This is a genomic window from Marivita sp. S6314, from assembly GCF_023015985.1.
GTDB lineage: Bacteria > Pseudomonadota > Alphaproteobacteria > Rhodobacterales > Rhodobacteraceae > Marivita.
On the sequence record NZ_JALKAO010000003.1, the window covers coordinates 55,954 to 282,614 of the forward strand.

222 protein-coding genes (2 of these 222 only partly in view) are annotated in these 226,661 nt (G+C 60.1%); 99 read left to right on the plus strand and 123 right to left on the minus strand.

All coding sequences use genetic code 11. The features are described from left to right. The 5 genes from MWU54_RS08855 to MWU54_RS08875 all read left to right on the plus strand — a co-directional run. On the plus strand, window positions 1–1,039 hold the 3' portion of the coding sequence (locus MWU54_RS08855; RefSeq protein WP_348647634.1) for an FAD-dependent monooxygenase. The gene continues 92 nt to the left of window position 1, outside the view; only the last 1,039 of its 1,131 coding nucleotides appear in the window; the start codon falls outside the window, past its left edge; the stop codon is at window positions 1,037–1,039. A 21-nt stretch (window positions 1,040–1,060) separates the two neighbouring features. Further along, window positions 1,061–2,029: a TRAP transporter substrate-binding protein DctP gene (gene dctP, locus MWU54_RS08860; protein ID WP_247082318.1), complete on the plus strand. Its 969-nt coding sequence runs from the start codon at window positions 1,061–1,063 to the stop codon at window positions 2,027–2,029. Window positions 2,030–2,098: 69 nt separating this feature from the next. Then, window positions 2,099–2,599, plus strand: coding sequence for a TRAP transporter small permease (locus tag MWU54_RS08865; protein ID WP_247082320.1), 501 nt, complete (start codon window positions 2,099–2,101; stop codon window positions 2,597–2,599). A 2-nt stretch (window positions 2,600–2,601) separates the two neighbouring features. Next, window positions 2,602–3,918, plus strand: coding sequence for a TRAP transporter large permease subunit (locus MWU54_RS08870; RefSeq protein WP_247082322.1), 1,317 nt, complete (start codon window positions 2,602–2,604; stop codon window positions 3,916–3,918). Between the two features lie 7 nt (window positions 3,919–3,925). Continuing rightward, complete coding sequence (locus MWU54_RS08875) at window positions 3,926–5,494, plus strand: sulfatase-like hydrolase/transferase (RefSeq protein WP_281496046.1); 1,569 nt, start codon at window positions 3,926–3,928, stop codon at window positions 5,492–5,494. Here MWU54_RS08875 and MWU54_RS08880 read toward each other — a convergent pair. Genes MWU54_RS08880 through MWU54_RS08900 form a run of 5 tightly spaced genes read right to left on the minus strand, consistent with a single transcriptional unit; the run spans window position 5,485 to window position 9,110 of the window. Then, window positions 5,485–6,021, minus strand: a complete 537-nt coding sequence (locus tag MWU54_RS08880; RefSeq protein WP_247082326.1) for a pentapeptide repeat-containing protein — start codon at window positions 6,019–6,021, stop codon at window positions 5,485–5,487. The two genes, MWU54_RS08875 and MWU54_RS08880, sit on opposite strands and share 10 nt — an antisense overlap. Beyond that, the gene (locus tag MWU54_RS08885; RefSeq protein WP_247082328.1) at window positions 6,018–6,746 is read right to left on the minus strand and encodes an SDR family oxidoreductase; all 729 of its coding nucleotides are present in this window, start codon (window positions 6,744–6,746) and stop codon (window positions 6,018–6,020) included. The genes MWU54_RS08880 and MWU54_RS08885 overlap by 4 nt, the downstream gene beginning before the upstream one ends. Then, window positions 6,743–7,786, minus strand: coding sequence for an aromatic ring-hydroxylating dioxygenase subunit alpha (locus MWU54_RS08890; RefSeq protein WP_247082330.1), 1,044 nt, complete (start codon window positions 7,784–7,786; stop codon window positions 6,743–6,745). Before MWU54_RS08890 ends, MWU54_RS08885 begins: the two co-directional genes overlap by 4 nt. A gap of 31 nt (window positions 7,787–7,817) precedes the next feature. Next, window positions 7,818–8,144, minus strand: coding sequence for a recombinase-like helix-turn-helix domain-containing protein (locus MWU54_RS08895; RefSeq protein WP_247082331.1), 327 nt, complete (start codon window positions 8,142–8,144; stop codon window positions 7,818–7,820). A 9-nt stretch (window positions 8,145–8,153) separates the two neighbouring features. Beyond that, window positions 8,154–9,110, minus strand: a complete 957-nt coding sequence (locus tag MWU54_RS08900; protein WP_247082332.1) for a cupin domain-containing protein — start codon at window positions 9,108–9,110, stop codon at window positions 8,154–8,156. Window positions 9,111–9,203: 93 nt separating this feature from the next. Between MWU54_RS08900 and MWU54_RS08905 the strand changes: the two genes are divergently transcribed. Next, window positions 9,204–9,941, plus strand: a complete 738-nt coding sequence (locus MWU54_RS08905; protein WP_247082333.1) for an IclR family transcriptional regulator — start codon at window positions 9,204–9,206, stop codon at window positions 9,939–9,941. A 133-nt stretch (window positions 9,942–10,074) separates the two neighbouring features. Here MWU54_RS08905 and guaD read toward each other — a convergent pair whose 3' ends face one another. The 5 genes from guaD to xdhA all read right to left on the minus strand — a co-directional run bounded on the left by guaD (window position 10,075) and on the right by xdhA (window position 17,795). Then, window positions 10,075–11,406 carry a guanine deaminase gene (gene guaD / locus MWU54_RS08910; protein ID WP_247082334.1) on the minus strand — a complete coding sequence of 444 codons (1,332 nt, stop codon included), beginning with the start codon at window positions 11,404–11,406 and terminating at the stop codon, window positions 10,075–10,077. A 64-nt stretch (window positions 11,407–11,470) separates the two neighbouring features. Beyond that, window positions 11,471–13,072, minus strand: coding sequence for a xanthine/uracil/vitamin C permease (locus MWU54_RS08915; RefSeq protein ID WP_247082335.1), 1,602 nt, complete (start codon window positions 13,070–13,072; stop codon window positions 11,471–11,473). A 39-nt stretch (window positions 13,073–13,111) separates the two neighbouring features. Beyond that, on the minus strand, window positions 13,112–13,993 hold the full coding sequence (xdhC, locus tag MWU54_RS08920) for a xanthine dehydrogenase accessory protein XdhC (RefSeq protein ID WP_247082336.1): 882 nt from the start codon (window positions 13,991–13,993) through the stop codon (window positions 13,112–13,114). 3 nt (window positions 13,994–13,996) lie between these two features. Continuing rightward, a complete protein-coding gene (xdhB, locus tag MWU54_RS08925) occupies window positions 13,997–16,315 on the minus strand; it encodes a xanthine dehydrogenase molybdopterin binding subunit (protein WP_247082337.1) in 2,319 nt (772 codons plus the stop codon). A gap of 16 nt (window positions 16,316–16,331) precedes the next feature. Then, window positions 16,332–17,795 carry a xanthine dehydrogenase small subunit gene (gene xdhA / locus MWU54_RS08930; protein ID WP_247082339.1) on the minus strand — a complete coding sequence of 488 codons (1,464 nt, stop codon included), beginning with the start codon at window positions 17,793–17,795 and terminating at the stop codon, window positions 16,332–16,334. Window positions 17,796–17,949: 154 nt separating this feature from the next. Here xdhA and MWU54_RS08935 point away from each other — a divergent pair, with 154 nt between their 5' ends. Beyond that, the gene (locus tag MWU54_RS08935) at window positions 17,950–18,852 is read left to right on the plus strand and encodes a LysR family transcriptional regulator (protein ID WP_247082341.1); all 903 of its coding nucleotides are present in this window, start codon (window positions 17,950–17,952) and stop codon (window positions 18,850–18,852) included. A 29-nt stretch (window positions 18,853–18,881) separates the two neighbouring features. Here MWU54_RS08935 and MWU54_RS08940 read toward each other — a convergent pair whose 3' ends face one another. Both MWU54_RS08940 and MWU54_RS08945 read right to left on the minus strand, forming a co-directional pair. Continuing rightward, window positions 18,882–19,925, minus strand: coding sequence for a PLP-dependent cysteine synthase family protein (locus MWU54_RS08940; RefSeq protein ID WP_281496047.1), 1,044 nt, complete (start codon window positions 19,923–19,925; stop codon window positions 18,882–18,884). Window positions 19,926–20,115: 190 nt separating this feature from the next. Next, the gene (locus MWU54_RS08945; protein WP_247082345.1) at window positions 20,116–21,021 is read right to left on the minus strand and encodes a LysR family transcriptional regulator; all 906 of its coding nucleotides are present in this window, start codon (window positions 21,019–21,021) and stop codon (window positions 20,116–20,118) included. Window positions 21,022–21,130: 109 nt separating this feature from the next. Here MWU54_RS08945 and MWU54_RS08950 point away from each other — a divergent pair, with 109 nt between their 5' ends. Then, window positions 21,131–21,562 (plus strand): DoxX family protein, encoded by a 432-nt coding sequence (locus tag MWU54_RS08950; protein ID WP_247082347.1) that lies wholly within the window; start codon window positions 21,131–21,133, stop codon window positions 21,560–21,562. Window positions 21,563–22,048: 486 nt separating this feature from the next. Beyond that, window positions 22,049–23,245 carry a kynureninase gene (gene kynU / locus MWU54_RS08955; RefSeq protein WP_247082349.1) on the plus strand — a complete coding sequence of 399 codons (1,197 nt, stop codon included), beginning with the start codon at window positions 22,049–22,051 and terminating at the stop codon, window positions 23,243–23,245. Window positions 23,246–23,544: 299 nt separating this feature from the next. Here kynU and MWU54_RS08960 read toward each other — a convergent pair whose 3' ends face one another. Both MWU54_RS08960 and MWU54_RS08965 read right to left on the minus strand, forming a co-directional pair. Continuing rightward, window positions 23,545–24,981 (minus strand): NAD-dependent succinate-semialdehyde dehydrogenase, encoded by a 1,437-nt coding sequence (locus MWU54_RS08960; RefSeq protein WP_247082351.1) that lies wholly within the window; start codon window positions 24,979–24,981, stop codon window positions 23,545–23,547. A 100-nt stretch (window positions 24,982–25,081) separates the two neighbouring features. Continuing rightward, window positions 25,082–26,032: a LysR substrate-binding domain-containing protein gene (locus tag MWU54_RS08965; protein ID WP_247082353.1), complete on the minus strand. Its 951-nt coding sequence runs from the start codon at window positions 26,030–26,032 to the stop codon at window positions 25,082–25,084. 162 nt (window positions 26,033–26,194) lie between these two features. Here MWU54_RS08965 and MWU54_RS08970 point away from each other — a divergent pair, with 162 nt between their 5' ends. From MWU54_RS08970 to MWU54_RS08995, 6 genes are all read left to right on the plus strand, one after another. Next, window positions 26,195–27,148 carry a dihydrodipicolinate synthase family protein gene (locus tag MWU54_RS08970; protein WP_247082355.1) on the plus strand — a complete coding sequence of 318 codons (954 nt, stop codon included), beginning with the start codon at window positions 26,195–26,197 and terminating at the stop codon, window positions 27,146–27,148. A gap of 10 nt (window positions 27,149–27,158) precedes the next feature. Continuing rightward, the gene (locus MWU54_RS08975; protein ID WP_247082357.1) at window positions 27,159–28,043 is read left to right on the plus strand and encodes a DMT family transporter; all 885 of its coding nucleotides are present in this window, start codon (window positions 27,159–27,161) and stop codon (window positions 28,041–28,043) included. A 161-nt stretch (window positions 28,044–28,204) separates the two neighbouring features. Further along, window positions 28,205–28,768, plus strand: coding sequence for a 3-hydroxyanthranilate 3,4-dioxygenase (locus MWU54_RS08980; protein WP_247083981.1), 564 nt, complete (start codon window positions 28,205–28,207; stop codon window positions 28,766–28,768). 28 nt (window positions 28,769–28,796) lie between these two features. Further along, a complete protein-coding gene (locus MWU54_RS08985; RefSeq protein WP_247082359.1) occupies window positions 28,797–29,783 on the plus strand; it encodes a TRAP transporter substrate-binding protein in 987 nt (328 codons plus the stop codon). Between the two features lie 63 nt (window positions 29,784–29,846). Continuing rightward, a complete protein-coding gene (locus MWU54_RS08990) occupies window positions 29,847–30,386 on the plus strand; it encodes a TRAP transporter small permease subunit (RefSeq protein WP_247082361.1) in 540 nt (179 codons plus the stop codon). After that, window positions 30,383–31,642 (plus strand): TRAP transporter large permease, encoded by a 1,260-nt coding sequence (locus MWU54_RS08995; protein WP_247082363.1) that lies wholly within the window; start codon window positions 30,383–30,385, stop codon window positions 31,640–31,642. The genes MWU54_RS08990 and MWU54_RS08995 overlap by 4 nt, the downstream gene beginning before the upstream one ends. A 99-nt stretch (window positions 31,643–31,741) precedes the next feature. On the opposite strand, the gene MWU54_RS09000 is transcribed toward MWU54_RS08995, so the two are convergent. The 10 genes from MWU54_RS09000 to MWU54_RS09045 form a co-directional block, all read right to left on the minus strand. Beyond that, the gene (locus MWU54_RS09000; protein WP_247082364.1) at window positions 31,742–32,989 is read right to left on the minus strand and encodes a Zn-dependent hydrolase; all 1,248 of its coding nucleotides are present in this window, start codon (window positions 32,987–32,989) and stop codon (window positions 31,742–31,744) included. 3 nt (window positions 32,990–32,992) lie between these two features. Next, window positions 32,993–34,021, minus strand: coding sequence for a histone deacetylase family protein (locus MWU54_RS09005; protein WP_247082365.1), 1,029 nt, complete (start codon window positions 34,019–34,021; stop codon window positions 32,993–32,995). An 18-nt stretch (window positions 34,022–34,039) separates the two neighbouring features. Further along, a complete protein-coding gene (locus MWU54_RS09010; RefSeq protein WP_247082366.1) occupies window positions 34,040–35,011 on the minus strand; it encodes a glyoxylate/hydroxypyruvate reductase A in 972 nt (323 codons plus the stop codon). Further along, window positions 35,008–36,636, minus strand: coding sequence for an ABC transporter ATP-binding protein (locus MWU54_RS09015; protein WP_247082368.1), 1,629 nt, complete (start codon window positions 36,634–36,636; stop codon window positions 35,008–35,010). The genes MWU54_RS09010 and MWU54_RS09015 overlap by 4 nt, the downstream gene beginning before the upstream one ends. After that, window positions 36,633–37,472, minus strand: a complete 840-nt coding sequence (locus MWU54_RS09020) for an ABC transporter permease (RefSeq protein WP_247082370.1) — start codon at window positions 37,470–37,472, stop codon at window positions 36,633–36,635. Before MWU54_RS09020 ends, MWU54_RS09015 begins: the two co-directional genes overlap by 4 nt. Continuing rightward, window positions 37,469–38,440 (minus strand): ABC transporter permease, encoded by a 972-nt coding sequence (locus MWU54_RS09025; protein WP_247082373.1) that lies wholly within the window; start codon window positions 38,438–38,440, stop codon window positions 37,469–37,471. The genes MWU54_RS09020 and MWU54_RS09025 overlap by 4 nt, the downstream gene beginning before the upstream one ends. Window positions 38,441–38,514: 74 nt before the next feature. Further along, a complete protein-coding gene (locus tag MWU54_RS09030) occupies window positions 38,515–40,071 on the minus strand; it encodes an ABC transporter substrate-binding protein (RefSeq protein ID WP_247082375.1) in 1,557 nt (518 codons plus the stop codon). A 42-nt stretch (window positions 40,072–40,113) separates the two neighbouring features. Further along, window positions 40,114–40,878: a class II aldolase/adducin family protein gene (locus MWU54_RS09035; protein WP_247082377.1), complete on the minus strand. Its 765-nt coding sequence runs from the start codon at window positions 40,876–40,878 to the stop codon at window positions 40,114–40,116. Between the two features lie 135 nt (window positions 40,879–41,013). Further along, window positions 41,014–41,970, minus strand: a complete 957-nt coding sequence (locus MWU54_RS09040) for a LysR family transcriptional regulator (protein WP_247082379.1) — start codon at window positions 41,968–41,970, stop codon at window positions 41,014–41,016. Further along, window positions 41,970–42,623, minus strand: a complete 654-nt coding sequence (locus MWU54_RS09045) for a GntR family transcriptional regulator (protein ID WP_247082381.1) — start codon at window positions 42,621–42,623, stop codon at window positions 41,970–41,972. The genes MWU54_RS09040 and MWU54_RS09045 overlap by 1 nt, the downstream gene beginning before the upstream one ends. 147 nt (window positions 42,624–42,770) lie before the next feature. On the opposite strand from MWU54_RS09045, the gene MWU54_RS09050 reads away from it, so the two are divergent. Continuing rightward, the gene (locus MWU54_RS09050) at window positions 42,771–44,138 is read left to right on the plus strand and encodes an aspartate aminotransferase family protein (protein WP_247082383.1); all 1,368 of its coding nucleotides are present in this window, start codon (window positions 42,771–42,773) and stop codon (window positions 44,136–44,138) included. An 84-nt stretch (window positions 44,139–44,222) separates the two neighbouring features. Here MWU54_RS09050 and MWU54_RS09055 read toward each other — a convergent pair whose 3' ends face one another. Then, a complete protein-coding gene (locus MWU54_RS09055) occupies window positions 44,223–45,785 on the minus strand; it encodes an inorganic phosphate transporter (RefSeq protein ID WP_247083983.1) in 1,563 nt (520 codons plus the stop codon). Between the two features lie 237 nt (window positions 45,786–46,022). Between MWU54_RS09055 and MWU54_RS09060 the strand changes: the two genes are divergently transcribed. Next, the gene (locus tag MWU54_RS09060; protein WP_247082385.1) at window positions 46,023–47,837 is read left to right on the plus strand and encodes a Na/Pi symporter; all 1,815 of its coding nucleotides are present in this window, start codon (window positions 46,023–46,025) and stop codon (window positions 47,835–47,837) included. Window positions 47,838–47,907: 70 nt separating this feature from the next. Beyond that, window positions 47,908–48,156 (plus strand): hypothetical protein, encoded by a 249-nt coding sequence (locus MWU54_RS09065; protein ID WP_247082387.1) that lies wholly within the window; start codon window positions 47,908–47,910, stop codon window positions 48,154–48,156. Between the two features lie 63 nt (window positions 48,157–48,219). On the opposite strand, the gene MWU54_RS09070 is transcribed toward MWU54_RS09065, so the two are convergent. Beyond that, entirely contained in the window at window positions 48,220–49,728 is a 1,509-nt protein-coding gene (locus MWU54_RS09070) for a malonyl-CoA synthase (RefSeq protein ID WP_247082389.1), read from the minus strand. A 301-nt stretch (window positions 49,729–50,029) separates the two neighbouring features. On the opposite strand from MWU54_RS09070, the gene MWU54_RS09075 reads away from it, so the two are divergent. Then, window positions 50,030–50,899: a fumarylacetoacetate hydrolase family protein gene (locus tag MWU54_RS09075; RefSeq protein WP_247082391.1), complete on the plus strand. Its 870-nt coding sequence runs from the start codon at window positions 50,030–50,032 to the stop codon at window positions 50,897–50,899. A gap of 26 nt (window positions 50,900–50,925) precedes the next feature. Here MWU54_RS09075 and MWU54_RS09080 read toward each other — a convergent pair whose 3' ends face one another. The 14 genes from MWU54_RS09080 to cysQ all read right to left on the minus strand — a co-directional run bounded on the left by MWU54_RS09080 (window position 50,926) and on the right by cysQ (window position 66,459). Continuing rightward, entirely contained in the window at window positions 50,926–51,309 is a 384-nt protein-coding gene (locus MWU54_RS09080) for a Na+/H+ antiporter subunit G (protein WP_247082393.1), read from the minus strand. A gap of 9 nt (window positions 51,310–51,318) precedes the next feature. Continuing rightward, window positions 51,319–51,588, minus strand: coding sequence for a K+/H+ antiporter subunit F (locus MWU54_RS09085; RefSeq protein ID WP_247082395.1), 270 nt, complete (start codon window positions 51,586–51,588; stop codon window positions 51,319–51,321). Next, the gene (locus MWU54_RS09090) at window positions 51,585–52,076 is read right to left on the minus strand and encodes a Na+/H+ antiporter subunit E (protein ID WP_247082397.1); all 492 of its coding nucleotides are present in this window, start codon (window positions 52,074–52,076) and stop codon (window positions 51,585–51,587) included. Before MWU54_RS09090 ends, MWU54_RS09085 begins: the two co-directional genes overlap by 4 nt. Before the next feature lie 5 nt (window positions 52,077–52,081). After that, the gene (locus MWU54_RS09095; RefSeq protein ID WP_247082398.1) at window positions 52,082–53,614 is read right to left on the minus strand and encodes a monovalent cation/H+ antiporter subunit D; all 1,533 of its coding nucleotides are present in this window, start codon (window positions 53,612–53,614) and stop codon (window positions 52,082–52,084) included. Beyond that, window positions 53,611–53,970, minus strand: coding sequence for a Na+/H+ antiporter subunit C (locus MWU54_RS09100; protein WP_247082399.1), 360 nt, complete (start codon window positions 53,968–53,970; stop codon window positions 53,611–53,613). The genes MWU54_RS09095 and MWU54_RS09100 overlap by 4 nt, the downstream gene beginning before the upstream one ends. Window positions 53,971–53,972: 2 nt before the next feature. Further along, window positions 53,973–56,840 (minus strand): monovalent cation/H+ antiporter subunit A, encoded by a 2,868-nt coding sequence (locus tag MWU54_RS09105; RefSeq protein WP_247082400.1) that lies wholly within the window; start codon window positions 56,838–56,840, stop codon window positions 53,973–53,975. A gap of 182 nt (window positions 56,841–57,022) precedes the next feature. Next, window positions 57,023–58,462 (minus strand): sulfotransferase domain-containing protein, encoded by a 1,440-nt coding sequence (locus MWU54_RS09110; RefSeq protein WP_247082401.1) that lies wholly within the window; start codon window positions 58,460–58,462, stop codon window positions 57,023–57,025. A gap of 3 nt (window positions 58,463–58,465) precedes the next feature. Beyond that, window positions 58,466–60,172: a beta-1,6-N-acetylglucosaminyltransferase gene (locus tag MWU54_RS09115; protein ID WP_247082402.1), complete on the minus strand. Its 1,707-nt coding sequence runs from the start codon at window positions 60,170–60,172 to the stop codon at window positions 58,466–58,468. Next, a complete protein-coding gene (locus tag MWU54_RS09120) occupies window positions 60,169–61,101 on the minus strand; it encodes a glycosyltransferase family 2 protein (protein WP_247082403.1) in 933 nt (310 codons plus the stop codon). The genes MWU54_RS09115 and MWU54_RS09120 overlap by 4 nt, the downstream gene beginning before the upstream one ends. Before the next feature lie 120 nt (window positions 61,102–61,221). Continuing rightward, window positions 61,222–62,400 (minus strand): glycosyltransferase, encoded by a 1,179-nt coding sequence (locus tag MWU54_RS09125; RefSeq protein ID WP_247082404.1) that lies wholly within the window; start codon window positions 62,398–62,400, stop codon window positions 61,222–61,224. 19 nt (window positions 62,401–62,419) lie between these two features. Continuing rightward, window positions 62,420–63,400 (minus strand): UDP-glucose 4-epimerase GalE, encoded by a 981-nt coding sequence (gene galE, locus MWU54_RS09130; RefSeq protein WP_247082405.1) that lies wholly within the window; start codon window positions 63,398–63,400, stop codon window positions 62,420–62,422. Between the two features lie 3 nt (window positions 63,401–63,403). After that, window positions 63,404–64,294, minus strand: coding sequence for a UTP--glucose-1-phosphate uridylyltransferase GalU (gene galU / locus MWU54_RS09135; RefSeq protein WP_247082406.1), 891 nt, complete (start codon window positions 64,292–64,294; stop codon window positions 63,404–63,406). A gap of 97 nt (window positions 64,295–64,391) precedes the next feature. Beyond that, entirely contained in the window at window positions 64,392–65,654 is a 1,263-nt protein-coding gene (locus MWU54_RS09140) for a glycosyltransferase (RefSeq protein ID WP_348647636.1), read from the minus strand. A 7-nt stretch (window positions 65,655–65,661) separates the two neighbouring features. After that, window positions 65,662–66,459: a 3'(2'),5'-bisphosphate nucleotidase CysQ gene (gene cysQ, locus MWU54_RS09145; RefSeq protein ID WP_247083984.1), complete on the minus strand. Its 798-nt coding sequence runs from the start codon at window positions 66,457–66,459 to the stop codon at window positions 65,662–65,664. A 124-nt stretch (window positions 66,460–66,583) separates the two neighbouring features. Between cysQ and MWU54_RS09150 the strand changes: the two genes are divergently transcribed. Next, complete coding sequence (locus tag MWU54_RS09150; protein ID WP_247082408.1) at window positions 66,584–67,414, plus strand: ABC transporter permease; 831 nt, start codon at window positions 66,584–66,586, stop codon at window positions 67,412–67,414. Here MWU54_RS09150 and MWU54_RS09155 read toward each other — a convergent pair whose 3' ends face one another. Further along, window positions 67,415–68,017, minus strand: a complete 603-nt coding sequence (locus MWU54_RS09155; RefSeq protein ID WP_247082409.1) for an alpha-ketoglutarate-dependent dioxygenase AlkB — start codon at window positions 68,015–68,017, stop codon at window positions 67,415–67,417. A gap of 210 nt (window positions 68,018–68,227) precedes the next feature. Here MWU54_RS09155 and dnaK point away from each other — a divergent pair, with 210 nt between their 5' ends. The 3 genes from dnaK (at window position 68,228) to radC (ending at window position 72,218) form a co-directional block, all read left to right on the plus strand. Then, window positions 68,228–70,144, plus strand: coding sequence for a molecular chaperone DnaK (gene dnaK, locus MWU54_RS09160; RefSeq protein ID WP_247082410.1), 1,917 nt, complete (start codon window positions 68,228–68,230; stop codon window positions 70,142–70,144). Between the two features lie 77 nt (window positions 70,145–70,221). Further along, the gene (gene dnaJ / locus MWU54_RS09165; protein WP_247082411.1) at window positions 70,222–71,364 is read left to right on the plus strand and encodes a molecular chaperone DnaJ; all 1,143 of its coding nucleotides are present in this window, start codon (window positions 70,222–70,224) and stop codon (window positions 71,362–71,364) included. 65 nt (window positions 71,365–71,429) lie between these two features. Further along, a complete protein-coding gene (radC, locus tag MWU54_RS09170) occupies window positions 71,430–72,218 on the plus strand; it encodes a DNA repair protein RadC (protein ID WP_247082412.1) in 789 nt (262 codons plus the stop codon). Window positions 72,219–72,288: 70 nt separating this feature from the next. Here radC and MWU54_RS09175 read toward each other — a convergent pair whose 3' ends face one another. The 3 genes from MWU54_RS09175 to secA form a co-directional block, all read right to left on the minus strand. After that, window positions 72,289–73,848: a phosphate ABC transporter substrate-binding/OmpA family protein gene (locus MWU54_RS09175; RefSeq protein ID WP_247082413.1), complete on the minus strand. Its 1,560-nt coding sequence runs from the start codon at window positions 73,846–73,848 to the stop codon at window positions 72,289–72,291. 24 nt (window positions 73,849–73,872) lie between these two features. Next, the gene (locus tag MWU54_RS09180; RefSeq protein ID WP_247082421.1) at window positions 73,873–74,841 is read right to left on the minus strand and encodes a translocase; all 969 of its coding nucleotides are present in this window, start codon (window positions 74,839–74,841) and stop codon (window positions 73,873–73,875) included. 107 nt (window positions 74,842–74,948) lie between these two features. Then, window positions 74,949–77,660 (minus strand): preprotein translocase subunit SecA, encoded by a 2,712-nt coding sequence (gene secA / locus MWU54_RS09185; RefSeq protein ID WP_247082423.1) that lies wholly within the window; start codon window positions 77,658–77,660, stop codon window positions 74,949–74,951. Between the two features lie 174 nt (window positions 77,661–77,834). On the opposite strand from secA, the gene MWU54_RS09190 reads away from it, so the two are divergent. The 4 genes from MWU54_RS09190 to MWU54_RS18735 all read left to right on the plus strand — a co-directional run bounded on the left by MWU54_RS09190 (window position 77,835) and on the right by MWU54_RS18735 (window position 80,566). Continuing rightward, window positions 77,835–78,686 carry a peptidylprolyl isomerase gene (locus MWU54_RS09190; RefSeq protein ID WP_247082425.1) on the plus strand — a complete coding sequence of 284 codons (852 nt, stop codon included), beginning with the start codon at window positions 77,835–77,837 and terminating at the stop codon, window positions 78,684–78,686. Window positions 78,687–78,691: 5 nt separating this feature from the next. Next, on the plus strand, window positions 78,692–79,921 hold the full coding sequence (argJ, locus tag MWU54_RS09195) for a bifunctional glutamate N-acetyltransferase/amino-acid acetyltransferase ArgJ (RefSeq protein WP_247082427.1): 1,230 nt from the start codon (window positions 78,692–78,694) through the stop codon (window positions 79,919–79,921). A 3-nt stretch (window positions 79,922–79,924) separates the two neighbouring features. Next, window positions 79,925–80,323, plus strand: a complete 399-nt coding sequence (gene mutT / locus MWU54_RS09200) for an 8-oxo-dGTP diphosphatase MutT (RefSeq protein ID WP_247082429.1) — start codon at window positions 79,925–79,927, stop codon at window positions 80,321–80,323. A 108-nt stretch (window positions 80,324–80,431) separates the two neighbouring features. Beyond that, window positions 80,432–80,566: a hypothetical protein gene (locus MWU54_RS18735; protein WP_281496050.1), complete on the plus strand. Its 135-nt coding sequence runs from the start codon at window positions 80,432–80,434 to the stop codon at window positions 80,564–80,566. A gap of 72 nt (window positions 80,567–80,638) precedes the next feature. Here MWU54_RS18735 and infB read toward each other — a convergent pair whose 3' ends face one another. The 7 genes from infB to MWU54_RS09235 all read right to left on the minus strand — a co-directional run bounded on the left by infB (window position 80,639) and on the right by MWU54_RS09235 (window position 88,139). Continuing rightward, window positions 80,639–83,122 carry a translation initiation factor IF-2 gene (gene infB, locus MWU54_RS09205; RefSeq protein ID WP_247082431.1) on the minus strand — a complete coding sequence of 828 codons (2,484 nt, stop codon included), beginning with the start codon at window positions 83,120–83,122 and terminating at the stop codon, window positions 80,639–80,641. Next, the gene (locus tag MWU54_RS09210; RefSeq protein ID WP_247082432.1) at window positions 83,119–83,766 is read right to left on the minus strand and encodes an RNA-binding protein; all 648 of its coding nucleotides are present in this window, start codon (window positions 83,764–83,766) and stop codon (window positions 83,119–83,121) included. The genes infB and MWU54_RS09210 overlap by 4 nt, the downstream gene beginning before the upstream one ends. Window positions 83,767–83,796: 30 nt before the next feature. Further along, entirely contained in the window at window positions 83,797–85,413 is a 1,617-nt protein-coding gene (nusA, locus tag MWU54_RS09215; protein WP_247082434.1) for a transcription termination factor NusA, read from the minus strand. Between the two features lie 4 nt (window positions 85,414–85,417). Next, on the minus strand, window positions 85,418–85,987 hold the full coding sequence (rimP, locus tag MWU54_RS09220; protein ID WP_247082436.1) for a ribosome maturation factor RimP: 570 nt from the start codon (window positions 85,985–85,987) through the stop codon (window positions 85,418–85,420). A gap of 150 nt (window positions 85,988–86,137) precedes the next feature. Further along, a complete protein-coding gene (locus MWU54_RS09225; protein WP_247082438.1) occupies window positions 86,138–86,938 on the minus strand; it encodes an iron chelate uptake ABC transporter family permease subunit in 801 nt (266 codons plus the stop codon). Continuing rightward, on the minus strand, window positions 86,935–87,672 hold the full coding sequence (locus MWU54_RS09230; RefSeq protein WP_247082440.1) for a metal ABC transporter ATP-binding protein: 738 nt from the start codon (window positions 87,670–87,672) through the stop codon (window positions 86,935–86,937). The genes MWU54_RS09225 and MWU54_RS09230 overlap by 4 nt, the downstream gene beginning before the upstream one ends. Then, window positions 87,669–88,139 (minus strand): Fur family transcriptional regulator, encoded by a 471-nt coding sequence (locus tag MWU54_RS09235; protein WP_247082442.1) that lies wholly within the window; start codon window positions 88,137–88,139, stop codon window positions 87,669–87,671. Before MWU54_RS09235 ends, MWU54_RS09230 begins: the two co-directional genes overlap by 4 nt. Before the next feature lie 81 nt (window positions 88,140–88,220). Here MWU54_RS09235 and MWU54_RS09240 point away from each other — a divergent pair, with 81 nt between their 5' ends. Further along, entirely contained in the window at window positions 88,221–89,246 is a 1,026-nt protein-coding gene (locus MWU54_RS09240) for a zinc ABC transporter substrate-binding protein (protein ID WP_247082444.1), read from the plus strand. Here MWU54_RS09240 and MWU54_RS09245 read toward each other — a convergent pair. The 3 genes from MWU54_RS09245 to MWU54_RS09255 form a co-directional block, all read right to left on the minus strand. Beyond that, the gene (locus MWU54_RS09245; RefSeq protein ID WP_247082446.1) at window positions 89,240–93,286 is read right to left on the minus strand and encodes a translocation/assembly module TamB domain-containing protein; all 4,047 of its coding nucleotides are present in this window, start codon (window positions 93,284–93,286) and stop codon (window positions 89,240–89,242) included. The two genes, MWU54_RS09240 and MWU54_RS09245, sit on opposite strands and share 7 nt — an antisense overlap. Before the next feature lie 31 nt (window positions 93,287–93,317). Continuing rightward, on the minus strand, window positions 93,318–95,108 hold the full coding sequence (locus MWU54_RS09250; protein ID WP_247082448.1) for an autotransporter assembly complex family protein: 1,791 nt from the start codon (window positions 95,106–95,108) through the stop codon (window positions 93,318–93,320). 201 nt (window positions 95,109–95,309) lie between these two features. Further along, window positions 95,310–95,804, minus strand: a complete 495-nt coding sequence (locus MWU54_RS09255; protein WP_247082450.1) for a hypothetical protein — start codon at window positions 95,802–95,804, stop codon at window positions 95,310–95,312. Between the two features lie 187 nt (window positions 95,805–95,991). On the opposite strand from MWU54_RS09255, the gene MWU54_RS09260 reads away from it, so the two are divergent. Together MWU54_RS09260 and MWU54_RS09265 are read left to right on the plus strand one after the other, a co-directional pair. After that, window positions 95,992–96,276, plus strand: coding sequence for a hypothetical protein (locus tag MWU54_RS09260; RefSeq protein WP_247082452.1), 285 nt, complete (start codon window positions 95,992–95,994; stop codon window positions 96,274–96,276). Next, the gene (locus MWU54_RS09265; protein ID WP_247082454.1) at window positions 96,248–96,952 is read left to right on the plus strand and encodes a hypothetical protein; all 705 of its coding nucleotides are present in this window, start codon (window positions 96,248–96,250) and stop codon (window positions 96,950–96,952) included. Before MWU54_RS09260 ends, MWU54_RS09265 begins: the two co-directional genes overlap by 29 nt. Here MWU54_RS09265 and MWU54_RS09270 read toward each other — a convergent pair. The 4 genes from MWU54_RS09270 to rbfA form a co-directional block, all read right to left on the minus strand. Further along, a complete protein-coding gene (locus tag MWU54_RS09270) occupies window positions 96,949–97,731 on the minus strand; it encodes a 3'(2'),5'-bisphosphate nucleotidase CysQ (RefSeq protein ID WP_247082456.1) in 783 nt (260 codons plus the stop codon). The two genes, MWU54_RS09265 and MWU54_RS09270, sit on opposite strands and share 4 nt — an antisense overlap. Then, on the minus strand, window positions 97,718–99,064 hold the full coding sequence (locus MWU54_RS09275; RefSeq protein WP_247082458.1) for a TldD/PmbA family protein: 1,347 nt from the start codon (window positions 99,062–99,064) through the stop codon (window positions 97,718–97,720). The genes MWU54_RS09270 and MWU54_RS09275 overlap by 14 nt, the downstream gene beginning before the upstream one ends. 65 nt (window positions 99,065–99,129) lie before the next feature. Next, complete coding sequence (locus MWU54_RS09280) at window positions 99,130–99,879, minus strand: phosphodiester glycosidase family protein (protein WP_247083993.1); 750 nt, start codon at window positions 99,877–99,879, stop codon at window positions 99,130–99,132. Continuing rightward, window positions 99,866–100,261 carry a 30S ribosome-binding factor RbfA gene (rbfA, locus tag MWU54_RS09285; protein ID WP_247082460.1) on the minus strand — a complete coding sequence of 132 codons (396 nt, stop codon included), beginning with the start codon at window positions 100,259–100,261 and terminating at the stop codon, window positions 99,866–99,868. Before rbfA ends, MWU54_RS09280 begins: the two co-directional genes overlap by 14 nt. 86 nt (window positions 100,262–100,347) lie before the next feature. On the opposite strand from rbfA, the gene dapB reads away from it, so the two are divergent. Both dapB and MWU54_RS09295 read left to right on the plus strand, forming a co-directional pair. Further along, window positions 100,348–101,166 (plus strand): 4-hydroxy-tetrahydrodipicolinate reductase, encoded by an 819-nt coding sequence (dapB, locus tag MWU54_RS09290; protein ID WP_247082462.1) that lies wholly within the window; start codon window positions 100,348–100,350, stop codon window positions 101,164–101,166. An 87-nt stretch (window positions 101,167–101,253) separates the two neighbouring features. Continuing rightward, on the plus strand, window positions 101,254–101,616 hold the full coding sequence (locus tag MWU54_RS09295) for a dihydrodipicolinate reductase (protein ID WP_247082464.1): 363 nt from the start codon (window positions 101,254–101,256) through the stop codon (window positions 101,614–101,616). Window positions 101,617–101,619: 3 nt separating this feature from the next. Here MWU54_RS09295 and MWU54_RS09300 read toward each other — a convergent pair whose 3' ends face one another. Further along, window positions 101,620–101,802 carry a DUF1674 domain-containing protein gene (locus MWU54_RS09300; RefSeq protein ID WP_247082466.1) on the minus strand — a complete coding sequence of 61 codons (183 nt, stop codon included), beginning with the start codon at window positions 101,800–101,802 and terminating at the stop codon, window positions 101,620–101,622. Window positions 101,803–101,880: 78 nt separating this feature from the next. On the opposite strand from MWU54_RS09300, the gene MWU54_RS09305 reads away from it, so the two are divergent. The 7 genes from MWU54_RS09305 to MWU54_RS09335 all read left to right on the plus strand — a co-directional run bounded on the left by MWU54_RS09305 (window position 101,881) and on the right by MWU54_RS09335 (window position 110,513). Next, complete coding sequence (locus MWU54_RS09305) at window positions 101,881–103,161, plus strand: transcription antitermination factor NusB (protein ID WP_247082468.1); 1,281 nt, start codon at window positions 101,881–101,883, stop codon at window positions 103,159–103,161. A gap of 85 nt (window positions 103,162–103,246) precedes the next feature. Beyond that, window positions 103,247–104,995, plus strand: a complete 1,749-nt coding sequence (locus MWU54_RS09310) for a heparinase II/III family protein (RefSeq protein ID WP_247082470.1) — start codon at window positions 103,247–103,249, stop codon at window positions 104,993–104,995. Window positions 104,996–105,017: 22 nt separating this feature from the next. Next, window positions 105,018–106,607, plus strand: a complete 1,590-nt coding sequence (purH, locus tag MWU54_RS09315; protein ID WP_247082472.1) for a bifunctional phosphoribosylaminoimidazolecarboxamide formyltransferase/IMP cyclohydrolase — start codon at window positions 105,018–105,020, stop codon at window positions 106,605–106,607. Window positions 106,608–106,659: 52 nt separating this feature from the next. Next, window positions 106,660–107,130, plus strand: a complete 471-nt coding sequence (gene lspA / locus MWU54_RS09320) for a signal peptidase II (protein ID WP_247082474.1) — start codon at window positions 106,660–106,662, stop codon at window positions 107,128–107,130. 58 nt (window positions 107,131–107,188) lie between these two features. Then, window positions 107,189–107,713 (plus strand): DUF3035 domain-containing protein, encoded by a 525-nt coding sequence (locus MWU54_RS09325; protein WP_247082476.1) that lies wholly within the window; start codon window positions 107,189–107,191, stop codon window positions 107,711–107,713. A 134-nt stretch (window positions 107,714–107,847) separates the two neighbouring features. Beyond that, entirely contained in the window at window positions 107,848–109,191 is a 1,344-nt protein-coding gene (locus MWU54_RS09330; RefSeq protein ID WP_247082478.1) for a pitrilysin family protein, read from the plus strand. A gap of 5 nt (window positions 109,192–109,196) precedes the next feature. After that, entirely contained in the window at window positions 109,197–110,513 is a 1,317-nt protein-coding gene (locus MWU54_RS09335) for a pitrilysin family protein (RefSeq protein ID WP_247083995.1), read from the plus strand. Window positions 110,514–110,591: 78 nt separating this feature from the next. Here MWU54_RS09335 and dapA read toward each other — a convergent pair whose 3' ends face one another. Continuing rightward, window positions 110,592–111,467: a 4-hydroxy-tetrahydrodipicolinate synthase gene (gene dapA, locus MWU54_RS09340; protein WP_247082480.1), complete on the minus strand. Its 876-nt coding sequence runs from the start codon at window positions 111,465–111,467 to the stop codon at window positions 110,592–110,594. 132 nt (window positions 111,468–111,599) lie between these two features. On the opposite strand from dapA, the gene MWU54_RS09345 reads away from it, so the two are divergent. Beyond that, a complete protein-coding gene (locus MWU54_RS09345) occupies window positions 111,600–113,555 on the plus strand; it encodes a lytic transglycosylase domain-containing protein (protein ID WP_247082482.1) in 1,956 nt (651 codons plus the stop codon). Here the strand turns inward: MWU54_RS09345 and MWU54_RS09350 are convergent. Together MWU54_RS09350 and mnmD are read right to left on the minus strand one after the other, a co-directional pair. Then, window positions 113,529–114,395, minus strand: coding sequence for a DMT family transporter (locus tag MWU54_RS09350; protein WP_247082484.1), 867 nt, complete (start codon window positions 114,393–114,395; stop codon window positions 113,529–113,531). The genes MWU54_RS09345 and MWU54_RS09350 overlap by 27 nt on opposite strands. Continuing rightward, complete coding sequence (mnmD, locus tag MWU54_RS09355) at window positions 114,392–115,069, minus strand: tRNA (5-methylaminomethyl-2-thiouridine)(34)-methyltransferase MnmD (RefSeq protein WP_247083997.1); 678 nt, start codon at window positions 115,067–115,069, stop codon at window positions 114,392–114,394. The genes MWU54_RS09350 and mnmD overlap by 4 nt, the downstream gene beginning before the upstream one ends. A gap of 47 nt (window positions 115,070–115,116) precedes the next feature. On the opposite strand from mnmD, the gene MWU54_RS09360 reads away from it, so the two are divergent. After that, on the plus strand, window positions 115,117–116,157 hold the full coding sequence (locus MWU54_RS09360; RefSeq protein WP_247082486.1) for an FAD-binding oxidoreductase: 1,041 nt from the start codon (window positions 115,117–115,119) through the stop codon (window positions 116,155–116,157). Here MWU54_RS09360 and MWU54_RS09365 read toward each other — a convergent pair. Both MWU54_RS09365 and MWU54_RS09370 read right to left on the minus strand, forming a co-directional pair. Then, a complete protein-coding gene (locus MWU54_RS09365) occupies window positions 116,150–117,619 on the minus strand; it encodes a PLP-dependent aminotransferase family protein (RefSeq protein ID WP_247082488.1) in 1,470 nt (489 codons plus the stop codon). The two genes, MWU54_RS09360 and MWU54_RS09365, sit on opposite strands and share 8 nt — an antisense overlap. A gap of 111 nt (window positions 117,620–117,730) precedes the next feature. After that, window positions 117,731–119,206, minus strand: a complete 1,476-nt coding sequence (locus MWU54_RS09370; protein WP_247082490.1) for an ABC transporter substrate-binding protein — start codon at window positions 119,204–119,206, stop codon at window positions 117,731–117,733. 153 nt (window positions 119,207–119,359) lie between these two features. Between MWU54_RS09370 and panB the strand changes: the two genes are divergently transcribed. Beyond that, a complete protein-coding gene (gene panB / locus MWU54_RS09375; RefSeq protein WP_247082492.1) occupies window positions 119,360–120,193 on the plus strand; it encodes a 3-methyl-2-oxobutanoate hydroxymethyltransferase in 834 nt (277 codons plus the stop codon). After that, a complete protein-coding gene (panC, locus tag MWU54_RS09380; RefSeq protein ID WP_247082494.1) occupies window positions 120,190–121,032 on the plus strand; it encodes a pantoate--beta-alanine ligase in 843 nt (280 codons plus the stop codon). Before panB ends, panC begins: the two co-directional genes overlap by 4 nt. Window positions 121,033–121,095: 63 nt before the next feature. Here the strand turns inward: panC and MWU54_RS09385 are convergent, their stop codons facing one another. After that, entirely contained in the window at window positions 121,096–122,370 is a 1,275-nt protein-coding gene (locus MWU54_RS09385; protein ID WP_247082496.1) for an acetylornithine deacetylase/succinyl-diaminopimelate desuccinylase family protein, read from the minus strand. A 54-nt stretch (window positions 122,371–122,424) separates the two neighbouring features. Next, a complete protein-coding gene (locus MWU54_RS09390; protein ID WP_247082498.1) occupies window positions 122,425–123,402 on the minus strand; it encodes a DUF2125 domain-containing protein in 978 nt (325 codons plus the stop codon). Between the two features lie 67 nt (window positions 123,403–123,469). Between MWU54_RS09390 and MWU54_RS09395 the strand changes: the two genes are divergently transcribed. From MWU54_RS09395 to MWU54_RS09405, 3 genes are all read left to right on the plus strand, one after another. Next, window positions 123,470–124,000 (plus strand): gamma-glutamylcyclotransferase, encoded by a 531-nt coding sequence (locus tag MWU54_RS09395; protein ID WP_247082499.1) that lies wholly within the window; start codon window positions 123,470–123,472, stop codon window positions 123,998–124,000. Window positions 124,001–124,074: 74 nt separating this feature from the next. After that, window positions 124,075–125,265, plus strand: a complete 1,191-nt coding sequence (locus tag MWU54_RS09400; RefSeq protein WP_247082501.1) for a biopolymer transporter ExbB — start codon at window positions 124,075–124,077, stop codon at window positions 125,263–125,265. Window positions 125,266–125,268: 3 nt separating this feature from the next. After that, on the plus strand, window positions 125,269–127,593 hold the full coding sequence (locus MWU54_RS09405; RefSeq protein ID WP_247082503.1) for a peptidoglycan -binding protein: 2,325 nt from the start codon (window positions 125,269–125,271) through the stop codon (window positions 127,591–127,593). Between the two features lie 75 nt (window positions 127,594–127,668). Here MWU54_RS09405 and MWU54_RS09410 read toward each other — a convergent pair whose 3' ends face one another. The 3 genes from MWU54_RS09410 to gloB form a co-directional block, all read right to left on the minus strand. Beyond that, window positions 127,669–128,622: a M23 family metallopeptidase gene (locus tag MWU54_RS09410; RefSeq protein ID WP_247082505.1), complete on the minus strand. Its 954-nt coding sequence runs from the start codon at window positions 128,620–128,622 to the stop codon at window positions 127,669–127,671. After that, window positions 128,619–130,943 (minus strand): ATP-dependent Clp protease ATP-binding subunit ClpA, encoded by a 2,325-nt coding sequence (gene clpA, locus MWU54_RS09415; protein ID WP_247082507.1) that lies wholly within the window; start codon window positions 130,941–130,943, stop codon window positions 128,619–128,621. Before clpA ends, MWU54_RS09410 begins: the two co-directional genes overlap by 4 nt. A 156-nt stretch (window positions 130,944–131,099) precedes the next feature. Next, on the minus strand, window positions 131,100–131,867 hold the full coding sequence (gene gloB / locus MWU54_RS09420; protein WP_247082509.1) for a hydroxyacylglutathione hydrolase: 768 nt from the start codon (window positions 131,865–131,867) through the stop codon (window positions 131,100–131,102). Window positions 131,868–131,943: 76 nt separating this feature from the next. On the opposite strand from gloB, the gene MWU54_RS09425 reads away from it, so the two are divergent. The 7 genes from MWU54_RS09425 to MWU54_RS09455 all read left to right on the plus strand — a co-directional run bounded on the left by MWU54_RS09425 (window position 131,944) and on the right by MWU54_RS09455 (window position 138,518). Beyond that, a complete protein-coding gene (locus MWU54_RS09425; protein ID WP_247082511.1) occupies window positions 131,944–132,708 on the plus strand; it encodes a methyltransferase domain-containing protein in 765 nt (254 codons plus the stop codon). Between the two features lie 421 nt (window positions 132,709–133,129). Beyond that, window positions 133,130–133,696 carry a F0F1 ATP synthase subunit delta gene (locus MWU54_RS09430; RefSeq protein ID WP_247082513.1) on the plus strand — a complete coding sequence of 189 codons (567 nt, stop codon included), beginning with the start codon at window positions 133,130–133,132 and terminating at the stop codon, window positions 133,694–133,696. Then, complete coding sequence (gene atpA / locus MWU54_RS09435) at window positions 133,697–135,235, plus strand: F0F1 ATP synthase subunit alpha (protein WP_247082515.1); 1,539 nt, start codon at window positions 133,697–133,699, stop codon at window positions 135,233–135,235. It begins immediately after the preceding gene. Window positions 135,236–135,247: 12 nt separating this feature from the next. After that, window positions 135,248–136,129, plus strand: coding sequence for a F0F1 ATP synthase subunit gamma (locus MWU54_RS09440; RefSeq protein ID WP_247082517.1), 882 nt, complete (start codon window positions 135,248–135,250; stop codon window positions 136,127–136,129). Window positions 136,130–136,145: 16 nt separating this feature from the next. Beyond that, entirely contained in the window at window positions 136,146–137,570 is a 1,425-nt protein-coding gene (atpD, locus tag MWU54_RS09445) for a F0F1 ATP synthase subunit beta (protein WP_247082519.1), read from the plus strand. Between the two features lie 52 nt (window positions 137,571–137,622). After that, window positions 137,623–138,057 carry a F0F1 ATP synthase subunit epsilon gene (locus MWU54_RS09450; protein WP_247082521.1) on the plus strand — a complete coding sequence of 145 codons (435 nt, stop codon included), beginning with the start codon at window positions 137,623–137,625 and terminating at the stop codon, window positions 138,055–138,057. Between the two features lie 110 nt (window positions 138,058–138,167). Then, window positions 138,168–138,518 (plus strand): H-type lectin domain-containing protein, encoded by a 351-nt coding sequence (locus MWU54_RS09455; RefSeq protein WP_247082523.1) that lies wholly within the window; start codon window positions 138,168–138,170, stop codon window positions 138,516–138,518. Window positions 138,519–138,529: 11 nt separating this feature from the next. Here the strand turns inward: MWU54_RS09455 and argE are convergent, their stop codons facing one another. The 3 genes from argE to MWU54_RS09470 form a co-directional block, all read right to left on the minus strand. Then, window positions 138,530–139,684, minus strand: a complete 1,155-nt coding sequence (gene argE / locus MWU54_RS09460; protein WP_247082525.1) for an acetylornithine deacetylase — start codon at window positions 139,682–139,684, stop codon at window positions 138,530–138,532. Next, on the minus strand, window positions 139,681–140,871 hold the full coding sequence (locus tag MWU54_RS09465; protein WP_247082527.1) for a M24 family metallopeptidase: 1,191 nt from the start codon (window positions 140,869–140,871) through the stop codon (window positions 139,681–139,683). The genes argE and MWU54_RS09465 overlap by 4 nt, the downstream gene beginning before the upstream one ends. Window positions 140,872–141,134: 263 nt before the next feature. Further along, window positions 141,135–142,145, minus strand: coding sequence for a ribose-phosphate pyrophosphokinase (locus MWU54_RS09470; RefSeq protein ID WP_247082529.1), 1,011 nt, complete (start codon window positions 142,143–142,145; stop codon window positions 141,135–141,137). Between the two features lie 100 nt (window positions 142,146–142,245). Between MWU54_RS09470 and MWU54_RS09475 the strand changes: the two genes are divergently transcribed. From MWU54_RS09475 to MWU54_RS09540, 14 genes are all read left to right on the plus strand, one after another. Next, window positions 142,246–142,845 (plus strand): 2-hydroxychromene-2-carboxylate isomerase, encoded by a 600-nt coding sequence (locus MWU54_RS09475; protein ID WP_247083999.1) that lies wholly within the window; start codon window positions 142,246–142,248, stop codon window positions 142,843–142,845. Between the two features lie 2 nt (window positions 142,846–142,847). After that, the gene (locus MWU54_RS09480; protein ID WP_247082531.1) at window positions 142,848–143,699 is read left to right on the plus strand and encodes an alpha/beta hydrolase; all 852 of its coding nucleotides are present in this window, start codon (window positions 142,848–142,850) and stop codon (window positions 143,697–143,699) included. 28 nt (window positions 143,700–143,727) lie between these two features. Then, window positions 143,728–144,651, plus strand: coding sequence for a co-chaperone YbbN (locus tag MWU54_RS09485; RefSeq protein ID WP_247082533.1), 924 nt, complete (start codon window positions 143,728–143,730; stop codon window positions 144,649–144,651). A gap of 27 nt (window positions 144,652–144,678) precedes the next feature. Beyond that, complete coding sequence (locus MWU54_RS09490; protein WP_247082535.1) at window positions 144,679–145,323, plus strand: LON peptidase substrate-binding domain-containing protein; 645 nt, start codon at window positions 144,679–144,681, stop codon at window positions 145,321–145,323. A 26-nt stretch (window positions 145,324–145,349) separates the two neighbouring features. Then, the gene (locus MWU54_RS09495; protein ID WP_247084001.1) at window positions 145,350–145,502 is read left to right on the plus strand and encodes a Trm112 family protein; all 153 of its coding nucleotides are present in this window, start codon (window positions 145,350–145,352) and stop codon (window positions 145,500–145,502) included. 72 nt (window positions 145,503–145,574) lie between these two features. Then, window positions 145,575–146,483, plus strand: coding sequence for a tRNA pseudouridine(55) synthase TruB (gene truB / locus MWU54_RS09500; RefSeq protein WP_247082537.1), 909 nt, complete (start codon window positions 145,575–145,577; stop codon window positions 146,481–146,483). Further along, window positions 146,480–147,037 (plus strand): DUF1643 domain-containing protein, encoded by a 558-nt coding sequence (locus tag MWU54_RS09505; protein ID WP_247082539.1) that lies wholly within the window; start codon window positions 146,480–146,482, stop codon window positions 147,035–147,037. Before truB ends, MWU54_RS09505 begins: the two co-directional genes overlap by 4 nt. Window positions 147,038–147,142: 105 nt before the next feature. Continuing rightward, complete coding sequence (locus MWU54_RS09510; RefSeq protein WP_247082541.1) at window positions 147,143–147,574, plus strand: hypothetical protein; 432 nt, start codon at window positions 147,143–147,145, stop codon at window positions 147,572–147,574. Window positions 147,575–147,731: 157 nt separating this feature from the next. Further along, window positions 147,732–148,001 carry a 30S ribosomal protein S15 gene (gene rpsO / locus MWU54_RS09515; protein ID WP_247082543.1) on the plus strand — a complete coding sequence of 90 codons (270 nt, stop codon included), beginning with the start codon at window positions 147,732–147,734 and terminating at the stop codon, window positions 147,999–148,001. 130 nt (window positions 148,002–148,131) lie between these two features. Then, the gene (locus MWU54_RS09520; protein ID WP_247082545.1) at window positions 148,132–148,500 is read left to right on the plus strand and encodes a hypothetical protein; all 369 of its coding nucleotides are present in this window, start codon (window positions 148,132–148,134) and stop codon (window positions 148,498–148,500) included. Then, on the plus strand, window positions 148,497–149,063 hold the full coding sequence (locus MWU54_RS09525; RefSeq protein ID WP_247082547.1) for a TetR/AcrR family transcriptional regulator: 567 nt from the start codon (window positions 148,497–148,499) through the stop codon (window positions 149,061–149,063). The genes MWU54_RS09520 and MWU54_RS09525 overlap by 4 nt, the downstream gene beginning before the upstream one ends. Beyond that, window positions 149,060–149,725, plus strand: coding sequence for an L-2-amino-thiazoline-4-carboxylic acid hydrolase (locus tag MWU54_RS09530; RefSeq protein WP_247082549.1), 666 nt, complete (start codon window positions 149,060–149,062; stop codon window positions 149,723–149,725). The genes MWU54_RS09525 and MWU54_RS09530 overlap by 4 nt, the downstream gene beginning before the upstream one ends. Before the next feature lie 130 nt (window positions 149,726–149,855). Then, window positions 149,856–151,997 (plus strand): polyribonucleotide nucleotidyltransferase, encoded by a 2,142-nt coding sequence (pnp, locus tag MWU54_RS09535; RefSeq protein WP_247082557.1) that lies wholly within the window; start codon window positions 149,856–149,858, stop codon window positions 151,995–151,997. A gap of 93 nt (window positions 151,998–152,090) precedes the next feature. Then, window positions 152,091–152,624 carry a CIA30 family protein gene (locus tag MWU54_RS09540; protein ID WP_247082559.1) on the plus strand — a complete coding sequence of 178 codons (534 nt, stop codon included), beginning with the start codon at window positions 152,091–152,093 and terminating at the stop codon, window positions 152,622–152,624. Between the two features lie 183 nt (window positions 152,625–152,807). On the opposite strand, the gene MWU54_RS09545 is transcribed toward MWU54_RS09540, so the two are convergent. Further along, a complete protein-coding gene (locus MWU54_RS09545; RefSeq protein ID WP_072777566.1) occupies window positions 152,808–153,494 on the minus strand; it encodes a response regulator transcription factor in 687 nt (228 codons plus the stop codon). Window positions 153,495–153,652: 158 nt separating this feature from the next. Between MWU54_RS09545 and ribA the strand changes: the two genes are divergently transcribed. Genes ribA through MWU54_RS09565 form a run of 4 tightly spaced genes read left to right on the plus strand, consistent with a single transcriptional unit; the run spans window position 153,653 to window position 156,638 of the window. Next, a complete protein-coding gene (gene ribA, locus MWU54_RS09550; RefSeq protein WP_247082561.1) occupies window positions 153,653–154,741 on the plus strand; it encodes a GTP cyclohydrolase II in 1,089 nt (362 codons plus the stop codon). Next, complete coding sequence (locus MWU54_RS09555; RefSeq protein ID WP_247082563.1) at window positions 154,738–155,244, plus strand: L,D-transpeptidase family protein; 507 nt, start codon at window positions 154,738–154,740, stop codon at window positions 155,242–155,244. Before ribA ends, MWU54_RS09555 begins: the two co-directional genes overlap by 4 nt. A 24-nt stretch (window positions 155,245–155,268) precedes the next feature. Next, the gene (locus tag MWU54_RS09560) at window positions 155,269–155,850 is read left to right on the plus strand and encodes a uracil-DNA glycosylase family protein (RefSeq protein ID WP_247082565.1); all 582 of its coding nucleotides are present in this window, start codon (window positions 155,269–155,271) and stop codon (window positions 155,848–155,850) included. Continuing rightward, the gene (locus MWU54_RS09565; RefSeq protein ID WP_247082567.1) at window positions 155,847–156,638 is read left to right on the plus strand and encodes an SseB family protein; all 792 of its coding nucleotides are present in this window, start codon (window positions 155,847–155,849) and stop codon (window positions 156,636–156,638) included. The genes MWU54_RS09560 and MWU54_RS09565 overlap by 4 nt, the downstream gene beginning before the upstream one ends. 34 nt (window positions 156,639–156,672) lie before the next feature. Here the strand turns inward: MWU54_RS09565 and MWU54_RS09570 are convergent, their stop codons facing one another. From MWU54_RS09570 to MWU54_RS09620, 11 genes are all read right to left on the minus strand, one after another. Then, entirely contained in the window at window positions 156,673–157,686 is a 1,014-nt protein-coding gene (locus MWU54_RS09570) for a P1 family peptidase (protein ID WP_247082568.1), read from the minus strand. Window positions 157,687–157,780: 94 nt separating this feature from the next. Continuing rightward, window positions 157,781–158,521: an SDR family oxidoreductase gene (locus MWU54_RS09575; RefSeq protein WP_247082571.1), complete on the minus strand. Its 741-nt coding sequence runs from the start codon at window positions 158,519–158,521 to the stop codon at window positions 157,781–157,783. An 81-nt stretch (window positions 158,522–158,602) separates the two neighbouring features. Continuing rightward, window positions 158,603–160,048, minus strand: coding sequence for an aldehyde dehydrogenase family protein (locus MWU54_RS09580; RefSeq protein WP_247082573.1), 1,446 nt, complete (start codon window positions 160,046–160,048; stop codon window positions 158,603–158,605). Beyond that, on the minus strand, window positions 160,026–161,642 hold the full coding sequence (locus MWU54_RS09585) for a dipeptide ABC transporter ATP-binding protein (protein WP_247082575.1): 1,617 nt from the start codon (window positions 161,640–161,642) through the stop codon (window positions 160,026–160,028). Before MWU54_RS09585 ends, MWU54_RS09580 begins: the two co-directional genes overlap by 23 nt. Beyond that, window positions 161,639–162,454, minus strand: coding sequence for an ABC transporter permease (locus MWU54_RS09590; RefSeq protein WP_247082577.1), 816 nt, complete (start codon window positions 162,452–162,454; stop codon window positions 161,639–161,641). Before MWU54_RS09590 ends, MWU54_RS09585 begins: the two co-directional genes overlap by 4 nt. Beyond that, window positions 162,451–163,398, minus strand: coding sequence for an ABC transporter permease (locus tag MWU54_RS09595; RefSeq protein ID WP_247082579.1), 948 nt, complete (start codon window positions 163,396–163,398; stop codon window positions 162,451–162,453). The genes MWU54_RS09590 and MWU54_RS09595 overlap by 4 nt, the downstream gene beginning before the upstream one ends. 121 nt (window positions 163,399–163,519) lie before the next feature. Then, window positions 163,520–163,810 carry a 4a-hydroxytetrahydrobiopterin dehydratase gene (locus MWU54_RS09600; RefSeq protein ID WP_247082581.1) on the minus strand — a complete coding sequence of 97 codons (291 nt, stop codon included), beginning with the start codon at window positions 163,808–163,810 and terminating at the stop codon, window positions 163,520–163,522. Then, window positions 163,807–165,009 (minus strand): GNAT family N-acetyltransferase, encoded by a 1,203-nt coding sequence (locus tag MWU54_RS09605; protein WP_247082583.1) that lies wholly within the window; start codon window positions 165,007–165,009, stop codon window positions 163,807–163,809. Before MWU54_RS09605 ends, MWU54_RS09600 begins: the two co-directional genes overlap by 4 nt. 48 nt (window positions 165,010–165,057) lie before the next feature. Continuing rightward, complete coding sequence (locus MWU54_RS09610) at window positions 165,058–165,813, minus strand: glycerophosphodiester phosphodiesterase family protein (protein ID WP_247082585.1); 756 nt, start codon at window positions 165,811–165,813, stop codon at window positions 165,058–165,060. Then, complete coding sequence (locus MWU54_RS09615) at window positions 165,810–166,271, minus strand: RidA family protein (protein WP_247082587.1); 462 nt, start codon at window positions 166,269–166,271, stop codon at window positions 165,810–165,812. Before MWU54_RS09615 ends, MWU54_RS09610 begins: the two co-directional genes overlap by 4 nt. A gap of 91 nt (window positions 166,272–166,362) precedes the next feature. Beyond that, window positions 166,363–168,534, minus strand: a complete 2,172-nt coding sequence (locus MWU54_RS09620; RefSeq protein ID WP_247082589.1) for a PBP1A family penicillin-binding protein — start codon at window positions 168,532–168,534, stop codon at window positions 166,363–166,365. 251 nt (window positions 168,535–168,785) lie between these two features. Here MWU54_RS09620 and MWU54_RS09625 point away from each other — a divergent pair, with 251 nt between their 5' ends. The 3 genes from MWU54_RS09625 to MWU54_RS09635 all read left to right on the plus strand — a co-directional run bounded on the left by MWU54_RS09625 (window position 168,786) and on the right by MWU54_RS09635 (window position 171,242). Continuing rightward, complete coding sequence (locus tag MWU54_RS09625; RefSeq protein WP_247082591.1) at window positions 168,786–169,124, plus strand: P-II family nitrogen regulator; 339 nt, start codon at window positions 168,786–168,788, stop codon at window positions 169,122–169,124. Between the two features lie 36 nt (window positions 169,125–169,160). Then, window positions 169,161–170,474 (plus strand): ammonium transporter, encoded by a 1,314-nt coding sequence (gene amt / locus MWU54_RS09630; protein WP_247084003.1) that lies wholly within the window; start codon window positions 169,161–169,163, stop codon window positions 170,472–170,474. Window positions 170,475–170,624: 150 nt separating this feature from the next. Then, the gene (locus MWU54_RS09635) at window positions 170,625–171,242 is read left to right on the plus strand and encodes a TetR/AcrR family transcriptional regulator (RefSeq protein WP_247082592.1); all 618 of its coding nucleotides are present in this window, start codon (window positions 170,625–170,627) and stop codon (window positions 171,240–171,242) included. Window positions 171,243–171,274: 32 nt separating this feature from the next. Here MWU54_RS09635 and MWU54_RS18830 read toward each other — a convergent pair whose 3' ends face one another. The 3 genes from MWU54_RS18830 to MWU54_RS09650 all read right to left on the minus strand — a co-directional run bounded on the left by MWU54_RS18830 (window position 171,275) and on the right by MWU54_RS09650 (window position 174,274). Further along, window positions 171,275–172,078: a cobalamin B12-binding domain-containing protein gene (locus MWU54_RS18830; protein ID WP_247082594.1), complete on the minus strand. Its 804-nt coding sequence runs from the start codon at window positions 172,076–172,078 to the stop codon at window positions 171,275–171,277. A 125-nt stretch (window positions 172,079–172,203) separates the two neighbouring features. Beyond that, entirely contained in the window at window positions 172,204–173,016 is an 813-nt protein-coding gene (locus tag MWU54_RS18835) for a cobalamin B12-binding domain-containing protein (RefSeq protein ID WP_247082596.1), read from the minus strand. A gap of 145 nt (window positions 173,017–173,161) precedes the next feature. Further along, the gene (locus MWU54_RS09650; protein WP_247082599.1) at window positions 173,162–174,274 is read right to left on the minus strand and encodes an S-(hydroxymethyl)glutathione dehydrogenase/class III alcohol dehydrogenase; all 1,113 of its coding nucleotides are present in this window, start codon (window positions 174,272–174,274) and stop codon (window positions 173,162–173,164) included. A gap of 90 nt (window positions 174,275–174,364) precedes the next feature. Between MWU54_RS09650 and MWU54_RS09655 the strand changes: the two genes are divergently transcribed. The 4 genes from MWU54_RS09655 to zapE all read left to right on the plus strand — a co-directional run bounded on the left by MWU54_RS09655 (window position 174,365) and on the right by zapE (window position 177,993). Continuing rightward, complete coding sequence (locus MWU54_RS09655) at window positions 174,365–174,631, plus strand: I78 family peptidase inhibitor (RefSeq protein WP_247082601.1); 267 nt, start codon at window positions 174,365–174,367, stop codon at window positions 174,629–174,631. A gap of 98 nt (window positions 174,632–174,729) precedes the next feature. Then, complete coding sequence (locus MWU54_RS09660; protein ID WP_247082603.1) at window positions 174,730–176,394, plus strand: DNA polymerase Y family protein; 1,665 nt, start codon at window positions 174,730–174,732, stop codon at window positions 176,392–176,394. A 157-nt stretch (window positions 176,395–176,551) separates the two neighbouring features. Further along, a complete protein-coding gene (locus MWU54_RS09665; RefSeq protein WP_247082605.1) occupies window positions 176,552–176,893 on the plus strand; it encodes a DUF2794 domain-containing protein in 342 nt (113 codons plus the stop codon). 41 nt (window positions 176,894–176,934) lie between these two features. Next, window positions 176,935–177,993, plus strand: a complete 1,059-nt coding sequence (gene zapE / locus MWU54_RS09670; protein WP_247082616.1) for a cell division protein ZapE — start codon at window positions 176,935–176,937, stop codon at window positions 177,991–177,993. Window positions 177,994–178,345: 352 nt separating this feature from the next. Here zapE and MWU54_RS09675 read toward each other — a convergent pair whose 3' ends face one another. The 14 genes from MWU54_RS09675 to MWU54_RS09740 form a co-directional block, all read right to left on the minus strand. Then, the gene (locus MWU54_RS09675; protein WP_247082618.1) at window positions 178,346–178,948 is read right to left on the minus strand and encodes a LysM peptidoglycan-binding domain-containing protein; all 603 of its coding nucleotides are present in this window, start codon (window positions 178,946–178,948) and stop codon (window positions 178,346–178,348) included. Then, window positions 178,945–179,529 (minus strand): rhodanese-like domain-containing protein, encoded by a 585-nt coding sequence (locus MWU54_RS09680; protein WP_247082620.1) that lies wholly within the window; start codon window positions 179,527–179,529, stop codon window positions 178,945–178,947. Before MWU54_RS09680 ends, MWU54_RS09675 begins: the two co-directional genes overlap by 4 nt. A 105-nt stretch (window positions 179,530–179,634) precedes the next feature. After that, window positions 179,635–180,873, minus strand: a complete 1,239-nt coding sequence (locus MWU54_RS09685) for a folylpolyglutamate synthase/dihydrofolate synthase family protein (protein ID WP_247084005.1) — start codon at window positions 180,871–180,873, stop codon at window positions 179,635–179,637. Between the two features lie 35 nt (window positions 180,874–180,908). Beyond that, window positions 180,909–181,838: an acetyl-CoA carboxylase, carboxyltransferase subunit beta gene (gene accD, locus MWU54_RS09690; protein ID WP_247082622.1), complete on the minus strand. Its 930-nt coding sequence runs from the start codon at window positions 181,836–181,838 to the stop codon at window positions 180,909–180,911. Between the two features lie 66 nt (window positions 181,839–181,904). Beyond that, complete coding sequence (locus MWU54_RS09695) at window positions 181,905–182,819, minus strand: DMT family transporter (RefSeq protein ID WP_247082624.1); 915 nt, start codon at window positions 182,817–182,819, stop codon at window positions 181,905–181,907. Window positions 182,820–182,953: 134 nt separating this feature from the next. Continuing rightward, window positions 182,954–183,331, minus strand: coding sequence for a hypothetical protein (locus MWU54_RS09700; RefSeq protein WP_247082626.1), 378 nt, complete (start codon window positions 183,329–183,331; stop codon window positions 182,954–182,956). 10 nt (window positions 183,332–183,341) lie between these two features. Further along, window positions 183,342–184,115: a DUF6478 family protein gene (locus tag MWU54_RS09705; RefSeq protein ID WP_247082628.1), complete on the minus strand. Its 774-nt coding sequence runs from the start codon at window positions 184,113–184,115 to the stop codon at window positions 183,342–183,344. A gap of 65 nt (window positions 184,116–184,180) precedes the next feature. After that, the gene (locus MWU54_RS09710; protein WP_247082630.1) at window positions 184,181–184,855 is read right to left on the minus strand and encodes a dihydroxy-acid dehydratase; all 675 of its coding nucleotides are present in this window, start codon (window positions 184,853–184,855) and stop codon (window positions 184,181–184,183) included. An 8-nt stretch (window positions 184,856–184,863) separates the two neighbouring features. Beyond that, complete coding sequence (ilvD, locus tag MWU54_RS09715) at window positions 184,864–186,627, minus strand: dihydroxy-acid dehydratase (RefSeq protein ID WP_247082632.1); 1,764 nt, start codon at window positions 186,625–186,627, stop codon at window positions 184,864–184,866. A 129-nt stretch (window positions 186,628–186,756) separates the two neighbouring features. Continuing rightward, window positions 186,757–188,091, minus strand: coding sequence for an FAD-binding oxidoreductase (locus MWU54_RS09720; protein WP_247082634.1), 1,335 nt, complete (start codon window positions 188,089–188,091; stop codon window positions 186,757–186,759). Continuing rightward, window positions 188,088–188,906, minus strand: coding sequence for an ABC transporter permease subunit (locus tag MWU54_RS09725; RefSeq protein WP_247082636.1), 819 nt, complete (start codon window positions 188,904–188,906; stop codon window positions 188,088–188,090). Before MWU54_RS09725 ends, MWU54_RS09720 begins: the two co-directional genes overlap by 4 nt. A 100-nt stretch (window positions 188,907–189,006) precedes the next feature. Continuing rightward, the gene (locus MWU54_RS09730; RefSeq protein WP_247082638.1) at window positions 189,007–189,897 is read right to left on the minus strand and encodes an ABC transporter permease subunit; all 891 of its coding nucleotides are present in this window, start codon (window positions 189,895–189,897) and stop codon (window positions 189,007–189,009) included. A 3-nt stretch (window positions 189,898–189,900) separates the two neighbouring features. After that, a complete protein-coding gene (locus MWU54_RS09735) occupies window positions 189,901–191,268 on the minus strand; it encodes an ABC transporter ATP-binding protein (RefSeq protein WP_247082640.1) in 1,368 nt (455 codons plus the stop codon). 60 nt (window positions 191,269–191,328) lie between these two features. Then, window positions 191,329–192,414 (minus strand): polyamine ABC transporter substrate-binding protein, encoded by a 1,086-nt coding sequence (locus MWU54_RS09740; RefSeq protein ID WP_247082642.1) that lies wholly within the window; start codon window positions 192,412–192,414, stop codon window positions 191,329–191,331. Window positions 192,415–192,597: 183 nt separating this feature from the next. Between MWU54_RS09740 and MWU54_RS09745 the strand changes: the two genes are divergently transcribed. From MWU54_RS09745 to MWU54_RS09755, 3 genes are all read left to right on the plus strand, one after another. Beyond that, window positions 192,598–193,272, plus strand: a complete 675-nt coding sequence (locus MWU54_RS09745) for a GntR family transcriptional regulator (RefSeq protein ID WP_247082644.1) — start codon at window positions 192,598–192,600, stop codon at window positions 193,270–193,272. A gap of 54 nt (window positions 193,273–193,326) precedes the next feature. Beyond that, complete coding sequence (locus MWU54_RS09750; protein WP_247082646.1) at window positions 193,327–194,730, plus strand: aspartate aminotransferase family protein; 1,404 nt, start codon at window positions 193,327–193,329, stop codon at window positions 194,728–194,730. 218 nt (window positions 194,731–194,948) lie between these two features. Beyond that, window positions 194,949–196,124: an ATP-binding protein gene (locus MWU54_RS09755; RefSeq protein ID WP_247082648.1), complete on the plus strand. Its 1,176-nt coding sequence runs from the start codon at window positions 194,949–194,951 to the stop codon at window positions 196,122–196,124. Between the two features lie 111 nt (window positions 196,125–196,235). On the opposite strand, the gene MWU54_RS09760 is transcribed toward MWU54_RS09755, so the two are convergent. The 17 genes from MWU54_RS09760 to folK form a co-directional block, all read right to left on the minus strand. Beyond that, window positions 196,236–197,006 (minus strand): FCD domain-containing protein, encoded by a 771-nt coding sequence (locus MWU54_RS09760; protein WP_247082650.1) that lies wholly within the window; start codon window positions 197,004–197,006, stop codon window positions 196,236–196,238. A gap of 58 nt (window positions 197,007–197,064) precedes the next feature. Then, on the minus strand, window positions 197,065–197,511 hold the full coding sequence (locus tag MWU54_RS09765) for a molybdenum cofactor biosynthesis protein MoaE (protein ID WP_247082652.1): 447 nt from the start codon (window positions 197,509–197,511) through the stop codon (window positions 197,065–197,067). Window positions 197,512–197,513: 2 nt separating this feature from the next. After that, window positions 197,514–197,759: a molybdopterin converting factor subunit 1 gene (moaD, locus tag MWU54_RS09770; protein WP_247082654.1), complete on the minus strand. Its 246-nt coding sequence runs from the start codon at window positions 197,757–197,759 to the stop codon at window positions 197,514–197,516. A gap of 4 nt (window positions 197,760–197,763) precedes the next feature. Next, window positions 197,764–198,423, minus strand: coding sequence for a CDP-diacylglycerol--glycerol-3-phosphate 3-phosphatidyltransferase (pgsA, locus tag MWU54_RS09775; protein WP_247082656.1), 660 nt, complete (start codon window positions 198,421–198,423; stop codon window positions 197,764–197,766). Between the two features lie 111 nt (window positions 198,424–198,534). Next, a complete protein-coding gene (recO, locus tag MWU54_RS09780) occupies window positions 198,535–199,260 on the minus strand; it encodes a DNA repair protein RecO (protein WP_247082658.1) in 726 nt (241 codons plus the stop codon). Between the two features lie 9 nt (window positions 199,261–199,269). Then, window positions 199,270–199,602 (minus strand): DUF1491 family protein, encoded by a 333-nt coding sequence (locus tag MWU54_RS09785; RefSeq protein ID WP_247082659.1) that lies wholly within the window; start codon window positions 199,600–199,602, stop codon window positions 199,270–199,272. A gap of 75 nt (window positions 199,603–199,677) precedes the next feature. Beyond that, a complete protein-coding gene (gene era / locus MWU54_RS09790) occupies window positions 199,678–200,586 on the minus strand; it encodes a GTPase Era (RefSeq protein WP_247082661.1) in 909 nt (302 codons plus the stop codon). A gap of 29 nt (window positions 200,587–200,615) precedes the next feature. Beyond that, the gene (locus MWU54_RS09795) at window positions 200,616–201,509 is read right to left on the minus strand and encodes a DMT family transporter (RefSeq protein ID WP_247082663.1); all 894 of its coding nucleotides are present in this window, start codon (window positions 201,507–201,509) and stop codon (window positions 200,616–200,618) included. After that, complete coding sequence (gene rnc, locus MWU54_RS09800) at window positions 201,506–202,195, minus strand: ribonuclease III (protein WP_247082665.1); 690 nt, start codon at window positions 202,193–202,195, stop codon at window positions 201,506–201,508. The genes MWU54_RS09795 and rnc overlap by 4 nt, the downstream gene beginning before the upstream one ends. Then, window positions 202,195–203,031, minus strand: a complete 837-nt coding sequence (gene lepB, locus MWU54_RS09805) for a signal peptidase I (RefSeq protein WP_247082667.1) — start codon at window positions 203,029–203,031, stop codon at window positions 202,195–202,197. The genes rnc and lepB overlap by 1 nt, the downstream gene beginning before the upstream one ends. Window positions 203,032–203,102: 71 nt before the next feature. Beyond that, on the minus strand, window positions 203,103–203,501 hold the full coding sequence (gene acpS, locus MWU54_RS09810; RefSeq protein WP_247082669.1) for a holo-ACP synthase: 399 nt from the start codon (window positions 203,499–203,501) through the stop codon (window positions 203,103–203,105). A gap of 10 nt (window positions 203,502–203,511) precedes the next feature. Next, window positions 203,512–204,978: an alpha/beta fold hydrolase gene (locus MWU54_RS09815; protein ID WP_247082671.1), complete on the minus strand. Its 1,467-nt coding sequence runs from the start codon at window positions 204,976–204,978 to the stop codon at window positions 203,512–203,514. Between the two features lie 20 nt (window positions 204,979–204,998). Then, complete coding sequence (locus MWU54_RS09820; RefSeq protein ID WP_247082673.1) at window positions 204,999–205,751, minus strand: pyridoxine 5'-phosphate synthase; 753 nt, start codon at window positions 205,749–205,751, stop codon at window positions 204,999–205,001. 26 nt (window positions 205,752–205,777) lie between these two features. Continuing rightward, window positions 205,778–206,431: a DUF2062 domain-containing protein gene (locus MWU54_RS09825; protein ID WP_247082674.1), complete on the minus strand. Its 654-nt coding sequence runs from the start codon at window positions 206,429–206,431 to the stop codon at window positions 205,778–205,780. A gap of 20 nt (window positions 206,432–206,451) precedes the next feature. After that, a complete protein-coding gene (locus MWU54_RS09830) occupies window positions 206,452–208,590 on the minus strand; it encodes a bifunctional (p)ppGpp synthetase/guanosine-3',5'-bis(diphosphate) 3'-pyrophosphohydrolase (protein ID WP_247082676.1) in 2,139 nt (712 codons plus the stop codon). A 39-nt stretch (window positions 208,591–208,629) separates the two neighbouring features. Next, window positions 208,630–208,983, minus strand: coding sequence for a DNA-directed RNA polymerase subunit omega (gene rpoZ / locus MWU54_RS09835; RefSeq protein ID WP_085634833.1), 354 nt, complete (start codon window positions 208,981–208,983; stop codon window positions 208,630–208,632). Window positions 208,984–209,062: 79 nt separating this feature from the next. Next, window positions 209,063–209,620 (minus strand): 2-amino-4-hydroxy-6-hydroxymethyldihydropteridine diphosphokinase, encoded by a 558-nt coding sequence (folK, locus tag MWU54_RS09840; protein ID WP_247082678.1) that lies wholly within the window; start codon window positions 209,618–209,620, stop codon window positions 209,063–209,065. A 154-nt stretch (window positions 209,621–209,774) separates the two neighbouring features. On the opposite strand from folK, the gene MWU54_RS09845 reads away from it, so the two are divergent. Then, window positions 209,775–210,347 (plus strand): NYN domain-containing protein, encoded by a 573-nt coding sequence (locus tag MWU54_RS09845; protein ID WP_247082680.1) that lies wholly within the window; start codon window positions 209,775–209,777, stop codon window positions 210,345–210,347. A 24-nt stretch (window positions 210,348–210,371) separates the two neighbouring features. Beyond that, a complete protein-coding gene (locus tag MWU54_RS09850) occupies window positions 210,372–210,809 on the plus strand; it encodes a YqaA family protein (protein ID WP_247082682.1) in 438 nt (145 codons plus the stop codon). Here MWU54_RS09850 and MWU54_RS09855 read toward each other — a convergent pair. Continuing rightward, window positions 210,790–212,019, minus strand: coding sequence for an MFS transporter (locus MWU54_RS09855; RefSeq protein ID WP_247082683.1), 1,230 nt, complete (start codon window positions 212,017–212,019; stop codon window positions 210,790–210,792). The two genes, MWU54_RS09850 and MWU54_RS09855, sit on opposite strands and share 20 nt — an antisense overlap. Window positions 212,020–212,092: 73 nt before the next feature. Beyond that, the gene (locus MWU54_RS09860) at window positions 212,093–212,560 is read right to left on the minus strand and encodes a c-type cytochrome (protein ID WP_247082685.1); all 468 of its coding nucleotides are present in this window, start codon (window positions 212,558–212,560) and stop codon (window positions 212,093–212,095) included. Between the two features lie 133 nt (window positions 212,561–212,693). On the opposite strand from MWU54_RS09860, the gene ispH reads away from it, so the two are divergent. Next, on the plus strand, window positions 212,694–213,644 hold the full coding sequence (gene ispH / locus MWU54_RS09865) for a 4-hydroxy-3-methylbut-2-enyl diphosphate reductase (RefSeq protein ID WP_247082687.1): 951 nt from the start codon (window positions 212,694–212,696) through the stop codon (window positions 213,642–213,644). A 48-nt stretch (window positions 213,645–213,692) separates the two neighbouring features. Here ispH and MWU54_RS09870 read toward each other — a convergent pair whose 3' ends face one another. After that, on the minus strand, window positions 213,693–215,831 hold the full coding sequence (locus tag MWU54_RS09870; RefSeq protein ID WP_247082689.1) for a DEAD/DEAH box helicase: 2,139 nt from the start codon (window positions 215,829–215,831) through the stop codon (window positions 213,693–213,695). Between the two features lie 110 nt (window positions 215,832–215,941). Here MWU54_RS09870 and MWU54_RS09875 point away from each other — a divergent pair, with 110 nt between their 5' ends. From MWU54_RS09875 to MWU54_RS09895, 5 genes are all read left to right on the plus strand, one after another. After that, window positions 215,942–216,556 (plus strand): LysE family translocator, encoded by a 615-nt coding sequence (locus MWU54_RS09875; protein ID WP_247082691.1) that lies wholly within the window; start codon window positions 215,942–215,944, stop codon window positions 216,554–216,556. Between the two features lie 97 nt (window positions 216,557–216,653). Beyond that, window positions 216,654–217,106: a DUF3429 domain-containing protein gene (locus MWU54_RS09880; RefSeq protein ID WP_247082693.1), complete on the plus strand. Its 453-nt coding sequence runs from the start codon at window positions 216,654–216,656 to the stop codon at window positions 217,104–217,106. After that, window positions 217,103–217,693, plus strand: a complete 591-nt coding sequence (locus tag MWU54_RS09885) for a class I SAM-dependent methyltransferase (protein ID WP_247082695.1) — start codon at window positions 217,103–217,105, stop codon at window positions 217,691–217,693. The genes MWU54_RS09880 and MWU54_RS09885 overlap by 4 nt, the downstream gene beginning before the upstream one ends. Next, entirely contained in the window at window positions 217,686–218,147 is a 462-nt protein-coding gene (rnhA, locus tag MWU54_RS09890) for a ribonuclease HI (protein ID WP_247082697.1), read from the plus strand. The genes MWU54_RS09885 and rnhA overlap by 8 nt, the downstream gene beginning before the upstream one ends. Continuing rightward, entirely contained in the window at window positions 218,144–218,767 is a 624-nt protein-coding gene (locus MWU54_RS09895) for a trimeric intracellular cation channel family protein (protein WP_247082699.1), read from the plus strand. The genes rnhA and MWU54_RS09895 overlap by 4 nt, the downstream gene beginning before the upstream one ends. 5 nt (window positions 218,768–218,772) lie before the next feature. On the opposite strand, the gene MWU54_RS09900 is transcribed toward MWU54_RS09895, so the two are convergent. Then, window positions 218,773–219,951, minus strand: a complete 1,179-nt coding sequence (locus MWU54_RS09900; RefSeq protein WP_247082701.1) for a PatB family C-S lyase — start codon at window positions 219,949–219,951, stop codon at window positions 218,773–218,775. A 107-nt stretch (window positions 219,952–220,058) separates the two neighbouring features. Here MWU54_RS09900 and def (MWU54_RS09905) point away from each other — a divergent pair, with 107 nt between their 5' ends. The 6 genes from def (MWU54_RS09905) to MWU54_RS09930 all read left to right on the plus strand — a co-directional run bounded on the left by def (MWU54_RS09905) (window position 220,059) and on the right by MWU54_RS09930 (window position 223,647). Then, window positions 220,059–220,577 carry a peptide deformylase gene (gene def, locus MWU54_RS09905; protein ID WP_247082703.1) on the plus strand — a complete coding sequence of 173 codons (519 nt, stop codon included), beginning with the start codon at window positions 220,059–220,061 and terminating at the stop codon, window positions 220,575–220,577. Further along, on the plus strand, window positions 220,574–221,071 hold the full coding sequence (gene def, locus MWU54_RS09910) for a peptide deformylase (RefSeq protein ID WP_247082705.1): 498 nt from the start codon (window positions 220,574–220,576) through the stop codon (window positions 221,069–221,071). Before def (MWU54_RS09905) ends, def (MWU54_RS09910) begins: the two co-directional genes overlap by 4 nt. 2 nt (window positions 221,072–221,073) lie before the next feature. Beyond that, window positions 221,074–221,985, plus strand: coding sequence for a methionyl-tRNA formyltransferase (gene fmt, locus MWU54_RS09915; protein ID WP_247082707.1), 912 nt, complete (start codon window positions 221,074–221,076; stop codon window positions 221,983–221,985). 7 nt (window positions 221,986–221,992) lie between these two features. After that, window positions 221,993–222,253, plus strand: coding sequence for a hypothetical protein (locus MWU54_RS09920; protein ID WP_247082709.1), 261 nt, complete (start codon window positions 221,993–221,995; stop codon window positions 222,251–222,253). Between the two features lie 2 nt (window positions 222,254–222,255). After that, window positions 222,256–222,489 (plus strand): GlsB/YeaQ/YmgE family stress response membrane protein, encoded by a 234-nt coding sequence (locus tag MWU54_RS09925; RefSeq protein ID WP_247082711.1) that lies wholly within the window; start codon window positions 222,256–222,258, stop codon window positions 222,487–222,489. Window positions 222,490–222,657: 168 nt separating this feature from the next. After that, on the plus strand, window positions 222,658–223,647 hold the full coding sequence (locus MWU54_RS09930; protein WP_247082713.1) for a glutathione S-transferase family protein: 990 nt from the start codon (window positions 222,658–222,660) through the stop codon (window positions 223,645–223,647). 10 nt (window positions 223,648–223,657) lie between these two features. Here the strand turns inward: MWU54_RS09930 and MWU54_RS09935 are convergent, their stop codons facing one another. Beyond that, window positions 223,658–224,020, minus strand: coding sequence for a response regulator (locus MWU54_RS09935; RefSeq protein WP_247082715.1), 363 nt, complete (start codon window positions 224,018–224,020; stop codon window positions 223,658–223,660). Window positions 224,021–224,212: 192 nt separating this feature from the next. Between MWU54_RS09935 and MWU54_RS09940 the strand changes: the two genes are divergently transcribed. The 4 genes from MWU54_RS09940 to MWU54_RS09955 form a co-directional block, all read left to right on the plus strand. Next, on the plus strand, window positions 224,213–225,382 hold the full coding sequence (locus MWU54_RS09940; RefSeq protein ID WP_247082717.1) for a lytic murein transglycosylase: 1,170 nt from the start codon (window positions 224,213–224,215) through the stop codon (window positions 225,380–225,382). A gap of 119 nt (window positions 225,383–225,501) precedes the next feature. After that, a complete protein-coding gene (locus MWU54_RS09945; RefSeq protein WP_247082719.1) occupies window positions 225,502–226,017 on the plus strand; it encodes a YHS domain-containing (seleno)protein in 516 nt (171 codons plus the stop codon). 6 nt (window positions 226,018–226,023) lie between these two features. Continuing rightward, entirely contained in the window at window positions 226,024–226,473 is a 450-nt protein-coding gene (locus MWU54_RS09950) for a rhodanese-like domain-containing protein (RefSeq protein ID WP_247082721.1), read from the plus strand. A 13-nt stretch (window positions 226,474–226,486) separates the two neighbouring features. Further along, a protein-coding gene (locus tag MWU54_RS09955) for an alpha/beta fold hydrolase (protein WP_247082723.1) crosses the window boundary here: on the plus strand, window positions 226,487–226,661 show its 5' end (the start). 668 nt of this gene lie beyond the right edge of the window; the window shows 175 of its 843 coding nt (coding positions 1–175); the start codon lies at window positions 226,487–226,489; its stop codon lies beyond the right edge, outside the window.

The following is a 226,661-nucleotide window of genomic DNA, read 5'->3' on the forward strand; positions in this document are numbered from 1 at the left end:
TTTCGAAAAGACCCGCGCGTTCAATCGTGTCGGTGCAGACATCAACCTGACTCCGAACGCCGTCTTTGCCGTCGACCGTCTTGGTGTGGGTAACGTGCTCCGCAAGACGGCCGCGCGTCCGACATTCCGCATCAGCCGCGATGGGGAGACCGGCGAAGAAACCTCTCGTCTCCCGATGAGTTCAGCCGCCGAAGAGAAATACGGCGCACCCCAGTTGACAATCCACCGCGCCGATCTTTTGGAAGCGCTTCGGGATCGCCTTCCTGCGGACAGGCTCCAGCTTGGCAAGGCTGTCTCGGGTGTGGTCACAGACGACACCTCGGCCACGGTCACCTTTGATGACGGCAGCGAACAGGCGTTCGATCTTGTGGTTGGCGCCGACGGCATTCATTCGGCCGTGCGCACCGCGCTTTGGGGGCAGGATCACCCGAAATACACCGGTATGGTGTCGTATCGCGGCGTGTTCCCCCGCGAAACAGCCCCCGACCTGCCGGATCTTGATGCCTTTACCAAGTGGTGGGGCGAAGTGCCGGAAAAGCAGATCGTTGTGTTTCCCCTGACGGGTGGGAAGGAAATTTTCGTGTTTTCCACCATCCCGCAATCGGACTGGTCCGAAGAGGGCTGGACACTGCCCGGGGATGTCGAGGACCTGCGCGCGGCTTATCAGAACTTCCATGCGGATGCCCGCAGCATTCTGGACCACTTGACCGATGTGACGCGCTCTGCGCTGCACGTGCGCGATCCCATGACGCAATGGGCCAAGGGACGCGCGACGCTTCTGGGCGACGCGGCGCATCCGATGGTTCCGTTCATGGCGCAAGGGGCCTGTATGGCAATCGAAGATGCCGTGGTTCTGGCGCGCGCGCTGGACGGCGCGGGCAACGACACCGTGTCCGAGGCGCTGGCCCGCTACGAAGAAGAGCGCAAACCCCGCACGGCACAAATTCAAGAAAGCTCGTTGGCCAATGAATGGCTGAAAAAGGGCTCAAACGCCGACTGGGTGTATGGCTACAATGCCTGGAACACACCTTTGAAATAAGACGTCTAACAGGGAGAAACCATGAAACATCTATTCAAAAGCGCACTTGTCGCCGCAACTCTGGCCGCTGCACCAGCCTTCGCGGACGCGGTCAATATCAACGCGGTGACGCTGGCACCAAAGCCGGTTTACATCAACGGACCTTTCAAGAGTTTCGTCGAGGAAGTGAACGAAAAATTCGCTGGCAAGGTTGAGATCAACTGGCGCGGTGGCCCCGAGGTCATGCCGCCGTTCAAACAGGCCGAAGGTGTGCGCAACGGCGCAATGGACATGACCTACACCAGCCCGAGCTACTATCAGGGCCTTGTCCCGACATCGGGCACGATGAACCTGTCGTTCAAAACCTACGAAGAAATCGCTGCCACCGACTACCACGAGCGCATGACCGAGCTGCACGCCGAGAAAGACCTTGTGTATCTTGGCGAAATTCCGGCGACCGAGCTGAACTTCTTCATTTACATGGGCGAAGAGGTGGCCAGCCTTGATGATCTCAAAGGCAAGCGCATCCGCGTTTTCCCGACCCTGCTTCCGCTGGCGCAAGCGCTTGGCGCAGAGCCGATTGTTCTGCCGATGGGCGAGATCTACACCGCCATGGAGCGCGGCGCGATCGACGGCTTCATGCAAGGCCCGCTTGGTCAGGCCGAACAATTCGGTGATCTCGTGAAAACGGTTGTCGCACCGGGCGTTTACCGTGCGGGCTTCCCGGTTCTGGTGAATCCCGATACCTGGGCCGAGATCCCAGCGGATGTTCAGGCCGAACTGACCACGTTCCTGCGCGAAGATTTCGCGCCCCGCATGGATACGATCTGGGCCCAGCCGATTGCCGACAGCCAGGCGCAGATGCGCGAAAAGGGCTGGACGTTCCTTGAACTGTCCGGCGACGACGCCGCTGCCTATGAAAAAATGGCGATGGACGCGGCCTGGGCCGTCACAGCCGAAACAGCAGGCGCAGACATCGCCGCTGAATTGCGGGCCATGCTGGACCGCTAAAAAAAGGGGTCTCCCTGTCGGTGCCGGGCTCTGTCCCGGTGCCGAATTTTCTCCAGCCAAGGAAACACGATGACGCGGGCAGTTCATCCGGTATGGGCGTTTTTTCAACGTATTAACCTGATTTGCGCAATCGTTGGTGCGATCCTTCTGTTTGGAATCGCGGCCATCGTGTGCTTCGAGGTTCTGGGCCGCGCCTTGGGGGCGTCGTCCCGCCTCTGGGTGATCGAAGCCAGCGAATACGCATTGCTGTTCATCACGTTTCTGGGCGCACCTTACCTGCTGCAGCTCAAGCACCATGTCGTCATGGATCTGCTGGTCAACGGCCTGACCGGTGTCCAGAAACGGATATCGCAATTCGTCAACGCGCTGATCGGTTTGCTGGTGTGCCTGGTGCTGACCTATGTCGGCGTGCAGATCGTGCTGGACCAGCTCGATCTGGGCACGCGTGAGGTCACGGTAATGCGCCCCTTAAGCTGGTGGATCACCTCTGCGATGCCGCTTGGAACGGGGCTGATGGCCATCCAGTTCCTGCATGCGTTGATCCTGAGCTATACCGGCGAGGACGTTTGACCATGGAGTGGTACTTTACCCTACTCGTGATCCTTGGCCCGCTGTTCATGCTGATGCTGATGGGCTTGCCCGTGGCCTTTGCCTTTTTCGCGGTGAACCTTGTTGGGGCCTACATCCTGATGGGCGGCATTGCCGGGATCGAGCAACTGGTCCTGAACACGGTCGACAGCATCAGCAGCTTCACGCTGATCCCAATCGCGCTTTTCATGATCATGGGCGAGGCGATGTTCCAGTCGCGGATCGCCGTTGATCTGATGGACACGCTCGACAAATGGTTCGGAAAACTTCGGGGACGGCTTGCCCTGATGGCTGTTGGGGGCGGTGTTCTGTTCTCGACGCTGACGGGCAACTCGATGGGGTCCATTGCGCTCTTGGGGTCTTCCCTGACGCCAGAAATGGAAAAGCGCGGCTACAAGAAAGAAATGTCGCTTGGCCCCATTCTCGGTTCGTCTGGCCTTGCGATCATGATCCCGCCCTCGTCGCTGGCCGTTGTCCTTGGTGTTATCGCCGAGATTTCAATTGGACAGATCCTGATCGGGATCATCGTGCCGGGCCTCCTGATGGCGGTGCTTTACGTGGTCTACATCATCGGGCGCTGCACAATCAGCCCCGAGCTTGCGCCTGCCTTTGATGTCCAACCGGTGCCGCTGTCAGAGAAGATCAGCTCCACCATTGTGAATATTGTCCCGCTGACACTCGTTGTCTTCTGCGTTGTCGGCGTGATCTTCCTCGGTATCGCGACGCCAAGCGAGGCGGCGGCCACCGGGGCGTTTGCCACGTTGTTCCTTGCCCTGATCAAACGGCGTCTGACGCCGCAAGTCTTCGGACGAACGATGCTGGCAAGCTCGAACATCTCGGTCATGGTCCTGCTGATCGTTTCGGGTGCCGTCACCTTTTCCCAGCTTCTCGCGTTCACCGGCGCAACCTATGACATGGTGGATGCGGTCCTGAGCCTTGATGTGTCGCCATCCACCATTGTTTTCCTCATGGTCATGACCGTTGTGCTGATGGGTATGTTCATGGGTCCGTTGTCGATCATGCTGATCACGCTGCCGATCTTCGTGCCCGTGGTCATTCAGCTTGGGTTCGATCCGATCTGGTTCGCCGCGCTGTTTCTGGTGGCCATTGAAACCGGCGCAACCTCCCCGCCGTTCGGCGCTGCCTTGTTCGTGATGAAAGCGGTGGCCCCTAGGGGGACGACGATGGGCGAAATCTACAAGGCTGCCGTGCCGTTTATCATCCTTGATCTGGCGGCGATCCTGATCCTGTTCTTCTTTCCTGTTCTGGTGACCGGGCCGGTTGGCCTGATGTTCGATTAGACCAACAATGAAAAAGCGCCCCAATTTCCTTGTCATCATGACCGACCAGCAGCGGGCGGATCATCTTGGCTGCTACGGGAACCCGATTGTTCAGACCCCGAACCTTGATGCGTTGGCGGCGCGCGGAACCCGCTTTGATCGGTTCTACGTCGCCAACCCGATTTGCCAACCGAACCGAGCCGCGCTTGCGACGGGGCAGTTGACAACTGTCAACGGGTGCCGAAAAAACGGCATCCCGGTTTCTTGTGACAGTACGACCTATGCGGACGTGCTGCGCGCTGCGGGCTATCGCACCGGGCTGGTGGGCAAGGCGCATTTCCAGAATGTGTCGCCGATCGAAGCCAAACCACCCGCGTTGCGCGGGACAGGCGATGCGCCCGAGCCGCCGTTTGACCGCGCACGGCGCCGTCAGCGCTCCGGCCCCGAGTACGAACACGAGATCCGTTCAAACTGGATCAAGACCCCGGACCGGGACGTGCCGCGCCCGTATTACGGGTTTGATGAGTTGGCGTTGTGCATCGGCCACGGCGATCAGGTGGAAGGGCATTATACAGGCTGGTTGCGAGACCGGCTAAACGGTGCGCCGGACCCGCGTGGACGCGACAATGCGGCAGATGACGGGTTTGGCAAAACGCCCCAGGTCTGGCGCACGGCACTGCCGGAAGAGCTTTATCCGACAAGCTTTGTTGGGGAACAGGCCTGCGCCTTTCTTGAACAGACCGACGACCGCCCGTTTCTGCTGCTGGCGTCATTTCCCGACCCGCACCATCCGTTCACGCCGCCCGGTCGCTATTTTGACATGTACGACCCGGCACAGATCCCGTTGCCAGAAAGCTTTGCGTACAAGACCGGGGACCGGAACGACCTGCCCGCACATCTGAAACGCGTCTACCAGTTCGGCGACGAAAAGCCGGACGCCTACTGGCCGTTCCACGCAGAGGCCGACACGATCCGCCGAATGATCGCGCTGAACTACGGGGCGATCACCATGGTTGATGATTGGGTCGGACGCATTCTGCAGGTGCTTGAGCGAACCGGGCTTTCCGAAAACACGCACGTGATCTTCATGTCCGACCACGGCGACTACATGGGCGATCACGGGACAACCCTGAAGCATGGGGTACACAGCCACGGCCTGATCCGCGTGCCGATGATCTGGGCGGATCCGACGCGCAAGACCGGCGTATCGAGTGAGATACAGGGCAGCGCCATTGACTTCGCCCCGACGCTTCTGGCCCGCGCGGGGCTGCAAGAACCCGTTGGCATGCAGGGGCGGGATTTGCTTGCGGAGGACGCCGAAAACCTGCCGGTGCTGATCGAAGATGCGGGGCTGTCCTTTGCCGATCCTGACGGCAAGACGGCGAGTCGAACGCTGGTGCACGAAGGCTGGCGCATGACGGTCTTCGAAGGGTCAGAACTGGGTGAACTATACGATCTTGAAAAAGACCCGTCGGAGTTGTCCAACCTCTGGAGCGATGGGTCTGCAGCACAACGCAGGGTGCGGATGCTTTATCTGCTCGCAGACCGGCAGATGGCGCTTCAGGACGCGTCTTTGGTCCCGACCCATCAGGCCTGAAGCGCGTCCCAATTGCTGCGCCTGCCATGTAGGTCGCAGCCGTTTGTTGTGACGGTCCCAAGCTGTGCTCCATCTGCCCAGAACCCGCCAAGAAACTCGCTGTTTGAAAGGTTTGTTTCGCTGGCAATCTGTGCGTTCTCCAGCGTCAGATTTGCCATGATGAGGGCGTTCAATAGCGAGATCCTTTGCGCCCGAACGCGCTCAAGGTCCAGCACGCCGCGCACCTGCACCTCGTCAAGGCAAAGCGTGTCGGCTGTCAGCCCTTCGGCCCGGCAATCAATCATGAAACGCGCGCCTGTCAGGTCGAGCGTTCCGTCAATTGTTGCATTCATCAGCCACGCAAGACCGAGAAACGTTGTGCCCCGCGCGCTGACGTTCCCCTTGAACGCTGCGCCGCTGAGATCAAAACCGCGCAGCACCATGCCGTCGAGAACCAAAGGCCCGTCGATCACTGCAGCGCGGCCATCGAAATGCTCTCCGTGGTGCCACGGTTTTTGCAGCTCTGCGATGAGCGCGTCTGGCGTCATGTGAACACGAAGCCCCGGTTGACCGGCAACACTTGTCCGGTCAGCGTCAGCGCGGCCTCGCTCAGCAGAAAGGCAACGGTGCCTGCAATATCTTCGGGAGGCTGCGCGCCGGGCACGGCTCGACCGTCCTCGTACTGCGCATGGCGCGCGCGTGGGACGTAGTCTGTGCTTTCGGTCGTCAGGATACCTGGCGCAATCGCGGTGACCCCGACCCCGTCAGGCCCCAACTCGCGCGCCAGTGACCGGGTCATGGAAATGACCGCACCCTTGGAGGCGGTGTAGGAAATCAGGTTGGGCGCGCCCCAAAGCGCAGTGTCCGACGCGACGTTGACGATCCGCCCGCTGCCCGATTGCCTGAGCAGCGCGGCGGTGGCTTTGATCATCAACCACGTGCCGCGCACGTTCACTTCCATCACGCGGTCCCATGTGTCGATGTCGACATCTTCGAACCCGATGCCGCCAATGCCGGTGGCGATTGCACCATTGTTGACAAGACCGTGCAGCGGGCCGCCCACGGCGTCCGCCAGCGCGGTGATGCTCCCGGGGTCGCGCAAATCGACGGGGTGAAACCGCGCGCCCAGCTTTTCAGCCACGGCTCGGCCCTCGTCCTCCAGGATATCTGCAAGGATCAGGTCCGCACCGGCGTCGGCCAGATGGGTCGCCAGAGTCGCGCCCAATCCGCGCGCCGCGCCGGTGACCAGAATGCGCCGTGCCTGCAGGCTCATTCAGCCGCAACCTTCGCAGCATCCTCGGCCGCGATCTGTTCCTTGGCAGCGCGGTGCAGCGCCCGGCGCAGATGGGCGACGCCGATGTCGTGCTGATAGAGCATTTCGCGGGTCCGCGCGTCGTCGGGCATGCCTTCCAGCATCACGCGGTCCTGCTCAAGTACGTTCCAGTGCCGCTCTTCCAGACACGCGCGATAGAGAAAGCGCCAACTGTCGCGGTCAAATCCTTCGACCTTGCGCATCCGCCAGAAGAAGACCTTGCATTTCTGCGGTCCGATCGGGGTCACGTAGCCAAGGATCCGCATGTGCCCACCGGGTCCGGCGGCAGGCGGGTAGGGGATGTCGAGGAAACAGAACATGCCCCCATCGGCTACCGAAAATTCCGTCCAGTCGAAATTCTCGCCCACCTGGCCCACGCGGCTGACCCGGAACCCGTCTTCGCGGTTGTCGAGTTCCAGCAGGTCCTGCTTGGAGCCGAAGGCCAGTGTAAAGCTTTCCGCGTGCAGGTAGCAGCCGTGCATCGGGTCGGCGAGGTTGTCCAGCGCATAGCGATAGTTGACGCCCCACTCGGCGGTGCACAGGAAACCGGTCCAGGCCGGGTCCGACAGTTCGACCGGCAAGGGCAAGTCGTGCGGTTCGTCGTCCTCGTTGTCAGACACGAAGACGAACACGGCGTCGCTGGCCTCTTGCACCTTGTAAGAGCGCAGCGCCTTGCGGCCTTCCATCGGGCAGTCCGGCATGGCCGGAACACGTTGGACCGTGCCGGTCCCGTCAACGATCACGCCGTGGTAGCGGCAGCCGATATTGCCGTCATGTATCTCGCCATAGCTCAGCGGCGCGCCACGATGCGGGCAGAAGTCCTCGATGCAGCGGATATCCCCGGTGCCATCGCGCCAAAGCACCAGTTTGCGACCCAGAGCAACCGCGCCGTAAGGCCGGTCACTTTTGATCTCGACAGATTTCGCGACCGGGTACCATTGGTTCCGCAGGCCTTCATTAACCCGCTCTTCAACCCGGGTTTTCATATCGGCGGTCATCATCTTTCAAATCCTCCCTGATCGGCCCGGGGGGTTACCCCCCGAAGCCGTTTTCCGCATATGCCGCATCCAGATCGGCGTTAAGGGCTGCAAGTTCCTGCGCAAGGCTGTCGGCTGTCCAATCGGCCTTACCAGAACTCGGGCACTCGACACCTTTTTGTGCAAGCGCCGCAGCCAAAGCATCCGGCCCCGATACGCCGGACGCGTAAAGCTCCATCAACGCGTCCGCCAGCGCCTCTTCCTGCGCGGTCAACGCCCGGCCCCGGCTTTGATAGGGAAGCTCCGGACGGCCCAACTCGAATTTGGCCGCTTCCATCACCGCCTTGAATGCGTCGGGTTTGCCCTGTTTCTGTTGGGTCATTGTGCAGCCTCATCCCTTGGCATATTCGGCGCCATCTTCGCCCGACGACCCGATCACTGTCCAGACAGTCGCGGCGCCGGCACCGGGGTTGCGCAGGTAATGCGCCTGACCGGCAGGTGTCTTGACCAGATCGCGTGGGCCAAGCTCGACGGCAGCTTCCTTGCCGTTGTCATCGACCCAAACCACCTCGACAGAGCCTTCGAGACACAGGCAGGCATCTTCGACGTTGCGCGTGAACGGCGCGAGTTTTGCGCCGACTGGCAGGCCCCACATTTCCTTACGGCATGTGTCCTGCTTGATCGCACCGGGCGCGTCGCCGACATAGACCTTGCGGGTAAAGCCCGCGGCTTCCCAGATCGTCGGAAGCTCCACATGGCGAACCACGTAGTTTGACATCAGCTTCTGAATCGGGTGATCACCGTTGCGGTCGAACTTGATGGTTTTTCCGGGCTCGGCACCGAAATTGCGGGCCAGCTCGGTTGGGTGTTCCTTGGGGTGATAGTGATAGACCGGCGGCAGCGGTTTGCCGACATCGACCGAGATCGACATCATCACCGGTTCGACACCATCCACGCGGAAGCCGTGCCCAATCTCGCGCGCGTTCAGGATCATGTCTTTCGGCCCGAGGTTGACCTCGACCACCTCTCCGTCTTTTTCCCAGCCAACGATCAGTGCGCCGTCGATGATCAGGAAGCTTTCTTCGATCTCGTGGCTGTGGCAGGCAGCGTAGCGGCCAGGCTCCTTGTAGATCAGGCTGACCGTGAAATGGTCGGCCTTGAGCGTTGAGGTGTCCCCGACCTTTGGGGAACCACCGGCCCCGATGTAACGCATCTGGGCGCGGGCCAGTTCGTCATAGCCGCTGTTCGACGGAAACGCGTTCCAGTCGAAGGTCTTGTCGGTGAAACGACCGGTGTTGGCGGCAAGGCGATCCGCAAGCGTTTGACCAGTTGTGTTTTCGATGTTCATGGCGGGCTCCTTTGAACGTGTCCTGCAAAGATATTGCAATGAGTCATGTTTCAGGGAAAGAATGCGTTTTGTATATGAAACGCGAGGGCCGTGATGAGCGCGAACGATCCCTATATCGTACCAGGTCTGGTGCGCGGCCTGGCGGCGCTGCGCAGCTTCACGCCAGAGCGCCCCGAGCAGGGCCTGCCGGAGATTGCAAAATCGCTTGGCATCACACGCTCTGCCGCCTTCCGCACGATTCATACGCTGGTGTCAGAAGGTTATTTGCTCGAAGTGCCGGGGAAATCCAAATACCGACTCGGGCCGCAGGTTCTGGGCCTGAGTTACGGGTTCCTGGCCAGCCGCGAACTTCTGGAAGTGGCGAACAAGCCGCTCGAAGCGCTGCGCGATTCCATCGACTGGTCCACGCATCTGGGCGTGCTGGACGCGCGCCATGTTCTGTACCTGATCCGCTTTCCGGCAACAGACGGGCTGTCGTCGCTTGTTCATGTCGGCTCTCGCCTGCCTGCGGCGCAAACGGCGATGGGGCGTTTGCTTCTGGCCCACCGCACGGAACGCGAAATCCGCAAAGCGCTGGAGCTCAGGCCAAAGTCCGAACTGGACGCGGCACTCGCCAACCGCGCGCATGATCTGCAGCGCGAGACCGTGGTGCATCAGGGCCAGTTCGAAAGCGGCCTCTGCAGCGTCGCGGCTCCCGTCCGCGACATGTCCGGATCCGTCGTCGCAGCGGTGAGCGCAACGAAATACACGCAGGATTTGGACGAGGACGTCACAAGGCAAACCATCGCAGCGGCACAGGCCATCAGCAGAGGGCTGGGTGCGGCGGTTTAGGTCTGGGCATTGCGGATTGGAGGGCCACCCTCTGATGGACTCGAGTGCCGCGTCGGTGAAACGACGTGATCGAATGCGCAACAAGCCATTGGCCGGATGTCACATTCGACAGACGTCGTTCGGCAGGACCTGATCACGCCAGAGTGGCGACCCGTGCGGGGCGGGTGACAGTGTCCGCCTTTTGAGCGGTGCCGTTCAAATAGACTTCGTCAATCGCGCGGTCGTCTCCCATGATTTGCAGAACAAACAGCTCTTCGGCGAGGCTCTCGGCGCGGTCCATTCGCAAGGCCATGGCGGTGGTGGCGGAGGAATTGAGGACAACCACGTCCGCCTCGCTTCCCGGCGCAAGTGTGCCGATCTTGTCGTCGAGCCCAAGCACACAGGCGTTGCCGCGGGTGGCCCAGTGGAAGGCTTGCAGCGGATGCAGGGATTGGCCCTGAAGCTGGAGGACCTTGTAGCCCTCGTTCAGCGTTTGCAGCATGGAATAGCTGGTGCCCGCGCCGACATCGGTGGCGATGCCATTTGTGATGCCACGCGCGCTTAACCCGCCATGATCGAAGAGCCCGCTGCCGAGAAACAGGTTGGAGGTGGGGCAAAACACCGGATGCGCGCCCGACTCGGCCAAAACGTCGATCTCTCTGGGTTCAAGGTGAATGGCGTGGCCCAACAGCGAATTATCGCGCAAGAGCCCATATGATTGGTAGACGTCCAGATAGTCACGCGCTTGCGGGTAAAGTTCCTTGGTGTAGGCGATCTCGGCCTTGTTCTCAGACAAATGCGTCTGAATGTGGCATCCCGGATGCTCGGCTGCCAGGGCCTGCGCCATTTCCATCTGTTCCGGTGTCGAGGTGATGGCAAAGCGGGGCGAGATCACATAGCCGTTGCGGCCCTTGCCGTGCCAATCGGAGATGAGCGTTTTGGTGTCGTCATATCCCGATCGCGGCGTGTCGCGCAGGGCGTCGGGCGCGTTTCGGTCCATGAGAACCTTGCCCCCCAGCATCCGCATGTTGCGGCGGGTGGCTTCTGCGAAAAACGCATCGGCCGATGCTTTGTGGACAGAGCAGAAGGCCACCGCGCTGGTTGTGCCGTGGGCGATCAGCTGGTCATAAAACGCCTGAGCCATGAGCTGGCAGTGCTCTTCAGAGGCATAGCGGGTTTCTTCGGGGAAGGTGTAGTTGTTCAGCCAGTCCAGAAGCTGCGAGCCCCAGGAGGCGATCACCTGCACCTGTGGGAAATGAATGTGGGTGTCGATGAAGCCCGCCATCATCAGATGTGGACGGTGATCCGTCACCGCCACGTTGCGGGCCTTGGCGCGGATCGTTTCGAAAGGTCCGGTGTCTTCGATCATCCCGTCCCGGATCAGAAGGCCTGCATCTTCAAGATACGTGTAGGCACCGGTGTCATCGCCGTTCTGCGGTGCGCGGTGAAAGGTCAGAAGGCGGCCGCGAAGCAACTTGTCGGTCATGGGTCTCTCGATCTTAGCAGGATTGAAAAAAAGGGGCGGCCTGATGGCCACCCCTCGTGTTGGGTCAGGCCTGTTGTGCAGGCGTGTCATCGTCGATGAAGTCCGGCTCGTCGGGAACGATGACGCGGTGCTCCAGGTCTTCCTTCGGGGCGAACATCGGGTAGATGTACAGGAACGCGCCGACGATCAGGTACCCGATGGTGATCCCATCGAATTGCGGCATCTGCAGCGTGTAGGAATGGATGACCCCGACCGAGGACATCACCGCTGCAGCAACGGCAAACCCACCGGCCATCTTGAACCGCCCGTCAATCACATCTGCCACGATGGCACCCCACACCAGACCGGTGATGATGGCACCCTGGCTGAGGGCCAGATGGCCTTCGTAATGCGCGCCTTCCATCAGGAGGGCGGCGGTCAGGCTGTCGTCACCCAACGCGGGCAGGCCTTCGACACCCGAATTGCGCAGGGCATTCATCAGCGACCCCCATTTGGTCATCAGGAAGGCCGAGATGTGCGGCAGGATCGCAAAGGATACAGCCGCCATATGCATCGGCTTGACCGCCCAGGCTGTGTTGGTGATCAGGCTGACCGAGACGAAGACGAGCACCGGGGCGGCGGCTGCAATCGGGATCAGACCTGCGAGAAACGATAGGAAGCCAAGGAACGCGGCGGCTGCGATCACGAGAGCCACACCAACGATATACCCGGCATGTGCATCAAGACGCTTGTAGGCCGGGTGACCGATATACACCGTTGTCGGGAAAGGCGATCCGAACAGCGCGCCGATCATGGTGCCTGCACCGTCAGTGACCTGGCACACGCCAACCGGGTAGGCGTCGCCTGCGGCTTCGGCGGATTCCACGTTGTTCATCGTTTCAATGAAATTGTAGATCTGCACCGGGATCAGAACGAGGAACAGCTCCGGGTTTGCAAAGAGGTACTGAACGCCTGCAATCAGATCTCCGATATACGGTACGGGCGGGTAAAACCCGATCCCACTGACGTCGATCCTGGATTCGCCCAGAATAATGGCGATGATCGTGCCTGCGGCGATGGCGACCAAACCGGCGGGCAGGTTGCCAGGCAGGCGAAACCGGCCGATCAAGCCCCAGAGAATGAAAAGCAGCGACGTGAATGCGATAATCGGGTTTTCGAAGATCTGTGCCAAGGGGACGGAGCCGATGAAGACAAGCGCGATACCGCACAATGTCCCCAGCATGCCCGCACGCGGTGTAATACGCTTCAGATAGGGGCCGACAATTGCGCCCATCGCGGCGACGATCCCGCCCATGAAGCCCGCGCCAATGCCGACCTGCCAAGCCAGAAGCGGGTCTTGCGTTGCCCAGTAAATCGGCCCGATGACGCCAAACAAGTAGACGAACATCACGGGGGTCGAGATGCCGTAGGGCAGGGCGGTGACATCCTTGCCCTGTCTGTTTGCCGCCCATTTGGCGAGATAGGTATACACGGCGACGCCGGCCAGGATCGCAACGGCAGCTCCGGGAACGATGCGCCCATAAACAATCTCCGGCGGCATCTGAAAGACAAACTGGCAAACCGCCGACAAGATCAGCAAGTTGACAAGGTTGTCCGTGAAAAGCGCCCAAAAGGCGCTGAAATCGCTGCGTGTGAACAGCTTGTAGTCGTAGGTCCTCCCGTCCATGACGGTCTCCTCCTCTGATCGGACGGGTCTTTTGGCCGGTCAGGCCAATCTCCCTTCCCGTCCTTGTTGACTGCCCGAGATGGGCGACTCTGGTGCCCATTGCGGGGCGGCTGCGGCAGTTTCAGAGGTCAATTCAGCCATCACTTCTGCGGCCACGAAGGCCGCAATGACGCTGGGCCGCTTGTCGCGGCTACCGCTTGCCCCGATGGGGCAATTCAGATGTCGGGTGGTCTGGCCGTCACAGTTATTGTGCGCCCAGTTCTTGAATTTCGCGCGCTTCGTTGCCGATCCGATCATGCCGACATAGGCCGCATCACCGCGTTCAAGCGCGGCCGAGGTCAGCAGGAAATCAAGTGCATGGTCGTGGGTGAGCACGATGAACGCGCTGCCTGCAGGGGCGTTCCAGATGTCGGCCTCTGGCAAAGCACTGATACGGGTTTCGACATTGGCGGTATTGAGCGCGATTTCTTCGGGCCTTGTGTCGATCAGCACGCAGTTGACTGGCATGTGCTGGAACAGATTGGCCAGCGCGCGTCCGACATGACCGGCGCCCAGAACGTAGACATGCGGCAAAGCGGCGTCTGTCTGGTGCGCCCGATCCTGTGCTGCGCGCTTGTCCGAGGCGCGCATACGGGTAAGCCGCATCTCAACCCGCCCACCGCAACACTGTCCGATTTCAGGGCCAAGCGGCATGTCCAAATCGCGCTGCAGCGTCCCGTCCCGCAGCATGTGGCGCGCGGCATCAATGGCGAGATATTCCAGCTGGCCGCCGCCAATGGTGCCCCAGAGCGCTTGAGACGTTACAAACATCTCGGTCCCTTCGTTCCGCGGGGACGACCCCCGCACACGTGTCAGCGCGATGCGGATCACCGAAGGGTGGCTTGCGAGAAACTCGGACAGGGAGGCGGTTGAGAGGGACATGGATCAGACCGTGCCCTGCAACCGCGCCACTGCCATCAGCACCCGCTCGGGCGTTGCTGGTGCATCAAGACGCGGGCATTCGCTGTAATCTGCGACGGAGGCCACCGCCATGGACAGTGCTTCAAAGACCGAAATCCCCAGCATGAAGGGTGGTTCCCCCACAGCTTTGGAGCGTTTGATCGTCAGTTCCCGGTTCTCGGACCAGTCGGCAAGGTTCACGTTGAACACGCGCGGACGATCCGACGCGAGCGGGATCTTGTAGGTCGACGGCGCATGGGTGCGCAGGCGTCCGGCATCGTCCCACCACAGCTCTTCGGTGGTGAGCCACCCCATGCCCTGAATGAACGCGCCTTCAACTTGGCCCTTGTCGAGCACCGGATTTAGCGATCGACCCACATCATGCAGGATGTCGGTCCGCTCGACCCGGTATTCTCCGGTCAGTGTGTCGATTGTCACCTCAGAACAGGCCGCGCCATAGGCGTAGTAGTAGAACGGACGGCCCTGGCCCTTGGCGCGATCCCAATGGATCTTGGGCGTCTTGTAGAACCCTGCTGCCGAAAGCTGAACGCGGGCGAGGTATGCTTGCTTGATGAAGGCATCGAAAGACAGCGTGTCTTTTCCGATATGCACCTGATTGGCGTGAAATCGGACCTCTTCCGGGGCCACGTTCCATGTTTCGCAAGCAAAGGCGGTCAAACGTTCCTTGATCTGCTCCACAGCATTCAACGCCGCCATTCCGTTCAAGTCGGTTCCGCTCGACGCGGCCGTTGCGGATGTGTTCGGGACCTTCTCGGTGGTGGTCTTTGTGATCTTGATACGCTCGAAATCAACCTGGAACGCTTCGGCCACAACCTGCGCGACCTTGGTGTTCAGGCCCTGACCCATCTCGGTGCCACCATGGTTCAGGTGGATCGAGCCGTCATTGTAGACATGCACCAGCGCGCCCGCCTGATTGTACCAGGTCGCGGTGAAGGAGATGCCGAATTTGACAGGCGTCAGCGCGATACCCTTTTTCAGCACCGGGGAGGTTTTGTTGAAAGCAATGATATCAGCACGGCGCTGGCGATAAGCGGAGGTCTCTTCCAATTCACCGATCAGACGGTCGAGGATATTGTCCTCAACTTCCTGATGATACGGCGTGAGATTGCGCCCTTCACAGCCATAGAAATTGGCTTTGCGCACGTCTAGCGGGTCTTGCCCGGTGGCATAGGCGATCTCTTCAATCATACGTTCGGCGACGATCACACCCTGCGGGCCACCAAAACCCCGGAAAGCGGTGTTGGAGACGGTGTTGGTTTTCATCGGGTGGCTGTTGAGCCTTACATTCGGGTAGAAATACGCATTGTCCGCGTGAAAGAGCGCGCGGTCCGTGACCGGGCCAGACAGGTCCGCTGAAAACCCGCAGCGCGCGACAAAGCTGCCGTCGACGGCCTGAATGCGGCCCGCGTCATCGAAAGCCACGTCATAGTCGATGACAAAGTCATGCCGCTTCCCTGTAGCGGTCATGTCCTGATCGCGGTCGGGGCGGATTTTGACGGCGCGGTTCCACTTCTTGGCGGCGATGGCGGCAACCGCGCAAAAGAGGTTCATCTGGCTTTCCTTGCCGCCGAACCCACCCCCCATGCGGCGCACGTTCACGACAACGGCGTTTGACGGCACGCCAAGCACATGCGCCACCATGTGTTGCGCCTCGGACGGGTGCTGTGTGGAGCAGTTGACGATCACATCGTCATCTTCGCCCGGAATGGCAAAGGCGATATGCCCTTCGAGGTACATGTGATCCTGCCCGCCCACGGCCATCCGGCCCTTGACGCGGTTGGGCGCTGCGTCCAGCGCGGGGTCCACATCGCCCCGTTCCAGCTTTAACGGAGCGGTGACATGGGGGTAGCCTGCGTTCAGCGCCGCAATCGGATCAAGCGCATGGGGCAGAACCTCGCAGTCGATCTTCGCCTTTTCGGCGGCATGACGTGCGATCTCGCGCGTCTCGGCGATCACGGCGAACAGGGGCTGGCCGTGAAACTGGATCAGGTCCGTCGGAAACACGGGTTCGTCGTTGAGGCCGGTGGGGCTGATGTCATTCACCCCTGGCACGTCATCAGCCGTCAGAACGCCCACAACGCCGGGCGTTGCCAGAACATTGGTGTAATCAATGCCCCGTAACTTTGCATGGGCCACATCCGACACGCCGAGATAGGCGTGCAACGCGCCCTCGGGCATCGCGATGTCATCGGTGTAGTCGGCCGCGCCGGTGACATGCTTGGACGCGCTGTCGTGGATGCGGTCCGTATGGGCTGCCCCGGTGATGGAAACGGTATCCTTCATCTCTCGACTCCTTGTCTCAGGCGATGGCGAGTTGAACGGGCGCGTCTGTCTGCGCGTCCTGTTCGAGGAAAAAGCGGCGCAGAAGGTTCTGGGCCGAGAGCATCCGGTACTCCGAGGACGCGCGCCAATCCGTCAGCGGTGAAAAATCCTCCGCGAGGGCATCAGCCGCGGCCTCAAAGCTGTCCCGTGTCCAGCGCTGGCCGTTGAGCGCGGCTTCTGCCGCTGTTGCACGTTTGGGAGTGGCCGCCATGCCGCCAAAGGCGATGCGGGTATTGCTGATCACACCGTCTGTCACACTCATGTGGATGCCAACGGCCACCGACGAAATATCCTCGTCGCGCCGCTTGGAGATCTTGTACGCCGCGTCCAGATCGTTCGGACCGGGCAGGGGCACCTGAATGCTTTCCACAAATTCACCCGGCGCGCGGTCCTGCTTGCCGTAGTCGATGAAGTAATCCTGCAAGGGCAGAGTGCGTCGAGTGTCACCACGGCGAAGCGTGATTTCGGCCCCGAGGGCGATCAGCACCGGGGGTGTGTCCCCGATGGGCGAGCCGTTGGCGATATTGCCGCCCACGGTGCCCATGTTCCGCACCTGCCACCCCGCAATGCGATCCCAATACGGGACCAGGTGTGGCAGGTGCTTTGACAGGAGGGATTGGCAATCGGTGTAGCTTGCGCCCGCACCGATCTTGAGGAGGGAGTCCTGTCGTTTGACTGTTTTCAATTCGTTCAGATGACCGGTGAAAATCGCCGGTCCGATGTTGCGCAAGAATTTTGTCACCCAAAGGCCCACATCGGTGGCCCCCGCAACGATGGTCGCGTCCGGATAGGTCAGAAGACAGTCGGCAAGGTCATCCACGTCAGCGGGGATGATGCTCAGGTTGTCTTCGGGGCCGGACACGATGCGCTGCGTGTCCTGAAGGGACTTGAGGCGTGCCGTCATCGTGTCGCGTTCGGTGGTCAGGCAATCCGACGCGGGTGTGCCGTAACGCGACACCGCAACCGCCGCCTTGATGATCGGCTCGTAGCCCGTGCACCGGCAGAGGTTGCCCTGCAATGCGGTTTCAACCTCCCCCACCGTCGGTTCGGGGGTCTGCATCCAGAGCGCGTAGAGCGACATGACAAAGCCGGGTGTGCAGAAACCGCACTGGCTGCCGTGATGATCGACCATCGCCTCTTGCACAGGATGTAAGCGTCCGTTCGGGCCGGAAAGATGTTCTACCGTGACCACGTGGCAGCCATTGACCGACGCTAGGAACCGGATGCAGGCGTTGACCGGTTCGTACACGAGGCCCGCGCTACCCAACCGTCCAACCAGAACGGTGCATGCGCCGCAATCGCCCTCGGCGCAGCCTTCCTTGGTACCGGTCAGTCGGCGTTCAAGCCGCAGGAAATCCAGCAGCGTCTGGCTGGCCGCAACGTCGGCCACCGACACGTCAGTGCCGTTGAGGATGAAACGAATGTCACGTCGATAGGTCAAAGTTGCCTCCCAATCGCCAAGTCCGGCTGTGATGGTGAACCGACCATAGACGCAACAATTCGAGCGAAAAATCGCTGTAAACGGCAAATACTTTCAACAGATCGTTGAAAATAGACTTGCTGCTTGGCATCCTTCCGGTGGGGAGGAGCGACACATGTCGTATATTGAAAGCCTGCGTGTCTTTGTCCGTGTGATGGAGCTTGGCAGCATTACGTCGGGTGGCCGTGATCTGAGGCTGACCCCCGCGGTGTCAAGCAAGCGTCTGAAAGAGCTTGAGAAACATCTTGGCGTGCGTTTGTTCAACAGAACAACACGCTCCATGACGCCGACAGAGGTCGGCACCGTGTTTTACGACGAGGCAAGAGCCGTCTTGCAGGCGCTTGACCATGCCGAAGCCCGCGTCGCCAGTTTTTCCGATGCACCGCGCGGCGCGCTCCGCATCACGGCTCCGCTTGGGGTCGGACGCCGGATTGTTGCACCGTTGGTTCCCGAATTTTCCGAATCCTATCCGGACACAGAGATTCGGATGCGCCTGTCGGACCGCAAGGTCGACATCATGGCCGACGGGCTCGACATCGCGTTCTTTGTCGGAGAACCCAGCGATTCCACGATGAAACTGCGCAAATTCGCGGATTGTGACCGGGTCTTGTGCGCCTCGCCCGAATACCTGTCGCGCTGTGGAACGCCGATGACGCCGGATGACTTGCTGGACGCCACGCACAACTGTCTTCTGCTACGGTATCCCAGATCGCCTGAATATTTCTGGACGGTCCGGACAGATATGGGGCCCCGGAAGCTGGAGGTTCGGGGCAAGTTTGATGCCGATGACGGTGATGTGCTGACGGATTGGGCGGTGGCCGGGCGGGGAATCGTCAATAAGCCCCGTTTCGATGTGCGCGAGCATCTGGAGGCCGGGCGGCTTGTCGAAGTGTTGCCGCACACCCCTCCGATGCCCACGATCTTCGGCTGTCTGTATCCGCACAAAAAGCTTCAGGACCCGAAGGTGCGATTGTTCGTCGACCATGTTGCGCGGAACAGCAAACGCCACTTTGTCTGACGTAACGACGCCTCGCACCCCGATACGGATCAGTCGAAATCCAGTTCCAACGCCCTGAGATGGGTCTGACACTCCCCGATGCACTCTGCGACCCAATCGGGATTGTAATAGGTGTCGAGATACCGCTCGCCGCTGTCGCAGAGCAGCGTCACGATCGAGCCGCGTTGACCCGCATCTTGCATCTGCTTGGCAACCTGAAGCACGCCCCACAGATTTGTGCCCGTCGACGGGCCGGGTCTGCGCCCGATCCGTGTTTCAAGCCATTGCATGGTCGCGACACTTGCAGCGTCTGGCACCCGGATCATGTCGTCGATCACGTCTGGTTGGAACGAATGTTCGACCTTTGGCCGCCCGATCCCTTCGATGCGGCTGGACATCTCGGACGTCAGACTGCGATCTCCACATTGATAGCTGTCAAAAAAGACCGAGTTTTCCGGATCCACCACCGTAAGCCGCGTGTCATAACCCTTGTAGCGGATATAGCGCCCGATGGTGGCCGATGTCCCGCCGGTGCCCGCGCTCATGATGATATGCGCCGGGATCGGATGGGGTTCGTGCTCCATCTGGGTGAACAGGCTCTCGGCGATGTTGTTGTTGCCGCGCCAGTCCGTGGCCCGTTCGGCGTAGGTGAACTGATCCATGAAATAGCCGCCGATCTTGTCGGCCAGTGCGACGGACGCATCGTGCATCTGCGGCGCGCTTTCCACGAAGTGGATCTGCCCGCCAAAAAACTCGATAAGCCTGATCTTGCTCCGCGCCGTGCTTTTGGGCAGGACGGCGATAAACGGCACCCCAATCATTCGGGCGAAATAGGCCTCTGACACCGCCGTGCTTCCCGAAGAGGCTTCGACAATTGTTGTGCCTTCGGTGATCTTGCCGTTGCACAGCGCGTAAAGAAACAAGGACCGCGCGAGGCGGTGTTTCAGGCTTCCGGTAGGGTGCGTGCTTTCGTCCTTGAGATAGATATCAACGCCCTGAAGACGCGGCGCAGGCAGCTTGAACAGATGGGTGTCAGCAGACCTGTGCGCGTCGGCGTTGATCTTTCCGATTGCGTCGTTCACCCAAGTGTTCATGTACATTCCAATCTGGTCTTAGGATCAGGACCCGCAGTTGAATGCAGCATGCGCAGGCGCCGACAGGACACCTGTCTTGCTCAGGGCACAACGCGCATGATCTCGATCCAGTTACGCCGTTTGTAGCGGAGCTTGTCCCGTTTGCCTATTGGCGTGCTTCTGACGCCGCGCATGTTGGGTTCTTATCCAATCACGTCACCCAAGGCAGTTTCCGCGACTCGGCAACCAGAGGATCCACCAGCAACCGCAGACGCGTGGACTGAAAGCGATTGGGTGGAAAGATCGCGTAGATCTCGCGCTCGGGAAAGGTCGTATAGTCGGCCAGCACAGGCTGGAGGCGTCCGCTTTCCAGATGTTCTGCAACGTAGAAAATCGGGAGAAGGACGATCCCGATGTCCTGCAATGCCGCGCGGCACAAGATCTCTCCGGAATCCGCCTTGAATGTTCCCTGCAGCGAAACCTGACCGGTCTTGCCAGCTGCATCTGAGTACCGCCATTCTTGCGGCCCGCGATTTCCCGTGAAGGCAAGGAAATTGTGATTGGTCAGATCGTCGGGTGTCTCCGGTGTCCCATGCGCCGTCAGATATGCCGGGCTGGCACACAGCACGAGTGGGCAATCCGCCAAACGCCGTGCGACCAGGGATGTGTCCTTCAAGGACCCGATGCGCACAACAAGATCGAACCCTTCGCCTGCGATATCAACAAGACGGTCTTCGAGGCTCACATCCAACTCGACCTCTGGATATTGCGCTGCAAATCCCGCGATCGTGTCGCCAAAGTACTTGATACCCAAGCTTTGCGGCAGGCTCACTTTTAACGGGCCACGGGGTCGTGATTTCAATTCGTTGATCTGGTCTTCCGCTTCTTTCAAGTCTTCCAAAACCCGCGCCGCGCGGTCGAAAAACAACGCGCCTTCTTCGGTCGGAGACACATTGCGCGTCGTGCGGTTAAGAAGCTTGACCTGCAAATCCTGCTCAAGATTTTGAATTTGCTTGGACACCGCAGAACTGGTGATCCCAAGCGTCTGCGCTGCGCCCGCAAAGCTGCCAGCCTTTACAACGGCGACAAACACGCCAACCCGTGAAATGTGGTCCATAGAATTATCAACCAAATGGAATGAGTGATCTTCCGGAGGGGCATATTATCAATCAATGCGCGACGTGCAATATCCCTCCCCAGAGCGAAACACACATCTGGAGATAACCATGACTCATCAAAACGAACTGAACTACGGCGCCCTTATCATCCGCGTATCCCTTGGCGTTGTCCTGTTGGCGCACGGACTCTTGAAAGTGCTCGTGTTCACCATTCCGGGCACAATCGGCTATTTCGAAAGCCTTGGCCTGCCTGCACTTGCAGCCTATCTCGTGATCATCGGTGAGATTGCCGGTGGCGCCGCACTTATCCTTGGCCTCTATTCACGTTTGGTTGCCGTTCTGTCCTTGCCCATCCTGATCGGATCGGTCTGGGCGCATGCCGCCAATGGCTGGTTGTTCAGCGCGCCAAATGGCGGTTGGGAATTCCCCGTGCTGCTGGTGGCCCTCGCTGTTGCGGTTGCCGTGCAGGGCGGTGGAGCGTTTGCCCTGCGCAAGCTCCCGGTCGTTGACGGTTTCATCCCACAGGCGCTGAAAGCCTAAGGACGACCTGCCCCCTTAAAGTCACTGCGCGGGTCCCAGTCGGAACCCGCGACAGAAGGGAACGGACGGCGAGCTTTCATAAAAAGGCCACGCCCCAAAATGCGCTTTGCCTGACCCGTCGCCCTTCTTGGACGGCGGGTGATCTCTTGTGAGGACCGGTCTTGCGCTCAGGCTCAAACCTTCGCTGGTCGATTCCGAGATATTCTGGCTCGTGACGGGTTGGTCTCGGTGATTCCGGTCATTCGCACACAGAAAATGTAGCGGCTCAGGTATCTTGTTCTTGAATATCCAGTTCTGCCCAATGCGGGGGCGTTGGCAGATCGTCCGATGTACATGAGCCAAAGTAAAACGGGACAGTGGACGGCCTGCCGCAAAACCGCGATACCCCACAGGCAGATATGCTTGCGCGCGCGCCAGATCACCGTCCGAGGACGTGCCATGCATCGCGCACCGCAGGCAAAGACACACACGTTGAGAGGATAAGACATGACTGATTTCGAATGGACACGGCAGCAATTCGATCTGCCAGAGGGCATGATCTATCTGAACGGCAATTCGCTTGGCCCGATGCCGCGCGAGTCTTTGCCCGCCATGACGCGTTTTCTAAATGACGAATGGCGCACCGAGTTGATCAAGGGGTGGAACACCAAGAACTGGTTCATGCAGACCAACACGCTGGGGGATCGTGTCGGACGGCTGATCGGCGCGGCCGAGGGGACAACCGTTGTCGGCGACACGCTCTCGATCAAGGTGTTCCAGGCGGTTGCTGCCGGGATGGCGATGGTGCCGGATCGCAAGGTGATCCTGTCGGATAACGGCAACTTCCCGACCGATCTCTACATGGTCGAAGGGCTGATCAAGCTCAAGGACGCAGGCTATGAGCTGCGCGCGCCCGATCCCGAGGATGTGCTGGACAGCATCACCGAAGAGGTCGGCGTGGTGATGATCACCGAAGTGGATTACCGTACAGGCCGTCGCCATGACATGAAGGCGATTGTTGAAAAGGCCCACGCCAAAGGGGCTGTCGTTGTCTGGGATCTGGCGCATTCTGCAGGCGCGGTGCCTGTCGATGTGGGCGGCACGGATGCGGATTTTGCCATTGGCTGCACCTATAAGTACCTCAACGGCGGCCCCGGTGCCCCGGCGTTTATCTATGTTGCCCCCCGGTTGCTCGACACGGTCGAGCCGTTCTTGTCGGGCTGGTACGGTCACGAAGCCCCCTTTGCCTTCGACACGGACTACCGCCCGATGCCGGGCAAAATCGAACGGATGCGCATTGGCACGCCGTCGATTGCGTCTTTTGCGTTGCTGTCGGTGGCGCTCGATATCTGGGACAAGGCGGATATGGACGAGGTTCACGCCAAGTCCATCGAATTGTCCGAATTGTTCATCCGCGAAGTTGAAGCCCGCTGCGCCGGTTTGACGCTTGTCAGCCCGCGCGATCCACATTCGCGTGGCAGCCACGTTTCGTTCGCCTTTGAGCAGGGCTATGCCTGCATGCAGGCGTTGATTGCTGACAACGTGATCGGTGATTTCCGTGCGCCGAACGTGATGCGCTTCGGGATCACCCCGCTGTTTGTCAGCGAGGCGGATATTCTGGGTGCGGTGGACAAGCTTGAACGCATTCTCAGTGAAGAGCGCTACAAGGAAGATCAGTTCCAGAAACGCTCTTTGGTGACGTAGAGCCAGACACAATCGCTATCATTCGGAAACAGCTCAGGGAAAACTCTCTGGGCTGTTTTCGCTATTGCGGCCTTGCGGTGCCGATACTGATGCGCTGATTGCGACCGGTTTGTTCCCTCTGCCGTGTGGGCAGACCTATCAGATTGCAGCGACCGACGGTCTGTTGTCGGATCAAGTCACCCGTTCCGTTCGCCCTTATTTACAGCAAAAGGTTCGACGCCCCTTCGGGCATCGAACCTCACGCGCAATTGCGCATCACGACAGCGCTTGAAGTCGCGCCTGGCCGATCCCAAAGTCCCTCAGACGATCTGCATGCTGTGAGAGATGTTCTTGACGTTCATGTAGTTCTCCAGCCCTTCTGTCCCGCCCTCGCGGCCATAGCCGCTGGACTTGACGCCGCCAAACGGGGTTTCCGGCAACGAGGCCTCCAACGTATTGAACGACAGGTTGCCGGCTTCGACCTCGTTCGTCATCTGGTCGACGTAGTCGGCGCGATTGGTGAACCCGTAAGCGGCTAGCCCAAAGGGCGTGGAATTTGCCTTCGCAATCGCGTCGTCCAGCGACGTGACAGGATTGATGACCGCAAGCGGACCAAAGGGTTCTTCCTGCATGACCTTTGCATCGTCCGGCACATTGGCCAGAACCGTGGGTTCAAAGAAATACCCCTGATTGCCGTGCCGACCGCCACCGGCCAGAACCTCTGCCCCCTTGGCGCGGGCGTCTTCGACCAGCGCTGTCAGCGCGGGCACGCGGCGGTCATTGGCCAGCGGTCCCATGTCCACGCCGGGTTCAACGCCGTTGCCCACAACTGTCGCTTTTGCACGTTGGACAAAGGTATCGACAAAAGGCTGGTAGATGCTTTCATGCACGAAGAACCGGGTGGGAGAGGTGCAGACCTGCCCGGCATTGCGGTATTTGCGGATGGCGCTGCTGATCGCGGCCTTTTCGACATCGGTGTCTTCGCAGACAATCACCGGGGCATGACCGCCCAGTTCCATCAACACGCGGGTCATGTTCTCAGACGCAAGCGTGGTCAGGTGTCGGCCTACGGCGGTTGAGCCGGTGAAGGCAACTAGGCGTACTGGGTCTTGCGCAATCAGGTGGCTGGAGATCTGGGCAGGCTCACCAAAGACGAGGTTCAGCACACCTGCGGGCAGACCCGCATCGTGGAACGCTTCGACAATATGTTGCGCGCCTGCGGGGGTTTCCTCGGCCGCTTTGAGGATGATCGAACACCCGCTGGCCAGCGCACCGGCAATCTTGCGGCATGGCTGGCTCATCGGGAAGTTCCAGGGCGACAGGCCCAGAACCACGCCAACCGGTTCATGATGCACCACGTAGCGCACGCCATGGGCAGAGGGGATCACGCGACCATAGGTGCGCACGGCTTCGCCTGCGTCCCATTCGATGAATTCGGCACCACGGATGACTTCAAGCCGGGCTTGGGACAGTGGTTTGCCATGTTCGGCAGTGATTGACTGGGCAATTTCTTCCTGCCGGTCGCGCAACAGCTTCGCAGCCCGGAGCATCACATCCGCCCGGTCACGCGGGGCGGTGCGGCGCCAGATGCGGAAACCCTCTTCTGCGGCTGTCAGCGCATCGTCCAGGTCGGAAATCCCGGCGCAGGGCAGGCGACCGATTTCGGCCTCTGTTGCGGGGTTGACCACCGCCATGTCGTCAGAAGTCTTGCGCCATGCGCCGCCGATATACAGTTTCAACTCGGGATATGTGGTCATGATGCCCTCTTGAATTCGGATGTTGGCTCCGAAGGTCACATGGGGGCGGCCATTACCTCAACCGAATTGAACGGATACAGGTATCGGTTTCTGTGATACCTTACTGCTGGATCGCGGCGGCCTCCTCGCGCAGCGCTTGCAGGAACGCGGTGCCTGCCGGAGACAGGCTGTTATCGCCCCGGTACGAGACACCGACAGGACGCCCTCCGAACGGGACATCCCAGTCAATCGCCGTCAAAAGCCCCGCTTCGATGTCCAGCGCGGCAACATGGGCGGGCAGCAGGCCGATCAGATCGTGGGATCGCAAAAGCGATCGGTTTGCGAGGTATGACACGGATTCGATCACGGTTTTCGGCAGATATTGCCCCTGTTTGACAAAGAACTGATCCGTCTGACGCCGGAGCGTTGTTTCAGCGGGCGGCAATATCCACCCGAACGGCTTGAGCTGTTCGAACGAAATACTGGCGCGTTTGGCCAGCGGGTGCTGATTCCCCGCGACAACCATGACCCGTTCATCAAAGAACTTTTCCTGTTCGATCTTGGCGCGATGCCTGTGGCTGGGCAGGCGTCCGACGATCATGTCGATCTCACCTGACCGCAGGGCGGGGATCAGTGCTTCGTTTGTGCCTTCGACAATCTTGACCGCGACATTGGGCCGGTCGTTCAGCAGGCGCTGGATCGCGCGCGGCAGCAGCCGGGGGGACGCGGCAAGCAGGGTTCCCACGACGACGCGCCCGCTGTTGCCTTCGTTCAGGTCATCCAGTTCCTGCGCGGCGGTGGAGACCTGGGCAAAGATCAGCTTGCCATGTCGGATCAGTGTTTCGCCGAATATGGTCGGAACGACGCCACGGTTGGTGCGCTCGAACAATTGGACTTCAAAGTCGATTTCGAGATCCTGGATCATCTTGGTGGCTGCAGGCTGTGAAATGCCAAGATCGCGCGCGGCGTGCTGGATATTGCCGTGCTCTCCTACTTTCACAAGCAATCGAAGTTGCCGCAGCTTCAGCCGGGTGAGGGCGCGATCAACGATACGGCTGTGGTTCGACACCATGGGTGTTCCTTACGTCGTGGTCACAGCGAAGATAAGAGAATTTCCAATCTCTTTGCTATAGATTTTTTGAATATCCAGATAATCCTGTGCCTGCTGGCTTTTGTTCAGTCGGCGCGGTTTAGTGCCGCCAAACTGAACGCCTTGATCCGCCGGAGCTCCAACATGAAATATGCAAAGCAAGACGCCAAAGCCTATGCGCGTGAAACGATGCGCGGCATCTGGGCCGCAGCGCTCAATCCGTTTGATGACGACCTGGCATTGAACGAAGCCGGTCTACGCAAGAACATCCGCCACTGGATCGACGATCTGCACATCCAGGGCCTGTTCATCGCTGGAAAGCAGGGCGAGTTCTGGTCGATGTCGCTGGAAGAGCGCAAGCGCAACATGACCATTGCCGCAGATGAGTGCGGCGACAATGCGGGCACGATCATGTCGATCTCGGATCAGAACGTGAATACGGTGCTGGAACTGGGGCGTCATGCACAGGATTGCGGTGCGGATTACGTGGTGGTGCACGCACCAATGCTGAGCTTCTGCAGCGACCGTGACGAGGTTTTGTACAATTACTACAAGTACCTGTGCGACCGGCTCGATATCGGTATCGCGATGTGGAGTCACCCGGACAGCGGCTACCTGATGGAGCCGGAAACCTGCGCCCGTATCGCGGAGCTGCCCAACATCATGGCGATCAAATACTCCGTCCCGCGAGATATGTACGCGCGGCTGACCAAGCTGGTGGGCGACAAGATCCTCGTATCCACATCGGCTGAACCGGAATGGCTCGACAATATCGAAGAATTGGGTTGGCAGCTTTATCTGTGCTCCTCGCCGCCCTACCAGCTTCAGACCGCCAATGATCTGCGGATGCACGAGTACACCGAACTGGCCTTTGCCGGAAAATTCGAAGAGGCGCGGCGCGTGCGTGACAGTCTTGATCCGGTGCGCCGCGCGATCCACGACACCAAGCCGGGCGGCAAGCCCACGGCGCATGGCAAGTACTGGCAGGAGCTGTTGGGGCAAGTCGGCGGGCGCGTGCGCCATCCGATGCTGGAATTGACCGAGGCCGAAAAGGCCGCCACGCGGAAGGCCTTTGAGGAGTGCGGCCTGACACTGTGACACCCGGCCGATGATCGGCGAGATCTACGCCCTGTTGGCGGCGGCGGCTTATGGAGTGGCCGGCGTCGCCATTGCCAAAGGCAAAGCCGGGGCGCGGGGCGACAACGGGGTGTTTCTGTCGGTCCTGGCCACCGCAGTGTTGTCGGGCGTGATCTGGGTGCTTTGGGGCAGCGTGCCTGTCAGGACCCTTGTTGAGACCGAAAACCTCGGTCCCATCGGTGTTTTTGTGCTGGCAGGGCTGATGTCCACGGTCTTTGGCCGCATGTTCATGTTCCGCGCAACTGAACAGACGGGGCCTGTCATGGCCAGTCTGCTCAGGCGCCTGACGCCTGTTTTCGGTCTGCCGCTGGGCTATGTCGTTTTGTCGGAACTGCCAGATGTCGCCACCCTGGCAGGCGCGTCAATGGTGATGGCGGCGGTCATTTTCTACCTGACCCCAAGCAAGGTTGATACGCGCAGGATCAGCCGGATCGGGATTGCCCTTGGTGTGGGTTCGGCCCTGGCCTATGCGCTGGCGTACACCCTTCGCAGCGCTGCTTTGGTGACATTGCCCGACGCGGCGCTGGGGACGTGTATCGGTGCGCTCGCCGGAGTGGTCTGGATCGCGTGCGGGACGGCGCTGCGCAGGGGTGGGCGCAGATCGTTTCAAGCCCTGCTTATCGACCGGAACCGCTGGCATATGCTCGCGGCCTTTGCGCTGAGCGCCGGTCAGTTCCTGCAGTTCCTTGCCTTGAAAAGCACCTCCGTGGTCAGCGTGGCGACACTCGGAACGCTTGAGGTGTTCTTCACGGCGCTGATCCTGCGATGGGCCACCGGCCAACGCCCCGTCAGGCTTTGGCGTTTGGTCGGGGCAGGGGGCGTGGCTCTTGCCGGGACCGCGATCATGCTGGCATGACGCACCGCGCCTTTGCTGACGGCATGGCGCTTTGTCCAAAAAATGATTGCTTTTGCTATCAGGAAATCGGATATCGAAATTCCCGGAAATCCATATTTCTTTGTGCGTGACCTGCCTAGGGTATGATCAAATAACATGTGCCACAGCCATTGGGGATCACGATGACCAACCATCCGACGCTCAAGCCCTTCAATTTCAAGAAATGGGTCGAAGACAACGCTGACAAGCTGCGGCCCCCCGTTGGCAACCAGCTTTTGCACAAGGAAGGCGACATGATCGTCATGGTCGTCGGTGGCCCGAACACGCGGGTCGATTTCCATGATGACCCGGTGGAAGAATGGTTCTTCCAGCAGAAGGGCGACATGATGCTCAAGATCGCGGATGGCGGCAAGATTTACGACGTGCCCGTGCGGGAAGGCGAGGTTTTCATGCTGCCGCCCCATGTTCGCCATGCGCCGCAACGTCCGCAGGAAGGCTCTATCGGGATCGTTGTTGAAGCCCCGCGTCAGCCGGGTATGACAGAAGGCTTCGAATGGTTCTGCTTCAACTGCGAAGGCTTGGTGCACCGCGAGGAAGTTGCGCTTGACGGACCAGAGGGTATCGTGACGGCGTTGCCGAAAATCTATGACAAGTTCCACAATTCGACCGAAGCGCGCACATGCCCGAATTGCGGTGAGGTGCACCCCGGCAAAGGCAAACCGCCCGCCGAATGGGTCCAGCTTTAACAGTTTATCGCAGATCAGGGAGGATACGATGAAGATCATTCGCAATGCGCTCGGAAGCGTGGCACTTGCCGCCGTTGCTACAATCGCGGCAGGCACCGCCAAGGCCGAAGATTTCCGGCTTGGGTTGATCACGCCACCGCCGCATATCTGGACCAAGGCCGCAGAAGCCTTTGGTGCCGAACTTGCCGAGGCCAGTGGCGGCGCACACAGCGTTACCGTTTTTCCGGCACGCCAGTTGGGCAATGAAGCCGAGATGTTGCAGCAGTTGCAGACCGGCGCGCTCGATATGGCGTTTATGACGGTCGCCGAAGTATCGAACCGCGCCCAGGATTTCGGCGCGTTCTACGCACCGTTCCTGGCCGATGACATCGATCACGCAGGCCGCATTCTGCGCAGCGACACTGCCATCGGCATGCTGGACCAATTGCCTGCCGAAGTAGGTGTGGTCGGTGTGGCCTATGGCATGGCCGGATTGCGCCAGATCGTGGCCAAGGGCGATGTGACCTCTGCCGACGACCTGTCTGGTCTGAAGCTGCGGATCACACCGTTCGATCCGATCCTTGATTTCTACAACGCGCTGGGTGCAGCGCCAACGCCGATGCCGCTGCCAGCGGTCTATGATGCGCTTGCCAACGGTCAGGTCGATGCCATCGACATGGACGCCGAACTGATCTGGGTGCTCAAGTATTTCGAACAGGCCGACACCGTGGTCCAGTCCAACCACATGATGTTCCCGATGGTTGGGCTCGTGTCGGGCCGTGTCTGGGCGCAGTTGTCCGAAGACGACCGGGGGATGATCCGCGACCTGATGGCCAAGCATGTCGACAGCACGATCGACAGCTACATCGAAAACGAACAGGTCTGGCTTGACCAGGTGCGTGACACCGGCACGCAATATGTCGAGGTCGATCAATCCTTCTTTGGTGATGCCGTAGATGAATGGAACACGATCTGGTCCGAAAAGACATCGATGCTGGATGCTCTGCGTCAGGTTGCAAACGACACGGCTGAGTAAATCTCTGGTTAGCGGACCGAGGCACCCTTTGCGGTGCCTCGGTTTCATTTTGAGGGCAGGCGCATGATCGGCCGAATTTCAGCTACATGGGCGCGGTTCGAACTTGCGCTGGCCTCAATTCTTGCGGCTGCGATCACCGCCTTGATCCTCCTCAATGTTCTGACACGCAGCCTTGGGGCGGCGCTGTACTGGGTCGATGAACTGGCGATCTATGCAATGGCGTGGATGACGTTTCTTGGCGCGTCGGCAGGCATTCACTACGGGCATGCCGTGGCGGTGACGATCCTGACGGACAGCCTGCCACCCCCCCTGAAAACGCTTGTCGCCAAGCTGGTCGATGTGATCGTGCTTGTCTTTGCGCTGCTGATGGTCTGGTTCTGCTGGCGCTGGTTCGCACCGCTGGCGCTCGCACAGCACGGGTTCGACACAAAGGCGTTTCAGGGCGCGACCTTCAACTTCATCTATGCGGAACCAACAAGCACACTTGGGTTCCGGAAATACTGGGTGTGGCTGGTGATGTGGGCTTTCGCCTTTGGGGCCGCGCTGCACGGCTTTGCGAACCTGTTCGGACCGGCACACAGACCCGAGGTGTCCTCCACATGACCCCGATCATTTTTGCGTTCAAACTGATGATCGCTGTGCCCGTGGCGCTTGTTTTGGCGCTGACGGCGATCTGGTACATCTGGGAAAGCGACAACGTTGTTCTGTATGACAGCTTTGCGCAAAAGATGTTTTCGGGGCTGGAAAACTACGGATTGCTGGCGATCCCGCTTTTCATGCTTACCGGTGAAATGATGAACGAGGGCGGCATGACACGCCGCCTGATCAACGCCGCACGTGTGTTCGTGGGCGGGTTTCGCGGCGGGCTTGCCTATATCAACTTGCTGGCCAACATGTTCATGGCGGCGATCATCGGATCGGCCACTGCTCAGATTGCCGTGATGGCCCGTGCCATGACACCGGAAATGGAAAACGAAGGCTATTCGCGTGGATTTGCGGCGGCAACGACAGCGGCAGGGGGGTTGCTGGCCCCAGTGATCCCGCCGTCGATGATGTTTGTGATCTTCGGCGTTCTGGCGCAGATCCCCATCGGCGACATGTTCCTTGCCGGGATTTTGCCAGGGCTATTGTTGTTTGTCGCATTCGCGGGCGTGATCTTTGTCATCGGCCTGATCCAGGGATTCCCAAAAGGCACCTGGTTCACCGGACCGGAAGCCCGATCAGCGCTGCTGTCCTGTCTGCCCGCTATGCTGATCCCTGTTGCCATCATCGGCGGCATCCTGTTTGGCATCGCGACACCAACGGAATCGGCGGCAATTGCATCCCTGATTGCCTTTCTTGTTGGCTGGCTGATCTACGGTGAGCTGGAGCCGCAAAAACTGTTCGTTCTGTTCAAACGCACGGCGATCAACGCGTCGATGGTGATTTTCATGATCGCTGCGGCAAACGTCTTTGGTTGGGTCATCATTTACGAAGCCCTGCCGCAGAAACTGGCCACGCTGATCACGTCGATCACAAGCGACCCGTTCATGTTTCTGCTGATCGTCAACCTGATCCTTCTGCTGGTCGGCATGTTGATCGACGGGATCGCAGCCGTGATCCTCATCACGCCGATCCTGCTCCCGATTGCCATGAACGACTACAGCATTGACCCGTTTCACTTCGGTGTCGTGATGTGTCTCAACCTCGTGCTGGGTCTTCTCACACCGCCGGTCGGCGTTGGGCTCTACATCGCGTCCTCGATGAGCGGCGCAAGCCCGGGTCAGATCCTGCGCTCGCTCTGGCCCTTCCTTCTGGTCGTCGCGGCAGTCCTCGTCCTGCTCAGCCGGTTTGAATGGCTGTCGACGGCACTGATTTAGCGCCGCCGAAAGTAAAGTAGTCGGATGCCACCTGGTTCGCGGTCAGAAGTGAACACTGCGTGAATGCAAGACTGACCACAGCGGCAGCGCCGGGTGGCGTTACACTCTGTCCGCCCGTTCAACGACGCTGTGCAGCAGGACGTTCAACCCGGCGCGAAAGCTTTCCGGCGTGCAGAACTCTTCGTTGTTGTGGGTGATGCCGTCTTTGCACGGTGTAAAGATCATTGCGGTGGGGCAGTGTCGCGCAAGGAAATACGCGTCGTGGCCGGCTTGGGATTGCAGATCGCGGTGGTTGAACCCCAGACGCGCGGCGTGCGCACGGATCGAAGCCACCAGCCCCGCGTCAAAGATATCTCCGCCCCAGTGCCATTCGTCTTCAATCTTGTAGGAACAGCCACAGCGCGCTGCGGATTCTGACGCGGCGCGGCGTAAACGCTCTGCCATGAGGCCCGCCGTTTTTTCATCGGGGTGACGCACGTCGCAGACCGCTTCGGCATGGTCTGACAGGATGCCCGCCTTGTTGGGCCAGGCCACCAATCGCGCCGCCGTTGCTTTGCCGTCATAGGCCGCATAGGCCCAGCCGATGTCATCGGCCATGGTCAGCCACCGGGCGCCTGCCGCAAGCGCATTCTGGCGTTGGTCCATCGGTGTCGGGCCGGTATGTGCGGTCCTGCCTGCAAAGCTGACGCGCATTCCGTGGCTGGGATACCCTGCCGTGACAATGCCGATATCGCGCCCTTCGGCGTCGAGGATGGGACCTTGTTCGATATGAAGCTCGAAATACGCATCAATCGGGCGAGGCGCGCAGGGCGCATCGCCCAGGTACCCGATGCGCGCAAGCTCTGCGCCAAAACTCAGCCCGTCGTCATCCACAAGCCCGTGAACCCAGTCAGTGGTGTAGGCCCCGACGAAAGCGCCGGACGCCGACATCGGAGGAGAGAACCGCGCGCCTTCCTCGTTTGTCCAATTCACGATTTCGAGGGGGCGTCGCGTCGCGTGGCCAAGGTCGTTCAGTGTCCGCACGACCTCAAGCGCCGCCAGCACGCCGGCAATCCCGTCAAACCGACCGCCATTGATCTGGGTATCAAGGTGGCTGCCAACAAGAACCGGCGGCACGTCGGGCTCAGTCCCCTCTCGACGGGCAAAGATGTTGCCGCAGGCGTCCACTGTCACGGCTAGCCCGGCCTCTTCGCACCATGTCACGAACAGGTCGCGCATCTCGCGGTCGGCGTCTGACAAGGCAAGCCGGGACAGCCCGCCGGGGCGGCCCACCCCGATCTGTGCAGACGCATCAAGGGTCTGGTTAAACCGCGCAAGGTTGGCGGTGCTGTCCGGCGCGTAACTCATGGATCAGCTGATCTCTTCTCGGAAGGCTGTCAAAAACGCCTCGGCATTGGCTTTTAAAGACGGGCCCAGATAGCCACCTTCCTGGATCAGGACGGTCGGGACGTTCATCGCCGCAATCCGTCGCGCCATATCGGCAAAGTCCTGTGCGTGCAGGTTGACGGCGGCCAGCGGATCATCTGCGGCCATGTCAAAGCCCAGCGAGACGACAAGCGCTTCGGCCCCGAAATCCGTGATTGCACCGATCCCCCGGTCAAGGGCCGCCATCACTTCGGCAGGTCCGTCGCCCATGTTCAGCACTTCGTTGAGGGTTGCACCGGTGCCATCGCCTTCGCCGGTTTCGTCCGCATAACCCAGGTAGAATGTCGCATAGACCGCCGGGTCAGGGTGCAGGGAACAGAAAAACACATCGCCGCGGTCATACAGGATATCGAGCGATCCGTTCCCGGTATGCACGTCCACATCCAGCAACGCGACCTTGTCCCATTTGCCCCGCATGTGGTGCGCCGCGATGCAGGCGTTGTTGTAAAAGCAGAACCCGTTGGAGCAATCCTTCATCGCGTGGTGCCCGGGTGGGCGGCTCAGGCCATAGGACGCGCGGCTGCCGTTCATGACGTCCTGCGCGGCTGTGATCGCCGTCTGCGCCGACCAATAGGCCGCTTCATAGGTGTTTTCGGTCAGCGGTGTGGATGTGTCGGTCATCCACCATCCCATCGCTCCGTTGATGTCCTTGGGACAGCGCCCGCGTCGCGTCCCGGGGTGGCGTGTTGGAATGGCCAGCGCGCCGTCCGGGGCATCGGCGATGAAGCGTGCATAGGCGTCGGTGAAGAAATCGACATAGTCCGGATCATGCACCGCCTTGATGGGCGCGATTCCGAAATCATCCGGTGTTTCCACGGGGAAGCCGTTTTCCAACAACATGTCGCGAATCAGGATGGCGCGTTCGGGCTGTTCGGGGTGCGGCATTGGAGATCCGCCGCGAAAGTAGGTTTCGGGTTTGTGGCCAAGCTGGCGTTCGTCAAAAATAGCTTTCATGGTTGGGTCCTGTTGCGGTCAATAGCCGCTCTTTTTGTCGATTGCGGTTGTGGGGTGGCGTCCTTCGGTCATTTCGCGCACCGATTGCGCGAGCGCATGCGCCACCGCGCTGGGCGATGTGACACTGGCTTCATGCGGGGTGATGACAATTTTCGGATGCGCCCAGAAAGGATGCTCTGGCGGGAGCGGCTCTTGCCGAAAAACGTCCAGCGATGCGCCACTGAGATGGCCATTGTCCAAAGCGGCTAGTAGATCGTCTTCGATCAGATGTTCACCGCGCCCCAACTGGATCAGCGCGGCGTGTTTCGGCATTTGCGCAAACAGCGGTGCCGCCAGAATGTCACGCGTGTCGTCTGTCAGCGGCAGAACATTGATCAGGATATCGGATTTCGCCGCAACCTGAGTGACCGCATCCGGTCCTGCGATCCGCGTAATGCCGCGCTCTGCGGGTCCGTCGCTGCGGGTGGCCGCGACAATGGGAAACCCCATCGTCCGGACGGTCTCGGCAATGGCGCGGCCCATATATCCGAAGCCAAGGAGTCCGACTGTCACCTGGGACGGTGGGCGCAGGGTTTTGATCAGAACACGGGTCCAGTCAGCGCGCGATGCCGCGTCCAGATAGGCCCCCATATTGCGATGATGCCAGACAACCTGCCACGCGGCGAACCCTGCCATGATCGCGGCCTGTTCCGGGTCATGGACCCGGGTGACCACAGCATCGTGCGGTAAACTCGGGGTCTTGAGTACCGGATCAACGCCCGCCGCGATGACTTGTACAAGTTCGATATTCGGATAGGCGTCAAACGCGTCCGGGGACGGGCGCCATGCCAGCGCAAAACGGACATTGGCGGGATCGGTCACCTCGGACGGCTTGAGCACACGCAGACCGGGCAGATGTGACATGGCGGTGCCGAAGATTTCCGGAAGGTCCAGTTGATCGCAGAGATACACGCCCTCGATCGGTTGGTGCGTTTGCAAGGACATGTTCATGCCGGCGCCCCTTGCGCCGCCAGCGCGGCTTCGTGATCCTTGCCCGGAATGGCATCAAGCAGGGACTGGGTGTACGCGGTTTGCGGTTTACCCAGCACTTGCGCTGACGGCCCGAATTCCACCATCTCGCCTCGTTGCATAACGATGATGCGGTCACACACCTGTGCCGCGACCCGCAGGTCGTGGGTGATAAAGATCATCGACAGGTTCAGGCGGGTTTTCAGGTCGGCCAGAAGGTCAAGCACCTGCGCCTGAATGGATACGTCGAGCGCCGAAACAGCCTCGTCTGCGATGATCACCTCCGGGTCGAGCGCAAGCGCGCGGGCGATGCCGACACGTTGCCGTTGCCCGCCGGAAAATTCGTGCGGAAAGCGGCTCATGGCGGACGGATCAAGCCCCACAAGTGTCAGCAATTCCGCGGCCTTCGCGCGGGCGGTCGCTTTGTCCGTGCCATATGCGATCAGCCCTTCGGTGAGGATCGTTCCGATCCGCGACCGGGGATTGAGCGAGGAATAGGGGTCCTGAAAGATCATCTGAATACGGCGACGATGGTGCCGCAATTCCTGACCCCTGATCTTGGAAATGTCCTGCCCGTTGATTTCAACGACACCGCTTTGCGGGTTCAGCAATCGCACGATGCAGCGCCCCAACGTAGACTTGCCCGACCCGCTTTCGCCCACGATCCCGATGGTTTCACCTTGGTACAGATCGAATGTCGCGTTTTGAACGGCCTTCACGACCCGCTGTTTTTTGAAAAAACCACCGGTGCGCGAGGTGAAGGTCATGTTCAGGTCGCGCACGCTCAGGATTGGTTGGGCGGCCTGTTCGGCGCTGTCGCGGAAGGTCAGGCGCGGAATCGCGTCCAGCAACGCGCGTGTATACGGATGCGTCGGGTTGAGCAGAACGGTGTCAGCGTCACCTGTTTCGACCACTTCACCGTGTTGCATGACAATGACCCGGTCGGCGATATCCGCCACAACGCCAAAGTCGTGCGTGATGAACAGAACCGCCATGCCGTGATTGCGGCGCAGGTCTTCGATCAGGTCAAGGATCTGCGCCTGCGTTGTCACATCAAGCGCGGTGGTGGGTTCATCGGCAATCAGGATCTTCGGCTCCAGAGCCAAGGCCATGGCGATCACAACACGTTGCCGCTGGCCGCCGGACAGTTGGAACGGATAAGCGCGGATGGTGGTTTCCGGATCGGGCAGGCCGACCTCGTGCAGCAATTCCAACGCGCGTTTGCGCCGCTCGGACGGAGTCAGCAAATTATGGGCTTCGTACACCTCTGCAATCTGGTCGCCAATCCGCATCAGCGGGTTCAGGGCGCTGAGGGGTTCCTGAAAGATCATCGAGATGTCCTTGCCGCGCAGAGCCATCATCTCGTCATCACTCAGGGTCAGCAGGTCGCGCCCTTCAAACTGGATGTGTCCGGCCGAAGGCGTCACGCCTTCGGGCAACAGCCCCATCAGCGCGTTGGCCGACATGGATTTGCCCGATCCGCTTTCACCGACGATGCACAGGATTTCGCCCCGATCGAGCGTAAAGGACACATCCTTGACCGCCAGATCGCGGTCCGCCCCCTTGGGCAAGGCGATGGACAGATTGTCGATCGTCAGAAGGCTCATGACGTGCGCTTTCGCAGGCGGGGGTTCAGCGCATCATTCAGCCCTTCGCCGATCAGGTTCAGCGACAACACCGTCAGAAGGATCGCAAGCCCGGGAATAAAGCTGAGCCACCATGCGGTGCGCAAAACGGTGCGCGCCGCGCCAATCATGTAACCCCATGACATCACATTCGGATCGCCAAGACCAAGGAACGACAATGAGCTTTCCAGCAGGATCGCGGTAGCGACCATCAGGGATGCCAGAACGATAATCGGGGGCAGGGCGTTCGGCAGTACTTGTTGCAGTATGATGCGCAGGTTGCTTTGGCCCGACAGCGTCGCCGCTTCGACAAATTCGCGGTTGCGCAGGCTTAGAACTTCGCCCCGAACCAGACGTGCGACAGGTGGCCAACTGACGATGGCGATGGCAAGGATCACGTAAGACAGTGTCGGCTGAAAGATCGCAAGCAGCACGATGGCCAACGCAAAGCTGGGAATGGTCTGGAAAAACTCGGTAAAGCGCATCAGCGCATCGTCGACCATGCCACCGTAATAGCCCGCCAACGCACCGATAGGGATCCCGATGGCCAAGGCAACGACCGTGGACACCAGCCCCACAAGCAGCGAAACGCGCGCGCCATGAAAAAGCCCCGACAACACATCGCGGCCAAGTGCATCGGTGCCCAAGGGCAGCCCATCCATTTCGAACGGCGGCAGGAACGGACGCTGCACCATCGACCAGGGGCTGCGCGGAAACAGGAACGGGGCCGCGACGGCGCAGATGATCACGATGGTCAGGATAATCAGGCCAATCACGGCGCCACGATTTTGGCAGAAACGGGACCAGAACGCGCTCATTTTGTCAGCCTGATGCGAGGATCCACGATACCATACAGGATATCGGTGATGAGGTTGAACAAGAGGACCATTGCGGCCGAGATAAAGAAGACACCCAGGATCACGTTGTAATCCCGCTGGCTGATCGCTTCGAACATCAACCGCCCGATGCCGGGCCACGCAAAGACGGTTTCGGTCAGGACCGCACCACCGACGATTTGCCCGGCTTGCAGGCCCGCCAGCGTGATCACCGGCAGCAAGGCGTTCCGCAGAACGTGGCGGCGCTGGATCACCGAATTGCGCAGGCCTTTGGCGCGCGCGGTTTTGACGAAATCAAGCCGCGAGACCTCAAGCATCGAGGCGCGCGTCATGCGCATGTAAATCGCGGTGAAGAACAGGCCCAGCGTTGTGGCGGGAAGGATCAGATGCTTGCCGATATCCAGCATCCGGTCAATGCCGGTATAATTCGCGCCAATGGTCTGGTAGCCGAAGCCCGGCAACCAGCCCAGCCAGACCGAGAACAGCAGCGACGCCATGAGCGCCACCCAGAACAGCGGCGTTGCGTAAAAGATCAGGGCCAGGGTCGAGATTAGCGTATCCCACCATGTTCCTTGTGTCTGCGCGGCCAGAACTCCTGCGGCGACACCGAAAACGATGGAAATCACAAAGGCCGTCGCGGTCAAAAGCAGAGTCGCTGGCAGGCGGTCCCAGATGAGTTCGGCGACGGGCATTTGCTGTCGGTAGGAAAAGCCCAGATCAAGCTGGATTGCGCCCTTCATGTAATTCCAAAGCTGGACATGGAACGGTTGGTCCAGCCCGAACCGTTCGCGCAGGTCTTGCAGGAACTTTTCGTCCGCCGCACCCGCTTCGCCCGCCATCACAGCCGCCGGATCGCCGGGGGCCGCGTGGATGAGAACGAAGTTCAGCACGAGAATCGCAAGCAGGATAAAGACGGCTTTGACAAGCCGCGCCGCGATAAAGCCTAGCACGGGACGCCTCCGGGATTGACTGGGAACACCCCGCCGCGTCGGATGAACGCGCGGCGGGGTAGGGTCAGGTCAGATCAGTTCTGCACCAGCCACGCATCGCGCAGCCCGTCATTGACGCCGATCGCGGTGCTGACCGGGTTTTTCAGGTCGCAACGGTAGATCGTGGGGAACTGCAGTTCCAGTAGCCATGCCAGTGGTACATCATCGACAATGATGTCCTGAACCTTGCTGTACAGCTCCTGACGCTTGTCATCCGATGCCTGCACCGCGGCTTCAGCAAAAAGCGCGTCCACCTCCTCGTTCACATAGCCCGACACGTTGTTCCACGGGCTGCCTTTGGCGATGTTCGACGAGATATAGGTTCGCGCCACGCCCAGTGCCGGATCGCCGTACTGGTAGAGGTATGTGAACGCGAGGTCGAAATCCCAGTCGCCGGTGCGCTGGTTCCAGCCCGCGACGTCTGTTGCGACGATCTCGGAATTGATGCCGACTTCGGACAGGTTCTGACGTGTTGCTTCTGCCCAGCGCTGCCATGTTTCGCCATAAGGCAAAGGCAGGATCTGGAGCGTTTCGCCGTCATACCCGGACTGCGCAAGATACTCCCTGGCCTTGTCCGGGTTGAACGAAATGTCTGGCGTGTCCGGGTCATGGAACCGGGTGACCGAACTGACCGGGCCATTGGCCAGGTTGCCGTTGCCGTTCCACAAGGCGTCCCGTGCAAATTCACGGTCCAGCGCGTGCATCACGGCCTTGCGCAGATTCTTGTCCGTCATCGGGCCTTCGTGCAGGTTCATCCACATCCAGGAATGCGGTCCGAAGAATTCCCAGCCATCATTCGTGTAGCACACATTGTCCATCGCCGTCAGACGCGGGATGTCAAAGTTCTCGACCGATCCACCGGGAAGAAGATCAACCTGACCGGTTTCAAACGCCACCGCGCGCGAGGCCGCATCGGGGATGACCTGGTAGTAGATTTCGTCCAGGTAGGGCAGGCCGTCGATGTAATAGTCTTCGTTCTTCACCAGATGGATATACGAGCCGCGTTCCCATTCCTGGAACTTGAACGGGCCGGTGCCAATCGGTGTGTTGTTTGCCGGGTTATTGGCGAAATCCGTGCCTTCGTAGATGTGTTTCGGGATCATCGGCATCGTGCCGGTTTCAAAGATACCCAGGAACGGACCAAAGGGTTGCTTCAGGGTAAAGACAACCGTCTGCGGATCGGGCGCTTCGATGCTGTCGACATGCACAAGGCTGGCGCGCAGGCGAGCATGGGTTTCGCGCAGGAATGTATCGACCGAGAACACAACATCAGCCGAGGTGAACGGTTCACCGTCATGCCAGAGCACGTTGTCCTGCAGTGTAAATGTGTAGATCAGACCATCATCTGACACGGTCCACTCCTTTGCCAGCGACGGCATTGGGTTCAGGTCGGTGTCATAGCGCAGCAGGCTTTCATAGATCTGACCCGCAACCATCTGCGTCGGGCCGTTCTGGATCAGACCCAACATCAGGCCGGGCGGTTCTGGCTGAATCACAGCGTTCAGCGTCCCACCCGAAACGGGTTCTTCCGCCGATAGCGCCGAGGCCAGCGCAATGGCAGCGGCAGAGGTCAAAAGTCGAAAGGTCTTCATGGAAAGTCTCCCTGTTGATGGAGGTGAAACACCCTGCCTGCCTTATTGTGACAGGTCCGGGTAATGCTTGAGCGCGAGGCGCAGATAGGCCTCCCACTCGGGGTCGGGCACGGCAGGATTGCCGCGATCTTTGGTGGCTGCGTCATACTGACGGGCCGTGAATTCAGCGAGATCATCGGACACGCGGTTCACCTCTGCGCCCGACGACAAGAGCGCCACCTGCGCCTTGCAGGTGCGTTCAAGGTTGTACATCAGAGTAAACGCCTCGCCCACGGTTCCGCCGCAGGTGAGCAGGCCGTGATTGCGCAAGATCATTGCCTTGGCATCGCCAAGATCAGCCACCAGCCGTTCACGTTCCGACAGATCAAGGGCAATGCCTTCGTAGTCGTGAAATGCGACGCGGTTGTGGAACTGCATCGCCCATTGATTGAGCGGCAGGATGCCGTCTTTCATCGACGACACGGTCACGCCTGCAACCGTGTGGGTATGCAGCACGCAGCCCACTTCGGGGCGTGCGGCATGTACAGCGCTGTGAATGGTGAACCCGGCGGCGTTAATGCCTTTGCCGTAATCATCCCGCAGGATGTTGCCGTCCAGATCAACGGTAACAAGGTTGGAGGCCGTCACCTCGTCAAACCGAAGCCCAAACGGATTGATCAGGAATCCGTGCTCTGACTCGTCCTTGGGGGCGCGGGCCGAAATATGGGTGAAAATGCTGTCATCCAGCCCGAAATGCGCGACCATACGATAGGCGGCGGCCAGATGCAGCCGCTCTGAGGGAATGTTGTCGATGGACTCGTGTTTCATGCGTTGGTGTCCCCCAAGGCTGAACTGCGTGCCGATATAGGTGTCAGGGTGCAGGTAACCCCAACTGACGAACAGCGTAGCAACGAGTCTCCGCTCTGAAAAATAGAGTGGTTCAATTTTAGATATTGTAATTAGCTATGCAAGCTGCGGACCACTGCTGCCCAGCACCTCTTTCGCAACATCCAGAAACGTCTGCTCTGCGGCGCTCAGATGACGGGCGGGATCGTGCACGAAATACATGTCTGCCCGCAAATCGATCCCCGGCAGATCAATATGCCAAAGCGTTTCGTCCTGCACCTCACGCGTGACCGCGTGCACCGGCAAAACGCCGATTCCCAACCCCGCTATGATCATGCGGCACACCTCGGCGAAATCGCCGCTGGTGCCGCTGACGGTGCGCCCGATGCCGGTATCGTCGCGCAATGCAATCATCGGCTCTGGGGCGCGGCCTTCGGCGTCACAGGAAAACGAGATAACAGGCGTTTCGCGCAATTCGTTCAAGGACACATCGCTGCGCCCAAACAGCGGGTGCTCTGCCCCGCAGAACACGCCGTATTTCGCGCTCAGAAGCAAATCACACCCCAATCGCGCGACGGGGCGCATCATCAGACACACGCCAAACGGCACAATGCCAGTTGCGACATTGTGTTGAATCGTGTGGCTTGAAGCGATCTGGATCTCCAGCAGAACGGATGGATGGCGTTGGTGCATGAGGCGCAGGATTTCATCGAACAAGCCACTTCGCGCGCCGGTGACGACCTGAAGCTGGACGCTGCCAACAAGGTCGGAGTGCAGCGCCTTGAGCTTTTCTTCGGCACGCAAGGATGCGTCAAACATCTTCTCAACTTCGGCAAACAGCACCTGACCTGCTGCCGTCAGTTCAAACGTGCGCTGCCCCCGTTGGACAAGCGTTTGGCCCAGTTGCTTTTCCAGCCGCTGCAACGCAGCGCTTACAGACGGTTGCGCCAAGCCAAGGGCCTTTGCAGCGCGTGTCACGCCACGTTCCGAGGCGATGAAATAGAAACTGCGCAACAGACCCCAGTTCTGACAGGTGCCCGACAGCTCAGGAGGGACGTGAAGCGCCTTGTTCATCAGGCCGCAACCCCGGAAAAGTGCTGCGCGCGCAGGGCGTCGATCTGGACCAGCAAGGCGTCTTTGGCGGATGCGATATCGCACTGCATCGCGCGCCGCGCCGCCGCGCTGTCCCGCGCGATCAGGGCGGCCACCAGTTCGGCGTGATGCACATTCAGGTCAGGGGGCGCGGTGTCATAGTAGCAGGCGACCAAGGGGCCCATCTGCAGCCACAATCCGCGCAGGATTTTTTGCAAATGCGGCATGCCCGCGATCTCGCTCAGTGCCAGATGAAAATCCTGATTTCCCTCGGTGGCGTCCCCCCAGTTGCGCTTGGCCAATGCCTTGTCGTTGCGGTTCAGCAGCCGTTGCAGGTCCTTAATATGTGCCGGTGTCGCTTCTTGCGCGGCCCGTTCTGCTGCGAGTCCCTCCAACAACAACCGGATGTCGAGGATCTCCAGATAACTGCGCCGGGTCAGAACCGGCACGCGCACGTCTTTGGGCGACCGCATTTCCAGCACCTGCTCGTGTGTCAACTGCTTGACCGCGTCGCGGACCGGCGTGCTGCTCACGCCAAGTTGGTCGGCCAACCCGCGAATGGTCAGCTTGTCATTTGGCCGCATCTGCCCGGTCAAAAGCGCCTTGGCGATGCGGTCGTATACCTGCTGTCCCAATTGGGTTTGCCCAATGGATTGCATCTGAACTGTGCCCCACTACGTCCGGAATTCTGATGTATGATGCATCAAAATGGCTTGCCATACCAGCCCATCTGCGATTAGCACAGAACCGTTCGCTCCACCCTTTAGTGAAAGATGTGCCCCATGGACCTGCGCCCCAATTCCGACGAAGCCCGCGACATCGCGTATCATTTCCACGGCTACACCAATGCCCGGATGCATGAAGAACAAGGTCCGATGATTATCGACCGGGGCGAAGGGGTGTATGTGTTCGATTCCGCGGGCAACCGCTACATCGAAGGCATGGCAGGCCTGTGGTCGGTGGCTGTCGGCTTTAACGAGAAGCGCCTGGTCAACGCGGCGACGCAGCAGATGCAAAAGCTGCCCTATTACCACAACTTCGCGCACCGCTCGCACGGGCCGGCCATTGATCTGGCAGAAAAGCTGATCGAACTGGCCCCCGTCCCGATGAGCAAGGTGTTCTTCACCAATTCCGGGTCAGAGGCAAACGACACGATCCTCAAGATGGTCTGGTATCGGTCGAACGCGCTGGGCAAGCCAGAGAAGAAAAAGGTTATTTCGCGCCTTCGCGGCTATCACGGCGTCACCATCGCATCGGCGTCGATGACCGGGCTACCGTACAACCACAAGTCCTTTGACCTGCCGATTGAGGGCGTGCTGCACACCACCTGCCCGCATTACTGGCGCGAAGGGCAGGATGGCGAAAGCGAAGAAGCCTTTGCCACCCGCTGCGCCGAGGATCTGGACGCGATGATCCAGGCCGAGGGCCCCGATACGATTGCCGCGTTTATCGCCGAGCCCGTGATGGGGGCTGGTGGCGTTGTTGTGCCGCCCAAGACCTATTGGGAAAAGATCCAAGCCGTGCTGTCCAAGTATGACATCCTGCTGATTGCCGACGAAGTGATCTGCGGTTTCGGCCGCACGGGTACGATGTTCGGCTCCAAGACGTTTGATATCAAACCCGACATCATGACGATGTCGAAACAGATCACGTCGTCCTATTTCCCGTTCTCGGCCTTCATGATGAACGAAAGAGTCTACGAGCCGATCGCCGACGAATCCGGTCGCATCGGCGTTCTGGGCCATGGTTATACCGGTGGCGCGCACCCGGTTGGGGCGGCAGTTGCTTTGGAAAACCTGGCGATCATCGAAGAACGTGACCTGGTGTCGAACGCCGCCGAACGCGGTGCGGAGTTGCAAGCCGGCCTCGCGAAATTCGTCGATCATCCGTTGGTTGGTGAGGCGCGCGGTGTTGGCCTGATTGCCGCGCTTGAGATCGTTGCGCCCGAGGGGCGTGAGGACGAATTCAATCCCGGCCAACTCGGTGCTGCGATGAACAAACACTTCCTCAAGAACGGGCTGGTCTCGCGCAATATGATGGACGCCATGGCGTTCTGTCCGCCGCTGATCGTGACCGACGCGCAGGTGAAAGATATCCTGTCTGCGGTCGAGAAGAGCCTCGACGGTTTCTCGGCTGAAATGGCTGCCTGAAACCAAACGCCGCGCCCCTGCCGGGCGCGGCTTTTTCCGGTCACGTTCTGACCCCTGCGTTAGAGGGTCATTCCAACCACTGACCTATGGCAACATCATCCCACGGATCATGTAGAAAAACATCGCCGACAGCACCGCTGCGATGGGAACTGTGATAATCCACGCTGCCGCAATGCGCAGAAGCAGGTTGCGTTTGACCAGTTCAACCCGGTGGACGCGCCCAAGTCCGCGCCGTTCCTGTTTACCAAGCAACCGGTCCGCCTCTTCCTGCGCTTTCATCGTGCGCAGCAAGACGCCTTTGGTGGCAACATCTGCGGCTTCGAACTCGGCCAGAAACGCCTCAACCGCTTCCGGGTCGCTGTCGGCATGATGGTTGCGAATATCGTCCAGCATGCGCGCATAGCTTGATTTGATGTATTCGCGCAGGAACCCAACACCGAACACACCGCCCACGGCGATGTGGGTCGAACTCACCGGCAGACCAAGTTGCGACGCGATGATGACCGTGATGGCGGCCGCCATGGCGATGCAAAAGGCGCGTGTCTTGTCGAGCTCGGTAATCTCGCTGCCGACCGTCTTGATCAGTTTCGGCCCATAAAGAGCCAGTCCCAGCGCAATCCCCATCGCACCAACCGCCATGACCCAAAGTGGAATGCCCGCCTTGGTCGAGATGCCGCCTTCGGTGATGGCATCATTGATCCCGGCCAACGGACCAACCGCATTTGCAACGTCATTCGCGCCATGCGCAAAACTGAGAAGGGCAGCGGCAAAGATCAGCGGGACGGTAAAGAGATCGTTCACGCTCGACTTGTGGTTTTCCATCTTGGCCGTCATCCGCGCAATATGGGGCCGCATGATCACATAGACCAATAGCGCTGCCACAACCCCGATCAGAAGCGCCATCGGGAAGGACACCGCAACGAGTTTCTTGACGCCCTTCAGCATCAAATAGGTCGAAAAGGCCCAGGCCATCACGGCAACCAGCACCGGCACCATGCGGTTGGCAGCTGTCAACACATCCCGCTTATAGGTGATCGAGCGTTTGATAAGAAAAAGAAACCCCGCCGCGATCAGTCCACCCAACACGGGTGAGATCACCCAGCTTGCCGCGATCTGACCCACAACTGACCAATCAGCAATGTACCAACCGGCTGCGGCGATTCCTGCACCCAGAACGCCGCCGACTATCGAATGCGTCGTAGACACAGGTGCCCCGATGGCTGTTGCGAAGTTCAGCCAGACCGCGGCCGCGAGCAGGGCGGCCAGCATGATCCAGATGAAAGTATCGCGATCTGCAACAAGGTCCGGATCGATGATCCCGCTCTTGATGGTGCCCACAACATCACCACCAGCAACCAGCGCGCCACCGGCCTCAAAAAAGGCTGCGATCACGATGGCCCCGGTCAGTGTGATGGCATGGGATCCCACCGCCGGGCCGACATTGTTCGCCACGTCATTGGCCCCAATGTTCATCGCCATGTAGCCGCCAATCATCGCCGCAGCGACCAGCAGAATCCCGTCAGTGCCACCATCGGTCCGCACAATCGTGAACAGCATGATTCCGACAATGAACAGCAGCGCCGTGCCAAACCGGAACAATTCATCCCGGTTTCGCTGCGCAGCGTTTTCGATTTTTTCGGTTCTCAACACGACAGGGTCCCCCGGGCTTTTGCGTGATCGAAGTGTGATCATCACAAACCGGCCAAGGACGCGAATGAGCCATGTCAAAGACAACACATTCAAGCATCGGTATGTCTTAGAATTGCAACACTCAGAAAGGGTGAAACCGGGTGGACGGAACGACGATCATTTTCAACGCACCGGTGTTGGTTGGCCCGCTTTTGCGCCCGCCGCTGGCCCGCCCGTATCAGCGGTTATAAGGCGATGACACGCTATTACCTTCCGGTTGTGATCGCCGGGCTGCTGCTGACCTTCTGGGTCAGTCCCGATGCGCAGGAAATCGCGGCAGGCGTCGCGATCTTTCTCTTTGGCATGCTCATGCTGGAAGACGGGTTCAAGCTTTTTGGCGGCGGCGCGCTAGAGCGGATCCTCGAACGCGCGACCGGTTCCACATTTCGGGCCATTTCGTTTGGCATTGCATCGACAACGCTCTTGCAGTCGAGCTCGCTGGTCTCTGTCATCACCATCTCGTTTCTCAGCGCGGGTCTGATCTCTCTTATCGGGGGGGTGGGGATCATCTTTGGCGCGAATATCGGCACCACAACCGGGGCGTGGCTGGTTGCGGGGCTGGGCCTCAAGATCAACATCGCGGCGTATGCGATGCCGATGATCGCGCTCAGCATCGTACTGGTGTTCCAGAAATCCAAGCCATTGCGCGGCATCGGTTACGCGCTTGCAGGGTTGGGGTTCCTGTTTCTGGGTATCCACCACATGAAAGAAGGCTTCGAAGCCTTCAAGGACCAGATTGATCTGACGCGGTTCGCGCTCACCGGGTTGCTGGGGCTGTTCGTGTATTCGCTCATCGGCACAGCCGCGACGGTCATCATGCAGTCAAGCCATGCCACGATGGTTCTGCTCCTGACAGCACTTTCCGCAGGCCAGATCAGCTATGAAAACGCGCTGGCGCTGGCCATCGGGGCGAATATCGGCACAACGATCACCGCGATCCTTGGATCACTGGGCGCGAACTTTCAGGGCAAGCGGCTGGCGCTGGCGCATCTGATCTTCAATTCAATGACTGCGTTGGTCGCGCTTGTGCTCATCGCCCCGCTACGCGATGCGGTGGACTGGATCAGCGATCTGGTTGGCCTTGCTCCAGACGACTACGCAATGAAGCTTGCGGTGTTTCACACCATCTTCAACGTGCTGGGCGTCGCGTTGATGTTGCCGTTTCTCACCCGGCTGATCGCGTTCCTCAAACGCAGGATCGTGGAACCAAAGCCTGACGTGAGCCAACCGCGCTTTTTGAACGAGGCCGTGGATGAATTTCCGCAGACGCTTGAAATCGCCCTGCGAAAAGAGGTGATGCACCTTTACGAGAATGCGGTTGAACTGATCCTGCACGGGTTGAACCTGCACCGTGACGAGGTGTTCGCCACCGACAATGTGGCCGCTCTGGTTCGGGACAGCCGCACCCCTTTGAACATCGACCTTGATGAAGGCTACGAACGCCGCGTCAAAACGCTCTATGCCGGGATCGTAGAATTCACGACAAGGGTGGGCGACAAACGGGTAGAGGCGGATATCGCCGAACGGGTTTATGCGCTGCGGGATGTGGCCAGCGATATCGTCCAAGCGGTGAAATCGGTAAAGCATCTGCGCAAGAACATCCTGCGCTACACGGTGCGCCGGCAAGGTGCCACGACTGAACTCTACGATGAACTGCGGACCGAGCTTGCGCGGATCACGGTTGAAATCCGCAAGCTTGGCCTGACCGAACCGGAACACCGGAGCGCACTGTGGCTGGATCAGGAACGCGCCCAGATCGAGGAAGACGCCCGCATGACGTCGCAACGTGTCGATACCCTGATCCGCAAAGGCGCGATCAATGCCACCGCAGCCACGTCGTTTATGAACGATTCCGGGTACGCTTACGGCGCGATGCGCGATCTGATCGAGGCCGCACGCAGATACTATATCGAACGCGAAAGCGCGATGGCCGAGGTCGAACGCCTCTTGTCGCTTGATGACGAGGAATTGGGCGAAGCGATCACCGATCAACCGCGGGAATCAAGCTGATGGTTGTCTCAGGTTTGCAGTCTAGCGGCTGCCGGGACACGCACCAGGGATCAGGATTGGAGAAACAGGGATGGGGCTGAAAAAGCTGGCCGCGAAAGTGGAAGACTACAATGCGCGCCTCGAAAGCGGGAAGGCGCACAAGATCAAGCCAAGCCATGTGGAGAAGGTTCTGCAGAAGCTTCGCAAGAAGGCCTCTGAACTGGATGCCGAAATCGCGGAAACCTCATCCGCCGACAAGAAAGCGCGTCTGGAAGGCAAACGGGCCATCGCACACACCCATATCGCGCGCGCCGAATGGTTGTTGAACGAAGTCACGTAGCATCGACGGGGGCAGTCGCCGATTGCGCTAGATCGCGGTTCTATCCACAGGCCAGCGGCGGGATTACGTGCGCTTCCCATAGGTGTCGCGCAGGACGTTCTTCTGGACCTTCCCCATCGTGTTGCGGGGCAGGGCGTCCATGATGTCGTAAACACGCGGATGTTTGAACCGGGCCAGCTTCGGCGCCACGTCTGCGGCAATCATGTCGGGCGTCAGCAATGCCCCCGGTTCCAGAACCACGGCCGCAATCACGCTCTCTCCGAAATCGGTATGTGCAACACCGTAGACCGCACTTTCCAGAACGCCGGAGATGTCATTGATCACGTCCTCGATTTCCTTGGGGTAGATGTTGTAGCCGCCTGAAATAATGAGATCTTTTTGACGCCCAACAATGCTGATGCGCCCGTCTTCGGCCATGATCCCAAGATCACCGGTCATAAAGAATCCGGAGGTTCGTAGTTCCTCTGCGGTCTTCTCGGGCATCTTCCAATAGCCCTGAAACACGTTCTCGCCGCGCACTTCGATCATACCAATCTCGCCCTTTGGCAGCGGTGTGCCATCATCGGGATTGGTGATTTCGACCTCGCACCCCGGCAAAGCATAGCCAACAGTTCCGGCGATCCGGTCTCCGTCTAACGGGTTTGACGTGATCATGTTGGTTTCCGTCATGCCATAGCGTTCAAGAATGCGGTGTCCCGTCCGGTCGGCAAATGCGGTATGCGTTTCGGCCAGCAGGGGCGCGCTGCCCGACACAAAGAGACGCATGTTCGCGCAGCGGTCCGGGGTCAACCGGTCGTCCCCAAGAAGCCGGGTGTAAAAGGTTGGCACACCCATCAAAAGCGTGGAACGCGGCAATTCTTCAAGGATCATCTCCAGGTCGAACTGCGCCATGAACCGAACCTCGGCACCAGCCAGAAGGCTGGTGTTCATGGCAACAAACAGGCCGTGGGTGTGGAAAATCGGCAGAGCATGGATCAGACGATCGGCTGACGTGATCTGCCACAGATCAGTCAGCGCGCGGGCATTCGACAGCAGGTTCCGGTGAGACATCATCGCGCCCTTGGAACGCCCCGTTGTTCCCGACGTATACAAGAGCCCGACCAAGTCATCGGGCCCGCGCGGGACAGTTGCAAACTCTGAAGGTTGATCATTGGCCCGCTGGCTCAGGCTGCCGGACCCATCCGCGGCCAGCGTCAGGACTTTGGCACCAGTGCCGTGACAAAGCTGCGAAATGGCCTGTTCGTCCTTGGCATCACACACCACGACGGCGGGTTCCGCGTCTTGGATAAAATAGGTCAGTTCGGCGTCCGTATATGCCGTGTTCAGCGGCAGATAGACCGCCCCTGTTTGCAACGACGCACCGTAAAGGGCAATAGTGTCGGCCAGTTTCGGGCTTTGCACCACAACCCGATCGCCGGGGTTCACACCACACGCCACCAATGCATGCGCCATCTGGGCGACCCGCGCGACGAAGTCTGCATAGCTCAGGGTGTTGCCCGAGTCCTGAACCAGAAAGGGGGTATCGTTCGTCGCATGTGGCGCGATCAGCGCGTCGTAAAGGATATTTGTCACGGGGGCGGGTCCTTGGGCTTTGTTCGCGTCGCGTCGTCAACATGTCAATTTGCACAGGTCGGGTGCGTGTGACCTGTGCAAGCTGTGTTTGCTTCATCGTGTAGATTGTGGATTTCACCGCTTTTGCCAAGGCGAAACCGTGCAACGCGGTCAGTAGATGCAGCCATCCCGGTCATATGGCATGTCGTGAGACCTTACGCTGTTTTACGCAATCCATCCCGCTCTAGTGAATTGAAAAATCGACTGTTATCACTATGCGTAAAAGGTGTGGGCACCTGCGAAGCTGACAAGGATAGCAAACATGAAATACCTGGTGGGCGAGACATCCAAGGAACGTGCGGTCTTTGCCGTCACTGGTGAAAAGGCCGTGAACCTGACGACCTTGAATGCAGAGATTGGCACGGACCTGATGGCCTTGGCGCGTGATCCCGGCCTGATCGACACAGTAAAAAACCAAATCGCCGATGCGCCCACGGTTTCGATTGATGCCATCACACCGGCGCTGCCCATCGCGCACCCCGGCAAGATCTTATGCCTTGGTCTGAACTACACGGACCACGTCAAAGAAGGCGGTTATGACATCCCGGATTATCCTGCGTTTTTCATGCGGGGCAGGAATTCGGTCATGGCGTCAGGTGCACCGCTCGTGCGGCCGTCCAGTTCGGACCAACTCGATTACGAGGCCGAACTGATGTTCATCATCGGAACCGGCGGGCGGCATATTCGGGAGGATACCGCGCTAAATCATGTCTTTGGCTACACCACCTTCAACGATGGTTCGATACGGGACTTCCAGAACAAGACCCATCAATGGACGCCGGGAAAGAACTTTGACAGCACGGGTGCCATTGGACCAATTGTCGTGACCCCTGATGAACTGCCGACCGGGGCCAGCGGGTTGAACATTGAAAGCCGTGTTGGTGACGAAATCCTGCAATCCTCCACTACGAGCAATATGTTCTGGTCCGTGGCGCAAAGCATCGCGACCATCTCTGAATTTGCCACACTGGAGCCCGGCGACATGATCGCGATGGGCACACCGCCGGGTGTCGGTATGGCAAAGACACCGACGCCCCGGTGGCTCAAACCCGGAGAAACCATCGAGGTTGAAATCGAAGGCATAGGTGTGTGTGCGAATCCGGTCGTCGATGAGAGCGATCTGCAATCCTGAGCAGTGACCGACTGATCGCGCGCGCTTTAGATGTCCCGCGTATCCGGGCTGCCTGCGGGGGGATCATCATAAACTGACCAGCCAAACGCACCGTGACTGGACGGCAGATCCTGCGCGCGCATGTTGCGGGCGATATAGGCCTTGGCAATAAAGTTCGCGGTGATGGGGGCTGTCAGAAACAGGAACATCGAGATCAGCAATTCGTGCACGGAAACATGCCCGGTCTTGGCATAGAAATAGATCATCGACGCAATCAGAACCCCGCCCACGCCCAGCGTTGTGGCCTTGGTCGGGGCGTGCAGGCGTTGCAGGCTGTCTTTGAGTTTGATCAGCCCGTATGAGCCGACAAAGCCAAAGATCCCGCTGATCACGAGAAAGATGGAAATAAGAAGTTCAGCCAGGAAATTCATAGTCCATCCTCACTCGATAATGTCGCCGCGCAACAAAAAGCGGCAATAGGCGACGGTTGAAACGAACCCGACCATCGCAACCAGCATCGCCGCCTCAAAGTAGATCGCGGTGCCACGCCAAACGCCATACAACACGAGCAGCGCAATCACATTGATCACCATGGTGTCCAGCGCAAGGATGCGATCCGCTGCGTTGGGGCCAACCGCGATCCGCCAGAGATCAAGCAGCAAAGCAACACCGTAGCACCCGGCAGCAAACAACAAGGCATATTCGATCATGGGAAGATCTCCAGCAAACGCCGCTCGTAGCGGGACTTGATCTCATCGCGCACAGCGTCGGGGTCATCGGTGTGTAGGCAATGAACCAGGATGGAATTACAATCGGCAGACAACATGGCCGATACGGTACCGGGCGTCATGGTGATTGTCCCTGCAAGAACCGTGATCGCCTCGGCAGATTTAAGTTCGATGGGCACCGGGATCCATTGCGACCTGATGTTCGGTTCGCGCTTGAACAGGATGATCATGGCGACCTGAACGTTCGCCACGATGATATCCCAAAGAACAACCAGCACGTATTCCGCGATCTTGAACGGCCGTTGGATCTTGGGGCGGTTGGGCCAGTAGGCGGCGGTGATCATCGGAATGCTCAGGCCGATCACCGTTCCAAGGATCAGGTTGCCAAGCGTGAACTTGTTGACCAGGCCAATCCAGACAAACACAAGGACAAGGCTCAGGATCGGGTGTGGGACGAGGCGTCGGAACATGGGCGTTAACTCTCCTCGTTCGGCTCAAGCACAGCGGCGATATAACCCGCACGATCAAAAAGCTGTGCCGAGGTGTTTTGAAGATAGGTTGTCGCCGGTCCGGCAAAGACCGCCAGTGCCGCCAGCATCGCCAGTGCGATCATCGTCGGGGCGACTTCCAACGCGGTGGCCGCGTTTGGTGGAGGCACCGCCTCGTCTTCGGCGTCGTCCACTGGCATGGCCGTGGACTTCCAGAACAAGGTACTGCCCGCGCGCGCAAATCCCAGAATGGTCACAAGCGACCCGATCAGGATCGCGCCCCACGCCCAGCCCATCGCGCCGGGTTCGCGCAGGGCATCCATGACAAGCAGTTTACCCAAGAATCCGCTGAGCGGTGGCATACCGGCCATCGCGATGGCCGACCCAAAGAACAGCGCTGCAAACAACCCGTTTTGGACCGTTGGCGCAATCGGTCTCAGCACGTCAGTGCCGCGCCGCGTGACAACCAGATCAGCGATCAGGAACAGGCAAGCGGCGGCGAAGGTGGAATGCACCATGTAGTACAGCGCTGCGGTTGTTGCCGTCGGCGTGAAGGCCGATATTGCAACGAGCAGCGTTCCCATGGATCCGACAGCAGAAAAGCCGATCTGGGTCATCAGCCGTTTTGCGCCAAGAACCCCGATGGCACCAATCGCAATGGTCACGATGGAGGCGATGAACAGCCATGAATTGGCCAGCCCTTCGGTGCCGGGAACGTCTGGTCCAAACACAACGGTGTGCACGCGCAGGATCGCATAGGCACCCACCTTTGTCATGATCGCGAACAAGGCCGCCACTGGTGCCGGTGCATTTGCATAGGTCGCGGGCAACCAGAACTGCACCGGGAACAGTGCGGCCTTAACGGCGAACACGATCATCAGCAGAATCGCGGCGACACGGACGAGCGAGGCTTCTTCAGCCGGGATCTGGGGAATACGGACCGCGAGGTCCGCGATATTCAGCGTGCCCGTCGACGCGTAAAGCGTGCCAAGTGCAAACAGAAACAACGTCGATCCCGCGAGGTTCATCACCACGTATTGCAACCCGGCGCGCATGCGGTCCTTGCCGCCGGAATGGATCATCAGCCCGTACGACGCAATCAACAGGATCTCGAAAAACACAAACAGGTTAAAGATGTCCCCGGTCAGGAAGGCACCGCAGATCCCCATCAACTGGAACTGGAACAGCGCATGGAAATGCCGTCCCCTGTTGTCCCAACCAGTGGCAATCGCATGAACCAGCACGACCAACGCCAGAGCCGCTGTCAGAAGCACCATCAACGCAGAGAGGCGATCAAGCACCAGCACGATGCCAAAGGGTGCAGGCCAGTTGCCCAGTCGATAGATATGCGTGTCACCGTCAACGGCCATCACTGCCAGACCGATGGAGACGGCCAGCAACAGAACCGTTGCAGTGACCGAAGCCGCGCGCGCCAGGGTGATGTCCCACCGCATGACAAAGCCGATTAGCGGCGCAAACATCGCCGGAAGAACGACGGGTAGAATGATCCAATGCATCATGCTTGGGGCTCCGTCGCGTCGTCTTCGGCGTTTGGATCAATGTTGATCTCGTCGCTGCCTGCTTCGAGATAGGCACCAAGACCAATCATCACCAACACCGCAGTCATCCCGAAGGAAATCACAATCGCGGTCAGAACAAGCGCCTGTGGCAAGGGATCGGTGTAAACCCCGTCGCCGTACTTGTTGAGGATGGGCGACATGTCGATGGCAAGGCGCCCACTGGCAAACAGGAACACGTTCACGGCATAAGACAGAAGCGCAAGGCCGAGGATCACGGCAAAGGTCCGCAACCGCAGAAGCAGGTAAACGCCCCCTGCGGTCAGAACGCCAACCGTGCTTGCAACGATAATCTCCATTCTCAGACCTCCGCCTTGTTCGCAGAAACGGGTTCTGCTGGGTCATAATCCATTGGCGTCTCGTTCACCTCTGCAGCCGTGCCTGCCGATCTCGCGATCCGCGACAGGCTGTAAAGCATCAGCATCACCGCGCCGAGGACGGTCAGGAACACGCCCAGATCGAACAGCATCGCGGTTGCCAGTTCGAATTCCTCGATCGGCGGCAGGTGCACATAGGTGTATGCGCTGGTCAGGAAGGGCCGCCCGGCCAGCCATGCGCCAGCGCCGGTCAAACCCGCGATAACAACGCCGATCCCGATCATGGTGTGGTATTCGATTTTCTTGCGTTCTTGTGTCCAGGCAAAGCCTGACGCCATGTACTGCATCAACAGCGCAATCGCGATCACCAATCCTGCAACGAACCCGCCGCCGGGTTGGTTGTGACCGCGCAGGAAGATGTAGATCCCGACAACCACCGCAATCGGCATCAGCACGCGCGTCACCACAACCATCATCAACGGGTGACGGTCGCGCGACCGGTCTTGCGAATAATCGGTGTTCTTGAGCCTGCGCGCGGCCGGGCCTTCCAGAAGCGCATGCATCAGCGCGTAAATCACGAAACCCGCGATGCCCAAAACGATGATCTCTCCGTAGGTGTCATACCCTCGGAAATCGACGAGGATCACGTTGACCACGTTGGTCCCGCCACCGCCTTCATAGCTGTTGGCGATGTGGTATCCGGAAATCGTATCGATATCGCGCATCATAAAGGCATAGGCCAAAGCGCCAACGCCACCACCGGCCACCACCGCAATCGCGCCGTCGCGCAGCTTGAGCCCCAAAGGGCTTTCCTTGGGCGTCATCTTGGGCAGGAAATGCAAAGCCAGCAAAAGCAGCATGATCGTGACCGTCTCGACCGAGATCTGCGTCAGGGCCAGATCAGGCGCGGACAGGTAAACGAACCCGGCTGAAATCGACAGGCCGATAATGCCAATCAGAACCAGCGCGCGGAAGCGGTGGTGGTGCATGACGACAACGGAAACCGTTGCCACGATCAGCATCACCCACCCCACCGCGATCACGGCGGGAACAGGTAGCAAGTCGCGTGTTGGCGCAGACAAGCCGCTTCCGGAATAGGCAACCCATCCCAACGCCACAGACGTCACGGTAAAGATCGCCAGATACCGGCTGATTGCGCCGTTGTGTGACCATTCCGTGATGCCCCGTGTCAGCGTGACGAGGCCGGAAATCAAACGGTCAAAGATGGCTTTGGCTTCGGGACGCGGGGCCTTGATCCAGGCCATATCAAGCGGCCGGTGGATCAGCAGCAACAGCAAACCACCCGCCACCGCGATCACTGACATCCAAAGCGCAGGCGTCACGCCATGCCAGATCTTGAGATGCGGATCGAGCGTCTCGCCGGTCACAGCGCTTGCCGCGGCTGCGACGATCCCATCCGCAAGGAACGGCATCGTGCCAATCACCAGCACCAACACGCAAAGCAGGGCAGGGGCGGCCCACATGCCAAAGGGCGGATCATGCGGCTTGGCCGGATAGTCGTCGCGCACCGGGCCAAGAAACACATGACTGATGAACCGGAACGAGTACGCGACGGACAAAAGCGCGCCAATCGTGGCCAGCACCGGGACGACGTAATAGCTGTCCAGCCATTTGGTGTGCGACGCTTCCTCAAGCATCATCTCTTTCGACAGGAACCCATTGAACAGCGGTATCCCCGCCATCGACAGCGCCGCAATCGTGCCGATGGCAAAGGTGATCGGCATCAGGTGCCTGAGGCCTCCAAGCCGTTTGATATCGCGCGTATGCGTCTCGTGATCGACGATACCGGCAGTCATGAAGAGCGCTGCTTTGAAGGTCAGGTGGTTGATGATGTGGAACACCGCCGCAACCGCTGCAGCTTTGGTTCCAAAACCCAGAAGCATCGTCAGAAGGCCAAGATGGCTGACCGTTGAGAACGCCAGCAGTGCTTTGAGATCATCCTTGAACAGCGCAATCAGCGCTCCGAGCACCATGGTAATCAAACCCGTGGTCGCCACGATGTAGAACCACGCCTCCGTCCCCGCCAGCGCAGGCCACATGCGCGCCATCAGGAACACGCCCGCTTTGACCATCGTGGCCGAGTGCAGATAGGCCGACACAGGCGTCGGCGCCGCCATCGCATGCGGCAGCCAGAAGTGGAACGGGAACTGCGCCGATTTGGTGAATGCGCCCAGCAGGATCAGGATGAGCGCGGGCAAGTACCACTCGGACGCCTTGATCTGGTCGCCGGCTTGCAGAATGTCGGTCAGGTTGTAGCTGCCCACGATATTGCCAAGGATCAGCATCCCGCCAATCATGGCCAGACCGCCTGCCCCCGTCACGGTCAACGCCATTTTAGCGCCCTGACGCCCCTCTGGCAGATGCTTCCAATAGCCGATCAGCAGGAAGGACGACAACGATGTCAGTTCCCAGAAGATCAACAAAAGCAGGATGTTATCTGACAGAACGATCCCAAGCATCGCGCCCTGAAAAAGCAGCAAATAGGTGTAGAATTGCCCCATCGGATCATCGCCCGACAGGTAGAACCGCGCGTAAAGCGTGATGAGCAGACCAACACCGGTGATCATGCAGGCAAACAGCAGCCCCAGCCCATCAAGGAAAAAAGACGCCGACAACCCCAGTTGAGGCAGCCACGTGATCTCGGCCTGAATGATCTCGCCGCGCAGAACCGCAGGCGCAAGGATTAAGAGCATAACCAGTGCTAAGGCCGTTGGCATCGCCGTGAACCATGCACAGGCCGTTCGCCCAGCCCGGATCATAACACCTGGCACCAACGCCCCAACGAACGGCAAGAGCGCGATGATAATCAACAGATGGCCCGCGTGGCTCATAGTCCAACCTTGTGCGAAGTTTCGTCCGAAGCTGGATAACGAGTGTCGCGGGTGCTGTAAAACAGTCTCTGGTCTTTGAACGTATCCCTGCGACGCGAATGCACCGCCGTCGCACGTGTCTGCGCTGCGACTTGTTCATGCGGTACGGGGGCAAAACCCGCGCTGGAGACGTCGCCTTTCGGCTACGCGGCCCGCGCCGCATCGAAATCCGCGAAACCGAACATCATGTAGTCCCGCGGGTATGCGTCTCTGGCCAACTTTTCGAGACCGGGTCCATAGATCGCCTCAAGTTTCGACTGATCGGGATGGGCCGCGGCCGGAACCGCAGGTGGGGACGCTATTCCAACGCGCCGGGCCATATCGGGCAGCGCAGAGCAAAGGTCTTCTTCGCGGATCAATTGATCTGGCAGACAGAAATCCGCCATGCCCTGAAGGCACGCCGCTTGACTGGCCCAATGTGCATCCACCCGGACGCTGGTTTGTCCGTTCAGATTGGCACGGAGAAACGCCAGAAAACCCTCAAACGCAGCGCGGTGGGCCTCCAGGTCGTAGGCTGGATCACTGGGGTCGTCCGGAAGATCAAGACCATGAAACCGGATCAACTGATTGCGGATCATGTTGAAACTGCCGGGACCGGTGCTTAGGATCTGGTCACAAAAAGCCGCGTGCGCCCGAGCCAGCGGATGTCGTAACACGGTGAACCTCTGATGACCGGGATGGTCCTGCAGCCATCCGCGCAGCGTCTTTTGGTTGAACTTGCTGACAAGTGTGCTGCCGTCCCCATCAAGCGCGGACATCCAAGCCTCGACCTGTTTTTCGGGCCCTGAGCGAATGGGGAGATACAACAAGGGGTGATGCGCGCAGGCTTTGTAGGACGGTACAACCGGCCCGCGTCTTGGTTCAAAATTCGGTGTGCGGGTCAGATCGAAACGGTCCAGACCCCGCAGCGCAACTGTCATCTGGTCAAAATTCGCAACCTTTTCTGACAAGGGCTGCGGGTTTTGCGGCTTCAGATTGCTTTCAAACGCCTCGGGCCTCATCGATATGCCCAACCACTGCGCCAAGCCGCTTAACACGTCGATGTCATGCAGATCGTCATACCCGATATAATAGGCCGATTGCCCGGTCACCTGCAGCGCGTGCATGATCTCAAGCTGGAATGCCTGAATGCGGCCAATATGACGTTCAAATTCATGCAGATCGAAATGCGCCTGCGCGGATTTGCGGTTCTTGACGTTGGTCAGTTTCCACTGATCCGTCGCGCGCGCGATCTTGAGGCTGATATAGCTGTCGATCGGGTTGCGGGTCAGGATGATCTTGGCGCAGCGCGGATCGGTCAGGATAGCAGGCAAAACCCGCGGATCGTGATCGTGAAAAAAGCGAAACCCGCCAAGGCCGTCGGATTGCTGGCGAATGGTCGCCAGCAAGCGTTCGGGCGTGTCCTCGCGTTGCTGTTGCGTGATGCCCAGAATGTCTGACCGGTTGGGATAGCCGATGAAATTTGGATTGAACGCCTCGCCATGGCAGGTGACGCCCTCAATCTGATTCAGGTAATCCTCCAGAAGATTGGACCCGGTCCGCATGTCGGCGAAGACAACAAAACTGTCAAAAGTGCCTGACACGATCTATCGCTTCACCAAGTATGGACGGGGGCGTTGCGTTTGCTGCGCCGGGGGGTGAGCAATCGGATCCGCCGGGAAATCCCCCATCAGATAAGGATGCATGCCCTGATTTTTCAGGTTCTGAAGGAATTGCCCGAACCCGGTCAGGTCCACCATGCGCGGCGCTTCGGTCAGGCGGCGGTTGGGTTGAAAGCCGATTTCATCGACAATGACCTGAATCGCCTCCATCGGGCTTTCGATGAATTCCGCCATGGTCCAGATGCGCTTGCGGCATTTCGAATACGGCGACCGCAACGCATCCAGCATTTCCGTTTCGATCTTCTGCAGCTGCGCGGCTTCGCTGCGCAGATCACTGAATGTCCGGTTCGATTGGAACAACGGAATGGCCCAGGCCCCGCTGATCACGGAGACTTGCGCATTGGGGTCTTTGGCGATGTCCCACATCACATGCGGTGTGCTGCGCGGACCGGTCTGGAAACACTGACGTTCGCCACGCGTGTTCCACAAGAGGTTGGTCAGGAACATCTTAGGATCATAGTCGCGCAGGGTTGCGCTGTCCGACAGCGCCCCATTCAGTACCGTCTGACCATCGGCAAAATGCGCGCGATCCGGAGCAAACAGGTGCCCATGCACCTTGGCCCCCGTGACCTGCGCGAGCCACGGTTCGAAATCCGTAAACAGTTCGGTAAAGCCCTGAAACACGGAATACTTGGCCGCTGTTACCCCGTTTTCCCAATCCTCGTTGGGGTGGCGGCTTTGCATGTAAAGACCGGGTCGCCCGCGCGTTCTGCGATCCACCGCCTTGGCAAAGATGCGGTCAATCTTGCCGGGGTTGGGTTCCTGCAGGCTCAACTCTCCGGGTTTCGGGTTCAGGAACGTCTCGTAGAGCCGATCCGCGCTGGGCCAGATCTTGCGCGCCACAAAGCAGTCGGAGCGACGCAACAACTGCAGGTGATCATCATAGAAGATATGCGGTTTGCCCTGAAAATCGAATTTCGACAGCGTCAGGGATCGGCTGACAATATTGGTCGAATACAATCGCGACAGGGTTTGAAAGTAGCTTTCGTCCGGGATCCACACATGCCGGAAATACCGATCATAGGTTTTGCGCTTGGGGTCCTGCAGGATCGAGGACAGGGTTTGCCGCGTCAGGCACCACCATTGGCTGCCCATATGCGGGACCAGCCCATCGGGGATTTTGCGGGTATAGCCGAACTTGCGCTGCAATTCGACAAAGCGGTCAAACAGGTACCGGTTGCGCCGCCAAGAAAACGGAAACCGCATCGTAAAGCGTTCTTCATCCAGGCCCCCGACAGTCCAGGGCACGTCGGCAGTTGTGGCGCTTTCGATATGGTCGGTTCTGGGCCGCGCTTTCAGGTAGTCGATCAGCTCTTGCACCGGTCGCAAGGGCAAACACGCTCCCGAGGTCAGGTAGACGTGGCTGACATCCTCAAACTCGGCCAGCATCAACTCGCTGGCATCCTGACTGGCGGCAACCAGCCCCCACGATCCCCAATCGCAGCGATGGCGGCGCGAGAACCGGATCAGGGGATCGTCGCTGAGCCGTTGAGTGAATATCTTGTAGCGCTTGGTCGACACCATCTGGTCGACATGGATCACAACCGGGCAGCCCGCTTTGGTCCAATGACGCGCAATTTGTTCGGCGCGGTGCAGCGCCGTGTGGGCCAGCATGATGATGCCGATGCTCATGCCCAGTTCCCCATCGACATCAGACCCAGGATTTCAAGCTGACGCCAGTTGATGTATTTCTCGGACCACTTGCACCAAAGTTCCGGATTGTCCTGCAACGCGCTGGCATAGGCCACGTATTCAAGGCTTCCCGCGTAGTGTTCGCGGCGCTTCAGCTCTTCCATCGCCTTTTCGTTAAAGGTGCTGAGGAACTTGGTGTGCAGCAACGCGCCGGACGCTTTTTCCCCGCCCCATTCGTCATAGACATAGTTCAGACCGCGCGGCAGCAGCATATGGGTGGAGCTGGTATAGACATACCGGTTGTGCCACTTCACCAGTGGGATCTTGTTCAACGCCGGTGCCGCTTCGGGCCGGTCTGCAAAGAACACCCGCGCGCGGGGGCCGCCCTGAATCCAAAGGTTGCCCAGCAAATGATTGCGTTTGAGCGTGTAGTTCCCGGAATCAAACCACGCGGCGATTTCCAAGGGGTTTTGACCCGCCTGATACGGCACCGCATCAATCCTGCTCTTGGGATACATATCCAGCAACATCGCGCTGAAGGACCGGATAGACGACGCCTCAAGCCAGTCTGTCAGCGCGGGTAAGGGACGCGAGTCGCAAAACGGGTAGACGAAGAATTCGTCGGGATCGACCGTCAGACACCAATGATCATGGCCGTATTTGCGCAGCAGCCAGTTGATCCAGTCCATCCCGAACCGCGCCCGTTTGTAACTTTTGCGCGTGTGCCAGACGGACACATCCGGTTGCTGTGCCAGCAATTCGGACGTGCCATCGGTGCTGTCATTGTCGACAAACAGGAAATGGGACACGCCCATGTCGCGGTAGTATTTGAGGAAATACGGAAGCCGCACACCTTCGTTGCGCAGCGTACAAAACAGCAGGATATCGGTCTTGCGGATTTGGCCGGTGCGATTAGCAACAGGTTTCATCTCGCGGCGTTTACGAAACGCGCGAATTCTCCAGCGTTTTCGCTGAAGCCGAAGCCCATATCTTTGAACCACGCTCAATGGTCAGCTCTCTATGCCTGCGAACGCACCGCTCGCGGGGTATCAAAGAAGTGTAAACAGCTGGTTGAAATGTGCCTGCCAACCGGGGACATGCACTGCCCCTTGCCTGTTCTGCTCACCGCCTTGGCCCCGACGTCTTTGCGCCAGTTGCTCGATATTATTGCGCCAAGAGTAACGATCCGATTCGCCTGCGTAAATAGGGTAATCTTTCAGCAGTTCTTTGAAGACCGGCAGCGGACTGCACAGAACCGGGATATCGAGCTTTGCCGCCTCAAACGCGGGGTATCCAAATCCCTCTGCGAGGCTCGGAAACAGCAACCCGTTGCTTTGGCTTAGCAGCGCCCACATGTCGGGATCTGACAGATCGTTCAACTCGTGCACATTGCGCGGATGTTGATCGAGACGCTCAAAAATCGCGTCGCTCATCCATCCTCTTTGCCCGCATATCAGTAAATGGGGATCCTGATCGCCATCGAAGTCTGACCAGAGATCCAGAAGAAACCCGATCTGCTTGCGCGGTTCAATCGTTCCGATCGTGATGAAATAGGGGCGGTCCGTCCATGGGCCAACCGGGGCATTCCCCAATGGCATGTCGTGCAATCCGGGGAGAAGCACATGAATATCTGTGTCCCATTTTTGGTGAACGTGCTGCAGTATATCGGTCTTGGTCACGGACGAGTTGCACAGCACGATGTCGGAAAACCGATCCACGCAGTTTAGAAATCGCTTGAACCGAAGGCGCGATTTTTGCGTTTGGGTGTCCGGCCAGTCCAGTGGAATTGTGTCGTGCACATAGGTGACGATGCGCGCGCCTTCGATGCCTTTGGTGGCGTGAATGACGCGATCATTAAAATTGGTTTGACCCACATTCAGATAGACCGCACCGGGGGGAAGATGTCGTTTCAACATCCGTTTCAGTCGCAGCGGCGTTGACCGATCCAACGCCATCCTCCGCAATCCGGTTTCTGTAATCGCACGCGGCTGATCCGTGCGGCGGCCCCAGCGCGAGATCAGATCGACCTGCGTCCAGAACGGGTCCACGACATGGCGCAGAAGGGCGGCACAGCCGTCTTTGTCGAGCAGAAGAAACCCCAGCTTGGTGCGCACCAGCCCGAACAAGGGCGTATCACAGGCGATGAGGTGTTCAAGATAGGCCCGCTCAATGCGGTCAATTCCCGTGGCACGTTTCTGAGCGCGACTGACCGTGCGCGTGACATCCAAAAGATGCGCCGGTGCGGGGCTATTTCCTGTAGTCAGCAACTTGATGCCAGCGCCACGCATCCTCGATCATCTGGGGCATGGTCGATTTCTGCGGAGTCCACTTTAGTTCGTCTTCTGCGCGTTTCGAACCGGACACCAGCTTGATCGCGTCGCCGGGGCGGCGGTCTCCAATCGCGGTTGGCACTTCACGGTTTGTCACCCGGTTCGCGGAGTGGATTACCTCGCGCACGGAAAAACCGGACCCGGTGCCAAGATTGAACGCCCGGCTGCCTTTGCCGTCTTTCAACCACTGCAATCCCAGAAGATGCGCATCCACCAGATCAGAGACGTGAACGTAGTCACGCACACATGTCCCGTCGGGTGTGGGGTAATCGGTGCCGTAGATCGTCACCTGGTCCCGTTCCCCGGCCACGGTATCAAGGACAATCGGGATCAGATGGGTTTCGGGCCGGTGAAATTCGCCCACCTCGGCATCCGGATCAGCACCTGCGACGTTGAAATAGCGGAAGATCACGTTTCTCAGGCCGTGGGTTGCTTCAAAGTCCTGAAGCATGCGTTCGACGGCTTGTTTTGACGCGCCATAGGCGTTGATCGGGTGTTGCGGTGTGTTTTCGTCCAGTATCACGTTGTCCTGATCGCCAAAGGTTGCGCAAGTCGAGGAAAACACCAGATCAAGGCAGTCGTGCTGCACGGCTGCTTCAAAAAGGTTCAGCGATCCCAGTACATTGTTGCGCCAGTAGAGCTCTGGCTTCGCCATGGCTTCATCAACCCTGCTGAGCGCTGCGAAATGCAGCACGGCGTCGGGTCTGTGTTCCGCAAACGCGCGTTCGATGCTGGATTTATCGGTCAGATCACCTTCGAAAAAGGGCCCGAACTGGACCGCATCGCGCCAGCCGGTTGACAGGTTGTCAAAGGTAATCGGCGTATGGCCTGTCTTCGACAATGCCTTACATGCATGCGACCCGATATAGCCCGCGCCGCCGGTCACAAGCACTTTCATGTTTTATTCTGCCGCGTTTTCGATTTGCATCACCGAGTCAAGAAAACCGCGCAAATCGTCTTTCAGATCGTCGCGCGCCAGCCCGAAGGCGACTGTTGCCTGCAGGAACCCTGCTTTGGAACCGCAATCAAACCGCTGTCCCCGGAACCGATATCCATAGACACCCGTCGCGTCGATTTCCTGTGCAATCGCGTCGGTCAGCTGGATTTCACCACCCGCACCGGTTTGCTTTTTGTTGAGGTTCCTCAGAACCGCAGGATCAAGGATATACCGCCCGATCACAGCCAGGTTCGAGGGCGCATCTTCGACATTTGGCTTTTCCACCATGCCCTTGACGGACACCATTGCGCCCATGTCATCTTTGACATCCAGGATACCATAGCTGGACGCCTTGTCGTAGGGCACTTCCATTGCGGCCACCATGTTGCCGCCGGTTTCCTCATAAGCCTCGACCATCTGCTGCAGGCATGGCTTTTCCGCAGAAATCACGTCATCCGGCAACATCACGGCAAAGGGTTCGTCCCCGATCAACCGGCGCGCACACCAGACCGCGTGCCCCAATCCCAGCGCCTTGTGCTGGCGCATATAGGCGATTGCGCCGCTTTCCATATTGGTCGACTTGAGGTCTTCCAGAATGTCGAGCTTGCCTTTTTTGCGCAGTTCCTGTTCCAGGATGGGCGACTGGTCAAAATAGTCCTCAAGCGCGCTTTTCCCGCGCGAGGTGATAAAGATAAATTCCTTGATCCCTGCGGCACGGGCTTCGTCAATCGCGTATTGCACCAAGGGTCTGTCGACCAGTGTCATGATTTCCTTGGGGACAGATTTGGTTGCGGGAAGAAACCGCGTGCCCAATCCTGCAACGGGAAAAACGGCTTTTGTTACTTTATTTCGCATGACTGCTCCTGACACGCCGCAACTGATTATTTCGGCAATCTATGCCACAGGTAAGCGTTCTTGAGTATGACATAAGTGAGGAATATCTGCGATCTTGTTAAAGAAGTTTCAATTTTCCCGCAATTTCTAGCCGATTTCTGGCGCGTATTCCGGCAAGCCGCTCAAGTGTGCGTCTGGCGCGGGACTGTCGCGTGGCCATCTGCACCAAAGGTTCGTGCCGCTGCTCTTTTCCGAAGATCCCACCTACGTGCCGCCAGTACCCGTCCATCGTAAATTCGACGTGGTGGAACAGTGAACTGGGCGAGTATTCAAGCACCGTGACCCGATCCCCACGTGAAACCCGCTGCGTCGCCACATTGCGCGCGGCGGTCCGAGACGCAAAGCCGGGCAACAGGCAAATATCCTTGGCAGAGGGCGCAAAAGCGGGCACGTCCATCGGGGGCGGGGCATCCTTGCGCAAACCCGCCTCTGCGTCCCGTTGCAGGCCTTCGGCGTAACCGTCCTCCAATTCGCGCAGCAGACGCAGCACGTCGTCCGGGGTAAGCGTTCCGATCTGCATATGCCACATGAGCCAGGATCGTCGTTCCGAAAAGAAACAGGCTTTTGCGTCGTGCCACTCTTCCGATTTGGCATGTTTGCGATGAAAAACAGCCGCCGATGCACCGATTTCAAACAGGCGGACAGGTGTGCGGGTCGTAGTCCTGTGTCGGCTCTTGGCGGTTGCATGATGCACAACAGCATTCGGGACATAGGCGGTGCCACCACCTTGCTGCGCGATACGACGGGTCAGGTCGGTTTCCTCAAGATAGAACGTAAACCGTTCATCAAACCCCTTGTGATCCCACAATGTGGTCCTGCGAAACGCCATATTGGTACCGTGTAATCGTGGGAGCCCGACCTGTGTGGGCGCGATCTGGGCAGGGGTGTCAGACGTCACCGATACCGGATGTGATCGCCCAAAGGCATCCGCAAGACTGGCGGCGTGCTGCACCGAAATCCCGTTCCGTCCAAGCGTCGTTCCCCCGGCCTGCACAATGTCGGGGCGGTCAAACGCAGACGCCAGATGCTGCAACCATGTCGGCTCTGGCACGGCGTCGTCGTCGATAAAGGCGAGGATGTCTCCGTTTGCGTGTGCGATACCCAGATTTCGGGCTTTCGAAATATTTGCCTCGTCGAAAGCAATAACCGACACCGGACGCCGCAGATCAAAGCTGCGCGCGGCTGATACTCCATCTCGACAGGCAACCACGCGTATCTCGAAACGTGGGTAGTCAAGCTGGTCAATCGCCATCAAGGTCCGTCTTAACCACCTTGGCCTATCCCGGCTGACGACGATGACGCTGAAGGAAAGCGGCGTCACGGCCGCGTCACACTTTGGTCAGGTCAATCCCGGGTGCGGTCGCCACGAAGAACGGATTGGCAAAGGTCGGCTTGCCATAGGCCAACGGCTTCAGATCATCTAGGCGCATGACCTGTCCGCCCGCCCCGTTCAGAACCGCGTGACCCGCTGCCGTGTCCCACTCCATCGTGCGCCCAAGACGCGGGTAGAAATCCGCTTCACCTGTCGCCACAAGGCAGAATTTGAGCGACGATCCGGCGCTTTTGCTGTCTTTGACGGAATACCGGTTGATATAGTCGTCGGTCGCCTGATCGCGGTGCGACTTGGACGCGACCACCATCAGCGCCGAAGCATCCGGTGTCGAGACATGGATCGACGACTGCGTGCCGGGAGTGTCCTTGTCGAACGGGCCAGCCTCTTCAACCGCCTGACCGTCACCCAGCGTGTAGAACAGACGATCCTTGGCTGGCGCATAGACCACGCCGCGCGTGGGGACACCTTTTTCGACAAGCGCGATATTCACCGTGAAATCGCCGCGCCGATGGATGAACTCCTTGGTCCCGTCCAACGGGTCCACGATCAGGAAATCGCGCACATCAAGGTTATGCGTCTCGGATTGTTCTTCCGTCACCAGAGCAATGTCCGGAAACGCAGATCGCAATCCTGCCGAAATCAACGCATCGGCGGCTTCATCCGCTTCGGTCACGGGGCTGCTGTCTGACTTCGACCGCACGTCAAAATCGTCGGATTGGTAAATTTCCATGATCCGATCGCCGGCCTCAAGCGCCAACCTGCGCAGTGTTTGCATCAGTGCATCATAATCCACGGCCATCGGTTTCTGCCTCGATTGATTTGAAAGGTCACGTCACTTATCATGACCTTAACGAAAGTCCGCAAGAACAGTCAGGTCAACTGACGTCAGAAATGCGGGCAGAGGCAAAGGCAAGACTATGTTCCAGAGTTCCGCGCCGAGAAATCGTGCGTCCTCGGCAGCCAATATCGCCGAGCTGATCTACCACAATACGGTGCGATCCGTCCGCAAGGCGCATGGAAACGCGTTTCTGTCGATTGTTGTCAGCGTCTTCCAGTCCCTGATGTTCGTGCTCTTTTTCTATGTGATGTTCTCGATCATGGGGATGAAGTCGCTGGCCTTGCGGGGGGACTTCGTGATCTTTCTGCTCACCGGCATTTTCCTGTTCATGACCCACAACAAGGCAGTTGGTGCCGTGCTGGGCAGCGAAGGCCCGACCTCGGCCATGATGCAGCACGCGCCGATGAACACGTTCATCTCGATTGTGTCCAGTATGTTGGGTGTTCTTTATATTCAGGTGATCGCCGTGGCCTCGATCTTGTTTATCTATGACGTAGCGATGAATCCCTATGTCCTGACCGAAGTCGTCGATCCGATGCCAGTGATCGGAATGCTGCTGCTGGCGTGGTTTTCCGGTGGGTGCATCGGTCTGGTGTTTTTGGCGCTCAAACCGTGGTTTCCCGGCTTTGTCACCTTCCTGTCTACCTTATACAAACGCGCCAACATGATCGCGTCGGGCAAAATGTTCGTCGCAAACGCCTTGCCCAGCTTCATGGTGGCGATGTTTGATTGGAACCCGCTGTTCCACACAATCGATCAAGCGCGGGGCTTTGCCTTTATCAATTACGTGCCACGCAATTCGAACTGGGAATATGTTGCCTACCTCTCGCTGGTCTGCCTGATGATCGGCCTCATGGGGGAATTCTACACCCGCAGGCGCGCCTCGGCATCGTGGTCGGCCCGGAACTGATCAGGTCACCACCCGCAACGTCAGATTGATGCGCCCACCATCGCGCAGCAAGGTTGAGCTGTTGGCTTTGATACGGTCGATTCCGTGATACGCGCGGCGGGCCGAATTGCGCATCACCACCACATCGCCTGAACGCAGCCAGACCGACTCTGTTGTCCCGCCACGTGTCGCGTTGCCCATGCGGAACAACGCGTCGTCCCCCAAAGAAACAGACAAAACGGGCTGAGAAAAATCCGCCTCGTCCTTGTCCTGATGCATACCCATTTTCGCGCCATCCGCGTACCAGTTGATCAGGCAGCATTCCGGGTCACGCGCATCCGGGGCCAAACGATGCCACAGATCCAGCAACATGTCCGGTATCGGGGGCCAGTCAACGCCGGACGGATGGCGCGGCTCATAACGATACCCCGACCGGTCACTGACCCAGCCAAAGGCACCTGCTGCACTCATGCGAACCGACATCGCCTTGCCGCGCGGCGTTGTTGGCTGAAACAAGGGGGCCGTTTGCAGGCAGGACCGCACCGCGTCCACCAGGTTCGATTGGGCGTCATGCGACAGGCAATCGGGATAAATGTCGAATTCGCGGATGGTGACAACGTTCATAGCGGACAGATAAATGCACAAACCCGGAAAGGCATACCGAATTTTCAGGAATTCTGGGTACCAGCGACGCTTGCAGGCGTCATGTCGCCTCCTTATATACCCACCGGACCTGCTGAACACGAAACTGTCAGCGGAACGTAATGCGGGGCGGGATGCCGAAATGGGTCTTCGTCTCGTGACATCGCCTTAAAATACGAAGGGATCGAAAACATGGCCAAAGTAATTGGTATTGACCTCGGAACAACAAACAGCTGCGTCGCTATCATGGACGGCTCGCAGCCTCGCGTGATCGAAAACGCCGAAGGCGCGCGCACAACCCCATCCATTGTCGCGTTCACAGATGATGAACGCCTTGTTGGCCAGCCAGCCAAGCGTCAGGCGGTCACCAACCCGGAAAACACCGTCTTTGGTGTGAAGCGCCTGATCGGCCGTCGCAACGATGACCCGGCACTTGCCAAAGACCGCAAGAACATGCCGTTCAACGTCATCGACGGTGGCAATGGCGACGCGTGGGTGGAAGCCAAGGGTGAGAAATACTCCCCAAGCCAACTCTCTGCGTTCATCCTGCAAAAGATGAAAGAGACCGCCGAATCCTATCTCGGCGAAGACGTCACGCAAGCGGTCATCACCGTGCCGGCGTATTTCAACGACGCCCAGCGTCAGGCGACCAAAGACGCCGGCAAGATTGCCGGTCTCGAAGTCCTGCGTATCATCAACGAACCGACAGCCGCCGCGTTGGCTTACGGTCTCGACAAGAAAGAATCCCGCACCATCGCGGTCTATGACCTTGGCGGCGGTACGTTTGACGTGACCATCCTCGAAATCGACGATGGTCTGTTCGAAGTCAAATCCACCAACGGTGACACGTTCCTGGGTGGTGAAGACTTTGACATGCGCATCGTCAACTACCTGGCCGACGAATTCAAAAAAGAGAACGGCGTCGACCTGACCAAGGACAAGATGGCGCTGCAGCGTCTCAAGGAAGCGGCGGAGAAAGCAAAGATCGAGCTGTCCTCCTCCAGCCAGACAGAGATCAACCAGCCGTTCATCTCCATGGACGGAAAAACCGGCCAGCCGCTGCACCTCGTGCTCAAGCTGACCCGTGCCAAGCTCGAAAGCCTTGTCGGTGACCTGATCAAGGCGTCGCTCAAGCCGTGCCAGGCCGCGTTGAAAGACGCCGGTCTCAGCACCTCTGACATTGATGAGGTTGTCCTTGTCGGTGGTATGACCCGCATGCCGAAAGTCACAGAAGAAGTGACCAAGTTCTTCGGCAAAGAGCCGCACAAAGGTGTAAACCCGGACGAAGTGGTTGCCATGGGTGCCGCCATTCAGGCGGGTGTTCTGCAGGGTGACGTGAAAGACGTTGTTCTTCTGGACGTGACACCGCTGTCCTTGGGGATCGAAACCCTTGGTGGTGTCTTCACACGCCTGATCGACCGCAACACCACGATCCCGACGAAGAAAAGCCAGATCTTCTCGACAGCCGAAGACAACCAGAACGCCGTGACGATCCGCGTGTTCCAGGGTGAACGCGAGATGGCGGCCGACAACAAGATGCTTGGTCAGTTCAACCTCGAAGACATCCCGCCAGCACCGCGCGGCATGCCACAGATCGAAGTGACGTTCGACATCGACGCCAACGGCATCGTGTCCGTGTCCGCCAAGGACAAAGGCACCGGCAAAGAGCAGAACATCACGATCCAGGCCTCTGGGGGTCTGTCGGATGAGGACATCGAGAAGATGGTCCAGGATGCCGAGGCCAACGCCGAGTCCGATAAGGAACGCCGCGAAATGGTCGAAGCGCGCAACCAGGCGGAAAGCCTGATCCATTCGACAGAAAAGTCGGTGGAAGAGCATTCGGACAAGGTCGATCCGACCACCGTGGAAGCCATCGAATTGGCCATTGCAGCACTCAAGGACGATCTGGAAGACGAAAAGTCGACCGCCGACAAGATCAAGTCGGGCATCCAGAACGTGACCGAAGCCGCAATGAAGCTGGGTGAGGCGATCTACAAGGCCCAGGCCGAAGAGGGCGAAGAAGCCCCGGCAGCCGCCGATGAACCCAGCGACGACGACACCATCGTCGACGCCGACTTCGAAGATCTCGACGACAACAAGCGCGCCTAAGCTTGCTCAGGCGGAACCAATAAGAGGCCGGTCCGGACACCGGGCCGGCCTCTGACGTTCCGTAAAAGGAGGGCATAATGTCCAAACGTGACTACTATGATGTGCTCGGCCTGAAGAAAGGCGCGTCTCCGGACGAGATCAAGAAAGCCTATCGCAGCAAAGCCAAAGAGCTTCACCCCGATCGCAATGCCGACAATCCCAACGCCGAAGAACAGTTCAAGGAAGCCAACGAGGCTTACGAGGTTCTCAAGGATGCTGAGAAGAAAGCGGCGTATGACCGGTTTGGTCACGCAGCGTTCGAAGGCGGCATGGGCAACGGAGGCCGTCCGGGTGCTGGCGGGCAAGGCGATTTTGCAAGCGCTTTCTCGGACGTGTTCGACGATCTCTTCGGCGATTTCATGGGCGGGCAGCGTGGCGGTGGACGGCAGCGCGCATCGCGCGGTGCGGATCTGCGCTACAACCTGCGCGTGACGCTCGAAGACGCCTATGCGGGCATGCAGAAAACCATTGAAGTGCCGACATCGGTGCAATGTGGCGAATGCAGCGGCTCGGGTGCCGAAGGCGGGGCAGAACCCACAACTTGCCCGACCTGTTCGGGCATGGGCAAGGTCCGCGCGACCCAGGGCTTCTTTACCGTGGAACGTACCTGCCCGACCTGTTCGGGTCTTGGTCAGACGATCAAGAACCCCTGCAAAGGTTGCGGTGGCGCAGGCCGGGTCCAGAAAGATCGGGCGCTGTCGGTGAACATCCCCAAAGGTGTGGAAACCGGCACCCGCATTCGGCTGGCAGGCGAAGGCGAAGCCGGTCTGCGTGGCGGGCCTCCGGGCGATCTCTACATCTTTATCGATGTGGCACAGCACGATCTGTTCGAACGCGATGGCCCACATCTGCATTGCCGTGTGCCTGTCTCGATGACGGTTGCGGCCTTGGGCGGCAATATCGAAGTGCCCACGATTGATGGTGGGCGCAGCCGCGTGTCGATCCCGCAAGGAAGCCAATCGGGCCGCCAGATGCGCCTGCGTGGCAAAGGCATGCCCACACTGCGCGGGAACGGGCAGGGCGACATGTTCATCGAACTGGCCGTGGAAACACCGGTGAACCTGACATCGCGCCAGAAGGAACTCCTGCGGGAGTTCGAGGACCTGAGCGAAGACAACAACCCGGAATCCAAAAGCTTTTTCAAATCGGTAAAAGGCTTCTGGGATTCCATGAAGGGCTGACGCCGACGGCCCCCATAGTGGGGCCGTTAGCATTTTCTTAAGCGTGGCTGGGCAATTCTGTGCCCATGTCTCGCGCACGTCCCGCACAGCTATCATTGTTCGAAGCGGCCGCACCTCCGCCGCGCAAGACCGGTGCAACTGGTGGCGCGGCCCCGGCTGACACCCCCAAACGCAAACGGGTGCCGTCTTATCTCAAGGATCACCGCAAGCGCCTGCGCAATCGGTTTCTTGTGGGCGGCGCGGACCCGATGCCGGATTATGAACTCCTGGAATTGCTGCTGTTCCGATCGCTGAGAAACGGCGACGTCAAACCCACCGCGCGTCTGCTGATCGACACCTTCGGGGATTTCAACGCGGTGCTGGCGGCCCCCATCGACCGCTTGCAAGGGGTTGCGGGAATTGGCCCGGAAACCGCGTTTGACCTCAAACTGATCGAGGCTTCTGCCCACCGGATGACCCAGACAAAGCTGCTGCAACGCGATGTGATCTCAAGCTGGTCGGCGTTGCTCAACTACTGCCGTGCCAGCATGGCGCACCGCGATACCGAACATTTCCGCATCTTCTTTCTTGATCGCAAGAACGTCCTGATTGCCGATGAAATGCAGGCCAAAGGCACCGTCGATCACGTCCCCGTCTACCCCCGCGAAATCATCAAACGTGCGCTTGATCTCAATGCGTCTGCGCTGATTCTTGTCCACAACCATCCATCCGGCGACCCAACCCCGTCACAGGCCGACATCACGATGACCCATGACATTGTCACCGCCTGCGATGCCGTCGGCATCACCGTACATGATCACCTGATCATCGGAAAATCGCGCGAAACCAGCCTGAAATCCGAAGGGTACCTGTAGGCCGGGCATATGCACGGCACTCTGCCAAATCGAAATGCGCAGACCCTGCAACACCGAACCTCTGTCTACTTTAGCGCACCCACACCTCGACCCTCCGGTTGACCTGCCGCCCCCAACTCGTGTCGTCGCAGGCCATGGGCATCGCCTCTCCGAATGCGTCCGTGGACAACACCACTTGCGACAGGTTCGACGCTTCAAGCGCACCTTCAATCGCCTGTTTCACGGCTTTCGCGCGGTCCTGCGCAATCTGAAGGTTGCCGCCCGCCGGTCCGACCCCATCAGAAAACCCTACAAAAATCAGGTGCCTGCCGTCATAGACACCGGCCTCCACCGCCCGTGCCAATTGCTGCACATTCGACCGCGATTGTGCGTCCAGACGTGCCTGGCCGGGCTCAAACCGAAACGAGGTCGACAACCGGCGCAGTGGCGACAACGTGTCCACCAGACGCTTCAAGTCATTGAGCCCGACATCCCCCTCTGCCACGGAAACCGCATTTGCCAACCGGTCGCCTTGTGCGTTGAGCGTGATCTCTTCCGGGGCCTGATCCACGAATCCTGCCCGCCGCGTGATGATCTGTGCCGGTCCCGTTCGGGTGTAGGTCAGAAACTCGCGGGCAAGTTTCGGCAACCGCCGTGCAGGCACGTACAAGAACATCGGCGCGGTCAGCGGGTAATCCTCTGTCTTGATTGTCAGCCGATTGGCCCGCAGCGAAAATCCGCATGTGCCAGTCAGCGCCAACGCCTTGCTGTTTCCGATCTCGGAAAAGCTCGCCACTCCCAACCCCAGTTGATCCCGCGTCACCGCATTGGCCAGCGCGGTATTCGTCGGGTGACGCACCACAGTTTCAATCAGGTCAACATTGCCCCGCCGCAACACGCGGTCTTCCACTGCCTGCGCAATCCCGGATTGGGCATCCCGCATGTGCACCGAAATCGGCGCGTCCGGGCCGCCCAATGTCCGCCAATTGTCGATATCACCGGACAGAATGCGCGCCAGATCCGAGACCGAGATCGCCGACACCGGGTTCGTCGGTGACACGATCACTGTCATCGCGTCCAGCGCAAGAACCCGGCTGCGGTTCACATCGTCCAGCTTGCCCAGCCCGGCCTCTTCTGCCAGCGCAAGCTCTCCGGACCGGATCTCGCGCAACGCCATGACCAGATCGGCCTCATCCGCCAGCAGGTCGGCGAACCCTTCATCGGTGCTTGAGACCCGAAACCCAAACCGCGCAACCACTTTTCCTGTGTCCACCGAGGTCAGTTCATAGCTGAAATGGGTGTCGTCCTGCGTGATGCGGCGCGCGGATAACCCGTTTTGGAGCGCAAACCCTTCCACAAGCGCGGGCATGAGCACGTCGCCGATGGTGGAGGATCCCGAGATTGAAATATCGGCAACGTAATCGATCAGGGACGGGCATCCCGGCCCCTCGCACAGCACACCAGACCCATCGACGGTCAGTTCCCCGTATTGCGTGTCAACGCGGTAGAACTGGCCGTCAAAGCCCAGCAATGTCCCGGACACTTCAATGGCCCCGTCACGCGACCGCAGGGTCACGTCCTCGGCGACCGACGCAACCGGCATCAGGAAAAGGAAAAGTGCGGCCCAGAGTGCCGCACAAACATGTTTCATCGATCGCGCCTTTGAACCGCCCGCTTATTTTGCGGCGATTGTCAGGTCTTCAACGATATTTTTCAACATCAAGAAATCGCCCACGGTGTCACAGCCCGGAACATCAATGGTCAGCTCTTTCGCTGTCAGCTCTTTACCGTCGCGGATTTCCAGCGTTTGTGCCTCCACGCGGGTATCGCAATTGCTGGCCTGGATCTCTGCCTCAACGGTCAGCGCCACTGTGCCTTCATTCTGAGTCATTCCGCTTGGAAACGTATAGACCTCGGCCAGCAACGCCTCTGGTGCGTCAGAAGACCCAAGCTTGGTCAGGAAACCACCGTCCCCCGTGGCCGCACGACTTGGGTCCGCCTCGGCTCCATGCCAGATGTGACCTTCTGAAAAATACTGCGCATCGAATTCGCGCGCATGAAGCTGAAGCCCTGCATCGCCGCGCCACTGTAAAACGACACGGTCGTAAAAGGGGACTGTCGGCACGGTGGCATGCGCGACGGCACCCGATCCGTCCAGAAAAGACGCAATGACCAAAGCGTTTTCAACAAGCGCCGGAATCTGGAGCGACAACGTCCCATCCGGTTGCACCAATTCGGTGAACATCAGCCCATTGTGATGCAGCGTCACGCGTTCGCTGCCATGGCACGGCGCAACAAGTTCTAACGAGATCATCGCCCCGGCGGCTGTCTCTGCCGTAAGATCGACGTCGCATGTGAACCCGGTGCTTTCGGGCGCTTGCGGGATTGTGACCGGTCCGGCTTCGAACGAGCGGACAGGATTGCTCACAACCGAAGCAGGCAGGGACATGATTGGCAGGTCCTGCGGCAGATCGGATTTCGGCGTGGACGACACTTCCTGTACATCCGAAACCATCAGCGGCGTCTGCACGACAGAGGCGTTGGTCGACGGACCTGAAAACGGCCCGTACTGCATCATCGCGCCGATGCAAAGCGCGGCTCCGACGGTGCCTGCGGCGATAAAAATGGATGTATTGCGTTCCATGGCAGAAGCCCCAATGCGTGTGCTGCACAGGACGTTCTGCCTTGGAATCTGGGTGTGCCTAGGGCGCGGGTTAGGTTAATTTACGACGGCTTTGTGGCAATAGGTGCTTACGCCAACCGCCCGTGGCAATGCTTGAACTTCTTGCCCGACCCACAAGGGCAGGGGTCGTTGCGCCCCGGATTGCCCCAGGTTGCCGGATCGGTTTCATCGAACCCGTCTGCGGCGTTTTCGGGATTGCCCACAGGTGCACTGGCCTGTGCCGCTGCAGCTTCGGCGGCCTGCGCCATCGCGGCTTGCTGTGCCGCCATCTGCTCCATCATGGCGCGCTGTTCTTCTTCCGACATCGGACGCACCTGGCCAAGCTGTTTGGACACGTCTTCACGCAGGCTGTCGAGCATGGATTCAAAAAGCTGGAACGCTTCGGACTTGTATTCGTTCAACGGATCGCGCTGCGCGTAGCCACGAAAGCCCACAACCGACCGAAGATGTTCCAGCGTCAACAGATGCTCACGCCACTTCGCATCAATGGTCTGGAGCAGCACCTGCTTTTCGATCTGCCGCATTGTGTCCGGTCCAAACGCTTCGGCCTTCTCCGCCATAAACGCATCTGACGCGTCTTCCAGCCGTTCACGGATCACTTCGGCATCGACGCCTTCTTCGTCACCCCAGTCAACAACCGGCGCTTCAAGGCCGATCATTTCCTTTATCTTTTCCTGAAGACCAGCGGTATCCCACTGATCTGCATAGGATTTCGGCGGAATGTAAGCGTCAACCAGATCGTCGATCACCTGGTGCCGCATGTCTTGCGTCACTTCTGCAAGATCCTGCGCTTCCATGATTTCGCGGCGCTGGCTAAAGATCACCTTCCGCTGATCATTCATCACGTCGTCAAACTTGAGAAGCTGCTTCCGGATGTCAAAGTTGCGGCCTTCGACCTTGGCTTGCGCCCGTTCCAGCGACTTGTTCACCCACGGGTGAATGATCGCTTCGCCTTCTTTCATGCCCAGTGTCGACAGCACTTTCTCAAGCCGCTCTGACCCGAAGATGCGCATCAAATCGTCGTCCAGCGACAGAAAGAACGACGACCGCCCCGGATCCCCCTGACGGCCCGAACGGCCGCGCAACTGGTTGTCGATCCGGCGGCTTTCGTGGCGTTCGGTGGCCAGAACAAACAACCCGCCCGCATCCTTGACCGCTTGCTCTTCGGCGTCGTGGGTTGACTCGATCCGCTTGCGGATGTCCTCGGGGTCGGCGTCAGGTTCTGCCGCAATCGCTTCCAGCACCTGAAGCTCAACATTGCCGCCAAGTTTGATGTCGGTGCCGCGGCCCGCCATGTTGGTCGCAATCGTGATCGCGCCAAGCTTGCCGGCGTCTGCCACAATCTGCGCTTCCTGCTCGTGCTGGCGCGCGTTCAGAACGTTATGGGGCAGGCCCGCTTTCTCAAGCAACTGGCTCAGCATTTCCGATTTCTCGATAGACGTGGTGCCCACCAGAACCGGTTGCTGCTTTTCATGCGCCGTCTTGATCTCTGCCACGATGGCGTCGAACTTTTCCTGCGCGGTCCGGTAGACCTTGTCGTCCTCGTCAATCCTCGCGATTTCGCGGTTGGTCGGCACCTCGACAACGCCGAGCCCGTAAATCTCGGCGAATTCGTCGGCTTCGGTCGCGGCTGTCCCGGTCATCCCGGACAGTTTTTCGTAAAGACGGAAATAGTTCTGGAAGGTCACACTGGCGAGCGTCACGTTCTCGGGCTGGATATCACAGCCTTCCTTGGCCTCAATCGCCTGGTGCAGGCCTTCGGACAGACGACGGCCCGGCATCATCCGGCCGGTGAATTCGTCGATCAGAACAACCTCTCCGTCGCGCACGATGTAATCCTTGTCGCGCTGGAACAGCTTGTGCGCGCGCAGCCCCTGGTTCACGTGATGAACGATGGTGGTGCTTTCGGGATCGTACAGAGACTGATCTTCCGGCAGGATGCCCTCTTGGTGCAGCGTCTGTTCAAGAAACTCGTTGCCGTCATCGGTAAAGGTGACGTTCCGGGTTTTCTCATCAATGCTGAAATGCTCGTCCGACAACAGCGGGATCAGCTTGTCGATGGCCACGTAAAGCTCGCTGCGGTCCTGCGCCGGGCCCGAGATAATCAACGGCGTCCGCGCTTCGTCGATCAGGATCGAATCGACCTCGTCCACAACGGCAAAGAAGTGATCGCGCTGATACATCTGGTTCAGCTCGGACTTCATGTTGTCGCGCAGGTAGTCGAACCCCAGTTCGTTATTGGTCGCGTAGGTGATGTCGCTCGCGTAGGCATCGCGCTTTTCGTCGTCCGGCTGGCGGGGATAGACCACACCTGTGGTCAGGCCCAAGGCGCTGTAGACCTTGCTCATCCATTCGCTGTCGCGGCGCGCCAGGTAATCGTTGACCGTCACGATATGCACACCGCGCCCTGTCAGCGCGTTAAGGTAAGACGGGAAGGTCGCAACAAGCGTTTTGCCTTCGCCCGTTTTCATCTCTGAAATATTGCCCTGATGCAGGAATATCCCGCCCATCAACTGGACATCAAACGCCCGAAGACCCAAGGCGCGCTTGGCCGCTTCACGGCAATTGGCAAAGGCTTCCGGCAGCAGGTCATCCAGCGACTCGCCATTGGCGTGCCGGGCTTTGAACTCGGCTGTCTTCTCGATGATCTGGGCATCGCTTAGTTTTTCAAACTCAGGTTCGAGAGCGTTGATCTTTTGAACCAAAGGGCGGGTCGCCTTGACTTTGCGGTCGTTCGGCGTTCCGAACACCTTGCGCGCGACTTTACCTAATCCCAGCATGCACTCTCTTTCAGGTTTGACATCTTCGTGTGCGGCATCTGCTTGCCCGCCTCGCACACAGCCCATATGACACAGGGGAACGACCGGCCTCGCAGAGCCATAGGGCGATGTAAGGTCCGCGAAATACAGTGTCAACGCCACCCATCGGCGCGGGCGGCACCATAAGGATAAGAGATGTCAAAACTCATCACAAAATTGTCGGCAGGCGCATTTGCCCTGCTGATGGCATTGCCAGTTCACGCTCAGGACACGCTTGATGCTGACTCCGTGGTGGCGACGGTGAATGGCACCGAGGTCACGCTTGGTCACATGTTGATGGTCCGTGCGTCCCTGCCCGAGCAATATCAGCAATTGCCCGATGACGTTTTGTGGGACGGCATTCTGGACCAGATCGTGCAGCAATCGCTGCTGAGCCAGCAAGCCGCAGACGAGGACGATAACCGCATCGTGCTGGCGCTTGAGAACGAACGCCGCGCATTGCGGGCGGCCCAGGTGATTGAAGGTGTGGTTGATGCAGCGGTCACCGATGAAACCGTGCAGAATTTCTACGATGAAGCCTATCTTCAGGGCGAACCAACCGAAGAGTTCAACGCCTCTCACATTCTTGTCGCAACCGAGGAAGAAGCGGCGACGATCATCGAGGATCTGAATGGCGGAGCCGATTTCGCGGCGGTCGCTGCCGAAAAATCCACCGGTCCCTCCGGTCCCAACGGCGGTTCCCTTGGGTGGTTCGGCCCGGGCATGATGGTTCCCGAATTCCAAACCGCTGTCGAGGAGATGGAGGTCGGGGCGATTTCGAAGCCGGTGCAAACCCAGTTCGGCTGGCACGTCATCAAACTTAACGAAAAGCGAAATCAGGAAGCCCCGACGCTCGACTCCGTACGCGCCGAGATCGAAAGCCAGCTCAGCCAGCAAGCCGTGACACGTCACCTTGAAGAACTGACAGACGCCGCTGAGGTCACGCGTACCGCGAAAGAAGAAATCGACACGTCGGTGCTCAGCAATCTCAACCTGCTTGAGGACTAAACCCCGTGGCAAAAATCACATCCGTCTCACCGCTGGCACCCAAAGCCTTTCCTGACTTACCCGTGATCAAAGGCGCACGCTTTGCGACCGCCGCCGCGGGGGTCAAATATGCGGGTCGAACGGATGTGATGCTGGCCGTGCTTGACCCCGGAACATGTATCGCCGGGGCCTTCACGAAATCGGCCACCCGATCCGCCAACGTTCTGGATTGCCAATCGAAAATCCGCCTGTCTGACGACGCTGGTGCGGCGTTCATCGTGAATTCCGGCAATTCCAACGCGTTTACCGGGCGGGCCGGGGACGAGTCGGTTCAGGCCATCTGCGCAGAGGTTGCACGCGTCACCGGCTTGCCAGCGACCCGCGTTTTTACCAGTTCGACCGGGGTAATCGGCGAACGCCTGCCGCATGATCGCATTCAGGCCAAGGTCACAGAGCTGGCCCAATCCTTGGATGAAACCGCGCTTGGCGATGCCGCCAAGGCCATCATGACAACCGACACCTTTCCAAAAGGCGCGGCTGCCAAGGTGGATTTGCCAGACGGCACCGTGACCATCGCGGGCATCGCCAAAGGTTCGGGTATGATTGCGCCCGACATGGCGACCATGCTGGTCTATATCTTCACCGATGCTGCCATCGAGCAGGATGAGCTGCAATCTATCGTGTCCCGCGTGAACGAAACAACGTTCAACTGCATCACCGTTGACAGCGACACATCCACGTCTGACACGCTGCTGGTTGCCGCCACAGGGGCGTCCGGCGTGTCGGTGTCTCAAGACACCGCTGCCTTCGAAACTGCGCTGCGGGGGGTGATGCTGGACCTCGCACATCAGGTGGTGCGCGACGGCGAGGGGGCGACGAAATTCGTGGCGATCACCGTGACGGGGGCTTTGTCTGACGCAGATGCGAAGATACACGCATTGTCAGTCGCCAATTCCCCCTTGGTTAAAACCGCCATCGCGGGCGAAGATCCCAACTGGGGCCGCGTTGTGATGGCCATCGGAAAATCCGGCGCACCCGCCGACCGCGACACGCTCAGCATTTCGTTTGGTGATGTTCAGGTCGCAAAAAACGGCTGGGTCGATCCGACCTACCGCGAAGAAGACGGCGCCCGGATCATGAAGGCCCAAGAGATTGAAATGACCATTGATTTGGGCATCGGCACCGGGTCCGCGACTGTCTGGACCTGTGACCTGACCCATGGCTACATCTCGATCAACGCCGACTACAGGTCCTGATCCATGAAAATCGTACTTGTTTCGGCTGTGGCCCTTGTGGACGCAGATGGGCGCATCCTGCTGGCCCAACGACCCGAAGGGAAATCTATGGCAGGCCTGTGGGAATTCCCTGGTGGCAAGGTTGAAGAGGGGGAAACCCCCGAACACGCCCTGATCCGCGAATTGCAGGAAGAACTGGGGATCGACACCTGGGAAAGCTGCCTCGCGCCTCTGACATTCGCATCGCACAGCTACGATGATTTTCACCTGATGATGCCGCTCTATGTCTGCCGAAAATGGAAGGGCACGCCCGAATCGAAAGAAGGGCAAACCTTGAAATGGGTGCGATCCAATCAGCTTCGGGATTACCCAATGCCGCCTGCGGACATCCCGTTGATCCCGATCCTCCGGGACTGGGTGTAGCAAACGGGAACAATCCCCACCAAATAAGCAACAAAGTTGCGGTTTTTTCTGGCAAAGCGCCGTGTCGCGATCTACTTATAAGGCGTCAAGCCTTGGGGGAGATTTGGCATGTTGAAAACCATCATCGTTGGAAGCTGCATGTCAGTGCAGGGCATTCTTGAGAAAACGCTTCCGGACGGACGCGTGTCTGTACGCGTGGGCAACCGCGTGTATACTGGTCTGCCGGTTATGCGCGCGGCCTGACAGCTTAACACACCGCTGAAACGAAAAAGGGCAGCCCGGAAGCTGCCCTTGTCATGTTGTTATGTCGGCTGATCAGTCGAGATTACGTTCGACCTCTTCACGGGTGAAGATTTCGATCACGTCACCCTGACGGATATCCTCATAGTTCTCGAACGCCATGCCGCATTCCTGACCGGACTGCACTTCAGGCACCTCGTCCTTGAAACGCTTCAGCGTCTTAAGCGTGCCTTCATGGATCACCACGTTGTCACGCAGCAAACGCACACCGGCGCTGCGACGGGCCACGCCTTCGGTAACCAGACAACCGGCAACCTTGCCCACGTTGGACACCTTGAAGACGTCCTTGATCTCGGCATACCCGATAAAGGTTTCCTTGATCTCGGCGCTGAGCAGGCCAGAGGCGGCGGCTTTCACGTCGTCCACAAGGTCGTAGATCACGCTGTAATAGCGGATTTCCACACCCTTCTGGTTGGCCGTGTTCCGCGCCGACGCATTGGCACGCACGTTAAAGCCAATCACCGGACAACCAGACGCTTCGGCAAGGCCAACATCGGTTTCGGTGATCGCACCAACACCCGAATGCAGCACGCGGACGCGCACTTCGTCGTTGCCGACCTTCTCAAGCGCCTGGACGATCGCTTCGGCAGAACCCTGCACATCCGCTTTCACCAGCACCGGCAATTCGGACACATCTTCGTCCTCTTTCGCCTTCTGCATCAGTTGCTCAAGCGTTGTGGCCGCACCCGCCGCCGCGCGCTTTTCTTTGGCGACGTTTGCACGGTATTCCGCGATCTCGCGCGCCTGCGCTTCGGTTTCGGTCACGTTCAGCACGTCACCCGCTTCGGGTGTGCCATTCAGACCCAGCACCTCAACCGGCACCGACGGACCGGCTTCCTTGACGCGTTCGCCCTTGTCATTGATCAGCGCACGGACCTTACCGTACTGCTCACCCACCACGAAGATATCACCCTGACGCAGCGTGCCGTTCTGAACCAGAACGGTCGCCACAGGCCCACGGCCCACGTCCAGCTGCGCTTCGATCACGGCACCTTGTGCGGCACGATCCGGGTTGGCTTTCAGTTCAAGGATTTCGGCCTGCAGCGCAATCGCTTCAAGCAACTCCGGTAGACCCTGACCGCTGATCGCAGACACTTCGACGTCCTGCACGTCACCAGACATTTCTTCAACAATCACTTCGTGTTGCAGAAGGTCCGTGCGCACCTTGGTCGGGTTCGCCGAAGGCTTGTCGATCTTGTTGATCGCCACGATCATCGGCACCTGCGCCGCCTTGGCGTGGTTGATCGCTTCGATTGTCTGCGGCATCACCGCGTCATCCGCCGCAACAACAAGCACAACAATATCCGTCACCTGCGCCCCACGAGAGCGCATGGAGGTGAACGCGGCGTGGCCCGGTGTATCAAGGAAGGACAGGATCGTGCCGTCCTTTGATTTCACCTGGTACGCACCAATATGCTGCGTGATCCCGCCCGCTTCGCCGGATGTCACATTCGCGTCGCGGATGGCGTCCAGCAGCGATGTCTTGCCGTGGTCGACGTGGCCCATGATCGTGATGACCGGAGGCCGTGGCTTGAGATCGGCTTCATCGTCTTCGATCTCTTTGATCACGTCTTCGACATCGGCGTCGGACACACGGGTCACCTTGTGACCGAACTCTTCGATGATGAGTTCTGCGGTGTCCTGGTCAATCGTCTGGTTCTGCGTCGCCATGATGCCGTTGTTCATCAGCGCCTTCACGACGTCTGCAACCTTTTCGGTCATCCGGTTGGCCAGCTCTGCCACGGTAATCGCCTCGGGCAACTGCACGTCACGCACAACCTTTTCACGCGGCTGGCTTCCGCCCATCGCCTTCTGACGCGCGCGCTCTTGCTTGCGCTTCATGGCAGCCATGGATTTCTGACGTCCCGACTCTCCGCCCAGCGCCTGATTCAGCGTGAGCTTGCCGGACCGGCGTCCGCCATCGTCCACCTTGCGGCGGCCGCGTTCTTCGCGCTCGTTCTTGCGCGGAGCCGCTTGAGACGGCTTCGGTCCACCCGAAGGTTGGCGTGCAGCAGGTGCGGCAGAGGGCGATGGCGCAGCGGCCGCAGCCTTTGCGGCTTCTGCCGCTTCGCGTGCCTTGCGTTCCTCGTCTTCGGCCTTTTTGCGTGCGCGCTCTTCCGCCTCGCGCTGTTCGCGCTCCTTGGCTTCTTTCTCGGCGCGCATCCGCTCGCGTTCTTCCGCGCGGGCTTTTTCAGCCGCCTCGCGGGCTGCCGCTTCTTCGCTCTCGCGTGCCTTGGCGGCTTGCAACGCCTTCAGGCGACGCTCCATCTCGGCGTCGGAAATCCCAGCGGGCCGTTTGCTGCCAGAGGCTGCAACCGCGGCTTTTGCGGACCCTTCGGTGCCGCTTTTGACCGCATTGGGTTTCGGCACAACCACGCGCTTGCGCTTCGTCTCCACCACGACGTTTTTCGTCCGCCCATGGCTGAAACTCTGCTTTACGTTCCCCGACCGGGGACCGCCGCGCAAACCCAATGTCTTTTTGCCGTCGTTATCGCTCATTTAGCTCTTATTTCCTTCCCGGTAGCCCCTGCCACCGTCTTTGCGTCAGACGCTCTGACACGAAAGCCCTTCAATCGTTGGGCCTCCTCTACAACACGTTGCGTGAGTCCACCAGCACCAAGCGCTGCGTGTATCACAGTTTGTCGCCCAAAGGCCATTCCAAGCTCATCTGCCGTAAGCCAGCCAATATAATGACCAAAATGCGGTGTGCTGAGTTTCGATTTACCGCGGCTCGACCCGTCTTCGGCCTGCAAAAGCACGTCCGCAGTTTCCTTGGCCAGAACGTCCTTGACCTTCTCGTAGCCCGAAACCGCCAGCCCTGATTTCCGGCTGAGACTTATCAGATCGGTCACACGGCGCGCAAGTTGCTGCTCGATATCCGTGATCAGCGTATCCGGGACTTTGACGTTCGCCTTGGCTGCGCGCAAAAAATGGTTCTTCTTGATCGCAGTTTCAAGGGCGTCCGGTGTCGCTGTGACCCAAATGCCCCGACCCGGCAGTTTCCCCGCCAGGTCCGGAACAAGCGTGTCATCCGGCCCAACCACAAAGCGGATCAACTCGGCCTTCGGGCGCACCTCTCCGGTCGCAATACATTTGCGATCCGGACCGCTTTCCCGATCCTTGTGTTTTCCGCCACGTGCCACGTTGGTACCGTCCTTTCAGGTTCGGTGTGCTCAGACCTGCTCGTCTTCGGTTTCGACGGCCTCGTCATCCTCGGCGTCCGCCTCAAGCTCGGTTGGATCAACCCAGCCCAGAAGAACCCGCGCTGTCATCACCAGATGCTGCGCCTCTTCCAGGGCCATGTCGAACGGCTCAAGCAGACCATCGTCCTTGATGCGCTCACCATCGACGGTGGTCCAGCCACCGGCCAGTTCCCAATCCGCGCAGGTTGCAAAATCTTCGAGTGTCTTCACGCCATCCTTGGCCAGCACTTCGATCATCTGCGGCGTCAGACCTTCAAAGTTGATCAGGCTGTCCTCGGCCCCCAACTCACGCGCATTCTCAAGCGCTTTCTTCGCCTGTGCCTCAAGATGCTCACGCGCACGGGTCTGCAATTCGGCCGCGGTGTCTTCATCAACACCGTCGATCACCAGCAGTTCGTCCACCTCGACATAGGCCACTTCCTCCAGATTGGTGAAGCCTTCGGCCACCAGCAACTGGGCAAAGAACTCGTCCAGATCCAGCGTGTCCATGAACAGCTGCGTGCGTTCTTCGAACTCTTTCTGACGCCGTGCCGATTCCTCTTCCTCGGTCATGATGTCGATGTCGAGGCCCGTCAGTTGCGACGCCAGACGCACGTTCTGACCCCGGCGACCGATTGCCAGAGACAGCTGCTCGTCCGGCACAACAACCTCGATGCGCTCCGCATCTTCGTCCAGAACAACCTTGCTCACCTCGGCAGGTTGCAACGCGTTCACCAGGAATGTCGGGATGTCTTCATTCCACGGAATGATGTCGATCTTCTCGCCCTGAAGCTCGTTCACAACCGCCTGCACACGAGAACCGCGCATACCAACGCAGGCACCGACCGGATCAATCGACCCGTCATAGGAAATTACCGCAATTTTCGCGCGGCTTCCCGGATCACGGGCAACGGCCTTGATCTCGATGATGCCGTCGTAAATCTCCGGCACTTCCATCTTGAACAGTTCGGCCATGAACTCGGGCGCTGTCCGCGACAGGAAAATCTGCGGCCCGCGTGTCTCGCGGCGCACATCCTTGATGTAGCAGCGGATCCGGTCGCCATTGCGATAGCTTTCGCGCCCGATCTTCTCATTGCGGCGCAGGATGCCTTCACCCCGGCCCACATCGACGATGACGTTGCCGTACTCTTCGCGCTTGACCACACCGTTGATGATGGTGCCTGCGCGGTCTTGAAATTCCTCGAACTGACGGTCACGTTCCGCTTCGCGCACCTTCTGCAGGATCACCTGCTTGGCCGACTGCGCCGCGATCCGGCCCATTTCCACGGGCGGGACTTCTTCGACAAACGTATCCCCAACCTTGGGATCATCCATGTACTGCTTGGCCTGCTCGACGGTGAATTCGGCTTGATAATTCTCAAGCTCTTCATCCTCGACCACGGTGCGCACACGGGTAAACGTCGCGCGGCCCGTCTTGCGGTCAATCGACACGCGGATGTCCATCTCGGACCCGTAGCGCGACTTCGCAGCACGGGCGAGGCTTTCTTCCATCGCCTCGACAACCAACCCGGGGTCGATCATCTTTTCGCGCGCCACCGCTTCTGCGGTCTGCAACAGTTCCAACTGGTTGGCGGATGTGATTGCCATCGGTTTACTCCTCTTCGGGCCCTTCGGCCTCAACCACGTCGTCAAATTTGTTTTCGTCAAAGCCCTGCGCCTTGCGGGCTTTCAGCATTTCCTTGATCAGGTCGTCGGTCAGCACCAGCTTGGCATCCGCCAGCCAGTCGAACTTGAGGCCAACCGTGCCTTCTTCGATGTTCACCAGAACTTCGTCACCTTCGACCCCGGCCAACACGCCTTTAAAGCGCTTGCGTCCGTCGATCATCTCGGAGGTCTCGATCTTGACCTCGTACCCTTCAAACGTCTCAAAATCCTTGAGACGGGTCAGGGGCCGGTCGATCCCCGGCGACGACACTTCCAAAGTGTAGGTATCCAGGATCGGATCCTCGACATCCAAAGTGGCACTGACGGCTGTGCTGATCGCCGCGCATTCATCCACTTCGATCCCGCCTTCGGGACGTTCGGCCATGATCTGCAACGTGGCTGTCTTGCCGCTCATCAAGCGGATGCGGACCAGTTCGAATCCCATGTCCTCGATGACAGGAGAGACGATCTCAGCCAAACGTTTGTCCATCGCAGCTTTCGCGATCAGGTCAGACATTGTCTTGCTTTGCTCCAAACACAAAAAAACGGGCGCGCGGCCCGTTGAAGATTTCGGTGGGTGGTGGCCGAGGCCATCACGCCGCTGTTGAGGTGCATATACGGAGGGGTGTGTGAGTCTGCAAGCCCTGACTTTGATTTCTGTCGCGCATCACGCCCGCACCTGCCGCCCCAGCCCAACAATCGTGCTCAACACGAACGCGGCGGCGGCCACCGCCACAATCGTCGGCCCTGTCGGGGTATCGAAATGCCACGACGCCGCCAATCCACCCAAGGCAGATGCCATGCCAACCCCCCCCGCAAAAACCGCCATCTGCTCTGGCGTCTTGGCAAACACGCGCGCCGCAGCCGGTGGCACGATCAACATGGCCCCGATCAGCAAGACACCGACCACCTTGATCGACACTGCCACGACTACCGCCAGCGTCAGTGTCAGGATCAGCTTCTCGCGCACCGGATCAATCCCTGACGCGCGCGCCAGGTCTTCGTTCAACGTCGCCGTCAACAGCGCCGACCAGCGCCAGGACAGCAGGCCAACCACGGCCAAGGCCCCGCCCCAGATCACCAGCAGATCCATCCGGCTCACCGCAAGAATGTCTCCAAACAGGAACGCCATCAGGTCAATCCGCACGTTGTCCAGAAACGACACCGCGACAATCCCGATGGCCAACGCGGAATGCGCCAGCACCCCCAAAAGCGTGTCCACCGCCACGTTCCGCCCCGACAGGGAGGACACCAAAGATGCCATCCCCAAGGCAATGATCAAGGCTCCCAGGAACACGGGCATGTTGAATGACAAGGCCAGCGCCACGCCCAGAATGGCCGCATGGGCGGTTGCGTCCCCGAAATAGGCCATCCGCCGCCATACGACGAAGCACCCCAACGGCGCGGCGGCCATCGCGACCCCAACGCCGGCCAGCCCCGCGCGCCACAAAAAACTGTCCAGGATCATTCCGCCGCCTCGTGTGCATGGTCGTGATCATGCGAATGGTTGTGCTCGTGCCGATAGAGCGCCAGCGCGCCTTGCGTGCCGGTGCCGAACAACGCCCGATACTCCGGCGCTGTCGCCACATGCTCCGGCGCGCCTTCGCAGCAGACATGCCCGTTAAGGCAAATCACCCGGTCCGACGCGGCCATCACAACATGCAATTCATGGCTGACCATCAGAACCCCGCATCCAAGGTCTTCGCGCAGCGTTTCGATCAACCGGTAAAACTCCGCCGATCCCGGCTGGTCCAATCCTTGCGTCGGCTCATCCAGCACCAAAACCTGCGGATCATCAATGATCGCCCGCGCCAGCAACACGCGCTGCATCTGCCCGCCGGACAAATCCGCCACCTGCCTGTCTGTAAGGGAGGCAACACCTGTCCGCTCCAGCGCGCGCAGGGCCACATCCCGGCTCACCCGCTTGGGCAGGCCCAGAAACCGCAAAACGGGCAGGGGCAGCGTCGGATCGATATGCAGCGTCTGCGGCACATACCCCACGCGAAGCCCATCCATCCGGGTGACACGCCCCTTCGACGGCACAACCGCCCCCAGAAGTGTCTTCAGCAATGTCGACTTGCCCGACCCGTTAGGTCCGACAATCGTCACGATCTCGCGTTCGGACAATGACAAAGACACGTTGGCAAGGATTACCGATCCCCCCAACCGCACCGTCACGCCCTTGGCTTCAATCAGGCTCATGCCGCGGCCTGACATTTCGGGCACAAACCCTCGCATTCAATCACCATGCTCTCGATCAGAAACCCCGACGCCTTTGCCGCCTCTCCCAAAGCGACCCGCGCGCCTTGCGCTTCGGCCACGCCATTGCAATCGCGGCAAATCAGAAACGCAGGTGCATGATCCTCGCCCGGATGCGTGCAGGCCACAAAGGCGTTCAGCTTTTCGATCTTGTGCGCAAACCCATGCTTCACCAGGAAATCCAACGCGCGATAGGCCACGGGTGGCTGCGATCCCAGCCCTTCGCGGCGCAGCACATCAAGGATCTCGTAAGCCCCAAGCGCCTGATGCTCCTGCAAAAGGATTTCCAGAACACGCCGACGCACCGGCGTGAGCTGCAACCGCTCGGCCGCGCACTGCGCTTCCACCTCTTCCACGGTCTTGGTGATACAGGCGCTATGATCGTGGTCCGCGAACCCAAAATGTTGCATCGCATTCTCCGTTTGACGAGAGTGTTATGATATTACATATCGGAACTCAAGTCCCCGCTGATTCTAACAAACAGGTCGCTCATGATCCGTATCACATCTCTCGCTCTTGTCCTGACGTCCACAGCCACTCTGGCCCATGCCGATATGCCTCGCATCGCGACGGACATCGCCCCGGTACATGGCCTAGTCTCCATGGTGACAGGCGATCAGGCAACGCCAAGCTTGCTCATTGATCCGTCCGCCAGCCCTCACACCAACGCGATGCGTCCTTCAACAGCTGCCGCTTTGCAAGAGGCCGATGTGGTGTTCTGGATGGGGGATGCCCTGACACCATGGCTTGAAACCCCGATCGAAACGCTCGCGCCAGACGCCCGGCACAGCGCGCTGCTGTCCGTCGAAGGCGCAACCCTGCGTTCGTTCCGTGACACCGCTGCGTTTGGCGCAGACGAGGGCCATGATGACCATGACCACGGCGACCACGCGCATGATGAGGAAGAGCACAACCACAACGACGACCACGCTCACAGCGACGACCACGCACATGACGACGACCATGCGCACGAAGGCCACGAGCACGAAGGCCACGATCACGATGGCACAGACCCGCACGCATGGCTTGATCCGGCCAATGCGCAGGTCTGGCTGACACACATCGCCGCGATCCTGTCCGAAATCGATCCGGACAATGCCGCAACCTACACCGCCAATGCATCCGCCGCCAAAGCCACAGTTGCCAAAGAAACCGACGCCGCCCGCGCGCGACTTGCGCCACTTCAGGGCAAACCCTTTGTCGTCTTCCACGACGCGTATCACTATTTCGAGGCGCAGTTCGGGCTAAGCGCAACCGGGGCCCTGTCGCTCAGCGACGCCGTTCCGCCCAGCCCGTCTCATGTCGCGGAAATCCAGGCCAGGATCAGGGATCAAAACGTCGTCTGCGTCTTTTCTGAGCCGCAATACAGCGACCGCCTGGTGCAAACCGTGATCGACCGGACCGATGCGCGCACTGTAGAGCTTGACCCGCTGGGCGCGCAGATTGACCTTGGCGCGGCTTTCTATCCGGCTTTGCTTCGGGACATGACGACCCGTTTCGCGGAGTGTCTTCAGTAATCGCGTTCGAAAAAGATCCCGAGGGAGGAGTTGCCTTCATTGTCAACGCTTCCCCGGGCGGTCAAGCTGCGGGTGATGTCGAGGTTGATGCTCAACTCGGTCCGCCCGCCGCTCTCGACCACCACATCGGAATAGACGTTTTCCGTGATGTACTTGCCGGCGCGCACGGCCGTTCCGCCATCATCGGTCCGCGCGAGGTCAAGATCGTCCAACCCGAACCCGTCGCGCAAATCGGTCAGCAACCCGCCAGCGCCGCCACCCGCAAGGGTTGCCACGGCATTGGCCAGTTCCAGCGCCTGCAAAGGGGACAGATCCGACAGGCTGCGACCGAACAAAAGCTGGGCCAGAACTTCGTCTTCGGGCAGTTCCGGCGAAGATGAAAACGAAATATCCGGCGACGACACCGGCCCATCAAGGACAACCTGCACTTCGATGCCATTCGCTTCGGTCGTTGCAACAAACCGCAAGACCGGGTCGAAACTCCCGCTAAGCTGAATGCGCCCTTCGTTCAGGACGAACCGCTGATTGAGGATGTCCAGCCGACCGCGCACCAGCTCAAACCCCCCTTGCGGAATAATGTTCGAGGTTGTGCCCGTCAGCCGCAATTGTCCGCCAAGTTCGGCGTCCAGTCCCCGACCGCGCACAAAGATCCGGCTGGGTGCGGACAGGGTCAGGTCCAGCCGCGTTGTCGATTGCCGACCCACCGCGATCTCCTCTTCGGCGGTGTTGCTTAACCCGGCCCGCTCGATCGTGCGCATCACCGGGCGGGTGGCCCCCAGATGCTTGATATTCGGGATGTCATTCAGCGCGGATATGCTCGAGGACGGCACCTGTATTTCCGTCTCACCCAGCCGCAACGTCCCGGCGATCAGCAGGTTGCGCGCAATCTGCCCGGTGACGTTGACCGTGCCATCCACGCTGGTGTCATAAAGTTCCACGTCGCGCACACCGAACCGGTTAAATGTCGCCGTCAGACTGGTGTCAAACGAACTCAGCCCGACCCGTCCGTTCACGTCAATCGACCCACCGTTATTCCCGGCGGCGTCCAGCGCGATTTGAGCAGCCCCGTTTTGCAATGTGATCTGCCCCGTGATCGGCTGCAGGATGATCCCCAGCGTTGGCGCGCTCAGTTCGGCCTGCGATGGCGTGATGGTGCCGGACAAGCTGCTGACTGCAAGCGGCCCGTTCAACCTCAGATCCAGCGCCGCCCGCCCATTCAGACGCCGTGGTTCAATAAACGCGTTGGCAAGTCCAAGCGCAGCATTGCCGTTGATCGACAGGTTGGCGCGCGACGCATCGACAACCGTTCCATCCACCCGAAGGTCCGCCCCACCGGGTCCGGTCACATCGACATCCACGATATACCCCGACGCCTGTTGTCCAATCGTCCCGTCCACGGTCAGTGCTCCGGGAAAGTCCGGCGCAATCAACGCCATGTCACGCAAGGTAGCATCAATGTTCAGATCGCTCAGCGGTCCGCTGATCTCTGCGGTGATTTCGGGGTTTGACAGCGTTGCGCTCAACCGCTCCAGCGCGGTGTCCTGCCCGTTCGCCGCAAACTCGAACCGCGTCACACCCACCAAAAGCCGATCAAGGATGTCATTGCCAATGCCCAAGCCGGACCCTTGCCCGCTTGCCGACACCTGAAACGCGTCCGCGCTTTGATAGGTGGCGGTCACGTCCATCTGGGCTTGCCCCCGCAAGGACTGTCCCGCCAACCCGGACAATGGCGCAAGGCTCTGCGCCACAAGCGACGCGGATCCTTGCACATCTGGCGCAGTTGTCAGCTCGGTTATAAGCGCCGATCCGGTTACGTCGATCGACCCGGTCTCGACCGAAAGCGCCGTGATCGCCAACCGATCCGCCGCCTGCTGCCAGTCAAAGGACGCAGACACAGTCGGCGCCCGTCCCAGCGCTTGCGCGATGCCAGGATCAGCGAACCGTATGCCGGACCCGGAGGCCAGCAATTGCCCGTCGGCGGCTGTCACCGCACCGCTTTCGCTTTGCGACAGGTTCCCTTCTCCGGCCAGATCAAGACCCACCGCCGACAGGATCGACGACTGCACATTCGCCGCCTTGATATCCGACACCCAGGTGCCATTCGGTCCCCCCGTGGCCGACACGATGACCGTGCCTTCTTCAAGCTCAAGACCACCGGCCACAGGCAAGCGCACAGTGCCGGAGGCGTTTGATAGCTTGGCGGTCACTTCCGTGGTCACAAGTCGCGCACCCTCCAGTTCGACTGACCCGTTCAAGACCGCCGTCCCTTCGGCTTCGCCGGGAAACACGCGGTCCAGGTTTGCAAGACGCCCGTCAAACCGCAGCGCACTGCGCCCGGATGTGAGTTGCCCCGTCGCATTGATCGTCGTTGCAGAGGTGGTGACCCGCAAAGATCTGAGCGTTGTGCCCGTCTCGTCCCGGCGCGCATCCAACCGCGCGGCCCCAACCCCCGACAGGATGCGATCCGCCACATTCTGCCCAACCGACAGATCCAATGTCGTTCCATCGACAATAAGGTCGAACGCACCTGAAATCGGCCCAACGGCCCCATCAATGGTGACCTCCACCCGGCCATCCAGATCCCGCCCGGCCAACGTGGAAAACCGCGTGATATCCTGCGCAATCAGCCTGAGGTCCAACGCCAGCGGTATGGTCTCCTCGGACTGCCAGGTTGCAGTGCCGGTGACACCGTAATCCGCGCCATTGGCCTCCAGTTCGGTGATCCGCACAGGCGCACCACGCTGGTAATCAATCTGCGCGCCACCGGTCAGGTCGGTGCCAACAGCTTCGGCCAAACCCGGATCGGTCAGACGCAGCGCCTCCGCGTTCCAATCCAGATCCAGCGCCAGCTTCCCGGTCTCGGAAAAGCTGTGTTGGTCCAGCGTGCCGCGCCCGGTGAGTGTCAGCGCCCCGAGCGTCGCCGCCGGTGTCCGGACATCCTGCACCCGCGCGTCAAACGTGATCTCGTCTGCAAATGCGGCGTCAAACGTGACCGACTGCACCTGATTCGCCCCGCCGCCAAACGGCAACACCACCAGATCCCCACTCGGATCAGCAATCTCGCCCTTTGCATCCAGCGATTCCAACCACATGGTATCCGAAATCGCCGCCGTTCCAGAGACCGACAGCTTCGCCGCATTCAGGTCAAACGTCGGAAGAACAATCCGCCCCGAGGCCTCGCGTTGAATCTCTGCCTGCAAGCCGACCTGCGCGCCGAAAAACGGCTGTATTTCCTCTGTCAAAAGCGGGGTTGGGTCGCCCGTGATGTCAACCTCGACGTTCCAAGCCTCGCTGTCTTGCGGCGCAAGGATTTCAACGGTGCCGGTGATCCGTGGCTGACCATCGGTATCCAGCGAAATATTGGCAACAAAATCGTCAACCTGACCGTCCCCTTGCACGGTCAAGGCCAATGCAGGTTGCCCCGGGATGTTCAGAAGCCGCGCCGCGATCCCGTTGGCCTCTTCCTCGGCCGTCAAATCAACGGTCAAATCGCGCGAGGACGGATCAAACCCGGCGGCCAGGCTGATCTGGGCCGCCTCACCGTCAATCCGCTTCAGATCAAACTGAATGTCCGCACCGCCATCGGCCAGCGCCGCCGATCCTGACACCGTCAGTTCCACGTCTTCGCCCAGCACAGGCGCACCGATAAAGGCCGACGTGACGGCGATCTCGCCAATGTTCACCGACACCGGCAGGTCCGGAATGGTAAACGGAGTTGCTTCGGCACTGGGCGTTTCCGCTTCCACGTTGGGAGGTCGGGCAAACACCACGCGCTCGGCGCTGAAACGGTCCACTTGCACCCGTCCGCGCAGCAGTGACAGACGGCTCCAATCCAGCACGATGGTTTCTGCACGAAACCACTCACCATCCTTGTCGGAAATCGTCAGCCGCTCGATGGTCGCTTCGCTTGACAGCGCCCCGTCAAACCCCACGATCCGTACGTCATGCCCGTCCCCGGACAGCGAGTCCTGCAATAGATTGGCCAGAAAACCGACATCCTCGTCCTCATCCTGCGCCATCGACGCAACGGGGATCCACATCAGCAGTAAAAGTGAAAGAAATACCCGCATCTCAGAAGGCCTGCCCTATGCCGATATAAATTTCGAAATTCTGCCCGGCCTCATCCCCCGTGGTTGGGGTTGCCACATCCAGCCGGATCGCACCGATTCCGGTGATGTACCGAAGCCCAACCCCTGCGCCGCCATGCCAGTCGCTCTCACCGGCAAAGCCGCTTTCATCGGTGATGAACCCGGCATCGTAAAACCCGACAACGCCGATATTGTCCCGCACCATTGCGCGCAGTTCGGCAGACACGGCGGCAAAGCTCTTGCCGCCGGTGAATTCGCCGTTATCGGCCGTCACACCCAGCGATTGATAGGGTTGCCCGCGCACCGTGCCGCCCCCGCCCGAGTAAAACAGGTAATCCGGCACCGTTTCCGACAGGCTTGGCCCCCAGACCGATCCGATCTGCGCGCGCCCCGCCAGCACGAAGCGGTCGCCTTCGCCAAAGCCCACATAGGTGCGCGCATCAGATGTCAGGCGAAACCCGCTTTCGGTGTCATCCAACCCCAGGAACGGCGTACCCTGAGCATCAATGTAAAACCCGCTCGTCGGGTTCAACGCGTCATTCCTTGTGTCGTAAACCGCGCCCAGGGTCGCCAGAAGCAGCTCGAACTCCCGCTCGCCAAACGCGTCCTCGGTATCCGTGTAGCGATAGCCAAGTTCCAGACTGCCGCTCAGCGTATCGGAAAACCGGTGCAGCAAACCCGTTGCAAGTCCAACCTGTGTGCTCTTGAAGCCGGGCTCTTCCAGCCGCTCTATACCGGTTTTCAGATAAAATTCGGTATCCCGCGTAAAGGTCGATGGCCGCCCGTAGGTCAGAGACAGCTTGTAATCGACATCGTTCTCGTTGGTGCCAATGCCTGCAATTTCGCCATCCACCCGGAGGCGTTCGGCCCCGCCAAAGAAATTCCGGTGCAGCCAGAACGCACTGATCTTGCCGCCTTCCTGCGTCGACACTTCCGCGCCAAAGCCAAACCGCCGGGGTTTCTGATCCGCCACCTGAATGGCCACGTCCAGCGTGCCATCCGCATTCGGCGTTTCGGCTTCGGATACCGCCACCGATGTGAACACACCGGTCTGGCGCAATCGACGCTCCGCCCCCGCGATTTCATCGGGGTCAAACACCTCGCCTTGCGGAAGCCCGGCAATCTCGCGGATCCGGGTGCGCCGCACGCTTTCGCTGCCGGTCACCTCAACATTGCCGAACCGCAATCGCGGACCGGGGTCGAGCCCCAGCGTCACATCAAGTTCTCGCTTCGGATGATCGGCAAAAATCTGTTGTTCAGACAGGCGCGCCTTGGCATGCCCGTCCTGCCGCCACGCCGCGATACCGGCGCGCGTCGCGTCCTGAACCGGGCGCGTCCCAGCGCGCGCGCCTTCGCGAAAAGTCTCAGGTACCTCGGTTCCCTCGGCCAGCGGGCCAATCTCGGCGCGTCCAAAGGTGAATCTCGGTCCCGGATCCACGTCCACGACAATCTGGGCGATAGATCGCGGTGCCTCGAACGGTGAAATATCCGCCGCTTCCCGACCGTCGATGCGGATCGAGATTGTCGGGCCAAACCGTCCGCCATCATACAGCGCCCCCAGAATTCGCGCATAATCGGCCTGCGCGGCAGCAACCAGTGACTGCGGTGTGGCGTCGTCCGCGTCTTTCAGGCTCCACATCGACATGGCGGCTTTAAGCTCGCTACGCAGCTCATCACTGCCACCAGAGACATTCAGATCAAGGTCTTGGGAGAACCCGAAAGATGGAATCAACGCCACCAACGCGCCCAGGATCGTGCGGTTCAGCCCGGTCATTCGCCCATACCTTTTTTCCTTGCCTCACCACACTCTAACAGCCGAACGATTCGCGGCGCAAATGAGTTCCATCGGGCAGGGATCACAAAACTGAAACTGTGACGGCGCAAATAGAAAAAGCGCGCATGGCGTGGGGCCACCATGCGCGCAAGGTGCGGGGCGCGTCAAAGGACCAAAGTCACCCCGTAGGCCCGACCCGGATCAGTTCCGGGCGAGCGTATATCCACGGTGCCGCAAGCACGGCAGCGCATAGGCCCGGCGGGTGCCGCGTTGCGTGGCAACCTTCATCCGGCACGCCCGGGGCAGGGCGCGCGCGCTGTTGTAGTTCCGCTCAAGACACCGGCCCATGACCACGCGTTTCACATGACCGCCCTCGATCCGGCGGACGCATTTCCGCGGCAGGGCGGTGTACCGGTCAAACTGATGCCTGTGGCGGGGCACAACCTTCGGGATAGGCTGGTGGTCAATCACATTGGGGTGGGTGTAGTGCTTTTTCACCGTCTTTTTCTTGTGGGTCTTGTCCTTCCGATCCTTGTCCCGAGAGTTTTCAATCGCTTTTCCAATGATGAAAATCGTGGCCGCTCCGGCCAGCAGCTTGGCGATATCGTCCTCCGACGCCGCCCGTGCAGGCGCGGCAGAGAACCCTGCAATGGCGGTTGAAACAGCAAGAACCGCAGCGATGAATTTGCGTGACATGATCGGTTTCCTTTCCCGGTCTGGTGAAGCCAGTAGCGGCAGCGATAAGGGGCAAGGACGCAAACGGCCTTTGCCGGTGACGCTCATTGCGGGGCATCCGGGAAAGTCAGGCAATATCGCGGGCTGGTTATCCGATATCATCGGCCCTGTTATTGAATTTCGCACCTGAACCCCGCACGGTGACGGCATGAAACACGTATTCGCCTTCCTCTTGCTGGCGCTGCTCTGCGTGCCGGCCACCGCACAGGCGGCCTGTTATGCCGATTACAAGGCCAAGCAGGACGCCCCCTTGCGGCTGCATTACGGGGTCGCTGAAATCAGCGGCGCCTGCAACGTCAACGCCGCCGCGCAGCAGCTCGATAGCCGCCTGGCGCGGGCAGGCTGGACGCTGCTCAATGTCGTGTCGGTCTTTGACGAAAACGGACTTGCCGAAAGGAAAGAAAGTGCCGGACCCCACTTCCTCCGCTACTGACGCGCGCCGCTCGGGCACTCGGATCGTCGCGATCGGGATCGCGGCGATCGTGGCGCTTCTGGCCGTGGCCGGGGTGGTGCTTGTCCTGACGCTGCCCGACGCCAACGCCTTTAACGCGCGGGTCGAACAGATCTTTGTCGAAAACGATGATCTCACCTCGCAGGCGGAAATCAAACTGCTCGAAATCTTGGCCCAATCCGGCACCGCGTTCTCCGACACGCTGGCCGGATACCGCACGACGATCTTTGTGCTGCTTGTCTTTGCCACCGCGATGCTGGTCGCGGCGCTTGTGTTTCTGGTGATGCTCGTCGTCCTGAACCGCCGCATGGCGCAAATCGAACGCTCGGGGATTCAGGTCAGTTCATTGATCGTGAGCCGCGAGGAAAACACGGTGTATCTCAACACGATGGGGTTCAAACTCACCGACGCGATGATGGAAACGATGTCCATTCTGGCCGAGGCCCGGCTTGACGATGACCTGCTCTCCGGGGCCCAGATCGAAGCGATCATCTCGGGCAGGTCCGAAAGCGACTGCGACGAGGCCGCCGGGGCCACCCGCATCAAGCGCCTGCGCGATGGGTTGGGCAATCAACTGGTCAGTGAATTGCTGATCAAGAACATCGCCCGCCGGGGCTATATGCTGTCCATCGACAAGGACGTGATCGAGGTTCTTTAACCCGGATAGACCAGCGCATCGGCGATCTGCCGATGCAGCCCCGGCGCGGCCCCGATCACACCAGCCGTCTGGGGCAGGGTGTTGTTGAACACCAGTGGCAGACCATCGCGATCCGTCACCGTCGCCCCCGCTTCGGACAAGATCAGCGCCCCCGCCGCAATGTCCCATTCCCAACTGGGCCGCAGCGTCAGCATCGCATCGTACCGTCCCTGCGCCACCAGTGCGAGGCGGTAGGCAAGCGATGGGCGATGCGCGCGCTTGAAGCCGGGAACATCCCGGCTCCAGTGCTTGGGGTCCATATTCGGCTTGGTGGCCAGAATGCTGGCGTCGTTCAGTCCGACATCCGGCGACACTTGCACCGCGACGCCATTGCAGGTCGCCCCGCCGGACGCATCGGCAGCATACATCAGGTCCATCTCGGGCAGGTACACCACGCCCTGCGTCACGCGCCCATTGCGCACGATGGCCAGCGAATGCGCCCAGGTCGCGTCACCGTTGATAAAGCTGCGTGTGCCGTCAATCGGATCAACAATGAACAGGGTGTCGCGGGACAGCCGGTCCAGATCGTCCTCGGTCTCTTCGCTCAGCCAGCCATACTCCGGGCGGTCCGCCGTCAGCGTCTCGCGCAAGGCCCGGTCCACCGCGATATCCGCCTGCGTCACCGGCCCGGCACCGCCGGGCTTGTCCTCAACATCCAGCCCGCGCGCCTTTTCCCGCACCGCGATCTCACCAGCGGCGCGGGCCGCCGCAATCAGCAGACCAAGATCAGTCTCCGGCAAGGGTCAGCCCTTCAACCAACAGCGACGGCACCACCCGGCTGAGCCACGGGCGCGCGTCATTGCCCGGCGTCATCCGTTTCAGCATATCGCGCAGGTTCCCGGCGATGGTCACGCCGCTGACCGGATAAGCCACTTCACCGTTCTCCACCCAGACCCCGGCAGCCCCACGCGAATAGTCGCCCGTGTTCGGGTTGATCGTGGATCCGATCATCGACGTCACCACCAGTCCCGTGCCCATCTGGGCAATCAGATCCGCGCGCGACAGATCCCCCTGGGTTAGAGCCACGTTCGACACGCTGGGCGACGGACCCCCGGACGTGCCCCGCGCCGCACTGGCGGTCGACGCCATCTCAAGTTTGCGCGCCGTCGCCAGATCCAGCGTCCATCCGGTCAGCACACCGTCTTTGACAATCTCGCGGGTCCGCGTCGCCAGTCCCTCGGCATCAAACGGGCGCGATCCGCCAACGCGCACCCGGTGCGGATCTTCGATCAGCGACAGGGAGGTCGGAAGCACCTGCTCTCCTAGAAGGTCCAACGCCCAGGACGACCGCCGCGCAATCGCCGCGCCGTTGATCGCGCCCAGAAGATGGCCAATCAAGGTCGACGACACACGTTCGTCAAACAACACCGGATATGCCCCGGTCTTCGGCTTGCGCGGATTCATCCGCTCCAGCGCCCGGTGGGCTGCGGTTTCACCGATCTCCTGCGCCGATCTCAGATCGCTTTGAAAAATGCGCTGATCGCCGTCGTAATCCCGCTCCATCCCGGTGCCGCTCCCGGCAATCGCCACACAGGAGGTGTGGCGCGACGTCCGGCGATACCCGCCGGAAAAGCCATTGCTGGCGGCCAGGTGAATATCCTGCCGTCCATAGCCTGCGGACGCACCGGACACCTGCGTGATCCCGTCAATCGCCAGGGCCGTGGCTTCCGCCACACCTGCATCTTCTTCCAACGCAGACGGGGCAGGCTCGGCAGAGGGATCATAAAGCTCAAGACCGTCTGCCGTGCGTTCAGCCGCCAGTTGATCCGCATCCGCCAAACCAACATACGGGTCTTCCGGCGCTTCCTTGGCCATCGCGACCACGCGCTCTGCCATCATGGCAAGGCTTTCGGGCCGCACATCCGAAGACGACACGTTGGCCACCCGCTGCCCGACAAAGACCCGCAACCCGATATCGGTGGATTCAGACCGTTCCGCCTGTTCCAAGGCGCCGTTGCGCACATCAATCGAAATCGCGTCACCCCGTACCGCCAAAACATCGGCGGCATCCGCGCCTGCGCGTTTCGCGTGGTGCAATAGGCTTTGTGAAAGCTGTTCAAGCGTGTCCGTCATGCGGCCTCCGATCCCGGTATCTGGCTGGTGAGAGGTAGAGCGCAGCGTGCGCCACCGCAACCCCGCTACGGGTCCAGCGGTTCAACCACGCCGACAATCGGCCCCAGCCAGCGTCCGAAATCCGACCGGTTCAGACCCGGCGCATGCAACCGCGACACGCTCCCGTCCAGGAACAACGCCTGCGGCAGGCCAAGATCATCGCGGAAAATCCGCCCGAATTCGTGAAAGGTCACCGCGTCGTCCGAAATCACAAACGCCACCTGCGATCCATCCGCAGATGTGCCAACCCCGTTGCGCACATAGCGCGAGGTGCTGTCTTCCAGAAACCGGGGATGCAGCGCGCCATCAATCACCAGCATCGGCCCCGATTGCGTCGCAAAGCGGCAATCCGGTCTTTGGGCGTCATAGCGCAGCGTCTCGATCACATCGGCCCGGTCATCGCGGATGCAGAACACGCCGTTCGGCAACAGACCGAAATTCCCTGGCCCGGCGTTCGGCACAACGCGCATCACCTCGGTGCCGTTTTCAATGTAGTGGCCAACCGGCGCGCGATCATCGTGATACATCCCGCCATTCATCGCAAAGGCCAGCCGCTTGCCATCGGCCTTCAACGCCGCGTCAACGGCCGAAAACTGCCCGAACTTTTCACCGGATGGCCCGTCCAGAAACAACCGGATGTCATCGGTGCGGGCATCCGCAAAACAGACGGTGTACCGCAACCCGTCAAATTCGCGTTCTTCACAGGGCACCGCCGCCTCTGCAGACAGGCCAAGTCCCAGCGCAACCACAAGGCCGGTAAGGCTAGCCCTCAACATCACGCCGCACATCATCCTGCGCGAACATGCGGCGTGTGTCATCCATACGGTCGAACGTGTCATCCAGCCGGAACCGCAGCTCCGGCGAATACTTCAACGTCAGGTTCTTGGAGACCACGCGCCGCAACTCGTTGCGATTGCGGTTCAGCAACTCCAGGATGTCGTCCTGCCCCTTGCCGCCAAGCGGCACCACGTAGACCGTGGCGACCTTGAGGTCCGGCGATGTTCTGACCTCGCCCACCGTAATGGAATAGCGATTGAGATCGGGATCATGGATATCCCCACGCGCCAGCACTTCCGCAAGCGTACGTCGGATCAGTTCCCCGACGCGAAGCTGTCGTTGGCTCGGGCCACCTGAGTTCTGAAAACGGTTTTTTGCCATCTTCGCCACATAAGACGTCTGGCGGCCTTTGCCAAGCATCCGGTCACCCGCTATGGAAGCGGAAAAGGCATCGGCGGAGTTTGGCCATGAGCGAAGAAATCGGAGTTGTCGTCACCGGAGTGTCCGGGCGGATGGGGCAAATGCTTGTCGCCGAGATCAACAAGCATCCGAAACTCACGCTGACCGGGGCCATTGAACGCACCGGTCACGATTGGGTGGGTCAGGATGTCGGCACCGCGATGGGCGGCGCGCCTTTGGGCGTTCTGGTCGAAGACGATCCGCTGGAAAGCTTTGCCCGCGCGCATGCCGTCATCGACTTTACCGCACCCGCCGCAACCGTGGCCTTTGCCGACCTCGCCGCACAGGCCCGCGTCGTGCATGTGATTGGCACCACCGGTTTGTCCGACGAAGATCTGGCCAGGATCAAGATCGCGGCACGTCATGCCGTTGTCGTGCGTGCCGGCAACATGAGCCTTGGCGTGAACCTGCTGACCGTTCTGACCCGCAAGGTCGCGGCCGCGCTCGACACCGATTACGACATCGAAATCATCGAATACCACCACAACAAGAAGGTCGACGCGCCCTCCGGCACCGCCCTGATGCTGGGCGAAGCCGCTGCCGCAGGTCGCGGTGTGGACCTGAACGATGTGTCCGACCGGGGCCGCGACGGCATCACCGGCGCACGCAAGTCGGGCGATATCGGCTTCTCGGCCATCCGGGGTGGCGACATTGTGGGCGAACATGATGTGCTCTTTGCCGCCGAAGGCGAACGCATCACACTGCGCCATGTCGCAAGCGACCGTGCCCTGTTTGCCCGTGGCGCGTTGAAAGCCGCCCTGTGGGGACAGGACAAGGGCCCGGGCGAATACGATATGCTCGACGTTCTGGGCCTGTCGGAAGACTAGCCATCACCAGTGGCCGACGGCTGAAAGTGATCCAATCCCATGTGACACGCGTATGCAAAAGCAGCCACGTCACTTAAAGGGATCAAAATGTTGAACCGTCTTGCCCTCCTCTTCGCCGCCGCCACACTGGCATTGCTTCCGCAAATCGCCGCTGCGGAGCTCAAGCGGATCGACAGCAAATCCGCCTTTGTCGAACTGGTGCAGGGCAAAACCCTGGCGCGCCCGATGGTGCGGTTGCAGGTCCGCCCGGACGGATCGATCACCGGTAGGGGCGTCACATGGGATGTGACCGGAACGTGGTCCTGGGAAAACGGTTTTTTCTGCCGCGACCTGAATTGGGGCGGTGATGATCTTGGTTACAATTGTCAGGAAGTGCGCGCCAATGGACGTGACATGCGCTTCACCTCGGATCGCGGCGCGGGCGACTCTGCGGATTTCCGGTTGCGCTAGGCGTCAAAAGTCGATCGCAAGACCGCCCTTTTCCCAATCCCCATAACGCACCGGTTCCGGCCCGTCGCGGCCACCCAATTCCTTGGGCAGGGGAGCGTCGTTCTGTGCCTTCTTCCGGCGCTCTTCGGCTTCGGCCAAAGCGCGCTGGGCGGCAGGGGGCAGGTCTTTCGCGGTGTCAGAAGGCATAGCAGTCTTTCCTATCAGCCTCCTTTGATATACGCGCCTTTTCGATCGGGACAACCCCGACCCAAGACAGGAACGCCCGTGCCCGCACCCATTTCGCCCAGACGCGCCGCCCTCGAAGGCCTCAGCCAGATCATCGGCGAAGGCCGGATGATGTCAGACGTTGTGTCCGACGATGTCTGGATGGCCCTGTCTCCGCCGGAACGGGCCACGGCTCAGCGCCTGATGACCGAAACCCTGCGCTATCTGGGGCGCGCCGATCATCTTCTGACCCCGCTCCTGCAACGCCAGCCGCCGCTCAAGGTGATGAACCTGTTGCGCATGGCCACGGTTGAGCTGATGACCGGCGGGGCTGCGCATGGCGTGGTGAACGAAGCGGTCAAAATGGCCGGCGCGACCAAGAAAACCGCACCGATGAAAGGTCTGGTCAACGCCGTCCTACGCAAGATCACCGCAATCGACGCGTCGGACTGGGACGCCGCACCGGACACCCGCCTGCCGAAATGGCTGCGCCCGAGGCTGGCCAAGGCGTGGACCAAATCCGGCGTCGCCGTGATTGAACGCGCGCATGCCGTGCCACCGCCGGTGGACCTGTCGGTGAAATCCAATCCCGACCACTGGGCCAAGACGCTGGATGGCGCGGTCCTGCCCACCGGCTCTGTCCGACTGACCGGACGGGGGCAATTGTCCGCCTTGCCGGGGTTCACCGAAGGCGACTGGTGGGTGCAGGACGCCGCCGCCGCCCTGCCGGTGCACCTTTTGGGGGATGTCACAGGCCTGCGCGCGCTCGACATCTGCGCCGCACCCGGTGGTAAAACAATGCAGCTTGCGGCCAAGGGTGCCGATGTCACGGCGCTTGATATCTCGGACAAACGAATGGCGCGGCTGAGCGAAAACCTCGACCGCACAAAGCTGACCGCCAAAATCGTCGTCGCCGATGCGCTGACCTATCAGGACGATCCGTTTGACGCGATCCTGCTGGATGCGCCCTGTTCCGCCACTGGCACCATTCGCCGCCATCCGGACCTGCCATACGTGAAAACGCAAACCGGCATTCAGGATCTGGTGACGCTGCAACGCGCCTTGCTAGGCCGTACAGTTCAGACCCTCAAACCGGACGGAACGCTGGTCTATTGCACCTGCAGCCTGCTGCGCGAGGAAGGTGAGGACCAGATCAAATGGTTCAAATCGCAGTTCCCGGACTTCGAAACGCTGCCCCCCCGTGCCGCGGGTCTCGACCCAGCCTGGATCAGCCCCGAAGGCGGCGTCCGGCTGCGGCCCGATTACTGGCCCGATCTTGGCGGGATGGACGGGTTCTACATGGCGGTCCTGCGCCGCAAAGGCGAGACATTGCCCGCCTGAAGATTGATCCGTGACTCAGGTCTTCTGGAACGGTATGGTTGCGTCATAAGAACGCTTGCGCAAACGCAGGCCAGAGGCAGAGCTGATGTTCCGACTGGACGCCATCAAACGGGGGCAGACCCGGTTTTTGAATCGTGTGCATGCACGTCTGTCGGCACGCGCGAAACCCGCCGCCGCCTTTGTTGGACAGCCCGAACCAAGGACCGTCGGGTCCTACGCGCGGGGCCGTCAGTTGACCGCGGGCAACCTGCTTTTCGCCGGTCATCTGGTCGAAGCGCCCGGTGCGATCCTCTGGGACATCACCCCGCCGGATGAGGCGTTTCTTGAAGAAATCCATGGCTTTCACTGGCTTGATGACATGGCCAGCGTCGGCGATCCCACCACCCGGCAGATTGCGCAGCAATGGCTATTCGAATGGATTTCCCGCTACGGCAACGGCTCCGGCCCCGGCTGGACGCCCGAACTCGCCGGTCGGCGGGTCATCCGCTGGCTGCATCACGCGCTGTTCGTGCTTAGCGGCGCGTCCCCCGACCAATCACGCGCGTTCTTTCGGTCAATTGCGCAGCAGACCATCTTCCTCAACCGCCGCTGGCACAGTTCCACCCCCGGATTGCCCCGGTTCGAGGCGCTGACAGGTCTCATTTCGGCGGGTCTGTCGCTTCAGGGCATGGAGGGACAGGCCGACCCTGCGATCAAGGCGCTTGGACTGGAATGCGCACGACAGATCAACGATGCGGGTGGCATTCCAACCCGTAATCCCGAAGAACTGATGGAGGTCTGCACCCTGCTGATCTGGGCGCGGGATGCATTGCAGGATTTTGGCCGCTCGCCGGAATTGGCACATATCGAAGCGATTGCAAAAATTGTCCCAACCCTGCGCGCGCTGCGTCATGCCGATGGCGGGCTGGCCCGGTTTCACGGCGGCGGTCGCGGAGCAGAGGGGCGGCTCGATACCGCGCTGGCCGCCGCAGGCGTCAAGGCACAGGCGGCCCAGGATCTGACGATGGGCTACGCCCGTCTGTCCGGCGGACGCACCACGCTGATCATCGACGCCGCGGCTCCCCCGACGGGCCCGGCCAGTTTCAATGCACACGCGTCGACACTGGCGTTCGAGCTGACCTCCGGACGGCGGCCCCTGATCGTCAATTGCGGGTCGGGATCGACCTTTGGCGAAGACTGGCGCCGCGCCGGACGCGCCACACCGTCCCATTCCACGTTGTGTCTGGACGGGTTTTCCAGCTCCCGACTTGGCGAAACCTCCCGGATGGGGCCGATTGAACGCGAATTGCTGGATGATGTGCCCAAGGGTGTGCCGGTGGAAATGTCCCGCGCGTCCGATGGCGTGCGCTTTGAAGGCGGGCATGATGGCTATCTCAAGACCCACGGCCTGACCCATGCGCGCATTCTGGAACTGACCTTCGATGGCCGTGGCATTGTGGGCGAAGACCTTCTGGTCGCGCTCGACACACAGGATCGGGGCACGTTCAACCAAAAGATGGAAGACACCCGTCTGTCTGGCATCCCGTTTGACATCCGCTTTCATCTGCACCCCGAAGTGGACGCTGCGATTGATATGAACGGCGCTGCGGTCTCGATGGCCCTGCGCAGCGGCGAGATTTGGGTGTTTCGCTTTGATGCGGCCTGCGATTTGTCGCTCGAACCTTCGGTTTACCTTGAGAAAGGCCGCCTTCGGCCACGCGCGACGAAACAGATCGTTTTATCTGCCCGCGCGATGGAGTATGCGACGCGCGTTCGCTGGTCTCTGGCGAAGGCTCAGGACACTGCCGTGGCAGTGCGCGACCTTGTTCAGGACGACGCGACGCTGCTGAACTGAACATCTGGGACCCATCGCTGTCATGACCAATCTTGCCCCCCTCCGCCGTGCGCTTCTGTCTGTTTCGGACAAAACCGGACTTGTTGACCTGGCCAAAGCGCTTGAAGCGCGCGGGATCGAGTTGCTGTCCACCGGGGGCTCGGCGCAGGCGCTGCGCGACGCAGGGGTTGCGGTGCATGACGTGGCAGAGGTGACGGGCTTTCCTGAAATGATGGATGGCCGGGTCAAAACCCTGCACCCGATGGTGCATGGCGGTCTGCTGGCGCTGCGCGACAATGACGATCACGTCGCGGCGATGTTCCAGCATGACATCAAGGCGATCGACCTGCTTGTGGTGAACCTTTACCCGTTCGAGGAAACCGTTGCCAAGGGCGCGGATTATGACACCTGCATCGAAAACATCGACATCGGCGGCCCGGCGATGATCCGCGCGGCGGCCAAGAACCATGCTTTTGTCACCACCGTTGTAGATGTCGAGGATTACAGCGCATTGCTGGACGAACTTGACCAGAACGATGGCCAGACCACGCTGGCCTTCCGCAAACGACAGGCCCAGATCGCCTATGCCCGCACCGGGGCCTATGATGCGGCGGTCAGCACGTGGATGGCGGATGCGATTGGCGAAGCAACGCCGCGTCGCCGGGTGGTCGCCGGCACACTGGCGCAGTCTTTGCGCTACGGCGAAAACCCGCACCAGAATGCCGCTTTCTACCATGACGGCTCTGCCCGTGCTGGGGTGGCCGTCGCCGAACAGATCCAGGGCAAGGACCTGAGCTACAACAACATCAACGACACCGATGCGGCGTTTGAGCTGGTGTCCGAATTTCTGCCCCGCGACGGCTATGCCTGCGCGATCATCAAACACGCCAATCCGTGCGGCGTTGCCACCGGGGCCACGTTGAAAGAAGCCTATCAGAAGGCGTTCGACTGCGACCGCACATCCGCGTTTGGCGGGATCGTGGCGCTGAATTCGACGCTGGACGGCGAAACGGCCGAGGCAATTTCCGAGATCTTTACCGAAGTTGTCATCGCCCCCGGCGTGCATCAGGACGCAAAGGACATCTTTGCGGCTAAGAAAAACCTGCGCCTGTTGCAGACACCGGGTCTGGCCAACACGGCCCAGGCAGGAACGGCATGGAAACAGGTCTCTGGCGGGCTTTTGATTCAGGACCGCGATAATGGCCGCGTCGATATGGACGACCTCAGGGTGGTCACCAAGATCGCGCCGACCGACGACCAGATGCGCGACCTGCTGCTGGCGTGGAAAATCGCCAAACATGTGAAATCGAACGCCATCGTCTATGTCAAAGACGGCGCAACCGTGGGTGTTGGTGCGGGCCAGATGAGCCGCGTGGACAGCGCGCTGATCGCGGCCAAGAAAGCCGAACGTATGGCCGAGACGCTGGGTCTGCCCGAACCGCTGACCAAGGGCAGCGCGGTTGCGTCGGACGCGTTTTTCCCGTTTGCGGACGGCTTGATGGAAGCGGCTGCGGCCGGGGCCACATCTGTCATTCAACCCGGCGGGTCGATGCGGGATGACGAAGTGATTGCCGCCGCTGACGAGGCGGGGCTGGCAATGGTGCTGACGGGCATGCGTCATTTCCGGCACTAGGGGTGTGTCGTCCGGCCCGACCAAGCCGAGCGACCGAGGTAAGGGGTCCAGAATGCGCCTAGTTGCAAGTGTTGCAGCCGTGATCTTTGTGATCGACCAGCTGACCAAATGGTGGGTGGTGCATGTGATGGAGCTGGCCCGCGTCGGTGCGATTGACGTGTTCCCGCCCTATCTCAACTTCCGGATGGCATGGAACACCGGGATCAATTTCGGCCTGCTGTCGGGCAATGCCGATTGGACCCGGTGGATCCTGATCTCGGTGGCGCTTGGGATCGTGCTTTTTGTGCTGGTCTGGATGCGGCGTGACCCGCCGGGGCGGATCGGGCTGGTCTTTGCCGGATTGCTGATCGGTGGCGCGCTGGGCAACGTGGTGGACCGCGTGATGTACGGCGCGGTGGCGGACTTTCTCAATATGTCGTGCTGTGGCATCGACAACCCATATGCGTTCAACGTTGCCGATATCTCGGTGTTTATTGGTGCCATTGGACTTGCGCTCTTTTCAGGAAGCAAAAACGCCTCGTGACGGACGCGGCTGGATGGGGTAAAGCAGGATTGAGGCGAATACGGAGGCGGGCAGAAAAATGCCGCGCACATTGATTATACTGGCACTTGTGGCGCTGACCGCATGCGGAACACGTCAAGATACGGCAGACCGTGACACGGGCTTGCGCCAATTGCGCAATCCGTCAGGTGCGCCGGAAGAGTTTTCAATCGTGCCTGCGAAACCGCTTCAGGCCCCGGACAGCCTGACCGAATTGCCGCAACCGACACCCGGCGGCAGCAACCGGACCGATCAGACGCCGCTGAAAGACGCTGTTGCAGCGTTGGGCGGTTCGCCCAGCCGGCTTGATCCGCAGCAGGGCATTGGTGCCGGGGATCAGGCGCTTGTGGCCCGCGCGTCGCGCTTTGGCCGTCAGCCGGGCATCCGCGAAGAACTGGCCGCCGCGGATCAGGCCTTCCGCGAACGCCGGTCGCTGTTCAATTGGCGGCTTGTGCCGACCGATACCTATAACCGGATCTATCGCAGCCAGATCCTTGATCCCTATCGCACGCTTGAAGCGGCGCGTCGGGGCGGTGCTTTGACACCTTCCGCACCTCCGCAATAAAAGGCGGTTACCCACGGGTAACTCTTAACGGAAATTAACGGTTACCCATGGGTAACCGCCTCACGAATGTGTGGGCGCGCTTGAAGTCGGCGTGTTGTACCGTACCTTATCTCCAAACCAAGGAGACTTTGCCGATGCGTCGACTGATCGCCCTGACAGGGGCATTCCTTCTTGCAGCAGCGCCTTTGCGCGCCCAATCCATTGAAGACCAGGTCTCAACCTTCCAGCTTGAAAACGGCATGGATGTCGTGGTGATCGAAGACCACCGCGCCCCGGCGGCGGTTCACATGGTGTGGTACCGGGCGGGATCTGCGGACGAACAACCCGGCGTGTCCGGGGTCGCGCATTTTCTTGAACACCTGTTGTTCAAGGGTACGGAAAAGCTGGAACCCGGTGAGTTCAGCGAGATTGTCAAAGCCAATGGCGGCACCGACAATGCGTTCACCAGCTTTGATTACACCGCCTATTTCCAACGCGTCGCCGCCGACCGGCTTGGCCTGATGATGGAAATGGAGGCCGACCGGATGAAAAACATCCAGTTGGACGGCGAGGATATCCTGACAGAGCGGGACGTCATTATCGAAGAGCGCAACCAACGGGTCGAGAACGATCCCGGATCGCTGTTCCGCGAACAAAGGATGGCCGCGCAATATCTCAACCATGCTTATGGCCGTCCGATCATCGGCTGGCGGCACGAGATGGTGACCCTTGATCTGGACGATGCCTTGGCGTTCTACAGACAGTTCTATTCGCCCAACAACGCGGTTCTTGTCGTCGCGGGTGATGTCCAGCCGGACGAGGTTCTGGCGCTGGCGCAGGAACATTACGGCCCCATTCCCCGCAATGACGATCTGCCCGAACGCGCGCGTCCGTCCGAGCCGCCGCAGATGGGAGAACGCCGGATCACCTTCAGCGATCCGCGTGTGGCGCAACCTTACGTGATCCGGTCCTACCTTGCCCCCGAGCGTGACCCCGGTGATCAGCGCAAGGCGGCGGCGCTGACCTTGCTGGCCGAGGTTCTGGGGGGATCGCAGACATCGGTGATGCCGCAAACGCTTCAGTTCGAAGAACAACGTTCGGTTTACAGCAGTGCGTTTTACAATGGGCTTGCGCTGGATGACACCACCTTTGGCGTCGTCAACGTGCCCGCCGAAGGGGTCAGTCTGGAAGAGGCCGAGGCCGATATGGACCGCGTTATCGCCGCGTTTATTGAAGACGGCGTTGACGAGGCGCAGCTGGAGCGGATCAAGTTCCAGATGCGCGCATCCCAGGTCTATGCCTTGGACAGTTCCAATTCGTTGGCCCGTCGCTATGGCGCGGCTTTGACATCGGGTCTGACGATTGACGACGTGCATGCGTGGCCGGACATCCTGCAATCCATAACGTCTGACGAAATCATCGCCGCAGCCAAAGACGTGTTTGACCGTGACAAAGCCGTAACCGGGTTCCTGCGCAGCGCCGAGGAGGTGACGCAATGACGTTTATGACCAAGCTCTTTGCCCCGATTGCCGCAGCGGTGATGCTGGCAACGCCCCTGCGCGCCGAGATTGATATCGTCGAGGTGGAAAGCCCCGGTGGTATCAACGCGTGGCTGGTTGAAGAACATTCGATCCCGTTTGTGGCGCTTGAACTGCGCTTCAAGGGTGGGGCGTCGCTGGACCTGCCGGGCAAGCGCGGGGCGACCAACCTGATGGTGGGTCTGCTTGAAGAAGGGGCGGCCGATATGGATTCGCGCGCCTTTGCCGAAGCTGCGGAATCGCTTGCCGCCAGTTTCAGTTTCGATGTGGGCGATGACGCGGTGTCGGTGTCGGCCAAGTTTCTGACCGAGAATCAGGACGAAGCGCTGGCGCTGTTGCGCGATGCGCTGACCCAGCCGCGGTTCGATCAGGACGCGATTGACCGTGTCAGGGCGCAGGTGGTGTCGGGCGTGCGGTCGGATCAGCAGGATCCGGATTTCCTTGTGGGTCAGGCCTTTGACGCCAAGGTGTTCGGGGATCACCCTTACGGATCGGCTATCGAAGGCACTGAGGACAGCGTGACAGCGCTGACCCGCGATGATCTGGTGGCGGCTTACAAAGGGGCTCTGGCGCGGGACCGGGTCTATGTCGGTGCGGCGGGCGCGGTGTCGCCCGAAGACCTTGCCTTGATGCTTGATAAGCTGTTGGGCGATCTTCCGGCGGGAGGGTTGCCGCAAGCGCCGGATGTTGCCGTGGCCACAGAAGCCGGTGTGACGGTTGTGCCGTTCGACGTGCCGCAATCTGTTGCGATATTTGGGCACGAGGGTCTGGCACGCGACGATCCCGATTTCTTTCCGGCGTTTGTGCTGAACGAAATTCTGGGCGGTGGCGGCTTTGAGGCGCGGCTGATGGAAGAGGTGCGAGAGAAGCGGGGCCTGACCTATGGGGTCTACAGCTACCTTGTGCCCAAGGACAACGCCGCGCTGTATCTGGGCCGGGTGTCCAGCGCCAATGACCGCATCGCGGACGCCATTGACGTGATCCGCGAGGAATGGCGGAAGATGGCGGAAAACGGGGTCACTGCGGAAGAGCTGGAAAGCGCCAAAACCTATCTGACCGGAGCGTATCCACTGCGGTTCGACGGCAATGGTCGGATTGCGAATATCCTTGTCGGGATGCAGATGGATGACCTGCCGGTCGACTACGTGAACACCCGCAACGACAAGGTGGCCGCGATCACGCTGGATGACATTCAGCGCGTTGCGGCGCGTGTCCTGAAACCCGATGCGCTGCATTTCGTTGTGGTGGGCCAGCCCGTGGGCTTGGACATGCCCAGCCAGTAAATCGTTAAGACAAATGAAATAGGCCGCGCCCGAGGGTGCGGCCTTTGTTGTGTCAGGGCTGTCCGAAGCGGTGGTGGATCAGTTCAGCAAACCCGCGTGGCGCAGGCCGTGATCAATCGCGTCGCGTGTGGTTTGTGCCACCGGGAACAGCGGTGGCCGCATGTCCTCTTCGCACAGGCCAAGACGGCTCATGGCGTATTTCGCGCCGCAGACACCCGGCTCTGTGAAGATCCCCTGATGCAGCGGCATCAGTTTGTCCTGCAGATCGAGCGCTTTGCCAAAGTCACCGGCAAGGGTGGCGTCCTGCATTTGCGCACACAGGGCCGGGGCCACGTTCGCCGTGACCGATATCATGCCGACGCCGCCTTGCGCGTTGAACCCGTGTGCGGTTGCGTCTTCGCCGGACAGTTGAACAAAGTCCGGGCCACAGGTGATCCGCTGCGCGCAGACGCGGGCCAGATCGCCGGTCGCGTCTTTTACCCCGATGATCCGGGGCAGCTTCGCTAATTGACCCATGGTTGCCGGGGTCATGTCCACTACCGAGCGACCGGGGATGTTGTAGATGATGATCGGTAGGGTGCAGGCATCGTGCAGCATGGTGAAATGCTGGATCAGACCGTTTTGCGTGGGCTTGTTGTAATACGGCGTGACGACAAGCCCCGCCTGGGCACCGGCCGCTTCGGCGTGTTGCAAAAAGCGGATGGCCTCGACCGTGTTGTTCGATCCGGCCCCGGCAATGACCGGGATGCGACCGGCAGCGGCGTCGACCACGCAGGTCACGACCTGTTCGTGTTCCTCGTGGCTGAGCGTCGGGCTTTCGCCGGTGGTGCCCACGGGCACAAGGCCATGGCTGCCCTGATCCACATGCCATTCCACCAACCGTTTGAGCGCGTCAAAATCCACTGAACCGTTCTTGAACGGTGTGATCAGTGCAGGCATCGACCCTTTGAACATTGTCACGCTCCTTATTTGACGTTGTGGCGGTTCCGCCGTTGTGCCCGTCCCGCGAATGTGAGTTGAAGGTCGCGGGGGTCGGGTTATCCTTAGCGTGCCGTCTATCCTGTTTCAGTGGAGAAAATGCAAGTCATGTTTCGGCCCAAAGCGATCCTGACGGTGCTCTTGCTTCTCGTCCCGTTTCTTGCCAGCGCGCAAAGCAATGACCGCCCGTTGGAGCGGGCGATGGATTTGATGCGCGAGGGCAATTGGGCCGCCGCCCAGATCGAGGCGCGGGGCGATGGGCAGGCGGCGCTGGACGTGATCCTGTGGCATTACCTGCGTGCCGGGCAGGGATCGCCGCGCGAGATACAGGATTTCCTGTCGCGCAATCCCGATTGGCCGGGCCTGCCGTTTCTGAAGGAGAAAAGCGAAGCCGCGATGACCTCGGCCACGGCTGACGCGATCCGCGCGTTCTATGCCGATCACACGCCCGAAACCGGGGCAGGCGCGTTGTCGCTGGCGCGGGCGCATCTGGTGGCCGATGATCGCGAAACCGCGCAGGCGGTGATCCGGGAGGCCTGGTTGACGCTGAGCCTGACCGCAGAAGAACGCGCGGCGTTTCTTGCGTCTTATGACGACGTGCTGGCGCCGCTGCATGCAGAGCGCCTAGACGCGATGCTGTGGCGGGGGTGGTCCAGCAATGCCCGTGGGATGTTGTCCTTGGTGACGGACGGGCATGCGGCGCTGGCCAATGCGCGCATGGCGCTGCGTGCCGATGCGGCGGGTGTGGATACGCTGATCGAGGCGGTGCCCGCGACGCTAAGTGCGGATGCCGGTTTGGCCTATGAGCGGTTTGCCTGGCGCGTCAGGAAGGGCCGGACGGAAGATGCGGTCGAATTGCTGAAAGCGCGGTCATCGTCTGCCGAAAGCCTGGGACGTCCGGAGGTCTGGGCAGGCCAACGGCGCAACCTTGTCCGACAGTTGATGCGGGCGGGAGAGCATGTGTCGGCCTATCAGATCGCCGCCAACCATCATCTGACCAGCGGGTCGCGCTTTGCCGATCTGGAGTGGTTGTCAGGATATCTGTCCTTGCGGTTCCTGAACGAACCGGCTGCCGCCGTCGGCCATTTCGAGGCGTTTCGCGGGGCAGTTGAAACACCGATTTCGCTGGGCCGCGCCGGGTATTGGCTGGGCCGTGCGCATGAGGCGCTGGGCGATGACGCAGCGGCGGCGCAGGCCTATGCGTTTGGTGCCGGGTTCCAGACGTCGTTCTACGGATTGCTCGCGGCAGAGCGGGGCGGGATTGCGCCCGATCCGCTGCTGGACGGATCAGAGATTTTCCCCGACTGGCGCGATGCGGCGTTTACCGAATCGTCGGTGTTTGAGGCCGCCATTCTGTTGCTGGACGCCGAAGAAAACGTGTTGGGCGAACGGTTTTTGACCCATCTGGCCGAATCTCTGGACCGCAGGCAGATCGGGCAGATGGGCCAGATGCTTGCGGATCTGGGTCAGGCGCATATCCAGGTCATGCTGGGCAAGCGTGCCGCGCAATACGGGTTCGAGGTGCACGCGCCTTATTACCCGCTGCACCCGATGGCGCAGGTGGAATACGCGGTGCCCACAGAGCTGGTTCTGGCCATTGCGCGCCGGGAATCCGAATTTGATCCGGGGGTTGTGTCGCCGGTGGGCGCGCGCGGGTTGATGCAGGTGATGCCCGCCACCGCGCGGGAAGTGGCCGGGTGGCTGGATGTGGAATACTCTGAGGCCAAGCTTTTGAGTGACCCGACCTATAACGCGGTGCTGGGCAGCACGTATCTTGAACGGCTGGCCGAGCAGTTCAACGGCAACGCGGTGATGATTGCGGCGGCGTATAATGCCGGTCCCAGCCGTCCGGTCCGATGGATGGAGGATCGCGGCGATCCGCGGGACGGCGGGATGGAGATCATCGATTGGATCGAACACATCCCCTTCACCGAGACCCGGAATTACGTCATGCGGGTGACCGAAAGCCTGCCGATTTACCGCGCACGTCTGGGCAAAGACCCGCATCCGGTGCCGTTTTCGCAAGAGCTGACCGGCTCAACCCTTCTGCCGCTGACGCCATAGGGTGAAGAGCCCGGCGCAGACGATCAGGCTGGCCCCGATGGCCACGTTGGGTTCCATCGTCTCTCTGAATACGAGGATGCCAAGGCTGGCGGCGAAAGGCAGCTGCAGATAGGCAAACGGCTGCACGGCGCTGGCTTCGGCCACGTCGTAACATTTGATCAGCAGGTAGTGCCCGGTGGCGCCGGTCACGCAGAGCAGGCTCATCAACGCCCAGTCGGGGCCGGTCATCGGTTCCCAGAACCAGATGCCGATCAGGGTCATGAACACCGCCCCAACCGTGCCGGTCCAGAAAAAGCTCGTGGCGGCGCTGTCTTTGCGGGCGGCAAAGCGGGTGAGCAGCCCGTAGAGGGCAAACATCAGGGCGGACATGGCCGGGATAATGGCCAGCGGGGAAAACACGCCGAAGCCGGGGCGCAGGATGATCAGAATACCGATGAACCCGACGCCAATCGCCGTCCAGCGCCGCCAGCCGACCTGTTCGCCCAGGATCGGGCCCGACAGCGCGGCGATCAAGAGCGGGTAGCAGGCAAAGATCGCGTGGCTTTCGACAAGGCCCAGATAGGTGAAGGCCAGCACCATCACGCAGATCTCGCTGGCCAGCAGCAACCCCCGGAACCCTTGCAGCCACGGTTGCGTGGTGGCGGCAGCGGCGCGAAGGCCACCGGCGCGGCGACTGGCGACAAACATCACGAAGGCGGCGAAGAACCAGTAGCGGATCATCACCACCATCAGGACATTGTATTCGCTGGCGAGATGCTGGGACAGCCCGTCCTGCATCGCAAAGACAAAGGTGGTGGCCACCATCAGCCAGATGCCAAGCTTGTTGTTGGTGTCGGTCATTCCGGGGCTTTCCGGGCAATGGTCATGTGACGTTTCCGCCCGAAACCGGGGATGCGTTCGGGTGTCAGCCCGGCTGCCGCAAGCGCGCGGCGCACATGCCCTGCGGCGGTGTAGGTGGCGGCGGTGCCCCCTGAGGCGGTGTGCTGTCCGACCTGCGCCAGCAAGTCGGGTTCCCAAAGCTCGGGGTTCTTGGCCGGGGAAAACCCATCAAGGAACCACGCATCCACGTCTTTCGTCAGTGTGGGAACCGTTTTGCGGGCATCGCCTTCGACAAGCGTGAAGCGCAGATCCGGAAGCGTGATGGTGCGGGCGTTCTTCTGCCAGAACGGACGAAGCTCTTCGGCCAGTGGTGCAAGATCGACAAATGCCTGCTGCGCGCGGATCATGTCGTCGGGCAACATCGGGAAGGCTTCGAAACTTGTGAAATGCAGCACCCCGGTTTGGCCGGTCTCGCGCCACAGCTGCAGGCTGGCCAGCAGGTTCAGACCGGTGCCAAACCCCAGTTCCGCGATGTGAAACCCGTCGCGGAAGCGGTCGGGCAGGCCATTGCCTGTCAGGAACACGTAACGTGTCTCGGCCAGACCATCGTCGAGCGAGAAATAAGGATCATCAAACCGGCGCGACACGGGGACATCCCCGTCGCGCCAGTCGAGGGGTTCTGGCTGGTGTTCCATGGTGACATACCTTAGCGTCAGCGCGACATTGGCGAGGAGGCCGGGAATTGGCAATGCCACAAATCACGGTTCGCGGTGCCGGAATTTTCGGTCTGAGCATTGCGTGGGTTCTGACGCAGCGCGGCGCGCGGGTGCAGGTGGTCGATCCGTTTGGGGCCGGGTCCGGGTCCAGCGGTGGGTTGGTCGGCGCTTTGGCCCCGCATGTGCCGGAGAACTGGAACGACAAGAAAGCGTTTCAGTTGGAGAGCCTGTTGATGGCCGAAGCCTTTTGGGCCGAGGTGCAGGAGGCCGGCGGGCTGGACGCGGGCTATGCGCGGACGGGGCGGTTGCAGCCGATTGCGGATGATCATGGGCTGTCGCTTGCCCGCGCGCGCACCGAAGGCGCGGAAACGCTCTGGCAGGGGCGCGCGGTGTGGGAGGTGGTTGCGGCGGACAGCATTGGTGGCTTTGCGCCGGACACGCCGTCAGGATTTCTGATCCACGACACTTTGACAGCGCGGATGCATCCAAGGCAGGCCTGTGCGGCGCTTGTGGCGGCACTGTCGGCGCGCGGTGTCGAGGTTGTGGCAGAGACACCGGACGCTGGCGCGGTGATCTGGGCGACCGGATGGCGCGGGTTGTTGGCGTTGTCCGCAGAGGTTGGCAAATCCGTCGGGGCCGGGATCAAAGGCCAGTCAGCGGCGTTTCGATATGCGGCACCGGACGCGCCGCAAGTGTTTGTGGATGGGTTGCATATCGTGCCGCATGCCAATGGTACCGTGGCAATTGGATCGACCAGCGAGCGGGAGTTTGACGATCCTGTTGGGCTTGATGCGCAATGCGACGATCTGATCACGCGGGCGATTGCCGCGATGCCGGTTCTTGCGGATGCGCCTGTTGTGGACCGTTGGGCCGGGGTGCGCCCGCGCGCGCGGTCACGGGCGCCGATGCTGGGGGCGTGGCCGGGGAAACCGGGGCATTTCATCGCCAATGGCGGGTTCAAGATCGGGTTTGGCATGGCCCCGAAAGTGGCGCATGTGATGGCCGATCTGGTGCTGGACGGCGTTGATACGATCCCCGAAGGGTTCCGGGTCGAGGCGTCTATGTAACGGGCGTGGCCTGAATAGCCTTGGCGATCTCGGCCACACCCGGATCAATCCGCGCCTGCGCAATCGAGCTATAGGCCAGTCGGTAAAAATTGGCTGGCGGATTGCCATCAGCAAAAAACGCGGTGCCGGGTTCGATCAGGACACTGGCGTCCCGTAGCCGCGCGGCAAGGTCCTGGCTGTCGACATGATCGGGCGCCCGCATCCAGAAAGAAGACCCCCCGTTGGTGCCTTTCCCGGCAATCGTCAGCCCGTGCTTGTTGATGGCGTGCTCCATGATGGCGCGGCGGTCGGCCAGGGCTTTGCCAGTGCGGCGGATCAGGCTGTCATAATGCCCGAGGCTCAGGAAATAGGCGGTGGTGCGCTGCGCGTGGCCGGGGGGATGGCGCAGCATTGAGGCACGCAGGGCGCGGACTTCCCGGATAAAGGGGGCAGAGCCGACCAGATATCCAAGCCGCAACCCGGGAAAGAGCGATTTGGAAAAGCTGCCGACATAGATCACCCGGCCATCGGTATCGAGGCTCTTAAGCGCGGGCATGGGCGTTTTGAGATAGGCCATCTCGAATTCGTAATCGTCTTCGACAATCAGCGCGTCCAATTCCCTGGCACGGGCCAGCAAGGCCTGCCGCCGTTGCAAGGGCATCGTATAGGACGTGGGGCATTGGTGGCTGGGGGTTGTGAAAATGACGTTGGTGTCGTCCGGGATCAGGTCCGGAGGAAGGCCATCCTTGTCCACCGGCACCGCGAGCGTTTCGCATTGCGCCCGGCCCAGAATTTCGCGCAAGGCCGGGTAACAGGGGTCTTCGATCACCGCGACGCATCCCTTGTTGAGCAGGGTTTGCTTGGTCATCCAAAGCGCGTTTTGCGCCCCAAGCGTGATCAGAACCTCGTCGGCATTGGCCGAAATGCCCCGGCGGGGCAGGGTGTGGCGCAGGATAAATTCGACCAGTTGCGGATCGTCCTGATCGTAGTAATCCTGTGTCATGGCGGAAAAATCGCGCGCGCCAAGGGCTTGCAGGGCGCACAGACGCCAGTTCGAATGATCGAACAATTGCGGGTCTGTCTGGCCATACAGAAACGGGTAGCGATAGTTCTGCCAATCCCGGGGCCGTTCGAGTTTCACACCCCCGGTAAATCGACGTCTGAGTGCGCGGGTCCAGTCCACGGCGTCGCGTTTTTCGGGGGGGCTTTCGAATACGGGGGGTTCGGGGGCGTCCTCGGATACGAAGTAACCCGAACGCCCTTTCGAGGTCAGGTAATCATTGGCCAGAAGTTCGGTATAGGCCAGCGTAACGGTGATCCGGCTGACGCCCAGATGGGCGGCGAGTTTGCGGCTGGAGGGAAGTTTTTCGCCCTGTCGGAACCGGCCCGACAGGATGCCTTCGGCCACCATCTGCTGAATCCGGGCCTGAAGGGTGCCCTTGGTGTCGGGTTTAAGGAAAAACGTCTCAACGGGGATGGCCATCCCGGAATCGTATGCTGGACTTAACCGGTTTGCAATCTGGTCTTACGGGGCGGGCCGGGGAAGGGCTTTGCAAAGCCCTTCCTGACGCGGTTTTCAAACCGCGTGTGCCCGTTACTCGGTCCAGCTCACGCCGGTCAGGTCGGTCGCCTGTGTTGGCGCGTTTTCCCACAGACCGGTAATCCGGGCATCCGCGATGGTCGGAAAGGCCAGTTGGAACAGATAGCCGTTCACATAGTCATCCGAAATCGTCTTCTGTGCCTGCGCCAGCATTTCGGACCGTGTTTCCGGATCGCTGGTGATCTCCAGTGTCTGGATCAACGCCTGAAAATCGGGGTTGTCATACTGGAAATAGTAATCCGGGCGGGCATAGATTCCGATGTCGAAAGGTTCGGTGTGGCTGACGATGGTGAGGCCGAAATCCTTGCCGCGGAACACCTCTTCCAACCATTGCGCCCATTCAAGATTGGTGATCTCGGTCTGGATTCCCACCTCGCGCAATTGCGCCGCGATAATCTCGCCGCCGCGCCGGGCATAGGAGGGCGGGGGCAGTTTGAGCGTTGTGGTGAACCCGTCTGCCAGCCCGGCCTCGGCCAGAAGCGCCTTGGCCTTTTCGGGGTCATGGGCGGATTTGGCCGTGAGGTCGACATAGTCGGGATTGTGCGGCGCGAAATGGGTGCCGATGGGCGTGCCAAGCCCGAACATTGCGCCGTCGATGATCGCCTGCCGGTCGATGGCATGGGCAATCGCCTGGCGCACCCGGACGTCATCCAGCGGCGGCAGCTTGTTATTCGTGCTCAGGATGGTTTCGCCTTCGGTTGACCCCACCAGGACCTGAAAGCGCGGGTCGGCTTCGAATTGCGGGATGTTTTCGGGGGCGGGAAAGCCTGCAAAAGCGTCGATGTCCTGCGCCATCATGGCGGCAAAGGCGGCTGTCGGGTCAGAAATGAATTTGAACGTCGCCGATTCAAGCGCGGGGGCGTCGCCCCAGTACTCCGCGTTGCGGCTGAGTTCGATGCGGTCGCCTTGCACCCATTGGTCAAACTTGAACGCGCCGGTGCCGATGGGCTTTTGCTTGATGTCGTCAATGCTTTCGGGGGCCACGATCACCGCGTCCCCCCAGGCCATGTTGAACAGGAAGTTGCCGTTGGGGGCAGACAGCGTCACGGCGACGGTTTGCGGATCGATGACCTTTACGTCCTCGATTCCGGCAAACAGCGATTTTTGCGCGTTGGCGCTGTCTTCGGCGCGCGCCCGGTCAAGCGAGAACTTGACGTCCTGTGCATCCAGCGTCGTGCCATCATGGAAGGTGACGCCGTCGCGCAGGGTGAAGGTGTAGGTCATGCCGTCGTCGCTGATTTCCCAGCGTTCCGCGAGGCCCGGGACCACCGACCCGTCTGACATGAACCGGGTGAGGCCTTCGAAAACGTTCGAATAGAGCACGCTGTCGATGGCCCCGGCAGCCGCGCTTGTCGGATCGAGATGGGGTGGTTCAAGCTGAAGCGCGATGGTCAGATCGGTTTGTTGTGCCAAAGCGGGCGTGCACAGCAATACCGCGCCAGCCACAGAACTGAGAAAACGGGCAGTCATAAGTCCCTCCTGTTGATGGGCTGCGCCCAGGTGTTTTCGAGAGTGTCACGGCGAATCGGCGTGTAATCAAGCACATGCTGCAATTTGCGCAGTGCGGCAGGGGGTCTGGCCTGTTAAGTCCGCTTTGGATCACGACGAGACAGGAGCCGCCCGATGAGCGCCACCGCCCGGAAAACAGCGCCTTTGCCCGATGATATTCGCGCCCAGAAAGGCGGGACGCCGATTGTCAGCCTGACCGCCTATACCACGCCGATGGCGGAACTGATGGATGCGCATTGCGACTTTGTGCTGGTGGGGGACAGCGTTGGCATGGTGCTGCATGGCCTGCCATCGACACTGGGTGTCACGATGGAGATGATGATCCTGCACGGACAGGCGGTGAAGCGCGGGTTGCGACAGGCGATGATGGTGATGGACATGCCGTTCGGGTCCTACGAGGAAAGCCCCGAGCAGGCGTTCCGCAATGCGGCGCGGCTGATGGCGGAAACCGGCGCGGGGGCGGTCAAGCTTGAAGGTGGCGTGGGCATGGCACAGACCATCGCGTTTCTGGTTGCGCGGGGCATTCCGGTGATGGCCCATATCGGGCTGACGCCGCAATCCATCAACACGCTGGGGGGCTACAAGGTGCAAGGACGCGGTGCCGCGCGGGCGCAGCTCTTGGCCGATGCAGAGGCGGTTGCAGAGGCCGGCGCGTTTGCCGTGGTGCTGGAGAAGGTGCCCGAAAGCCTGGCGGACGAGATCACCAAGGCCGTTCCAATCCCGACGATTGGCATCGGGGCGTCCGCGGGATGCGATGGGCAGGTTCTGGTGGTCGACGACATGCTGGGCCTGTTTACCAAATTCAAACCGAAATTCGTTAAACGGTACGCCAGCCTGGGTGAACAGGCGGAAGCTGCTGTCGCGGCCTATGCGGCCGAGGTCCGATCGCGCGCCTTTCCGGCACCCGAACATGTCTTTGCCGATACGGCACCGGAGTCCAAACCATGATCGCGCCGATTGTGCGGGACAAGGCGGCGTTGCGCGCGATGGTCACGCCGTGGAAACGTGCAGGTGAGGTGGTTGGTGTGGTGCCAACCATGGGGGCCTTGCATGACGGCCATCTGAGCCTTGTCGCAGCGGCCAAGGCGGCATGTGACCGGGTGATTGTCACGATTTTCGTGAACCCGAAACAATTCAACAACCCCGAGGATCTGGCAAATTACCCCCGCACCGAAGAAGACGATGCGCGCAAGCTGGAGCGGTTCGGGGTGGACGCGATCTGGGTGCCGGATGGCGATCAGATGTATCCGGAGGGCTTTTCTACCAATGTCTCGGTCTCCGGGCTGACCGATTGTCTGTGTGGTGCAACGCGGCCCGGGCATTTCGATGGTGTCGCCACCGTGGTCAGCAAGTTGTTCTTGCAGACCAGCGCGGATCAGGCGTTTTTCGGCGAAAAGGACTATCAGCAGTTGCAGGTGGTCACGCGGTTGGCGGCCGATCTGGACATTCCGGTCACCGTTGTGGGCTGCCCGACCATTCGCGAAGAAGACGGGCTGGCGATGTCGTCTCGGAACCTGCTTCTGTCGGACCGGGCACGGGTCTATGCGCCGGTGCTGAACGAGGTGATGGAAGAGATGGCAGAGGCTTTGCGCGGCGGGGCGGAAATTGCGGCGCTGATGCCGAAAGCCCTGAAGCGGTTGGAGGTGGCGGGGTTCACCAGCGTTGATTATCTGGAACTGCGCCGGGCGGATGATCTGCAACTGCTGGACCGGGCGGACGTACCGGGGCGGTTGTTTGCCGCTGCGTGGCTGGCCGGAGTGCGGTTGATCGACAATATCGCGGTCTGAGCCGGGGAGATGATGCGTCGACGCATCATCGTGTTTCCGTTCACGGAAACAGATGCGAAAGGGTCAGGGCAACAGCAGGGTTTGCAGGCTGCGCGCCATGACTTTCGCGCTGTCGAGCATGTCGGTGATGCCGACCCATTCATCGGGTTTATGCGCCAGTTCCAGCACACCGGGACCGTAGGCGATGCAGTTCTTCAGCTTGCCGATACGGTCGATGTGTTTCTGGTCATAGCTGCCCGGTGAGGCGACATAAGACGGGTCTTTGCCCAGCACGTCCCGGATGGCGTCGTGCACGGTGGTGACCACGGGGGCATCCTTGTCGGTCATGGAGGGGATCACGCGGTTGAGTTCGCGAATTTCGTAGTCGAAGTTCTCGCGGCGGGATTTGAGATCTTCCAGCAGGTCGATGACCTCGGTGCGCACCGCCTCGATCGGTTCTTCCATTAAAAAGCGGCGGTCGATCACGATGCGGCAACTATCGGGCACGCAATGGGCGGGCAGGCCGGTGTAGTCGGCGGCTTGTTCGGGTTGGCCGCCATGGACCGAATTGATGTTCATCGTGGATTGCCGCGCGCCTTCGGGAACCACGGGCATATCGGTGCGGCGGGAGGCCATGGCCGGGAACAGCGTTTCCTCGAACGCGTGTAGAACGGCGCCCATATGGCGGACGGCGCAATCACCCAGAAACGGCATGGAGCCATGGGCGATTTCACCCTTGGTTTCGATCTCGGCCCACCAGCCGCCGCGATGGCCGAGGCAGATGCGGTCTTTGTTCAGCGGTTCGGGGATGATCACGTGCTGCACGCGCGTGGGATCAAACCAGCCCTTTTCCGCCAGATAGGCGACGCCGCCATAACCGCCGGACTCTTCATCCGCGGTGCCGCTGATTTCGATTGCGCCGGCATAGTCGGGATGTTCGGCAATAAAGGCTTCGGCGGCGATGATGGAGGCGGCAAGGCCGCCCTTCATATCGCAGGCCCCGCGGCCATAGATCTTGTCGCCTTCCACCGCGCCACCAAAGGGGTCACGGGTCCAGCCGTGTCCAACCTCGACCACATCGGTGTGAGAGTTGAAGTGGACGCAGTCGCCCGACCGTGTGCCCTCGTGTCGGGCGATCAGGTTCCAGCGCGGGTATTTTTCGCTATCGCCGGGAGCCCCTTCGGCGCGGACCCAGGTGGTTTCGAATCCTGATCCGCTCAGGCGTGCGGCAAGGGTGTCGCAGATGGCCTCGTAATGCTGTCCCGGCGGGTTGAGCGTTGGAATCGCGATCAGCCCCTGGGTCAGCGCGATCAGGTCTTCGCGCGCGTCGTCGATGCGTTGAAAGAGCGTGTCGCCCATGGGTCACCTCGTTGCTGCCCGCACTGTTGCGGGAGGCGTGGCGCTTTGCAAGCGTCAGTCGAACTGCAACGGGGGTAAGGTGCCAATCGGCAAGGGACCAAGAAGCACAGTGCCGTCTTTCAGCCCCAGCGTGATGTCCAGCGCATCTCTGGATCCGCCAAAGGTGGCCAGCATGGAGAGCAGGTCAATCAAACCGTCGGTCAGCCCCGGTGGCAGATCGCCATTGGCGCGCGCCGCGTTCAGGCTTTCGCGCCAATTGTCCGCTTCGAGAGACACTTCGCCCGTGGCGCGGCCTTGCGGGTCGAACGCGGCGTCGCCGGTGACGCGGAAGGTCAGCGCACCGTAGGTGATCTCGGACCGGGGGACGGTGATCTGCGTTGGGCGCGGCGTGTCCGTTGTTCCGCTGTCCAGCGTGATCGGGGCGTTCAGATCCACGGTCATCTCGCTGCGCAGGGAGGCGAGGGAGTCGGGCGCAAGTGTGCCGGAGATGCGCGGATTGGACACCGCGATCCCGTCCACAAAGAGCGCGATGCGGTAGCTGGCGGGCGCGGGTTCGATCTTTTCCAGAGCGGCGGTCAGACCCGCGAGCGCGACGGTCTGTTCCGGACCTTCAAGGTTCAGCGTGGTGGCTTCGACATTGGCGCGGATCACGTTGTTTGACGCGTGGATCACGCTGGCGCGCAGCCCGTCAGAGGAAATGGCCATCGGGCCATCCGGTGTCGTGACGGTTTGCGTATCGGGCCACGCGACAATCACATGGCCCCGTTTATACGTCAGGCCGAGGATCTGGAAAAACGGTGCGGACCAACCGAACTGTCCGTCGGGAGATGTCAGGCTGGGGTCGGTCAATGTAAGATCCGTGCGGCTGGGAAAGCCCTGAACGGAAATATCGGCATAGCTGGCCTGCCACCCCGCGTCGCGCTGGTCGGCGAACCATGCCTCAACATCCCGCTGCAGCGCGTTGGCGGCGTAGAACCACCAGCCCGCATATCCAAGCGTGGCCACAACAATCACGATGAAAAGTCGTTTCATGCGTGCATCCCCTTTTGTCCGCCGCGCGATTGGTGTTTATCGCGCACATGGCAGCAGGACCAGCAACATGACGCTTTGGGTGTTTGGATACGGATCGCTTTTGTGGAACCCCGGATTTGATCCGGTGGAAACCGCACATGCACGGCTTGAAAACTATGCGCGCAGCTTTTGCATGCGGTCCATTCATCATCGCGGCACGGATGCGGACCCCGGTCTCGTGCTGGCGCTGGATGAACATCCCGGCAGTGTGTGCGACGGGTTGGCGATGCAGATGCACGAGGCCGAGTATGATGCAACGATGGCTTATCTGCGCGAACGGGAGCTGGTGTCGTCGGCCTATCTGGAAAAGACGCTGCCGTTGAAATTCGCCGATGGGCGCGAGGTCACGGCCGTGACCTATGTCATCGATCCCGACCACGTGCAGTATTGCGGATCGCTGGATCTGGAAGAACAGGCCCAGATTATCGCCAGAGCCGTGGGCGGGCGGGGTCCGAACAGCGAATACCTGTTTAACACCGCATCCCATCTGGCCGAACTGGGGATTCCGGATGCCGAACTTGAGTGGTTGTGTGACCGCGTCCGCGCCTTGATTGCTTAACGGCTTGGCGATTGGCGGCGAAGCGCCTAGAGTTGCCCGCGAAGAATAAGAAAACCGCGTCAGGAACTGTCCGAATGGATCAGCCGGACATCGAGGCCGAGCCACAATTTTCCCAACCTGTCCGTCAGGTTCTGATGATGCTCCTTGTTTTGGGGCTGACCGGCTTTGGCGGGTTTCTGGCGCTGCCTCGTGTGTTGCCGGTGTTCGAGGCGAACCCCTATCTTAACGGGTTTATCCTGTTTGTGTTCGGGATCGGCGTGGTCGCCTGTTTCTGGCAGGTCTGGCAGTTGATCCAATCGGTGCGCTGGATCGAAACCTTTGCCCGCGAACGCGAAGCCGGTGTGCAGACCAAGGCGCCGCTGTTGCTGGCCCCATTGGCAACGCTGTTGCGGTCGCGGGGCCGGCGGATGCAGATCAATACGGCGTCGACCCGGTCCATTCTGGATTCCGTGGCCACCCGGATCGACGAGGCGCGTGAAATCACGCGGTACATTGTCAATCTTCTGATCTTTCTGGGCCTGTTGGGAACGTTTTACGGTCTGGCGACAACGGTTCCTGCATTGGTGGACACCATTCGCGGCCTTGCGCCCGAAGATGGCGAAAGCGGCGTTGAGGTCTTCGCGCGGCTGATGAACGGGTTGGACAGCCAGTTGTCCGGTATGGGCGTAGCCTTTGCCTCATCGCTTTTGGGGCTGGCGGGATCGCTGGTTGTGGGGCTGCTCGAACTTTTTGCCGGGCATGGGCAAAACCGGTTTTACCGCGAATTGGAAGAGTGGCTGAGTTCGATCACGAAGCTTGGGTTTTCCAGCGGCGAGGGCGACGGCACCGGCGAAATGAGCGCGACCGGCGCGGTGCTGGACCAGATGATCGAGCAGATGGACACGATGCAGCTTTTGTTTGCGCGATCCGAAGAGGGGCGCAGCGAGGTTGAGAACCGATTGGGCCAACTGAGCGATGCCCTGGAGCGGATGACCGAACGAATGGAGGCCTCTGCCCCCACCGCATCGGCTTTTGCGCGGATCGCGGAAGGGCAGGAGCGACTGATCGAAGTCTTGGACCACAAATCCGAAAACGAAGGTCTGGATGCCGAAAGCCGGATGCGGTTGCGGTCCATTGACGTGCAGATGTTGCGTATCCTTGAAGAGATCGCGGCGGGCCGTCAGGAAACGATGGCCGAACTGCGCACCGATCTGTCGACCATTGGTCGCGCGCTGGACCGGTTGGCACGCACCGCCGGACGCCCGACAGACAAGGGCGAGGGCTAAGCCATGGCCCTGTCCCGGCGCACGGGAACCCGGTTTCAGGCCTCGATCTGGCCCGGCTTTGTGGATGCGATGACCGGGCTCTTGCTGGTTCTGATGTTCGTGCTGACCATCTTTATGGTGGTGCAGGCCGTGCTGCGGGACACGATCACCGGACAGGAAAACGAACTTAACACGTTGTCGTCAGAGATTGCCGAACTGGCGGCCGCGCTGGGGTTGGAGCAGCAGCGCACCACCGCTCTGAACAACGAACTTGGTGCGTTGACCGCGACGATGGATGACACGCGCACACGGTTGACCGAACAGGAAGCGATTATCGCAAGCCTGTCGGCCACACGAGACCGTCAGGCCGAAGCCCTGACCGCCGCAGATGCGCGGATCGCGTCCTTTGAAGAGCAGGTCGCCGGGTTGCTGGCTGATCGGGATGCCGCCCGAACACAGATCACCGACCTGACGGCAGAGCGCGCCGCTTTGGCGGCGGCGCAGGAACAGTTGTTGTCCGAGCAGGAGGCGCTGAACCTTGCGCTGGCAATAGCCCGCAGCGAGATTGACGAACAGACCGAAGCGGCGCGCCTGGCGGCGGCGCAACGCGAGGCGCTGGATGCCCTGGTCGCCGATTTGCGGGCGCGGAACGCAGAGACGACAGAGCAGATCGGGGTATTGACCGGACAGGTCGCAGAGTTGGAGCAGGCGCTGAGCGACGAAGAGGTGGCCAAACTGGCCGAGGCCGAAGCGGCGGCGGCGTTGCGGGCGCGATTGGAAAACGCCGATGCGGAATTGACCGCGATGACACTGGCGCTCGAACAGCAAAGGGCCGAAGCGGAAGAAACGCTCACGCTTTTGGCGGCGGCGCGGGATGCAGAAGATGATCTCAACGCCCGTCTGGCGGCGGCGTTGCTGGAAGGGCAGGACACCGCGTCCGAGTTGCAATCCCGGCTGGATGCGCAGGCGTCGCAGATCGCTGCGCTGGAAACCGACCTTGAGGCAGCGGCGGTGGATCAGTCGACGCTGACCTCCCTGCAGTCGCAGCTGTCGCAAGCCCTGATCCGGGTGTCGGAAGCCAATGCGCTGGAGGCCCGTCTGGAAGAGTTGCGGGCAGAAAACGCCGCGCTGAGTGCCGATTTGACGGCCTCCGAGGACGAAACGGCGCAGACTGCCGCGACGGTGGATGCGCTGCGCCGCGCCTTGGCCCAAGCGCAGGCCGAGGCAGCAGAGCGTACCGCGCAGGAGCGGACGCTGGAGCAACAACTGGCGGCGGCGCTGGCGCAGCAATCTGTCCTGTCCGCAACGCTGGCTGCGGCGGAAAACAACCTTGCCTCGACCGGTGCCGAACTGGACGACACGCAATCGCAGCTTGAAGAGACAACATCAGCCCTGACGGAGCTAAGCAGCCGTGCCGCGACGGCCGAAGCGGCGTTGCAGGATGTGCGCGATCAGCTTGTTGCGGCGTTGGCGGCCAAAGTGGCAGCGGATGCGGCTTTGGAGACCCGGCTGAGCGAAAGCGAACAGCGTCAGATCCTGTTGGAACAGGCGCGTGACCGGCTGAATGCGGAAACCGAGCGGGCCACAGAGGCGCAGCGTCAGACCGAATTGCTCAACCAGCAGGTGGGCGCGCTGCGCCGTCAATTGTCGACGCTGCAGGGGTTGCTGGACGAGGCCGAAGCCAAGGACATCGAAGCACAGATTCAGCTGCAGAGCCTTGGCAGCGAATTGAACACCGCGCTGGCCCGGGTTGCCGCGGAAGAACGCCGTCGGCGTCAGCTTGAGGAAGCCGAACGCATCCGGTTGGAAGAAGAGCGGGTGCGGCTGGAAGAGGAAAAACGCCGGTTGGCACAGGAAAGCGAACGGCTTGCGGGCGAAAACCAGGATCTTGAGCAATACCGCTCCGAGTTCTTTGGCCGCTTGCGCGAGGTGCTGGGCAACCGTGAGGGCGTTCGGATCGAAGGCGACCGGTTCGTGTTCTCGTCAGAGGTCCTGTTTGCCCCCGGTCAGGCCGGATTGTCCGTCGCCGGTCGCGCGCAGATTGCCAATGTGGCAGGGATCCTGCGCGAGGTGGCCGCCGATATCCCGGACGAAATCAACTGGGTGATCCGGGTGGATGGTCATACCGATAACGTGCCATTGTCGGGGCAGGGTGAGTTCTTTGACAATTGGGAACTGAGCCAGGCGCGTGCGCTGTCTGTTGTGCGGTATATGATCAATTTTCTGGGCATCCCGCCTGAACGGTTGGCGGCCAACGGGTTTGGTCAATACCAGCCTGTGAACACAGACGACACACCCGAAGCGCGGGCGCAGAACCGGCGGATCGAGTTGAAACTGACGGAACAGTAAAGCGGCGCGGGGGCGTTTCGGTGGACCGAAACGTCTTGATGCGTCGACGCATCAAGCGCCCGTGGAGATGACGGTTTAGTTGACCGTAACATCCGCGTGTCGCACCGCGAGGATCGTTTCGCCGCGGATCAGGGTGACGGTGCCGCGATATGCGCCGGTCGGCCAGCCGATGCTTGGTGGACGCCGTCCGAAGGCGCGGAACAACCGGGCCTGGTCTGCATCAAGCCGCGCGGTATGGTCAAAGACCAACCCGTCGGGGCCGGTCATCTGCAGTTCTATCACGTCGCCTGAATTGCCGTGAAAGGCGTAGCCATAGAGCACCATGGCCTCGTTCGGAGACAGCGTCGCGCGCCGGGCGACGCCGGATTGTACGTCTTCCAGATCCGGCACGCTGCTCGACACGGCTGCCGTAAACAAGCCGGCATCGGTGTAGGTGGGCGTGTCGCGCCACAGCGTTTCAAAGGGTTCGCCGCAGGCGTTGTTCTGGTCCGGTGCAAAGGGATCAACCACATCGTTGCCTTGCGTGATCGTCAGATGCAGGTGTGGGTAATTGGTGCGCCCGCTGAGGCCGACCTCACCCAGAACCTGCCCGGCGAGGACACGCTGTCCCGGCGAGACAAGGACAGATCCCAGTTTCAGATGACAATAGACAGATTGGTATCCGTTGCCGTGATCAATGCGCACCGCATTGCCGCAATCCTGCCCCTGCAGATCGGTGCCCGGGATGTAGGGCTGATCCGGGCGCATGTCGCGGGTGGCCTGAACGCGGCCATCGGCAGCGGCGATGACGCGGACACCCTGGTCCATCTGTTCGAAACTGAGAAGGGCGAAATCCGTCCCGCTGTGCCCGTCGCGGGATTTGAGGCCGCAGCGATAGTCTGACATGCCGTCGGAGGGATCGGTGTCAGGGTAGTCCTCGATCACGCAGGTTTCGCCAAGCGTACAATCCAGCGGCATGCCGAGAAACGGCGCGTCCGCCACAATTGGTGTGGCGGACGCGAAGAAGATACATGTCAGTGTCCGGATCAATCCGCCGTCAGCAAGGGGGGTTTCTTGCTGGACAGGCGTGGATTGTCGGGACCTTCGGTGTCAAGCACCAGCTTGCCATCCTTGACCGACACCTTGACCACACCGCCTTTGGCGAGCTTCCCGAAGAGCAGTTCTTCGGCAAGCGGCTTCTTGATCTCTTCCTGAATGACGCGGCCCAAGGGGCGCGCGCCCATCTTGTCGTCATATCCCTTTTCCGCCAGCCATTCGGCGGCGGGTTTGGTCAGTTCGATGGTCACGTTGCGATCCATGAGCTGTGCTTCAAGCTGCAGCACGAACTTTTCGACCACCTGCAGGATGACCGACTTCGGCAGCGGCGCAAAGGATATGACCGCGTCCAGACGGTTGCGGAATTCCGGCGTGAACGTGCGCTCGATGGCCGCCGTATCCTCGCCTTCGCGACGGTCGCGTCCGAACCCGATGGCCGCTTTGGCCTGTTCCGCCGCACCCGCGTTTGACGTCATGATCAGGATCACGTTGCGGAAGCTGACGGTGCGCCCGTTGTGATCTGTCAAAGAGCCGTGGTCCATCACCTGCAGCAGGATGTTGTAGACATCCGGATGCGCCTTTTCGATTTCGTCCAGCAGCAACACGCAATGCGGATGCTGGTCGACGCCATCGGTCAGCTGGCCACCCTGGTCAAACCCGACATAGCCGGGAGGCGCGCCGATGAGGCGGCTGACCGCGTGCTTTTCCATATATTCGGACATGTCAAAGCGCAGCAGTTCCACACCCAGCGTATCCGCCAGTTGCTTGGCCACTTCGGTTTTGCCGACACCGGTCGGACCTGCGAAGAGGTAGTTGCCAATGGGCTTCTCCGGTTCGCGCAGACCTGCACGCGCCAGTTTGATGGCCGAGGACAGCGCGTCGATGGCGTTGTCCTGCCCAAAAACCACCCGCTTGAGCGACGCTTCGAGATCCTTGAGAACCTCTGCGTCGTCCTTGCTGACATTCTTTGGCGGGATGCGGGCGATCTTGGCGACAACCGCCTCGATCTCTTTCGCGCCGAGTGTTTTGCGACGCTTGGATTCCGCTACCAGATGCTGTGCCGCACCCGCCTCGTCGATCACGTCGATGGCTTTGTCGGGCAGCTTGCGGTCATTGATATAGCGTGCCGACAGCTCCACCGCTGTTTTGATCGCATCCGTGGTGTATTTGACGCTGTGATGTTCCTCGAAATAGGGCTTGAGGCCTTTGAGGATCTTGATCGCGTCATCCACGGTCGGTTCGTTCACGTCAATCTTCTGGAACCGACGGCTGAGCGCGCGGTCCTTTTCGAAATGCTGACGGAATTCCTTGTAGGTGGTCGATCCCATGGTACGCAGCTTGCCGCCCTGAAGCGCGGGCTTCAGCAGGTTGGATGCGTCCATTGCACCGCCGGATGTGGCACCGGCACCGATGACTGTGTGAATCTCGTCGATGAACAGAACCGCGTCTTCATGTTCTTCCAGTTCGGTCACAACCGCCTTAAGGCGTTCCTCAAAGTCGCCACGATACCGTGTGCCGGCAAGCAATGCGCCCATGTCGAGCGAGTAGATCGTGGTATTGGCCAGAACCGCAGGGGTTTCACCGGACACGATCTTGCGCGCAAGACCTTCGGCGATCGCGGTTTTGCCAACGCCGGGGTCGCCCACCAGAAGCGGGTTGTTCTTGCGGCGGCGGCACAGCACCTGGATGCAGCGTTCGACTTCGGAATCGCGGCCGATGAGCGGATCAATGTCACCCTCACGCGACTTGGCGTTCAGATCTACACAGTATTTTGCCAGGGCGGATTCTTTCTGTTCGCCCTGCGGTTCCGCGGCCTGCACCTCTTCCTCGTTTTCGGTGGCACCCGTGACCGGGCGGCTTTCGCCGTAGGCCGGGTTTTTGGCAACACCATGTGCAATGAAGTTGACCGCGTCGTAGCGGGTCATGTCCTGATCTTGCAGGAAATAGGCCGCGTTGCTTTCGCGTTCCGCAAAGATCGCAACCAGCACATTGGCCCCGGTTACTTCGGACCGGCCAGAGCTTTGGACATGGATCGCGGCGCGCTGGATCACGCGCTGGAAGGCGGCGGTTGGCACCGCTTCGGATCCTTCGATGTCTGTCACGAGGTTAGACAGATCGTCATCGATGTAGTCCACCAATGTTGTGCGAAGCTCTTCCGTATCGACGGAACAGGCCTTCATGACGCGCACCGCATCGGGTTCGTCAATCAGCGCCAGCAACAGGTGTTCCAGCGTCGCAAACTCGTGTGATCGGGAGTTGGCCAGCGCCAACGCCGAGTGAATCGCCTGCTCAAGGGTATTCGAAAATGAAGGCACGAGGGAGTGCTCCTTCTTTCTGCATTGTTCCGCAGGGTACGAAACAACTGTCATCTTATTATTAAAGTGTGGTTGTTACCGGCAAAGCTTCAAGTTTTTTCTTTGCCTTGACAGGTCACAACCGCGGGATTGGTGGCACCAGAGACTCAATTTGGGTCAGAAGTGGTCTTTCCGGGTCCGGATTTCAGCAAAAACATCAACCGGATCTTCACCGATCATGTCGAGTTGCGCTTGAATTTCAGGGTCAGCGGCGCGCAGGAACGGGTTGGTTGCCAGTTCTTCGGCCAAAGTGCTGGGGACAGTGGGCTCGTTCCTGTCCCGTGCAGAATTTATGCGCGCGATGCGGTCTTTCAAGTCCGCGTTGTCCGGATCAATGGTGATGGCGAATTTTGCATTTGCCTGCGTGTACTCGTGTCCGGAGCAAATCACCGTGTCCGGATCGAGGGCTGCAAGCTTTTGCAGACTGTCCCACATTTGCGGCGCGGTGCCTTCAAAAAGCCGTCCGCATCCCAGCGCCATCAAGCTGTCTGCGGTGAAAGCATAGCCCGATCCGGGCAGCGAAAAGGCAATATGTCCGTTTGTGTGCCCCGAGACGTCCAGAACGGTCACCTCTTCGCCTCCGAACATAAAGACATCGCCGTCCGCGACCTCGCGGTTCAGTGGCGGCAGGCGATGAATGTCTGCGGTTGCGCCGGTGACCTTGGCATCATGCGCCGCCAAAAGACCGTCAACGCCGCCGATGTGGTCGTGATGGTGGTGGGTCAGCCAGATCTCGGTCAAAGACCATCCGCGTTTCGACAGTTCGGCAAGAATGGGGTCTGCCTCGGGCACATCGATGCAGGCAGTTGCGCCGCTTTTGGCGTCGTGCAGAAGATAGGTGTAATTGTCGGAAAGTGCAGGGATCGTGACAAGTTCGAGAGGCATGGCGTTTTCAACTTTCGCGGTTACAGTTGCGGCGAGCGCGTTTTGCTGACCTTGGCCGAACAGAACGGAGGCCGCAATGCACCTTGATGTGCAGACCTTGCACAACTTCTATTACCGAAGCGCCATCGGTCGTGTGGCGCAGCGCGTGGTTCGGGATCAGGTGCAGGCGTTCTGGCCGGAGGCGAAGAACGAAACGCTGGGTGGATTCGGCTTTGCAGTGCCTTTGCTGCGCCCGTATCTGAAGGATGCGCGGCGGATCATTGGGTTGATGCCCGCACAGCAGGGTGTGATGCACTGGCCTGCGGAATTGCCGAACGTGTCGGTGCTGTGCGAAGAAACGCTTTGGCCGGTGGAAAATGACCGGTTCGATAAGCTGGTCCTGATGCACGGGCTTGAGACGTCAGAGCGCCAGTCAGCGCTGCTCGACGAATGCTGGCGGGTTCTGGCGCCGGGGGCAAAGGGGCTGTTCATTGTTCCGAACCGGTCGGGGCTTTGGGCGCGGTCTGATGAGACGCCGTTTGGCTATGGCCGCCCCTATTCGATGGGGCAGCTTGAGGCACAGCTCAAGGCGCATCATTTCGAACCGCGCCGCCACACGGCTGTACTGTATCAGCCACCCTCGACCCGCCGCTTTTGGATGAAGACCGGACCGTTCTGGGAAAAGATGGGGCGCAGTGTGTCTGCGTTCGTGGCAGGTGGGTTGTTCATGGTGGAGGTGACGAAGATCCATCCCAAACCAAGCGGGACGCGGGCCACAAACCGTGTGCTGAACCCGCTGGGCAATCTGGTGCCGTCGCCATCGTCCAAACCGGCGCGTGCGCGGATGCCGACACCGTCGTAGTCGTGGCTGCACCCGTGCGGGTCGGGATGTGCGTTCATATTCGCGACCGTGCGCCTCATTCTCTGCACGCGCAGGGGTTGAGATGCTGTGCGCCGGATCGCGTTCTGGCCCTGTGTCACGGGCCACAGGGGATGCGGATCGTTTAAAACGGATTCCGGCTGGTTCGCGCTAACAGGAATCGCAAAAGGCGACAAAACTGGTCAGCTTGGCGCAATTTCCTTGCGCGCATTCCGTCGCACTTCGCGTTAACCCCTTGTAAATAAGGAAAATGGCGACTTTTCCTAATTCATCATACCGTGTTGCGGGCTTTGAAAGCCTCTGCTACATCCGCGCTGATTTCTATGCCATACGGCATTCGCCAAACTGAACACACCTCTGACCACCGGTGATTACGGGGGCTCGGAGGCAAACTAGCGGAAGGGTGGACGTGTCTGAATCAGCATCCATTTCCTCTGGCATTGCAGACCGCTATGCCATGGCCGTCTTTGACCTGGCCAAAGAGGGTAAAGAGCTCGACAAGCTTGAATCCAACCTCGACGACCTGTCGGCAGCGCTGTCTAGCAGCGCCGATCTGAGAGACCTGATCCATTCGCCCATCTACAGCCGCGATGCACAATCGAAAGCGATTTCAGCTGTCGCGGCCAAGATGGGTCTGACAAAGACAATGCAGAACGTGCTGGCGCTGATGGCGTCTAAGCGTCGTCTGTTTGTTCTGCCCCAGATGGTGGCACGCCTGCGCGACCTGATCGCGGAAGAAAAGGGCGAAGTGACGGCAGACGTTGCCTCTGCCGTAAAGCTCTCCGCGGCCCAGGCAAAGGAACTCGCCAAGACGCTGAAAGCGAAAATTGGCAAAGACGTTAAGATCAATGCGACCGTTGATGAAAGCCTCATCGGCGGTCTTGTCGTTAAAGTGGGCTCGAAGATGATCGACACGTCGATCCGCTCCAAGCTCAACTCCCTCCAGAATGCAATGAAAGAGGTCGGATAAATGGGTATCCAAGCAGCCGAAATTTCTGCGATCCTTAAGGAGCAGATCAAGAACTTCGGGCAGGACGCCGAAGTCACCGAGGTGGGCCGCGTCCTTTCCGTTGGTGACGGTATCGCGCGTGTTCATGGCCTCGATAACATTCAGGCCGGTGAAATGGTCGAATTCCCCGGCGGAATTCGCGGCATGGCGCTGAACCTTGAATCCGACAACGTCGGTATCGTTATCTTCGGGTCCGACCGGGACATCAAAGAAGGCGACACCGTCAAGCGTACAAACGCGATTGTGGACGTGCCGGTTGGTGACGCTCTGCTGGGTCGTGTTGTGGACGGTCTGGGCAACCCGATTGACGGCAAGGGTCCGATTGCAACAACCGAACGCTCCATCGCGGATGTAAAAGCGCCGGGCATCATCCCGCGTAAGTCGGTTCACGAGCCGATGGCAACTGGCCTTAAGGCCGTCGACTCCATGATCCCGATTGGTCGTGGCCAGCGAGAGCTGATCATTGGTGACCGTCAGACCGGTAAAACCGCCGTTGCTCTGGACGCGATCCTGAACCAGAAATCCTATAACGACGCAGCCGGCGATGACGAGAGCAAGAAGCTCTACTGCATCTACGTTGCGATTGGTCAGAAGCGTTCGACTGTGGCGCAGCTGGTGAAAAAGCTCGAAGAGAGCGGCGCGATTGAATATTCCATCGTGGTTGCTGCGACAGCGTCCGATCCGGCGCCTCTGCAGTTCCTTGCACCTTACGCTGCAACGTCCATGGCCGAGCACTTCCGTGACAATGGCCGCCACGCGCTGATCATCTATGATGACCTGTCCAAGCAGGCCGTTGCCTATCGCCAGATGTCCCTGCTTCTGCGTCGCCCACCGGGCCGTGAAGCGTATCCGGGTGACGTTTTCTACCTCCACTCGCGCCTGCTGGAACGCTCCGCGAAGCTGGGCGAAGATCACGGGTCTGGTTCCTTGACGGCTCTGCCGGTCATTGAAACCCAGGGTGGTGACGTTTCCGCGTTTATTCCGACAAACGTGATTTCGATCACCGACGGTCAGATCTTCCTTGAAACCGAACTCTTCTACCAAGGTATCCGCCCGGCGGTGAACACTGGTCTGTCGGTGTCTCGTGTGGGGTCTTCGGCGCAAACCAAGGCGATGTCTTCGGTTGCAGGTCCGGTGAAACTGTCGCTGGCTCAGTACCGCGAAATGGCCGCGTTCGCGCAGTTCGGGTCCGATCTTGATGCCTCCACCCAGCAGTTGCTGGCCCGTGGTGCGCGTCTGACCGAACTGATGAAGCAGCCACAGTATTCGCCGCTGACCAACGCCGAGATCGTTTGCGCGATTTTCGCAGGCACCAACGGTTACCTTGATAAAGTCGAAGTGTCCGATGTGGGCCGCTTTGAGGCCGGTATGCTCGCGCATCTGCGTGGCAAGCATCAGGACCTGCTCGACGATATCACCAATAACGACCGTAAGGTGAAGGGCGAGCTGGCTGACAAGATCAAGGCCGCGCTGGACGAATACGCCGCTGACTTCTCGTAAGGAGGCTGGGCAATGCCAAGTCTTAAGGACCTGAAAAACAGGATCGAGTCGGTCAAATCGACCCGCAAGATCACCAAGGCCATGCAAATGGTGGCCGCCGCGAAACTGCGGCGGGCACAGGATGCTGCCGAACAGTCGCGTCCCTATACAGAGCGTTTCAACGCTGTGATGGGGGCGCTGGCGGCGTCGGTTGGCGACAGCGACAGCGCGCCAAAACTGCTCAGCGGGACGGGCAAGGACGACGTGCATCTGCTTGTCGTCATGACGTCGGAACGCGGTCTGTGTGGTGGCTTCAACGCCAACATCGCCAAGATGGCAAAGCAGAAAGCGACCGAGCTTCTGGGTCAGGGCAAAACGCTCAAGATCCTGACAGTCGGCAAAAAAGGTCGCGATGCAATGAAGCGTGACTTTGGCGACTACTTCGTCGGGCACGTTGATCTGAGCGAAGTCAAGCGGATCGGTTACGCCGACGCGCAAGGCATCGCAAAGGACATCCTTGGCCGCTTTGACGGCGGTGAATTTGATGTTGCCACGATCTTCTACGCGAAGTTCGTGAACGTGGTCAGCCAAATCCCGACCGAACAGCAGATCATCCCGGCGGCGTTCGAGGCCCCTGAAGATGACAGCGCTGAGGCGACAACGCTTTACGATTACGAGCCGGACGAAGAGGCCATTCTGGCTGACCTTCTGCCGCGCGGAGTTGCGACGCAAATCTTTGCAGCGCTGCTTGAGAACGGTGCCTCTGAACAGGGTGCCCGGATGAGCGCGATGGACAACGCAACGCGCAACGCGGGTGAGATGATCGAAAAGCTGACCATCCAATACAACCGTTCACGTCAGGCCGTGATTACCAACGAACTGATCGAAATTATTTCGGGCGCGGAAGCGCTCTAAAGACCGGAGACGAAACATGGCAAACGCAACAGGCAAAATCACTCAGGTGATCGGTGCCGTCGTGGACGTTCAGTTCGACGGCGACCTGCCAGCTATTTTGAACTCGCTGACCACAGACAACAACGGCAAGACGCTGGTGTTGGAAGTGGCCCAGCACCTTGGCGAAAACTCGGTTCGGACCATTGCGATGGACGCCACCGAAGGTCTGGTGCGCGGTGCCCCCGTGACCGACACAGGCGCGCCCATTCAGGTGCCAGTTGGTAAAGCCACGCTTGGCCGCATCCTGAACGTCACCGGCGACCCGGTTGATGAAAAGGGCCCGGTTGAAACCAAGGAAACCCGCGCGATCCACGGTGACGCGCCGGACTTCGCGGCACAGTCGACCGAGACCGAAATCCTGACAACAGGCATCAAGGTCATCGACCTGCTCGCCCCCTACACCAAGGGTGGTAAGATTGGTCTGTTCGGCGGTGCGGGCGTTGGCAAGACGGTTCTCATCATGGAACTGATCAACAACATCGCGAAAGTGCACTCTGGTCTGTCCGTGTTTGCGGGCGTGGGTGAACGGACGCGTGAAGGCAACGACCTGTATCACGAGATGATCGAATCCGGCGTTATCGTTCCGGAAAAGATGGAAGACAGCAAAATTGCTCTGGTCTACGGTCAGATGAACGAACCTCCCGGTGCGCGTATGCGTGTTGCCCTGTCCGGTCTGACACTGGCCGAACAGTTCCGCGACGAATCGGGGTCTGACGTTCTGTTCTTCGTCGACAACATCTTCCGCTTCACACAAGCGGGTTCCGAGGTGTCGGCTCTCTTGGGTCGTATCCCGTCTGCTGTGGGCTACCAGCCGACACTGGCCACCGACATGGGCGCGATGCAGGAACGCATCTCCTCGACCAAGAACGGCTCGATCACCTCCGTTCAGGCCGTTTACGTCCCTGCGGACGACTTGACCGACCCGGCTCCCGCGACATCGTTTGCGCACCTCGATGCGACAACCGTTCTGGACCGTTCGATCTCGGAAAAAGGCATCTACCCGGCTGTGGACCCGCTTGGCTCCACATCGCGTCTGCTTGATCCGCTGATCATCGGCGAAGAGCACTACAAGGTTGCCACCGACGTTCAGCAGGTTCTCCAGCGCTACAAGTCGCTTCAGGACATCATCGCGATCCTCGGCATGGACGAACTCTCTGAGGACGACAAACTGACCGTGGCGCGTGCGCGTAAGATCGAACGCTTCCTGTCGCAGCCGTTTGACGTTGCGAAGGTCTTTACCGGTTCTGACGGCATTCAGGTTCCGCTTGAAGACACCATCGCGTCGTTCAAAGCGGTTGTTGCCGGCGAGTATGACCACCTTCCCGAAGGTGCGTTCTACATGGTTGGCGGCATCGAAGATGTGAAAGCCAAAGCCGAAAAGATGGCCGCGGAAGCCGCGTAAATCGCAAAAAGGGTGTGGGTCCGACCCGCACCCGATGTGAACGGAGAACCACATGGCAGATACCATGCAATTCGATCTGGTCAGCCCCGAACGCAGCCTGATGTCTACTCAGGTCAAGTCGGTGCAGATCCCGGGTGCGGATGGCGATATGACCGCCATGCCAAACCACGCGCCGCTGATCACGACGCTGCGTCCGGGCATCCTGACGGTGGAAACCGAAACCGGCACCGAAGAGTTCGTTGTCACCGGTGGGTTTGCCGAGCTGGGCGAAAGCCTGTCCGTTCTGGCCGAACGTGCCGTGCCCAAGGCAGAGGTTGATCAGGCCGCTTACGAGGCGATGGTCGACGAAGCGCATGCGGCGTACCAGCAGGTCAAGGAAACGTTCAAGAACGAGCCCGGACCAGTGGACGACGCAGTCAAGCTTTTGTCCGACATGGTCGCCATTGGCGGACATATCGGTCTGTCCCCGAAACAACCATCGCTGTAAACGCGATTTCGTTTCCAAAGATCAAAGCCTCGCAGCAGTGCGGGGCTTTTTCGTTTTGTTCTGCGCCCCGCATCCGCTATGCCATCGCGGGGCGTTTCGAAGGTCGGTAGATGCAGATCGTAAACAGTGCGCGTGTAGGGATTGCTCAGGGGTCGGTTGACCTGTTTTCCGACTTCGAGGAAGGCGGAGACATGTGGACCGGCGAAGGATCGCGGTCGCGCAGCCAATGGATCGCGTTCGAGCAGCCTTTTTCGGCCCCTCCGGCGGTGCATGTGTCGTTGACCTTGTGGGACATGGACAGCGCCCACAACGTCCGCGCGGATCTGAAGGCTGAAAACGTGACCGAAGCCGGGTTCGACGCCGTGTTTCGGACCTGGAAGGACACCCGCGTCGCGCGCGTGCGGATATCATGGTTGGCGGTCGGAGCCGTGTCCGGCGAAGATGATTGGGACGTGATCTGACGCTTTGGACGTCAAAGACGCTCTGCCAGCCGTTCCAGCATTCGGACGCAGTGTTCAAGTTGATCAACCGCGACGTATTCATCCGCCTTGTGCGCCTGCTCGATCGATCCCGGACCGCAAACAACGACATCCATGCCAATCGACTGGAAGATCCCCGCTTCGGTGCCAAACGCGACAAGGTCTGATGTGTTGGAGCCTGTCAGTTCCGATACGATCCGTCTGGCCTCGTTTTCGCTGGTCGGGACAAGACCTGCGACCTCTCCGATGGTTTCTGTCACGATGGTCGCATCGGGATGCACCGCTTGCATTTGCGGAAGCAGGGTTTCGTCGCAAAACCGTTGCAGGCTGTGTTTGACGTGATCCGCATCACTGATCTGGACCGGGCGCATTTCCCAATCCACCTGTGCGGTCGGCGCGATGACATTATGCGCCACGCCCCCGGTCAGCGCGCCGACATTGACGGTGGTCCAAGGGGGATCAAACCGGCTGTCCGTTGGCGCGCGCTGACGCAAGTCGTCCTTTAGCGACAGCAGGTGGCTGACATAGCGCACGGCGTATTCCACCGCGTTGACACCGTGATCCGGCAGCGACCCGTGACCGGGCAATCCGGTGAACCGGGTGGTGTATTCATAGCACCCCTTGTGCCCGTCAATGATGCGCATCTTGGTGGGTTCACCGACAATCGCGACACCCGGCGTCACGCCCCGCTCTTGCAGCACCTGTGCCAGATGCTGCGCACCAAGACAGCCGGTCTCTTCGTCGTAAGTGAAGGAGAAATGCAAAGGGCGGGCGCCGACGCGTTCTGCGTAAAGCGGCGCCAGCGCAAGTGTTGCCGCGATAAAGCCTTTCATATCGCAGGCGCCACGTCCATAAAGCCGACCGTCCCGTTGCACCATTTCAAACGGATCACTTGACCAGTCCTGATCCGTGACCGGAACCACGTCACTGTGCCCGGACAAAAGGATCCCGCCATCGGTTTCGGGTCCAAGCGTTGCAAACAGGTTGGCCTTTCGCCCACAGGGCGACGAGATCACATCGCATTTGGCCCCTGCGTCCTGCAGCAGACTGGCCATGTAGACAATCATGTCGAGGTTGCTGTCTGCGGACACAGTGGGGAAAGCGATCAGATCGCGCAGGATGGCGATGCTGCGATCCAGAGGCGTCACTGTACGTCCTTGATGAACAGCTTGCGGGGCAGGGTGCACAGTGCCTCTGCCGAGCCGTCCTCGGTAATGAGGATGGTCTCGGTTGTCTCCAGCCCCCACGTGTCCATCCAAAGCGCGGGCATGAAGTGAAACGTCATCCCCGGTTGCAGGACGGTCTCATCCTCGGCCCGGATCGACGCGGTGCGTTCGCCCCAGTCCGGTGGGTAACTGAGTCCGATGGGATACCCGCACCGGCCTTCGCGATGGATGCCGTGTTTCTTGAGCACGTCGATAAACGCATTGGCAATGTCACAGGTGCGGTTGCCTGCGCGGGCGGCGTTTAAACCTGCCTCGATCCCTTCAAGCTGCGCCTGTTCGGCGTTCAGCATGTCCTGTGGTGGTGTGCCCAGAAACACGGTTCGGCACAAAGGCGCGTGGTAGCGGCGATAGCAGCCGGACAGTTCAAAGAACGTGGCTTCGCCTTCGCGCATTGCATCCCCGTTCCATGTCAGATGGGCAGCTGTCGCGTCGAGCCCGGACGGCGTCAAGGGTACGATTGCGGGGTAATCGCCCCAGATGTCGTCCACACCCGTGATCCCGGCGTGAAAGATGTCGGCCACCAGATCGTTCTTGCGCACGCCGGGCGCGGCGCGGTCGATGGCGGTTTGCATGACTTTTTCCGAGATTCGGGCCGCCTTGCGGATAAAGCTGAGCTCCTCATCCGACTTGACCAGCCGCTGCCAATTCACCAGTGCCGTTGCATCAATAAACGTCGCATTGGGCAGCTCTTCGGTCAGAACGGCGTGAGCCTTGGCAGAATAGTAATAATTCTCCATCTCGACACCGATGCGCCCGTGATCAAGGCCAAGCGCACCAAGATGGCTGGCAAGATCCTGCATCGGATGGCGCACCGTCGATTGCACGTAGTGATCGCCATACCCAAGAATGTTGTCATGCGACATCCAGCAGGTCCGTCGCCCGCCCAGCATGTCCATATGGCGACCCCACCAGATCGGCTCCCCCTCCATCCGCAACAGAACACCTTGGTGCACGTAGAAGGACCAGCCGTCATACCCGGTCAGCCACGCCTGATTGGACGGGTCGGTGACGAACATCGCGTCCAGACCGGCATCCTGCATCGCAGCCCGCGTCAGGGCGATACGGCGGTCATATTCAGCTTGCGTGAACGGTGCAGGTCCGGTGGGCATGTTCGTTGGTCCTTGGCATGGTGATGGACGTGCCTGATCGTCCGTCGGAAACCAATTTGGATCAAGCGGCTTCATTGAACCCCGAAGACAGAGCCCGCGTTGCGCCAACCACGACATGTCGCGTCGCAAAAATGCGACTTGGATGAAATGCGTGTGGAGCCAAAGCTGGGTGGACCCGCGCGGATCAAGGCTGGGACATGCAGAAAAGCGCCGAACCATGGGGTTCGACGCGTCTTCAAGGGTCATCAGTGGAGCGGATTGCCTTACAGAAGGCCTTCGTAAATCGGGCCCAGTGTATTGGTTTCAAACAGCGATGACACGGATGTGCCGTTCCAGATGTTGAGGATCGCTTGCGCAAACATCGGGGCTGTTGGCACGATGCGAATGTTCTTGGCGTTGGCGACTGCTTCGGTTGCTTCGATGCTGTCGGTGATGACAAGCGATTTCATCACCGAATTCGTGACCCGTTCGACCGCTGGTCCGGACAGCACGCCGTGTGTGATGTAGGAATGCACTTCGGTGGCCCCGTGTTCCATCAGCACCTCGGCCGCCTTGCACAAGGTTCCTGCGGTGTCGCAGATGTCGTCGACAATGATGCACTTCTTGTCTTTGACGCTCCCAATCACCGTCATTTCGGCGACTTCGCCCGGCTTTTCGCGGCGTTTGTCCACGATGGACAGCGGCGCGTTGATCCGCTTGGCCAGTTCCCGCGCGCGGGCCACGCCGCCGACATCCGGGGACACGACCATGATTTCCGACGTATCACCGTCAAACTGCTTGAGGATATCCAAAGCAAAGATCGGCGACGCATAAAGGTTGTCGACCGGCATGTCGAAGAAGCCCTGGATCTGCGTGGCGTGCAGGTCCATCGTCAGAACGCGTTCGATCCCGGCTTCGGCGATCATGTTGGCCACCAGCTTGGCGGTGATGGGCGTGCGCGCCTTGGTGCGGCGGTCCTGACGGGCATAGCCGAAATAGGGGATCACGGCCGTGATGCGCGCGGCCGATGACCGGCGCAGCGCGTCGGACATGATCAGCAGTTCCATCAGGTTGTCATTGGCCGGGTTCGAGGTTGGCTGGATGATGAACATATCCTCGCCACGGACGTTTTCGTACACCTCGACGAAGACCTCCTGATCGTTAAAGCGTTCGACACGGGCATCAACCAATCCGACAGACATCCCGCGATACATCGTCATGCGTCGTGCGATGCCCGTGGCGAGCGGCATATTGGCATTGCCAGAGATCAGTTTGGGTTCATCGATGGACGGCATGGGGAAAGCTCCGTGAGTCATTTTGGCAGATTCGCGACGTTGCGCTCGCCTTAGCATGGGCCTACCGTTCCGCAAAGGATACACGCTGAAAGGGTGCCGGATGGCCCACATTGATTACTTTTTCTCAACACTGTCGCCATACGCCTATCTTGCCGGTACCCGGTTGGAACAGGTGGCAGACAAACACGGGGCAAGTGTCACCTACAAACCCGTGGATATTGCGACGCTCTTTGGGCGGACGGGTGGGACACCTCCGAAGGATCGTCACCCCAGCCGGCTGGAACTGCGCGCACAGGAATTAGTGCGACAATCGAAGAAACTTGAATTGCCCATCAACCTGAAACCGGCATTTTGGCCCACCAATGCGGCTCCTTCGTCATATGCGATCATCGCAGCGCAAGCTGCGGGCGGTGGCGACCTTGGCAAACTGGTGCATGGGTTCATGGCCGCCGTCTGGGCCGATGACAAGGATATCGCCCAGGACGACGTTGTGCGCGGTGCCTTGCAGGACGCGGGGTTTGACCCGTCACTGGCCGATAGCGGGTTGCTGGCTGGGGCCGAAACCTATGCGGCCAACCTTGAAGAGGCGGTGACGCGCGGCGTGTTCGGGGCCCCGTTCTACATCACTGACACAGACCAGAGGTTCTGGGGGCAGGACCGGATCGAGGATCTGGACCTGTATCTGTCCGGCAAGCTTTGAGGATGCAGATGCTCAGGGGTGGGTTTCCCGTCTTTGAACGGCATTTCGGCCATGGGGATGAACGGGCGGTTCTGCTGCATTGCGCCTTGGCCCAGTCCAAGTCGCTGTCGCGGCTGGCGGACGGTCTGTCGGATCGCCTGACCATGATTGCCCCGGACATGCCCGGCCATGGGCGCAGTGCGGCGTGGGATCATCGGTGCAATATCCATGATCAGGTGACCGCTATTGCCCGGGATTGCCTTGGCAAAAGTGGCCATGTGGTCGGCCACAGCTTCGGTGCAACAGTTGCGTTGCGCGTCGCTTTGGAAAACCCGCGCGCGGTCCGCAGCCTGACGCTGATCGAACCCGTTTTGTTCGCAGCGGCACAGGAAAGCGATCCGGCGGCGCTGCAATCCTACAGGGATGACGCGGCGGCCTTTGCCGAAGCGTTAAGGCAAGAAGACTGGGAGACCGCTGCACAGGCGTTTACCGCTGTTTGGGGGGATGGCCGGTCCTGGCAGGGGGTGCGTGAAGCGGAACGCGCCAGGTTTACCAGCCAGATGCACTTTATCCGCGAAACAGAAGAGGTGCTGCTGCACGACCACGCGGGCTTGCTTTCGCCCGGCAGACCCGAGCAGATCACCTGCCCGACGCTGCTGGTCCGCGGGGCAGACACGCATCCGATTATCGCTGTGATCCACCAAACGCTGGCCCGTCGTATCCCGAACGCTTCCGAGGTTGTGATCCCCGGCGCAGGTCACATGGTCCCGATCACCCATCCGGACCCGGTTGCGCAGCATATCAAGGCAATCTTGAACGCTGCAGCGCGGCAGACCCTTGCAACATCAGGACCGGTACGCCATCTACCCCAGTGAAGAACCGCAAGCCGCGACAGGAGACAATATGATCGAACTCGGACAAGGCCCCGCAGACACCGACCTGATCAAGGATGTCACGGATCAGAGCTTTATGGCGGACGTGATCGAGGCCAGCAAAGACGTGCCGGTCATCGTGGATTTCTGGGCTCCGTGGTGTGGCCCGTGCAAAACGCTTGGCCCGATGCTCGAAGACGCGGTCCGCGCTGCGCGCGGGGCTGTGAAAATGGCCAAGGTCAATGTGGACGAAGCCCAGCAGATCGTTGCCGCGCTGTCGCAACAGGGATTGCCGTTGCAATCCATTCCAACCGTGGTCGCCATCTACCAGGGACGCCCCATCGACATGTTCCAGGGCGCTGTCCCGCAATCCGAAATCGCAAGTTTCATCGAACGGGCAGTCAAGGCGGCTGGCGGGGATGCCAGCGGGGGGCTCGACGATGCGGTGGCGGCGGCAGAGGAAATGCTTGAAGATGGCGCAGCCGTTGATGCGGCTCAGACGTTCTCGGCTGTATTGTCAGAAGCTCCGGATCACGCAGGGGCCTATGGCGGACTGGTCCGCGCGCATATCGCTATGGGCGAACTGGATCAGGCCGAGGCCATATTGAACGGTGCCCCGGCGGAGATCTCTGAAAGCGCGGAACTTGAAGCGGCACATGCGCAGCTTGAACTGGCCAAGCAAGCCAGCAATTCGGGACCGGTGTCCGAGCTTGAAGCGGCCGTTGCTGCGGACGAGAACAACCATCAGGCCCGGTTCGACCTTGCGCAGGCGCTCTATGCCGCGGGGGATGGGCAGGCGGCCGTGGATCACCTTCTGGAGCTGTTCCGCCGCGATCGTGCATGGAATGACGAGGCTGCCAAGACGCAGTTGATGACGATTTTCGAGGCGCTCAAACCGAATGATCCGGTGGCCCTCAATGGCCGCCGTCGGCTGAGCTCGATGATATTTGCCTGAGCGGTCCGCTGGGCTAGGTCATCGAATATGACAAGAGTCACTGAATTGCCGGGTTCAATTCCCGTTTTCCCGTTGCCCGGGGCGCTTTTGCTGCCTCGCGCGCGGTTGCCGTTGCATCTGTTTGAACCCCGTTATCTCCAGATGCTGGAAGATGCGCTGAAGACGCCAGCCCGGCTTGTGGGGATGGTGCAACCGAACGTGCGGCCCAACGGCGACGAAAACACGCTGCACCGGATTGGCTGTGCGGGACGCATCACCCAGTTTTCCGAAACCGAAGACGGACGATACATGATCACCTTGTCCGGAATTTCCCGGTTCCGGGTCGAGGCCGAGATCGAAGGGTTCACACCGTATCGCAAGTTCGAAGTGAACTGGGACGGGTTTGACCGCGATCAGGGCGGACCGGAACATGACCGTGGCTTTGACCGTGACGTGTTCATGGATTTGCTGGATCGCTACTTCACCGCCCGGGACCTGTCGGCGGATTGGCCCACGCTCAAGGATGCGGATGACGAATTGCTGATCAATTCGCTGTCCATGCTGCTTGATTTCGAACCCGAAGAAAAACAGGCCCTGCTGGAAGCGCCCTCGCTGTCAACGCGCCGCGAAACGCTTGTGACATTGATCGAATATGCCCTGCGCGGCGGGCAGGCAGAGGATATCCTGCAGTGACAGACGGACACGGGTTTGACCGCAAGATGCTGGAGGCGCTCGTTTGCCCCCAGACACAGGGACGGCTCGAATACGACGCGGCGCGGCAAGAACTGATCAGCCATGCGGCCCATCTGGTGTACCCGATCCGCGACGGTATTCCCGTCATGCTGATAGATGAGGCGCGCGATATCGACTGACCCGACGCCTCTGAATTGACAGGCTTGGCCCCCTGCGATACCTCGCCGGTCTTTACGGGCAAAGAGGGTACGATGGGACGCAAGCGCAAGGGGCGGGATATTTCCGGGTGGTTGGTTGTCGATAAACCGGCAGGCCTCACCTCGACAGCTGTTGTCAACAAAGTGCGCTGGGCGTTTGACGCCAAAAAGGCGGGCCATGCGGGCACGCTTGATCCCGAGGCAACAGGCGTACTGGCGGTGGCCCTGGGTGAGGCGACCAAAACCGTGCCGTACATCACCGACGCGTTGAAGGCCTATGTGTTTACCGTACGGTTGGGGCAAGCCACCCGTACGGATGATGCCGAAGGTGACGTGATCTCCAGTTCGGAGAACCGCCCGACAGATGACGAGATCAAGGAAGCGCTGCACGCCTTTGTTGGTGAGATTCAACAGGTGCCGCCGCAGTACTCGGCGGTCAAGATCGATGGCGAACGCGCCTATAAACGCGCGCGTGACGGGGAAGAGATGGACCTTGCGGCGCGTCCCTTGTGGGTTGAGGAATTGACCTTGCTGGACCGTCCGGATCCCGATCATGCCGTGCTGGAACTGGTCTGCGGAAAAGGCGGGTACGTGAGGTCCATCGCGCGCGATCTGGGCGAAGCGCTGGGCTGTTACGGGCACGTTCTCAAACTGCGCCGGACCTGGTCGGGACCGTTTGACGCCGAAGAGGGTCTGAGCCTTGAGACGATTGACGCCTTGGCCCGCACGCCGGAACTGGACGCGCATCTCAAGCCGCTTGAAATGGGCCTGACCGATCTGCCCGAACTCAGATGTTCCGCGGAGTCCGCAGTCCGGCTGCGCAACGGCAATCCGGCGATGGTTGTCGCGTCCGGTGTTGATTATGGCGAGGAATGCTGGGTGTCGCTGGACGGTGAGCCCATTGCGGTTGGTCGCTACAAATCCGGCGAGGTTCACCCGTCGCGTGTCTTTGTCACCGCATGAGCGACCTGCCACCAGAGCTGAGCAATGGTCTGGTATATCGGTCCCATACGGCTGGCGGGTGTGTGTCGCGGGTCTGGTATTCGCGGTGTGATCAATACCGCTACGGGCTGTCGCGGGTCTGGGCACCTGAATTGCCAAGCGTCTTGTTCGTCATGCTGAACCCGTCAACGGCGGATGAGCATCGCAACGACCCGACCGTCGCGCGGTGTGAAATCCGTGCACGGCGTATGGGGTACGGCGCGATGATGATCGCGAATATCTTTGCGTTCCGCGCAACGAAACCGGTGGACCTCAAATCCGCAGCGGAGCCAACTGGGGCTATGAACGATGCGGTGCTCGCCCATTGGGCGCGGGTTGCGGATATGACGGTTGCGGCCTGGGGCGCGCATGGGGGGCATCTGGAGCGCGGGCAGAGGATGGCGGCGGATCTGCCGGAAGGGACGGTGCATCTGGGGCTGACAAAGCACGGGCATCCCCGGCACCCGCTTTATGTGTCCTTCGAAACGGCCCCAACAGCCTGGCCCAAACGCCAGCGCTATCGCGCGTCTGATTGATCGTTCAAATTTTCTGGGTCTCAACGGACTGCGATGAGCGCTGGAAACAGTGCGTTTACTTCTTTGCTCTAACGTGACCGCAGATCGCACGTGTCGAAGGGTGTCATGTTTTTTCTCACGATCTGTCTTTTGTGTCTGCTCGGTGTCTCTCTCTTTGTGTTTGCCGGGTCGCGAAAGAAGCCGACATCGGTCCGGTCCGCCTATGGTTCGCCACCGGTGGGCTGGCCCGATGTCCCGGTTTCTGCGCTGGGCCTGTTTCAACGCGAAGGGCGCATCAATGCGCTGCCACATACGCCTGCCAAATCGCGTTTGCCGTGCGCCATTCGGGAAGGCCCGCCTCGCGTCAACAGTTTTCGGGATGCACAAACCCTGCTGGTTGGGATGGTGAACCCACGGTCAAACCACACGCCAAAGATCGGTCTGAAACTGTCTGCGCAGGATGGTCCGGATTGGACGGATGTGTTCTTTGACGGCGATATCGTGGCCCGAATTCCCACGCAAGAACTTGCCCAATCCGGTGGCATGCGGCCCTCCTGATCCCGATGCGGGGCTTGGACAGGGCACAGGGGTTTCCAAGCCAATCATTATCGCCTATACGCGCGCATCTGCTGTGATGGCAGAGATTCTCCATGGGCCTTGCTGGACGACATCCCGGCTTGTGCCATTCACTCAAACCTTCTGAAAGGAGACCCCGATGTCGATCACTGTTGAAGAAAAGAACCGTCTGATCAAAGAATTCGCCACCAAAGACGGCGACACAGGTTCGCCCGAAGTGCAGGTTGCGATCCTCACAAGCCGGATCTCCACCCTGACCGAGCACTTCAAGACGCACAAGAAAGACAACCACTCCCGTCGTGGTCTGCTCAAGCTTGTGGCGCAGCGTCGTAAGCTTCTGGACTACACCAAAGGCAAGGACGAAGCGCGCTATCAGGACCTGATCAAGCGTCTTGGCATCCGCCGCTAACACAGCCTTGGCTATGTGAAGAAGGGTCCGGTTTTCGGGCCCTTTTTTGTTGCCTGCAGAAAAACATACCAAAAAGTATTGTTCTGATTTTCAAAGCATACTAAAAGGTATGTAATTTGGGAGAAGTTCAATGATCTGGTTTTCAATTGCCGCTGTTTTGTCGTTCACATGGCTTTGCGTTCATCTATTTCTTGGCGGAAAAGAGATCGCGCAGCCCTTGTTGGCGTCTCAATCCCTCACGCCGGTTGTTCGCGATACGCAATATCTGTGTTGGCACTTTACAAGCTGCGCCATCGCGCTGATGGCGGGCTGCTTTGCCTATGCCGCGTGGAGCGGTGACGCCAGTCTGGCCTGGCCTGCCACCATCCTATCTGGTGCGTTTGCACTCACCGGAATCGGACTTGTCGCGCGCATCGGTCAAAGCCATGCACGCCTTCCGCAAGGTTGGTTGTTCGTCCCCGTTGCCATCGCCGGTGCGATCGGGCTTGCAAACATATGAAGAAGCCGCGCTTCACCAAAGACAATTGGCTCGACCATGGGCACGAGCAATTGTCCCTGCACGGGCCTGAGGCATTAAAGCTGGATGCGATTTGCGACAGCGCAGGCAGGACCAAGGGGTCGTTCTATCATCACTTTCCAGACCACCCCACGTTTCTAAAGGGCATCATTGAACACTGGATCGCGCGGCATACCGATGCGCTGATCGAGGCGATCCCGGATAGTTTGCCTGCTGCGACCAAGGATGAAATGCTGACCGAACTGGCCATTGGCATCGACTACCGGCTCGAAATCGGCATCCGCGAACTGGCACGCCGCGATGCAAGTGTGGCAGGCTTGGTGGCCAATGCCGATCGTCGCCGCCTGGCATTCCTTGCAGAGATTTATGTGGACCGGTACGCCATCTCGAAGGCGGATGCGTCATTCGCAGCGCAAATCGAATACGCCGCATACATCGGTACGATTCTGACACGTCCGGACATGAATGCCACAGACCAGGCGGAGTTTGCCGAGCGCTTTCAGAAGATCCTGCACGCCTATTTCGCACCCGAGGCGTCCGAATGAAGCGCGTCGCGAAAGCGCTGTGGACACGCGGTTTTCTGCGTCAGATTGCGAAAGCCGGTGGTCCCAGCATCGGAGCAAAAGAACTGCATTCTGCAAAGGCGCGGCACACAGACGTATCAAGGCAAAGCGGATTGGATGGGTTTGCGCAATTCCTGTTTGAAACCATCCTCAGCACGGCTTGGGTGCTGGAAGACCACTATGCAATTCCGCCGCACCGGTCTGTGGCGCTGCTGGGCGCAGCGCTTGTTGCGAACGGTCAGAGTGTAACAAAAGGGCTGACAGCTCTTTGGCTCAAGCTCAATCGTGACCCATTTGCGGCGTTGCAACGCGTCACGCCGCAGACCCGGATGCGCGACATCTGGGGGACCACGCTAGAGGCAGAGCAAACTGTCGAAGACGCGCGCATCAACCTGACAGTGACACGGTGTGGTTTTCACGACGCGTTCTGGCAGGCTGGGCGGAGTGACCTCACATCCGTTTTGTGTCGTTTCGACCTGCATTGGCATGAGACCATCCATGCCGCAAATCGCGGGGTGTCGGCTGACCGACTGTCATCCATCGCCCATGGTGCGCAGGCATGTAAATTCGTCTATGCCCGTGCGACGCAGGCGGACGCGGCGGAGCCTTCCAAACCGCTTTCCAAACAAGGCAATCTCCTGTAAGGCGCACACATCTGAGACGTGACGCTTCGACCCCGGCGCATGACATGGATGAAGGGGTCGGCGGCAATGGGGCCGCCATTCAAAACGGGAGACCCGGAGGGCCGGGAGTGCTCCCCTACAGGAAACGATGATGTTCAACACAACAACGAAAAGCATGCAGTGGGGCGAGGAAACGCTCACACTGGAAACGGGCAAGGTTGCCCGTCAGGCCGATGGCAGCGTGATCGCAACCCTCGGTGAAACTTCGGTTATGGCCAACGTGACGTTCGCCAAGAAACCGAAGCCCGGTCAGGATTTCTTTCCGCTGACCGTCCACTACCAGGAAAAATACTACGCCGCCGGTAAAGTCCCCGGTGGGTTCTTCAAGCGTGAGGCGCGTCCGACCGAGAAAGAGACGCTGACCGCCCGTTTGATCGACCGTCCGATCCGTCCTTTGTTCGTTCCGGGCTTCAAGCACGAAGTTCTCGTGATGTGCACCGTGCTGTCACACGATCTGGTCAATGACCCGGACATGGTTGCGATGATCGCGACATCCGCGGCTCTGACCATCTCTGGCGCACCATTCATGGGTCCAATCGCGGCCTGCCGCGTTGGCTTTGCAGATGGCGAATACATCCTGAACCCCGAGGTTGAGGATATGGACCAGCTGCGCAACAACCCCGAGCAGCGTCTCGATCTGGTTGTCGCTGGTACCAAAGACGCCGTGATGATGGTCGAATCCGAAGCGTATGAGCTGACAGAAGACGAAATGCTGGGTGCGGTGACATTCGCGCACGAGCAGATTCAGCCGGTGATCGACCTGATCATCGACCTGGCAGAAGAAGCGGCGAAAGAGCCGTTCGACTTCCAGCCCCCGGATTATTCGGACCTCTACGCTGCTGTGAAAGCTGCCGGTGAAGACAAAATCCGCGCAGCTTACGCGATCATGGACAAGCAGGAACGCACAACGGCCCTGTCCGACGCCAAGACAGCCATCGTTGAGGCCCTGACCGAAGAGCAGCAAGAAGACCCGAACCTTGGGTCCGCGATGAAAAAGCTCGAAGCGTCCATTCTGCGTGGCGATGTCGTCAAGACAGGCAAGCGGATCGACGGCCGTGCGCTGGACGAGGTGCGTGACATCGTTTGCGAAACAGGTCTTTTGCCGCGCACACACGGTTCTGCGCTGTTCACACGTGGTGAAACGCAGGGTCTGGTTGTGACCACGCTGGGCACCGGCGACGATGAACAGATCATCGACGCGCTGCATGGCAACTACCGGTCCAACTTCCTGCTGCACTACAACTTCCCTCCCTATTCGGTGGGTGAAGCGGGTCGCGTGGGCCCTCCCGGACGTCGTGAGATTGGTCACGGTAAACTGGCATGGCGTGCGCTTCAGGCGGTTCTGCCAGCAGCAACGGATTTCCCATACACGGTCCGCGTTGTCTCCGAGATCACGGAATCCAACGGCTCTTCTTCGATGGCGTCGGTTTGTGGTGGCTCTCTGTCCATGATGGACGCAGGCGTTCCGCTGAAATCCGCCGTGGCTGGTGTTGCGATGGGCTTGATCCTCGAAGAAGACGGCTCCTACGCGGTTCTGACCGACATCCTCGGTGACGAAGACCACCTTGGTGACATGGACTTCAAAGTCGCAGGCACCGAGAACGGCATCACGTCGCTGCAGATGGACATCAAGGTTGCGGGCATCACACCAGAGATTATGAAGAAGGCCCTCGCGCAGGCGAAAGAAGGCCGGATGCATATCCTTGGCGAGATGAACAAGGCGCTGACCGGTGCGCAGGAATTCTCTGTCCACGCGCCGCGCATCGAGACCATGCAAATTCCAACCGACAAGATCCGTGAAGTGATCGGCTCGGGCGGTAAGGTCATCCGCGAGATCGTGGAAGTCTCGGGTGCCAAGGTCGACATCAATGACGAAGGCATCATCAAGATCGCTAGCCCGAACGGCGAAGCCATCAAGAAGGCCTACGACATGATCCATTCGATCGTGGCAGAGCCGGAAGAAGGCCAGGTCTACAAAGGCAAGGTTGTGAAGATCGTCGATTTCGGCGCCTTCGTGAACTTCTTCGGCAAGCGGGACGGCCTTGTGCATGTCAGCCAGATCGAAAACCGCCGCCTGAACCATCCGTCGGATGTGCTCAAGGAAGGTCAGGAAGTGTTCGTGAAACTTCTGGGCTTTGACGACCGTGGCAAGGTGCGCCTTGCGATGAAGATGGTCGATCAGGAGACCGGTGAAGAAGTCGCGCCTGAAAAGAAGAATGAAGACGCGGACTAATCACCGCTCTTTTCTGCAAAATCGGAAAGGTGTCCCGGATCGGGGCACCTTTTTTCATTTGTACAGCGGGCTATCTGATTGGGTATGAAAAAAATGATTATCACAATCGCAGCAGCAATGATGGCAGGGCAGGGTATGGCGGACACCGTGTTTGATGATTTCTCGGGCGATGTCGGTGCGCGGTGGGACTATGTGGCTGACGGCGTGATGGGCGGCGTGTCGCAGGGGGGCGCCGAAATCCGTGGTGCAGGGTCCGGGGCGGTGCTTCGTCTGCAGGGCGCTGTCAGCACGGACAATAACGGCGGTTTCATTCAGGTGCGCCAGCGGTTTTCTGAAGCTTGGCCCCAGACGGCAGAGGGCGTGTCTTTGCGTGTGAAGGGGAACGGCGAGACATATTACGTGTTTCTCAAAACTCCGGGACTGTCCCGTGTCTGGCATTCGTATCGCGCGCCCTTCACGGCGTCAGAGCAATGGCAGACTGTTCGGTTGCCTTTCGCGGATTTCAGCGCGTCTCATGACGGGATGCCCCAGTCTTTTGCCCCGTCAAAGGTGAACAGCATTGCGATCGTGGCTTACGGTGCGGATTATCAGGCGGATGTGTCTGTGGACCGGATCGAGGTTTACTGAGTTTCCACTCTGTGCCGGGCTGAAGCCCGGCCTACGGGGCAAAAAAAGACCCGGGCAAAGCCCGGGCCAAGTCCAACAGGGAGGTGCATATGATGACCCGCATATGCGACGGGAACTGTTATGACCTGACTAAAGGTGCGGGTGCGATGCCACTTTGATCTGCATCAATAACCGACCAAGGTCTTATGAGACGAGGCGATACCCACCCGACTCTGTCACGAGCAATCGCGCGTTCGAGGGATCTGGTTCAATTTTTTGCCGCAGACGGTAGATGTGGGTTTCCAACGTGTGTGTCGTGACACCCGCGTTGTAGCCCCAAACCTCGTGCAGCAGCGTGTCGCGCGCCACCACGCCATCGGTCGAACGGTAGAGAAACTTGAGGATGTTTGTCTCTTTTTCGGTCAGGCGCACCTTCTTGTCGTCTTCGGTGATAAGCAGCTTCATCGACGGTTTGAACGTGTATGGCCCAAGCGTGAACACGGCATCTTCGGATTGTTCGTGCTGACGCAATTGCGCGCGGATGCGGGCCAGAAGGACCGGGAACTTGAAGGGTTTGGTGACGTAGTCATTCGCACCGGCATCAAGGCCAAGGATCGTATCGGCGTCTGAATCGTGCCCGGTGAGCATCAGAACCGGTGCTTTCACACCTTGCTTGCGCATCAACCGGCACAATTCGCGGCCGTCTGTGTCGGGCAAACCCACATCAAGAATGATGAGATCGTAAAGCTGTTCCTTGACGCGCCCCATCGCGGCTGTGCCGCAATCGGCTTCAAACACCTCAAAGTCTTCTGTCATCACCAATTGTTCGGCCAACGCCTCGCGCAGGTCGTCATCGTCATCGACCAAAAGAATGTTCTTGAGCTGTGCCATTGTCGCGTGTCTCCGTTGCTTTCTTGAGAGATGGTTGAGGCGTTGCGTGGCGGCAAGATTTGCTGCAAGTGTTTCACGGCCTCGTGTATGCAGGGGGCAATTGTTTCATAAATCGGGGTCATTTGTTGCAAATTGCCCCCTTGGGATTTCAAGGTTTCATGACACTGGCCCCGGACATCACTGACCTTTTGGCGCGCGCTCGGGCGGATTTGCGGATGGGAGTCCCGATTGTTCTGGGGGGGTCCACCGGGGTTTTGGTGCTCGCGGTCGAGACATTAAGCGCGGCGCGGCTGGCAGATGTTCTCGCCTTGCCGGGCAACGCTGATCTGGTTCTCACGGGACGTCGGGCCGAGACACTCAAGGCGCGGGCCTATGACGGCGATGTGGCGCGGGTTGCACTGCCGTCGGATGCAACCGTGCGCTGGGTGCAGGCGCTCGCGGATCCGGCTGACGATTTGTCCCACCCGATGAAGGGCCCCTTGATGACCCAGCGAGAGGGATCTGCGTCTTTGCATCGGATTGGTGTGACGTTGGCCAAATCCGCGCGCCTGCTGCCTGCGGTTATTGTGCTGCCGATGTCGGATGCTGTGAAATTTGCGCAAGACACCCTGCTGACGCGTCTTGATCCAGAGGCGGCGATGCCGCGTTTGGGGGCGTCACTGGTCTTTGACCGGGTGGTGTCGGCCCGGGTCCCACTGCGCGCGGCGCAGAACGCGCGGTTGCATGTGTTTCGTCCCGAAGACGGATCAGAAGAGCATTACGCGATCGAGATCGGGCGACCGGATCGGGAAAAGCCAGTTTTGGCGCGCTTGCATTCAGCCTGTTTTACCGGCGATCTGCTGGGCAGCCTGAAATGTGATTGCGGGCCGCAATTGAACGGTGCGTTGGAGTCTATGGGCGCAAATGGCGAAGGGGTCTTGCTCTATCTCAACCAGGAAGGGCGCGGCATCGGGCTTGCTAACAAGATGCGCGCCTATGCGCTGCAGGATCAGGGGTTCGACACGGTTGAGGCCAATCACCGGTTGGGCTTTGAAGATGACGAACGCGACTTTCGGATCGGGTCCGAGCTGTTGAGAGAGCTTGGGTTTTCATCTGTCCGGCTGATGACCAACAACCCCGCCAAGATCGACATGATGCAGCGCTGCGGGATCGAGGTGTCGGAGCGTGTGCCGCTGAAGGTGGGGGAGAACCCGCACAATACCAATTACCTGGCCACCAAGGCGCGCAAGTCGGGTCATTTGCTGTGACGCCTGCGGATATGGTGCTGACCCGCCGGGGGGTGCGGCTCATGGGGCGCGTCTGGCCCTGCACCATCGGGCGCGGCGGGCTGGCCAAGGACAAGCGTGAGGGCGACGGCGCAACGCCTGTCGGGGTGCATCACATCGTCGGGTTGCTGTACCGACCGGACAGGATGGCACAACCTGTTGACTGGGCGGTCCCGATCCGCCCCGGTGATCTGTGGTCAGACGATCCGCGTCACGAGGACTACAACCTGATGGTCCGCGCGCCCTATCCATATAGTCACGAGGCGTTGCGGCGGGCGGATCCGCTGTATGACCTGGTGCTGCTTACGGATTGGAATTGGCCCATTGCCAAACCCGGCAAGGGATCGGCGATTTTTCTGCACCGCTGGCGCAGGCCCGGTTTTCCAACCGAAGGCTGCATCGCCTTCCGGCCCGATCATCTGCGCCGCATTGTGCGCTTGATCCAACCCGGGACGCGGCTGATTGTGCCTGCGTCTTTGCTCTGACGGGTTCGCGCCTACATGGCGTGTATGACTGTCCAAACCCGCCTGTCCGACTGTACCCTGTGCACTGACCGTTTCGCGGCCACGGCAACCCGGCATCGGCCCAAACCCGTTGTCTGGTTCCGACCCGGTGCGCGGATCCTGATCTGTTCGCAAGCCCCCGGCATGCGCGCGCATCAAAGCCGCATTCCTTTCGATGATCCATCAGGGGACAGGTTGCGCGATTGGCTGGGGCTGAAACGACCGGCGTTTTATGATCAGGCCAAGGTGGCGATTGTGCCGATGGGGTTCTGTTTCCCGGGCTATGATCGGAACGGGTCAGACCTGCCGCCACCGGCGTTGTGTCGCCAGACATGGCATGACGAGGTTCTGGGCCATGTCGGTGCGGTGCCGCTCAAGCTGGTCATTGGCGGCTATGCGATGAAATACCATCTGCGGACCAAGGCGGGTGTGACCGAGGTGGTGCGCAATTGGCGCGACCATTGGCCGGGTATTCTGCCCTTGCCGCATCCAAGCTGGCGCAATACCGCATGGCTCAGGAAAAACCCGTGGTTCGAGGCAGAGGTCCTGCCCGCGCTGCGTGCCCGGGTGACAGAGGTGATGACATGACTTTGGAAACCCCGCTGGATCACGCCCATGCCGCGATGGAGGCCGCGCCCGAGGATGACCGCGCCCGGCTTCGGTTCTATGATCGACTGGCCGAGGCAGAACTGTTCCTGATGCTCGCGCGCGAGGCCGAAGGCGATCAGGCGGAACCGGAACTGTTCGATCTGGGCGATGCGCGGTTTGTTCTGGTGTTTGATACCGAAGAGCGCCTGAGCCGTTTTGCCAGCCGGTCCGTGCCCTATGCGGCGCTGTCGGGGCGGTCCATCGTCGGCATGCTGACCGGTCAGGGGATTGGCATCGCGTTGAACCCCGAAGTCGCGCCGTCCTCGATCCTGTTGCCGACGGAAGCGGTGGACTGGCTTGCCGATACGGTGGGGCAGGGCCCGTCCACGGCAGAAGCCCGCCCCGAAGAGTTTCGCGCGCCCTCGGCGTTGCCTGAGGCGCTGTTGGAGGCGATTGATGCGAAACTGCACACCACCACCGGGCTGGCGCGCCGCGGATACCTGGCCGAAGTTGTCTATGACACGGGCGCGCGGGGGCATCTGATCGGGTTCACGGGCACCGTTCCGGGGGCAGAGCCTGCGCTGGCGCAGGCCATCCAGGAGGCTTTGGTGTTTTCCGGGCTGGAAGCGGCCGCACTGGATGTGGTGTTCCTGCGCGACAGCGATCCGGTAACGGCGCAGCTGGCGCGTGTGGGCTTGCGGTTCGATCTGCCAGAGCCAGACGTGCCGCAATCGCTGGAACGTGCCGCACCCGGGAGCAATCCCGAAAAGCCGCCCATCCTGCGCTGAGCCAAGCGCGTTCGAACGCGCTTGGCGCGGTGGGTCAGGTTTGGATGCGGGCCAGTTCAGAGCGCAGTGTGGGTAGGGCATCGTTGTCGCGTGACGTTGCCTCCCACACCGCGCGGGCAATTGCGCGGGCCATGCAGACAGCGGCGAAGTGGCCAAGCAGCGGCATGACCTCATCAGACGGGGCACCCCGTTTGCCGGTGCTGGAGACGAAGATCAGATCGCCGTCATAGGGCGTGTGCGCCGGTACAAGGGCCCGCGCGAAGCCATCATGCGCTGCAGTGGCCAGCCGTTTGCAGGCTGCTTTATCGAGGGTGGCATCGGTCGCCACACAGCCGATTGTCGTATTGCCATGCTGTGCCATCGCCGCGGCTTTGCGGCTGGGTGGCAGGGGTTGCAACCCGGCGGTTGGGTCGGGGCCAAGCCCGCCAAATTCAGTGCCGATCTCGAACGGGGCGGCCCAGAAGTGTTTTCCGGACGGGGTTGTTGCGCTCCCCAGCGCATTGACCGCAACCAAAGCGCCGATGGTTGTGCCGTCCGGCAGGACCAGCGACGCCGAGCCCAGCCCGCCTTTGTGTTGCGCATCGGTCGCCCCGGTTCCGGCCCCCGCCGTACCAAGCGCAAAATCCTGCGCTGCTGCGGTCACGGCCTTCCGACCCAGATCCGGGTAGGGGTTTGTGTCCCAATCCTTGCGGCCATTGTTCAGCAGATCGAAAAGGATTGCGGCTGGTACGATGGGCACCCGCGCGCTGTGGACGGCAAAGCCCCGGCCCTGTTCGGCCAGGTGATCCATCACACCCTGTGCTGCCGCCAGCCCGAACGCCGATCCGCCCGAGAGCACGATGGCATCGACGCCCGGCACGGTTTTGTCTGGCTCCAGCAGGTCGGTGTCCCGCGTGCCCGGGGCGCCGCCCATGACCGCGTAGCTGGTCGTCATCGGGCCTTGTTTGGAGAGCAGCACCGTGGTGCCGGATTTCAGGTGGTCATCCTGTGCATTGCCCACGATCAGGCCATCGACATCGGTGATCAGATTGCGCGCGCCGGGGGTCATGACGCGCTCGATACCTTGCCGGTGCAGGGGGCGCTGCCCCCCGTCGCCTTGCGGCGCCGTCCCCCGAGATATTTTTGAAACAGAGAAACCGGCGTCATATGCAGCGGCCCCCGTCGACTTCCATGCAGACACCTGTCAGCATGCTGGCTTCGTCCGAGCAAAGGAAGGCGGCGGCGTTGCCAAGGTCTTCGGGGGTGGAAAAGCGTCCCATGGGGATGGTCGAGAGGAATTTCGCGCGGGTTTCGGGGGTGTCTTCGCCCATGAAGCTTTTGAGCAGCGGCGTTTCCCCGGCCACCGGGTTGAGCGCATTGACGCGGATGCCATCGGGGGCCAGTTCGACCGCCATCGTGCGTGTTGCGGTGATCATCCACCCCTTGGACGCATTGTACCAGTTCAGGCGCGGGCGCGGCGATACACCGGCGGTGGAGGCTACGTTCAGGATTGCGCCACTGCCGCGCGATTTGAAATGCGGGACGATCTTTTGCGCGGTGAGGTAGACGGATTTGCAATTCACCGCGAAGACGCGGTCGAAGTCCTCTTCGCTGACCTCTTCCAGCGGCGCGGGAAGATGGGTGATGCCCGCATTGTTCACGAGAATATCAAGATGGCCCAGTTCCGAGATGGCGGCATCGATCATGCCGTCCACGTCGTCGCGTTTCGAGATATCGGCGGTATGGGCCAGCCCGCCGATATCCGATGCCACGGCTTCGGCCGCCTGCGTGTTCAGATCAACCACAACCACGCGGGCCCCTTCGGCCGCGAACTTCCGGGCAATGCCTGCGCCGAATCCCGATGCAGCGCCGGTCACCAAAGCGGTTTTGTTCCTGAGCCTCATGGATCCCTCCTTTTCGTTCCCGGTGTCAGACTGCGGTCTTTGCGGCGGATCGTCCAGAGCGCCTGCGTGCTGTCGATGCGTCTAGCCATGCCGGGCCGCCACGGTCTTCAGCGTGGAAAACCCGTAAAGGGCTTCGAAGCCTTTTTCGCGGCCATGTCCGGATTTGCCTATCCCGCCAAAGGGCAATTCCACGCCGCCGCCCGCACCGTAATTGTTGATGAACACCTGCCCGCTGCGCAGTTTCTTGGCCATGCGCATCTGGCGTGCGCCGTTCTGGGTCCAGACCCCGGCCACTAACCCGTAGGCGGTGCCGTTGGCGATCCTGATGGCGTCATCTTCGGTGTCGAACGGGATCAGCACCTGTACCGGGCCGAAGATCTCGTCCTGGGCCAGCCGGTGATCGGGGGCGACCGGGCCAAACAGGCGGGGTTGCACATAGGCGCCTTGGGTCGGCAGGGTTTCGGGAAGGGGCGTTTTGGCAAGCAAAGCGAGATCATCAGCGGTGTCCAGAAACGCGGTGACGCGGTCTTTTTGCGTGTGCGAGATCAGCGGCCCGATATCCGGGTCGTCCATCGCGGGACCAACGGTCTTGGCGCGATAGGCGGCGGACATGCGTTCTGCGACGGTGTCGAAGACCGGTCTTTGCACAAGAATGCGGGATGCGGCGGAACAGGTTTGGCCTGCGTTCTGAAGTCCGGCGTTGACGAGGAAAGGCAGCGCGTCGTCCAGATCGGCATCGTTGAATATGATCTGCGGTGACTTGCCGCCAAGCTCCAGTGTTACCGGGACCACGTTTGCGCCCGCAGCCTTTTGCACGGCCTGCCCGGTCCGGACCGAGCCGGTAAAGCTCAGATGGTGCACGCCGGGATGCGCGGACAGGGCGGCGCCCGCCTCAAGGCCCAGACCGGGGACCACGTTCAGCGCGCCATCCGGAAGACCGGCCTCGCGCGCGAGGCTGGCAAACATCAAAGCCGTCAGGCACGCATCTTCGGCAGGTTTCAACACGCAGGCATTGCCCATGGCCAACGCGGCCCCAACGGACCGGCCAATGATCTGCATCGGGTAGTTCCACGGCACGATATGGCCTGTGACCCCATGGGGTTCGCGCAATGTGTAAACGGTGTAGCCATCCAGATAGGGGATCGTCTGACCATGAACCTTGTCCGCCGCGCCGCCGTAAAATTCGCAATACCGCGCAATTGCGATGGCATCCGCGCGCGCCTGGCTGAGTGGTTTGCCGACATCCAAGGCCTCAAGCTGCGCCAACAGATCAACGTGATCCAGCACGATATGCCCCAAGCGCGCAAGACACCGTCCACGATCCAGCGCCGTCATCTGTCCCCATGCGCCGTCCAGCGCGGTTTGGGCGGCTGTGACTGCCGCATCAATATCGTCGGGGGTGCCGCGCGCGATCTGACAGAGTGTATCGCCGGTCGACGGGTTGATGAGCGGCAATGTGGCATCGGGCGCGCGCCAGTTGCCGCCGATCAGCAGGTGCGAGGGATCAAAAGGCAGGTCGGGCAGCATCTTGGGTCTCCGGGAAAGCAGGCAGTTGCGGGGCGGCGTCTATCAATGTGCGGGTATAGGGGTGCTCGGGTGCCTCAAAGACAGCTGGGGTCGGGCGGTCTTCGACAATCTCACCGGCGCGCATGACCAGCACGCGGTCGGTGATAGAGCGCACGACGCTCAGGTCGTGGCTGATGAACAGGTAGGTCAGACCGTAGTCCCGGCTCAGGTCAGCCATCAGGTCCAGTATCTGCGCACGCACGCGGACATCAAGCGCTGACACCGCTTCGTCAAAGACGATCAGGTCCGGTCGGATAATCAACGCGCGGGCGATGGCGATGCGCTGGCGCTGGCCACCGGAAAAGGCGTGGATGTGCTTGTCGGCATCTGCGGGGTTCAGACCAACCGCAGTGAGCGCGTCCGCGATGGCCGCGTCTTTGTCTGCACCTTTCGGTGGGTCCGTCAGAAGGTGAAACGGTTCAGTGATCAGGCGAGACACGCGGTGGCGCGGGTTGAAGCTGCCATAGGGATCCTGAAACACCACCTGCATCTTGCGGCGCACCGCCAGATTGGGGTGGCCGTCCTGCCAGACCGGATCTCCGTCCAGCGTGATCTGGCCTTCCTGAATGGGTTCAAGACCAAGGATCGCACGGGTGAGCGTTGACTTGCCACAGCCGGACTCTCCCACCAGCCCGACACGTTCCCCCCGTTTGATGTCGAAACTCACGCGGTTGACGGCCCGAAACATCGGACGCGATCCAAAAAGCGATGTGCGGGGCAGGGCATAGTCGCGGCTGACATTTTCAACAGACAACAAAGGGGTTTCGGCCTTGGCTGTACTCAGTTTTGCCTGATGCCGCGAGGCGTCGAACAATTGCCGTGTATAGGGATGCCGCATGTCGCGCAGGACATCAAAGGTCGCCCCATGTTCGACAATTTCGCCCGCCCGCATCACGTTGAGCGTATCGGCCATGTCGCTGACCACGGCGAGATCATGTGTGATCATCATCAGCGCCATGTTCTGTTCGCTGACCAACCCCTTGAGCAGGTCAAGGATCTGCGCCTGTGTCGTCACATCCAGCGCGGTGGTCGGTTCGTCGGCGATCAGCAGGCGGGGGCGCAAGGCGATGGCCATCGCGATGACCACGCGTTGTCTTTGGCCACCGCTCAGTTCATGCGGGTAGCGGGTCAGCGGGAAACGGTCGGGTGGCAGCCCGACGCGGTCCAGCACGTCGCGCGTGCGCGCCTTGGCGTCAGACGATGTCATTGCGCCATGGATCAGGATCGTTTCCATCACCTGCGCGCCGATGGTCTGCACCGGGTTAAGGGCGGTCATCGGTTCCTGAAACACCATGCTGATGTCCCGCCCGCGCAGGTCGCAAAGATCGGATTCGGACCGCGTCAGCAGGTTGCTGCCATCGAACAGAATCTCACCCGTCGTCACCGAGCCTCTGGGCAACAGTCCAATCGTAGCAAAGGCGGTCATGGACTTCCCGGATCCGCTTTCGCCGGTCAGCGCGGTGATTTCGCCCTGCCGGATCGACACCGAAATGTCCTTGAGGATCGGTTTGCCGTGGATCGACAATGACAGGTTCCGGATGTCGAGCAGGCTCATGCGCGCACCACCTTGAGGCGCGGATCAAGCGCATCCCGGAGCCCGTCACCCAGCAGGTTCAGCCCAAGGACCATGGCAATGATGGTCAGACCGGGGATCAGGGCCACATGCGGGGCGAGCGACACCATGGTTTGGGCATCGGCCAGCATCCGTCCCCAGCTTGGGATCGGGGGTTGCGCACCCAGACCGACATAGCTCAGCCCGGCTTCGGCAAGGATGCCAAGACTGAACTGGATCGTGCCCTGGACGATCAGCAGGTTGGCGACATTCGGCAGGATATGTTCGGCGCTGATGCGGGTGCGGGTTTTGCCCGCCACTTGCGCGGCCATGATGAATTCGCGTTTCCACAAGCTGAGCGCCGCGCCGCGTGTGATTCGGGCAAAGACAGGGATGTTGAAAATCCCGATGGCAATGATGGCGTTGGTGGCGCTGGGGCCAAAGACGGCGGTGATGAGAATGGCAATCACCAGCGAGGGAAAGGCGAAGATCAGGTCATTCATCCGCATGATCACTTCGTCCAGCATCCCACCGCTGCGCGCCGCTGCAGCCAGCCCGAGGGGCACGCCAAGCCCCATGCCGATCCCCACGGCAACCAAGGCCACCGCAATGGAGGTGCGCGCGCCCACCATGAGCATGGACAGGATATCGCGGCCGAAATGATCCGTGCCAAGCAGGTTGTCGGCGCTGGGCGGTTTCAGGCGGTTGGCAATGTTCATCGTCTCGACACTGTCTGGCGTCCAGAGGAACGACACCAGCGCCGCGCAGACAAACAGCGCGGTCAGCGCGCCGCCAATAATCAGATTGCGGTTCATGTCCGGGCTCTCAGACGCGGATCAACCGCCGCGTAGGCCAGATCGACCACGAAATTCACAACGATCACGGCAAAGACCAGCAACATCACCACGGATTCCACCACGATCAGGTCGCGCTGGGTGATGGCCTGAAAGATCAACCGTCCAAGGCCCGGCAGGAAGAACACCTGCTCGATGATGATGGCCCCTGCCAGCAGGAAGGCAAATTGCAGACCGATGATGGTCAGCACCGGGATCAATGCGTTGCGCAGACCATGCCGCCACAAGGCTTGCCGCGACGACAGGCCCTTGGCCCGTGCGGTACGGATGAAGTCTTCGCCCAGGATATCCAGCAGGGACGACCGCATGACCCGCGTGAGGATAGCCGCCTGCGGCAGGGCAAGCGCAATGGCCGGCAGGGTGAGGGCCTTCATCCCGGTCCAGACCCCACGGTCCCACCCGGGAAAGCCCCCGGCGCTGAACCAGCGCAGATTGATGGCAAAGATCAGCACCAGCATCATCGCAAACCAGAAATTCGGAATCGCCACGCCCAGCTGCGTGGCACCGGTAACACCCAGGTCGCCAATGCCACCGCGCCGCGCTGCTGCGAAAATCCCGGCCGGAAAGGCGATCAGTGTGGACAGCGTCAACGCGTAAAGCGCCAGCGGCAGCGACACCCAAAGCCGGTCTGCAATCATCTGGCTGACCGGGGTGCGATAGGTATAGGACGTGCCAAAATCACCGGTCAGCATCCCGCCCACCCAGCTGCGGTAACGGTCAAATTTGGACTGATCGAGGCCGAGTTCCGTGCGCAAAGCGGCCACCGTGTCGGGCTGCGCGTTGATCCCCAGCATGAAGCTGGCCGGATCGCCGGGGGCGACCTCGACCACGACAAAGATCACGAGCGAGGCAACCAGAAGGCTGATCGCAAGCGAAACCAGTCGTTTGAGAGCATAGTGCAGCATCCCAGGCACGTTAGGACAGGGCGATCCGATTGGGAATGCGTATCAAGCGTCTTCGAAGACGCTTAGACAAGCCAATTCGAATTGGCTTGCCACCGGCGCGCGTGATCTGCAGTCGCGCGCCCTACAGACTGTCGAGCTTGCGTGCCAGTTTGGCATCCAGCGCGGACAGGCCATCCACGTCATGTGTGATCAGGACAACCTCGACCCGGTTGTAGACGTTGGACCATTCCGGGTGATGGTTCCATTTTTCCGCCCAAAGTGCGGCGCGGGTCATCCAGCCGAACGCTTCGGTGAAATCCTTGAACTTGAAGGTTTTCGAGATCGCATCCCGCTCGGTGTCCAGTGTCCATCCGGCCTCAAGCAATGGGTCCAGGATGGTCTTGCGTGCGGTGTCTGAAAGTCTTTCGGTCATTCGTGATCCTCGATATCGCCTTTGCGGAATGGTCCGTATTGGGTCAGCACTTCGATGTCCTGCCCGACGGCGTCGGCTTCTGCCTCCAGATACCGCGCCACCGCTTCAGAGAAACCGGGATCGCCGATCCAATGCAAGGAGTGTGTGAAAACCGGCAGATATCCGCGTGACAGTTTGTGTTCGCCCTGCGCCCCGGCTTCGACCCGGTTCTGCCCATGCGCAATCGCGTAATCCATCGCCTGATAGTAACACAGTTCGAAATGCAGGCAGGGATGATCTTCGGTGCAGCCCCAGTAGCGCCCATAAAGCGTGTCGCGTCCGATGACATTCATCGCACCGGCAACCCAACGCCCGTCCCGTTCTGCCATCACCAGCAGGATGTCATCGCGCAAGCGCTCCTGCGCGATGTCAAAGAACTTGCGCGTGAGATAGGGCGTGCCCCATTTGCGCGCGCCGGTGTCCTGATAGAACGCCCAGAACGCGTCCCAATGGTCTGGCGTGATCTGGTCGCCCGTAAACTGGTGGATCGTGCCACCAAAAGACTGTGCCCGCTGCCGTTCCTTGCGGATCGCCTTGCGTTTGCGTGAACTCAGGTCGCCAAGAAAGGCATCAAAGCTGTCATAGCCCCGGTTTTCCCAGTGATATTGCTGTGTCCGCCTGCGCAGCAATCCGATCTGTTCGCCCGCAATCGCCTCGGCCTCGGTGCAGAATGTGATGTGGAGCGAGGACAGGTCATTGTCAGACGCCACCTGAATAGCGCCCTGAACCAGCGCGCTCAAGCCCTCTACCTCGTATCCCGGTCGTGCCAGCAACCGGCGTCCCGTGGCCGGGGTAAACGGCACGGCAATTTGAAGTTTGGGGTAATATCGCCCGCCCGCACGTTCAAAGGCGTGGGCCCAGTTATGGTCGAAGATGTATTCGCCCTGGCTGTGGCTTTTGGCGTAAAGCGGCGCGCAGGCAATGATCTTGCCGTCCATTTCGGCCGTCAGGTAGCGCGGATCCCAGCCTGTGCCCGGGCCGACCGACCCACTGTCCTCGAACGCCTTGAGAAAGCGATGGGTTGTGAACGGATCGTAGGCACGTCCGCCATCTGCCACTTCGGGACACGCGCAGGCATCCCAGTCCATCGCCGCGATCTGCGAGATGGAGCCGTGCATGCTGATGGCAATGGTTGCTGCGTCTTCCGTCTGGTCCGACATGGCCGTTCCCTGGTTACGCTTCACTAAGTGGACCGCTCCGGGACGGGTTCAAGCGGCATATCCCTCAAAGGTGATGTTGTCGGCCACCTTGCGGGCCTCTTGTTCCTGCTCAACGCTGCGCACCGTCCAACAGAAAATTGGCACCCGCCGTGCCTTGAGCTGTTCGACACGCGGCGCATTCAGATTGGTGACGTCATGGCTGAGAAAATCAGCGCCGACCGTTTCGAAATCCGGGATCGCAGCCAGACGCGCGCGCGTGTCCACCGGCACCTGGGGTTCGTCGCTCTTGCGCCAGGCCGAACTGATCAAACCGCGTGGGATGTCCGGGCAAAGGCGCTGCAACGGTGCGATCATGTTCGGGTTGAATGACATCAGCGCGACATCTCCCCGGTATTCGGCCAAGGCCTGCGCCGTTGCGGCCTCCAATACGCCGTCCGTGACGCCCATTTCGCCATGCTGGTCCTTGAGTTCGACCAAAAGCGGCACAGCGCCATCAACCTGGGTCAGCACGTCGGCAAAGGTCGGGATCCTGTCCATCCCGCCTGTCAGCACGATCTTCTGTAACGCATCGGCATCCCTGTCCCGCACTGGGCCCGACTCATCGGTCAGTCGATCCAGCACATGGTCGTGAAACACCATGGGAACGCCATCGCGCGACAGTTGCAGGTCGAGTTCGATCCCGTACCCGGCCTTGATCGCCGCAGCAAAGGCGGATGGGCTGTTTTCACTCCGCCCGTTTGCCGTGTTGTGATACCCGCGATGCGCGATGGGTTTGGTAAAGAACGCCGGGGACAAGCGGGTCATAGGAGTTCGAAGATGCCTTCGATTTCCACGGCAACGCCAAAGGGCAGCGACGCGGCGGAAACAGCCGAGCGCGCGTGGCGTCCCTTGTCCCCCAGCACGGCAACCATCAGGTCCGATGCGCCGTTGATGACCTTAGGCTGGTCGGGGAAGTCCGCTGTTGAATTGACGAACCCGACCAGTTTGACCAACCGCACACGGCTCAGATCGCCATCAGCGGCCTTGCGTGCCTGCGCCAGCAAGTTGAGCGCGCAGTATTTCGCGGCCTCCGCTCCAGCGTCGACGTCCAGATCATCCCCCAGTTTTCCCGAAACCAAGCCGTCCGGCCCGGCGGGAAGCTGACCCGAGACATAGATCTGGTTTCCGGTCACGACATAGGGCACGTAATTCGCAGCCGGGGCTGGCGCATCCGGCAGGCTGAGCCCGAGGTCTGCAAGGCGGGCGTCGATGGCATTGGTCATTGGAGTCTCCCCTTTGTGGTGGTCGGACGCTATTGCGGGCGGTCGGAAATGGGAAGGGGGGCATCCCCCGAAAACACCGGATCGACGGGCGTTAATTGCCGCCCAGAATATCGCGCAGCAATTGGTTCAACGCGTTCTCAAGCGCGTTGCCATTGCCACGTTGCGGCGCGGGTTGCTGCGGTTGGGGTTGCGACTTTGGTTGTGCAACGGGTCTCGGGCGTGTCGGTGCGATCATCGGCAATGGGCGCGCGGGCAGGCCCTCATGGACGCGCACCATGGTCTCGCGCCAGATTTCGGCAGGCAGGCCCCCACCGGTGACCCCGGTCAGCGGGGTGTTGTCATCATATCCCATCCAGACCCCGGCCACGTAATCGGCCGTAAACCCGATGAACCACGCGTCTCGCGCGGCCTGTGTTGTGCCGGTCTTTCCTGCAGCCTGACGATCTGGCAGGCGCGCGCGGGTGCCGGTGCCTGTCGCGACGACCTTTTCCATCATCCAGATCAGCTGACGCGCCGCCTCTTCTTGGATCACACGTTCGCCAATGCCGCCACCGGTCCCCATCAGCGGTTGATCATCGCCCACCAAGCGTAATTCCTTCAGACCGTACGGCGTAACCGACGATCCGCCGTTCAGGATGCCTGCGAACGCGCCGGTCATTTCCAGCAGCGATGCTTCGCTCGCGCCCAGTGCAAGCGCGGGTGTGTCGGTCAGGTCACTGATGATCCCGAAATCTTCGGACACTTTGCGCACCAGATCGCGGCCTACAGATTCAGACACCTTGACCGCCGGAACGTTCAGACTGCGCGCAAGGGCATCAACCAGCGTGACGGTGCCGTTGAACTCTCGGGAATAGTTCTCGGGGCACCATTCGCCAGAGCCCGGAATGTTCATGCAGAACTTGTCGTCGAGTACCGTGTCATACGGGCTGTAGCCCAGCTCCAGCGCCGTGGCATAGACAAACGGTTTGAACGCCGATCCGGTCTGCCGCTTGGCTTGGGTTGCGCGGTTGAACACGCCAGACACGTTTGTCTTGCGCCCGCCGACCATCCCGCGCACCGCGCCATCGGCGGACATCACGACCACGGCGGCCTGCGCCTTGGAGCCTTCGCGCACCTTGGTCGAAAAAATCTCTTTCACCGCGTCTTCGATGGATTTCTGGATACGCTGATCCAATGTGGTCGAAATGATGACGTCTTCGGTGGTGTCGCGCGTAAAGAAGTCCGGGCCGGACTGCATCACCCAATCCGCAAAATACCCGCCCGTCTGGGTTTGCGCCTTGCGCGACAGCGTGGCGGGATCGGCCTGCGCCGCGCGGGTCTGAGAATCGGTCAGATAGCCTTGTTCGTTCATCAGGCGCAGAACGGTGGCGGCGCGCGCCTGTGACCGTTCGAGGTTGGATGTCGGGGCAAGGCTGCTGGGCGCGGTCAAAAGCCCGGCGATCATCGCGCTTTCCTGCGGTGTCAGGGCCGAGGCAGGTTTCGAGAAATACCGCTGGGCCGCCGCCGCCGCACCATAGGCACCGCCGCCCATATACGCGCGGTTCAGATAGATCGAAAGGATCTCGTCCTTGGTGTACTTGATCTCCATCGCAAGGGCGTAGATGGCCTCCTTGGCCTTGCGGGACAGCGATCCGCGTCGGCAATCGGCGACGTATTCGGATTCGTTTTTCCACTCGTTGGGGTCATACGCGACGCCGAGGCACAACAGCTTTGCGGTTTGCTGTGTGATCGTGGAACCCCCATGCCCGGACAAGGGCCCGCGCCCTTCAGACAGGTTGATGCGCACCGCGGACGCCACCCCGCGCGGAGATATTCCGAAATGACGGTAAAAGCGCTTGTCTTCGGTTGCCACCACCGCGTTCTTGAGATGTGGTGACACGGTGTCTGCGGTCACGATCCCGCCGAACTGATCCCCGCGCCAGGCAAAGGCGACGTCATTGCGGTCCAGCAATTGCACGGAACCCCGCGCCCGGCCATCCGACGCCGCCGACACGTCTGGCAATGTTGTGTAGGTATACCCCACGAAAAGCGCGATGATCGGCGCCGCAACAATGCCCGCGCGCACAAACAAGCGAAAGAAAAAGCGGAAAATCCAGCCAAACAGGCGACCGAAGAAACCCAGAATGCCCCGTCGCGGTGCCTTGGCGCGGGGTGTCTTGCGCTTTGTCGTTGCCGTTTTCCGGGGTTTTGCCGCCTTGGCTGTTTTCTTGGGGTATCGGCGGTCCGCCACCAGACGGCCCTTGCCTCGTCGTGAATCAGCCATACCGACCGCCTGTTTTACTGCCCATTTTTTACCAATTTAGTGGCTTTCGCTGTGGATGTGCACCTGTGTCGGCAGGGCAGGCCCATTTTTTGTTCGATTAATTCGTAATCAAAGTCGTGGATTTGTGCAAAATTTGTGCAACTTCCCGGCATCCACATCCTTTTATCGGCCCTCTTTCCTTTCATTCGCGTCCCGTCGCGCCGTTTTCTGCAGGTGCAAAGACGACCGACCTGCATCTGAAAGGGGCCAAGGTGAAGTTCATCATAGCAACGATCAAGCCGTTCAAGCTTGAAGAGGTCCGCGAGGCGCTCACTGACATCGGCGTACGCGGCATGATGGTAACAGAAATAAAAGGGTTCGGCTCTCAGTCGGGCCATACCGAAATCTACCGTGGTGCGGAATACGCGGTGAATTTTGTTCCGAAAATCAAACTCGAAATCGTGGTCGCTGCCGACATGGCCGACCAGGTGATCGACACGATCACGAAAACCGCCCGCACCGGCAAAATCGGTGACGGCAAGATCTTCGTTCTGGATGCGCAGCAAGCCATTCGCGTGCGCACCGGCGAAACCAATGGCGACGCGCTTTGAACCAGCGCTGTGACAGAGACTAGGGGAAACATGACGATGAAACTATTCAAGACACTCCTGCCCGCTGCCGCGCTTGTCGCGTTGCCAGCGATGGGCATGGCTCAAGAGGCCGCCGCGCCCACGATGGACGAGGTCGGGCCGTATATCTTCACCACATTGCTGTTCCTGATGGCCGGTTTTCTGGTGTTTTTCATGGCCGCAGGGTTCGCGATGCTCGAAGCGGGCCTTGTCCGCTCCAAGAACGTGGCCATGCAGCTGACCAAGAATATCGCGCTCTTTTCGATCGCGGCCATCATGTACTGGCTCATCGGTTTCAACACGATGTATCCGGGTGATTTCAATGGCTTCTTTGCGCTGGGTGGTCAGACGGTTCTGGACGCTGTGGGGGTCGCGCCAGAAGATGCCGCCCTTGATTACGCATCTGTCGGGTCGGACTTCTTCTTCCAGCTGGTGTTCGTCGCCGCAACCGCGTCCATCGTGTCCGGTGCCGTGGCCGAACGGATCAAGCTGTGGCCGTTCCTGGCCTTCGTGGTTGTGCTGACCGGCATCATGTACCCGATCTCGGGTTCGTGGAAATGGGGCGGCGGCTGGCTCGATGCGATGGGCTTCTCTGACTTCGCGGGCTCCACAGTTGTGCATTCGGTTGGTGGCTGGGCTGCGCTGGCGGGGGTCATCATCCTTGGGCCGCGCCTTGGCAAATACGGCAAAGACGGCAAGGTAAATCCGATCCCGGGCTCCAACCTCGCGCTTGCCACCTTGGGTACGTTTATCCTGTGGCTCGGCTGGTTCGGCTTTAACGGCGGCTCGCAGCTTGCCATGGGCACCGTGGGCGACGTGTCGGATGTCAGCCGCATCTTTGCAAACACCAACATGGCGGCCGCCGCCGGTGCTGTCACGGCGCTGATCCTGACACAGCTTCTCTACAAGAAGGTCGATCTGACGATGGTTCTGAACGGTGCACTGGCGGGCCTCGTGTCCATCACCGCTGAACCGCTTGCGCCGACCCTGTTTGGTGCGCTCTGGATTGGTGGCATCGGTGGTGTGATCGTGGTCTTCGCCGTGCCGTTCCTCGACAAGCTCAAGATCGACGACGTTGTCGGCGCGATCCCGGTGCACCTGTTTGCCGGCATCTGGGGCACAATCGCGGTGATCTTCTACGGTGAAGCCAACCTGATCACCCAGTTGATCGGCATTGCGGCCTACGGTGCCTTCACTTTTGTCGGTGCGATGATCCTCTGGACCATCCTCAAGGCAACCGTGGGCATCCGTGTCTCCGAAGAAGAAGAGATCAACGGGCTCGACATGGCAGAGCTGGGCATGGAGGCCTATCCCGAATTTTCCAAGGGCTGAACCCCTTTGTCTGAACGGTCTTTCGGGACCCATGGCCCGGGCGTTTCGCGCCCGGGCTTTTTGATGTGACGTGAGTTTCGTCGCAGGGGGCCACCCTTGATAAAGTGAACTGCCCGGTTTAGATTTCTGAAAGGTGGCAAGGAGACGTTCATGGGGGTTGCTGACGCACAGATCACGCGTGGGCGCAAATTTGACCAGGTGGTTGAAGGCGCGCGTGAGGTCTTTCTGCGCGATGGTTTCGAAGGCGCCAGCGTTGACGATATCGCGCGGGCGGCTGGTGTGTCGAAGGCAACACTCTACAGCTATTTCCCGGACAAACGCCTGCTGTTCATGGAGGTTGCCACAGCGCAATGTGCCCGGCAGGCCCAGACGTCGATCGAATCCATCGACGCCAGCCGCCCGCCCGCCGAAATCCTGTCACTGGTGGCGCACCAATTCCTTGATTTCATCTATTCTGAAATGGGTCAGCGTATTTTCCGCATCTGCGTGGCGGAATCCGATCGCTTTCCGCAGCTTGGCCAGGAATTCTATCATTCCGGTCCGATGACGATGCGGACGGCCCTGGTCAACTACCTGCAATGCGCCGTTTCACGGGGTGAACTGGACATCGTCGATTACGACCTAGCGGCTGACCAGTTCGCAGAGCTTTGCAAGGCCGACCTGTGGCCGAAGCTGGTGTTCGGCATCACGCAATCCGTTTCTGACGACGAAAAGACGCGCGTGATCGACGGCGCGATCACGACGTTCATGGCCCGGTACGGAACCTGACACGCGGAAACGCGCGTCGGGCCACACGCCGCTTAGGTCGGGTGGGCAAGAAGCTCCTGATACAAGTTCTCAAGGCTGCTGACGCAGGTCTCGATATCGCTTCCCGCCGCGTCTGCACCGATGCGAGATGCAATATCGGGTTCAACGTCGACCAGATGCCCGCCGATAAAGATACGCGCATGTGGGGCGGCCAGTCGCAATTCGACAACCGTGGCCGCCAGTGTCCGAATGCGGTCGGCATTGGTGGCTGACAGGCCGATGATCAGATAATTGTGGTCGCGGACCTGTCTGCACAACGTGTCGATGGTCTCATTGATCCGCAAGTCAATCTTCCAGCCCCTGTCGCGCATCAGGTCTGCCGCCATCGTCACGCCGAGGAAATGCTGTTCACCCGGCACACAGGTGAACAAGGCCTCGCGCGATCCGCGTTGTTCCGGAGGCGGGATCAGATCGCGCAGGTCCCGCAGGAACCCAAGCATCCGGCCCGCCGCGATGGCCATCTCGCGGAACGTGATGACATCGTCATCCCACCACTGTCCCAGTCGCCGAGCCGCTGCGGCGATGTACTGGATGCAGAGGTCTTCGTGACCAAGCCCCGAGGCATGCGCGCGAAGCAGGATCAGACGTGCCTCTTGCGCGTCCGGTTCCATCAACGCAATGCAAAATCCTTCGACATCTGGCTGGTCGGAATGCGGTGTATGGCGTGCAACGGTGGAAAGACGTTGAATCACTTCCTGAGCCAGCACCAAGAGACTGGCATCCGTGAGTCTGGGTGGTTGGCCATGGCCATCATCATCAACCGCACGAATCAAAATCGGGGTATCTTCGACGAACACTATATGGGCTCCTCGCTCCAAGCGCGGACCCCTCGCGCCCCAAGGATGGCACGGCCCAATTGGGTTCTCAAGACAAACCGCTGATGCGAAGCGACGCAGGGTCACCGAACGACGGGGCGGGGCGATCAGCGGATCGGAACGACGACGCGCAGCTTGCGGGCAAGGGCGTCCAGCGCCTTCAGGCAGTCATCGATATCGGTTCCAGACGCATCTGCTCCGATCCGCGTTGCGATGTCTGGTTCCATCTCGACGATATGCCCGCTGACAAAGATCTGCGCATGGGGAGCGGCAACCCGCAATCCCACGACGGTCCGGGCCAGCTCCGGGATCAGCCGCGTGCCCGACGCGGACAAGCCGATGATCGGATAGGCTCCGCGATGGGCGATTTTGCAGATCTCGTCTTCGTTAAGCCCCAGTTTCAGGTCAATCGACCATCCCTCGCGCCGCAGAAGTTCCGCAGCAATACACGCGCCAAGGGTGTGCTGTTCCTTTGGCACGGTCACGATCAGCGCTTCGTGACCGTTGTGAACCGGTTTTTCCGGCAAAATATCACGCAGATCGCGCAGGAAATGCAGCAAGCGCCCCGTTGCCAGCGTCATCTCGAAAAAGTCGATGATGTCGTGGTCCCACCACTCTCCCAACAACCGCGCGGCGGTGCAAAGATAGTCGAGGCACAGCTCTTTGTGGGTGGCGCCATTGGCATGTGCCCGCAGCAGGATCAGCTTGGCTTCTTCGGGCGAAGGTTCCACCAGCGCGATGCCAAAGCCCTCGATTTCCTGGCTGTGCGGAATGAGGGAAGAATGCTGCGCGATGAGCGACAGACGGTCGATCACCTCGCGCGCCAGCACCAGCAACGCAACATCCGTCAGGTGTGGATCCTGTCCGTGCCCCGAGTCATCAGTGGCCCAGACCGGTTGGGATGGTTTGAACGGTATCACATGGACACACGAACAGGGGTCAACACCCCATACCAACAGGGACGCCGGCCCAACAGGCCCGCGCCACGACACGTGTCATGCTTACTCACATTTTCACCCATTTTTTTGACAGGCTGCCCTCGCCGACAGCCTGTGTCCGTTTCTCCTAGTAGATCACAACCGACCGGATGCTCTCCCCAGCATGCATCAGGTCAAAACCCTTGTTGATATCGTCCAATGGCATCGTATGCGTGATCATCGGATCGATCTCGATCTTCCCATCCATGTACCAGTCGACGATCTTCGGAACGTCCGTACGTCCGCGTGCGCCACCGAAGGCCGTGCCTTTCCAAGTCCGGCCAGTCACAAGCTGGAACGGACGAGTCGAAATTTCGGCCCCGGCAGGCGCCACACCGATCACGATGCTTTCGCCCCAGCCCTTGTGCGCACATTCCAGCGCGTCGCGCATCACCTGCACGTTGCCCGTGGCGTCAAAGGTATAATCTGCGCCACCTTTGGTCAGGTTCACCAGATACGGCACCAGATCGCCCTCAACCTCCTTCGGGTTCACGAAATCGGTCATACCGAACCGGGTGGCCATCTCTACCTTGTCAGGGTTCAGGTCGACACCAACGATCTGATCCGCACCCGCCAGACGCAGACCCTGGATCACGTTCAGGCCAATCCCGCCCAATCCGAACACAACCGCGCGCGAACCGATTTCCACTTTGGCGGTGTTGATCACCGCGCCGACACCGGTCGTCACGCCACAGCCAATATAGCACACTTTATCGAACGGCGCATCTTCGCGGATTTTGGCCAGCGCGATCTCGGGCAGGACGGTGTGGTTCGAAAAGGTCGAACAGCCCATGTAATGCAGGATCGGATCCCCATCCAGCGTGCTGAAACGCGATGTGCCGTCTGGCATCACGCCCTTGCCCTGCGTTTCGCGGATCGACTGGCAAAGGTTGGTTTTCGGATGCAGGCAGTATTCGCAGGTCCGGCATTCCGGCGTGTAAAGCGGGATCACGTGGTCGCCGGGTTTGAGGCTTGTCACACCCGGGCCAACCTCGACAACGACACCTGCGCCCTCGTGGCCCAGAATAGCCGGGAACATGCCTTCCGGGTCTGCGCCGGACAGCGTGAATTCATCTGTGTGGCAGATACCGGTGGCTTTGATTTCAACCAGCACCTCTCCGGCACGGGGGCCATCAAGATTGACCTCCATGACTTCAAGAGGTTTGCCAGCCTGTAGGGCAACTGCAGCGCGCGTCCGCATGTCGTGTCTCCTTAGTCTTCATATTCAAGATGACTCTTGCGGGAAAGCCCCAGCTTTGCAACCATCGGGGGGTTCAATTGAGGGTATATCATGCGTTTTATTTTAATGTTTTCGGTCTGTGTGGGTCTTGCAGCGTGTCAGGAAACAACCGCCGTCAGTAGCGCACCACCATCCTGTGGCAGCGAAGAGATGTCCCATCTGATGGGTATTCAACGCACACAGCTTGAAAATATTGCATTTTCACAGCCGTACCGGATCATTCCGGAAGGGTCAGCGGTGACCATGGATTTCAATCCGGCGCGGGTGAATTTCGAATTGGATCAAAACGACGCCGTGGCCCGCATTTATTGCGGCTGATCTCGGGTCGGACATCCGGCTGGGAAAAGGGAGTGACTCGACTCGCATAGGGTCTGGGCTGTAAAGAACAAATGTAGAACATTTGCTGCCCGTGAGTCATGCCCAACAGACGTATCCTGTCCATCTGGTTTCCCCGGCTGGCCGCCGAACGGCACATCCGCCGTGACCCCAATCTGGCAGAGATGCCGTTTGCGGTGGTCAAGGATGTGGGGCAGGCACAGGTTCTGGCGTCGCTGTCCATAGGCGCACAGGCGGCCGGGCTTTATGAAGGCCAGCCGCTGCGCGACGCGCATGCGATGTGCGCCGATCTTCTGACGCGGTTGTCCAATCCGCATGCCGAAGCGGCGTTTCTTGGCGTGTTGCATCGCTGGGCGGGCAAGTTTTCCCCGTGGGTCGCGCGCGAAGAGCCGGATGCCCTCGTGATTGATCTGACGGGCTGTTCCCATCTGTTTGGCGGGGAAGAGCCCCTTGCGGCGCAGATCGAGGCCGATTGTGAACAGCTTGGTCTGTCGGTGCAGTTGGGCATCGCGGACACGCTGGGCGGCGCATGGGCGCTGGCCCGGTTTGGCGGGCAACAGGGGGGCGGACCCCATAATCGCAACGGAGACGCGATTGATCAGGAAGCCCGCGCAACACGGTCGCGGGCAGGCAAGCGGCGGCACTGGGAACGGGGCGGGGCGGCTCCGGTCATGTTTGCGCCACCGGCTCAGGCGCGGGTGCGGATTGCGGCGCCAGGCCAGACCCACAGCGCATTGGCCCCGTTGCCCATCGCGGCGTTGCGGCTTGAGGACCACACAAATGCGCAACTCGCGCGTCTTGGCCTGCGGCGGGTGCAGGATGTCATCGGGCAACCCCGTGCCGCCTTGGTGCGGCGGTTCGGGCGTGGGTTGGTGGCGCGGCTGGATCAGGCGATGGGCAGCCTTCCGGAACCGGTCAGCCCCGCCGTGCCGCCCGATCGCTTTGCCACGCGGTTAAGCCTGCCGGACCCGATCGGGCTGGAAGACGACGTGATGGCGGCGCTGGATCGGATGCTCCCACGGCTCTGTGCGGCGCTGCGCAACAAGGGGCGCGGCGCACGGACGCTGCGGCTTGAGGCGTATCGCAGCGACAGCACGATGCAGTGGATGAACGTCACATTGGCGAAACCGTCTGACGACATAGACCGCATGCGCCCGCTTTTGCGGATGAAGGTCGAAGATCTGGATGCAGGGTTCGGCATCGACATGTTGCGGCTTGAAGCAGTGGTGCATGAACCGCTGCATCTGCGCACCAAGGTCGGACATCTTGAAGCCGCTGCCGCCGTTCAGGCGCGTCTGGAGGCGGGGGATGCGCTGGAAGACCTGATCGGGCGTCTGGGCACACGTCTGGGGATGGAGGCCATCACACGGGTGCATCCCGCTGACAGCCATATCCCGGAAAAGACGTCTGTGACACTGGCTGCAGCATGGTCGAAACCGGCTGGCGCATGGCCCGACCGGGGGCGGCGTCGCCCGTTATTGATGTGGCGGCCCGAACCGGTGATGGCCCCTGATATCCCGCGTCTTGCAAAGGCGTTTCGCTGGCGGGGGCGTCAGCACGAGGTTGCGCATCTGTCCGGGCCGGAACGGATCGCGCCGGAATGGTGGCTGGACGATCCCAACTGGCGCAGCGGGCAGCGCGATTACTGGGAGGTGGTCACCAAGACCGGTCATCGGCTTTGGCTGTTTTATGCGCATGGCGCGCTGATGTCGTCGGGCTGGTTCTGCCAGGGAGAGTTTGCCTGACAAGTGACTGCGCAGCGCGTCTGCAGACATGTCAGCCCTCCTGTCCTAATGTTTCGCGCGCGAAACATTGGGGCCAGATCGGACCTATTTCACACACCCCGCACCCCGTGTCGCTAAAACGCTTGATTTACCCAGAAGGGTGAACACATCATGACTTATGAACAGCCTGACACCGTTCCCCAAACCCTACTCGGCGCCCGAGCAAGTGGCGTTCCACCGGACCGAGCTGGGCGTGATCTTGTCATTGTACGGCCGCATGGTGGCCGCCGGGGAATGGCGAGATTACGGGATTTCGAATTTGCGGGATGTGGCCGTGTTCTCGGTCTTCCGGCGCACGGCCGAAAACCCGCTGTATCGCATCGAAAAACGCCCCAAGCTGCGGACTCGTCAGGGGCAGTATGCGGTGATTGGCATTGATGGGCAGATCCTCAAACGCGGCCATGACCTCAAGACGGTTCTGCGCGTCCTTGAACGCAAATTGATCCGCGCGGTCGAATAAGGCCTCTCTACAAATCTCAAAGGACAGGCTAATCGGCGGACATGACTACGTTGACCGAGATTTACGCCGCACGTGTTGCTGATGGCCGTCTGACACGGGATGCCGCACAGGAAGCGGCCTTGCCCGAATTCGACCGGATCCGCGCGGCGTTGGCCGAGCCCGTCAAAAAGAAGCTGTTTCGCAAGGCCCCCGAAGCCCCCAAGGGATTGTACCTCTGGGGCGGGGTGGGGCGCGGCAAATCCATGTTGATGGACCTGTTTGTCGAAAGCCTGACCGTGCCCGCGCGCCGGGTGCATTTCCACGCCTTCATGCAGGAAATCCACGCCGCCATCCACGCCGCCCGCCAGCGCGGGGTTGAGGATGCGATCAAACCTGTGGCCAAGGCTGTATCGGATTCGGTTCGCCTGCTGGCATTTGACGAGATGCAAATCACCGACATCACCGACGCAATGATCGTCGGGCGGTTGTTCGAGCAATTGTTCGCAGCGGGCGTCGTGGTTGTGACCACGTCGAACCGAGTGCCGGACGATTTGTACAAGGACGGGCTGAACCGCCAGATCTTTCTGCCGTTCATCGACATGCTCAAAGACAAGATGGTGGTGCATGAACTGGCGTCGCCGACCGACTACCGGCAGGATCGTCTTGCGGGGGAACAGGTGTATTTCACACCCAATGATGCCCACGCCAAGGCCGAGATTGACCGGATCTGGCAAGAGCTGACACAGGGCCACCAGGAAAGCCTGACGTTGTTTGTGCAAGGGCGCGAACTTGAATTGCCCCGGTTTCACAACAGCGTGGCGCGGGTGAAGTTCTATGACCTGTGCGGCAAGATGCTGGGCCCGGCGGATTACCTTGCCCTGGCCGAGGCCGTCCGGGTTTTGATCATCGAGGACATCCCGCGCCTGAGCCGGAGTAATTTCAACGAAGCCAAGCGCTTTGTGACCCTGATCGACGCGTTGTACGAAGCGCGCGTGCGACTGATCGCGTCAGCGGCGGCGCAGCCCGAGATGCTGTATGTGGAGGGCACAGGCACGTTCGAGTTCGAGCGCACCGCAAGCCGGTTGCGCGAAATGCAGGCCGATGGGTGGGGCGAGGACTGACGAAAAAAAGAGGCCCCGAAGGACCTCTAAGGCTGCTCGATGATTCTTGCCTGTGTTCAGGTCCTTGCTATGCCTTACGTCTGTGGCGCGAGGGTGTGCGCCGGAGGTCGGTACGTCTTGGAGGTCGTTATCGAGCGTTGCGTGTGCACCGTTCCCGGACTGCCGTTTTTCGGCTTGATCCGGGCGCCTGCATGGATGCCATTGCGCCTTCTGTTTCCCCCGTTTCGCGTCTGCTTTTTTTAGGTTCCGCGAAGTCTTGATTCGTTTTGCCACAGTGATTCGCACCGGTCAACATTTAGGTGAGCGAAGCGTGAAATAATCCACCTTTGGGCAGAATCGCTAAATCTGGTGGTTAGTCTGCAGGAAGGTCCAGAACCATTCCTGGCCGCAGGTTGTCGGGGCGGGCCATGACATGGGTGTTGGCCATAAAGATGGCTGAGGCCATGTTCACATCGCCATAAAGCGCGCGGGCAATGCTGACCAGCGTATCGCCGGGCCGGACCGCATAGGTTGTCGCCGATACGGTATTTTGGGTTGTTGGTTGTGCGGGAGATGTTGGTGCGGTTGTGGCGATGCTGCGCTGTACGACGCTGTGCAAAAGGCTGCCCGGTTCGCCGGGTGCCGGGGCATCCCCCGTGGTGGCCGATTTGAGGTTCGAGATCGCGTCGAAGGTCATGTCCCGTATCGTCGTTGGTTGTGCCGGGCCCGTATCCGTCGCCAGTTCGCGTTGCGGCGCGGTGCGTGCCTCCGTCTGTGCGGAGTCGGCGGATATGCTGGCGACATTGTCCAGCGGCGGGGCCACACGCGTCACAGTGGTTTCGACCTCTGTTACGGATGTGTTCGCTTGGCGCGGCGATCCCGGCTGGAACACGACAAGCACGATAGTCAGCGCGATGAACGCCGTTGCCATCAGGGCCATCCGGATCAGGCCACTGTTTCTGGATGTGTCTTTCATTGTCCCACCGAAAGGTTAAGCCCAAGCGTTGTCCAACTGGATGCGCCGCCTCGGTAATACCTGATCTTGCTGGCGGGATAGCCCGCATCCAGCAGGCTTTTGATGGCGTCGGCGGCGTTCTGATCGTCGGCCCCGCCTGCAAAGATCACCAGCGAAAATGCGTTTGAAAAACCCGGTGAGGCCCCGAGATTCGTCACACCCAACGCGGAGAGCAAATCATTGCGATACGGGTTGGAGGGCTGAAAGGTTGCGACAGGCACATTGACGGCCCCGGGCAAGGACCCGGACGAAAACGTACCGGGCATCCGGACATCCACAAGCAGGCCGGTGCCGTCGCTGACGGCGTCTTGCAGGAAGGCGATGACCTCAAGCTCTGCCAGCGTCGCCACACCGGGCGCGATCTGCATCGGCTGTACGCAGGATGTGGGGCAGGACGCGCCACGGCGCGACACGGTCATTTCCGTGCCGTTCATTGTGAAGGAAAAGGTCGTTGCGGTGTCGGTGATGGCGGCCGATTGCGCGGCAAGCGGACTCCCCAAGAGAGCCACAGTCAACGCGACTGCGCGAAATACTGGCACCATGTGTTCACCTATTTGTCTCGCTTGCGCGGACACCGCTCTTTTTTACGATATATAGGCGGATATCCGCGAATCCGTCAATATAAAGCGACTTTTGGGGTGTCGGCGTCAGCTGACGCTGCGCAAGACGTGACCGGCAAGGTACAGCGATCCACAGATCAGGACCCGCGCGTTGGGGGATGTTGCCGCGATGTCCGCAAGCGCGGTTTCGACCGTTTCGGCGGTCTTTGCCGTCATGCCCACGTCGTGGGCGGCTTGTGCGGTGTCCGATGCCTCCAGCGTGTTGGCTTCGCCCGGAATGGATACGGCGGTCAGCGTATCGGCCACTTCGGCCAACGGGGCGAGATAGCCGCGGACGTCCTTGGTGTTGAGCATGCCGCAAATCAGGTGGGTTGGACGGTCGGGCAGGGTTTTCAGATGCGCGGCCAGCGCATTGCCCGCGGCCGGGTTGTGACCGCCATCGAGCCACAGGTCGACCGTTGGTGCCACGGCATTCAGGGATGTGCCGGTCAGCCGTTGCATGCGGGCGGGCCAATAGGCGTTCCGGATTGCACCGTCGAAGGCAGTGTCCGGCATGCCAAGGTGCCGGAGCGCCGCCAGCGCCATGCCGGCGTTTTCGATCTGGTGCGCGCCGGGAAGGTTGGGCAGATCCAGATCAAGCAGCCCGGTGTCGTCCTGATAGACCAGCCGTCCACGGTCTTCGCCGACATGCCAGTGCTGCCCGTAAGCCAGCACAGGTGCGCCCAGACGGGCCGCTTGTGCTTCGATCACATCCAGCGCGTCTTCGTGTTGGGGGCCAACGATGCAGGGGACACCGCGTTTGATTATCCCGGCTTTTTCGCCCGCGATCTTGCCGATCGTGTCGCCGAGGAATTGTTCGTGGTCCATCGACACCGGGGTGATGATCGTGAGCGCCGGATCGTCGATCACGTTCGTGGCGTCCAGACGCCCGCCAAGGCCCACCTCAAGCAGCGTGTAATCCGCCGTGGTGCGTGCGAAGGCGAGCAGGGCGGCACAGGTCGTGATCTCGAAATAGGTGATATTGGCACCGTCGTTGGCGGTGTAGCAATCGTCCAGAACCTGCGTCAGGTGCTCTTCGGTGATCAGGTCACCGGCAAGGCGGATCCGTTCGTGGAACCGGGCCAGATGCGGGGACGTGTAGGCATGGACAGAGTGCCCTGCCGCTTCAAGCCCGGCACGGATCATGGCCTGGGTAGAGCCTTTGCCGTTTGTGCCCGCGATATGGATGACCGGCGGCAGCGCGCGCTGCGGATTGTTCAACGCGGTCAGCAACGCCCAGACGCGGTCCAGCGTCAGGTCAATGATCTTGGGGTGGAGGGCCATCATCCGGTCAAGGATGACGTCAGATCCTGCTCTTTGAGTCACGTTTCGGGATCACTCTTGGGTTGCTGTGGCGCCATATCCGAAGGACCCGGCGGCGGCAGATCGCCCGCAACGGGGGGCGGCAGGTGCATCAGCATCCGTACGATCTGAACCAGTTCTTCCCGCAGCTTGCGGCGGTCCGTGACGCGGTCGAGCATGCCGTGTTCCAGCAGGTATTCGGCGCGCTGGAACCCTTCGGGCAATTTTTCCCGGATCGTCTGTTCGATCACGCGGGGGCCCGCAAAGCAGATAAGCGCGCCGGGTTCGGCGATATGCACATCGCCCAACATGGCGTAAGAGGCCGTCACGCCGCCTGTGGTCGGATGCGTCAGCACCACGATATAGGGCAGCTTGGCTTCTTTGAGCATCTGCACGGCCACCGTTGTGCGGGGCATTTGCATCAGGCTCAGGATGCCTTCCTGCATCCGCGCACCGCCGGCGGCTGAAAACAGGATCAGCGGGCGGCGCAGTTCGACGGCTTTCTCTGCGGCGGCGATGATCGCGTTGCCGACATACATGCCCATCGACCCGGCCATGAAGCTGAAATCCTGAACCGCCACGACAACCGGGGTGCGCCCGATGTCGCCCGTGGCCACCAGCATCGCTTCTTTTTCGCCGGTTGCCTTTTGCGCGGCTTTCATCCGGTCGGGATATTTTTTCTGGTCGCGGAACTGCAGCGGGTCGGTGACCGGTTCCGGAACGGCGACTTCGTTGAAGACCCCGCCATCGAACAGGCCATGACACCGGTCGCGCGGCGTGATGTTCATGTGATGGCCGCAATTGCTGCAGACGTTCAGGTTGTCGGACATCTCGCGGTGGAACAGCATGGTGCCGCAGTCATCGCATTTGACCCAAAGGTTCTCGGGGATTTCTCGTCTCGAAAAGATCGAGTTGATCCGGGGACGGACGTAATTGGTAATCCAGTTCATGCAGTGCGGCTCCCGTCACCCTGTCTGTGCTGGGGATGATCTAATCCCGAGCTGCGGCAAATGCAATCAGCCCTGCGGTGTGAGGTTTGATCGGGCGGGGCCGCGTTTGACGCCAAGTTGCCGTTCGCGCCAGATGATCAGCACGCCAGCCGCGATGATCACAATCGAGCCGAGGATGGTATGGATCGTCGGGATTTCATCGAACACGGTGTAACCGATAATCAGGGCAAACAGGATCGAGGCATAATCAAACGGCGCGAGAAACGCCGCTTCGGCGTGCCGGTAGGATGCGGTCAACAGGATCTGCGCCACGCCTCCGAAAAGACCCGCGCCGACCAATTGGGCCGCCGTCAGCGGATCAGGCACAACCCAGCCGAACGGCGCGGTCAGCAGGGCAAAACACGAGGCGGTGACGGCAAAGTAGAACACCACCGCGGACGTGGTTTCATCCTGTACCAGCTTGCGAATGTGAACATGGGCCAGTGCCCGCAGCGTCGCTGACGCAAGAACCAGCGCCACGCCCCACCGGGCGCTTGTGCCCATGTCGTCGTTGCCCAGTTGTGGCAGCATCACGATCACAACGCCGACAAGCCCCAGAATGACCGCGGAAATCCGGACAAGGCGGATGCGCTCACCCAACAGCAGGGCGGCGAAGATCACGGTCATGATCGGCGCGGCATAGCCCAGCACGGTGACCTCGGGCAGGGGAAGCAATCCCAGACCGGCGAAACCGCATGCCATTGCACTGACACCGAACATGCCGCGCCACAGGTGCCCGGCGGGGTTCTTGGTTTTCAGGCCGCTGCGCAGCTGCCCGGTGAGGATGACCCAGGCTAGAATAACCGGAATCGCAAAAAACGAGCGAAAAAACACGGCTTGCCCCGGAGGAACAACGTCCGAGCTGGCTTTGATCAGGGCGGCCATGAACACAAACAGCAAAACAGCGCTGAGTTTCAGCACCATACCGCGCAGCGGGGACATAGGTTCTCCGGGTCAGGGTTTCACCGCCACGTTGCCTGCCTGCGGACGGAAGGTCAATCGTGGTTGAAACGGCCCCTGATGCCGGTCACCGGTCGGGTTGTACCTGAATGTTCGGGCGATACCCGATCCGGGCGTTACGCCGTTTCGCGGCAATGGCGGCGGAACGAACGCTTCAGCATGTCCAGTTCGGCGCGCAGCAGAGACATTTCGGCGCGAATGTCCTCGCCCGCTGCCTCTCCGGCGATGATCGAAAAATCCCCCAGCGCCTGACCCAACGTGGTTTCGGAGATTACGAACGTATGCACGCCGTCGGCGATCATATTGGCCGGGACCGGGATCTTGAGCAGCCAGGACGCCGGGTCCTGCAGCGGTTCAAGGGCGATGTCCGAGACCGGCTGGTCATGGACCCGCACATCAACCGATGGTTTCGGAGAGTCGTCGCTTTCGCCTGCGATCACGCCTTCCCAGACGCCTTCGAAGAACCGCGATTTGGACAAGGAATAGGCAGTCATCTTGATCTCCTCAAAGCTCGGCCCGGGGGCGGCGGCTGAAGAACAGGTCGCGCAGCACGACCTCGCTCATTTCCGGGTTTTCGAAGATCAGGTCGATCCAGATTTTCTCGACCCGTTTTTCGTTCAGTTTGGTGTACGCAAGATCAAATTCGACAACCAGATCCCGGTCGATCAGGGGCAGTTCGCGTACGATCTGTTCGGTGTTCGGCCCGTGTTGCACGTTCAGCCGCGCAAAGATTTCCAGCGGTCTTTCAAGTTCGACAATCGCGTCAAGCCGGATCAAGTGCTTGCGTTTCAGATTGTGAGCGGCGTCAGGCGGCAGGTCGATGACCAGCGACAGGTACGAGCCGTCAAAACGGAACACGTCGAGACGCAGACCGTACGCCGCCAGATCATCGGCGCTTGTGTTGCGCAATTGGCGAAGCGTCAGTTCAGAGTTGGCGCAGTCGTGAAACAGGGTCACTTCCTGCCCGAGCATGGATTTGTTGGCGACCGCCGAAATGCCTTGCACCGGCAGCGGGCCGCACCAAAGTTCAGGCCGCCACGACCAGTCCGCGTCATAAGGCACCGGGACCGCCTGATTGCCGATGACGGGCAGGGCCAGACGGGTGTCAGCGACATGGATCAGTTCATCTAGATGATATTTCATCCGACGCGCCACAGCGCGGGTGTTGCGCAGATCGCGCAGATCCGCATCGCGCGCGGTTTCCGCCCAACGACGAAACCGTCTGAGCGCGGATTGCTGGATAACGCGGTCAAAAAGACCGGGTTTCATCTCCGACATGAGCTGCTCGCTCCTGCTTATGTTTATTGGTCCGGCCCTTGAAGGTGCCGGTTGTTCGTCAAGTATTACAGATCGCGGCGTCCAAATAAACGCCCGAGTTGCGCCGCAAGCGGATCGGTTGTGGCTTGCGACTGTTCCGCACTGCGTTGCGCCACCTGAGAGCTAGCGCGAATGCGTGAAGAAACGGTGTTCAGAAAAGCGGCCCCCTGCGCGCCGACAAACGGGCTGCCTTGCGGAGCGTATAGCGCCAGACCGACGACGCGGTTTCCAAGGATAAACGTGCCGCGCCAATGTCGTGGGTCGCTGCCTTGGAACGCGGTTTGTCCACCGCTCGCCATGCGACCGGCATTCACCGCGCTGAGCTCGCGGGTTTGCGTCAGTTCGGTGCCAAGCGCATTTGCCAGGTCTTCGAGGCCTGGCGCGTCTGTACCGGCGCGGCCGACCGTGACTGTTACAAGAACCGGTTCGACAATCGGGCCGGACTGACCGTTTGACAGGATGTTGCAACTGGCAATTGCGGCGAACCCGCCCGCCGGGGTGCGGCGCAAGGTCGATGCGTCGACGCAATAGCCCTCCGGACCGGAGACCGTGACCTGCCCATTGGCAAGCCGTGCCGAGGTGATGACAGGGGCGGGCGTGCCATCAGGTGTTTCGAGAAACGCCAACCCCCCCGCGTTTCCGCTTGCATCACACCCGGCCAGAAGTGTTGCGCCCAAGAGCGCAACACAGATTTTTGTCACCACTGGCGTCACAGGTCGCAATACTGGTGCTTTTCGCCTTCGGCACCGGGATGCGTGACGGCACCTTTGTAGGTGGGGCCAACCATCTTGGCGAATTTCCACACCGCGCCGGATGTGTAGATGGTGTCCCGGGGGCCTTTCCATTCCGATTTGCGCTTGGCGAGTTCTTCGTCAGACAGATCCACGCTCAGCGACCCGTTGACTGCATCAATGGTGATCATGTCGCCGTTCTTGAGCAGGGCAATCGGTCCACCGGCTGCAGCCTCGGGGCCGACATGGCCCACACAGAACCCGCGTGTTGCGCCGGAGAAACGGCCATCGGTGATCAACGCCACTTTCTTGCCCATGCCCTGACCGGACAGCGCAGCGGTGGTGGACAGCATTTCGCGCATGCCGGGGCCGCCTGCAGGGCCTTCGTTGCGGATGACGATGACTTCACCTTCTTCGTAAGCGCGCTCCTTGACGGCTTCGAATGCTTCTTCTTCGCATTCGAACACCCGCGCAGGACCGGTGAACAGCTGGTCTTCGGCCGAGATCCCAGCGACTTTGACAATCGCACCTTCGGGGGCGAGGTTGCCCTTCAGACCAACGACGCCACCTGTCTTGGTGATCGGGGTGTCGATGGCGTAAATCACCTTGCCATCCGCTTCGCGTTCGATGAGGTCCAGTTCCTCGCCGATGGTGCGGGTCGAGGCCGTGATGCAATCCTCGTGGATGAGCCCCGCTTTGCGCAGTTCCTTCATCACCACCGGAATGCCGCCTGCATCATAGAGATCCTTGGCCACATACGCCCCGCCGGGTTTGAGATCGACGAAGTACGGCGTGTCGCGGAAGATATCGCAGACGTCTTCAAGGTAGAACTCGATGCCCGCTTCGTTGGCGATGGCCGGCAGGTGCAGGCCCGCGTTGGTCGAACCGCCGGTGCAGGCCACAACGCGCGCTGCGTTTTCAAGCGCCTTGCGGGTGACAACGTCGCGCGCTTTGATGTTCTGTTCGATCAGGTCCATGACCGCACGGCCCGATGCTTCGCCATAGGCATCACGGGATTCATAGGGTGCTGGCATGCCGGAGGAATTAAAGAGCGCAAGGCCGATGGCTTCAGAGACGCAGGCCATGGTGTTGGCGGTGAACTGACCGCCGCAGGCCCCCGCCGACGGGCAGGCCACGCGTTCCAGCATGTCGAGCGCCTTGTCGGACATCTCGTTGTTCTGGTGACGGCCCACCGCTTCGAACATGTCCTGAACGGTCAGGTCGCGTGTGCGGAAGTCTTCGGGAATTTCATCGACCTGCGGCGCTTTGCCCGGCAGGATCGAGCCGCCATAGATGAACACGGACGGCACATTGAGACGGACCATCGCCATCATCATGCCCGGCAGGGATTTGTCGCAGCCCGCAAGCCCCACAACCGCATCATAGCAATGGCCGCGCATGGTCAACTCGACCGTGTCCGCGATGGCTTCGCGCGAGGCCAGCGAAGAGCGCATCCCTTCATGCCCCATCGCGATGCCGTCTGTCACGGTGATCGTGGTGAATTCGCGCGGCGTGCCGAAGCCCTGTTTGACACCCATCTTCACCGCCTGTGCCTGACGGTTCAGTGCGATGTTACAAGGGGCGGCTTCGTTCCAGCAGGTGGCAACGCCCACCAGTGGCTGGTGGATTTCTTCCTCGGTCATGCCCATCGCATAGTAGTAAGACCGGTGCGGCGCGCGTTCGGGGCCTTCGGTCACATGGCGGCTGGGCAGTTTCGACTTGTCGAATGGACGCTTGAGCATGACGCTCCTCCCTGAAATCGTGTTGGCAACTGGAATAACGAAGGGGGCAGGGCGGCACAAGCGCAGGCTGCGGCAAAGCCAATTCGAATTGGCTTTGCCTGCGGTGTGACACCCGCAGACCGCCGCTTTTCAAAAGCGGCGCTGGCGATCCAGCAGAGCGGCTGCCGCGTAAGTCGGGGCCAGCAACGCACGACGGTATCGGCCAAGGGGAAACCGCGGGGGCGGCTGGTGCAGGAACGCAGGACACGGGCCACGCGTTGGACGGTCCAGCACGCAATCGGCAAGACGCGCGCCCAGGTAGCTGCCCATTGCGACACCGTTTCCGTGATACCCGAGGCTTGCAAACATGCCTGGCCTGTCCGGAACCGGACCGGAGAAGGGCGTGAGCCTGCGCATCAGGCAAACCAGCCCGGACCACGCATGGGTGATGTCGATCGTCCGCCATTCGGGGAGCAACTGTTCGAAGTTCTTGCGAATGCGGGCGTTCAGCGCAGCCTCGGATCGGGGTGTCGCGCGCAGTCCGCCGCGCATGCCGAAAAGAAAACGCCCGTCCGGCATCAGGCGAAAATAGTGCAACAGACGTCGGCTGTCGTAACACATTTGCGCACTTGTCCATCCCTGTGCGGCCTGTTCGGCATCCGTGATGGGGCGGGTGACAATGATCGAGGATTGCACCGGCAAATACCGCGCGCGCAGCCATGTGGGCATGTCTTCCGAGGAGTAGCCATTGGTGGCAATCACAACCCGTTCGGCAGTCAATATCCCGTTGGCGGTTGTCACCTCCCATTTCGACCCGCGTTGGCGCATGCGCGTGGCCGGGGTTTGGCCAAACACTTCGGCCCCGGCGCGCATCACGGATTTCAGCAGGCCGTCATGGTATTTCCCCGGATTGAGGGCAAAGCCGATGGGCAGGGTCATGCCGCCGTAGAACCGACCGTTGAGGCCCAGAGAGGGCAGGTCGGAGGCCTCAAAAACATGGGGCGTCACGCCGTAGGACTGGCGGGTGTCTTCGATGCTTTCGCGAATGTCGTGCATTGCGCCGGGAGAGTGGGCCATCATCGTTTCGCCCTCGGAATGCACATCGGCGTCAATGGCGTGATCCGCCAAAAGCGTTGCCACGTGATCGACCGCTGCGCGTTCGGCCGCGTGCCATTCTGCGCGCTGGTCCGCGCCAAACAGTGTGGCGATGCGCGGACCGGACAGTTTGGAGCCGCCCAGGCAGCAGAACCCGCCATTGCGCCCGGACGCTCCCCATCCCGGGTGTTCGGCATCGAGCACGGTGACCTGCCGCCCGGCGTCAGCGAGTACCAGCGCTGCATTCAGGCCGGTAAAACCACCGCCAATAATGGCGACATCCGTGTGTTTGTCGCCCTGCATCGCGGGTGGATGTGCCGGGGCCACCGTGTCGCGCCACCAGCAGGCTTGCGGTGTCTGGTAGGCGCGATCCTCGTAGATGCGCGTCATGCGGGGCGTTCGGCCATCCGCGCGTCACGGGCCTGCCGGACGGCGGCTTGTTTGGTGACCAGAGAGGCTGTGATCACCCCAATGGTGACAATCGCGATCATGATCGTCGACAGGGCGTTGATTTCCGGGCTGACGCCAAGGCGCACCGCCGAGAAAATCTTGATCGGCAAGGTTGTTGCTGAAGGACCGGTGGTGAAGCTGGCGATCACCAGGTCGTCAAGTGACAGCGTAAATGCAAGCAGCCAGCCCGAGATCACCGCAGGCGCAATAATCGGGAGCGTGACAAGCCGGAACGCTTCGAATGCCGAACAGCCCAGATCGAGCGCGGCTTCCTCAAGTGACTGGTCAAAACTGACAAGCCGCGACGAAACAACGACAGAGACGTAGCACATTGAGAAGGTGGTGTGCGCCAACACAATGGTCAGCACCCCCCGGTCAAGCCCGATGCCGATAAACAGGAGCAGCAGCGACAGGCCCGTGATCACTTCGGGCATCACCAGCGGCGCGTAGATCATGCCAGAAAACAGCGTTCGCCCGCTAAATCGGCCCGCGCGCACCAATACCAGTGCGGCCATCGTGCCAAGCACCGTGGCGATGGATGAGCTCATTACCGCAACCTTGATCGTGACCCATGCGGCGTTCAGGAACTCTTCGTTGCGGAACAGCTCTCCGTACCACTGGGTCGAAAATCCGGCCCAGACAGTCACCAGTTTGGACGCGTTGAAGCTGTAGATCACGAGAATGATCATGGGCATGTAGAGAAACGCAAAGCCCAGGGTCAGGGCGGTGGCGTTGAACCAGGAGAAGCGTTTCATGTGACGCTCCGTCTGGTTTCGCCGCACCGCGTGCGTCGCTTGGTTGGGAGACCAGCCCGCCGGGCGATTTCCGGCAAGAAGACAGGTGTTGCGTGGTTTGTCATCCCTCGGCCTCGCGCTGCTTTTGTTCGTTGCGCTGGAACAGGATAATCGGGATCACCAGGATCAGCAGCAGAATCACGGCCACGGCAGACGCCACAGGCCAATCGCGGTTCGAGAAGAATTCTTCCCAAAGCACCTTGCCGATCATCAGCGTGCCCGATCCGCCCAGAAGCGACGGGATCACGAATTCACCGATCACCGGGATGAAGACCAGGAAACACCCGGCGATGATGCCGTTCTTGGACAGCGGGATGGTCACCAGCCAGAAGGCACTGAGGCGCGAACAACCAAGGTCCTCGGCGGCTTCCAGCAGGCTGTCATCCATCCGTTCGAGTGCTGAATAGATCGGCAGGATCATGAAGGGCAGGTAGGTGTAAACGATGCCGATATAGACGGCCGTGTTGGTGTTCAGGATCGTCAGCGGTTCATTGATGATCCCGGTCCATAGCAGGAACTGATTGAGCAGCCCTTCGTTCGACAGGATGCCCATCCACGCATAAACGCGGATCAGGAAGCTGGTCCAGAACGGCAGGATCACCAGCATCAAGAGCGTGGGCCGCCATTCGGGCGCGCTGCGCGCCATGGCGTAGGCGATGGGGTAGCCGACAAAAAGGGTCAGCAGCGTTGAGAGCGCTGCGATCTGCAGCGAGCTGAGATAGGCTTTCCAGTAGAGATCATCTGACGTCAGAAAGACGAAGTTTTCGAAATCGAGCCCGGTAAGGAAGTTCCGGATGGCCGCCCAGCCACCAGTGAAATCGAGCTGCGGCATGTAGGGTGGCCGCGCCAGAGCCACGTCTGACAGCGCGATTTTCAGCACGATGACGAACGGGATCAGGAAGAGCGCCACCAGCCACAGATACGGAATCAGTATGAGAACGGCGCGGCGCATGGGCTATCCCTTCAACACAACGCCGGAGGTTTCGGAAAAGCTGACCCAGACCACGTCTTCCCACGTGATGTCGCGGCGCGCGATGCGGCGGATGTTGGTCATCTGCACCTTGACCATCGGGCCATTGTCCAGCTGGACATGATAGGTGGACAGGTTGCCGAGATAGGCAATGTCGATCACCGCGCCGCGCAGAACATTGGGGGCGGTGGGTTTCTCTTTCGAGATGCTCATTTTCTCAGGGCGAAGGGCCAGGGTCAGGGTCTGACCGGCCAGGTCCGGATCGCCGTTGGACGCGATGATGGGGGGCTGCCCTTCGGCCCAATGCAGCTCCAGACCGCCGGGCTGAATCTCTGCCTTTGGCGCGGGCTTTGCTGGGCGCGAATCGGTGTTCGGGGCGGGCGGTGGCAACCGCTTGGGTTGCGGGTCGCGTTTGCCAAGGATCGGGAAGAGCAGCTTGTTTTGCAACCATTCGCCGATCTCGTTCGGCTGGGGGCCGTCAACCGGTTGGGTCGAGACCTGCGCTGCCGGTGTGGCGGGTGGCTGTGGTGTTTCGACAGGTTGCGCCGTTGTGTCCGCCGGAGCGGCGGCGCGTTTTTCGGCGCGCCCCTTGATCAGGTTCACGTCGCCGATGAAGTCGGCCACGTAGACGCTGTTGGGTGCTTCGTAGATCACGTCCGGCGTGGCGACCTGAATGATGCGGCCTTCATCCATCACCGCGACGCGGGATGCCACGGTCATCGCTTCTTCCTGATCATGGGTCACGATCACGAAAGTGGTGCCGGTTTTTTCCTGGATATCCATCAATTCAAACTGCGTGTCCTGCCGCAGTTTCTTGTCCAGCGCGCCAAGCGGTTCATCCAGAAGAAGCAGTTTCGGTGCTTTTGCCAGCGACCGCGCCAAGGCCACGCGCTGGCGTTGCCCCCCCGAGATCTGGTGTGGCTTGCGCTGGGCGAATTTCGACAACCGGGTCAGCCGCAGCATTTCATCAACGCGCGCTGCAATCGACTCTTTGTCCTTGCCTTCGCGTTTCAATCCGAACGCGATGTTTTCCCAGACACTCAGATGCGGGAACAGCGCGTAGGACTGGAACATCATGTTCACCGCGCGCTTGTTCGGCGGCACGTTTGACATGTCTTCGCCGGCGATCAGGATCTGACCTTCCGTGGGTGTTTCGAACCCGGCCAGCATCCGCATCATCGTCGTTTTGCCGCAACCTGACGGACCAAGCAGCGCGAAAAACTCCTGTTCGAAAATGTCCTGTGTCAGATTGTCGATCGCGGTGAAGTCGCCGAACCGCTTGGTGACATTCCTGAACTGGATCAGCGGTTTCGCCTTGGGGTCGTTCCACGGCGCGAAGACAGATTGGGTCATAATCGTATCCGAAAGAGAAAACCCGCCCCGGGGAATGGGGCGGGCAAAAGGGTCTCAGGCTCAAGTGCCCGATTTCACCCGTGTCCACATGCGCGTCAGGTTCCGTTGCTCACGCGGCGGGAACGGGGTGACGGTGTAGAGTTTTTCCAGTGTCGCCTCGTCCGGGTAGATCGCGGTGTCGCCGATCACGTCTTCCACCAGAAATTCTTTGGACGCTTCATTGCCGTTGGCGTAGTACACATAGTTCGACGCCTGCGCCATGTTCTGCGCATCGAGAATGAAGTCGAGGAAGACATGCGCGGCTTCGGGGTTGGGGGCGTCCACCGGGATCGCCATCTGGTCAAACCACATCAGCGCCCCTTCGACCGGCGCATTATAAGCGATTTCGACCCCGTTCTCGGCCTCGGCAGCCCGGTCGCGGGCTTGCAGGATGTCGCCGGACCAGCCGAAGGCCACACAGATATCGCCGTTGGCCAGCGCGTTGATGTATTCAGAGCTGTGGAACTTCCGAACGTGCGGGCGCACGGCGCTCAGCACTTCTTCAGCCGCGGCCAGCGCCTCTTCGTCTTTGCGATCCGGCTCGAGCCCCTTGTAGGCCAGCGCGGCCGGGATCATTTCGGTGGGCGCATCAAGGAAATGCACGCCACATTCGGCAAGCTTTTCCATGTTCTCGGGATTGAAGACCAGATCAAGCGATGCAATCGGCGCATCCGGGCCAAGCAATTCCGTGACTTTGCCCAGGTTCACGCCGATCCCGGTCGTGCCCCACATGTAGTTGATCGAATAGGCGTTATCGGGGTCGTATTGCGCCGTGCGGTCCTTGATCACGTCCCACAGGTTGCCGATGTTCGACAGCTTGGACTGGTCCAGTTTCTGGAACGCCCCTGCCTGGATCTGGCGCTGCAGGAATGTCCCGGTCGGCACAACAACGTCATAGCCCGAGCCGCCGGCCAGCATCTTGGTCTCCAGCAATTCGTTGCTGTCGAACACGTCATAGATAAGGTCGATGCCGGTTTCTTCTTCGAACTTGGTCAGAAGCTCTTCGTCGATATAGTCGGACCAGTTGTATACCCGCACTTCGTCTGCCATCGCCGTTGAGGCGATCAGCGCAGCACCGGCTGTGATGGTCAGCAGATGGGTCTTCATGAAATTCTCCCGTTGATCCCGGAGCACTTGCGGCCCCGTGGATGTGAATTTGATCAAATGTTGCCTGATCTGGCAATAGCTGACATGGTTTCATGCCAAGATAGTTCGTGCAAGTTGGCATCTGTCTCCTTGGGTCAGGCCGTTTGCCCGGGGATGCAGCGCAGGATGAGGTGCGATGTGAATATGCAACAGACAACTGGCACTGCGGCCGGAAATGCAGGGCTTCCGACGCATGAGGTGGTGTACCGGCAATTGCGCGACCAGGTGCTGTTCGGAGAGCTTGAACCGGGGCAGCCGGTCACGATTCAAGGCCTGACAGACGCGCTTGGGGTCGGCATGACGCCGGTGCGCGAGGCGCTGAGACGGCTGACCGCCGAGGGCGCGCTGGCGTTTATGGGCAATCGGCGAATCGCTGTGCCCGAACTAGATCGGCACGCGATTGACCAACTTTGCATAGCGCGCCGCGCGCTTGAGCCGGAACTGGCGCGCAGCGCTGCCAAGGTTGCGACCCCAGAGGACATCGCGGGGTTGGCCGACACCGATTCGCGGCTTGATGCCGCGATCAAGCGGGGGGATGTGCGGCGTTACCTTGTCGAGAACCATCGCTTTCACGCGGGACTGTACGCCTTGGCCGGTGCGCCGATTCTCATGGAAATGGTGGATCGGCTGTGGTTGCGATTCGGTCCGTCGCTGCGGGTGGTGTGCGGGCAGGTGGGCACCCGAAACCTGCCGGATCGGCACAAAGACGTGCTGGACGCACTGCGCCTTGGGGATGCCCGGGCGGCGGCTGAGGCGATGGAGGCGGATGTTGTGCAGGGAATGGACCAAATCCGTCAAGGATTGTCCCGATTCGATTGACTCGGAATAATTTGATCATATTCTGCGCCCGACCTGTTTGAGAGGACGCATCCCATGGCCATGATCACCAACCATATGCCCACCGCCGAATTGCAGGCGCTGGATTCGGCGCACCACATGCACCCGTTTACCCATGGCGGTGAACTGGCACAAAAAGGCGCGCGGGTGATCACCCGGGCCGATGGCGTTTGGCTCAATGACAGTGACGGCAACCGTATTCTGGATGCGATGGCGGGATTGTGGTGTGTGAACATCGGCTACGGGCGCTCTGAACTGGCGCAGGCCGCCGCGCGCCAGATGGAGGAATTGCCCTATTACAACACGTTCTTCCAGACGACCCACGTGCCCGCGATCGCGCTGTCGCAGAAACTCGCGGAACTGGCCCCGGACGGGATGAACCAGGTGTTCTACGCAGGGTCCGGGTCCGAGGCGAACGACACCAATCTCCGCATGGTGCGCACCTATTGGGCTGCGAAAGGCCAGCCCGAGAAGAACATCATCATCTCCCGCTGGAACGCCTATCACGGGTCCTCCGTCGGGTCCGGGTCGCTGGGCGGCATGAAGGGGATGCACATGCAGGGCGGTCTGCCGATCCCTGACATCCACCATATCGACCAACCGAACTGGTGGGCCGAAGGCGGGGACATGACGCCCGAGGAATTTGGCCTTGAACGCGCCCGCCAGCTTGAGACGGCGATTGAAGAACTCGGCCCCGACCGCGTCGCGGCCTTCATCGCCGAACCCGTGCAGGGCGCAGGCGGCGTGATCATCCCGCCCGAAACCTACTGGCCCGAAATCCAGCGCATCGTCGACAAATACGGCATCCTGCTGATCGCGGACGAGGTGATCTGCGGCTTCGGGCGCACCGGCAACTGGTTCGGCAGCCAGACGATGAATATCCGTCCCCACATCATGACCATCGCCAAGGGGCTTTCCTCCGGCTACCAGCCGATTGGCGGATCGATCGTGTGTGACGCCGTGGCCGAGGTCATCAATTCCGTCGAGTTCAACCACGGCTACACCTATTCCGGCCACCCGGTCGCCTGCGCCGTGGCGTTGGAAAACCTGCGGATCCTGGACGAGGAAGGCATCGTCACCCGCGTCCGCGAAGAAACCGCGCCTTATCTCAAGGAAAAGTTCGACTCCCTCGCCGACCACCCGCTGGTGGGCGAAGCCAGGATCATCGGCCTCATGGGCAGCCTCGCCCTCACACCCGACAAAGCGTCCCGCGCCAAGTTCGAAGCCGACGAAGGCACAGTCGGCTTCATCTGCCGCGAACGCTGCTTCGCCAACAACTTGGTGATGCGCCATGTGGGGGACCGCATGATCATCTCCCCGCCTCTGGTGATCTCGAAGGACGAGATTGATACCTTGATCGCGCGGGCGTGGAAATCGCTGGATGAATGCCACGCACGTCTGAAGGAAGACGGCCTGCTAAAAGCCCGCGTCGCAAGCTAACCGTCCTTCAAAGCACCAGCGCGGAACCAAGGTCGAAGGCCGCCGCGCATCGCCAGACCGCCCCCCGGGCTGGCGATTTGGTAGCCGTGGGCGCATCGCTCGAATGATAGACGGACTCGGCCACCATAAAGCGCATGTAGACTGAGTATCTCAGATGTATAGACTTATACGTAGTTATACGCTATTTAAGGTATAACTATGTAGAGGTTTGTAGAACTATGGATCCGGTAAGAAATCCGTTTGCTCCAGGAGCTGGTTCGCAACCGCCTGAACTAGCTGGTCGCGATGAAATTGTGCACGATGCAACAACAGCATTGAAGCGAACCTTAATCGGGCGTCACGCGCGATCGCAAATGCTTCTCGGGCTTCGTGGGACAGGAAAAACTGTGTTACTAAATACTATTGAAAGTGCCGCTGAAGACATCGGTTACCTAACATCTGTGATTGAAGCTCCCGAGGAGAAGTCGCTTGCCGAGTTGCTCTACCCAAAGATGCAGCAAGTTCTAAGAAAGCTGTCTCTGATTCAATCAGCGAAATCAAAAGCACATGATGCTATGAAAGCACTGCGAAGTTTCGCTAGCGCGTTTAAAGTTCAAATGGGAGATTTATCTGTTTCTGTTGATCCAGAGCCGGGCGTAGCTGATAGCGGAAACCTAGAGTACGATCTACCTGACATGTTTGTCGCAATAGGCCATGCTGGAAAAGCTGCAGGAAAAGGCTGGTGTCTGTTGATCGACGAAGTACAATATCTGAAGGAAGAAGAACTTGCTGCACTTATAGTGGCAATTCATCGGGTAGGTCAGAAGCAATTGCCCGTGATTTTTTTTGGCGCTGGGTTGCCGCAGCTGGCCGGTCTCTCTGGGGATGCAAAGTCATACGCAGAACGACTATTCTCATATCCAAAGGTTGGGGCACTCGATAGTGAGGCAGCATTGCAAGCTGTAAAGGAACCGATCAATGGAGAGAGCGAACAAATAACGCAGAAAGCGCTGACCCATATTATAGAAATTACAGAGGGATACCCATATTTTTTGCAGGAATGGGGCTTTCAGGCATGGAATGCTGCTGATGAGTCTCCTATCGATGAAAATGACGTTAAAACGGCGACAGATGACGCACTCAGAAGGTTGGATGATGGGTTTTTTCAAGTCCGTTTTGATAGATTGACGCCGAAAGAACGTGAATATGTGATTGCCATGTCCGAGCTTGGCAAAGGTCCATACCGATCCTCCGAAGTGGCGGACCGACTAGGTGAGCCACCTTCCAAATTAGGCCCGCGAAGAGCTCAAATTATTGCAAAAGGCATGATTTACAGCCCGCAGTATGGCGATATAGATTTCACTGTACCGATGTTTGACGATTACCTTCGTCGTAATTGGAAGTTATCAGGTTAACTCTATTCTTAAAGCGTTTATTTTGATAAAGCAGATTTTTAGAGAGCATTGAGCTTGGGAAGCAAACAAAAAATGCTCTTTTTTGGTGTCACGAAAATTCGAACCGTAATATCACCCCTTCCCCCCAACATGCTCCAACCTCTGCCGGGCCACCGCCTCATGCGCCTCGGCTTTGCGGTTGTCGGCCAGACAGCTCTCGACATAGGTCAGATGATCCACCACCGCCTGCCGGGCACCTTCGGGATCGCGGGCCTGCAGCGCTTCGACGATCACCCGGTGTTGCTCCAGCAAAGCCCCCCGCGTCGTCTTCTGCCGGAACATGATCTGGCGGTTGTAGAACACGCCTTCACGCAGCAATTGATACATCGACCGCATCATGTGGAGCATGATGACGTTGTGGCTGGCCTCGATGATGCTGAGGTGAAACTCGGCGTCCAATTCCGCCTCGTCGGACGGATCGCGTTTTTGATGCGCCGCTTCCATCTTGGCAAACACCGCCGCGATCACCGCCAGATCGGTATCCGACGCCAACCGCGCCGCGCGTTCGGCGGCCAGCCCTTCCATGTCGCGGCGGAAGGACAGATAATCAAACACCGCCTCATCATGCGATGCAAAGAGCCGCACCAAGGCGGGCGAAAACGCGGACCCCAGCACATCGGCCACATAGACCCCGGCACCCTTGCGGCTGGTCAGCAATCCGCGCTCGGACAGGTCGGCAATCGCTTCGCGCAGAGACGGGCGGGACACGTCCAGCCGATCTGACAACTCGCGTTCCGACGGCAAACGCTCTCCGGGCCGCAGGATGCCGCGCAGGATCAGTTGTTCGATCTGGCGGACAACGGCGGCCGAGAGTTTTTCGGGGGTGACGGGGGAAAAGGGCATCAGGGGCACGCTCGCTCAAACTGGTCAAATGATATGACCAAAGCGAGGGTAGAACAAGCTACCAGCGGGTCAGCGCATCCTCGTCTTCGTCTTTGGCCGCAACCCAATCTGTGTCGCCCGACGCTGCGTGTTCCTTCTTCCAGAACGGCGCGCGGGATTTGAGGTAGTCCATCAGGTACTCCGCCGCCTCGAACGCATCTTTGCGGTGGGGGGCGGCCGTGGCGACCATCATGATCTTCTCGCCCGGTTCCATCCGCCCAAAGCGGTGAATGACCAGCGCGTCGCCCAGCGACCAGCGGTCAACCGCCTCGCCCGCGATCTTTTTCAACGCCTTCTGCGTCATGCCGGGGTAGTGCTCGATCTCCATTGCGTCGAGGCCGCCGCCACCGAAGTCGCGCACAATCCCGGTAAAGGTGACCACCGCGCCCATGTCGTGACGGCCAGAGGCAAAGGCCTCAGCCTCGGCCCCGAAATCGAAGGGCTGGTCCTGCACCACAACGCGCATGGTCAGCCTCCGGTCATTGGTGGAAAGAAGGCCACTTCGCGGGCACCGTCGAGCGACGCATCGAAATCGGTCAGTTCCTGATCCACCGCCACCCGCAGTGCCGACAGGTCCGAAAACGCCATCTCATAGCGTTCTTCCTTGGCGCGCAGTTCCGACACCAGGTCGGCGACGGTGGCCGCGTTGGTTTCGATCGTTTCCTTTGGCAGGCCGATCCGTTCCCGGACCCATGCGAAATAGAGAACGTTCATCTGATCAATCCTTCAAATAGGGCACCGCTTTGCGGAAATAATCCCATCCGGTGATGAGCGTGAGAAAGGCTGCGACCCACAGCAGGATCAAGCCGATGTTGCCGGTCCAGACCATCCCGGTGTGTTTCCACCACAGCCCGTGCAGGTCTTCGACATCGCCGCGCATCACGTCCTGGAAGATCTCGGGGCCCATGCCCATTGCGGACATACCCAGATAATGTTCGAACACGCCTTGGGCAAAGAGAATGGCAATCGCCACCATCTGCAGCGTTGTCTTCCATTTCGCCAGTGGTGTGACTTTCAGTGTCCCGGCGGTGTCGCCCAGAAATTCGCGCAAGCCCGACACGAACACTTCGCGGAACAGGATGAAGGTCGCGGGCAGCACCAGCCAAGGCGACATGGACGAATAGCCGACGATGACCATCAGCGCGATGACCACCATCGCCTTGTCGGCAATCGGGTCGAGCATCGCGCCCAGTTTGCTTTCCTGTTTCCATGCCCGGGCAAGGTAGCCATCGAACCAGTCGGTGATCGCGGCGGTGATGAAGAGGATCAACGCAAACCAATCCGCCGCAGGACGCGAGAAATAGAGGAACATCAACGCCACCCCTGGCGCCGCCAAGAGGCGCAGGACCGTGAGGATATTTGGCACCGTCATGTTCATGTCCATTACCTAACGTGCCCGCGTGCCACTTAAAAGATAGGGTTTAGGTTGTTTTTGGGATGTCTGCGCGGTTGGCACAGCGGGAACCCGCCTTTTGATCTGTTTGGATCGTCAGGCCGTGCGCGCAAGTGCGTCGATGAAGCGGGCCCGCGCCTGTGGAAGCGGTTTGCCAATCTGGTGCAGCGCTACCTTCTGTTCCAGGAAATATCCCGTGGTCGCGAGGGCCGCAACGATGTCCGCGTCAGAGAACGTGCCACTGCCCTTCAGCGCGTCTGGCAAGGGCAACAGGCGATCCGCCCAGTCTCCGGCCCCGGTTTCCGAGACGGCGCGGCCGCTCTTGGGTGAGACATATGTCAGGTTGTCGGTCGCACCCGTCACGGCGCAGGTGTTTAGATCCAGACCGTATCCCAGATCGTCCAGCAAGGCGATTTCCCACCGCAGATAAGCCAGTGGCCAAAGCTCTATCTGGTCAAGCAGATCGAGCAAGTTTTGCGTTTGTGTATAGAGGGCGTCGTGTGGTTCCCGCTCGGGCAGGGTGAAGGCAAGCAGGGCGAGCACCGCGTTCATTCCGGCCAGCGCCAATCTGTTGCCCATGGCAACCGCCGCGCGCGACCGCTGGAGTTCGACCGTAAAGCTGCCGATATGGTCTTCGAGACGGGCGCGCCAGGCCAGATCCAGTTGCGCACCGGGTTGCAGGATCGGTGCGACCTTGCGCGAGGCCCCGCCGCGCACAACGCCTGCATGCCGCCCACGCTCTGGCGTAAACACGTCGATGATCATTGAGGTTTCGCCGTGCCTGCGGCTACTCAGCAGAATACCTGTGTCACGCCAGTCCATAAGTACAGGTTAGCCCGACAACCCGTCTTCATCCAGAAGATGCCGTCCGTCCCGGTCCTCGACCTCGATCACCCAAAGATCACTGTCAAAACTGCGTTGCTTGGCAATGCTGGCGTCCACGTCGGATTCGGCCCCATCGGCCAGAATTTGCCATTCCCGTTCGCCGGTCATGAGGTCGAACTGGCGGACAAAGGCTTTGGCCTGCCCGTCGAGCGTATTGAGCTTGACCAGAACCGCGCCTGCGGTGTCGTCGCCATGGGATGTCACGAAGGCGGGAATGTTCCATAGCGACAGGCGGCGCAGATAGGCGTGGACCCAGAAGGAGGAGGTGAGGCGGGTCATGTTAATTGAAGCAAGATTGCCAGTCCGCGGGTTGCCAATCGCGTCGGCACTTTCGATGATGTTCCGCGTGCGGCGTCACCCATTCCCATCCTTGAAATCCAGCCCCATCTCGGAATAGCGCTCCGCCTCTTCCAGCCATTTCTCGCGCACTTTCACCTGCATGAACAAATGGATACGTCGCCCGAGAAACTCTTCCAGCTCCTCGCGTGCGGCTTTGGAAATAGCCTTGATCGTCTCGCCCTTGTTGCCCAGAACGATGCCTTTGTGCCCGTCGCGCACCACGTAGATGATTTGGTCAATCCGGGCGGAGCCATCCTTGCGCTCTTCCCAGTTCTCGGTCTCGACCGTCAACTGGTACGGCAATTCCTGATGCAGCCGCAGGGTCAGCTTTTCGCGCGTCATCTCGGACGCGATCATCCGCAGGGGCAGGTCGGCAATCTGGTCTTCCGGATAGAGCCACGGACCTTCGGGCAATTCCGCTGCCAGCCATTTGCGCAGGTCTTTCACGCCGTGGCCCTTTTCAGCCGAGATCATGAAGGTTTCGGTGAACGCGAACTTTTCGTTCATGTCTTGCGACAGTTTCAGCAGGTGTTGCGCTTCGACGCGGTCGATCTTGTTGATCGCCAACGCAACCGGACGCTTGCCCGCCACTTCGGCCAGGTTCTCCAGGATGGCCTCAACGCCTTCGGTGATCCCGCGATGTGCCTCGATCAGCAGGACAACGATGTCGGCGTCGGACGCGCCTGACCATGCCGCCGCAACCATGGCCCGATCCAGCCTGCGGCGCGGCTTGAACAATCCCGGCGTGTCGACCAGCACGATCTGTGCGTCGCCTTCGATGGCCACGCCGCGAATACGGGCGCGTGTTGTCTGGACCTTATGGGTCACGATAGACACCTTGGCCCCGACCATCTGGTTGGTCAGGGTGGATTTGCCCGCGTTGGGCTCTCCGATCAAAGCGACAAAACCGGCGCGTGTGGTCATGGGATCATCCCGCTATTGGAAGTCCGGCGTCATACGCCAGTTTGTTTGGCAGAGCCAGCCCTGTCTTTCTTGGCCCCCCGGATCAGGGTGTATGTTCCGCTTCCCACGATCAGGGCCGCGCCAAACAAGGTCAGGCTGTCCGGTCGTTCACCAAAAATCACGTAGGCGATGACCAGCGCGATCAGAAGGCGGGAATACCGGAACGGGGCCACAACCGACACTTCGCCGGTGCGCATGGCTTTGGTCAGGGCGCTATACGCCAGAACGCCAGAGAACGCGGTGCACAGGATCAGCACGGCAGACCATGCCTCAGGAACAGCCAATGGCTGCGTTTCGAACAGGGTGATCACGACCCCGGCGATAAACACCATCAGAAACCCCAGGATACCCAATTGCGTGGCGGAAACCTCTGGCGGGCTTGCTCGGGTCATCAGGTCGCGCCCGGCAAAACCGATCATGCCAAGCACGGCAAAGATCGCGGTGGCGTCAAAGCTTGATGGGATCGGTTTGACGATCAACAAAACGCCAATAAACCCAACCGCCATAGCGCTCCACCGTCGGACGCCAACCGCTTCTTTCAGCACCAGCGCCGCGCCAAGCGTGACAACAAGCGGGGCGGCCTGCAGGATGGCAGACGTTGTGGACAACGGCGTGAAGGCAAGGCTTAGGGCAAAGAACAACCGGCCGACGATTTCAAACCCTGACCTGATCAGCAGCGGTCCCTGAACGTAGCGCCTCGTCCAGACCGGTTCCCGGCGCACCTTGCACCGGGCCACGAAAAACGCTGTGCCCAGTGCCCCGAACATCATCGTCCCGACACCGGGAGACACGCCATTGGTTGCCGTTTTGAAGAAGGCGTCTTCGATGGCAAAGCCGAGCATGGCCAACACCATGAACAGGCTGCCTTTCAGATTGTCGTTCAAGAAGCGCTCGATTCGAGGCGCGCCAACAGGGATTTGGCTGCTGCCTGCTCTGCCTGCCGCTTTGACCCGGCCGTCGCTTCAGCGGATTCGCCGTTTTCAAGGCGGGCGGCAATCACGAAAACCGGGGCGTGATCCGGCCCGTTGCGCGCAATCTCGGTGTAGGACGGGGGCTGCATGCCACGCGCCTGTGCCCATTCCTGAAGCGCGGTCTTGGCATCACGGGCATCGGCGTCGACAGCCCCGATGCGATTGCCCCATAGGCGCAGGATCAGGTCTTTGGCGGCCTCAAAGCCCGCATCCTGGTACACAGCGGCGATCACCGCCTCCATGGCGTCGCCAAGCAGGGCCTGCTTGCGGCGTCCGCCAGACAGCATTTCGGACCGGCCCAGTTTCAACGCCGACCCAAGATCAATGTCGCGCGCCACGTCCGCGCAGGTTTCCTTGCGCACCAGCGCATTGAAGCGGGGGGCAAGCTGGCCCTCGGACGCGGATTTGTCTTCTGCCAAAAGCGCTTCGGCCATCACGAGGCCAAGGACGCGGTCGCCAAGGAACTCCAGTCGTTGGTTGTCGTCCCGGTTCGGACCGGCCCGCGACGCATGGGTCACCGCGCGTACCAGAAGGGCAGGGTTGGCAAACCGGTGCCCCAAGCGCGTCGAAAGCGCCTGAAGATCCGCCGACAGCTTCACTACTCGATCTTCTCGAAGAACCGGTCGCCGCGCCATGTCCAGAAATAGAGCATGGAGGCCCCGCCGGACGAGAACACCACACGGTTTGCCTTGCCGACAAGGTTTTCAAACGGCACAAACCCAACGCCGCCAGCAACACTTGGGACACGGCTGTCGGACGAGTTATCGCGATTGTCGCCCATCATGAAGTAATGGCCTTCCGGGACGGAATAGACCGGTGTGTTGTCTGACCCTTGGCTGCCGATGTTCAGGATCGAATGGGTCGTGCCACCGGGCAGAGTTTCAAGGAACCGGTCTTTCACACAGGTGCCGCCGGTGCCCACTGGCCCATTGGCGCAGCGCGGGCGCAGGCTCTGTGGACCTTGGGGGGCCGCAGTTTCCTCGAATGCCGGTTGTGGCTGCAGTTCAACAGCGGTGCCATTGATGTGCAGAACACCGCGGATCATCTGGATCTCGTCGCCGGGCAGGCCGACCACACGCTTGATAAAATCACGACCCGTCACGGGATGACGGAACACCGCCACATCGCCGCGTTCAGGTTCTGATCCAAACAGGCGGCTGTTGTCGCCGTCCGCCCAGCCGCAGATATCCGTCGCGTCGATGTCGATGCCGATCTGGGGAAGGTACAGCGTCGGGCAGGACGCATAGGAATACCCGTAGGCCATCTTGTTCACGAACAGAAAGTCGCCGATCAAAAGCGTGTCTTTCATCGACCCCGAGGGGATCCAAAACGGCTGGAAAAACAGTGTCCGGAAAATGCCTGCGATCAAGAGCGCGTAAACGACGGTTTTGATCGTCTCGACGATTCCGCCGCTCTTTTTTGTATCTGAGGCCATGTCCCTGCCTTTTGCTCGATTGTCCCGCGCTACATGAGCGGGGGCGGCGCGGGTGTCAAGCGACGCAGGCGTTACTTTGGGCGCGCCTCGATCAACACTGTGGCCTGTGCCCAAGGGTGATCGTCGGTCAGTGTGACGTGAATGATGGCTTCATGTCCCGGTGGTGTCAGGTCCTCAAGCCGCTTCCTGGCCCAACCCGTGACCTCCATCACCGGCTGCCCTGTATGCAGGTTGCGCACGGACATGTCCTTCCACGCAATGCCCATGCGCAGCCCGGTTCCCAACGCCTTGGAGCACGCCTCTTTCGCGGCCCATCGCTTGGCGTAGGTGCCGGCCACATCGCGGCGGTGTTCGGCCTTGCGTTGCTCGGTTTCGGTGAAGACACGGTTGCGGAACCGGTCCCCAAAGCGGTCAAGCGTTCCTGCGATGCGGTCGATATTCGCAAGGTCTGTGCCGATGCCAATGATCATGTGGTGTCCTTCATGCGGAAAACATCGGGAAACTGACCCCAAGCGCCCAGGCGAGGATCAGACCCAGCGCAAGGCCTGCCGTCAAGGGCCCCGCCTGTTTGCCAAAAGCACGTCCCATCGTTCCGTGGACGAGAAAGAACAATAGGATCACCGGAGCAATCATGATGAGGAAGAACAGCCCTTCGAAATCGAGCGCCACCGCAATTCCCAGAGAGCCGATCAGCGCGGCACGGGCAAGGATCCGCCGCCAAAGAGACGCTTTCCACGTCACCAGCGCATCCGCCAGCATGAACGGGATCGCCCCAAGCGCGAGCGCCGCGATGATGGGCAAGCGTTCCGCCACCGGGAAGAAATTCGCGCCATAGCGGTCGAGGGCCAGTCCAAAGACACCCACGCCCCAGATCAGCAGCCCGCCAAACGCCAGAAGCTGATATCGGCCATAGCCGTGACCACGGCAGAATAGTTGCAGCATGACCAGTGTGCAAAGCCCGTAAAGCCCCAGATGAACCGCCAGATAATCGGCCACCAGAACCGGCAGGACGTCGATGTCAAAAAGTCCCGCCACGCCGGGAGCCAGGATCATGGGCACCACCAGCACCGCTGCGAACTTCCATGTGGGCAGATCAAGTCTGGGTGGCAAATCGGTCGGCCGGGTCAAAACCCGGGCCACGGGCGCGGACAGCACTGTGATCGCCGCCATGAGCGCCAGAAACGCCCAGCCTGTTGGCAGCATCCTGGCCTGCACGTCTCGCCCGTAGGCCCGGTTCAGCCACTCCAACGCCGACGCGCGCCCGACGCGGGACTGCAGGATCGCAACGTGTTCCGCGAAAGGGGCCACTTGGGCCGACCGGATCACATCGCCGCTCCGCACCACGTCCCCTTCGGATGCGGAGGGATCAACCATCTGGGCGGCTTTGAGGCCGAAATCCCGCAGGGGCGGCTCCCACTGACCCGAGATCAGCAGCATGTCTTTGGGAAAGTCAGGCGTGATCGCTTGTGAATAGGCAGAGAGCAAGATCAAGGGACCAACCCGGTCGGACACCATTGCCACGCGGACCAAAACATCTGTGGCCATCGAATGACCAAGCAGGGCAACGGGTGTGTCTCCGTCCGCGACGGCGTCAATCACCGACAGCGTCTGGGTCATCAACCGCTGCGTCGTGCCTTCGATCCGGGTCACGTCGCCGGACATTGGACGCGGATGCGCGCCGTGGCCTTCGAAATCGAACATATGCACCCGGTAGCCCGCCTGTGCGAGCACAAGGCCATAGGCCTGCATCATCTCGCGTGATCCGGCAAAGCCGTGGGCGATGACCACATGCGGGCCTGTCGCATCCGCACGGGCCAACGTGGTGACAGGCGTGTCACCGACGCTGAAGGCCTTGTGGCTGACACCCGCACGCGCCATTTCAAGAACAACAAGAGCAGCGATGCCAATCACAAGCGTCAGGGCCGTCAGGATCCGGTTGTTCAACATGGCCCCGCCGTGCCTTGCGCTTATGCCCGTGCCGCGTCCATCACCCGGCGCATTTCGTGGATGGCGGGTTCAAGTCCAAGGAAGATCGCCTCGCCGATCAGGAAATGCCCGATATTCAGCTCCATCACCTCGGGCAGCGCCGCAACAGGGCTGACGCAATCATAGGTCAGGCCATGGCCTGCATGCACCTCGAGTCCCAGCGAATGCGCAAAGGTGGCCATCTCGGTCAGTGCCTTGAGTTCGGCATCGCGGGTTTCAAAGTCACCCTCGGCATGCGCGTCGCAATAGGCGCCGGTGTGCAGTTCGATGACTTCTGCCCCGATGCGATGCGCCGCTTCGATCTGGCGCTTATCGGCGGCGATGAAGATCGACACACGGCACCCGGCCTCGCGCAAGGGCGCGATGTAATGAGCCAGCTTGTTTTCCTCGCGCGCGACTTCGAGCCCGCCCTCGGTTGTGCGTTCTTCACGTTTTTCAGGCACAATGCAGACGGCATGCGGTTTGTGGCGCAATGCGATCTGCTGCATCTCTTCGGTGGCGGCCATCTCAAAGTTCAGAGGCACGGACAGGGCATCCATCAGGCGCTCGATGTCTTCGTCCCGGATGTGGCGGCGGTCTTCGCGCAGATGGGCGGTGATGCCATCAGCCCCCGCCGCTTGCGCGATTTGTGCTGCGCGGGTCGGGTCCGGATTGTCGCCGCCGCGTGCATTGCGCACCGTTGCGACGTGGTCAATGTTCACACCTAACCGCAATGGGCCTGCATAGTCAGTCATTCTCGCCTCCTGTACTGAGGCTGAACCTAATCCGCTGCCTGTCCGTCGTCAGCCTGTTTCTTCTTTTTTTTCAAAGCGGCCAGTTTCGCCTTCAAAGCGCCCTTGCGCCGGTTCTGATAGGCGCGGATCAGCGGCACGGACAGATAGTAGCAGATCAATCCGGTGATGATGCCGGGAATGATGCCGCCAACCAGCCAGGGGAAAAACACTTCCTGATAAAAGATTGTCAGGCCGGACCATTCCGGCTCTCCCCGGGTGAAGATCGCAATGAAATTCTGCCAAAGGTCTTCGCCCGCCTTTGCGAATTTGTATCCAATACTGCCGTGTTCGTGGACAACTTCGCCCAATCCCAAAAGCCAATACCCGGTTTGCAGCGATGCGACGCTGATCGGAACGTAAGTGAGCGGATTGCCAAAGAAGGTGGAGAGCAAAGCGGCAAGGATATTGCCCCGCATGACCCAGGCAATGATCGCGGCGGTCAGGAAGTGCAGGCCATAGAACGGGGTGAACGTGGTCAGAACACCGGCAAAAATTCCACGGGCGATGCGTTCGGGGGGGTCGGGAAGGCGATTGAGGCGGTGTTGCACGTAGCGGGCGGCACGGGTCCAACCCCCGCGCGGCCACAAGGCCTCACGGAGGGTGGTCCAGATCGAACGCCTGTCCCGCCGTTTGAATACCAATCCTCGTCCCTTCGATCTTTCTATTCGGCCGCAGCCGCTTGCACCGACAACGCAGGATCCCGTCTTCGGACAACAGACGCTACATCGCTTTCTGCCTCTAGTGCCGACATGACAGAATGCAGGTGGTTTGCATCGCTGAGGTCGATATCTATCAGCAGTTTGTAAAAGTCTGGTTTGCGATCCACAAAGTTCAGATCCGAGATATTGGCCTTCTGCTCTCCGATCAATGTGCAAATCCGTCCCAGCACACCAGCGTCGTTGCCGATCGTCAGTTCAAGTGAAACAGTATAGACCGGTGGATGGTTCCCGGTGACCCAGTGTAGATCCAGCCAGCGCGACACCTGATCCTCGAACGAGGCCAGCGCGCCGCAGTCGATGCTGTGCACCGTCACACCGCGCCCGCGTTCCGTAATGCCGACGATCCGTTCCCCGGGCAGCGGCTGACAACAGGGGGCGCGATCAAAGGCCTGCCCGGTTTCAAGGCCAATCACGGCGCTTTGGGTTTCGATGAACTCCATCGGTTGCGGCGCCAGGTCGGGATAGACGGCTTCGACCGCTTCGCGGGCTGACATCTCTGCGCTGCCCAGCCGGGCCAGCAATTCCTGCGCGTCGCTGATCCGCAAATTGCGCGCAGCCATTTCAAGCACTTTGTCGCTGGCTTTCTTGCCGACATTTTCAAACGCGGCGCGGGCGAGTTCGCGGCCCAGTTGCGCGAACCGTTCCCGCCCGGCTTCGCGCAGGGCGCGTCGAATGGCGGATTTTGCTTTGCCGGTGGTCGCAATATCCAGCCAAGTCGCCTGCGGTGATTGTCCTTCGGCGGTGACAATGTCGACCGACTGTCCGTTCTTGAGACGGGTCCACAACGGGACACGAATGCCGTCCACCTTGGCCCCGACACAGCCCGACCCGATGCGTGTATGGATCGCATAGGCGAAATCCAATGGGGTCGCGCCGCGCGGGAGTTTGACCACTTCACCCTTGGGTGTGAAGCAGAAGACCTTGTCCGGATACATCTCAAGCTTTACCGCTTCGAGGAAATCCTCGTGATCGTCCTCTTCGTCGAACTGTTCGGTCAGCGACGCGACCCATTTGGCGGGGTCAACCGCAAACGGGTTGTTGCTGCGCACGCCGTCCCGGTAGGACCAATGCGCGGCGACGCCGGTTTCAGCGACGTCATGCATCTGGCGGGTGCGGATCTGCACCTCAACCCGCTTGCCATCGCGCCCGGACACGGTGGTGTGGATGGACCGATAGCCGTTCGATTTCGGCTGGCTGATATAGTCCTTGAACCGTCCCGGAATGGCGCGCCAGCGTTGGTGGATCACGCCGAGCGTTGCGTAACAATCGGCTTTGGAACGTGTAATGATCCGGAACCCATAGATATCCGACAGACGGGAAAAGCCGATTTCCTTCTCCTGCATCTTGCGCCAGATCGAATAGGGTTTTTTGGCGCGGCCAAACACCTCGGCATCGATGTCGGCTTTTTCGAGTTCCGACCGCATGTCGCTGGTGATGCGATGAATGACATCGCCGGTTTCTTTTTGAAGCGTGATGAACCGCCGGATGATGCTGGCGCGACCTTCCGGGTTGAGAACGCGGAACGACAGGTCTTCCAGTTCCTCCCGCATCCATTGCATCCCCATGCGCCCGGCCAGAGGCGCGTAGATGTCCATTGTCTCGCGGGCTTTCTGGATTTGCTTTTCGGGGCGCATCGCCTTGATCGTGCGCATGTTGTGCAGACGGTCAGCGAGTTTGACCAGAATGACCCGCAGGTCCTTGGACATCGCCATGAACAGCTTGCGAAAGTTCTCGGCTTGCTTGGTTTCCGAACTCGACAGTTGCAGGTTCGTCAGCTTGGTCACACCATCCACAAGCACCGCAACGTCATCTCCGAACCGCTCTGCGATTTCGGAATAGGTGGACTTCGTGTCTTCGATAGTGTCGTGCAGAATGGCGGTGATGATGGTGGCATCATCAAGCTGCTGTTCTGTCAGGATCGCGGCAACAGCGACGGGATGCGAAAAGTAAGGTTCGCCAGAGTGACGAAACTGGCCCTCATGCATCGCGCGGCCGTAGTCATAGGCGTCACGAATAAGTGCTTCGTTGGTCTTGGGATTGTAATTGCGCACCAGCGCAATAAGGTCGTCTGCCGCGATCATCGGCGCCTCATTCTCATGCGGCCCGCATCGCGGCGGGCGTTAGCCTTGACCCTGCGCCTCCATCAACGCACGCAGCAGTTTTTCTTCCGACAGATCGTCTTCTGCGGGTTTGTCCGGTTCGGCCCCCATCAGAAGCGCCATCGCGTCTTCTTCGGGTTCGTCGACTTCGATCTGGGTCTGGTTCGATTCGATCAAACGCTCGCGCAGTTCATCCGCCGATTGGGTTTCTTCCGCGATTTCACGCAGAGCCACGACCGGGTTCTTGTCGTTGTCGCGATCCACTGTAATCGCAGCGCCAGCAGACACTTCGCGGGCGCGGTGCGCAGCGAGCATCACCAGTTCAAACCGGTTCGGAACTTTATCAACGCAATCTTCAACCGTGACGCGGGCCATGGAGCACTCCAATTTGTCGGGCAGCCTGTGAGAACCCGCTAGATATCCCGCAGGATAGGCGAATTCAAGTCAATAACACTCACAGCACCGATATCTCCGCCAGCGCATCTGGCGGAAGAGCGTCACACATCTGGGTTACCGTCAAATTCAAGACCGGATGTGTCCAGTTTGGCGCAATGTCCCTCAGGGGCACAAGCACAAAAGCGCGGTCCTGCAATCTGGGGTGCGGCAGGATCAGAGCGTCGGGTGCCGCTTTGCGTTGCTGTTCAGGGGACAGCGTGCGCCAGGTTTCAAAGGTGGTCAGGTCTGGTTCAACGCGCTGTCCACACGCCAACACATCAAGGTCCAAACTGCGCATTCCCCAACGCTCTATGCGTTCGCGACCGAATTTGGCCTCGATGGCATGCAGATGATCCAGAAAATCACGGGGCGACAGCGAAGACCGGACATGGGCTGCGGCGTTCACATAGTCGGGCCCGGCACCCGCAGGGAAACAGGGTGTCCGATAAAAGTGGCTTGTGGCCTCAACCACGACATCAGACGCACTCAGGTCCTGCAGCGCCGCACGCAGCGTTTCGTCAGGCGCGCCCTGGCTTGACGGCAAATTCGCGCCAAGCGCGATGAAAAAGTCATTCATAATTCCGCCACGTAGACTAGCCTGACCGGAAATTGCACCTTGAGATATCGATTCGAATCATTAAATCACGCGCTGTGTCTTGGCCATGAGGCTTCGGATTCTACCACTCCCGAAAGCCGGTCCACGTCGCAAATTTTTTTGAAAGGCTATATTCATGTTCTACAAAGACGAGCGTCTGGCGCTGTTTATTGACGGTTCCAACCTTTATGCCGCCGCGAAATCGCTTGGTTTTGACATCGATTACAAGCTGCTCCGGCAAGAGTTCGTGCGACGCGGCAAGTTGCTGCGCGCGTTCTACTACACCGCCCTGCTTGAGAACGATGAGTATTCACCGATCCGTCCGCTGGTGGATTGGCTGCATTACAACGGTTTCAACATGCGCACCAAGCCCGCAAAGGAATACACGGACAGCCAGGGGCGCCGGAAGGTCAAAGGCAACATGGACATCGAGCTTTGCGTCGATGCGATGGAACTGGCCGAGCATGTGGACCACATCGTATTGTTCTCTGGCGACGGCGATTTCCGGCCCTTAGTCGAAAGCCTGCAGCGCAAAGGTGTGCGTGTGTCGGTGGTGTCAACCATCCGAAGCCAGCCGCCGATGATTGCCGATGAGCTGCGCCGCCAGGCGGATAACTTCATCGAATTGGATGAGTTGCGGGATGTCGTCGGCCGTCCGCCACGTGACCCCATGCCAGAGCGCCAACCGGTTTCGGCCGAGCAATCCTGATTTTGACGGTGTGCCGTCTGGCTGATGTGGAGTGAGTTCCTCGCTCTAAGCGGGCTGTTTGTCGCTGCGTTTGGCGCGGCGACGATCCTGCCGTTTCAATCCGAGATCGTGTTCATCGCCCTTCAGGTGAAAGGCGAGATTTCGATTTATTGGATCGTGATCGTCGCCAGCATCGGAAACATCCTTGGGTCCGGCCTGAACTTTGCGCTGGGACGCTACATCGAACGGTTTCGCGGTCGACGCTGGTTTCCCGTGACGCAGGCGCAACTGGATCGTGCGCGGGCGTGGTATCAGAAATATGGTGTCTGGACGTTGCTGGTCAGCTGGATGCCGCTTGGTGATGCACTGACGATCATTGCCGGGGTCATGCGCACCAATATCTGGCTGTTTTTCCTGCTGGTCACGATTGCAAAAACCGTGCGCTATATCGCCGTGGCGTGGCTCACGGCGCAGGCGTTCTGACAAGATCCCGAGACGCGCGGCCAATGCCCCATGCCATGAGCAAGGTCACCACAACGAAATACGCGGCCACCCCTATAAACTGTGTTTCGATGCCGATACCCTGATCAATCAGAACGCCGGTGAGACCCGGCCCAATGGCAGAGCCCAGAACCATGACCGCCGTTACCATCGCCTTGATCGCACCGATATGTGCCGTGCCGTAGAACTCTGCCCAAAAGGCGTTTGGCAAGGTTGCATTCGCGCCGGACGTCATGCCCAGAAACACGAACCCCAGTGCAAGGCCCAGCGGGCTTTGCGCCACGGCAAACGTCAGGAACGCAAAGATCATCGGCACCTGAAAGAACGGCATCAAGGGGGCCGTGCCATAGCGGTCCAGCGCCCAACCGGCCGCGATCATGACGACAATCGTCAAAGCGGTGAAAATCGGAAAGAAGGAGACAAAGACCAAGTGCTCGACGTTCTTCACTTCGGCCAGATGCACCTGATGGAAAAAGAATGCGGTGTTGAACGCGGACGGCCCTAGGATCGCGGGCACCATGCACCAGAACAAGGGATGTCTGAGCGCCTCCGACCTGACCCAATGCCGCCCTTGCATTCCAACCGAAACATCCGTTTCGGCCAGCGACGCGGGCGTGCGTTCCTGTGCCAACAGAAGGGCAATCACCGGGATCGAGGCCAGGCAGACACAAGCTGCAATGATCCAAAGCGATTGCCAGGCCATCACCGTCATGGCGGCCACGACGACAAGCGGCAAGAAGGCTTCGCCCATGGCAAATCCGAACGACGCAATGGAAAGCGCGCGGCCCCGTGTGGCGATGAACCACCGCGCCATTGCGACCACAGCGATGTGCGACAGCATGCCCTGACCAAAAAACCGCAGCGCAAAGACAATCACGGGCAGCATCCAAACCCACGGATTTATCGCCATGGCGATACTGGCACATGCCAACCCCGCCAGAACAGCTGGACCCAATACGCGCACGCGGTATCGGTCAGTCAACGCGCCGGCCCACACCATCACCAGCGCAGAGGCCATGGTCCCCAGCATGTAGATGCCGCCCCATTCTCCGTGGCTGAGCCCATGGGCGAGGCGTATTTCCCCGGCAAACAGCGAGATAAAGTACGTCTGTCCTGCGCCCGACAGGAATGTGAGCAACATGCCCGTTGTCAGAAACGGGGCATTGTCACGAAGATAAGACGTCAGGCGCATTTGCGTGCCATGCCCGTCCGCTCGCCAACTGACAAGGCGAAATGAGGAATGCCTGTTCGGCAAACGGCCTGCGCTATGGCTGCTTGCGGGCGTTGATGTCGTTGTGGATCTGCTGAATCTCGGCGGGCCAGGTGCTTTTGATATAGCCAAGTATGCTTGCGATTTCGGCGTCGCTCAGGAGGTCAGCATAGCCTTGCATGTTGGATTTGTAGGACCCGCCGACGATCGCCTCGGTCCCATCGCGCACGATCCGCATCAGAAGCGCATCATCGTGATGCCAGGTGTGCCCGGACGCATCATGCGGCGGGGCGGGAAGAAAGCCGTCTGCATCGCGCAGTTTCCAATCGGGCTGACCTTCGAGGTTTTCACCATGACAACTGGCGCAATAGCTTTGGTAAAGGGCCGCGCCCTCTGCAATGCGGTCGCTATCGGTATAGGGAAGGGTCGCGTTGCTGCCGTGCGCGGTCCATCCGGAGGCAACCACGAACACAGCCCCTAAGGCGAACGAGGCGAGCATGCTGATAGCGATGGTTTTGCGCATTGTGCGATCCTTTGGATTTAGGCCTTTTCGCCCTCTTCCTGCGCTGGAAGGTCAAGTCACGGTTTGGTGAAGTGTCATTCTTCTGGAAGATGCCGCTGCAAGGCTTTAGGTCTTGGGCAAGATGGAGACAGATATGACGAAACCACCGCTTTCCCTGTATCTTGCGGCCCCGCGTGGGTTTTGTGCGGGTGTGGACCGCGCGATCAAAATCGTTGAGATGGCGCTCGAAAAATGGGGGGCTCCGGTCTATGTGCGCCACGAAATCGTGCACAACAAATACGTGGTCGACGGGTTGCGCGACAAAGGGGCGGTGTTTGTCGAGGAACTGGACGACTGCCCCGATGACCGCCCGGTCATCTTCTCAGCGCATGGGGTGCCCAAAGCAGTGCCCGCCGCGGCCGCCAAGCGCGAGATGATCTACGTCGACGCCACCTGCCCATTGGTGAGCAAGGTGCATATCGAAGCGGCGCGGCACCACGACAACGGTTTGCAGATGGTCATGATCGGCCATGAAGGCCATCCCGAAACAGTTGGGACCATGGGCCAATTGCCCGATGGCGAAGTGCTTTTGGTCGAGACGGTTGAGGACGTGGCACATGTCAATGTGCGCGACCCGGACAAGCTGGCCTTTGTCACGCAGACAACGCTGTCCGTGGATGACACAATCGATATCGTAGCCGCGCTCAAAGCGCGGTTTCCGTCCATCGTCGGCCCGCACAAGGAAGACATTTGCTACGCCACGACCAACCGGCAGGAAGCGGTCAAGGCGATGGCCCCGAAATGTGATGCGATGCTTGTTGTCGGAGCGCCCAATTCTTCCAATTCCAAGCGGTTGGTCGAAGTCGGCAGCAAAGCCGGGTGCTCCTATTCGCAGCTTGTGCAGCGTGCTGCGGATATCGACTGGCGCGCGTTGGATGGGATTTCTTCGATCGGCATCACCGCAGGGGCAAGTGCCCCTGAAGAGCTGATCAATGAGGTGATCGATGCGTTCCGGGACAGATTCGATGTCACGATGGAGATTGTCGAGACCGCCGTCGAAAATGTCGAATTCAAGGTGCCCCGGGTGCTGCGGGAAACCGCCTGAACGCTAAGATGCCGGGTGCGTGTTCCCAAGCACCGCGTGCTTCTGCAGTCAGCGCTTCCCGCCGGGTTTCCCGCCAAACTTGCCGCCCGGTTTGCCCGACGGTTTGCCTTTGAACTTACCACCGGGTTTCGAGGCCCCGGCACGCGGTTTGCGCATGCTCTGGGATGGATCCGTGGCAGCTGCGCGGCGCGCGATGTTTTTCTTGCTGTCAGGTTTGCCTTCGGGTGGAGGCGGGCCTTTGGGCTTGCTGCCCTTGCCTTTGTAGCCCGTGACGGAACCGTCACGATCCCTGCGGGGCGGGCGCTCTCCGTCTGATTTACCCTCGTAGGGTTTGCGATCGCGCGTTGGGGCACCTGGCTTCCCGCCGGGTTTGCCAGCCGGTTTGCGGTCCGCCGGTTTCGGCTTTCTGACCCGGGGCGCGGGCGCATCGTTCCAGTCAATCGGCGCGGCATCGTGCGCCTTGGCCTTGGCCGGGGCATCCGTCGAGTGGGCTGCGGACCGGTCCGGTTGCTTGTCGTCAGAGCGTGGTGTCCGTTCTGGCTTTGGGCCATCGCGGTATGGCTTCCGATCCGGCTTTGGCCCCCGGTTGCCACCGGGGCGCGCACCACCGCGCTCGAACTCCGGCGCTTTGTCGAGCTTGGTCAGGGTAACGCCTTTTTCCAACTCCATCCCCGGACCAACGGCGTTCAGGAACCGCGCGACAGAAGATTCCTTGATTTGCACCAGGGAATGATCCTGCTGAATGCGGATCGCCCCGATGTCGTCCTTGTCCAGATCGCCTGCGCCACAGACCATGGGCAGGATGCGGCGCGGTTCCGCATCGGCGGCGCGGCCGCCTGACACAGCGAACCAGACGCTTGCGCCAAACTCTTCGCGCTTGGCGGGCTTGGCCTTGGGATCAGACAATTCTTCAGGGGCGGTATGTTGTTCGCGGAACATCCGAACGTAGGCGGCGGCCACCTGTTCCGGGGTCTTTTCGGCGACCAGACGGGCAACGACGCTTGCCTCGGAATCACTGACCGGTGTGTCCCACTCCGGATCGGCAAACATGCGATCTTCATCGCGGGCAAGAACTTCGTCGGCGGACGGGGCAGGGCCCCAATCGGATTTAAGCTTGGCCATGCCAAGAATACGCTCGGCTTTCTTGCGGACCTTTGGTGTCACGATCAGAGCCGACACGCCTTTGCGCCCGGCGCGGCCCGTCCGGCCAGAGCGGTGCAGCAGGGTTTCGTGGTTCGACGGCAGTTCGGCGTGGACCACCAGATCGAGATTAGGAAGGTCGATGCCGCGTGCCGCTACGTCCGTTGCCACACAGACCTGCGCGCGCCCATCGCGCATCGCTTGCAGCGCGTGTGTGCGCTCAGACTGGGACAATTCACCGGACAGCGCCACCACCTGAAACCCCCGATTGGACAGGCGGGTTGTCAGTCGGTTCACCATCGCGCGCGTGTTGGCAAAAACGATGGCGTTTGGCGCTTCATAGAAACGCAGGGTGTTGATCACGGCATTGTCCGTGTCGCGATCCGCAACCTGCATCGCGCGGTACGTGATGTCGGCGTGTTGGCTGGTCTCGGATTTCGTCACCACGCGCACGGCGTCGCGCTGATAGCTTTTCGCAAGATTGACGATCATCTTTGGAACAGTGGCCGAGAACAGCAGCGTCTGGCGATCTTCGGGCGCTTCGCCAAGGATGAATTCAAGGTCTTCGCGGAAGCCAAGGTCCAGCATCTCGTCCGCTTCGTCCAGCACCACCGCGCGGCACTGCGACAAGTCGATGGACCCACGCATGATATGGTCGCGCAAGCGTCCCGGTGTGGCGACAACGATATGCGCTCCGCGTGCCAAGGCGCGCCGTTCGTCGCGCATGTCCATGCCGCCCACGGTCGACGCCATCACGACGCCCGCCTGCGCGTAAAGCCAGGCCAGTTCGCGTTTCACCTGCAACGCAAGTTCCCGTGTTGGCGCGATGACCAGGGCCAGCGGCGCATCAGCGGCTGAAAATGCTTCGGCATCACCCATGATGGTTGGTGCGATGGCCAGACCAAATCCGAGGGTCTTGCCGGACCCGGTTTGCGCAGACACCAGAAGGTCAGCCCCTTCAAGGTCGGGGTTCAGAACCGCCTCTTGTACGGGGGTAAGCGTGTCATATCCGCGGGCATCGAGCGCGGTTTGCAAAGCGTGTTTCACGGAGGTCAGTCTTTCATCGAACAAAAAGGCGGCAGCGCCAAAGCGCGTGACCTAGATCAATCCGCCGCGAATGTATAGCGTCATGGGCGCGCATCCATGAAAGGTCTGCCATGTTGTCTCTGCAATTCCTGCTTACCGCGTTTGTTGTTGTCATCGCTCCGGGAACCGGCGTGATCTACACGCTGGCGATTGGGCTGGGACAGGGGCGTTGGCCATCCATCTGGGCTGCGTTTGGGTGTACAATCGGGATCGTTCCACACCTGTTGGCGGCAACGCTTGGTCTGGCCGCCGTGCTGCATACATCTGCGGTGCTGTTCAATGTCGTGAAATTTGCGGGTGTGGCGTATCTCTTGTGGCTGGCCTACCAGGCGCTGCGATCCGGCGGCGCGCTGGCCGTGTCCGCCGAACGGACTGCCGAAGCGGGTTTGCGCATCGCGCGTCGGGGTGCGTTGATCAACATCTTGAACCCGAAATTGTCGATTTTCTTTCTTGCGCTGTTGCCCCCGTTCCTGAGCGGCAATCCCGCCACGGTAACAGCCGAAATGGTACTCATGGGGGCTGTCTTTATGGCGATGACCTTTGGCGTCTTCGTGATGTACGGCGTGTTTGCTGCGGCGGCGCGGACGTGGTTGCTGGGCAGTGAACGCGTGATGCTGTGGTTGAACCGGTCATTTGCCGGGATCTTTGCCGCGCTGGCCGGACGACTGGCGCTTGAAAGAGCGTAGGCGCTGACGCTCGCGCCGGAATGAAGCCTTGGTCTTGATCCGGCGCTGTGATGCGACATAACCCAAGCTGACAGAGGCAGAAAAGGCAGCCCGTTCCATGATCTCAATTCCCCGATCCGCCCTGATCCTTGGCCTTGCTGGTGTGATCCCGTTTGCGTGGGGGGCGTTTACGCTTTTGTCCGATGCTGCCGCGCAATGGGGGCTGGATACGCTTGGTCCGCGCTTTATCGGTCCTTATGTCCAACTGTCCTACGGGATGGTGATTCTAAGCTTCATGTCCGGCGTGCTGTGGGGCTTTTCGACCAAAGCTGAAGGCGGGCAGGCGGCAACAGGGTACGCGTTGTCCGTCATTCCAGCGCTTTGGGCGTTTTTCATGACCGGCGGCGGGCCGGTGTCAGCCGGGACCAATCTGATTTTCGGATTTATTGGACTGTTGGGTCTGGACTACGCCTTCTGGAAATGGGGGCTTGCGCCGGTTTGGTGGATGCAGCTTCGGGTTCTTCTGACATCCCTTGTCGTCTTGTGCCTGAGTGTTGTGGTGTTCTTGTGACGGATCGTCAAACCATTGATGTCTATAACCAGCGTGCTGATGAGTATGATCAGCTCGACATGTCGGATACCCCCAGTGACGCTTTGGCCGGGTTTATCGCCAAGCTGCCCGCTGCCGCGCATGTGCTTGACCTTGGCTGTGGCCCGGGAACGTCATCGCGGCACATGGCGCGGGCCGGGTTGCGTGTGGACGCGATGGATGCGTCGCCTGAAATGGTTGCCCTGGCCTCTCGGATCGACGGCGTTTCTGCGCGCGTGGGCAGTTTTGACGATCTGGATGCGCAGGGCGTCTATGATGGCATCTGGGCCAATTTCAGCCTGTTGCACGCGTCCAAATCGGACATGCCGCGCCACCTTGCCGCGGTCCATACCGCGTTGACGCCAAAGGGCGTGTTTCACGTCGCGGTCAAGGAAGGCACCGGAGACGCGCGCGACCGGCTGGGACGATACTACGCCTATTACACCGTGTCCGAGATGACCGATTTGCTGAACCAGCAGGGGTTCCGTGTCGGGGATTTGCGGCAGGGCACGGATCGGGGTCTTGACGGCAGCATGGCTGCGTGGTTCTCCGTGCTCGCATATGCCTGATTTATTTGCCTACACAGACGGAGCATGTTCCGGAAACCCCGGCCCCGGCGGCTGGGGTGTTTTGTTGCAAGCCAAAGAGGGCGACACGGTCGTCAAGGAACGCACCCTGTCCGGGGGCGAGGCGAACACCACCAACAACCGCATGGAATTGCTGGCGGCAATCACCGCGCTGGAAACGCTGGAACGTCCGTCAACGCTGACCATCATCACCGACAGCGCTTATGTCAAAAATGGTGTGACGGGGTGGATCCATGGCTGGAAACGCAATGGCTGGAAAACCGCGAACAAGAAGCCTGTCAAAAACGTGGAACTCTGGCAAAGGCTGGACGAGGCGCAGGCGCGCCACGATGTGACGTGGGAATGGGTCAAGGGCCATGCCGGTCATCCCGAGAATGAACGCGCCGATGAACTCGCGCGCGACGGAATGAAACCCTACAAGCCGTCCGCGAAATGACGCTGATCGCGCTGCTCGATCACGCAGCGGTGCTGGTGTTTGCCCTGACCGGGGCCTTAGTCGCCAGCCGGGCACAGCTTGATATCATCGGGTTTGCGTTTTTGGCCATTCTCACCGGAGTTGGTGGGGGCACGGTGCGGGACGTGATCCTTGACCGGAACCCGGTGTTTTGGCTGTCGAATCCAACCTATCTGGGGATTGCGCTGGGTGCCGCGTTCATCGTGTTCTTTACAGCGCATCTGATTGAAAGCCGCTACCGCGTGATGCTGTGGCTGGATGCGGCCGCATTGGCCTTTGCCGTTGCCGCGGGCGCACGCATCGCGGCCAATCTGGATCAGAGCCTGACGATCATCGTGGTCATGGGCACGTTGACCGGCTGTCTGGGTGGGCTGATGCGCGATGTGGTGGCCAACGAGGTGCCGCTGGTCCTCAAGCAAGGCGAGCTTTATGTCACCTGCGCGGTTGCGGGCGCGGCGGTGGTTGCGGTGGCCCCGCTTCTTGGGGCCAATCAGCTGATCACTGTTTTGATCTCTGGCGGGGCGACATTTGCGTTGCGGGCGGGGTCCATTGCGCTGGGCTGGAAACTGCCGGTCTACAAATCGCGCCCGCCAAAGGTCTGAACGACTTACTGAAGATCCGAGAATGCGGCCTGCAGGCGGCCCACGGCGTCGTCTACGCGGTACCGTTGCGTGGCAAGGTTAAAGCGCATGAACGTTTCACCACCGGGGCCAAAATCCGGGCCTGCGCTGGGGGCGATGCGCGCGTCTTTGCGAATGCGGCGGCTGACCTCTTCGAAGTCCATTCCGGTGCCCGAGAAATCCACCCAGGCCAGATAGGTGGACGCCAATGGCAAAGACCGCACGCCGGGGATGGCGTTCACCCCGTCATCAAACGCCGTCTTGTTGCCCATAAGATGCGCGATCTGGGCGTCGACCCAGTCTGCGCCTTCGGGGGAATAGGCGGCGGTAACCATTTTCAGGCCAAGGGCGTTAGCCGAATAGTCGAGCGACCGCAGCCTTTGTGCCATCGCGTCCCGCAGGGTTGGATCAGGGATGATCATATTGCCGGTTTTCATGCCCGCGATGTTGAAGGTTTTGGACGATGCGGTGAGCACCACCAGCCGGTTGCGCAGATGGGGCGCGGCCACATCCATCGGGGTGAAAGTATTGCCCGGATAAATAAAGTCATGGTGGATTTCGTCCGAGACGACGATCAGGTTATTGCGTTCGGCAAACTCGGCCACTTGGCGCAATTCATCGGCTGACCAGATGCGGCCCGACGGGTTTTGCGGCGAACAGAAGATCAGGAGCTTTTCGGTCCCGTCCAGCAAATCCTGCGCTGCATCAAGATCGAGGTTGTAGATGTCGCCGTCGCGCCCAAGCGGACATTGCACGGGGATCCGACCGGATTTCCGGATTTTCATTTCAAATTCGTGATACACCGGGTTGAAAGTGACGATGCGATCCCCCGGCTGCGTCCAGACGTCGATACAAAACGCAATCGCGTTGCCCAATCCCTGCGCCGTCAGGATCCAGTCGGTGTCAATATCCCAGCCATGCCGTTCTTTCATCCACCATTGTATGGCGGCGTTGTATTTGGAGAAGTCGGTGAAATACCCGAAAAGGCCATGGTCGATCTCGTCTTGCAGAGCTTTCAGAACGCAAGGGGCGGTCGGATAATCGCTGTCCGCGGTCCACATCGCGAGCCCGTCTTCCATGGGGACGTCAAATTTGCTTTCCAGAAGGTCCCATTTAGAGCTGTTTCGACCACGTCGGTCGGTTGGCTGATTGAAAAGGTCACGCATACAAGACTCCAACACAGGCATGTTTTTTTCGGGACGCTAGCGATCTGACCGGCGGGTGCAAGACCCTGTCACTTGCTCTTGCGACCTGGATTGCCTAGATCATCGGCATGAAACTCCCGATCCTCCTCCACCCCGACCCGCGGCTTAAGAAATCCTGTGAAGCCGTGCCCGATATCAGCGATGAATTGCGCGTATTGGCGGACAACATGCTGGAGACAATGTATGATGCGCCGGGCATCGGTTTGGCCGCTCCGCAGGTGGGTGTTCTGTCCCGTCTGATCGTTTTGGATTGCGAGACGGGTGACGACGCAAAGCCGCGTCCGATGGCAATGTTCAACCCCGAGATCCTGGCGTCGTCGGATGATCTGAACGTCTACGAAGAAGGCTGTTTGTCCCTGCCGGACCAGTTTGCGGATGTGACACGGCCCGAGGCGGTTAAGGTGGCGTGGCTCGACCGCGACGGGAACCCGCAGGAAGCCGAGTTTGACGGGTTGTGGGCGACGTGTCTGCAGCACGAAATTGATCATCTGAACGGAAAACTGTTCATTGATTACCTGAAGCCGCTGAAGCGTCAGCTGATCACCCGCAAGATGGTCAAGATGAAGCGGGAACTGGCGCGCGCATGACGGCGCGCCTGTGCTTGCCCTGGCCCAACAAGTGCCTGCGAACCGTGGCAGCGCCGGTTGTCGCGATCACCGACGACGTGCGCGCGATTTGGCAGGATATGATCGACACGATGGAGGCGATGCCGGGCGTTGGACTGGCCGCCAATCAGATTGGTGTTCTGCAACGTCTTGCCGTTGTGGATGCGTCGGAAGACCGGGGTCGCGTTGTCCGGATGGCAAACCCCGAAGTCCTGCATGCCTCGGTCCAGTTGCGGGCGCACGACGAAGCCAGCCCCAATCTGCCGGGTGTCTTCGCCAAGATCGAGCGTCCGCGTGCAGTGACTGTGCGGTTTCTTGGAGAAGACGGCGAAATGCACGAACGTGATTTTGTGGGTCTGTGGGCCACGTCGGTGCAACACCAGATCGACCACCTGAATGGCAAGATGTATTTCGATCATCTGAGCAAGACAAAGCGGGACATCCTGCTGCGGCGGGCCAAAAAGCTGAAAGGCTAGCGATGCGCATCATCTTTATGGGCACCCCGGAGTTTTCGGTTCCGGTTCTCGACGCGCTTGTAGACGCCGGTCACGAGATCGCCGCTGTCTATTGCCAGCCCCCAAGGCGCGCCGGTCGTGGTAAGAAAGAACGCCTGACGCCGGTGCACGCCCGTGCGGACGCATTGGGGCTTGAGATTCGGCATCTCGTATCCTTGCGAAGCGAAGAGGCGGTTGCAGCCTTTGCGGCGCTCCAGGCAGATGTTGCGGTTGTCGTGGCGTACGGGTTGATCCTGCCGCAAGCGATCCTTGATGCGCCTGACCATGGGTGCCTGAACATCCACGCATCTTTGTTGCCCCGTTGGCGTGGAGCGGCTCCGATCCATCGGGCGATCCTTGCGGGCGATCCGGAAACCGGCGTGTGCATCATGCAGATGGAGGCGGGCCTCGACACCGGGCCGGTCTTGCTACGAGAGACCACAGCGATTGGTCCAACCGAGACAACCGGTGCGCTGCGTGATCGGTTGAGCGATATGGGCGCGCGTCTGATCGTTCAGGCGTTGAACCAGATCGACACGCTTGTGCCAGACCCGCAGCCGGTCGCTGGCGTGACCTATGCCGAAAAGATCGACAAGTCCGAAGCGCGGATTGACTGGACGCAGGATGCAGCTGTCGTGGACCGGCAGATCCGGGGCCTGTCGCCTTTTCCGGGCGCGTGGACCGAACTGGGCGGTGAGCGGCTGAAACTGTTGCAAAGCCATGTGGCAGATGCGCAGGGCGATGCCGGAACCGCGCTGGATGACCGCTTCACCATTGCTTGCGGCACAGGAGCCGTTACCATCCTGAAGGCGCAGCGTGCGGGCAAGGCAGCTCAGGACGCGGAAACGTTTCTGCGGGGGATCGCGATCCCTGCCGGAGCACGGTTCGGGGAGTAGCGGATACATGTTTATGGTCTTGATGGGCACGGTGATCATCGCAGGCATCGTCGGGTATGTGTCCGAACGCAGCGGTTTTACCAATAATGGGATTTTGCAAAGCATCATTATCTGCGTGGGCGGCGCGTTCCTTGCGTATTTCGTGCGGATCATGTTCGGGATCGGGTTCAGTTCTCCGGGGATGAACGCCATCGCGTCGTCGCTTGGTGCGCTGATTATCGTGCCCACGCATTGGCGCAGCACGGTCCGTGATCGTCGGAGGCGTTAAAGATGTCGATTTTACTCTTGCTCGTTGTCGGGGCCGCCGCCGGATTTCTGGCAACGCGTGTGATGCGGGTGGAAATGAATACTCTGGCCACCGTCATGGTGGGCGTCGCTGGTGCATTGATCGGCGGCATGGTGATCCGCCTGTTGCTGGCGGCCACCGGGGCCGTCGCGGGGATCGTCGGCGCTTTGCTTGGCGCGATGATTGTCATCTGGGTGGTGCAAAAGCTGCGATCCTGACAGGTTAGTCCGTCGACACCTGCCGTGAGTGCTGCGCCTTTTTGCACAATATGCCGTGCCTCTCTTGCGCTCTGTGCGAATAACCACAACGCTCTGCGCGGCTGTGCGTGTTTTGCGGGCGGCTCATACGCTCTATATCAGGTTCAACAATGGTTGAGGAGTGGACGGATGGGACTTCTGGTAGACGGCGAATGGCGTGATCAATGGTACGATACCAAGAGCACGGGTGGTGCGTTCAAACGCACCGAAGCGAAATTCCGCAATTGGATCACCGCCGATGGTAAAGCCGGGCCAAGTGGCGAAGGCGGATTTCAGGCCGAAAGCGGACGGTACCATCTGTATGTCAGCCTTGCGTGCCCATGGGCGCACCGCACCCTGATCTTTCGTGCCCTGAAAGGCCTGGAGCCGCATATCTCTGTGTCCACCGTGCATCCGGATATGCTGGGGGATGGCTGGACCTTTGACGACAGCTATCCCGGCGCAACCGGCGACACGCTGTACGGCCTGCCCTTTGCCCGCGACATCTATCTCAAGGCTGCTCCGGATATGACAGGGCGCGTCACCGTACCGATCCTGTGGGACAAACAGCGCGAGACGATTGTGTCCAACGAAAGCTCTGAGATCATTCGGATGTTCAATTCGGCGTTCGATGGCATCACGGGCAACACGGATGACTACTGGCCCATCACGATGCGGGACGAGATCGAAGAGGTGAATGCCCGCATCTATGACACCGTGAACAACGGCGTCTACAAATCCGGTTTCGCGACCACGCAAAAGGCCTATGACGCCGCAGTGGTGCCGCTCTTCGACAGTCTGGACTGGCTGGAGGATCGTCTGTCACGCAATCGCTATCTGATGGGCGACAAGATCACCGAGGCGGATTGGCGACTGTTCACCACGCTTGTTCGATTTGACCCGGTCTATCACCTGCATTTCAAGTGCAACCGCCGCCGAATTACCGACTACCCGAACCTGTGGGCCTACACGCGCGAACTGTACCAGCAACCGGGGGTGGCGGGGACGGTCAATTTTGACCACATCGTTCGGCACTATCACTACAGCCACGACACGATCAATCCGCACCGGATCCTGCCGATCAATCCGATCCTGGATTTCGATGCGCCGCACGGGCGTGACCAGATGAAGGCGGCTTGACGGCCAGCGATCACGCGCTTTTGGCGTAGTGTTCGACCATCGCGGTGAGATCTTCCGGTTCCGTGGCTGCAGGTACAAAGGCACAGGCATTTGCGCAAAGCTGGAAGATCGATCCGTCGGAAAAAAAGCCGCTATTGGTTACAAAGATGATCTTGGCGGTTGGGTGGCGGTAGCTGGCGTAATCGGCAACGGCGATCGCGCTGCCATCGTGCAGCACAACGTCCAGTATGATGATCGGATAGAATTGGTCCGACAGCCGTTCGATCGCGACATCCTGATCCAGAGCGATCTCGGCCTCGTGGCCGTGACGCAGCAGATGGCGCTGCCATATCTGGCCAAGGGACGGGTTGTTCTGGACAATCAATACATGCATGAACGTGTTACAGTTTATTCGCTGCGTGAAGCTTACCTTCAGATTCCACCAAGATATCATAATAAAGGGTTAACGCCGGCGTAAGCTTTATGTCCGACACGCAGAAGTGAGCGGAACATAGCCGACCGTGATGGCTATTTGCACGCAACTGTCTGATAGGGTGTGAAAAATATCAGAACAGGTGGTGTTTTCATGCGTGGATTTGCGTTCTCTTTGGCGGCTTTGATGACATTTTGTGGCCCGGTCTACGCAAAATGTGGCGGGACATTTACCGCATTCGTTAACGACCTGCGTGCCGAAGCGTCCACGCGCGGGTTCACACCAGAGCAGATCGACGGCTTCTTTCAGGGCGTCAGTCAGGACGCGGCTGTGCTTGCGGCAGACCGCAGGCAGGGCGTGTTTCAGTTACCCTTTACCGAGTTCGCCCGCCGATTGATCAGCGCAAACAGGATCGAACGGGGACGGGACAATGCTGCCAAATGGGCCAGCGTGTTTGATCGGATCGAACAGGAATACGGTGTGTCACGGGGCGTTCTGCTGGCCTTCTGGGCGTTTGAAACCGATTACGGAACCTTTCAGGGCGACTTCAACACGCGGGATGCGCTGGTCACGCTTGCGCATGACTGCCGGAGGCCAGATCTGTTTCGCCCTCAGATTTTTTCCGCGCTTGAGCTGTATGCCAATGGTGATTTTGAGCCCTCGCGCACAACCGGGGCATGGGCGGGTGAGATTGGCATGGTTCAAATGTTACCGGCGGACATTCTGGAAAACGGTGTGGACGGCGACGGTGACGGACATGTGACACTGAAAACATCGGTTCCCGATGCGCTGATGTCGGGTGGCAAGATGCTGCAAAGCCTTGGATGGCGGGCAGGGGAGCGGTGGTTGCAGGAGGTGACCCTGCCGGGGGCGATGGACGTGTCGCTGACCGGGCTGGATACGCAATTGTCGACCGCAGACTGGGCCGCGCTTGGTGTGCAGGGACGGGGCGCGCCTTTGCGGGATGGGATGACTGCATCCATCATTCTGCCCGAAGGCGTTGGTGGCCCGGCCTTTTTGGCCTACCCGAACTTCCGCGTCTTTTTCGAATGGAACCAGAGTTTTACCTACGTTCTGACAGCCGCCTATTTCGCGACGCGTCTGGAAGGGGCCCCGGTATTCGACGCAGGCAACCCGCAACCCGGTCTGAGCGGTGAGGACATGAAGCGCCTGCAGCAAAAGCTGGCCGCACGAGGTTTCGATGTCGGCAAGATTGACGGCATTCTGGGGGCCGGAACACGGGCCGCCGTGCGGTCGGTTCAAAAGGAACTGGGACTGCCGGTAGACGCCTGGCCCACTGCCGATCTGTTGCGGCGGCTTTAGGTGGGTTTGGATCGTGCACGAAGTCGTGACACACTGGCATTCACACCCGCGCGAGGGCCAGGTGCTATTTACAGGGGCTTGGATTAGCGTTCTGGCAACGTCATTCAGGAGTTGACCCCATGAAACGCTTTATCTTGTCCGCCGCATTCGCGGTTCTTACCACCGGTGCCTTTGCCGGACCGCAATATGTGGACGAAACCGGCTTTGCCGTGTCCGGTTATGACGTGGTGGCCTATTTCAACCTGCCGCAAACGCCCGTCGGCACACCGCAGGCGGACGCGATACCGGGACGCAGTGACATTACGGCCGACTACAATGGCGCGACATTTGCCTTTTCGTCCGAAGCTAACCGGGACGCCTTTGTCGCAAACCCAGCGAAATACGCGCCCCAGTTCGACGGCCATTGTGCGTATGGTGTCTCGCGCGGGGGAAAGGTTCCGGCCAATCCAAACCTTTGGCGGATTGTGAATGACAAGCTGTATCTCAACATCACCAAGAACGTGGTCGGGTTCTGGGAAGAGGACATCCCGGGCAATATCACCCTTGCCGGTGACAACTGGCCCGGCATCGAACCGGATGGCGCGTCGGGCAACACGATTCCAAACTTCTCGTCCCCGGCTCCCCTGTCTCAGTAAGCCATTATGGGCCTGACACGACGCACACTCCTGACAGGCCTTGCGGTCACATCCGGTGTAGCCGGGACGGCCTATCTGTTGCTCGATCAGGTGCCCCCTGACGGCGCGTCAGAGATGACCCCTCCCGAATTGCTCGAAGCGGTTCGGGAAAACACGGTCCTGCTGGTCGATATCCGTCGCCCGGATGAATGGGCAAAAACCGGGCTGGCCGAAGGGGCCACGCCAATCGACATGCGTCGCCCGGATTTTCTAGAGGCGCTGCGGGCGCAACTGGGTGCGGATCAGCGGCCAGTTGCCCTGATTTGTGCCCGGGGTGTGCGGTCGCAGCGCATGACCCGATTGTTGTCCGATGCTGGCATAACGCCCATCATCGACGTGCCTGAAGGGATGCTGGGATCCGCCGCAGGGCCGGGGTGGTTGAAGCGATCTTTGCCGGTGGTGCCATGGACGGGCTGAAAGATGACGCCGGATGCTAAAACCCATTGCCAGACTGGCCGTGATTGCAGCGCTTTGCTTCGCAGCGGTGCCACTCGCGGCATGTTCACGCGACACCGCTTGCCAGATTAACACCGGATCGTATCACATCGCGCTGCCCGACGACGTATTGACACCACGTCCGGCGGTGGTGTTCCTGCACGGGTTCG

Excerpts from the sequence above, each read along its gene's own strand:
- dctP (WP_247082318.1), top strand. The coding sequence starts at position 1,061 with ATGAAACATCTATTCAAAAGCGCACTTGTCGCCGCAACTCTGGCCGCT.
- MWU54_RS08865 (WP_247082320.1), top strand. The coding sequence starts at position 2,099 with ATGACGCGGGCAGTTCATCCGGTATGGGCGTTTTTTCAACGTATTAAC.
- MWU54_RS08870 (WP_247082322.1), top strand. The coding sequence starts at position 2,602 with ATGGAGTGGTACTTTACCCTACTCGTGATCCTTGGCCCGCTGTTCATG.
- MWU54_RS08875 (WP_281496046.1), top strand. The coding sequence starts at position 3,926 with ATGAAAAAGCGCCCCAATTTCCTTGTCATCATGACCGACCAGCAGCGG.
- MWU54_RS08880 (WP_247082326.1), bottom strand. The coding sequence starts at position 6,021 with ATGACGCCAGACGCGCTCATCGCAGAGCTGCAAAAACCGTGGCACCAC.
- MWU54_RS08885 (WP_247082328.1), bottom strand. The coding sequence starts at position 6,746 with ATGAGCCTGCAGGCACGGCGCATTCTGGTCACCGGCGCGGCGCGCGGA.
- MWU54_RS08890 (WP_247082330.1), bottom strand. The coding sequence starts at position 7,786 with ATGATGACCGCCGATATGAAAACCCGGGTTGAAGAGCGGGTTAATGAA.
- MWU54_RS08895 (WP_247082331.1), bottom strand. The coding sequence starts at position 8,144 with ATGACCCAACAGAAACAGGGCAAACCCGACGCATTCAAGGCGGTGATG.
- MWU54_RS08900 (WP_247082332.1), bottom strand. The coding sequence starts at position 9,110 with ATGAACATCGAAAACACAACTGGTCAAACGCTTGCGGATCGCCTTGCC.
- MWU54_RS08905 (WP_247082333.1), top strand. The coding sequence starts at position 9,204 with ATGAGCGCGAACGATCCCTATATCGTACCAGGTCTGGTGCGCGGCCTG.
- guaD (WP_247082334.1), bottom strand. The coding sequence starts at position 11,406 with ATGACCGACAAGTTGCTTCGCGGCCGCCTTCTGACCTTTCACCGCGCA.
- MWU54_RS08915 (WP_247082335.1), bottom strand. The coding sequence starts at position 13,072 with ATGGACGGGAGGACCTACGACTACAAGCTGTTCACACGCAGCGATTTC.
- xdhC (WP_247082336.1), bottom strand. The coding sequence starts at position 13,993 with ATGTCCCTCTCAACCGCCTCCCTGTCCGAGTTTCTCGCAAGCCACCCT.
- xdhB (WP_247082337.1), bottom strand. The coding sequence starts at position 16,315 with ATGAAGGATACCGTTTCCATCACCGGGGCAGCCCATACGGACCGCATC.
- MWU54_RS08935 (WP_247082341.1), top strand. The coding sequence starts at position 17,950 with ATGTCGTATATTGAAAGCCTGCGTGTCTTTGTCCGTGTGATGGAGCTT.
- MWU54_RS08940 (WP_281496047.1), bottom strand. The coding sequence starts at position 19,925 with ATGAACACTTGGGTGAACGACGCAATCGGAAAGATCAACGCCGACGCG.
- MWU54_RS08945 (WP_247082345.1), bottom strand. The coding sequence starts at position 21,021 with ATGGACCACATTTCACGGGTTGGCGTGTTTGTCGCCGTTGTAAAGGCT.
- MWU54_RS08950 (WP_247082347.1), top strand. The coding sequence starts at position 21,131 with ATGACTCATCAAAACGAACTGAACTACGGCGCCCTTATCATCCGCGTA.
- kynU (WP_247082349.1), top strand. The coding sequence starts at position 22,049 with ATGACTGATTTCGAATGGACACGGCAGCAATTCGATCTGCCAGAGGGC.
- MWU54_RS08960 (WP_247082351.1), bottom strand. The coding sequence starts at position 24,981 with ATGACCACATATCCCGAGTTGAAACTGTATATCGGCGGCGCATGGCGC.
- MWU54_RS08965 (WP_247082353.1), bottom strand. The coding sequence starts at position 26,032 with ATGGTGTCGAACCACAGCCGTATCGTTGATCGCGCCCTCACCCGGCTG.
- MWU54_RS08970 (WP_247082355.1), top strand. The coding sequence starts at position 26,195 with ATGAAATATGCAAAGCAAGACGCCAAAGCCTATGCGCGTGAAACGATG.
- MWU54_RS08975 (WP_247082357.1), top strand. The coding sequence starts at position 27,159 with ATGATCGGCGAGATCTACGCCCTGTTGGCGGCGGCGGCTTATGGAGTG.
- MWU54_RS08980 (WP_247083981.1), top strand. The coding sequence starts at position 28,205 with ATGACCAACCATCCGACGCTCAAGCCCTTCAATTTCAAGAAATGGGTC.
- MWU54_RS08985 (WP_247082359.1), top strand. The coding sequence starts at position 28,797 with ATGAAGATCATTCGCAATGCGCTCGGAAGCGTGGCACTTGCCGCCGTT.
- MWU54_RS08990 (WP_247082361.1), top strand. The coding sequence starts at position 29,847 with ATGATCGGCCGAATTTCAGCTACATGGGCGCGGTTCGAACTTGCGCTG.
- MWU54_RS08995 (WP_247082363.1), top strand. The coding sequence starts at position 30,383 with ATGACCCCGATCATTTTTGCGTTCAAACTGATGATCGCTGTGCCCGTG.
- MWU54_RS09000 (WP_247082364.1), bottom strand. The coding sequence starts at position 32,989 with ATGAGTTACGCGCCGGACAGCACCGCCAACCTTGCGCGGTTTAACCAG.
- MWU54_RS09005 (WP_247082365.1), bottom strand. The coding sequence starts at position 34,021 with ATGAAAGCTATTTTTGACGAACGCCAGCTTGGCCACAAACCCGAAACC.
- MWU54_RS09010 (WP_247082366.1), bottom strand. The coding sequence starts at position 35,011 with ATGAACATGTCCTTGCAAACGCACCAACCGATCGAGGGCGTGTATCTC.
- MWU54_RS09015 (WP_247082368.1), bottom strand. The coding sequence starts at position 36,636 with ATGAGCCTTCTGACGATCGACAATCTGTCCATCGCCTTGCCCAAGGGG.
- MWU54_RS09020 (WP_247082370.1), bottom strand. The coding sequence starts at position 37,472 with ATGAGCGCGTTCTGGTCCCGTTTCTGCCAAAATCGTGGCGCCGTGATT.
- MWU54_RS09030 (WP_247082375.1), bottom strand. The coding sequence starts at position 40,071 with ATGAAGACCTTTCGACTTTTGACCTCTGCCGCTGCCATTGCGCTGGCC.
- MWU54_RS09035 (WP_247082377.1), bottom strand. The coding sequence starts at position 40,878 with ATGAAACACGAGTCCATCGACAACATTCCCTCAGAGCGGCTGCATCTG.
- MWU54_RS09040 (WP_247082379.1), bottom strand. The coding sequence starts at position 41,970 with ATGAACAAGGCGCTTCACGTCCCTCCTGAGCTGTCGGGCACCTGTCAG.
- MWU54_RS09050 (WP_247082383.1), top strand. The coding sequence starts at position 42,771 with ATGGACCTGCGCCCCAATTCCGACGAAGCCCGCGACATCGCGTATCAT.
- MWU54_RS09060 (WP_247082385.1), top strand. The coding sequence starts at position 46,023 with ATGACACGCTATTACCTTCCGGTTGTGATCGCCGGGCTGCTGCTGACC.
- MWU54_RS09065 (WP_247082387.1), top strand. The coding sequence starts at position 47,908 with ATGGGGCTGAAAAAGCTGGCCGCGAAAGTGGAAGACTACAATGCGCGC.
- MWU54_RS09075 (WP_247082391.1), top strand. The coding sequence starts at position 50,030 with ATGAAATACCTGGTGGGCGAGACATCCAAGGAACGTGCGGTCTTTGCC.
- MWU54_RS09080 (WP_247082393.1), bottom strand. The coding sequence starts at position 51,309 with ATGAATTTCCTGGCTGAACTTCTTATTTCCATCTTTCTCGTGATCAGC.
- MWU54_RS09085 (WP_247082395.1), bottom strand. The coding sequence starts at position 51,588 with ATGATCGAATATGCCTTGTTGTTTGCTGCCGGGTGCTACGGTGTTGCT.
- MWU54_RS09090 (WP_247082397.1), bottom strand. The coding sequence starts at position 52,076 with ATGTTCCGACGCCTCGTCCCACACCCGATCCTGAGCCTTGTCCTTGTG.
- MWU54_RS09095 (WP_247082398.1), bottom strand. The coding sequence starts at position 53,614 with ATGATGCATTGGATCATTCTACCCGTCGTTCTTCCGGCGATGTTTGCG.
- MWU54_RS09100 (WP_247082399.1), bottom strand. The coding sequence starts at position 53,970 with ATGGAGATTATCGTTGCAAGCACGGTTGGCGTTCTGACCGCAGGGGGC.
- MWU54_RS09105 (WP_247082400.1), bottom strand. The coding sequence starts at position 56,840 with ATGAGCCACGCGGGCCATCTGTTGATTATCATCGCGCTCTTGCCGTTC.
- MWU54_RS09115 (WP_247082402.1), bottom strand. The coding sequence starts at position 60,172 with ATGAGCATCGGCATCATCATGCTGGCCCACACGGCGCTGCACCGCGCC.
- MWU54_RS09120 (WP_247082403.1), bottom strand. The coding sequence starts at position 61,101 with ATGAAACCTGTTGCTAATCGCACCGGCCAAATCCGCAAGACCGATATC.
- galE (WP_247082405.1), bottom strand. The coding sequence starts at position 63,400 with ATGAAAGTGCTTGTGACCGGCGGCGCGGGCTATATCGGGTCGCATGCA.
- galU (WP_247082406.1), bottom strand. The coding sequence starts at position 64,294 with ATGCGAAATAAAGTAACAAAAGCCGTTTTTCCCGTTGCAGGATTGGGC.
- MWU54_RS09150 (WP_247082408.1), top strand. The coding sequence starts at position 66,584 with ATGTTCCAGAGTTCCGCGCCGAGAAATCGTGCGTCCTCGGCAGCCAAT.
- MWU54_RS09155 (WP_247082409.1), bottom strand. The coding sequence starts at position 68,017 with ATGAACGTTGTCACCATCCGCGAATTCGACATTTATCCCGATTGCCTG.
- dnaK (WP_247082410.1), top strand. The coding sequence starts at position 68,228 with ATGGCCAAAGTAATTGGTATTGACCTCGGAACAACAAACAGCTGCGTC.
- dnaJ (WP_247082411.1), top strand. The coding sequence starts at position 70,222 with ATGTCCAAACGTGACTACTATGATGTGCTCGGCCTGAAGAAAGGCGCG.
- radC (WP_247082412.1), top strand. The coding sequence starts at position 71,430 with ATGTCTCGCGCACGTCCCGCACAGCTATCATTGTTCGAAGCGGCCGCA.
- MWU54_RS09175 (WP_247082413.1), bottom strand. The coding sequence starts at position 73,848 with ATGAAACATGTTTGTGCGGCACTCTGGGCCGCACTTTTCCTTTTCCTG.
- MWU54_RS09180 (WP_247082421.1), bottom strand. The coding sequence starts at position 74,841 with ATGGAACGCAATACATCCATTTTTATCGCCGCAGGCACCGTCGGAGCC.
- secA (WP_247082423.1), bottom strand. The coding sequence starts at position 77,660 with ATGCTGGGATTAGGTAAAGTCGCGCGCAAGGTGTTCGGAACGCCGAAC.
- MWU54_RS09190 (WP_247082425.1), top strand. The coding sequence starts at position 77,835 with ATGTCAAAACTCATCACAAAATTGTCGGCAGGCGCATTTGCCCTGCTG.
- mutT (WP_247082429.1), top strand. The coding sequence starts at position 79,925 with ATGAAAATCGTACTTGTTTCGGCTGTGGCCCTTGTGGACGCAGATGGG.
- MWU54_RS18735 (WP_281496050.1), top strand. The coding sequence starts at position 80,432 with ATGTTGAAAACCATCATCGTTGGAAGCTGCATGTCAGTGCAGGGCATT.
- infB (WP_247082431.1), bottom strand. The coding sequence starts at position 83,122 with ATGAGCGATAACGACGGCAAAAAGACATTGGGTTTGCGCGGCGGTCCC.
- nusA (WP_247082434.1), bottom strand. The coding sequence starts at position 85,413 with ATGGCAATCACATCCGCCAACCAGTTGGAACTGTTGCAGACCGCAGAA.
- rimP (WP_247082436.1), bottom strand. The coding sequence starts at position 85,987 with ATGTCTGACCTGATCGCGAAAGCTGCGATGGACAAACGTTTGGCTGAG.
- MWU54_RS09225 (WP_247082438.1), bottom strand. The coding sequence starts at position 86,938 with ATGATCCTGGACAGTTTTTTGTGGCGCGCGGGGCTGGCCGGCGTTGGG.
- MWU54_RS09230 (WP_247082440.1), bottom strand. The coding sequence starts at position 87,672 with ATGAGCCTGATTGAAGCCAAGGGCGTGACGGTGCGGTTGGGGGGATCG.
- MWU54_RS09235 (WP_247082442.1), bottom strand. The coding sequence starts at position 88,139 with ATGCAACATTTTGGGTTCGCGGACCACGATCATAGCGCCTGTATCACC.
- MWU54_RS09240 (WP_247082444.1), top strand. The coding sequence starts at position 88,221 with ATGATCCGTATCACATCTCTCGCTCTTGTCCTGACGTCCACAGCCACT.
- MWU54_RS09245 (WP_247082446.1), bottom strand. The coding sequence starts at position 93,286 with ATGTGGATCCCCGTTGCGTCGATGGCGCAGGATGAGGACGAGGATGTC.
- MWU54_RS09250 (WP_247082448.1), bottom strand. The coding sequence starts at position 95,108 with ATGACCGGGCTGAACCGCACGATCCTGGGCGCGTTGGTGGCGTTGATT.
- MWU54_RS09255 (WP_247082450.1), bottom strand. The coding sequence starts at position 95,804 with ATGTCACGCAAATTCATCGCTGCGGTTCTTGCTGTTTCAACCGCCATT.
- MWU54_RS09260 (WP_247082452.1), top strand. The coding sequence starts at position 95,992 with ATGAAACACGTATTCGCCTTCCTCTTGCTGGCGCTGCTCTGCGTGCCG.
- MWU54_RS09275 (WP_247082458.1), bottom strand. The coding sequence starts at position 99,064 with ATGACGGACACGCTTGAACAGCTTTCACAAAGCCTATTGCACCACGCG.
- MWU54_RS09280 (WP_247083993.1), bottom strand. The coding sequence starts at position 99,879 with ATGTTGAGGGCTAGCCTTACCGGCCTTGTGGTTGCGCTGGGACTTGGC.
- rbfA (WP_247082460.1), bottom strand. The coding sequence starts at position 100,261 with ATGGCAAAAAACCGTTTTCAGAACTCAGGTGGCCCGAGCCAACGACAG.
- dapB (WP_247082462.1), top strand. The coding sequence starts at position 100,348 with ATGAGCGAAGAAATCGGAGTTGTCGTCACCGGAGTGTCCGGGCGGATG.
- MWU54_RS09295 (WP_247082464.1), top strand. The coding sequence starts at position 101,254 with ATGTTGAACCGTCTTGCCCTCCTCTTCGCCGCCGCCACACTGGCATTG.
- MWU54_RS09300 (WP_247082466.1), bottom strand. The coding sequence starts at position 101,802 with ATGCCTTCTGACACCGCGAAAGACCTGCCCCCTGCCGCCCAGCGCGCT.
- MWU54_RS09310 (WP_247082470.1), top strand. The coding sequence starts at position 103,247 with ATGTTCCGACTGGACGCCATCAAACGGGGGCAGACCCGGTTTTTGAAT.
- purH (WP_247082472.1), top strand. The coding sequence starts at position 105,018 with ATGACCAATCTTGCCCCCCTCCGCCGTGCGCTTCTGTCTGTTTCGGAC.
- lspA (WP_247082474.1), top strand. The coding sequence starts at position 106,660 with ATGCGCCTAGTTGCAAGTGTTGCAGCCGTGATCTTTGTGATCGACCAG.
- MWU54_RS09325 (WP_247082476.1), top strand. The coding sequence starts at position 107,189 with ATGCCGCGCACATTGATTATACTGGCACTTGTGGCGCTGACCGCATGC.
- MWU54_RS09330 (WP_247082478.1), top strand. The coding sequence starts at position 107,848 with ATGCGTCGACTGATCGCCCTGACAGGGGCATTCCTTCTTGCAGCAGCG.
- MWU54_RS09335 (WP_247083995.1), top strand. The coding sequence starts at position 109,197 with ATGACCAAGCTCTTTGCCCCGATTGCCGCAGCGGTGATGCTGGCAACG.
- dapA (WP_247082480.1), bottom strand. The coding sequence starts at position 111,467 with ATGTTCAAAGGGTCGATGCCTGCACTGATCACACCGTTCAAGAACGGT.
- MWU54_RS09345 (WP_247082482.1), top strand. The coding sequence starts at position 111,600 with ATGTTTCGGCCCAAAGCGATCCTGACGGTGCTCTTGCTTCTCGTCCCG.
- MWU54_RS09350 (WP_247082484.1), bottom strand. The coding sequence starts at position 114,395 with ATGACCGACACCAACAACAAGCTTGGCATCTGGCTGATGGTGGCCACC.
- mnmD (WP_247083997.1), bottom strand. The coding sequence starts at position 115,069 with ATGGAACACCAGCCAGAACCCCTCGACTGGCGCGACGGGGATGTCCCC.
- MWU54_RS09365 (WP_247082488.1), bottom strand. The coding sequence starts at position 117,619 with ATGGCCATCCCCGTTGAGACGTTTTTCCTTAAACCCGACACCAAGGGC.
- MWU54_RS09370 (WP_247082490.1), bottom strand. The coding sequence starts at position 119,206 with ATGACTGCCCGTTTTCTCAGTTCTGTGGCTGGCGCGGTATTGCTGTGC.
- panB (WP_247082492.1), top strand. The coding sequence starts at position 119,360 with ATGAGCGCCACCGCCCGGAAAACAGCGCCTTTGCCCGATGATATTCGC.
- panC (WP_247082494.1), top strand. The coding sequence starts at position 120,190 with ATGATCGCGCCGATTGTGCGGGACAAGGCGGCGTTGCGCGCGATGGTC.
- MWU54_RS09385 (WP_247082496.1), bottom strand. The coding sequence starts at position 122,370 with ATGGGCGACACGCTCTTTCAACGCATCGACGACGCGCGCGAAGACCTG.
- MWU54_RS09390 (WP_247082498.1), bottom strand. The coding sequence starts at position 123,402 with ATGAAACGACTTTTCATCGTGATTGTTGTGGCCACGCTTGGATATGCG.
- MWU54_RS09395 (WP_247082499.1), top strand. The coding sequence starts at position 123,470 with ATGACGCTTTGGGTGTTTGGATACGGATCGCTTTTGTGGAACCCCGGA.
- MWU54_RS09400 (WP_247082501.1), top strand. The coding sequence starts at position 124,075 with ATGGATCAGCCGGACATCGAGGCCGAGCCACAATTTTCCCAACCTGTC.
- MWU54_RS09405 (WP_247082503.1), top strand. The coding sequence starts at position 125,269 with ATGGCCCTGTCCCGGCGCACGGGAACCCGGTTTCAGGCCTCGATCTGG.
- gloB (WP_247082509.1), bottom strand. The coding sequence starts at position 131,867 with ATGCCTCTCGAACTTGTCACGATCCCTGCACTTTCCGACAATTACACC.
- MWU54_RS09425 (WP_247082511.1), top strand. The coding sequence starts at position 131,944 with ATGCACCTTGATGTGCAGACCTTGCACAACTTCTATTACCGAAGCGCC.
- atpA (WP_247082515.1), top strand. The coding sequence starts at position 133,697 with ATGGGTATCCAAGCAGCCGAAATTTCTGCGATCCTTAAGGAGCAGATC.
- MWU54_RS09440 (WP_247082517.1), top strand. The coding sequence starts at position 135,248 with ATGCCAAGTCTTAAGGACCTGAAAAACAGGATCGAGTCGGTCAAATCG.
- atpD (WP_247082519.1), top strand. The coding sequence starts at position 136,146 with ATGGCAAACGCAACAGGCAAAATCACTCAGGTGATCGGTGCCGTCGTG.
- MWU54_RS09450 (WP_247082521.1), top strand. The coding sequence starts at position 137,623 with ATGGCAGATACCATGCAATTCGATCTGGTCAGCCCCGAACGCAGCCTG.
- MWU54_RS09455 (WP_247082523.1), top strand. The coding sequence starts at position 138,168 with ATGCAGATCGTAAACAGTGCGCGTGTAGGGATTGCTCAGGGGTCGGTT.
- MWU54_RS09465 (WP_247082527.1), bottom strand. The coding sequence starts at position 140,871 with ATGCCCACCGGACCTGCACCGTTCACGCAAGCTGAATATGACCGCCGT.
- MWU54_RS09470 (WP_247082529.1), bottom strand. The coding sequence starts at position 142,145 with ATGCCGTCCATCGATGAACCCAAACTGATCTCTGGCAATGCCAATATG.
- MWU54_RS09475 (WP_247083999.1), top strand. The coding sequence starts at position 142,246 with ATGGCCCACATTGATTACTTTTTCTCAACACTGTCGCCATACGCCTAT.
- MWU54_RS09480 (WP_247082531.1), top strand. The coding sequence starts at position 142,848 with ATGCAGATGCTCAGGGGTGGGTTTCCCGTCTTTGAACGGCATTTCGGC.
- MWU54_RS09485 (WP_247082533.1), top strand. The coding sequence starts at position 143,728 with ATGATCGAACTCGGACAAGGCCCCGCAGACACCGACCTGATCAAGGAT.
- MWU54_RS09490 (WP_247082535.1), top strand. The coding sequence starts at position 144,679 with ATGACAAGAGTCACTGAATTGCCGGGTTCAATTCCCGTTTTCCCGTTG.
- MWU54_RS09495 (WP_247084001.1), top strand. The coding sequence starts at position 145,350 with ATGCTGGAGGCGCTCGTTTGCCCCCAGACACAGGGACGGCTCGAATAC.
- truB (WP_247082537.1), top strand. The coding sequence starts at position 145,575 with ATGGGACGCAAGCGCAAGGGGCGGGATATTTCCGGGTGGTTGGTTGTC.
- MWU54_RS09505 (WP_247082539.1), top strand. The coding sequence starts at position 146,480 with ATGAGCGACCTGCCACCAGAGCTGAGCAATGGTCTGGTATATCGGTCC.
- MWU54_RS09510 (WP_247082541.1), top strand. The coding sequence starts at position 147,143 with ATGTTTTTTCTCACGATCTGTCTTTTGTGTCTGCTCGGTGTCTCTCTC.
- rpsO (WP_247082543.1), top strand. The coding sequence starts at position 147,732 with ATGTCGATCACTGTTGAAGAAAAGAACCGTCTGATCAAAGAATTCGCC.
- MWU54_RS09520 (WP_247082545.1), top strand. The coding sequence starts at position 148,132 with ATGATCTGGTTTTCAATTGCCGCTGTTTTGTCGTTCACATGGCTTTGC.
- MWU54_RS09525 (WP_247082547.1), top strand. The coding sequence starts at position 148,497 with ATGAAGAAGCCGCGCTTCACCAAAGACAATTGGCTCGACCATGGGCAC.
- MWU54_RS09530 (WP_247082549.1), top strand. The coding sequence starts at position 149,060 with ATGAAGCGCGTCGCGAAAGCGCTGTGGACACGCGGTTTTCTGCGTCAG.
- pnp (WP_247082557.1), top strand. The coding sequence starts at position 149,856 with ATGTTCAACACAACAACGAAAAGCATGCAGTGGGGCGAGGAAACGCTC.
- MWU54_RS09540 (WP_247082559.1), top strand. The coding sequence starts at position 152,091 with ATGATTATCACAATCGCAGCAGCAATGATGGCAGGGCAGGGTATGGCG.
- MWU54_RS09545 (WP_072777566.1), bottom strand. The coding sequence starts at position 153,494 with ATGGCACAGCTCAAGAACATTCTTTTGGTCGATGACGATGACGACCTG.
- ribA (WP_247082561.1), top strand. The coding sequence starts at position 153,653 with ATGACACTGGCCCCGGACATCACTGACCTTTTGGCGCGCGCTCGGGCG.
- MWU54_RS09560 (WP_247082565.1), top strand. The coding sequence starts at position 155,269 with ATGACTGTCCAAACCCGCCTGTCCGACTGTACCCTGTGCACTGACCGT.
- MWU54_RS09565 (WP_247082567.1), top strand. The coding sequence starts at position 155,847 with ATGACTTTGGAAACCCCGCTGGATCACGCCCATGCCGCGATGGAGGCC.
- MWU54_RS09570 (WP_247082568.1), bottom strand. The coding sequence starts at position 157,686 with ATGACCCCCGGCGCGCGCAATCTGATCACCGATGTCGATGGCCTGATC.
- MWU54_RS09575 (WP_247082571.1), bottom strand. The coding sequence starts at position 158,521 with ATGAGGCTCAGGAACAAAACCGCTTTGGTGACCGGCGCTGCATCGGGA.
- MWU54_RS09580 (WP_247082573.1), bottom strand. The coding sequence starts at position 160,048 with ATGCTGCCCGACCTGCCTTTTGATCCCTCGCACCTGCTGATCGGCGGC.
- MWU54_RS09585 (WP_247082575.1), bottom strand. The coding sequence starts at position 161,642 with ATGAGCCTGCTCGACATCCGGAACCTGTCATTGTCGATCCACGGCAAA.
- MWU54_RS09590 (WP_247082577.1), bottom strand. The coding sequence starts at position 162,454 with ATGAACCGCAATCTGATTATTGGCGGCGCGCTGACCGCGCTGTTTGTC.
- MWU54_RS09595 (WP_247082579.1), bottom strand. The coding sequence starts at position 163,398 with ATGCTGCACTATGCTCTCAAACGACTGGTTTCGCTTGCGATCAGCCTT.
- MWU54_RS09600 (WP_247082581.1), bottom strand. The coding sequence starts at position 163,810 with ATGACCGAAAGACTTTCAGACACCGCACGCAAGACCATCCTGGACCCA.
- MWU54_RS09605 (WP_247082583.1), bottom strand. The coding sequence starts at position 165,009 with ATGTCGGACCAGACGGAAGACGCAGCAACCATTGCCATCAGCATGCAC.
- MWU54_RS09610 (WP_247082585.1), bottom strand. The coding sequence starts at position 165,813 with ATGACCCGCTTGTCCCCGGCGTTCTTTACCAAACCCATCGCGCATCGC.
- MWU54_RS09615 (WP_247082587.1), bottom strand. The coding sequence starts at position 166,271 with ATGACCAATGCCATCGACGCCCGCCTTGCAGACCTCGGGCTCAGCCTG.
- MWU54_RS09620 (WP_247082589.1), bottom strand. The coding sequence starts at position 168,534 with ATGGCTGATTCACGACGAGGCAAGGGCCGTCTGGTGGCGGACCGCCGA.
- amt (WP_247084003.1), top strand. The coding sequence starts at position 169,161 with ATGAAACTATTCAAGACACTCCTGCCCGCTGCCGCGCTTGTCGCGTTG.
- MWU54_RS09635 (WP_247082592.1), top strand. The coding sequence starts at position 170,625 with ATGGGGGTTGCTGACGCACAGATCACGCGTGGGCGCAAATTTGACCAG.
- MWU54_RS09650 (WP_247082599.1), bottom strand. The coding sequence starts at position 174,274 with ATGCGGACGCGCGCTGCAGTTGCCCTACAGGCTGGCAAACCTCTTGAA.
- MWU54_RS09655 (WP_247082601.1), top strand. The coding sequence starts at position 174,365 with ATGCGTTTTATTTTAATGTTTTCGGTCTGTGTGGGTCTTGCAGCGTGT.
- MWU54_RS09660 (WP_247082603.1), top strand. The coding sequence starts at position 174,730 with ATGCCCAACAGACGTATCCTGTCCATCTGGTTTCCCCGGCTGGCCGCC.
- MWU54_RS09665 (WP_247082605.1), top strand. The coding sequence starts at position 176,552 with ATGAACAGCCTGACACCGTTCCCCAAACCCTACTCGGCGCCCGAGCAA.
- zapE (WP_247082616.1), top strand. The coding sequence starts at position 176,935 with ATGACTACGTTGACCGAGATTTACGCCGCACGTGTTGCTGATGGCCGT.
- MWU54_RS09675 (WP_247082618.1), bottom strand. The coding sequence starts at position 178,948 with ATGAAAGACACATCCAGAAACAGTGGCCTGATCCGGATGGCCCTGATG.
- MWU54_RS09680 (WP_247082620.1), bottom strand. The coding sequence starts at position 179,529 with ATGGTGCCAGTATTTCGCGCAGTCGCGTTGACTGTGGCTCTCTTGGGG.
- MWU54_RS09685 (WP_247084005.1), bottom strand. The coding sequence starts at position 180,873 with ATGATGGCCCTCCACCCCAAGATCATTGACCTGACGCTGGACCGCGTC.
- accD (WP_247082622.1), bottom strand. The coding sequence starts at position 181,838 with ATGAACTGGATTACCAATTACGTCCGTCCCCGGATCAACTCGATCTTT.
- MWU54_RS09695 (WP_247082624.1), bottom strand. The coding sequence starts at position 182,819 with ATGTCCCCGCTGCGCGGTATGGTGCTGAAACTCAGCGCTGTTTTGCTG.
- MWU54_RS09700 (WP_247082626.1), bottom strand. The coding sequence starts at position 183,331 with ATGACTGCCTATTCCTTGTCCAAATCGCGGTTCTTCGAAGGCGTCTGG.
- MWU54_RS09705 (WP_247082628.1), bottom strand. The coding sequence starts at position 184,115 with ATGTCGGAGATGAAACCCGGTCTTTTTGACCGCGTTATCCAGCAATCC.
- ilvD (WP_247082632.1), bottom strand. The coding sequence starts at position 186,627 with ATGCTCAAGCGTCCATTCGACAAGTCGAAACTGCCCAGCCGCCATGTG.
- MWU54_RS09720 (WP_247082634.1), bottom strand. The coding sequence starts at position 188,091 with ATGACGCGCATCTACGAGGATCGCGCCTACCAGACACCGCAAGCCTGC.
- MWU54_RS09725 (WP_247082636.1), bottom strand. The coding sequence starts at position 188,906 with ATGAAACGCTTCTCCTGGTTCAACGCCACCGCCCTGACCCTGGGCTTT.
- MWU54_RS09730 (WP_247082638.1), bottom strand. The coding sequence starts at position 189,897 with ATGCGCCGCGCCGTTCTCATACTGATTCCGTATCTGTGGCTGGTGGCG.
- MWU54_RS09735 (WP_247082640.1), bottom strand. The coding sequence starts at position 191,268 with ATGACCCAATCTGTCTTCGCGCCGTGGAACGACCCCAAGGCGAAACCG.
- MWU54_RS09740 (WP_247082642.1), bottom strand. The coding sequence starts at position 192,414 with ATGAAGACCCATCTGCTGACCATCACAGCCGGTGCTGCGCTGATCGCC.
- MWU54_RS09745 (WP_247082644.1), top strand. The coding sequence starts at position 192,598 with ATGCAACAGACAACTGGCACTGCGGCCGGAAATGCAGGGCTTCCGACG.
- MWU54_RS09750 (WP_247082646.1), top strand. The coding sequence starts at position 193,327 with ATGGCCATGATCACCAACCATATGCCCACCGCCGAATTGCAGGCGCTG.
- MWU54_RS09755 (WP_247082648.1), top strand. The coding sequence starts at position 194,949 with ATGGATCCGGTAAGAAATCCGTTTGCTCCAGGAGCTGGTTCGCAACCG.
- MWU54_RS09760 (WP_247082650.1), bottom strand. The coding sequence starts at position 197,006 with ATGCCCTTTTCCCCCGTCACCCCCGAAAAACTCTCGGCCGCCGTTGTC.
- MWU54_RS09765 (WP_247082652.1), bottom strand. The coding sequence starts at position 197,511 with ATGCGCGTTGTGGTGCAGGACCAGCCCTTCGATTTCGGGGCCGAGGCT.
- moaD (WP_247082654.1), bottom strand. The coding sequence starts at position 197,759 with ATGAACGTTCTCTATTTCGCATGGGTCCGGGAACGGATCGGCCTGCCA.
- pgsA (WP_247082656.1), bottom strand. The coding sequence starts at position 198,423 with ATGAACATGACGGTGCCAAATATCCTCACGGTCCTGCGCCTCTTGGCG.
- recO (WP_247082658.1), bottom strand. The coding sequence starts at position 199,260 with ATGGACTGGCGTGACACAGGTATTCTGCTGAGTAGCCGCAGGCACGGC.
- MWU54_RS09785 (WP_247082659.1), bottom strand. The coding sequence starts at position 199,602 with ATGACCCGCCTCACCTCCTCCTTCTGGGTCCACGCCTATCTGCGCCGC.
- era (WP_247082661.1), bottom strand. The coding sequence starts at position 200,586 with ATGACCACACGCGCCGGTTTTGTCGCTTTGATCGGAGAGCCCAACGCG.
- lepB (WP_247082667.1), bottom strand. The coding sequence starts at position 203,031 with ATGGCCTCAGATACAAAAAAGAGCGGCGGAATCGTCGAGACGATCAAA.
- acpS (WP_247082669.1), bottom strand. The coding sequence starts at position 203,501 with ATGATCATTGGCATCGGCACAGACCTTGCGAATATCGACCGCATCGCA.
- MWU54_RS09815 (WP_247082671.1), bottom strand. The coding sequence starts at position 204,978 with ATGTTGAACAACCGGATCCTGACGGCCCTGACGCTTGTGATTGGCATC.
- MWU54_RS09820 (WP_247082673.1), bottom strand. The coding sequence starts at position 205,751 with ATGACTGACTATGCAGGCCCATTGCGGTTAGGTGTGAACATTGACCAC.
- MWU54_RS09830 (WP_247082676.1), bottom strand. The coding sequence starts at position 208,590 with ATGATCGCGGCAGACGACCTTATTGCGCTGGTGCGCAATTACAATCCC.
- rpoZ (WP_085634833.1), bottom strand. The coding sequence starts at position 208,983 with ATGGCCCGCGTCACGGTTGAAGATTGCGTTGATAAAGTTCCGAACCGG.
- folK (WP_247082678.1), bottom strand. The coding sequence starts at position 209,620 with ATGAATGACTTTTTCATCGCGCTTGGCGCGAATTTGCCGTCAAGCCAG.
- MWU54_RS09845 (WP_247082680.1), top strand. The coding sequence starts at position 209,775 with ATGTTCTACAAAGACGAGCGTCTGGCGCTGTTTATTGACGGTTCCAAC.
- MWU54_RS09850 (WP_247082682.1), top strand. The coding sequence starts at position 210,372 with ATGTGGAGTGAGTTCCTCGCTCTAAGCGGGCTGTTTGTCGCTGCGTTT.
- MWU54_RS09855 (WP_247082683.1), bottom strand. The coding sequence starts at position 212,019 with ATGCGCCTGACGTCTTATCTTCGTGACAATGCCCCGTTTCTGACAACG.
- MWU54_RS09860 (WP_247082685.1), bottom strand. The coding sequence starts at position 212,560 with ATGCGCAAAACCATCGCTATCAGCATGCTCGCCTCGTTCGCCTTAGGG.
- ispH (WP_247082687.1), top strand. The coding sequence starts at position 212,694 with ATGACGAAACCACCGCTTTCCCTGTATCTTGCGGCCCCGCGTGGGTTT.
- MWU54_RS09875 (WP_247082691.1), top strand. The coding sequence starts at position 215,942 with ATGTTGTCTCTGCAATTCCTGCTTACCGCGTTTGTTGTTGTCATCGCT.
- MWU54_RS09880 (WP_247082693.1), top strand. The coding sequence starts at position 216,654 with ATGATCTCAATTCCCCGATCCGCCCTGATCCTTGGCCTTGCTGGTGTG.
- rnhA (WP_247082697.1), top strand. The coding sequence starts at position 217,686 with ATGCCTGATTTATTTGCCTACACAGACGGAGCATGTTCCGGAAACCCC.
- MWU54_RS09895 (WP_247082699.1), top strand. The coding sequence starts at position 218,144 with ATGACGCTGATCGCGCTGCTCGATCACGCAGCGGTGCTGGTGTTTGCC.
- MWU54_RS09900 (WP_247082701.1), bottom strand. The coding sequence starts at position 219,951 with ATGCGTGACCTTTTCAATCAGCCAACCGACCGACGTGGTCGAAACAGC.
- def (WP_247082703.1), top strand. The coding sequence starts at position 220,059 with ATGAAACTCCCGATCCTCCTCCACCCCGACCCGCGGCTTAAGAAATCC.
- def (WP_247082705.1), top strand. The coding sequence starts at position 220,574 with ATGACGGCGCGCCTGTGCTTGCCCTGGCCCAACAAGTGCCTGCGAACC.
- fmt (WP_247082707.1), top strand. The coding sequence starts at position 221,074 with ATGCGCATCATCTTTATGGGCACCCCGGAGTTTTCGGTTCCGGTTCTC.
- MWU54_RS09920 (WP_247082709.1), top strand. The coding sequence starts at position 221,993 with ATGTTTATGGTCTTGATGGGCACGGTGATCATCGCAGGCATCGTCGGG.
- MWU54_RS09925 (WP_247082711.1), top strand. The coding sequence starts at position 222,256 with ATGTCGATTTTACTCTTGCTCGTTGTCGGGGCCGCCGCCGGATTTCTG.
- MWU54_RS09930 (WP_247082713.1), top strand. The coding sequence starts at position 222,658 with ATGGGACTTCTGGTAGACGGCGAATGGCGTGATCAATGGTACGATACC.
- MWU54_RS09935 (WP_247082715.1), bottom strand. The coding sequence starts at position 224,020 with ATGCATGTATTGATTGTCCAGAACAACCCGTCCCTTGGCCAGATATGG.
- MWU54_RS09940 (WP_247082717.1), top strand. The coding sequence starts at position 224,213 with ATGCGTGGATTTGCGTTCTCTTTGGCGGCTTTGATGACATTTTGTGGC.
- MWU54_RS09945 (WP_247082719.1), top strand. The coding sequence starts at position 225,502 with ATGAAACGCTTTATCTTGTCCGCCGCATTCGCGGTTCTTACCACCGGT.
- MWU54_RS09950 (WP_247082721.1), top strand. The coding sequence starts at position 226,024 with ATGGGCCTGACACGACGCACACTCCTGACAGGCCTTGCGGTCACATCC.